General features: G+C 72.0%; 153 protein-coding genes, 2 tRNA genes, 5 pseudogenes and 1 riboswitch (1 of these 161 running past the window's edge). Of the genes and pseudogenes, 100 read left to right on the top strand and 60 right to left on the bottom strand.

From position 1 onward, the window contains the following. The 7 genes and pseudogenes from ABD419_RS06630 to ABD419_RS06600 form a co-directional block, all read right to left on the bottom strand. Window positions 1-181 (bottom strand): annotated as a pseudogene (locus tag ABD419_RS06630) (LppU/SCO3897 family protein); the annotation flags it as partial. Window positions 182-366: 185 nt separating this feature from the next. Then, entirely contained in the window at window positions 367-534 is a 168-nt protein-coding gene (locus ABD419_RS06625; protein ID WP_091053443.1) for a DUF3117 domain-containing protein, read from the bottom strand. Window positions 535-760: 226 nt separating this feature from the next. After that, window positions 761-1,291, bottom strand: a complete 531-nt coding sequence (locus ABD419_RS06620) for a hypothetical protein (RefSeq protein WP_344483401.1) — start codon at window positions 1,289-1,291, stop codon at window positions 761-763. Between the two features lie 12 nt (window positions 1,292-1,303). Next, window positions 1,304-1,840, bottom strand: coding sequence for a DivIVA domain-containing protein (locus ABD419_RS06615; RefSeq protein WP_344483398.1), 537 nt, complete (start codon window positions 1,838-1,840; stop codon window positions 1,304-1,306). Window positions 1,841-1,858: 18 nt separating this feature from the next. Beyond that, the gene (locus ABD419_RS06610) at window positions 1,859-2,512 is read right to left on the bottom strand and encodes a hypothetical protein (RefSeq protein ID WP_344483395.1); all 654 of its coding nucleotides are present in this window, start codon (window positions 2,510-2,512) and stop codon (window positions 1,859-1,861) included. After that, window positions 2,509-5,031, bottom strand: coding sequence for an FtsK/SpoIIIE domain-containing protein (locus ABD419_RS06605; RefSeq protein ID WP_344483392.1), 2,523 nt, complete (start codon window positions 5,029-5,031; stop codon window positions 2,509-2,511). Before ABD419_RS06605 ends, ABD419_RS06610 begins: the two co-directional genes overlap by 4 nt. Window positions 5,032-5,298: 267 nt before the next feature. Continuing rightward, on the bottom strand, window positions 5,299-6,555 hold the full coding sequence (locus tag ABD419_RS06600; RefSeq protein ID WP_344483389.1) for a M18 family aminopeptidase: 1,257 nt from the start codon (window positions 6,553-6,555) through the stop codon (window positions 5,299-5,301). Window positions 6,556-6,637: 82 nt separating this feature from the next. Here ABD419_RS06600 and folP point away from each other — a divergent pair, with 82 nt between their 5' ends. Then, window positions 6,638-7,501: a dihydropteroate synthase gene (folP, locus tag ABD419_RS06595; RefSeq protein ID WP_344483386.1), complete on the top strand. Its 864-nt coding sequence runs from the start codon at window positions 6,638-6,640 to the stop codon at window positions 7,499-7,501. A gap of 60 nt (window positions 7,502-7,561) precedes the next feature. On the opposite strand, the gene ABD419_RS06590 is transcribed toward folP, so the two are convergent. Both ABD419_RS06590 and dapE read right to left on the bottom strand, forming a co-directional pair. After that, complete coding sequence (locus tag ABD419_RS06590) at window positions 7,562-8,272, bottom strand: LOG family protein (RefSeq protein ID WP_344483383.1); 711 nt, start codon at window positions 8,270-8,272, stop codon at window positions 7,562-7,564. Then, window positions 8,269-9,336: a succinyl-diaminopimelate desuccinylase gene (gene dapE, locus ABD419_RS06585; RefSeq protein WP_344483380.1), complete on the bottom strand. Its 1,068-nt coding sequence runs from the start codon at window positions 9,334-9,336 to the stop codon at window positions 8,269-8,271. The genes ABD419_RS06590 and dapE overlap by 4 nt, the downstream gene beginning before the upstream one ends. A 42-nt stretch (window positions 9,337-9,378) precedes the next feature. Here dapE and ABD419_RS06580 point away from each other — a divergent pair, with 42 nt between their 5' ends. Together ABD419_RS06580 and ABD419_RS06575 are read left to right on the top strand one after the other, a co-directional pair. Then, window positions 9,379-10,308, top strand: coding sequence for a DapH/DapD/GlmU-related protein (locus tag ABD419_RS06580; RefSeq protein ID WP_344483377.1), 930 nt, complete (start codon window positions 9,379-9,381; stop codon window positions 10,306-10,308). A gap of 101 nt (window positions 10,309-10,409) precedes the next feature. Further along, on the top strand, window positions 10,410-10,781 hold the full coding sequence (locus ABD419_RS06575; protein WP_344483374.1) for a YbjQ family protein: 372 nt from the start codon (window positions 10,410-10,412) through the stop codon (window positions 10,779-10,781). A gap of 164 nt (window positions 10,782-10,945) precedes the next feature. Here ABD419_RS06575 and ABD419_RS06570 read toward each other — a convergent pair whose 3' ends face one another. Next, window positions 10,946-12,079: an Mrp/NBP35 family ATP-binding protein gene (locus ABD419_RS06570; RefSeq protein ID WP_344483371.1), complete on the bottom strand. Its 1,134-nt coding sequence runs from the start codon at window positions 12,077-12,079 to the stop codon at window positions 10,946-10,948. Between the two features lie 88 nt (window positions 12,080-12,167). Here ABD419_RS06570 and ABD419_RS06565 point away from each other — a divergent pair, with 88 nt between their 5' ends. After that, window positions 12,168-13,010, top strand: a complete 843-nt coding sequence (locus tag ABD419_RS06565) for a PhzF family phenazine biosynthesis protein (RefSeq protein ID WP_344483368.1) — start codon at window positions 12,168-12,170, stop codon at window positions 13,008-13,010. Window positions 13,011-13,014: 4 nt separating this feature from the next. Here ABD419_RS06565 and amrA read toward each other — a convergent pair whose 3' ends face one another. After that, window positions 13,015-13,605: an AmmeMemoRadiSam system protein A gene (gene amrA, locus ABD419_RS06560; protein ID WP_344483365.1), complete on the bottom strand. Its 591-nt coding sequence runs from the start codon at window positions 13,603-13,605 to the stop codon at window positions 13,015-13,017. 441 nt (window positions 13,606-14,046) lie between these two features. Here amrA and ABD419_RS06555 point away from each other — a divergent pair, with 441 nt between their 5' ends. Together ABD419_RS06555 and ABD419_RS06550 are read left to right on the top strand one after the other, a co-directional pair. Beyond that, a complete protein-coding gene (locus tag ABD419_RS06555) occupies window positions 14,047-14,730 on the top strand; it encodes an SDR family NAD(P)-dependent oxidoreductase (RefSeq protein WP_425555953.1) in 684 nt (227 codons plus the stop codon). A gap of 140 nt (window positions 14,731-14,870) precedes the next feature. Further along, the gene (locus tag ABD419_RS06550; protein WP_344483359.1) at window positions 14,871-15,515 is read left to right on the top strand and encodes a vitamin K epoxide reductase family protein; all 645 of its coding nucleotides are present in this window, start codon (window positions 14,871-14,873) and stop codon (window positions 15,513-15,515) included. Between the two features lie 101 nt (window positions 15,516-15,616). Here ABD419_RS06550 and cysC read toward each other — a convergent pair whose 3' ends face one another. After that, on the bottom strand, window positions 15,617-17,161 hold the full coding sequence (gene cysC / locus ABD419_RS06545; RefSeq protein ID WP_344483356.1) for an adenylyl-sulfate kinase: 1,545 nt from the start codon (window positions 17,159-17,161) through the stop codon (window positions 15,617-15,619). Window positions 17,162-17,434: 273 nt separating this feature from the next. Here cysC and ppc point away from each other — a divergent pair, with 273 nt between their 5' ends. Both ppc and ABD419_RS06535 read left to right on the top strand, forming a co-directional pair. Next, window positions 17,435-20,194: a phosphoenolpyruvate carboxylase gene (gene ppc / locus ABD419_RS06540; RefSeq protein ID WP_344483353.1), complete on the top strand. Its 2,760-nt coding sequence runs from the start codon at window positions 17,435-17,437 to the stop codon at window positions 20,192-20,194. Between the two features lie 96 nt (window positions 20,195-20,290). Then, a complete protein-coding gene (locus ABD419_RS06535) occupies window positions 20,291-21,112 on the top strand; it encodes a TrmH family RNA methyltransferase (protein ID WP_344483350.1) in 822 nt (273 codons plus the stop codon). A gap of 74 nt (window positions 21,113-21,186) precedes the next feature. On the opposite strand, the gene ABD419_RS06530 is transcribed toward ABD419_RS06535, so the two are convergent. Next, the gene (locus tag ABD419_RS06530; protein WP_344483347.1) at window positions 21,187-22,071 is read right to left on the bottom strand and encodes an arylamine N-acetyltransferase family protein; all 885 of its coding nucleotides are present in this window, start codon (window positions 22,069-22,071) and stop codon (window positions 21,187-21,189) included. Window positions 22,072-22,246: 175 nt separating this feature from the next. Here ABD419_RS06530 and ABD419_RS06525 point away from each other — a divergent pair, with 175 nt between their 5' ends. The 13 genes from ABD419_RS06525 (at window position 22,247) to thpD (ending at window position 36,810) form a co-directional block, all read left to right on the top strand. After that, window positions 22,247-23,074 carry a metal-dependent hydrolase gene (locus ABD419_RS06525; RefSeq protein ID WP_344483344.1) on the top strand — a complete coding sequence of 276 codons (828 nt, stop codon included), beginning with the start codon at window positions 22,247-22,249 and terminating at the stop codon, window positions 23,072-23,074. Window positions 23,075-23,227: 153 nt separating this feature from the next. Continuing rightward, a complete protein-coding gene (gene mfd, locus ABD419_RS06520; protein WP_344483341.1) occupies window positions 23,228-26,860 on the top strand; it encodes a transcription-repair coupling factor in 3,633 nt (1,210 codons plus the stop codon). A gap of 234 nt (window positions 26,861-27,094) precedes the next feature. After that, the gene (locus ABD419_RS06515; protein ID WP_344483338.1) at window positions 27,095-28,258 is read left to right on the top strand and encodes an epoxide hydrolase family protein; all 1,164 of its coding nucleotides are present in this window, start codon (window positions 27,095-27,097) and stop codon (window positions 28,256-28,258) included. Between the two features lie 4 nt (window positions 28,259-28,262). Continuing rightward, the gene (locus ABD419_RS06510; RefSeq protein WP_344483335.1) at window positions 28,263-28,685 is read left to right on the top strand and encodes a hypothetical protein; all 423 of its coding nucleotides are present in this window, start codon (window positions 28,263-28,265) and stop codon (window positions 28,683-28,685) included. A gap of 60 nt (window positions 28,686-28,745) precedes the next feature. Beyond that, window positions 28,746-29,336: a hypothetical protein gene (locus ABD419_RS06505; protein ID WP_344483333.1), complete on the top strand. Its 591-nt coding sequence runs from the start codon at window positions 28,746-28,748 to the stop codon at window positions 29,334-29,336. Between the two features lie 150 nt (window positions 29,337-29,486). Then, window positions 29,487-30,722 (top strand): NAD(P)/FAD-dependent oxidoreductase, encoded by a 1,236-nt coding sequence (locus tag ABD419_RS06500; RefSeq protein ID WP_344483330.1) that lies wholly within the window; start codon window positions 29,487-29,489, stop codon window positions 30,720-30,722. A 53-nt stretch (window positions 30,723-30,775) separates the two neighbouring features. Continuing rightward, window positions 30,776-31,708, top strand: coding sequence for a sigma-70 family RNA polymerase sigma factor (locus tag ABD419_RS06495; RefSeq protein WP_344483328.1), 933 nt, complete (start codon window positions 30,776-30,778; stop codon window positions 31,706-31,708). Window positions 31,709-31,848: 140 nt separating this feature from the next. After that, window positions 31,849-32,418: a hypothetical protein gene (locus ABD419_RS06490; RefSeq protein WP_344483325.1), complete on the top strand. Its 570-nt coding sequence runs from the start codon at window positions 31,849-31,851 to the stop codon at window positions 32,416-32,418. After that, window positions 32,415-33,365: a nucleoside triphosphate pyrophosphohydrolase gene (locus ABD419_RS06485; protein WP_344483322.1), complete on the top strand. Its 951-nt coding sequence runs from the start codon at window positions 32,415-32,417 to the stop codon at window positions 33,363-33,365. The genes ABD419_RS06490 and ABD419_RS06485 overlap by 4 nt, the downstream gene beginning before the upstream one ends. Before the next feature lie 74 nt (window positions 33,366-33,439). Further along, complete coding sequence (gene ectA, locus ABD419_RS06480; RefSeq protein ID WP_425555942.1) at window positions 33,440-34,087, top strand: diaminobutyrate acetyltransferase; 648 nt, start codon at window positions 33,440-33,442, stop codon at window positions 34,085-34,087. Between the two features lie 105 nt (window positions 34,088-34,192). Then, on the top strand, window positions 34,193-35,467 hold the full coding sequence (gene ectB / locus ABD419_RS06475; protein WP_344483319.1) for a diaminobutyrate--2-oxoglutarate transaminase: 1,275 nt from the start codon (window positions 34,193-34,195) through the stop codon (window positions 35,465-35,467). After that, window positions 35,464-35,877 carry an ectoine synthase gene (locus ABD419_RS06470; protein WP_344483316.1) on the top strand — a complete coding sequence of 138 codons (414 nt, stop codon included), beginning with the start codon at window positions 35,464-35,466 and terminating at the stop codon, window positions 35,875-35,877. Before ectB ends, ABD419_RS06470 begins: the two co-directional genes overlap by 4 nt. 45 nt (window positions 35,878-35,922) lie before the next feature. Beyond that, window positions 35,923-36,810: an ectoine hydroxylase gene (gene thpD / locus ABD419_RS06465; protein WP_344483313.1), complete on the top strand. Its 888-nt coding sequence runs from the start codon at window positions 35,923-35,925 to the stop codon at window positions 36,808-36,810. A 159-nt stretch (window positions 36,811-36,969) separates the two neighbouring features. Here thpD and ABD419_RS06460 read toward each other — a convergent pair whose 3' ends face one another. From ABD419_RS06460 to ABD419_RS06445, 4 genes are all read right to left on the bottom strand, one after another. After that, the gene (locus ABD419_RS06460; RefSeq protein ID WP_344483310.1) at window positions 36,970-38,592 is read right to left on the bottom strand and encodes a hypothetical protein; all 1,623 of its coding nucleotides are present in this window, start codon (window positions 38,590-38,592) and stop codon (window positions 36,970-36,972) included. A gap of 21 nt (window positions 38,593-38,613) precedes the next feature. Continuing rightward, window positions 38,614-39,129: a SigE family RNA polymerase sigma factor gene (locus tag ABD419_RS06455; protein WP_344483307.1), complete on the bottom strand. Its 516-nt coding sequence runs from the start codon at window positions 39,127-39,129 to the stop codon at window positions 38,614-38,616. Window positions 39,130-39,283: 154 nt separating this feature from the next. Continuing rightward, window positions 39,284-39,886 carry a permease prefix domain 1-containing protein gene (locus ABD419_RS06450; protein WP_344483304.1) on the bottom strand — a complete coding sequence of 201 codons (603 nt, stop codon included), beginning with the start codon at window positions 39,884-39,886 and terminating at the stop codon, window positions 39,284-39,286. Next, window positions 39,883-40,200, bottom strand: coding sequence for a PadR family transcriptional regulator (locus ABD419_RS06445; protein ID WP_344483302.1), 318 nt, complete (start codon window positions 40,198-40,200; stop codon window positions 39,883-39,885). Before ABD419_RS06445 ends, ABD419_RS06450 begins: the two co-directional genes overlap by 4 nt. Before the next feature lie 69 nt (window positions 40,201-40,269). On the opposite strand from ABD419_RS06445, the gene ABD419_RS06440 reads away from it, so the two are divergent. Then, window positions 40,270-40,854: a hypothetical protein gene (locus ABD419_RS06440; protein ID WP_344483299.1), complete on the top strand. Its 585-nt coding sequence runs from the start codon at window positions 40,270-40,272 to the stop codon at window positions 40,852-40,854. Between the two features lie 130 nt (window positions 40,855-40,984). Continuing rightward, window positions 40,985-41,059: transfer RNA gene (locus ABD419_RS06435), tRNA-Gln, on the top strand. Window positions 41,060-41,166: 107 nt separating this feature from the next. Here the strand turns inward: ABD419_RS06435 and ABD419_RS06430 are convergent. Genes ABD419_RS06430 through ABD419_RS06420 form a run of 3 tightly spaced genes read right to left on the bottom strand, consistent with a single transcriptional unit; the run spans window position 41,167 to window position 46,150 of the window. Continuing rightward, window positions 41,167-42,063, bottom strand: coding sequence for a DUF1996 domain-containing protein (locus ABD419_RS06430; protein ID WP_344483297.1), 897 nt, complete (start codon window positions 42,061-42,063; stop codon window positions 41,167-41,169). 53 nt (window positions 42,064-42,116) lie between these two features. Continuing rightward, window positions 42,117-44,270, bottom strand: a complete 2,154-nt coding sequence (locus ABD419_RS06425) for a discoidin domain-containing protein (protein ID WP_344483294.1) — start codon at window positions 44,268-44,270, stop codon at window positions 42,117-42,119. Window positions 44,271-44,296: 26 nt separating this feature from the next. Next, the gene (locus tag ABD419_RS06420; protein WP_344483291.1) at window positions 44,297-46,150 is read right to left on the bottom strand and encodes a hypothetical protein; all 1,854 of its coding nucleotides are present in this window, start codon (window positions 46,148-46,150) and stop codon (window positions 44,297-44,299) included. A gap of 226 nt (window positions 46,151-46,376) precedes the next feature. Between ABD419_RS06420 and ABD419_RS06415 the strand changes: the two genes are divergently transcribed. Beyond that, a complete protein-coding gene (locus ABD419_RS06415; protein ID WP_344483288.1) occupies window positions 46,377-47,408 on the top strand; it encodes a LacI family DNA-binding transcriptional regulator in 1,032 nt (343 codons plus the stop codon). A 3-nt stretch (window positions 47,409-47,411) separates the two neighbouring features. Here ABD419_RS06415 and ABD419_RS06410 read toward each other — a convergent pair whose 3' ends face one another. The 3 genes from ABD419_RS06410 to ABD419_RS06400 form a co-directional block, all read right to left on the bottom strand. Next, the gene (locus ABD419_RS06410; RefSeq protein ID WP_344483285.1) at window positions 47,412-48,665 is read right to left on the bottom strand and encodes an MFS transporter; all 1,254 of its coding nucleotides are present in this window, start codon (window positions 48,663-48,665) and stop codon (window positions 47,412-47,414) included. 41 nt (window positions 48,666-48,706) lie between these two features. After that, window positions 48,707-49,153: a MarR family winged helix-turn-helix transcriptional regulator gene (locus ABD419_RS06405; RefSeq protein ID WP_344483282.1), complete on the bottom strand. Its 447-nt coding sequence runs from the start codon at window positions 49,151-49,153 to the stop codon at window positions 48,707-48,709. A 157-nt stretch (window positions 49,154-49,310) separates the two neighbouring features. Then, window positions 49,311-50,744, bottom strand: coding sequence for an alpha/beta hydrolase family protein (locus ABD419_RS06400; RefSeq protein ID WP_344483279.1), 1,434 nt, complete (start codon window positions 50,742-50,744; stop codon window positions 49,311-49,313). A 134-nt stretch (window positions 50,745-50,878) separates the two neighbouring features. Here ABD419_RS06400 and ABD419_RS06395 point away from each other — a divergent pair, with 134 nt between their 5' ends. After that, window positions 50,879-51,409: an NUDIX hydrolase gene (locus tag ABD419_RS06395; RefSeq protein WP_344483276.1), complete on the top strand. Its 531-nt coding sequence runs from the start codon at window positions 50,879-50,881 to the stop codon at window positions 51,407-51,409. On the opposite strand, the gene ABD419_RS06390 is transcribed toward ABD419_RS06395, so the two are convergent. The 3 genes from ABD419_RS06390 to ABD419_RS06380 form a co-directional block, all read right to left on the bottom strand. Beyond that, on the bottom strand, window positions 51,403-52,524 hold the full coding sequence (locus ABD419_RS06390) for an ARPP-2 domain-containing protein (protein WP_344483274.1): 1,122 nt from the start codon (window positions 52,522-52,524) through the stop codon (window positions 51,403-51,405). The genes ABD419_RS06395 and ABD419_RS06390 overlap by 7 nt on opposite strands. Further along, window positions 52,512-53,954, bottom strand: a complete 1,443-nt coding sequence (locus ABD419_RS06385) for a hypothetical protein (protein ID WP_344483271.1) — start codon at window positions 53,952-53,954, stop codon at window positions 52,512-52,514. The genes ABD419_RS06390 and ABD419_RS06385 overlap by 13 nt, the downstream gene beginning before the upstream one ends. Window positions 53,955-54,217: 263 nt before the next feature. Then, window positions 54,218-55,402, bottom strand: a complete 1,185-nt coding sequence (locus ABD419_RS06380) for a homogentisate 1,2-dioxygenase (RefSeq protein ID WP_344483268.1) — start codon at window positions 55,400-55,402, stop codon at window positions 54,218-54,220. 155 nt (window positions 55,403-55,557) lie between these two features. On the opposite strand from ABD419_RS06380, the gene ABD419_RS06375 reads away from it, so the two are divergent. From ABD419_RS06375 to ABD419_RS06365, 3 genes are all read left to right on the top strand, one after another. Further along, window positions 55,558-56,358, top strand: a complete 801-nt coding sequence (locus ABD419_RS06375) for a hypothetical protein (RefSeq protein ID WP_344483266.1) — start codon at window positions 55,558-55,560, stop codon at window positions 56,356-56,358. After that, a complete protein-coding gene (gene fahA, locus ABD419_RS06370; RefSeq protein WP_344483263.1) occupies window positions 56,355-57,578 on the top strand; it encodes a fumarylacetoacetase in 1,224 nt (407 codons plus the stop codon). Before ABD419_RS06375 ends, fahA begins: the two co-directional genes overlap by 4 nt. A gap of 72 nt (window positions 57,579-57,650) precedes the next feature. After that, a complete protein-coding gene (locus ABD419_RS06365) occupies window positions 57,651-58,910 on the top strand; it encodes an amidohydrolase (protein WP_344483261.1) in 1,260 nt (419 codons plus the stop codon). Here the strand turns inward: ABD419_RS06365 and ABD419_RS06360 are convergent. Continuing rightward, complete coding sequence (locus tag ABD419_RS06360; RefSeq protein ID WP_344483259.1) at window positions 58,907-59,389, bottom strand: Lrp/AsnC family transcriptional regulator; 483 nt, start codon at window positions 59,387-59,389, stop codon at window positions 58,907-58,909. The two genes, ABD419_RS06365 and ABD419_RS06360, sit on opposite strands and share 4 nt — an antisense overlap. Window positions 59,390-59,546: 157 nt before the next feature. Between ABD419_RS06360 and hppD the strand changes: the two genes are divergently transcribed. From hppD to hutH, 6 genes are read left to right on the top strand one after another with little or no spacing between them, the layout of a single operon-like run. Next, the gene (hppD, locus tag ABD419_RS06355) at window positions 59,547-60,710 is read left to right on the top strand and encodes a 4-hydroxyphenylpyruvate dioxygenase (protein WP_344483257.1); all 1,164 of its coding nucleotides are present in this window, start codon (window positions 59,547-59,549) and stop codon (window positions 60,708-60,710) included. A 41-nt stretch (window positions 60,711-60,751) separates the two neighbouring features. Beyond that, window positions 60,752-62,389, top strand: a complete 1,638-nt coding sequence (gene hutU / locus ABD419_RS06350) for a urocanate hydratase (protein ID WP_344483254.1) — start codon at window positions 60,752-60,754, stop codon at window positions 62,387-62,389. After that, window positions 62,390-63,583, top strand: coding sequence for an allantoate amidohydrolase (locus ABD419_RS06345; RefSeq protein WP_344483252.1), 1,194 nt, complete (start codon window positions 62,390-62,392; stop codon window positions 63,581-63,583). It abuts the gene before it with no gap. Beyond that, window positions 63,577-64,872, top strand: coding sequence for a formimidoylglutamate deiminase (locus tag ABD419_RS06340; protein WP_344483250.1), 1,296 nt, complete (start codon window positions 63,577-63,579; stop codon window positions 64,870-64,872). Before ABD419_RS06345 ends, ABD419_RS06340 begins: the two co-directional genes overlap by 7 nt. Continuing rightward, window positions 64,869-66,056: an imidazolonepropionase gene (hutI, locus tag ABD419_RS06335; protein WP_344483248.1), complete on the top strand. Its 1,188-nt coding sequence runs from the start codon at window positions 64,869-64,871 to the stop codon at window positions 66,054-66,056. Before ABD419_RS06340 ends, hutI begins: the two co-directional genes overlap by 4 nt. Before the next feature lie 34 nt (window positions 66,057-66,090). Then, window positions 66,091-67,629, top strand: a complete 1,539-nt coding sequence (gene hutH / locus ABD419_RS06330; protein ID WP_344483246.1) for a histidine ammonia-lyase — start codon at window positions 66,091-66,093, stop codon at window positions 67,627-67,629. A 65-nt stretch (window positions 67,630-67,694) separates the two neighbouring features. On the opposite strand, the gene ABD419_RS06325 is transcribed toward hutH, so the two are convergent. Together ABD419_RS06325 and ABD419_RS06320 are read right to left on the bottom strand one after the other, a co-directional pair. Beyond that, on the bottom strand, window positions 67,695-68,102 hold the full coding sequence (locus ABD419_RS06325) for a type II toxin-antitoxin system VapC family toxin (RefSeq protein ID WP_344483244.1): 408 nt from the start codon (window positions 68,100-68,102) through the stop codon (window positions 67,695-67,697). Further along, complete coding sequence (locus ABD419_RS06320) at window positions 68,099-68,356, bottom strand: type II toxin-antitoxin system Phd/YefM family antitoxin (protein ID WP_344483242.1); 258 nt, start codon at window positions 68,354-68,356, stop codon at window positions 68,099-68,101. Before ABD419_RS06320 ends, ABD419_RS06325 begins: the two co-directional genes overlap by 4 nt. A 158-nt stretch (window positions 68,357-68,514) precedes the next feature. On the opposite strand from ABD419_RS06320, the gene ABD419_RS06315 reads away from it, so the two are divergent. Further along, entirely contained in the window at window positions 68,515-69,300 is a 786-nt protein-coding gene (locus ABD419_RS06315) for a CHAD domain-containing protein (RefSeq protein ID WP_344483240.1), read from the top strand. A 71-nt stretch (window positions 69,301-69,371) separates the two neighbouring features. Here the strand turns inward: ABD419_RS06315 and ABD419_RS06310 are convergent, their stop codons facing one another. Continuing rightward, on the bottom strand, window positions 69,372-70,058 hold the full coding sequence (locus tag ABD419_RS06310; protein WP_344483474.1) for an IclR family transcriptional regulator: 687 nt from the start codon (window positions 70,056-70,058) through the stop codon (window positions 69,372-69,374). 67 nt (window positions 70,059-70,125) lie between these two features. On the opposite strand from ABD419_RS06310, the gene leuC reads away from it, so the two are divergent. The 3 genes and pseudogenes from leuC to ABD419_RS06295 all read left to right on the top strand — a co-directional run. Then, window positions 70,126-71,553, top strand: a complete 1,428-nt coding sequence (leuC, locus tag ABD419_RS06305) for a 3-isopropylmalate dehydratase large subunit (RefSeq protein ID WP_344483238.1) — start codon at window positions 70,126-70,128, stop codon at window positions 71,551-71,553. Between the two features lie 15 nt (window positions 71,554-71,568). Next, window positions 71,569-72,168 carry a 3-isopropylmalate dehydratase small subunit gene (gene leuD, locus ABD419_RS06300; RefSeq protein WP_344483235.1) on the top strand — a complete coding sequence of 200 codons (600 nt, stop codon included), beginning with the start codon at window positions 71,569-71,571 and terminating at the stop codon, window positions 72,166-72,168. A gap of 241 nt (window positions 72,169-72,409) precedes the next feature. After that, window positions 72,410-72,613 (top strand): annotated as a pseudogene (locus ABD419_RS06295) (HU family DNA-binding protein); the annotation flags it as partial. Between the two features lie 505 nt (window positions 72,614-73,118). Here ABD419_RS06295 and ABD419_RS06290 read toward each other — a convergent pair. The 4 genes from ABD419_RS06290 to ABD419_RS06275 form a co-directional block, all read right to left on the bottom strand. Next, a complete protein-coding gene (locus tag ABD419_RS06290) occupies window positions 73,119-74,399 on the bottom strand; it encodes a D-arabinono-1,4-lactone oxidase (protein WP_344483233.1) in 1,281 nt (426 codons plus the stop codon). A gap of 139 nt (window positions 74,400-74,538) precedes the next feature. After that, window positions 74,539-75,429, bottom strand: a complete 891-nt coding sequence (locus ABD419_RS06285) for an NUDIX domain-containing protein (protein ID WP_344483230.1) — start codon at window positions 75,427-75,429, stop codon at window positions 74,539-74,541. A 60-nt stretch (window positions 75,430-75,489) separates the two neighbouring features. Then, on the bottom strand, window positions 75,490-75,687 hold the full coding sequence (locus ABD419_RS06280; RefSeq protein ID WP_344483227.1) for a cold-shock protein: 198 nt from the start codon (window positions 75,685-75,687) through the stop codon (window positions 75,490-75,492). Between the two features lie 134 nt (window positions 75,688-75,821). Beyond that, window positions 75,822-76,037, bottom strand: coding sequence for a hypothetical protein (locus ABD419_RS06275; protein WP_344483224.1), 216 nt, complete (start codon window positions 76,035-76,037; stop codon window positions 75,822-75,824). Between the two features lie 324 nt (window positions 76,038-76,361). Between ABD419_RS06275 and ABD419_RS06270 the strand changes: the two genes are divergently transcribed. From ABD419_RS06270 to truA, 11 genes and pseudogenes are all read left to right on the top strand, one after another. Further along, a complete protein-coding gene (locus ABD419_RS06270; RefSeq protein WP_344483221.1) occupies window positions 76,362-77,132 on the top strand; it encodes a lysophospholipid acyltransferase family protein in 771 nt (256 codons plus the stop codon). A gap of 11 nt (window positions 77,133-77,143) precedes the next feature. Continuing rightward, window positions 77,144-78,148 (top strand): NAD(P)H-dependent glycerol-3-phosphate dehydrogenase, encoded by a 1,005-nt coding sequence (locus tag ABD419_RS06265; RefSeq protein ID WP_344483219.1) that lies wholly within the window; start codon window positions 77,144-77,146, stop codon window positions 78,146-78,148. After that, window positions 78,141-79,202, top strand: coding sequence for a D-alanine--D-alanine ligase family protein (locus tag ABD419_RS06260; RefSeq protein WP_344483216.1), 1,062 nt, complete (start codon window positions 78,141-78,143; stop codon window positions 79,200-79,202). The genes ABD419_RS06265 and ABD419_RS06260 overlap by 8 nt, the downstream gene beginning before the upstream one ends. Window positions 79,203-79,380: 178 nt before the next feature. Continuing rightward, a complete protein-coding gene (rpsD, locus tag ABD419_RS06255; RefSeq protein ID WP_344483214.1) occupies window positions 79,381-79,986 on the top strand; it encodes a 30S ribosomal protein S4 in 606 nt (201 codons plus the stop codon). A gap of 324 nt (window positions 79,987-80,310) precedes the next feature. Then, complete coding sequence (gene infA / locus ABD419_RS06250; RefSeq protein ID WP_026929479.1) at window positions 80,311-80,532, top strand: translation initiation factor IF-1; 222 nt, start codon at window positions 80,311-80,313, stop codon at window positions 80,530-80,532. A 26-nt stretch (window positions 80,533-80,558) separates the two neighbouring features. Beyond that, window positions 80,559-80,675 (top strand): 50S ribosomal protein L36, encoded by a 117-nt coding sequence (gene rpmJ / locus ABD419_RS06245; protein ID WP_091053360.1) that lies wholly within the window; start codon window positions 80,559-80,561, stop codon window positions 80,673-80,675. Between the two features lie 170 nt (window positions 80,676-80,845). Continuing rightward, complete coding sequence (rpsM, locus tag ABD419_RS06240; protein ID WP_344483209.1) at window positions 80,846-81,220, top strand: 30S ribosomal protein S13; 375 nt, start codon at window positions 80,846-80,848, stop codon at window positions 81,218-81,220. 11 nt (window positions 81,221-81,231) lie between these two features. Beyond that, complete coding sequence (gene rpsK / locus ABD419_RS06235) at window positions 81,232-81,630, top strand: 30S ribosomal protein S11 (protein WP_136529806.1); 399 nt, start codon at window positions 81,232-81,234, stop codon at window positions 81,628-81,630. An 83-nt stretch (window positions 81,631-81,713) separates the two neighbouring features. Further along, window positions 81,714-82,760: a DNA-directed RNA polymerase subunit alpha gene (locus ABD419_RS06230; RefSeq protein WP_106364992.1), complete on the top strand. Its 1,047-nt coding sequence runs from the start codon at window positions 81,714-81,716 to the stop codon at window positions 82,758-82,760. A gap of 68 nt (window positions 82,761-82,828) precedes the next feature. Continuing rightward, a pseudogene (gene rplQ, locus ABD419_RS06225) lies at window positions 82,829-83,176 on the top strand (50S ribosomal protein L17); the annotation flags it as partial. Window positions 83,177-83,250: 74 nt separating this feature from the next. Next, window positions 83,251-84,066, top strand: a complete 816-nt coding sequence (gene truA / locus ABD419_RS06220) for a tRNA pseudouridine(38-40) synthase TruA (RefSeq protein ID WP_344483202.1) — start codon at window positions 83,251-83,253, stop codon at window positions 84,064-84,066. 4 nt (window positions 84,067-84,070) lie between these two features. On the opposite strand, the gene ABD419_RS06215 is transcribed toward truA, so the two are convergent. Continuing rightward, complete coding sequence (locus ABD419_RS06215) at window positions 84,071-85,225, bottom strand: hypothetical protein (RefSeq protein ID WP_344483199.1); 1,155 nt, start codon at window positions 85,223-85,225, stop codon at window positions 84,071-84,073. A 141-nt stretch (window positions 85,226-85,366) separates the two neighbouring features. Here ABD419_RS06215 and ABD419_RS06210 point away from each other — a divergent pair, with 141 nt between their 5' ends. The 4 genes from ABD419_RS06210 (at window position 85,367) to ABD419_RS06195 (ending at window position 91,084) form a co-directional block, all read left to right on the top strand. Then, window positions 85,367-86,419, top strand: a complete 1,053-nt coding sequence (locus ABD419_RS06210) for a glycerophosphodiester phosphodiesterase family protein (RefSeq protein WP_344483196.1) — start codon at window positions 85,367-85,369, stop codon at window positions 86,417-86,419. Between the two features lie 149 nt (window positions 86,420-86,568). Further along, on the top strand, window positions 86,569-88,038 hold the full coding sequence (locus ABD419_RS06205; protein WP_344483193.1) for a vWA domain-containing protein: 1,470 nt from the start codon (window positions 86,569-86,571) through the stop codon (window positions 88,036-88,038). A gap of 419 nt (window positions 88,039-88,457) precedes the next feature. Beyond that, window positions 88,458-90,029, top strand: a complete 1,572-nt coding sequence (locus ABD419_RS06200; protein ID WP_344483190.1) for a cytochrome ubiquinol oxidase subunit I — start codon at window positions 88,458-88,460, stop codon at window positions 90,027-90,029. Continuing rightward, the gene (locus ABD419_RS06195) at window positions 90,029-91,084 is read left to right on the top strand and encodes a cytochrome d ubiquinol oxidase subunit II (protein WP_344483471.1); all 1,056 of its coding nucleotides are present in this window, start codon (window positions 90,029-90,031) and stop codon (window positions 91,082-91,084) included. The genes ABD419_RS06200 and ABD419_RS06195 overlap by 1 nt, the downstream gene beginning before the upstream one ends. A gap of 120 nt (window positions 91,085-91,204) precedes the next feature. Here ABD419_RS06195 and ABD419_RS06190 read toward each other — a convergent pair whose 3' ends face one another. Beyond that, window positions 91,205-92,233, bottom strand: coding sequence for a proprotein convertase P-domain-containing protein (locus ABD419_RS06190; RefSeq protein ID WP_344483187.1), 1,029 nt, complete (start codon window positions 92,231-92,233; stop codon window positions 91,205-91,207). Window positions 92,234-92,555: 322 nt separating this feature from the next. Next, window positions 92,556-93,500, bottom strand: a complete 945-nt coding sequence (locus ABD419_RS06185) for a hypothetical protein (RefSeq protein ID WP_344483184.1) — start codon at window positions 93,498-93,500, stop codon at window positions 92,556-92,558. Window positions 93,501-93,721: 221 nt separating this feature from the next. Between ABD419_RS06185 and ABD419_RS06180 the strand changes: the two genes are divergently transcribed. Further along, the gene (locus tag ABD419_RS06180; RefSeq protein WP_344483181.1) at window positions 93,722-94,375 is read left to right on the top strand and encodes a class I SAM-dependent methyltransferase; all 654 of its coding nucleotides are present in this window, start codon (window positions 93,722-93,724) and stop codon (window positions 94,373-94,375) included. A gap of 119 nt (window positions 94,376-94,494) precedes the next feature. Here ABD419_RS06180 and ABD419_RS06175 read toward each other — a convergent pair whose 3' ends face one another. After that, entirely contained in the window at window positions 94,495-96,597 is a 2,103-nt protein-coding gene (locus ABD419_RS06175) for an RICIN domain-containing protein (protein ID WP_344483178.1), read from the bottom strand. Window positions 96,598-96,828: 231 nt separating this feature from the next. Then, a riboswitch (TPP riboswitch) is annotated at window positions 96,829-96,935 on the top strand. On the opposite strand from ABD419_RS06175, the pseudogene thiE reads away from it, so the two are divergent. From thiE to ABD419_RS06110, 13 genes and pseudogenes are all read left to right on the top strand, one after another. Then, window positions 96,930-97,562: pseudogene (gene thiE, locus ABD419_RS06170) on the top strand (thiamine phosphate synthase); the annotation flags it as partial. (Overlaps the previous riboswitch by 6 nt.) 206 nt (window positions 97,563-97,768) lie before the next feature. Next, window positions 97,769-99,016, top strand: coding sequence for a glycine oxidase ThiO (gene thiO / locus ABD419_RS06165; protein ID WP_344483175.1), 1,248 nt, complete (start codon window positions 97,769-97,771; stop codon window positions 99,014-99,016). Continuing rightward, a complete protein-coding gene (gene thiS / locus ABD419_RS06160; protein WP_344483172.1) occupies window positions 99,013-99,204 on the top strand; it encodes a sulfur carrier protein ThiS in 192 nt (63 codons plus the stop codon). The genes thiO and thiS overlap by 4 nt, the downstream gene beginning before the upstream one ends. A gap of 2 nt (window positions 99,205-99,206) precedes the next feature. Next, a complete protein-coding gene (locus ABD419_RS06155; RefSeq protein ID WP_344483169.1) occupies window positions 99,207-100,070 on the top strand; it encodes a thiazole synthase in 864 nt (287 codons plus the stop codon). Beyond that, window positions 100,067-100,894, top strand: coding sequence for a bifunctional hydroxymethylpyrimidine kinase/phosphomethylpyrimidine kinase (gene thiD, locus ABD419_RS06150; RefSeq protein ID WP_344483166.1), 828 nt, complete (start codon window positions 100,067-100,069; stop codon window positions 100,892-100,894). The genes ABD419_RS06155 and thiD overlap by 4 nt, the downstream gene beginning before the upstream one ends. Window positions 100,895-100,967: 73 nt before the next feature. After that, window positions 100,968-102,611 carry a phosphomethylpyrimidine synthase ThiC gene (gene thiC / locus ABD419_RS06145; RefSeq protein WP_344483163.1) on the top strand — a complete coding sequence of 548 codons (1,644 nt, stop codon included), beginning with the start codon at window positions 100,968-100,970 and terminating at the stop codon, window positions 102,609-102,611. 276 nt (window positions 102,612-102,887) lie between these two features. Continuing rightward, on the top strand, window positions 102,888-103,331 hold the full coding sequence (gene rplM, locus ABD419_RS06140) for a 50S ribosomal protein L13 (protein ID WP_091053344.1): 444 nt from the start codon (window positions 102,888-102,890) through the stop codon (window positions 103,329-103,331). A 20-nt stretch (window positions 103,332-103,351) separates the two neighbouring features. After that, entirely contained in the window at window positions 103,352-103,930 is a 579-nt protein-coding gene (gene rpsI / locus ABD419_RS06135; RefSeq protein ID WP_344483158.1) for a 30S ribosomal protein S9, read from the top strand. Window positions 103,931-104,136: 206 nt separating this feature from the next. Next, a complete protein-coding gene (glmM, locus tag ABD419_RS06130; RefSeq protein WP_344483155.1) occupies window positions 104,137-105,465 on the top strand; it encodes a phosphoglucosamine mutase in 1,329 nt (442 codons plus the stop codon). A gap of 82 nt (window positions 105,466-105,547) precedes the next feature. Beyond that, the gene (locus ABD419_RS06125; RefSeq protein WP_344483152.1) at window positions 105,548-106,426 is read left to right on the top strand and encodes a LemA family protein; all 879 of its coding nucleotides are present in this window, start codon (window positions 105,548-105,550) and stop codon (window positions 106,424-106,426) included. A gap of 74 nt (window positions 106,427-106,500) precedes the next feature. Beyond that, the gene (locus tag ABD419_RS06120) at window positions 106,501-107,157 is read left to right on the top strand and encodes a hypothetical protein (protein WP_344483148.1); all 657 of its coding nucleotides are present in this window, start codon (window positions 106,501-106,503) and stop codon (window positions 107,155-107,157) included. Window positions 107,158-107,207: 50 nt separating this feature from the next. Then, a complete protein-coding gene (locus ABD419_RS06115; RefSeq protein WP_344483145.1) occupies window positions 107,208-107,876 on the top strand; it encodes a hypothetical protein in 669 nt (222 codons plus the stop codon). 34 nt (window positions 107,877-107,910) lie between these two features. Next, window positions 107,911-107,982: transfer RNA gene (locus ABD419_RS06110), tRNA-Gln, on the top strand. A 14-nt stretch (window positions 107,983-107,996) separates the two neighbouring features. On the opposite strand, the gene ABD419_RS06105 is transcribed toward ABD419_RS06110, so the two are convergent. From ABD419_RS06105 to ABD419_RS06080, 6 genes are all read right to left on the bottom strand, one after another. After that, window positions 107,997-108,257: a Txe/YoeB family addiction module toxin gene (locus tag ABD419_RS06105; protein WP_344483142.1), complete on the bottom strand. Its 261-nt coding sequence runs from the start codon at window positions 108,255-108,257 to the stop codon at window positions 107,997-107,999. After that, window positions 108,254-108,514, bottom strand: coding sequence for a type II toxin-antitoxin system Phd/YefM family antitoxin (locus tag ABD419_RS06100; protein ID WP_344483139.1), 261 nt, complete (start codon window positions 108,512-108,514; stop codon window positions 108,254-108,256). The genes ABD419_RS06105 and ABD419_RS06100 overlap by 4 nt, the downstream gene beginning before the upstream one ends. A 95-nt stretch (window positions 108,515-108,609) precedes the next feature. After that, window positions 108,610-109,695: an ROK family protein gene (locus ABD419_RS06095; protein WP_344483136.1), complete on the bottom strand. Its 1,086-nt coding sequence runs from the start codon at window positions 109,693-109,695 to the stop codon at window positions 108,610-108,612. Window positions 109,696-109,698: 3 nt separating this feature from the next. Then, on the bottom strand, window positions 109,699-110,961 hold the full coding sequence (locus tag ABD419_RS06090) for a sugar ABC transporter permease (protein WP_344483134.1): 1,263 nt from the start codon (window positions 110,959-110,961) through the stop codon (window positions 109,699-109,701). Further along, window positions 110,958-111,722 carry an ATP-binding cassette domain-containing protein gene (locus tag ABD419_RS06085; protein ID WP_344483131.1) on the bottom strand — a complete coding sequence of 255 codons (765 nt, stop codon included), beginning with the start codon at window positions 111,720-111,722 and terminating at the stop codon, window positions 110,958-110,960. Before ABD419_RS06085 ends, ABD419_RS06090 begins: the two co-directional genes overlap by 4 nt. A 12-nt stretch (window positions 111,723-111,734) precedes the next feature. Next, window positions 111,735-112,832: a sugar ABC transporter substrate-binding protein gene (locus tag ABD419_RS06080; RefSeq protein ID WP_344483128.1), complete on the bottom strand. Its 1,098-nt coding sequence runs from the start codon at window positions 112,830-112,832 to the stop codon at window positions 111,735-111,737. 213 nt (window positions 112,833-113,045) lie between these two features. On the opposite strand from ABD419_RS06080, the gene glmU reads away from it, so the two are divergent. The 9 genes and pseudogenes from glmU to ABD419_RS06035 all read left to right on the top strand — a co-directional run bounded on the left by glmU (window position 113,046) and on the right by ABD419_RS06035 (window position 122,897). Continuing rightward, window positions 113,046-114,485 (top strand): bifunctional UDP-N-acetylglucosamine diphosphorylase/glucosamine-1-phosphate N-acetyltransferase GlmU, encoded by a 1,440-nt coding sequence (gene glmU / locus ABD419_RS06075; RefSeq protein ID WP_344483125.1) that lies wholly within the window; start codon window positions 113,046-113,048, stop codon window positions 114,483-114,485. A gap of 102 nt (window positions 114,486-114,587) precedes the next feature. Next, on the top strand, window positions 114,588-115,571 hold the full coding sequence (locus ABD419_RS06070; protein WP_344483123.1) for a ribose-phosphate diphosphokinase: 984 nt from the start codon (window positions 114,588-114,590) through the stop codon (window positions 115,569-115,571). 201 nt (window positions 115,572-115,772) lie between these two features. After that, window positions 115,773-116,390, top strand: a complete 618-nt coding sequence (locus ABD419_RS06065) for a 50S ribosomal protein L25/general stress protein Ctc (protein WP_344483120.1) — start codon at window positions 115,773-115,775, stop codon at window positions 116,388-116,390. Window positions 116,391-116,399: 9 nt separating this feature from the next. Then, window positions 116,400-117,008, top strand: coding sequence for an aminoacyl-tRNA hydrolase (gene pth / locus ABD419_RS06060; RefSeq protein WP_344483117.1), 609 nt, complete (start codon window positions 116,400-116,402; stop codon window positions 117,006-117,008). A gap of 124 nt (window positions 117,009-117,132) precedes the next feature. Then, on the top strand, window positions 117,133-118,629 hold the full coding sequence (locus tag ABD419_RS06055; RefSeq protein ID WP_344483114.1) for a sugar transferase: 1,497 nt from the start codon (window positions 117,133-117,135) through the stop codon (window positions 118,627-118,629). 188 nt (window positions 118,630-118,817) lie between these two features. Beyond that, window positions 118,818-119,639 carry a 3'(2'),5'-bisphosphate nucleotidase CysQ gene (locus tag ABD419_RS06050; protein WP_344483112.1) on the top strand — a complete coding sequence of 274 codons (822 nt, stop codon included), beginning with the start codon at window positions 118,818-118,820 and terminating at the stop codon, window positions 119,637-119,639. Window positions 119,640-119,707: 68 nt separating this feature from the next. Beyond that, window positions 119,708-120,619 (top strand): annotated as a pseudogene (gene cysD, locus ABD419_RS06045) (sulfate adenylyltransferase subunit CysD); the annotation flags it as partial. Next, on the top strand, window positions 120,620-121,897 hold the full coding sequence (locus tag ABD419_RS06040) for a sulfate adenylyltransferase subunit 1 (protein WP_344483110.1): 1,278 nt from the start codon (window positions 120,620-120,622) through the stop codon (window positions 121,895-121,897). It begins immediately after the preceding pseudogene. Between the two features lie 145 nt (window positions 121,898-122,042). Beyond that, the gene (locus ABD419_RS06035) at window positions 122,043-122,897 is read left to right on the top strand and encodes a hypothetical protein (protein ID WP_344483107.1); all 855 of its coding nucleotides are present in this window, start codon (window positions 122,043-122,045) and stop codon (window positions 122,895-122,897) included. A 57-nt stretch (window positions 122,898-122,954) separates the two neighbouring features. Here ABD419_RS06035 and ABD419_RS06030 read toward each other — a convergent pair whose 3' ends face one another. The 5 genes from ABD419_RS06030 to ABD419_RS06010 form a co-directional block, all read right to left on the bottom strand. After that, window positions 122,955-123,305, bottom strand: a complete 351-nt coding sequence (locus ABD419_RS06030; RefSeq protein ID WP_344483104.1) for an MmcQ/YjbR family DNA-binding protein — start codon at window positions 123,303-123,305, stop codon at window positions 122,955-122,957. A gap of 39 nt (window positions 123,306-123,344) precedes the next feature. Continuing rightward, window positions 123,345-124,031 carry a hypothetical protein gene (locus ABD419_RS06025; RefSeq protein WP_344483101.1) on the bottom strand — a complete coding sequence of 229 codons (687 nt, stop codon included), beginning with the start codon at window positions 124,029-124,031 and terminating at the stop codon, window positions 123,345-123,347. Window positions 124,032-124,041: 10 nt separating this feature from the next. After that, on the bottom strand, window positions 124,042-124,662 hold the full coding sequence (locus ABD419_RS06020; RefSeq protein ID WP_344483099.1) for a DUF305 domain-containing protein: 621 nt from the start codon (window positions 124,660-124,662) through the stop codon (window positions 124,042-124,044). A gap of 85 nt (window positions 124,663-124,747) precedes the next feature. Beyond that, window positions 124,748-125,659 (bottom strand): DUF3105 domain-containing protein, encoded by a 912-nt coding sequence (locus tag ABD419_RS06015; RefSeq protein ID WP_344483096.1) that lies wholly within the window; start codon window positions 125,657-125,659, stop codon window positions 124,748-124,750. Between the two features lie 164 nt (window positions 125,660-125,823). After that, complete coding sequence (locus ABD419_RS06010) at window positions 125,824-126,519, bottom strand: thioredoxin-like domain-containing protein (RefSeq protein WP_344483094.1); 696 nt, start codon at window positions 126,517-126,519, stop codon at window positions 125,824-125,826. Window positions 126,520-126,624: 105 nt separating this feature from the next. Here ABD419_RS06010 and argS point away from each other — a divergent pair, with 105 nt between their 5' ends. From argS to atpD, 20 genes are all read left to right on the top strand, one after another. After that, a complete protein-coding gene (gene argS / locus ABD419_RS06005; RefSeq protein ID WP_344483091.1) occupies window positions 126,625-128,274 on the top strand; it encodes an arginine--tRNA ligase in 1,650 nt (549 codons plus the stop codon). After that, a complete protein-coding gene (gene lysA / locus ABD419_RS06000) occupies window positions 128,274-129,668 on the top strand; it encodes a diaminopimelate decarboxylase (RefSeq protein ID WP_344483088.1) in 1,395 nt (464 codons plus the stop codon). The genes argS and lysA overlap by 1 nt, the downstream gene beginning before the upstream one ends. 46 nt (window positions 129,669-129,714) lie before the next feature. Then, complete coding sequence (locus ABD419_RS05995; protein ID WP_344483085.1) at window positions 129,715-130,992, top strand: homoserine dehydrogenase; 1,278 nt, start codon at window positions 129,715-129,717, stop codon at window positions 130,990-130,992. 33 nt (window positions 130,993-131,025) lie between these two features. Further along, on the top strand, window positions 131,026-132,081 hold the full coding sequence (gene thrC, locus ABD419_RS05990) for a threonine synthase (RefSeq protein WP_344483468.1): 1,056 nt from the start codon (window positions 131,026-131,028) through the stop codon (window positions 132,079-132,081). Continuing rightward, the gene (gene thrB / locus ABD419_RS05985) at window positions 132,082-132,984 is read left to right on the top strand and encodes a homoserine kinase (protein WP_344483082.1); all 903 of its coding nucleotides are present in this window, start codon (window positions 132,082-132,084) and stop codon (window positions 132,982-132,984) included. It begins immediately after the preceding gene. A gap of 638 nt (window positions 132,985-133,622) precedes the next feature. Beyond that, a complete protein-coding gene (rho, locus tag ABD419_RS05980; RefSeq protein ID WP_425555952.1) occupies window positions 133,623-135,458 on the top strand; it encodes a transcription termination factor Rho in 1,836 nt (611 codons plus the stop codon). A gap of 157 nt (window positions 135,459-135,615) precedes the next feature. Next, on the top strand, window positions 135,616-135,846 hold the full coding sequence (gene rpmE, locus ABD419_RS05975) for a 50S ribosomal protein L31 (RefSeq protein WP_112139444.1): 231 nt from the start codon (window positions 135,616-135,618) through the stop codon (window positions 135,844-135,846). Between the two features lie 94 nt (window positions 135,847-135,940). Continuing rightward, on the top strand, window positions 135,941-137,026 hold the full coding sequence (prfA, locus tag ABD419_RS05970) for a peptide chain release factor 1 (protein WP_344483075.1): 1,086 nt from the start codon (window positions 135,941-135,943) through the stop codon (window positions 137,024-137,026). Beyond that, window positions 137,023-137,856 carry a peptide chain release factor N(5)-glutamine methyltransferase gene (gene prmC, locus ABD419_RS05965; protein ID WP_344483073.1) on the top strand — a complete coding sequence of 278 codons (834 nt, stop codon included), beginning with the start codon at window positions 137,023-137,025 and terminating at the stop codon, window positions 137,854-137,856. The genes prfA and prmC overlap by 4 nt, the downstream gene beginning before the upstream one ends. Beyond that, on the top strand, window positions 137,853-138,584 hold the full coding sequence (locus tag ABD419_RS05960) for an L-threonylcarbamoyladenylate synthase (protein WP_344483070.1): 732 nt from the start codon (window positions 137,853-137,855) through the stop codon (window positions 138,582-138,584). The genes prmC and ABD419_RS05960 overlap by 4 nt, the downstream gene beginning before the upstream one ends. Further along, on the top strand, window positions 138,581-139,132 hold the full coding sequence (locus ABD419_RS05955; protein WP_344483067.1) for an arsenate reductase/protein-tyrosine-phosphatase family protein: 552 nt from the start codon (window positions 138,581-138,583) through the stop codon (window positions 139,130-139,132). Before ABD419_RS05960 ends, ABD419_RS05955 begins: the two co-directional genes overlap by 4 nt. Next, on the top strand, window positions 139,129-139,530 hold the full coding sequence (locus tag ABD419_RS05950; protein ID WP_344483064.1) for a hypothetical protein: 402 nt from the start codon (window positions 139,129-139,131) through the stop codon (window positions 139,528-139,530). The genes ABD419_RS05955 and ABD419_RS05950 overlap by 4 nt, the downstream gene beginning before the upstream one ends. Window positions 139,531-139,661: 131 nt before the next feature. Beyond that, window positions 139,662-139,880 (top strand): AtpZ/AtpI family protein, encoded by a 219-nt coding sequence (locus tag ABD419_RS05945; protein WP_091053281.1) that lies wholly within the window; start codon window positions 139,662-139,664, stop codon window positions 139,878-139,880. 34 nt (window positions 139,881-139,914) lie between these two features. Further along, window positions 139,915-140,727, top strand: coding sequence for a F0F1 ATP synthase subunit A (gene atpB, locus ABD419_RS05940; protein WP_344483059.1), 813 nt, complete (start codon window positions 139,915-139,917; stop codon window positions 140,725-140,727). 95 nt (window positions 140,728-140,822) lie between these two features. Continuing rightward, a complete protein-coding gene (locus ABD419_RS05935; RefSeq protein ID WP_091030826.1) occupies window positions 140,823-141,029 on the top strand; it encodes an ATP synthase subunit c family protein in 207 nt (68 codons plus the stop codon). 18 nt (window positions 141,030-141,047) lie between these two features. Continuing rightward, a complete protein-coding gene (locus tag ABD419_RS05930; RefSeq protein WP_344483465.1) occupies window positions 141,048-141,593 on the top strand; it encodes a F0F1 ATP synthase subunit B in 546 nt (181 codons plus the stop codon). Beyond that, a complete protein-coding gene (locus tag ABD419_RS05925; RefSeq protein ID WP_344483050.1) occupies window positions 141,593-142,414 on the top strand; it encodes a F0F1 ATP synthase subunit delta in 822 nt (273 codons plus the stop codon). Before ABD419_RS05930 ends, ABD419_RS05925 begins: the two co-directional genes overlap by 1 nt. Window positions 142,415-142,448: 34 nt before the next feature. After that, the gene (gene atpA, locus ABD419_RS05920) at window positions 142,449-144,083 is read left to right on the top strand and encodes a F0F1 ATP synthase subunit alpha (RefSeq protein ID WP_344483047.1); all 1,635 of its coding nucleotides are present in this window, start codon (window positions 142,449-142,451) and stop codon (window positions 144,081-144,083) included. 2 nt (window positions 144,084-144,085) lie between these two features. Next, on the top strand, window positions 144,086-145,024 hold the full coding sequence (locus tag ABD419_RS05915) for a F0F1 ATP synthase subunit gamma (RefSeq protein WP_344483044.1): 939 nt from the start codon (window positions 144,086-144,088) through the stop codon (window positions 145,022-145,024). A 2-nt stretch (window positions 145,025-145,026) separates the two neighbouring features. Next, the gene (gene atpD, locus ABD419_RS05910; protein WP_344483041.1) at window positions 145,027-146,454 is read left to right on the top strand and encodes a F0F1 ATP synthase subunit beta; all 1,428 of its coding nucleotides are present in this window, start codon (window positions 145,027-145,029) and stop codon (window positions 146,452-146,454) included. Between the two features lie 84 nt (window positions 146,455-146,538). Here the strand turns inward: atpD and ABD419_RS05905 are convergent, their stop codons facing one another. Continuing rightward, window positions 146,539-147,072: a hypothetical protein gene (locus tag ABD419_RS05905; protein WP_344483038.1), complete on the bottom strand. Its 534-nt coding sequence runs from the start codon at window positions 147,070-147,072 to the stop codon at window positions 146,539-146,541. 102 nt (window positions 147,073-147,174) lie between these two features. Between ABD419_RS05905 and ABD419_RS05900 the strand changes: the two genes are divergently transcribed. Both ABD419_RS05900 and ABD419_RS05895 read left to right on the top strand, forming a co-directional pair. Beyond that, on the top strand, window positions 147,175-147,873 hold the full coding sequence (locus tag ABD419_RS05900) for a response regulator transcription factor (RefSeq protein ID WP_344483035.1): 699 nt from the start codon (window positions 147,175-147,177) through the stop codon (window positions 147,871-147,873). Continuing rightward, entirely contained in the window at window positions 147,870-149,129 is a 1,260-nt protein-coding gene (locus tag ABD419_RS05895) for a HAMP domain-containing sensor histidine kinase (protein WP_344483032.1), read from the top strand. Before ABD419_RS05900 ends, ABD419_RS05895 begins: the two co-directional genes overlap by 4 nt. Here ABD419_RS05895 and ABD419_RS05890 read toward each other — a convergent pair. From ABD419_RS05890 to ABD419_RS05875, 4 genes are all read right to left on the bottom strand, one after another. Further along, the gene (locus tag ABD419_RS05890; RefSeq protein WP_344483029.1) at window positions 149,110-149,874 is read right to left on the bottom strand and encodes a polyphosphate polymerase domain-containing protein; all 765 of its coding nucleotides are present in this window, start codon (window positions 149,872-149,874) and stop codon (window positions 149,110-149,112) included. The two genes, ABD419_RS05895 and ABD419_RS05890, sit on opposite strands and share 20 nt — an antisense overlap. Continuing rightward, window positions 149,871-150,476 carry a DUF4956 domain-containing protein gene (locus tag ABD419_RS05885; RefSeq protein WP_344483026.1) on the bottom strand — a complete coding sequence of 202 codons (606 nt, stop codon included), beginning with the start codon at window positions 150,474-150,476 and terminating at the stop codon, window positions 149,871-149,873. The genes ABD419_RS05890 and ABD419_RS05885 overlap by 4 nt, the downstream gene beginning before the upstream one ends. A gap of 135 nt (window positions 150,477-150,611) precedes the next feature. Further along, window positions 150,612-151,541 (bottom strand): glycosyltransferase family 2 protein, encoded by a 930-nt coding sequence (locus tag ABD419_RS05880; protein ID WP_344483023.1) that lies wholly within the window; start codon window positions 151,539-151,541, stop codon window positions 150,612-150,614. Further along, window positions 151,534-152,553, bottom strand: a complete 1,020-nt coding sequence (locus ABD419_RS05875) for a sulfotransferase (RefSeq protein WP_344483020.1) — start codon at window positions 152,551-152,553, stop codon at window positions 151,534-151,536. The genes ABD419_RS05880 and ABD419_RS05875 overlap by 8 nt, the downstream gene beginning before the upstream one ends. Before the next feature lie 186 nt (window positions 152,554-152,739). Between ABD419_RS05875 and ABD419_RS05870 the strand changes: the two genes are divergently transcribed. Then, window positions 152,740-153,522 (top strand): WecB/TagA/CpsF family glycosyltransferase, encoded by a 783-nt coding sequence (locus tag ABD419_RS05870; RefSeq protein WP_344483017.1) that lies wholly within the window; start codon window positions 152,740-152,742, stop codon window positions 153,520-153,522. Here ABD419_RS05870 and ABD419_RS05865 read toward each other — a convergent pair. The 6 genes from ABD419_RS05865 to ABD419_RS05840 are packed head-to-tail and all read right to left on the bottom strand — an operon-like array spanning window position 153,519 to window position 160,896. Further along, entirely contained in the window at window positions 153,519-154,250 is a 732-nt protein-coding gene (locus ABD419_RS05865) for a class I SAM-dependent methyltransferase (RefSeq protein WP_344483014.1), read from the bottom strand. The genes ABD419_RS05870 and ABD419_RS05865 overlap by 4 nt on opposite strands. Before the next feature lie 11 nt (window positions 154,251-154,261). Continuing rightward, entirely contained in the window at window positions 154,262-155,713 is a 1,452-nt protein-coding gene (locus tag ABD419_RS05860; RefSeq protein WP_344483011.1) for a lipopolysaccharide biosynthesis protein, read from the bottom strand. Continuing rightward, on the bottom strand, window positions 155,710-156,594 hold the full coding sequence (locus ABD419_RS05855) for a sulfotransferase family protein (protein WP_344483008.1): 885 nt from the start codon (window positions 156,592-156,594) through the stop codon (window positions 155,710-155,712). Before ABD419_RS05855 ends, ABD419_RS05860 begins: the two co-directional genes overlap by 4 nt. 17 nt (window positions 156,595-156,611) lie before the next feature. Then, on the bottom strand, window positions 156,612-157,853 hold the full coding sequence (locus ABD419_RS05850; RefSeq protein ID WP_344483005.1) for a hypothetical protein: 1,242 nt from the start codon (window positions 157,851-157,853) through the stop codon (window positions 156,612-156,614). Beyond that, entirely contained in the window at window positions 157,850-159,229 is a 1,380-nt protein-coding gene (locus tag ABD419_RS05845) for a hypothetical protein (protein WP_344483002.1), read from the bottom strand. The genes ABD419_RS05850 and ABD419_RS05845 overlap by 4 nt, the downstream gene beginning before the upstream one ends. Further along, entirely contained in the window at window positions 159,226-160,896 is a 1,671-nt protein-coding gene (locus ABD419_RS05840) for a Wzz/FepE/Etk N-terminal domain-containing protein (RefSeq protein ID WP_344482999.1), read from the bottom strand. The genes ABD419_RS05845 and ABD419_RS05840 overlap by 4 nt, the downstream gene beginning before the upstream one ends. A gap of 188 nt (window positions 160,897-161,084) precedes the next feature. Between ABD419_RS05840 and ABD419_RS05835 the strand changes: the two genes are divergently transcribed. Beyond that, window positions 161,085-162,130, top strand: the 5' portion of a protein-coding gene (locus ABD419_RS05835; RefSeq protein WP_344482996.1) for a glycosyl hydrolase. It continues 877 nt past the right edge of the window; 1,046 of the gene's 1,923 nt are visible here — the first part of the coding sequence; it begins with the start codon at window positions 161,085-161,087; the stop codon falls past the right edge of the window.

Raw genomic sequence — 162,130 nt, 5'->3', positions numbered from 1 at the left:
GCCGCGGCGCCGCCGGGGCGGTGCCGACCTGGCCGCCGCGGGCCGCGGGCGGCACGGACCCGCTCGGGTCGCCGTAGGCGCCCGCGGGCGGCTGCGGCTCGGCCGCGGGCTGCTGCCATGGCTGCTGGGGTCGCCACTGGTCGCCCGGATCTGCCTGGGGCGGCTGGGTGCCGGAAGTCATGGGAAGAGTCTATGCCGCATTTGCCGCCCCTTCACCCGCGCTGCGATTCCCGCTCGCCTCGTGACGGCTCGTCCACTCCGGTCGGTCGGCGGACAGAGTCAAGGACCCGCTTCACGGGAGCGTGCAGCGGGTCCTCAGTCCGGACCGGCGGCGGGGCGACCGCCGAGTGGGGTGGCTGGGTGCCGTTACTCGAGGGCGCCCTGGAGTTCCTTGTTCAAGGTCTCGGCCTCTTCCGGCGACATCTCGACCACAAGTCGGCCACCGCCTTCCAGCGGCACCCGCATGATGATGCCGCGGCCCTCCTGGGTAACCTCCAACGGACCATCGCCGGTCCGCGGCTTCATGGCCGCCATATTCGTCTCCCCTCGATCCAAGGCCGCAGGTTGCGACTCGACGTTGCTAGATCAAGTTTCCCCGATCCGCAGGCCGAGAGCCAACTCGCCCCTCCGAGTATGTGACAAAGTTGCGGAGAAAGTGCTTAAAAGCGTTTAAATCGGACACCCGATTTGCGAATGTTCGATCCGCCTGCACAGAGTCCTGGAATACTGCCGAATCGTGTTGATCCGTCCCGCCCCCTGACTACTCTTCCGGATCCTGCTCGTGTTCGGACCCCAGCAGGAACGCGGTCCCCTCGATCTCGCGCCCGTACGGCGACACGAACGTCGGCAGCTCCTTGGGGCCGAGCGAGCGGATGTAGGACCAGAACTGGCGCACGGCCTCGGCCTTGTCGACCGCCTCGATCGGCATCGACAGCGTCACGAGCCAGTCTCGGCGGCGCTCGGGGGTCGGCAGCGTCCGGACCAGGTCCTCCCAGGCGTCCGGCGTGAGCGCGGTCCAGCCGCCCGCGACGGCGCCCGCGGCGTCCTTCGTGCGATCGGCCGCCGCGGCGCTCTCCGCGGTCTGCTCGGGCTCCTCCAGGCGGCGCCGGTAGGCGATCGCGGGGCCGTCGAGCTCGCCGAGGGCGAAGACGCCCTCGGGGCCGGCCAGCGCGACCTCGTCGCCGTCGGCGGCCCCGTCGGGAAGGGCCGCACCGGGCTCCACTGCCTCGACCTCGTACGCCTGTTGCTCCGCGTACTCGTCCTCGTTCAACACCAGCAGCCAATAACGCATGGGCATATCCCATCACGGCCGGTCGCGCGGCGTCTGCTCACCTTCGTCCTCGCGCCCTGCCTCACGTCCGGCGCCGTCGCCGTCCGTGTCGGCCTCCTCCGCGAGCCGGAGGGACGCCTCCTGAGACGGCTCCTCGACGGGCTCGTCGGCGGCCTCGACCGCGTCGTCCACGGGCCCGCCCGCGGGCGCGACGCCCTCGTCGTCGGCGGCGAGCACCTCGGCCTCGGCCTCGGCGGCCCGCTCCTCGGCGCCGCCGTCGGCGGCCAGTTCGGCGCGGAGCGCGGCGAGCTGCTCGTCCTTGCGGCCGATCTCCCAGGCCAGGCGCGTGAGCGCGGCGTCGACCTGGTCGGTGCGGTAGCCGCGCGCGCCGGTGTCGAACCTGACGGCGCCGATCGCGGCCTCGTCGACGGGCTCGCCGTCGCCGAGCCCGGCGGGGGCGCCCGCAGGGGCGAGGTCCAGCAGCGTGTCGCGGCCGGTGGCCCACACGACGATCGAGAACGCGATCCACACGCCGATGACGGCGACGATGACCGGGAGCACGAAACCCACGGTTCCCTCCAAGCAGCTCTAAGCGAAGAACGCGAAATAGGCGAACAGCGCCATTGTGCAGACCGCGAGGGTCACTCCCAGACGCGGGTTGTGGGGGACGACCGCCTTGACGGGCTTTCCGTTGCGGTCGGTCAGCGGCAGGCGGGGCCGGTTGGCGGCTCCGACCAGCAGATATCCCACCAGCGCGGCCATGACCGGCGGCAGGAACATGACCCACCAGGCGGCCTCGCCCCCGCCGCCGCTGGCGGCGAGGTAGATCAGCTGCCCGATGAGGCAGGCGATCATGCAGGAGCCGTACACGAGCAGTTCGCGGACCACGTGGTGCACGTCCGGCAGGAGCGTGGGCCGCTGGGCCGCGCGCACGGTGGCGCGCAGGGACTGCTCGGCCTCGCGCAGCGCGGTCTCGGCGTGCGCGAGCGCGGTGTCCGGGTCGTCCACGGCCGCTTCGGCCTCCTCGACCGCGGAGGACGGCATGAGGTCGGGCGTGGACTGGCGCAGGGTCGAGCACAGTTCGGCCACGCGCGAGGTCGCGGCGTCCAGTTCGGACCGCACCGACGCGAGCGCCGCCTTGCGGCGCTCCAGCCGCCGCGCGGCCTGCGCGGTGGTCGCCGCCGAGTCGGCGTCGAGGCGCGCGAGCTCGTGGACCAGGTCTTCGTAGGCGCTCAGGCTCATCGGGTCTCCACCACCTCGTCCAGGCGGCCGGGCCGCACGTAGGGGACCGCGAGGGTCTCGGTGCCCGCGTGCCGGTCGATGACCAGGCACCGGTTGGCGCGCGCGTCCCAGGACCGCTCGTAGCCGCCGGTGATCGCGGCGAGGTCGTTCGCGGCGATGTTGAGGGCGACGACGCCGGCGACGTGCTCGCGGCCGGCGGACCCGCCGATGTCGTCGAGGAACCGGCGCGCGCCGCGCCACCAGCCGATGACGTGGGCGCCGGTCGCCGGGCCGTGCAGGAGGAGGTCACGCAGCGTCCCGGGCTGGCCGTCCGCGCCGTCGGCGCCGAACCACACGAGGTAGACCGGTTTGCCGCGCGGCGCGGTCAGGATCGTCCCCGGCTCGAGTTCGCGGCAGTCGTGGCCGGCGGCCTTCAGCTCCTCGACGAGGTCGCGGGCGAGCTCCTCGGCGCCCGCGGCGGTGGCCGCGACCTGGAACTCGACGCTGCCCGGCTCGTGCTGGCGCGCGAGGGAGACCGCGGCGGAGGTGAGCACGTCGGCCGCGACGACGGAGGTCCCGACGACGGCGAGGTGGCGTCCGGGGCTGCGGTCGAACTGGTAGCCGACGGTGGACATGTGCACGTCGACGGCGCGGCCGATGAGGGCCCGCGGCGCGTGCGTGGGGGCGAGCGCCCCGAAGCGGGGGTCGGCGGCGAGGTGCTGCTCGTCGAAGCCGCGGAAGACGACGGGCTCCTCGTCGGAGTCGCGCCGCGCCCACAGGTCACGGCGCAGCTGCGCGAGGAGGTCGTCGGCGCTGGAGGCGTCGGGGAACCTGCAGGTCCGGTTGCGGCCCTTGAGGCCCCCGGCGTCGTTGATGACGGCCTGGCCGACCGACTCGACGGCGGCGTCGTTGCCCTCGTCGAGGAGGTGCTTGGCGCCCGGGAGGGCGACGCGGAGCGGGAACTGCCCGAAGATGGAGTCCTTCTTGGAGTAGAGGGCCTCGATGCCGGAGATGGTCTGGGAGGCGAGCACGAGGTGGACGCCGTAGGAGCGGCCCTTGCGCGCCAGCTCCTCCAGGTGCGCGACGGCCTCGCCCGCGAGGCGGTCGTTCCCGGCGAAGAGGACGTGGAACTCGTCGACGACGGCCACGATCCGAGGGAGCCGCACGTCGGGCCGCAGCTCCCGCAGGCGCGCGAGCCTGGTGGCCCCGGCCCGCTTCATGAGCCCGGCGCGGCGGGTCAGCTCGGCGCGGAGCGCGCCGAGGACGGCGACGCCGTACTCCCGGTCGGACTCGACGCCGACGGCCCGCACGTGCGGGATCCACGACGGGTCGAGCGGGGAGGGCGTGAACTCGGTGAACGAGACGCCCTCCTTGAAGTCGAGGAGGTACAGCTCCAGCTCGTCGGGGGAGTAGCGGGTCGCGAGTCCGTAGAGGACGTCGAGGAGGAACACGGTCTTGCCGCCGCCGGTGCGCCCGCCGATGAGCCAGTGCGGGGTCGCGTCGTCGAAGGAGACCTCGACGTCGCCGCCGGCGGTGTGCCCGGCCTGGTCGCGGCCGATGACGGTGGTGAGGCCGTTCCGGCTGGACTCGGTCCACTGCCGCTCGGGCACGAGGTCGGCGACGGACAGCTCGCCCGCTTCGCGGCGCTGCTGCGCGCGCGACCCGAACACCGCGCGCGCCAAGGCGGGCGCCGGCGGGGCGTCGAGGACCACCGGCAGCGGCAGGGTCCCGAGGCGGACCTCGTCGCCGACGTCGACGTAGGTCGCGTGCTCGATCGCGGGCAGGGCCTCGCGATGCGGGAGGTTGCGCCAGCCGCACAGCACCAGGTGGCAGCGGGCGGAGGGCCCGGCGTGCGCGAGGGCGGCGAGGCGCTCGCGCGTGGACTTGCCGACCTCCGGCGGGAGTCCGGCGACGACGATGAGGTGGTAGGGCCGGTCGGCGATGGACCGGCCGCGCGCGGCGACGTCGCGCAGCTCGGTGAGCCGCTTCTCGGCGGCGGTGAGGACCCGCCCGAGCGCGAGGTGGTCCGTCGCGACCGTGGTCGCGATCCCGGCGTCGACGAGCGCGGTCGCGGGCGCGAACACCTGGCCGAGGGTCACGCCGTCCACCAGGGACAGTTCGAGGTTCGGGTGCGCGGCGGCGACCCGAACGAGCAGCGACTGGAGCATCCCGGCGACGCGCGGGTCGGCCGCGTCGCCGGCGCACACCAGGTGGCCCTTGCCGAGGAGCCCGGTCAGGGCGGGGAACGCGGGCTCGCCGTCGAGGAGCGCCGTCCCGATCCGCACGGCCTCGCCGTCCGGGGTCTCGGTCCACAGGGGCGTGTTCGGGTTCACGGCCGCGAGGTCGTCGCCGAGCCAGCCGTTCGCGGCGCTCGCGGCGGCGGCGCCGAGCCGTTGCGCCAGTTCGGTTCTGCGGCGCTCGGTGTCGTCCGCGGCCAGGCGCGAGGCCGCGTCGGTCAGCAGCCGCTCGGCCCGGTCAGCGGCCCCGGCGGCGTCGCGCAGCCGCGCCGCGGCCCGCTCGAGTTCGGTCCGCCAAGTCAATGCCGCCTCCCCAGGGGTGCCGTGGTCGACACCACCATACCGGGGGACCGCGCCGCGTGAGGAGACCGGAGCGGAGCGCGAATGCGACAGTCCCGCTCGGCGACCGCTCGGCGATCGAGCATCGGCGCCGGACCGGCGGGGGAGGCCCGCCGCGCGCGCCGGCCCGGCGTCGCTCGGGTCCGTTGAGCAGTGCCAAAAGTAGTGTGCGGTCAGTGAAACACTGTTTCACTGACCGCACACTACTTTTGGGGCACCTGACCTGCGGCGCTAGTGCTCGAAGAGGCCCAGCGCCAGATCGGCGAGGTGGCCCGGGTCGTCGGCGCCGCACAGTTCGCGCGCGGAGTGCATCGAGAGGATCGGGAGGCCGACGTCCACGGTGAGGATGCCCAGCTGCGTGCCGGAGATCGGGCCGATGGTGGTGCCGCCGGGGATCGAGTTGCGGTTCACGTAGTACTGCCACGGGATGCCGGCGTGCTCGGCGGCGCGGCGGAACAGCGCCTCCTCCTCGGCGCCGCTCGCGTAGCGCTGGTTCGCGCTGACCTTGATCATCGGGCCGCCGCCCGCGATCGGCCGGTGGGTCGGGTCGTGCTTCTCGGGGTAGTTCGGGTGGACCGAGTTCCCGGTGTCGGAGGACATCATCCCCGAGCGCGCGATCACGGCCGCGTACCGGCCGAAGTCGTCCCCGGCCAGGCGCCGCAGCACGGTCTCCAGGAACGGGCTCTGCGCGCCCGAGTAGGTCATCGAGCCGGTCTCCTCGTAGTTGAACGAGGCCAGGACCGGCAGGTTCGCGCCGGTGTCCCCGGCGGCGACGAGCGCGGCGACGCCCGCGTGGGTGCTGGTGAGGTTGTCGAGGCGCCAGGCCGCGAACAGCTCCTCGTCCTTGCCCAGGTACGCGGGCGCGTCGAGCGCGGCCGTGAACAGGTCGTGCCCGAGCACGTCGTCGGGGTCCACCCCGGCCTCGCGCGCGACGAACTCCAGGAACTCGCCCTCGTACGGCTGGCCCAGCCCCCAGATCGGGGTGAGGTGCGTCTGCGGGTCGAGCGCCCGGCCCTCGTTCGCGCCGCGGTCGAGGTGGATCGCGAGCCGCGGCAGGCGCAGCAGCGGCCGGTCGACGTGCACGAGCACCTCGGCGCCGTCGCGCAGGACGAGCCGGCCCGCGACGCTCAGGTCCCGGTCGAGCCAGGTCTGGTGCGGCACACCGCCGTAGACCTCGACCGCGATCTGCTTCCAGCCCGCGCTGCCGGTGTCCGGCCTCGGCTTCACCTTGAACGTGGGGGTGTCCGTGTGCGCGCCGAAGATGCGGAACGCGTCGAAGTCCGCGCGTCCGCGCCACGCGATGATCGACCCGTCGCGGACCACGTAGTGCGCGCCGTCGGCCGCGGGCCACGTCTCGGTCTCGTCCAGGCGTGTGAATCCGGCCGCCTCCAGGCGGCGGCCCGCCTCGGCGCACGCGTGGTAGGGGGTGGGGCTGGCCTGGATGAACGCGGCGAGGTCGTCGGTGTGCGACCGGTCGAAGCGGGGCATGATGCTCCTCCTGAGCTCATTTGCTGCCGCGCAGGCGTCGATGTGCCTGGCGGGTGGCTGGCGCGGCTGTCAGCATAGACGGATGCGTGCTCTGAGACTTGGCAGACGGGTGTTCGATGGCGGCGATTACGCGGTGATGGCGATCGTCAACCGCACGCCCGACTCGTTCTACGACTCCGGGCGGACGTTCGCGTTCGACGCGGCGGTCGCCGCCGTGGACAGCGCGGTGGCGAGCGGCGCCGACATCGTCGACATCGGCGGCGTGAAGGCCGGCGACGGGCCGGAGGTCTCGGTCGCCGAGGAGATCGACCGGGTCGTGCCGTTCATCGCGGCCGTCCACGACCGCCACCCCGAGCTCGTGATCTCCGTCGACACCTGGCGCGGCGAGGTCGCCCGCGAGGCGGTCGCGGCCGGGGCCGAGCTCATCAACGACACGTGGGCCGGATGGGACCCGACGGTGATCGAGGTCGCCGCCGACACCGGCGCGGGGTTCGTCGTCTCCCACACCGGCGGGCTGGAGCCGCGCACGGTCGCGGCGAAGGCCGTCTACAAGGACGTCGTCGAGGAGGTCCGCACCGAGCTCGTCGACCGCGCCGAGGCCGCGGTCGCCGCGGGCGTGCGCGCCGACGGCGTGCTCATCGACCCGACGCACGACTTCGGCAAGACCACGTACCACTCGCTCGACCTGACGCGCCGCCTCGACGAGCTCGCCGGCACCGGCTGGCCCGTCCTGGTCGCCTTGTCCCGCAAGGACTTCGTGGGCGAGACGCTCGACCTGCCGGTCGACCGGCGCCTGAACGGCACCCTCGCGGCCACCGCGGTCTCGGCCTGGAACGGCGCGCGGGTCTTCCGCGCGCACGACGTGGCCGCGACCCGCGAGGTCCTCGACATGGTCGCGGCGATCAAGGGCGACAAGCCGCCGAAGGCCCCGCACCGGAGCCTCTGAACCGGAGCCTCTGAACCGGGGCGGCCGCGCCGGTCCGGACCGGCCCCGGCGCGGCCCCGCTCAGGGGCGGTTGGCCTGCTTCATGTGGTCGACGGCCTCGTCGAGGTCGTCGGTGACCATGAGCAGGTCCACGTCCTTCGCGTTGATCTTGCCCTGGCCCAGCATCGAGTCCCGCAGCCAGTCGACCAGGCCGCCCCAGTAGTCGGTGCCGATCAGGGCGATCGGGAACTTGCCGACCTTCCCGGTCTGCTCCAGGGTCAGCGCCTCGAACAGCTCGTCCATGGTCCCGAACCCGCCGGGCAGGGCGCAGAACCCGCACGAGTACTTCAGGAACATCACCTTGCGCACGAAGAAGTACTTGAAGTCCAGCTCGATGTGCACCCACTCGTTGATGCCCTGCTCGAACGGCAGCTCGATGCCGAGCCCGACCGACTTGACGCCGGCCTCGGCCGCGCCGCGGTTCGCGGCCTCCATCGCGCCGGGCCCGCCCCCGGTGATGACCGAGAACCCGGCCTCGCCGAGCTTGCGGCCCAGCTCGACGCCGAGCTTGTACTCCTCGGAGTCGACGGGGGTGCGCGCCGACCCGTAGACGCCGACGGCGTCGCCCAGGTCCGCCTCCTCCATCGCGTCGAAGCCCTCGACGAACTCGGCCTGGAACTTCATGATCCGCCAGGCGGCGCGCTGCTTCCACTCCTCCTCGTGGGCGACGTCCAGCAGGTGCTGGTCGGCGGTGATGCGGTGGTCGCCGCCGATGATCCGGCGCTCGGTCATGTTGCCTCCACATAGGCTCGCAGCGCCGCCGCGCATTCGCGGATGCGCGGGATCTCGACGCGTTCGTCCTGCTTGTGGGCGAGGTTCGGGTCGCCCGGCCCGAAGTTCACCGCGGGGATGCCCAGCGTCGCGAAGCGCGCGACGTCGGTCCAGCCCAGCTTCGCGCGGAACTCGCCGCCGGCGGCGGCCACGAACTCGGCGGCCTCGGGCCGGTCCAGGCCCGGGCGGCACGACGGCGCCGTGTCCGAGACCTCGACGTCGAAGCCCGCGAACACCTCGCGCACATGGGCTTCGGCCGCGGCCTCGTCGCGGTCGGGCGCGAAGCGGAAGTTCACGTCGACCCAGCCCTCGTCGGGGATGACGTTCCCGGCGACGCCGCCGCCGATGTACACCGCGTTCAGGCCCTCCCGGTAGACGCAGCCGTCCACCTCGACCTCGCGCGCCTCGTAGGAGGTGAGCCGCTCCAGCACCGGCGCGAGCCGGTGGATCGCGTTCTCGCCCTTCCAGGACCGCGCCGAGTGGGCCCGCTTCCCGCGCGTCGTCACCCGCACCCGCATGGTCCCCTGGCACCCGGCCTCGACCAGGCCGTACGTCGGCTCCAGGAGGATCGCGAAGTCCGCGGCGAGCAGCTCGGGGCGGGTCTGCGAGAGCCGGTTCAGCCCGTTGGCCGCGGCCTCGATCTCCTCGCAGTCGTAGAACGCGAAGCTCAGGTCGAACCTCGGCCGCTCGACGGTGGCCGCGATCCACAGCGCGAGCGCGGTGCCCGACTTCATGTCCGAGGTGCCCAGCCCCCACATCACGTCGCCATCGGTGCGCGTGGGGAAGTTGTCGTTCACCGGGACGGTGTCGAGGTGCCCGGCGAGCATGACGCGCCGGCCGAGTCCCAGTTCGGTGCGGGCCACGAGCGTGTTCCCGACCCGCTCGACGGTCAAGTGGCCCAAGGGCTTGAGAGCCGCCTCCACGGCGTCGCAGATCGCGGCCTCGTCCCTGGACACGGACGGGATGTCGCACAGGGCCCTGGTCAGCTCGACCGGGTCGGCGAGGACTGCCTCACTCAAAACCATCACATCCGCAGACGATACCCGCCGCGTGGATAGGCTCTGAGGATGAGTGAATTCCTGACTGACGCAGCCTGGGGAGTCGGCGTGGCCACGGTCGCCCCCGACGGCACGGTCCTCGACGTGTGGTTCACCCGCCTCGGCCTCGGCGAGGCCCCCACCGGCGTGGCCGCTCCCGAGATCGACCGGGAGAACCCGACCGGGACGCGCTCGAAGGGCGTCTCGGTGCTCGTCAAGTCCCTCGCGGAGGAGCCGGTCGACACCGCCGACGTCTACCTGCGCCTGCACCTGCTCTCGCACCGCTTCGCCACCCCGCACACGATCGACCTCTCCGGCATCTTCGGGCTCCTCCCGAACAACGCCTGGACCAACCACGGCCCGGTGCCCGCCGACGCGGTCGGCGACGCCCGCCTGCGGCTCCGCGCCGAGGGCGGGACGCTCGAGGTCAAGTCCCTCGACAAGTTCCCGCCGATGGCCGACTACGTGACCCCCGCGGGCGTCCGCATCGCCGACGCCTCCCGTGTGCGCCTCGGCGCGCACCTCGCCGAGGGCACCACGGTCATGCACGAGGGCTTCGTGAACTTCAACGCCGGGACGCTCGGCAACTCGATGGTCGAGGGCCGCATCTCCGCCGGGGTCGTCGTCGGCGACGGCTCCGACATCGGCGGCGGCTCCTCGATCATGGGGACGCTCTCGGGCGGCGGCAAGGAGGTCATCTCGATCGGCGAGCGCTGCCTCCTCGGCGCGAACTCCGGCATCGGGATCTCCCTGGGCGACAACTGCGTCGTCGCCGCGGGCTGCTACGTCACCGCCGGCTCGAAGGTCACCCTCCCCGACGGGACCGTGGTCAAGGCCGCGGCCCTCTCCGGCAAGGACGACCTCCAGTTCTGGACCAACACCCAGACCGGCGTCCTCGAGGTGCGGCCGCGCAGCGGCACGTGGGGCGAGCTCAACGCCGCCCTCCACAGCGCCCAGTAGCCGCGTAGTACCTGAGTACCGCCCCTCATGCCTGAGCATGAGGGGCGGTTTCGTTCTCCGGACCGACGCGCGGGCCGCCGATGCCGCATACCGTGAACCGCATGGACTATGTCGGAGAGTTCGGCGGTGCGAATCCCACCGCGTCGGGTTTCGTCGTCACCACCACGGAGCACGTGGCGGGCTACGAGGTCCTGGAGGCCCACGGTGAGGTCTTCGGGCTCACGGTCCGCTCGCGGAACATGTTCTCCGACATCGGCTCGGGTTTCAAGTCGATCCTCGGCGGCGAGCTGAAGGGCCTCACCAAGGCCCTCGCCGCCTCGCGCGAGGAGGCCTTGACCCGCATGATCGACCAGGCGAAGACCCTGGGCGCCAACGGTGTCGTCATGATGCGCTTCGACGTGTCGGACGCCCGCGACATGGGCACCGAGGTCTGCGCCTACGGCACGGCCGTCACGGTCCGCAAGCTCTCCTGAGACCGAGCCGTCTCAGGGCAGATTCCTTTCGAGGAAACCGGGAGATGAAAGCGGCGGCGCCGACCCGAGAGGGCCGGCGCCGCCGCCATCGCGTGTGCGCCCGGACGGACCGGCCCCCCGTGCGAGGCGGCCGCCGTCCCGGTCGGAGCGTCCTCGGGCCCGTCCTAGACCGGGCTGAGCCCGAGCCGCTTGCCCGCGAGCGACACCTTCCGGACCGCCAGCTGGTCGGCGATCGCGCGGATCGCCCGCGACGCCTCGCAGTCGGGGTCGGAGATCACCAGCGGCACGCCGGAGTCGCCACCCTCGCGGAGCTTCGGGTCGAGCGGGATCTGGCCGAGCAGCGGCACGTCGGCGCCGACGTCGCGGGTGAGCGCCTCGGCGACGGTCTTGCCGCCGCCGGAGCCGAACGGCTCGATGTGGGAGCCGTCGGGCAGCTCCATCCACGACATGTTCTCGACCACGCCCGCGAGCTTCTGGTGCGTCTGGGTCACGATCGCCCCGGCGCGCTCGGCGACCTCCGCGGCCGCCTGCTGCGGGGTCGTCACGACCACGAGCTCGGCGGTCGGCAGGAGCTGCGCCACCGAGATCGCGATGTCGCCGGTCCCGGGCGGCAGGTCGAGCAGGAGCACGTCCAGGTCGCCCCAGTAGACGTCGGCGAGGAACTGCTGGAGGGCCCGGTGCAGCATCGGCCCGCGCCACACGACCGCGGTGTTCCCAGGCGTGAACATGCCGATCGAGATGACCTTCATGCCGTGCGCCTGCGGGGGCATGATCATGTCCTCGACCTGCGTGGGCGCGCCCTCGACGCCGAGCATCCGCGGGATCGAGTGCCCGTAGATGTCCGCGTCGGCGATGCCGACCGACAGGCCCTTCTGCGCGAGGGCGGCCGCGAGGTTCACCGTCATCGACGACTTGCCGACGCCGCCCTTGCCGGAGGCGATCGCGAACACGCGCGTGCGCGACTCGGGCAGGTTGAACGGGATCACCGGCTCGGCCCCGGCGTTGCCGCGGAGCTTCACCTGGAGGTCGGCGCGCTGCTGCTCGCTCATGACGCCGAACTCGAGCTCGAGCTCGTCGACGCCCGCGACCCCGTCGACGGCGGCCGCGACGTCGCGCTGGAGCGTGTCGCGCATGGGGCAGCCCGCGACGGTGAGGAGGATCGTCAGGGACAGGCGGCCGCCCTCGACCACGACGGTGTCGACCATCCCCAGCTCGGTGATCGGACGGCGGATCTCGGGGTCGTTGACGTGCGAGAGCGCTTCGTGTACGGCCTCGACGACGGCGGCGTTGTCAGACATGCCCCAATCGTAGCCAGACGCCCGCGGACACCAAGGTGAGCGTAGCCTTACCCAGCGCTCGCTCAGGCCGGCGAGCTATAAGTGCGGCATGACGCTTCCGTTCGAGATCTACGACGTCTTCTCCGACCGCCCGTACGCGGGCAACCAGCTCGCCGTCGTCTACGACGGCCGCGACCTCGCCACCGCGCAGATGCAGGCGATCGCGAAGGAGTTCGGCTTCTCCGAGACCGTGTTCGTGCTCCCCGCAACCGATCCGGGCGCCGACTACCTCGCGCGCATCTTCACCCCTGCGGAGGAACTGCCGTTCGCGGGCCATCCCACGATCGGCGCCGCGGTCGCCGCCGTGGCCGCGGGCCGCGTCGCCCCCGCCGACGGCCGGGTCGTCCAGGAGTGCGGCGCGGGCCTCATGACCGTCGCCGTCGACGGGAACGCGGCGAAGCTCACGTCCACCGCGATCGCGGTCGGCCCCGAACTCGACCGCGCGACCGCCGCCGCGGCGCTCGGCCTCGGCCCCGACCGGGTCCTCGGCACCCCGAAGACCGCCAGCGCCGGGCTCGACCACCACTTCGTGCGGGTCGCCGACGCGGACGTGGCCGCCGCGGTCGACGTGCCCGGCCACCTGGACAAGGTCTACGTCTACAGCTTCGACCCCGAGACCGCCGCGGTCCACGCGCGCCTGTTCCACGTGGGCGTGGGGGAGGACCCGGCGACCGGCTCGGCCGCCGTGGCGCTCGGCGTGCACCTGGTCGACGCGGGCCTCATCGCCGGCGACGGCGTGCACGCCTACGAGATCGCGCAGGGCGCCGAGATCGGCCGCCCCTCCTCGCTGTTCGGCGAGGTCGTGGTCGAGGCCGGCGTCCCGGTGTCGGTCTCGGTGTCCGGTTCGGCGGTCAAGACCGCCGAGGGCGCCCTGGTCGCGCTGCCGTCGTAGACCGTCACGGCGCCTGGACGTAGTCGGCGCTGCCGTACCGCTCGGCCCGCAGGCCCTCGGGCCAGGGGGCCGAGCGGAGGTCGCCGCTCCACAGGCCGCGGGCCCAGCCGCCCTTGCGGAGCAGGGCCGCGACGAACCGGTGCGGGTCGGGGGCGGTCGCCCACACCGACGGCAGGAAGGTCGCGCGGCGGCCGTCGCCGTCCCTGAGCGTGAGGCCGTCCTCGCCGGGCCGCAGGCCGTCGAGGAGCGCCGCGAAGTCCCGCGCCGGCAGCGGCTCGGACGGGGTGAGCACCGCGACCTTGACGGTGAGGCCGGGGACCTCCTCCGCCGCCACGGGCGGCAGCCGCGGGTCGCGGGCGGCGAGGCGGGCGTTGCGGACGACGTCGAGTCCCAAGGGCCGCAGCGCGGTGAGGGTGCCGATGCAGCCGCGGAGCCTGCCCTCGCGTTCCAGGGTCACGAAGGTCGCGGCCCGTTCGGCGAGCGCGGGCGGCGCGTCGGCGAGGAGCTCGGCGGCCCGCGGCGGCCGCCGGTCGAACGAGGTCGCGACGGCGCTGCGCGCGAGCGCCGTCAGGACCGGGCCCAGGTGCGGCTCCATCCCCCGATGGTCCCACGCCGCGCCGCGTCCCGGGCCGCCCCGTCGCCGATCCGCCGCTCCGGTCCCGGCGACCGCGACCGCGGGCCCGAGCGCCGCCGCGGCCCGTCCGCCCGGTGCGGCTCCGCGTCCCGGCCGGCCCGTCCTCCGCCGTGCTGCTCCCTTGCGGGAGAAGCCTTCCGGCGCCGCGGATCGCACTGATGGAGCGGTTTCGCGCGGTTCGGCCCGGCGGTGGTCCGTTTGGTCGGGGGAGCGTGAGAGACTGCCCGCATGAATGAACCGCGTCCGAGCCTCGAATCGTTCGAAGACGGCCTCGCCGAGGTGATCGACCTCCCCTCAGCCGGCCAGGGCCCGCTGACGGAACTCGGGAGGCTCCAGCAGCTGGACTCGCTCGCCGGGAAGGTCGCGCTGGTCACCGGTGCGGGCGCGCCCGACGGGATCGGGATGGCGATCGCGACGCGGCTGCGGCTGGCGGGCGCGACGGTGGCGATCGTGTCGACGACCAAGCGCATCCACGAGCGGGCCGGCGAGATCGACGCGGTCGGGTTCGTCGCGGACCTGACCGACGAGGCCGAGGTGGGCGGCCTGGCCGACGCCGTGGCCGACGCGGTCGGCGAGGTCGACATCCTCGTGAACAACGCGGGCCTCACCTCCAAGACGGACCCCGCGGTCGTCAAGCCCGTCGCCCAGCTGTCCTATGAGGACTGGCGTTCGGAGCTGTCGCGGAACCTCGACACCGCGTTCCTGGTGTCGCGCGCGTTCGTGCAGCCGATGGCCGAACGAGGCTGGGGCCGCATCGTGAACGTCGCGGCGACCGCCGGCGTCGTCAACGCCGTCCCCGCCGAGGCCGCGTACGCCGCCGCGAAGGCGGGCGTCACCGGCCTGACGAAGGCCCTCGCCACCGAGGTCGTCGCCGACGGGGTCACCGTCAACGCGATCGCCCCCGGCCTGATCCGCACCGGGTCCTCCACCGTGCCCGAGCTCCAGCAGGGCCTCGACGGCCCGATGGGCCGCCCCGGCACACCCGAGGAGGTCGCGGCCGCGGCCGTGTTCTTCTGCGCGCCTTCGGCCTCCTATGTGACCGGCCAGACCCTCGTCGTCGACGGGGGCCGCTCGCTCAGGGTCTGACCGCGCGGTCCGCCGACCGCTTCGACGCCGCCGCGCCCGGCGCGGTTCCCCGGCGTCCGTATCGCCACATTCGCCCTCCCTTCGCGCAACCCCGGTCGCGCCGCGGTCGTTACCCTTTGGTGATCACATCGACGGCATTCGTGAACGAGACCCAGGGGGCGCGCATGGACGAGGCGTTCGGCGAGACGGGAAGAGAAGCCCGGGGGCGCACCGTCACCGGGCTGGTCCTGCTCCTCGGCGGGCTCGTCGGCCTCGCGGCCGCGTTCGACCTGACCTACGAGCGGATCGCCTCGCTCATCGACCCCGACCACGTCATCTCCTGCGACTTCAACCCGGTGCTCTCGTGCGGCACCGTCATGAACACGTGGCAGGCGTCGGTGTTCGGGTTCCCGAACCCGATCATCGGACTCGCGGCGTTCCCGCTGGTGGTCTTCACCGGGGTCCTGTGGCTCGCGAAGGTGAGCCTGCCGCGCTGGATCGCCCTCGGGTTCAACCTCGGCGCGCTCGGCGGACTCGCGTTCGTGTCGTGGCTGATCTTCCAGTCCGTGTACCGGATCGGCGTGCTCTGCCCCTGGTGCATGGCCGTGTGGACGGTGGTCCTGCCGATCTTCTGGTTCACCACGATCCGCAACCTCCGCACCGGCGCGATCCCGATCGGCGCGGACTGGCGCGACGCCGTCGACGACGTGCTCCGCTACCACTGGATCGGCCTGACCCTGCTCTACGTCGCCGTCGTCGGCATCGTCGGCACCGGCTTCTGGGACTACTGGTCCACGCTGCTCTAGCGCACCGCCAGGGCCCGGGCCCCCGCCCGGGCCTCGGCCCGCTCTACGGCCGAGGCCTGCACCGCCGCCCCGATCCGCCGCCCCGGCCAGCGGGACCGGACCTAGGCGATCCGGAGCCCGATCGGCTCCAGCCAGCCGCCCTCGGAGAGGAACTCGAGCACCTGCTCCACGCCCTCCCCGACGGTGATCTCGGACGTGTCGATCTCCAGCCCCGCGTTCAGCGGCGCCTCGTACGGGTCCGAGATCCCCGTGAACTCCGGGATCTGCCCGGAGCGCGCCTTCGCGTACAGGCCCTTGCGGTCCCGCGACTCGCACACCTCCAGCGGCGTCGAGACGTGCACCAGCACGAAGTCCGCGCCCGCGGCCTCGGCCATGCGCCGCGCCTCGGCCCGGTCCACCTCGTACGGCGCGATCGGCGCGGCCATGCCGATGCCGCCGTGCCGCGCGACCTCCGCCGCGACGAACCCGATCCGGCGGATGTTCACCGACCGGTCCGCGCGCGAGAACCCGAGCCCGCTCGACAGGAGCCGGCGCACCACGTCGCCGTCGAACAGCGACACCGTGCGGGTCCCGTCCTCCAGCAGCGCCTCGTAGACGCCGCGCGAGATCGTGGACTTCCCCGAGCCCGACAGGCCCGTGAAGAACAGCACCAGCCCGCGCTGGCGGCGCGGCGGGCGGGCCTTGCGCAGCTCCGCGGCCACGCTCGGCGGCGTGTGCCACTCCGGCAGCCCGAAGCCGCGGTCGAGCATGTCGGCGACCTCCGCCTCGCTGAGCGCGGTCCGCCGGAACGGCGGCTCGATGTCCTCGATCGGCCGCCACTGCCCGTCCCGGGTGTCGTACGCGAGCTCCCGGGGGACCATCGACCGCACGCCGTCGCCGCCGCCGAGCCCGTCGGGCCCGGTCATCAGGTGCGTCGCGCCGTACGCGGCCGCGACCTTCGCCGTCAGCAGGCCGTCGCGGAGCCGGTCGCCGCGCTTCGACAGCGGCACCGTCAGCACCGTCGCCGTCGGCAGCCGGTCCTTCGCCGCGAGCACCGACCTGACCAGCGCCGCCGTCGGCAGGCGCAGCTCCCGGTCGCCGTTCGTCTCGTCGCCGGTGGGGATCATGACCAGCACGTGCGCGGCCAGGTTGTGCGCGGCGCGCGCCAGCTGCGCCAGCTGCGGGCGGTGCAGTGGCTTCTCGGCCACGAGCGCCAGCACCCGCGGCTTCGTGTACGTCGTGCGCGCCTGCTCGGGCGTCGCCCGCAGGCTCGTGAACACGCCGTGCGCGGCGTCCGCTATCCGCCGCACCGGGCCGCCGACCCGCACCATGTCCGGGCCGAGCGCGTCGAGGCTGTGGCACTCGACCGCCGCGACCGGCGCCCCCTCGGGGTCGGTGATACGAAGCACACGGCGCTTCGGGTCGGGGTTGTCCAGCAGCCGCGCGATCGCGATCGGGACGTCGAGCGTCACCGGCACCGGCCACGCCGTCCCGTCCGGCAGCGCCCCCCTGGTCGTCACCGACCTCGCCTCGGCCTCGCCCATGAACCCGCGCAGCGGCGCGTACGCGCCGTACAGCAGCAGCTCCAGGTCGGCCAGCTCGTGCGGGAGCGGGGTGTGGCTCGGCGCCTCGGCGAGGATCTCGTCGGGCAGTACCCAGTCAGACATCGGCGGTCGGGGTCCCTTCGCAGCGGATCGGGCGGGGCGGCTTCGGTCTCGGTCGAACCAGGGTATGCCACCGGTCCGTCACGCGCCTCACCCGCTGCGGCCGGGAACGCACCCGATCGTCCCGCATGGCGGACTGAGAAAGTGGCGCGGCCATTACCGGTAAGTTACGCTGACATCGCCTTATATCGATAGTGCACAGCAGTTCACCGCGGACAAGGACGTCGGCGCGAGCGGCCCCTCACGGGTTTGCCCAGACCAGCAGTGGAGACCTCCATGGACTACTACGACTCCTCCGGCGGCACCGACGACAAGCAGCTCCGCCGCGACATCCGGCGGCTCGGCAACCTCCTCGGCCAGGCGCTCGTGCGGCAGGAGGGCCCCCAGCTGCTCGAGCTCGTCGAAGAGGTGCGCGGCCTGGTCCGCCACCAGCCCGAGGCCGTCGCCTCGCGGCTCGCGAAGCTCGACGTCACCGAGGAGGTCGACCTCGCCCGCGCGTTCGCCACCTACTTCCACCTCGCGAACATCACCGAGCAGGTCCACCGCGCCCGCGACATGCGCCGCTCCCGCGCCGAGAACGGCGGCTGGCTCTCCCAGGCCCGCGCCGAGATCACCCTGGAGGACGTCCCCGCCGACCAGATCGCGGCCGCCGCCGAGCGCCTCGAGGTCCGCCCCGTCTTCACCGCGCACCCCACCGAGGCCGCCCGCCGGTCCATCCTCATCAAGCTCCGCAACATCGCCGACCTCCTCGACGCCGAGGCCGCCGAGCGCGCCGTCCTCGGCTCCGCCGACGTCGACGCCGTCAACTCCCGCCTCGCCGAGATCATCGACCTGCTGTGGCAGACCGACGAGCTCCGCGTCGAGAAGCCCGAGCCGACCGACGAGGCCCGCAACGCGATCTACTACCTCACCGACCTCTACCGCGACGCCGCCGCCCGCGTCCTCACCGACCTCAACGCCACCCTCACCGACCTCGGCGGCTCCCCCCGCCCCGGCACCGCGCCCCTGCGCTTCGGCACCTGGATCGGCGGCGACCGCGACGGCAACCCGTTCGTCACCCCCGAGGTCACCAAGCAGGTCCTGCTCATGCAGCACGAGCACGGCATCGCCGCCGCCGAAGGCGCCGTCGCCGGGCTCATCAACGAGCTCTCCGTGTCCCAGGCCGTCCGGCCCGCGTCCCAGGAGCTCCTCGACTCCGTCAACGCCGACCTCGACCGCCTCGGCACCGCGATCCCCGCCCGCTACAAGCGCATCCACGCCGAGGAGCCCTACCGGCTCAAGGCCCGCGCCGTCGAGGCCAAGCTCGCCAACACCCGCACCCGCCACGCCGAGGGCCTGCCCCACCGGGCCGGCTTCGACTACGCCGACGGCCGCGAGCTCCTCGCCGACCTCCAGGTCATGCGCGACTCCCTCGCCCGCCAGCGCGGCCAGCTCCCCGCCAAGGGCGTCCTCGACCGCGTCATCCGCACCGTCGCCGCGTTCGGCCTCCAGCTCGCCACCATGGACGTGCGCGAGCACTCCGAGGCCCACCACGCCGTCCTCGCCGAGCTCTACGACGCCACCGGCGAGCTCGACAAGGCCTACGCCGAGCTCACCCCCGAGGAGCGCAGCGACGTCCTCGCCGCCGAGCTCTCCGGCCAGCGGCCCCTCGCGCCCGCGAACGTCGAGCTCACCGAGCTCAACCGCAAGACCTTCGACGTCTTCCACGCCATCCGCGACGCCCAGGAGCAGTTCGGCAAGGCCATCGTCGAGTCGTACATCATCTCGATGACCCACGACGCCGGCGACGTCCTCGCCCCGGCGATCCTCGCCCGCGACGCCGGCCTCATCGACGTCGCGCGCGGCCGCGCCGACGTCGGCTTCGTGCCGCTCCTCGAAGAGGTCGAGGAGCTCGCCGGCGCCGACGTCCTCCTCGACCGGCTCCTGAGCCTGCCCGCGTACCGCGCGATCGTCGCCGCCCGCGGGAACGTCCAGGAGGTCATGCTCGGCTACTCCGACTCCAACAAGGACGCCGGGATCACCGCCAGCCAGTGGAACATCCAGGCGGCGCAGCGCCAGCTGCGCGACATCGCCCACAAGCACGGCGTGCGCCTGCGCCTGTTCCACGGCCGCGGCGGCACCATCGGCCGCGGCGGCGGCCCCACCCACGAGGCGATCCTCGCGCAGCCCTCGGGCACGCTCGACGGCGCCATCAAGATCACCGAGCAGGGCGAGGTCCTCTCCGACAAGTACACGCTGCCGGCGCTGGCCCGCGAGAACCTCGAGCTGACCGTGGCCGCGTCGCTCAAGGCCACGCTGCTGCACACCGAGCCGCGGCACCACCCCGAGGTCCTGGCCCGCTGGTTCGACGTCATGGACCAGACCTCGGAGGCGTCCAAGGCCGCGTACCGCGACCTCACCGGCCGGTCCGGCCTCGCCGAGTACTTCTGGTCGGTGAGCCCCACGGAGCTCCTGGGCGCGTTGAACATCGGCTCGCGGCCGTCGAAGCGCCCGAACACCGACGCGGGCCTGTCGGGCCTGCGCGCGATCCCGTGGGTGTTCGGCTGGACGCAGTCGCGCCAGATCGTCCCCGGCTGGTTCGGCGTGGGCTCGGGCCTCGCGGCCGCCCGCGAGGCGGGCCTGGGCGGCGACATCGCCGAGATGTACGAGAAGTGGCACTTCTTCCGCAACTTCGTGTCGAACGTGGAGATGACGCTCGCGAAGACCGACCTGTCGATCGCGGGCCAGTACGTCTCGACGCTCGTCCCGGAGCACCTGCAGCCGATCTTCGACGTCATCAAGGTCGAGCACGCCAAGACGGTGGCCGAGGTCCTCGCGCTCACCGGCGGCGAGGAGCTGCTGGCCGCGAACCCGCAGCTCTCGCGCACCCTCGAGGTCCGCGACCGCTACCTGGCACCGCTGCACCACCTCCAGGTCTCGCTCCTGAAGCGGTACCGCTCCGAGGGCGGCGCCGACGGCGACGTGGACCCGCAGCTGAAGCGGGCCCTCCTCATCACCGTCAACGGCATCGCGGCGGGCCTGCGCAACACCGGCTGATCCGCGGCATTCGACCACACTTCGGCCACTGGGACCGGGGCCTCGCCCCGGTCCCGTGCTACGTTCGCGCTTCCACCCGATCGAAGCGCGGAGACCATGGCGAAGAGCTTGCGAGTGAGCGTCCGGAACGCGAAGTTCCAGCAGTGGGAGACCCTGCTGCGCAACCGGACCAAGCGGCACCGGGCCGGGTCGTTCCTGGTCCAGGGCGTCCGGCCGGTCACGATGGCCGTCGAGCACGGCTGGACCGTGCAGACGCTGCTGTACGACGCCGACCGCCCGCGCCTGTCGGAGTGGGCCCGCGGGCTCCTCGACGCGCCGCACACCGAGCGGGCCGCCGTCGCCTCGGACCTCATGGCCGAGCTGGGGGACAAGGACGGCGAGGCGCCCGAGCTCCTCGCCCAGGTCGCCATCCCGACCCGGCGCCTGTCGCAGCTGGAGTCGCGCCCCGGCTGGCTCGGCCTGGTCGTGGACCGGCCGACGAGCCCGGGGAACCTCGGCTCCCTCATCCGCTCCGCCGACGCGTTCGGCGCCGACGCGGTGGTCGTCACCGGCCGCAACGCCGCCGACCCGTACGACCCCAAGGCGGTCCGGGCCTCGACCGGCAGCCTGTTCGCGATCCCGGTCGTCAACGCGGCGTCCGCGCACGAGGTCGCCGAGTGGGCCGCCAAGCAGGCGCACCGGCCGTCCGTCATCGGCACCGACGAGCACGGGGAGCGGACGCTGGCCGGCCACGACCTGCGCGGCGCGACCCTCCTGGTCATCGGCAACGAGACCGAGGGCATGTCGAAGGCCTGGACCGAGCTCGCCGACGCCGTCGCGCGCATCCCGATGTCCCCCAAGGCCGCCACGTCGCTGAACGCCGCGAACGCGGGCACGGTGGCGCTCTACGAGGCCGCCCGGCAGCGCTCGGAGCCCTAGCGCCTCGGAGCCGGTGAACGCCGGGGCCGCGCAGGCCGGCCGCCTCCCGCGGCCCGGAGCGGCTCGCCGCGGACTCAGACCGCGCGGGCCTTGCGCTCCTCCGAGCGCTCCTCGGCGAGCTTCTGCTCGTGCTGCGCCGCGGCCTTCGTCCACAGTGCCGCGATATCGGCGTCGTCGAGGGTCAGGTTGAACCGCCCCCGCAGGAGCGACGCGAACGCGTCCTCGTCCTCGACGACGCGCACGGTCTTGAAGTCGGGGACCCGCGGGTCGTAGACGGTGAGGGTGCGGGCCCGCAGCACCCACATGTCGTCCTCGCGCGGGTTCTGCACCGTCAGCGTCTTCACGAACGGTGACTCGGGGGAGGTGGACAGCTCCCGGCACCGCTCGGCGAACTCCTCGGGGCGCCTGGCGGCGAGCGTGAAGTCGAACGTCAGGTTCGAGACGCGCGGGTCGATCGAGCAGCGCCACGCGTCGCCGCCGAGGTTCCACACCCCGAAGTTGAACGCGCCGACCCGGTAGCTGCCGTTGCGGACCGGGAGCGGGTCGCGGAAGCCCGTGCCGATGCCGGCGTCGGCGAGGTACTCGACGCGGTCGCCGCCGTGCCGGCCCTCGAACCCGACGACCAGCGGCATGTGGTTCCACCAGTTGCCGTCGCCCTCGGTCTCGCGGGCGACCCCGCCGAGGACGCGGCGCACGTCGAAGCCCATGGCCTCCAGTGCGAGCGCCATGACCCCGTTGTGCTCGTAGCAGTACCCGCCGCGCCCGCCCGCGACGAACTTGGCGAACAGCGAGTCCGCGTCGAGGCGGATCGGCCGGCCCAGCTGGATGTCGAGGTTCTCGTACGGCATCGCGGCGACGTGCGCGCGGTGGACCCGCCTGAGCGCGTGCAGCGTCGGGCGCCGCGGGGCGCTGACGCCCACGCGGTCGAGGTACGCGGCCAGCATCGCTGAGTCGAACACCTCTCGACCATAGCGCGAGTGAAAGCGCAGGTCCCGGGTCGTGATGAGACCGATACGCGAAAGATGTTGCGGGGCTGCACCTTTGTCACTCCTGGGACCGCGGAGGTGGCGTCGGTGTGGGATAGTGTCGCCATCCTCCCGACTGCTTGTCATTGCCCTTGAAGGAGTCCCCGCTATGGTCATGGGTCCGACCCACGCCATGTCCGGTGCCGCGCTGTGGTTGGCGGGCTCGGCCGTCGCCGATCTCGCGTTCGGCATCGACCAGACCTCCGCCGAACTCGTCGTCGGCACGATCGTCTGCTCCGGCGCCGCCCTGTACCCCGACATCGACTGCGCCGGACGCGTGACCGAGAACAAGGGCGGGTCCACTGTGGCCCGCTCGTTCGGCGTCGCGTCCCTCATGGTCGCCGAGGTCGTCGAACGCCTCTGCTACTGGTTCTACCTGCTCACCAAGTCCAAGAAGGACAAGAAGCGGAACAACGGGCACCGCCTCTTCACGCACACCGCCGTCCACGCCGCGCTCATCGGCCTCGGCACCGGCTTCCTCGCCGCCCAGTTCGGGAAGCCCGCCGTCATCGCGATCCTCTTCGTGCTCACCGGTCTCGCCGTCCGCGGCCTGCTCGCCGAGACCGTCGAGAAGAAGGGCTGGATCGTCGTCACCGGCGTCTCCCTCGCGGCCGCCTACGGCATGTACCGGCTCCTGCCCGAGGGCCGCGACTACTGGATCCTCGGCCTCGCCATGGGGATCGGCTGCTTCATCCACATCCTCGGCGACATGATCACGAAGATGGGGTCGCCGCTGTTCTTCCCGCTCCCGATCCAGGGCCGCCGCTGGCGCGACATCGGCCTCCCCAACAAGATCGCCCTGCGCGCGGGCGGCAAGGAGGAGAACCGCATCCTCCTGCCGATCCTCACCGTCCTCGTCGTCATCGGCATGTTCTACAACGTGCCGGAGATCCAGGCCCTCCTGTTCGACCAGGGCGGACAGGGCGCCTCGAACTAGGGCGCCCGCCTCCCCGCACGATCGCGAGCGGCCCGCGGGCCCGAGCGAGGTAGACTCAACCGGTCGCCGGAACAGCCCCCCGTCAGGGCTGTCTCCGGCCATCAGTCGTGCCCGCGATCGGCGGGCGGAAGCAGCCGCGCAGGGAGCCCGCGAATGTCCGAAGGCAAGCCGCAGCCGAAGCTCGAACGCCTGCTCGAGGCGGCCGCGGCCGCGCCCAAGCTGGCGCGCCTGGCCGAACTCGCCGCCGGGTCCGAGCGCCCGGTCGACGTCGTCGCCGTCCCCGGCGCGCGGCCCCTGGCGCTCGCGCAGGCCGCCCGGCACGCCGCCGGGCCCGTGCTCGCGATCACCGCGACCTCCCGCGAGGCCGAGGAGCTCGCCGAGTCCCTCGCGTCGTTCGTCGCCGAGGACCGGATCGCGTACTACCCCGCCTGGGAGACCCTCCCGCACGAGCGGCTCTCGCCCCGCTCCGACACCGTCGGCGCCCGGCTCGACCTCCTCCACCGCATCCACGCCGGCGACGTCCCGCGCGTCATCGTCACCCCCGTCCGCGGCGCCCTCCAGCCCCAGCTCAAAGGCCTCGGCACCCGCGAGCCCGTGCACCTGCGCCGCGGCGACGAGACCGACCTGACCGACCTCGCCGCGCACCTCGTCGACCTCGCGTACGAGCGCGTCGACCTGGTCGAGAAGCGCGGCGAGTTCGCCGTGCGCGGCGGCATCCTCGACGTGTTCCCGCCGACCGCGCAGCACCCGCTGCGCCTCGAGTTCTTCGGCGACGAGGTCGACACCATCCGCGAGTTCTCCGTCGCCGACCAGCGGTCCCTCGACACCGCCCCCGGCGACGAGCCCGCCGAGCTGCGCGCCGTCGCCTGCCGCGAACTCCTCCTCACCGACGAGGTCCGGGAGCGGGCCGCCGCCCTCGGCGACGCGTACCCGGGCCTGGCCGAGATGTGCGCCAAGCTCGCCCAGGGCATCCCGGTCGAGGGCATGGAGTCGCTCCTGCCCGCGCTCGCCGGACCCGGCAGCCTCGAACTGTTCCAGGAAGTCCTGCCCCGCGACGCCCTCGTCGTCGCCATCGAGCCCGAGCGCATCCGCACCCGCGCGCTCGACCTCGTCGCCACCTCCAACGAGTTCCTCGAAGCGTCCTGGGCCGCCGCCGCGGCCGGCGCCGCGGCACCCGTGGACCTCGGCTCCGGGACCTTCCACGACCTCGCCGACGCCCGCACCACCGCCCTCGCGAAGGGCCAGCGCTGGTGGACGATCTCGCCGTTCGCCGCCGCCCCCGAGGAAGACGCCCTCGCCGCCGAGCTCGCCGCGATCACCGGCGAACCGGTGAGCTCCGGTCCGGTGCACGACGACTCGATCACCGTCGACCTCGGCGTCACCGAGACCCCGCGCTACCACGGGAACACCGAGCAGCTCGTCGAGGACCTGCGGACCTGGACCCGCGAGGGCCGCGCCGTCGCCGTCGTCTACCCGGCCCTCGGCGGCGCCGAGCGCGCCGCCGAGCAGCTGCGCGCCGAGGGGATCGGCGCGCACCTGGAGTCCTCGCCCGAGGCGTTCCGGCCCGGCGAGGTCGTCGCCTGCGTCGGCACGCTCGCGCTCGGCTTCGCCGACCAGGGCGTCGTCGCGGTCACCGCCGCCGACATCGCCGGCGGCAAGGCCCTCGCGAGCCAGCGGCCGCGCAAGGGCAAGGCCACCAGGCGCCGCGGCGTCGTCAACCCGCTCGAACTCTCGCCCGGCGACTACGTCGTCCACGACGCGCACGGCGTCGGCAAGTACGTGGAGATGGTGCGCCGCACCATCGCCGGGGCCGACCGCGAGTACCTCGTCATCGAGTACGCGCCCTCCAAGCGCGGCCAGGGCGCCGACGTGCTGTTCATGCCGACCGACGCGCTCGACCAGCTCACCCGGTACGTCGGCGGCGAGCAGCCCACCGTCCACAAGCTCGGCGGCACCGACTGGCAGAAGACGAAGCGGCGCGCCCGCAAGGCCGTCCGCGAGATCGCGGCCGAGCTCATCCAGCTGTACGCGGCCCGCCAGGCGGCCGCGGGGCACGCGTTCAGCCCCGACACGCCGTGGCAGCGCGAGCTCGAGGACGCGTTCCCGTACATCGAGACCCCCGACCAGATGTCCGCGATCGTCGACACCAAGGCCGACATGGAGGCCCGCGTCCCCATGGACCGCCTCGTCATGGGCGACGTCGGCTACGGCAAGACCGAGGTCGCGGTTCGCGCCGCGTTCAAGGCCGTCCAGGACGGCAAGCAGGTCGCGGTCCTCGTCCCCACGACGCTCCTGGCGAGCCAGCACTACGGCACGTTCGTCGAGCGCATGGGCCAGTTCCCGGTGAAGATCAAGCAGCTGTCGCGGTTCCAGTCCGCGCGCGAGGCCGCCGAGATCCAGCGCGGCATCGCTGCCGGCGAGGTCGACATCCTCGTCGGCACCCACCGGCTCCTCCAGGCCGAGACCCGGTTCAAGGACCTCGGGCTCATCATCGTCGACGAGGAGCAGCGGTTCGGCGTGGAGCACAAGGAGAAGCTGAAGGCGCTGCGCACCGCCGTCGACGTCCTCACCATGTCGGCGACGCCGATCCCGCGGACCCTCGAGATGGCCGTGACCGGCATCCGCGAGATGTCGCAGATCTCCACGCCCCCCGAGGAGCGCCACCCGGTGCTCACGTACGTGGGCGCGTGGGAGGCCAAGCAGGTCGCCGCCGCGATCCGCCGCGAGCTCCTGCGCGACGGGCAGGCGTTCTACCTGCACAACCGGGTCGAGTCCATCGACCGGGCCGCGACGCGCCTGCGCGAGCTCATCCCCGAGGCCCGCGTCGCCGTCGCCCACGGCAAGATGACCGAGACGCAGCTCGAGCAGATCATGCAGGGCTTCTGGGAAGGCGAGTACGACGTGCTCGTCTCGACCACGATCATCGAGTCCGGCATCGACATCCCGAACGCGAACACTCTCATCGTCGAGCGCGCCGACCTCCTCGGCCTCTCGCAGCTCCACCAGATCCGCGGCCGCGTCGGGCGCAGCCGCGAGCGCGCGTACGCGTACTTCCTGTACCCGCCGGAGCAGCCGCTCTCCGAGACCGCGCACGAGCGGCTCGCGACGATCGCGCAGCACTCCGAGCTCGGCGCGGGCATGTACGTCGCCATGAAGGACCTGGAGATCCGCGGGGCCGGGAACCTGCTCGGGGCCGAGCAGTCCGGGCACATCGCCGACGTCGGGTTCGACCTGTACCTGCGGATGGTCGGCGAGGCCGTCACCTCGTTCAAGGGCGGCGGCGACGAGCCCCCGCCGCCGGTCAAGGTCGAGCTGCCGCTCGACGCGAACATCCCGTTCGACTACATCGAGGTCGAGCGGCTGCGCCTGGAGATGTACCGCAAGATCTCCGAGGTCCACGACGAGGCCGAGCTCGACGAGGTCCGCGAGGAGATGGAGGACCGGTACGGGCCCTCGCCGGAGCAGGTCCTCACCCTGTTCCACCTGGCGCGCTTCCGGCTCCTCGCCCGCGCGCACGGCCTGACCGACGTCGCCCTCCAGGGCAAGAACCTCCGGTTCTCCACTGTGGACCTCCCCGACTCGAAGCAGATGCGCCTGGGCCGCCACTACCCGGACGCGCACTTCAAGGCCCCCGCCGGCCTCATCAGCGTCCCGCGGCCCACGACGTCCCGCGTCGGCGGCAAGCCCCTGGAGGGCCTGGCGCTCCTCCAGTGGTGCGCCGACCTCATCGCCGACATCGTCCCGAAAGTCGCGCCTGCCGCGATCGCCGCATCCGACCAGGATTGAACGACTACCCGGAGGCCCGGCAGCGACAGCTGCCGGACCTCCGGAACGGCGCCCGTAGGCGCGGCGCAGCTCACTCACCCGATCGAGTTGGGCGAGCGGCTGGATTGTCGGACCCGGCGGGGAGGGTGGTCGGTATACATACCCACCCAAGTGGGTGGGTTGGGGCCCTCCCGCGAGCCGCCCTGATCCCCGATCGGGTGGACGATCCCCGCCCGGTCTGATTGCATGGGGCGGATGGGAGCACCGATCGCCGAGTTCCGCATCGACGTCCCGCAGGCCGCGCTCGACGACCTCCGCGACCGCCTGCGCGTGGCGCGCTGGCCCGCCGCGAGCCCCGAGCCGGGCTGGGCGCGCGGGGTCCCGGTCCTGTACCTGCGGCGGCTCGCCGACCACTGGCTGCACCGCTACGACTGGCGCGCCCACGAAGCGGGCCTGAACGCGATCCCGCAGGGCCTCACCGAGATCGAGGGCCAGCGGATCCACTTCCTGCACGCGCGCTCGCCCGAGCCGGACGCGCTGCCGCTCGTCGTCACGCACGGCTGGCCCGGCTCCGTCGTCGAGTTCACGAAGGTCCTCGGGCCGCTCGCGGACCCGCGCGCCCACGGCGGCGACCCCGCCGACGCGTTCCACGTCGTCGCGCCCTCGCTCCCGGGGTTCGCGTTCTCCACACCGCTGTCGGCGCCGGACTGGGACCACGCCCGGATCGCGCGCGCCTGGCTCGCGCTCATGGACCGGCTCGGCTACGACCGGTTCGGCGCGCACGGCGGCGACACCGGCTCCAAGGTCTCCCCGGCGCTCGGCCGCCTCGCCCCCGACCGCGTCGCCGGCGTCCACGTCAACGGCGGCCTCGAACTCCCGCCGCCCGGGGACCCCGCCCTCGCCGCACTCGACCCCGACGAGCTGGCCCGCCTCGAATCCGTGCGCGAACTCGTGCGCCACGGCACCGGCTACGCCGACCTCCAGTCCACCAAGCCGCAGACGATCGCCTACGCGCTCAACGACTCACCCGTCGGGCAGCTCGCCTGGATCGTCGACAAGTTCCACGACTGGACCGACCCCGCCGCCCGCCTCCCCGAGCACGCCGTCGACATCGACCAGCTCCTCACCAACGTCACCCTGTACTGGCTCACCGGCACCGGGGCGAGCTCGGCGCACCAGTACCGGGCCGTGCGCGACGAGCCCGCGCCCGCGTACTCCGACGTGCCCACCGGCGTCGGGGTCTTCCCCACCGACCCCGCGATCCGCGGACTCATGGAGCGCTCGCACCGGATCGTCCACTGGTCCGAGTTCGACCGCGGCGGGCACTTCGCGGCCATGGAGGCCCCCGACCTCCTCGTCCAGGACCTGCGCGACTTCTTCCGCCCTCTGCGCGGACCCGCCGCCGATGCCGGACAATGAGCCCATGGGCACTCCGACCGAGCCGCGGCCGCTCCTCGTGCGGCTGCTCATGGTCCTGCTCGCGCTCTCCTGGATCGACTTCATGGCGGTCCTGATCCCCGAGTACTTCGCGTGCGGCCCGCACGACACCGCCTGCGAGCGCATGGGGTACACCAGCCCCGCGTTCCTCACCGTGCTCGTCGTCGGCGCCTCGCTGCTCCTGCTGTACGCCTTCGCGATCTGGCACCGGCGCGCCTGGGCCTGGTTCCTCGCCGTCGTCACCACCGGCGTCCCGGCGATGGTCCTCCTCGCCGAGTTCGACACCTGGCTCGCGGCCCCACCCCTGGAGAAGCTCGCGGGCGTCCTCGACCTCACCTGCCTCGGACTGCTCGTCTCGCCACCGGTGTGGCGCTGGGCCCGTGTGCGGCCCGCCCCGAACGGCGAATAAGGGGACCCACCAGGGCATTCGCGGACGTACGCTGGAAGGACCCATTTCTTTGGAGCGCCCGTGAACAGCTTCAACCCCTCCGGTCCCGCACCGCTCTACGACAAGCCGCACTCCGTCGACCTCGCCCAGGTGATGATGGTCTTTCAGTACTTCATGCTGGTGAGCGTCAGCCTCGGCCTCGGCCCCCGCATGCTCGGCTGGGTCGAGGACCAGTCCCACGACATCCCGGGCGTCTCCGCACTCGAAGCGGCCCTGCCGGTCGGCACGACCTTCCCCATCGCGATCGTCCTGCCGCTCATCGCGGTCCTGACGGTGCCGTACGCGATCATCGTGTTCCAGCTCGGCCGCGGGCGCCGCGGCACGCGCGCGTTCGCGATTCTCTTCGCGGTCGGGAACACCCTCATCGGCATCATCGGCGTCTCCCGCACCTACGGCGACGTCACGGCCCTGGTCATCGCGCCGATCTGGATCGTCATGGGCCTGTGCGTCATCGGCGGGCTCGCCTCCCGCAGCGGCCGCCAGTGGTTCGCGCAGGGCGGCTGGGCCCCCTGGTACGCCCGGTACGAGATGGACCAGGAGGACCGGCGCCGCCACGTCAGCCGCGGCGGCCGCCGCCGGGTCCCGGCCGGCGACGAGGACAGCGCCGACTGAGGCGCCCGCGACCGCGGTGCCGATCGCCCGGCACCGCGGCGCTGCTCCGACCCCGTCCACCGACTGAGACGCACCGCACACGCACACCCTGTCATGGATCCGGACCCCGCCCCGTTCAGAGTCCGACACCAGCACGACAGGAGTGGAACCATGCAGCACCGCATCACCGTCCTCGGCGCCGGATACGCCGGGACCTCGGCCGCGCTCTACCTCGCCCGCCGCCTGCGCCCCGAGGACGTCGCGATCACCGTCGTCAACGCCGACGCCGACTTCGTCGAACGGCTCCGCCTCCACCAGGTCGCCGCCGGGCAGGACCTGCCGCGGCGCGACCTGAAGCGGGTCTTCGCGGCCGCCGGCGTCCACTTCGTCCAGGCCCGCGTCACCGCCCTGGACGCCGACGCGAAGACCGTCGCACTCGGCCCCGCCGACGCCGCCGGTCGCCGCACGGCCGAGCACGGCCCGGCCGTGCACGATGCAGCCGAGCACGACACCGTCCCGTACGACACGCTCCTCTACGCCCTCGGCAGCACCGCCGCCGACCACGGGATCCCCGGCGTCCGGGAGCACGCCTTCCACGTCGCGGGCCTCGACGCGGCCCTCCGCCTCCGGGCGCGCCTCGACGGCCTCGCCCCCGGCGCCACCGTCCTCGTCGCCGGCGGCAACCTCACCGCGATCGAGGCCGCCACCGAGATCGCCGAGTCCCGGCCCGGCCTGCGGGTCGTCCTCGCCACCTCCGGCGAGCTCGGCGGCTGGCTCGGCCCCAAGGCCCGGGCGCACCTCCTGCGCGCCTTCGACCGGTTCGGCGTCGACGTCCACGAGCGCACCGAGATCCGCGAGGTCACCGCGACCGGCGCCGTCGCCGCCGACGGCCGCGCGTTCGACGCCGACGCCACCGTCTGGGCCGCGGGCTTCGCCGCCCACCCGATCGCCGCCGCCGCCGGCCTCGCGGTCCACGCGACCGGCCAGATCCTCGTCGACCGCCAGATGCGATCGGTCTCGCACCCCGGCGTCTACGCCGCCGGCGACAGCGTCTTCACCCTCGCCGAGGACGGCGAACCGCTCCCGATGTCCTGCGCCTCGGCCGGGTTCACGAGCATGCAGGCCCGCGCCGCGATCCTCGGCGACCTCACGGGCGCCCGCGGCCGCACCTCGCTCGCCTACTACGGCAACCACATCAGCCTCGGCCGCAAGGACGCGGTCTTCCAGGCGCTCGCCCTCGGCGACCGCGCCACGACCTGGTCGGTCAACGGCCCGGTGGCCGCGCGGCTGAAGAACGCCATCCTGCGCGGGGCCGCCTTCGGCGTCGTCCACCCCACCTACGGGCTGCCGGTCCGCAAGCGCGCCTTGGCGACCGCTCCGGCCACCGCGAGACCCGTCCCCGCGTAGACCCTCCGAGCGGACCGGCACCGGTCCGCCCGGCCCGCGCCTACACTGACCGCATGGACACCGCCTTGGAGCGCTTCGAGGCCGGCCGGACCCGGCTGGCCTCGCTGGCGTACCGCCTCCTCGGCTCCGCCGCCGACGCCGAGGACGTCGTCCAGGACGCGTTCCTGCGCTGGCACGCCGCCGACCGCGACCGCATCGAGGTCCCCGAGGCCTGGCTGACCACAGTGGTCACCAACCTCGCCCTCGACCGCCTCCGCTCGGCCCAGGCCCGCCGCGAGCGCGCCGTCGGCGACTGGCTCCCCGAGCCGCTCCTCGACGGCGACCCGATGCTCGGCCCGCAGGACACCGCCGAGCAGCGCGAGTCCGTCTCGATCGCCGTCCTCCTCCTGCTGGAGCGCCTCACCCCGACCGAACGCGCGGTCTACGTCCTCCGCGAGGCCTTCTCCCACTCCCACAAGGAGATCGCCGCGATCCTCGACATCACCGAGTCGGCGTCCCAGCAGCACGCCCGCCGGGCCCGCCTCCACGTCGCCGCCGAACCCCGCACCGAGGTCGACCGCGCCGCCGCCCGCGAGATCGTCGACGCCTTCGTCACCGCCGCCTCCTCCGGCAGCACCGACCGCCTCGTCGCCCTCCTCACCGCCGACGCCACCGGCGCCTCCGACGGCGCGGGCCTCCTCACCACCCTGATGCGCTACCGCGGCGCCGAGCACCTCGCCCGCGTCCTCCGCGGCGGCTTCAAACCCACCGAGGCGAAGCGCCGCCTCGCCGGCGGCTCCCCCTCCTTCCACGCCGCCCTCGTCAACCACGCCCCCGCCCTCGTCGCCACCGTCGACGGCCGCGTCGCCGGCACCATCATCCTCACCCTCGACGGCGCCAAGATCGCCCAGGCCACCTCGATCGCCGCCCCCGCCCGCCTCACCCGCCTCGACGCCCAATGGCAGCGCACCCCCTCCCGCGACGACCCCCTCGTCGAAGACTGGTGACCGCCCGGCGCTCCGAATCGAGCGAGGTGGGGGGATTGTGGAGACTTCGGGCGTGAGGCTAAGGTCACAGAGGCCGCCGATGGGGCGGCCCCGAGCCGAAGGACCCTGCTGTGAAAGGCCGTGCTGTGAGACGAAGTGCTGTGCGCACACTGAGACTGGCCGGTGCGGCCTCGATCGCGCTCCTCGCGCTGGGGGCCTGCGGGAGTCAACAGGGGGCGGCGCTGTTCGTGGGGGACGAGCGGGTCTCCGAGGACACGATCGACGGGTACGTCACGACGATCGCCGACCTGCGCGCGGAGCAGGGCGAGGACCTGAGCATCCACGACTACTCCGGCGACCGCGAGCAGGTCGTGGTGTACGTGCTCTACTCCGAGCTCGGGCAGGCGCTCGACCTCGACGCCGAGAGCGGGGCCGGCTCCGACGAGCTGGAGGCCATCGCGGTCGAGGCCGAGTCGTACTTCCAGCAGCTCGTGGAGCGGTCCGAGCCGCGGGCGCTGACCGAGTCCGAGATGGAGGCCGCGATCGCGGCGGCCGAGACGGACGCGAACGTCGCCGGGTACACGCAGGCCGACCTGGAGCTCCTCGCCGGGTTCACCGACGACCTCGCCGGCTACATCGAGGAGTACGACATCTCCGTCAACCCCCGCTACGGCGACTTCGACCTCAGCCCGCTCCCCTCGGTCTTCCCCGTCGAGGTCCCGCAGCGTTGAGCACCGTCACCTGGCTCCTGACCTCACCCCGCATCCCCGCCGGCCTCCTCTCGGTCGAGGCGTGGGACGCACTGCACGAGGCCGAGGCGGTGGCCGCGTTCGACGAGACGCCCGCCGTCGAGGCGATCCGCGACGCCGGGATCGACGTCGACATCGTCGAGGACGCCGCCGGCTTCCTCGAGGAGGGCGGCGTCTGGATCGTCGGCGAGGAGGGCGACGAGGAGCTGCGCGAGGCGCTTGCCGAGTACGTCGCCGGCGGCGAGATCGAGCTCGAGGTCGTCTACGGCTCATGGGATCCGCCCGGCGCGCGCCTGCTCGACCTCGTGGAGGCCGTCGCGCGCCTCCACGCCGAGGACGGCTGCCCGTGGCACCGCGAGCAGACCCACGCGACGCTCGCGCCGTACCTGCTGGAGGAGTCCTACGAGGTCCTCGACGCCATCGCCGGGGACGACCCGGACGAGCTGCGCGAGGAGCTCGGCGACCTGCTGTTCCAGCCGCTCCTGCACGCCTCGCTCGCCGAGGACTTCGACATCGACGACGTCGCGGGGGACCTGGTCGAGAAGATCGTGCGCCGCCATCCGCACGTGTGGGGCGACGCCGATCCCGACGACCTGTACGAGCACTGGAACGAGGCGAAGGCCGCCGAGAAGCCGCACCGCGACCACCCGGCCGACGGCGTCTCACGGCAGCTGCCGTCGCTCGCCTTGGCCGCCAAGGTCATCGAGCGCTTCAGCGACCAGGGCGAGCCGCTCGACCTGCCGACGCTCCCGGACGGGCTCAAGCTGGAGGCCGACGAGGTCGGCGACTTCCTGCTCGCGGCCGTGAGCGCGGCCCGCGCCGCCGGGGTCGACCCCGAACTCGCGCTGCGGCGCGCGATCGGCGAGCGCGCCGGGCTCGAGCCGCTCGACGCGCAGGGCCACGACGCCGAGGAGCCCGACGCCTACTGACACTGTGCGGAAAACTTCACAATATCGTTCGGTTGGCCTTAACAATCGCGGCGAACTTTGTTACGGTCGTCCCCATGCCAACCGGTGACGCAAGTGCCGACGGCCCGGCAGGGGCCGGCACCCAGGTCAGAGGATCGAGCGGCCCCGCGGGGCCGCTCGATCCGGGTCCGCCGTTCGAACTGGGCTCCCCGAGCCCGGCCGACGGCGGACCGATGGAACGGCTCGCCCGCGAATCGGGGGGCCTCGACGTCAACTCCAGGTACGCGTACCTGCTGTGGTGCCGCGACTTCGCGGACACCAGCGTCGTCGCTCGCGCGGGCGGCCGCCTGGCGGGCTTCATCACCGGGTACCGGCGCCCGGCCGCACCTGACACGCTCTTCGTGTGGCAGGTGGCCGTGGGCCCGGACTTCCGCCGCCGCGGACTGGCATCGCGCATGCTCGGCCACCTGGCCGAATCCGTGCGCTCCCAAGGGGTCCGCTTCGTCGAAGCGACCGTGACCCCGGGCAACAAAGCGTCGCTGCACCTGTTCGAGTCGTTCGCGCGAGCGAACGGCGCGGACCTGACGCGCGACGTGCTGTTCTCCGAGCACGAGCTCGGCTCCGGACACGAACCCGAAGTGCTGCAACGCATCGGACCGCTGGTGCGGCCGATCGGGGAGGTCGACGGGCCGCTTGCCCGCCCGGCCGGCCTCCGCGGCGCGGAGGACGGCGTCCGGAGCTGAGCCCGCCCTACCCGGGGACACCCACAGGCGCCGACCCGGGTATGCGCCCGTCCGCACCAGGACGGGAAGCGGGGACCAGCCGATCAGGCCGACCCAGAGAGACTCATGCAGGTTTTCGAACAGGTCGAATCCCAAGTCCGCTCCTACTGCCGCAACTGGCCGACGGTGTTCGCCACCGCCAAGGGCAGCCGCATCACCGACGAGCAGGGAAGATCCTATGTGGACTTCTTCGCCGGCGCGGGTTCGCTCAACTACGGGCACAACCACCCCGCGCTCAAGGAGGCCCTGCTGGCCTACCTGGCCGAGGACAACGTCGTCCACACCCTCGACACCTACTCCACCGCCAAGCGGCGCTTCCTGGAGTCCTTCCGCGACCTCGTGCTCGCGCCGCGCAACCTCGACTACCGCGTCCAGTTCCCCGGACCCGCGGGCAACAACGCCGTCGAGGCCGCGCTCAAGCTGGCGCGCAAGTACACCGGCCGCGAGACCGTCGTGTCGTTCACGAACGGCTTCCACGGCATGACCCTCGGGGCGCTCGCCGTCACCGGGAACTCCATGAAGCGCGGCGGCGCGGGCGTGCCGCTCAACAACGCCGCGACCATGCCGTACGACAACTACATGGACGGGCGCACCCCGGACTTCCTGTGGCTGCGCAGCCTCCTGGAGGACCCCGGGTCCGGCCTCGACCGGCCCGCCGCGGTCATCGTGGAGACCGTCCAGGGCGAAGGCGGCGTCAACGTCGCCTCCGACGCGTGGCTCCGCGGCCTGGAGCAAGTCTGCCGCGAGCACGAGCTGCTGTTCATCGTCGACGACATCCAGATGGGCTGCGGGCGCACCGGCCCGTTCTTCTCCTTCGAGCGCGCCGGGATCTCCCCGGACATCGTCACGCTCTCGAAGTCCCTGTCCGGCATGGGACTCCCGTTCGCGCTCACGCTCATGAAGCCGCACCTCGACGTGTGGGAGCCCGGCGAGCACAACGGCACGTTCCGCGGGTTCGCGCCCGCGTTCGTCACCGCCACCGCCGCGCTCGAGACGTTCTGGCGCGACGACGACCTCACCGCCGCCGTCGACGACCGCGCCGACTGGCTCGACGGCGAGCTCAAGGGCATCGCCGAGTCCCACCCCGAGCTCGGGATCTCCACCCGCGGCAGGGGACTGGCGCGCGGCCTGGTTTTTGAGGACCCCGCGCACGCCGGCCTGGTCTGCCAGGAGGCGTTCGCGAACGGCCTGCTCATGGAGACGTCCGGCGCGGAGGACGAGGTCGTCAAGCTCCTCCCCCCGCTCACCACCACCAGGGACGACTTCGAGGAGGGCATCGGCATCGCGCGCGAGGCCGTCGCGACCGTCGCCAAAGAGGCCGAGGCGAAGGAGGCCGCATGATCGTCAGGCGACTGGAGGACCTCGTCGGGACCGACGCCGACGTCGAAGGGGGCGACCGGGACCGGACCGCCGGCACGTGGCGCTCGCGGCGGCTCCTGCTCGCCCGCGACGGCACCGGGTTCTCCCTCCACGACACCGTCCTCTACGCGGGGACCTCCACGACGATGCACTACGCCAACCACGTCGAGGCCGTCTACGTCATCGAGGGGTCCGCGAAGCTGCGCGACCTCGAGAGCGGCGAGGTCCACGCGCTCGCGCCCGGGACGATGTACGTCCTGAACGGCCACGAGCGGCACGTCCTCGACGTCGAGAGCGACCTGCGCTGCGTGTGCGTGTTCAACCCGCCGGTCACCGGCCGGGAGGTCCACGACGAGGACGGCGTCTACCCCCTCATCACCGAAGACCACTGACGGACCGCGCCGCACTCCGTGCGGCGCAGAGAGGAACGAACGACCATGTCGCCCACCGACCTCTACCCCACCCGGCGGTTCGACGAGCCCCGCCTGATCTACCGCACCGAGGACCCCGCCGTCTGGGGCCGGCCCGCCGACGGGCCGCTCGCGCAGGAGCACCTCGACGCGCACCGGTCCGACGGGTTCACGCCCGTCGAGCAGCTGCTCACCCCCGCCGAGCTCGCGGCGGCGCAGAGCGAGATCGAGCAGCTCCTGCACGACCCGTCCCTTGTCGGGGACGAGCGGGTCGTGCGCGAGCGGACCACCGACGAGATCCGCTCGGTCTTCGACGTCCACAAGATCTCGCCGTTCTTCGCCGCGATGATCCGCGACGACCGGATCGCGGGCGTGGCCCGCCAGATCCTCGGCTCCGAGGTGTACGTCCACCAGAGCCGGATCAACTACAAGCCGGGCTTCGGCGGCGCGCCGTTCGAATGGCACTCGGACTTCGAGACCTGGCACGCCGAGGACGGCATGCCGCGGATGCGGGCGGTCAGCCTCTCGCTCGCGATGACCGAGAACTACCACTTCAACGGCTCGCTGATGATCATGCCGGGCTCGCACCAGACGTTCGTCTCGTGCCTGGGCGAGACCCCCGAGGACAACCACCGGTCCTCGCTGGTCCGGCAGGAGGCCGGCACGCCCGACCACGCGTCGCTGCGCCTCCTCGCCGACAAGCACGGCATCCACCAGTTCACCGGCCCCGCCGGCTCGGCGGTCTGGTTCGACTCGAACTGCATGCACGGCTCGAACGGGAACATCACGCCGTTCCCGCGCTCGAACCTGTTCATCGTGTTCAACTCGATCGAGAACTCGCTGGTCGAACCGTTCGCGGCCGAGAAGGCGCGCCCGGAGTACCTGGGCTCGCGCGACTGGCAGATCCTGAACTGACGCGGTCCGGGCCGCGCCGGCCCGCACCGGCGCGGCCCGGACCCGACACGGGTCCCAGCACGGCCGACACAGCAGTCCCGGGGGCGGGACACCGGGCGGGCCCGGCTCGAAGGAGCCGGGCCCGCCCGTCATGTCACGGCTATTGCCGCCGCGGTCCGGTCAGTCGGCCAGGACCGGCTCCAGCTCCGCGTCGTACTCCGGCGCCGGCAGCTGCGCGAGGATGTCAGCCACTTCGTCGGCCGACAGCTCGAAGTCGTCGTTGCCGAACGCCATCCAGACCGACACCGCCCATCCGTCCGGGTCGACGACCGTGATCTCGTACTCGCCCTCGAACCAGCCCTCGGTCGAACCCGAACCGGCGTCCGGCTCGTGCGCGTCGCGCCGCTCCGCGATGTACGCCGTCCGGCCGCCCACCTCCGCCTCGCGGCACTCGAAGTCGGCGCGGCAGTTCGCGAGGTACGGGCCGTTCTGGTCCTCGCCGCTGAACCCGGGCAGCCACCCGCCCGGCAGCGTGTACGTCAGGTCGAAGGAGGCGTCGTCGACCGTGGTGTCGATCGTGGTCGAGTACGGCAGCGTCCCGCTCACGGTGTACTGGTGCAGCCGCACCGCGTCGGGGTCGAGGTACTCCCAGTCGTCGGACACCAACGCCGACGCCGACCCGAGCATCGAGCCCGACGCGATCTCGGAGAGGGCCGCCTCGACCAGCTGCCCGGTGGCCTGCGCGCCCTCCTCGGCCCACTCCTCCCAGGCGAGGTCGGACGCGAGCCAGCCGGTCGGCACGTCGACGACCTGCCCGACCTCGGCGAGTCCGCCGGTGTCGTAGTCGATCTGCGGCATCGCCAGGACCGCGGCCTCGAACGCCGCGGCGTCGACCGGGACCTCCTCCTCGCCATCGCAGCCGGTGTCCCAGGTCGCGCGGAGGCCGGCCGCGTTCGGGTACGTGACCGCGAGCGTCGTCTCGCAGTCGTCCACAGCGGTGTACAGGGTCCGGCCGTCGTCCAGCTCCCTGGTCTCGAGCGACCCCGTGTCCTCGATGAGGTGCTGCGGGAAGAACTGCTCCGAGGTCGGGCCGGGCTCGGCGGTCCAGCCGCCCGGCAGCAGCGCCTCGACTTCGAGCAGGTGCCGGTTCCAGTCCTCGGCCTCCGGTTCCTGCGCGGCGAGGGCCGTCGCCTCGTAGCTGTAGAGCTGCACCTGGCCGTAGTTGCCGGGCGAGGTGTGCCCGGTGAACACGAACAGGCCGTCGTCCTCGACGTAGCTCAGCTCGGCCTCGGCCTCCTCCAGGCTCAGCTGCATGTCCTCGGCGTACTGGGCGATCTCCTCCTCGGACGGGTCGTTCATGATCGACTGGAAGTCGGACGCCTCGAAGCGCCCGGTCGCGATGAGCAGGTCGTCGAAGGCGTCCCGTCCGGCAGCGGTGAGCTGGTCGGCGACGGCCTGGTCGCCGAAGCCCGAGTCCCCGGGCCAGGGGTAGCCGGCGTTGGCGTAGTCGATCTCCGTCGAGCCCGGGGGCGCGCCGGTGGTCGCCTCCCCTGCCGGGTCGGTCGGGTGGGCCGGGTCGGCCGGGTCGGTCCGGTCGCCCGGGAGGACCCCGGCCGAGAACGCGAGCACGGCGGCGATGGCCGCGACGCTGGTCGCTGAGGCGCCGGTGAGCACCGCGCGGTGCCGGCGCCGGGCCCGGTAGCCGTCGCGCACGATCGCGTCGAGGTCGAACGCCGCGGGCGGCGGCGTGAGGTCGGGCATGCGGTCCCGGAACAGCGCTCCGGGGTCGTCTTGCAGGTTCATGGTCGGTTTCGCTTTCTTCCGCTATGCCCGGGCCGGGACGACGGGGTCGGTGAGGAGGTCGCGCATCTTGGCGATGCCCTTGGCGCTCTGGCTCTTCACGGTTCCCGTCGAGCACCCCATGGCGGCGGCGGTCTCGTCAACGGACAGTTGCTCCCAGAACCGCAGAACGAGCGTGGCCCGCTGCCTGGGCGGCAGCCGGTCCAGCGCGGCGATGAGTTCGAGCCGCGTCTCGACCGCCTCCTGCGGGCGGTCGACGCGCCGCACCGGCAGCTGGTCGCTGGCGCGCTCGCGGCGCACCCACGTCAGGCGGCGGTGGGAGAAGTACACGTTGGTGACGATGCGCCGCACGTACGCGGGCGCACCCCCCGGTTCGACGCGCCTCCACGCGGCGAACATCTTCGTCAACGCCTTCTGCACGATGTCGTCGGCCTCGTACCAGTCCCCGCACAACAGGTAGGCGTACCGCCGCAGGCTGTCTCGCTGCGCCGTCGCGAAGGAACGGAACTCGGCCTCTCGCTGCTGCTCCTCGGTCTTCACTGGGCCTCTTTCAGATGACGGGTAGGGGGCCCGGCGTCGCCCGGATGGGTGGATGGGGCTCGGCCCGGCACGCTCAATACGCCGCCCGGTCCCGCGCGGTTGTCCGACGGCGGCGGGTTTCTCGACGATCCCGCCGCGGGAGACTCAGCGGCCGCTACGCGATCCTGGTGCGCGCCACGGCGAGCGCCCGCGCCGAGGACGCCACGACGACGGCCGACCCGAGGGCCGAGGCGGCGATCAGCGCGGCCCAGAGCCCGGCGGGGCCGCCGCCCTCGCCGAGGGCGCCGATGGCCGCGGAGCAGCCGAGGGCGACGGCCACCTGCGCGAGCCCGAGGCCGCCGCAGAGCGTCGCGGCGCGGCGGTGCAGGTGCCCGGTGAGGACGAGCGCGGCGGTCACGAACGCCGCGGCGGTGGCGGTGTCGGTGACCCTGGCGAGCAGCGTGACCGCGAGGCCGGGGTCGCCGTCGCCGCTGAAGAGGTCCCACATGATCGTCATCGCCGGCAGCGCGGTGACGAGCGTCCACGCGGTCCGCCTCGCCTGCGCCGCGGCGAGTTCGCGCTGGACCTCGGCGGCGACGATCCGCGGCTCGCCGAACTCGGCGGCGGCGTCCCGTGCGGCCTCCTGCGGGGTGAGGCCCGCGCCGATCCGCTCGGCCACGGCGTCCTCGAAGCCGTCGCCGATCTCGGCGAGCATGTCCTCGCGGAGCCGCCGCGGGCCCTTCAAAGGCGCCGCCACCGCGTCGAGGTAGTCGCTCATGCTTCCAGGACCGCGCCCATGACCTCGCGCAGCGACCGCCAGTCGCTCAGGCCCTTCTCCAGGGCCTTCGCGCCGTCGCCGGTGAGCGCGTAGACCCGGCGCCGCCGGCCCGGGCCCTCCGTCCAGGTCCCGCTGATGCTCCCGGCCCGCTCCAGGCGCCGCAGCGCCGGGTAGACCGTGCCGCTCGGCAGGTCGAGCCGGTCGCCGCTGAGCTCCTTGAGCGCCGTGATGATCGCGTAGCCGTGCGCCTCACCGCGGTTGAGCGTGGCGAGGATGAGGGTGTCGAGCTGTCCGTGAATGCCGTCCGCGTCCATGACTCCAGGCTACGCCCCTGATAGGTAGACGGACTTGATATGTAGAACCTCTACATGTAGTCTGGCTACATGAACCGACACCTCGCCACCGCCTCACTCCTCGCCGGCCCCCTGCTCGGCGCCGTCGCCACCTTCTTCTGGGAGAGCGACCGCTACGGCGTCACCGCCAGCGCGATCCTCATGTGCTCCACCGCCGCCTGGATCTACGGCCTCCTCGCCGTCTGGACCCGCGTCGGCGAACGCCGCCCCTGGCTCGGCGCCCTCGGCGCCCTCCTCGCCGTCGCCGGCTTCGCCGGCGGCATGGCCTTCAGCCTCCAGGGCTTCTTCGAGGCGATCTTCGACGTCTCCGGCCCCGACTCCCTCGCCGCCGCCGCCGAGCACCCGATCGCCGCCGCCGTGGTCCTCTGGATCCCCGGCCCGGCCTTCCCCCTCGCCCTCTGCGCCCTCGCCGCCGCCCTCCTCTGGACCCGCCTCGCCCCCCTCTGGCTCTGCCTCCTCCTCTTCGCCTCCGGCGCCCTCTTCCCCCTCAGCCGCATCACCCGCACCGAGTCCATCGCCCACGCCGCCGACCTCCTCATCCTCGCCGCCTTCGCCGCCCTCGCCTACCTCCACCTGCGCCCCCGCCCCGACGACCCCGCCCCTCACCCCGCCTGACCCCCTGCACGCGCAAGCGCCCTTTCAACCGAGTCGTCCCCATCACAGGAACCCGTTTGGAGGGGCGCGAACGCGTCCGGTACAGTTACATCCCGTCGGCGCCTGCAGCTTCGAGGCGCGGCGACACCATTGGGGTATGGTGTAATTGGCAACACGGCTGATTCTGGTTCAGTTGTTCTTGGTTCGAGTCCAGGTACCCCAGCCAACAATTCCGAATACGAACACCAATAGGCCCGCTTTCGCGGGCCTTTCTGCTTGTGCGGGGTCGGTGGCGCGGGAAGGGCCCCGAGCGGAAGCCCGGGGCCCTTCGGGTCAGCGGATGAGTTCGTAGTTCTGGTCGAGGACTTGGCCGCGGTGGGGTTTGTAGAGGTCGTAGCCGCGGGAGTCGCATTGGAGGCCGCCGTTGATGCAGTGGTCGACCATGGCGGCGAGGGTGTCGGGCTCCCAGGCGTTGAAGAAGTCGTAGTGCCAGGAGGAGCCGGGTCCGCTGGCGAGGTGGACGCCGGTCATGTCGCCTTGGACGGGCCAGTGGATCTTGAACTCGATCATCGGGACGGGGACCGGGTGGGTGGAGGGGCAGGAGCCGCTGACGGGGTACGCCATGTGGCTCTTGTGGTTCGGGGAGTCGAGGTTGACGCCGTCCCAGCAGCTGGGGGACTGGTAGCGGATGTTCAGCCACGAGGAGCAGTAGTCGGGGATGTCCCAGTTGAAGAAGGACTCGCCGCACTCGTAGCCCTCGACCTGGCCGGGGGCGTCGGCGAACTGCTGCTCGGTGGCGGTCATGTCGCCGGCGATGAAGCGGAGCCCCTCGGGGAAGGGCTGGACGGCGGTGTAGTCCTCGATGCCGGACTTGTAGTAGACGACCAGGTGCCAGTCGGTGAGGATCGGCTCGCTGCCCCGCAGGAGGGTCGGGAACCAGTACGCGGACTGGTCGTCGGGGACGAGGCACGTGGTCTCGCCCTGCTTGAGGTCGTCGAGGTCGGTGTAGGCGTCGACGTTCGTGTTGCCGATGAAGGTGTGGTTGTGGGAGGCCCCGGGGACGCCGGGGTAGACGATCGGGTCGTCGTTCGCCGTGTGGTCGACGGTGCAGTTGGCCTGGAACTCGTGGTGGGTCACCTCGTCGGCGGCGTTCGCCGTGGGTGCCACGACCAGGGCCGTGAAGGCCGCCGCGAGGCCCGCCAGGGCGATCGCGGCGTGTCGCAGTCGCATCTCGGTCTCCTTTCGAAGGGGGCGGGCCGCGCAGGCGGCCCGCCCGCGGATCATCAGGTGTAGACGCCGAACTCGTAGAGCGAGAAGCCCCACTCGGTGGCGCGGTCGGTGCAGAGGACGCGGACGTAGCGGCCCGCGCCGGAGAGCTGGAGGGTGTCCGCGCCGCCGTTGCCGCCGGTCGCGGTGTGGATGGTCGTCCAGTCGGCGCCGTTGTCGGACACCTGGATCTGGTAGCCGGTGGCGTACGCGGTCTCCCAGACGAGCTGGACGGCGTCGAAGTCGCGGCGGGAGCCGAGGTCGACGCGGAGCCACTGGTCGTCGGCCCACTCGCTGGCCCAGCGGGTCGCGAGGTCCCCGTCGACCGCCGCGGCGGGCGTGAGGCCGCCCCACTCCTGGAACGTGGAGGCCTCGGCCGGCCGGTTCAGGGCGATGTTCTCGCCGTCGACGTCGGGGAGCGTCACCTGGAAGGAGCGGCTCTCGACGCCGACGTTGCCGTGGCCGTCCTCGACCCAGACGTACAGCTTCCACACCCCGAGGATCTCGGGCGCGCGGATCGCGATCGTGCCGTCGGCGTTGACGGTGTAGTCCGCGAGGAGCATGTCCCACGAGCCGTTGACGTAGGCGCTGTTGACCATCGGGATGTACTCGAGCGCGTCCCCGTCGGGGTCGGACACGTCGAGGTCCACGATGAACTCCTCGCCGCCGACGACCGGGCCGTCGAGGCCCAGGTCCATGCCGGTGATCACCGGCGGCGTGTTCGCCTGGGCGGTGCCGCCGTAGGCCTCGGCGACCGCGTAGAATGACAGGCGCCGGTTGCCGCCGGGGTACAGGTTGAACCAGACGCCGCCGAAGTCGCCCTCGGTGCCGAAGTGGAACATGGTGGCGCCCAGGGCCACACCCTCGTGGCCGATGATGCACTCCCACGCCTCGGTGTACGCGGCGGCCTTGTCCACGTCGGACGGTTCGTCGGGCACGCCGTTCGCGTCGTCGGGGACCTCCCACTCGCCGGCCGGGCCGGTCTCGGTGATGACGTACGGCCGGTCGTACCCGCCGGCCTCCCAGGCCTCCTGCACGCCGCAGATGTCGCCGTAGGAGTTGACGGCCAGCAGGTCGAGGTCGGGGGAGTTCGCCTCGTAGTACGGCCAGGCGCCGGTCCACGCGTCGGTGGAGGTCACCGGGTGGTCGGCGTCGATCGCGTGGATCGCCACCGCCACGTCGTTGACGAACGAGGTGTACGCGTTGCGCTGGGCTTCGAGCGCCGCGCCGGAGTAGCAGTTCTGGAGCCCGAGGACGGACTCGTTGCCCACGTTCCACATCAGGACCGCCGGGTGGTCGCGGTAGGTCTCGACCCAGCCGGTGATGTCGCTGAGCGCCTGGTTCTTGTACGTCGTGTCGGTGGTGTAGTCGATGCACCCGCCCGAGCCGGGCCCGCCTCCGGGGAGGAGCCAGAACCCGAGCATGACCCTGACGTCGTGCGCGGCGGCCGCGTCGAGCAGCGGCAGCGAGGACGCGTCGGTGCCCCACGTGCGCAGCGTGTTCACGCCCATCGCGGCGACCTCCGGCATGAGCGCGGCGGCCTCGGCGGGGGACGGGCCCCACGTGAGGCCCTTGATCGTGAACGGCTCGTCGTCGACGGTGAGCTGCCAGTTCCCCTGGGAGCCGATCACCTCGACCTCGGCGGGCCCGTCGGGGACCTCGGTGCCGCCGCCCGCGGCGCAGCCGTAGACGTCGAAGCTCCAGAGGGAGTACCCGTACCCGCCGACGCGGTCGAGGCCCTGCATCCGCACGTAGCGTCCGGTCGCGTCGAGGGTGATCGACTCGGCGCCGCCGCCCCCGGAGGACTCGGTGAACGCGGTGGTCCACGTGGACCCGTTCGCCGACACCTGGATCTCGTAGGCGGTCGCGTACGCGGCCTCCCACACGAGCTCGACCCGCGAGAGGTCGAACTGGCCGCCGAGGTCGACCTGGATCCACTGGTCGTCGCTGAACTGCGAGGACCAGCGGGTGCCCGGGTCGCCGTCGAAGGCCGCCGACGCCGGGGTGTAGTCCGAGTTCTCCTCGGAGGAGGCCGAGGCGGGCCGCTGGTGGGACAGCAGCGCCTCCTCTTCCTGTGCCTGCGCCGGCGCCAGGGCCACGGCCCAGGCGGCGGCCGCGCAGAACAGCGCCGTCAGCGCCGCGATCGCTCTGCGGGACAAGGGGGTTCGCATCAAAGCTCCTGTTCGGGTTCGAGGGGTCACGGGTACGCCACCACGTAGCTGGTGAAGGAGTCGGCGTCGACCTGGTCGCCGGTCTCGTTGACGACGCGGCGGATGGTGCCGACGCCGCCGAGGGACACGCTCACCAGGGAGGTGAGCCGGATGCCGCCGTGGCCGGGGGTCTCGAAGACCCGGTCGCACACGACGTTCGGGTTGACGTTGAAGAAGCAGTAGCCGCCCCCGCCCCACAGGGCGTGCTCGGCCACCGAGTCGTCCACTTTGTACGACGCCCAGCCGTTGGCGCCGGTGCGCCAGGTCGCCTGGTCCGGCGGGTCGTAGGGCATCTCGTTCTGGAAGAAGTACGTGCGGCCGCGCTCGCCGGCCCAGACCACCTGGTACTCCTGGTAGTGCTCGGCGAAGAGGCCGTACGCGGTGACGTCGTCGCCGTGGACGACCATGCCGTTGGCCGCCGGGTTGACGTCCCAGCCGATTCCCTCGCCGTGGTCGCCGCGCCACAGCCACAGGTGGTCGGCGATGACGTGGCGGGAGTTGATCTCGAGGCTCACGCGCGCCGAGCCGGGGTGCGCGCCGCCGATGCGCGCGAACAGGTCGTGGAGCGAGACCGGGTCGGCGCTGTGGTCGCCGGTCGACCCGGGCGGGCCGACCTGGACCAGGACGTCCGACTCGGCCTCGCCGGCGTCGATGAGGAGCCCGGCGATGACCGCGCCGTCCACGTCGGCGACGGCGATCGCGGTCTGGCCGCCGGTCGGGATGATCGTGGCGAGGCCGAGCCCGAGGACCACGGTCCCCGGCGCGGTCACGTGCAGGGTCTGGTCGAACTCGTGGACCCCGGGCGTGAAGAGCAGGTGGCGCCCTTCGGAGAGCGCCCGGTTGACGGTGGCGACGTCCTCGCCGGGGTTGACGACGTAGAACTCCGCCAGCGAGATCGAGGTGCCCGCGGGGGCGCCGCCCTCCCAGCTGGTGCCGGTCGCGTCGCGGCGGATCGCGGGCTTGAACACCCGGAACTCGCCGTCGGACGCGGTGTAGAGGAACGGCTTCTCGCGGATGACGGGGGTGCGGTCCACGACGGTGTGGGACGGGTCGGGGAAGTGGTTCGCGGGGGCGCCGCCGGTGCCGACGAACACCATGTTCCACACCGAGCCCGACCATCCCCCTTGCAGGTTCGAGTTGCGGGTGAAGAACTGCTGCTGCGAGCCGGAGACGACCCGGCCCGAGAACCGGGAGTCGGCGAAGAACCCGCCGGAGGCCCAGCCCTCGAACCCGTCCCACAGCTGCATCTCGGTGGTCCGCAGGTCGATGCGGCGGAACGGGGCCGCCTGGGAGACCGCCCACCGGGCGATCTGGCCGGCGGGGTTGCGGATCGCGAGGTTCTCGACCGAGCGCCAGAAGTTCTGGGTGGCGTTGCCGAGGTAGTCGGGGCGGTCGTCGCCCTGGGGGAGCCAGTCGGCCTCGACCCGGACGTGCCCGTCGATGACGGTGTCGCCGGGCAGGAGCCCGAGCCCGGCGACCTGCGTGTAGAACCGCAGGTCGATGTCGGCGGCGTAGGTGCCGGGGCGGAACAGCACGGCGTGCCGCTCGCGCCCGAACTGGTTGGTGCGCATCGAAGCGGTGATGGCGTCGACCGCGCTCTGGATCTCGGCGGCCGGCGTTGACGGGCCGAACACGAGGGTGTTCGGGCCGAGGTCGGGGTCGTAGGCGTCGGTCGGCGGGAGCACGTCCGGGTCCTCGCCGCACGCGCCGGCGGGCTGGGCCTGCGCCCGGGCCACGACGCTGCCGGTGCCGATGCCCGCGGCGACGGCCGCGGCGGCCGCGCCGCCGAGCGCCGCCCGGCGTCTGAAGCCGCGGTGGTCCGGTGGGGATTGTTCCTGCATATGGGCCTCCAGAGAGGTTCGGAAGGGAAGGAACGGAGGGATCGTTGCCGGGCTGTATGGGAGAGCGCTCTCCCATGAACTCATGCTAAAACGAGTATTTCGAGATTGTCAAGTTCTTCGATATATAGATAATCCGCCCGAAACAACGACCGTTTCGCGAACTTCGCCCCTGGGAGCGGCTTCTCTTGCGGGAGAGCGATTTCCGAGAGCGTGCTATAACTGGTCGATGAGCGCTGATCCCTCCCCGACGCTTGAGGACGTCGCGCGCGTCGCCGGCGTCTCGCGCGCGACGGTCTCGCGGGTCATCAACGAGACCCGCAACGTGGCGCCCGAGATCCAGGAGGTCGTGCGCCGCGCGGTCGAGGCCACCGGGTACGTCCCGAACCGGGCCGCGCGGTCCCTCGTGACCCGCCGCAGCGAGGCCGTGGGCGTGGTCGTGGCCGGGACCGACCTGAGCGACAGCCTGAACGCCGGCCAGTTCCTCACCGACCCGTTCTTCGGGCGGCTCCTCACCGGCATCATCGGCGCCCTGAAGCCGCGGGGGATCTTCCCGGCGCTCATGCTCGCCGAGAACGAGGCCGACGACCTCGCGATCACCGCGTACTTCAAGCAGGGCAACGCGGACGGGGCCCTGCTGATCTCCACGTACCCCGACGAGCGGCTGCCCGGGATGCTCGCCGAGGTGGGCCGCCCCTCGGTCCGCTTCGCGCGCCCCGCCCGCCCCGCGCCGGTGAGCTATGTGGACCTCGCGCACCGCGAGGGGGGCCGCATGGCCGCCGCGCACCTCGCCTCGGTCGGCCGCCGCCGGCCGGTCGCGATCACCGGTCCGATGGAGATCCCCGCGGCCCAGGAGCGCCAGGCCGGCTACGAGGAGGGCTGGGCCCGCCACGGCTGCCCGTTCGTGCCGTCGGTCGAGGGCGGGTTCACCTACGACAGCGGCGAGCGCGCGATGAAGGAGCTGCTCGACCGCGTGCCCGACCTGGACGCGGTGTTCGCCGCGAGCGACCTCATGGCGCAGGGTGCGATCCACGCGCTGGGGGACCACGGGCGGCGCGTCCCCGAGGACGTGGCCGTCGTCGGCTTCGACGACAGCGCCCCGGCCCGCCTGAGCCGCCCGGGGATCACCACGATCCGCCAGCCGCTGGAGGAGATGGCCGCCGCGATGGTGCGCCTGCTGCTCCAGCGGATCGAGGACCCGTCGCCGGACCCGACGTCGGTCATCTTCGACCCGGTGCTGGTGCTGCGCGAGTCCGCTTGAGTCTCAGACCTCGTCGCCGACGGTGATGAGCTGCGCCTCGGCCTCGGCGTCGGCGTGCGGGCGCGTCAGGTGCGCGAGGGTCCGCTTCCCGAAGGCCAGCACCGCGATCGACGCGGCGAGGGCCGCCACGGCGAACCAGTACGGGGCGCCGTCGCCCCAGGCCCCGGCGATCGAGCCGGTGACGGCCGGGGCGATCGCGCCGCCGAGGAACCGCACGCCCGAGTACGTGGAGGACGCCACGCCGCGCGGCAGGTCGGTGGCCTCCATGACGGTCTCGGTGAGGGCCGTGTTGAGCACGCCGAGGAACAGGCCCGCGAGGATCACCACGACGACCAGCACCTGCACCGATTCGACGCCGATCCCCATGACTGCCATGCCGACCGCGAGGAGGCCGAACATCGAGTACAGGACCGGGAGCAGTCCGAACCGGCGCGTCAGGATCGGGGCGACGAACACCGAGGTGACCGCGAGCGCCGCGCCCCAGCCGAAGAACACCAGGCCGAGCTCGTGCGCGCCGAAGTCCATGCCGGCCTTCGCGGCCGCGGCCTCGAGCGGGTACGGGGTGTACGCGAGCAGCGTGAAGAACGCGTAGTTGTAGCACAGGGCGGTGCCCGCGAGCGTCAGCAGCGCCGGTTCGCGCACGGCCGCGAGGCCGGCGGTGAACGGCACCGGTTCGGGCTTCGCGTCAGGGGCCTTGAGCAGCACGAGGATCGCGACGAGCGCGATCGCCATGAGCGCGGCCGTGCCGAAGAACGGCCCGCGCCACGAGGCCTCGCCGAGCGCGCCGCCCAGCAGCGGGCCCACGGCCATGCCGATGCCGAGCGCGGCCTCGTAGAGGATCACGGCCTGGCGGGAGCCGCCGCTGGCCGCGCCGACGATCGCGGCGAGCGCGGTCGAGATGAACAGGGCGTTCCCCAGGCCCCAGCCGGCGCGGAAGCCGATGATCTGGCCGACGGTGTCGGAGGCGCCGGCGAGGCCGGCGAAGACCACGATGAGCGCGAGGCCGACCACGAGCGTGCGCTTGACGCCGACGCGGCTGGAGATGAAGCCGCTGAAGAACATCGCGACCGCGGTGATGAGCAGGTAGCTGGTGAACAGCAGCATCGTCTGGGACGGCGAGGCGTGCAGCCCCTCGCTGATGGCGGGCAGGATCGGGTCGACGAGGCCGATCCCCATGAACGACACCGCGCAGGCGAACGCGATGGCCCACACCGCCGTCGGCTGGCGCAGGATCGACGGCTGCTTCGATTCGGGCATTCGGGCGCTTCTTCCTTGTGCACGGGGCGGGGCCCCGGGGTTCATTCCTGGTTGAGCCGGTCGGCGAGCTCCTGGAGCAGGTCGGCGGCCCGGGCGAGCACGGCCAGGTCGGCCTCGCCGAGCGATTCGAGCGCGGGCCGCACCTTCGCGGCGGCGCGCATGCGGAACTCGTGGAGCTCGGCGGCCCCGGCCTCGGTGAGGCTGACGACCGTGGCGCGGGCGTCGGCCGGGTCGGCGCCGCGGGCGACGAGGCCGTCGGCTTCGAGGCGGTTCACGGCGGCGGTCATCGCGGGCTGGGTGATCGCCTCGCGCACGGCGAGCTCGCCGATGCGCAGGTCGCCCTCCTGCTGGAGGTTGGCGAGCGCGCGCAGGGCGATGAGGGACCGCTGCGTGCCGGCCCGGCGCGAGGCGGTGCGCGCGAACCGGCTCCCCTGGGAGACGAGGCGCGCGGCCAGCTGGTCGATGCCCTCGGGGCTCCGTGAAACCATAAGGAAAGTATATACACGCTTTATGCAAACCGGCGACGGCGCGGCGGCGACGACAGGAGCTCCCGCCCACGGAACCCCGACGACAGCACCCGTGACGGCCTCCAACACCAGGGACGCCCGGCGGCGCACCGCCGGGCGTCCCTCTCCGCACCCGTCCCTAGACCACGAGCCCCCAGTAAGCGCCCCAGGGGATCAGCAGCGCCACACCCGCCAGCAGCATCCCGAACCGCACCTGCGAGCCCCCGCTCATCCGGGCCCGGCGCCGCCCCCACTGCACCGCGAGCGCGACCGCCGCGAGCACCGTCACCACCGCCGCGACCTCCAGGACCAGCCACGGCAGCGGCCGCCCCGCGACCACCGGCCCGAGCAGGCTCTGCGCACCGGTGACGAGCATCCAGCCGACGTACCCGGCCGCCAGCACCGGCAGCAGCACCCCGATCGACGCCACCGTGCGCGACGCCCACGTCGCCTCCAGCGGACCCCGCCTCCCGATCCTCCGCACCAGCGCCGCCACCGGATACGCCAGGAACAGCACCGCGAACAGCGCCACCTCCGCGACCAGCGCGTACGCCGTGGCGAACCACGGCGGCGACGCCACCGGCCCGGGCTCGACCGCCGCCGCCGGGATCGGGTCGACCACCACGCCCGACTCGCCGGCCGCGAGGCCGTGGATCCACCCGGTCACGGTGTCGACGTACCCGCCCGGGCTCCGGTCGATCAGATCGCGGTCGTAGTCCTCGCCCTTGGTGCCGTCGACCGTGGGCACCATCCGGTGGTCCACGCCCGGGATCAGTCGCAGCGCGTAGTTCCCGTTCCCGCCCGCGTCGAGCGCGTCCCGGTACCGCTCCATCGTCGGCCCCGACGGCGTGTTCAGGTCGAACTCCGCGAACACCCCGAGGAACGGCCGGTCCAGCTCCCGCAGCGGCGGGAGCGGGTCGTACCCGTGGAGCCGGAACAGGTCGTCGGCCACCAGCGCCGCGATCCACTGCACGCCGAGGGGTTCGCCGAGCCGCTCGTCCACGCCCTGCCGGGCCAGCTCGCTGCGGTTCATCCACGCCTGGGTCGCCTCGGGCGTGAGCGCGCTGCCGCCGGAGGTGATCACGAACGCGGCCGCGTCGGAGCGCGCCGACGCCTCGATCACGGTCCACGCGCCCTCGCTGTGCCCGTGCAGGCCCACCAGGCCGGGGTCCGCCTCGGGCCGGGCGCGGAGCGCCTCGACGGCGGCGTTCGCGTCGTCGGCGAGGTCCGCGACGGACCCCTCGATCTGCGAGTAGCCGTCGTCGCCGCCGCGCTTGTCGTAGATCATCGCCACGATCCCGGCCTCGGCGAACGCCTCCGCGTTCGCGCGGTACCGGTCCCGGTCCGGCCCCGGGCCCGCGCCGTGGACGAGCACGACCCCGGGAAGCCCCTGCGCGCCTTCGGGGGCGATCACGGTCGCGCCGATCTCGCGGTCGCCGCTGGTGAACGTCACCTCCGTCTCGACCAGGCCCGGGGCCTGGGCCGCGGCCGGCGCGGGCGGCGCCAGCGCGACCGCAGCGACGGCCGCGACCGCCACCGCGCCGGTCGTGAACATCGTCTTGAGGGGTGTCATCGCATCGCCTTCCGATGAGGGGGATCTCCTGTTCCCTCAACGTAGGCAGCGGCGCGGGCGCAGAGAATCATGCTGCCCTCCCTCTTGGACCGGGGGTCCGCCTCACCCCCGTGCCGCGCTGGCAGAATGGCCGGGTGCCCATCACCATCGCCCACCTGCGCGAACAGCTCACCGCCTACCTGGACCGCTTCCCCGAGTCCGCCGACGAGGTCCAGCCCCTCCTGGACCTCGACTCCGAGGACGGCTTCGACCGCGCGACGCTGCCCGGCCACGTGACGGCCTCGGCGATCGTCCTCGACGAGTGCGGCGCGGTGCTCCTGATCCACCACCGAGCCCTCGACCGCTGGTTCCAGCCCGGCGGCCACCTCGAACCCGGCGACGAGTCCCTCCCGGCCGCGGCGCTGCGCGAGGCCGTGGAGGAGACCGGCCTCGACCCGATCGGCCTGGAGCTCATCGAGCGGTTCCCGATCCACGTCGACGTGCACCCGATCCCGGCGAATCCGCGCAGAGGCGAAGGCGCGCACGACCACTACGACGTGCGGTACCTGTTCCGCTGCACGCGCGGCGAGCTGCGGCCGCGCACCGAGGAGGTCCACGCCGCCGAGTGGCGGCCCGCGGGCGACCTCGACAGCGCCGTCCTCGTCGAGCGGCTGCGGGCCTACTGACCGCGGCGGCGCGCGGCCAGTTCGCGGTCGACGACGTCGCGGCGGAGCATCCAGTCGAGACCGGAGTTGTGCAGCAGCGCCACCAGCGCCGGCCTGGTGAGGCCGAGGTGGTCGGCGGTCCGGTCGAGGTGCCATTCGTTCGCGGCGAGCGCTTCGAGGAGGCGGCCGCGGCGGACCTGGGTCTCGGAGAGGCGGAACGACTGGAGGAACGCGGGGCGGCCCTTCGCGTCCAGGATCGCCTCGCCCACATGGGTCTCGGTGCCGGCGCTGAACGAGGGCCGGTACCGCACGAGCCGGAAGCCGGCCATCGCGTACGCCTCGGCGAAGTGGTAGTCGGGGCCCAGCAGGCCGCCGGCCAGGGTGCCGTCGTGGAACTCGGCCCAGTCGCGCTGAACGGCCGCGACCTGTGCCCGCAGGTCCGCGATCGAGTCCACTTCGGATGCGTCGAGGCGGGGCTCGAACTCCGGCGCCGAGTGGTACAGCATGGAGTACCGCCAGATCAGCTCCCCGTAGGAGTCCTCGATGAGCGTCGGGTGGAGGGCCCGGTAGTCGTCGGGGTGCGGGGTGACGAGGACGCCGGAGAGGGCGTCGGCGACGTACACGAGCACGCCGCACTGCCCGGGGTGGATCTCGAAGACGCGCAGGGCGTCGCCGAGGCCGTCGACGAGGAATCCCAGGTGGGTGCGGTCGGGTTGGGGCGCGATGCCGTGCCGGAACGCGCGGGTCGACCACTCCTCCCATGCGATGACCGGGGCCTTGAACGCGATCGGCAGGTAGGTCTCCAGGGCGCCGCGGCGGGGGACGAAGCGGACGCGGGTGCGCCGCTCGCCGAACTTCGACTTCGCCCGGGGCCGCCGCGACCCGTGCACCGTGGTCGTCGGCATGCGGAGCGCGGTGCCGAGCTCGGGCACGCCCGAGCCGTCGCCGGTCCACTCGGCGGTGAGGCCGTGCGGCACGTACCAGCAGCCGTCGCGCGGTGTCCCGGTGTCGGCGAGCGCGCCGGGGTGGATGCGCAGCCCTTCCACGGGCCGCTCGCGCACGAGCGGCACCAGCCGGATCTGGCCCCACACCTGGCCGGGCCGGGTCTCCAGGCCCGCGAACGTCAAGCGGCCCACGGTTCCTCCTCCAGCCAGCGCGTCACGCGGGCGTCGACGGCGGCCCGCAGCTCGGCGAGGCCGACCCGGCCGTCGTCGAAGCGCGCGAACGCCACGAGCTCGGGCAGGTCCTCGGCGTCGCGCACGCCCGCGGTCGGCACGCTCGGGGCGAGGCGGCGCACGCCGATGCCGTCGGCGTCGAACACCGGGTTCAGGTGCACGATCGCGGTGCGCCGCTCGGGGTCGAGCCGCGTGGTCCACACCCGCAGGACCTCGGCGGCGAGGCTCGCGGGGGCGTTGTCCCAGCCGTCGGAGACGACGACGAGCGTCTGCGGCGCGGTCTCCAGGGCGTCGACGATCCGCTCGCCGAGCGCGGTGACGCCGCGGGCCCTCACGAGCAGGGGGTCCTCGCTCCCCGACAGCCACAGCGGCCGGTACTCGCCCGCGAGGGCGTCGAGGAGGACGTGCGCGGCGAGCGCCACCACGAGCGGGCGGCGGCGCTTCTCGGTCGAACCGCTCGCGGAGTACGAGTCGTCGAGGACGGCGGCCACGCGGCCCCAGGTGCCGGCCCGGTCCCCGGCGGCCTTCCGAGCGGACGCGCGGAGCGCGCCCAGCAGCTCCTCGCGGCGCTCCTCGCGCTCCCGTTCGGGGATCGCGAGCACGTACGCGGCCAGGCGGGTCAGCGGCATCCGGCCGAGCGCGGCGGCGTCGAGCGCCACGGCCGCGCCGCCGCTGCGCTGGAGCCGCAGGCGCTCGTTCCGGGTGAGCTTCGGGGCGATCTGCTCCAGGAACACCGCGCGCGGGATGCGGTGCCTCGCCGCGAACCCCTCGGCCACGGTGTAGGGCAGCTCGAACACGGCCGCGCGCTCGTAGTGGGCGCGCCGCCAGGTCTCGAACAGCGGCGTCGCGAAGCGGCGCTTCGGGTCGAACAGGAACGCGGCGACCTCGCCCTCCGCGTCGCCGGGCAGTCCGTCGAGGTCGAGGTGGGCGTGCAGGGCCGCGCGCTTGAGCGCGCCGCGGTACTTCACGGCCTCGAACCCGAGGTCGGTGCGGGCCGTCAGCCACTCGCGCATGACCGCGCGGGTGCGCCGGTTGTTGACCTTGGCCTGCTTCAGGGCCGTGAACAGCCGGTACACGCGGTTCACCGGCAGGTCGCGGAGCGCCCGCCGGATGAGCCGGCCCTCGACCGCCCGCTGCGCGGGCGTCGCGTCGGCGCCGGTCTGGAGCAGCCGCAGCACGATCCGCGCCTTGTTCCGGTCGTTGATGCCGAGGGCGAGCACCGCCGCGTACAGGTCGCGGTAGTTCACGAGCATGTACTCGTGCAGGAAGTCCACCGACCACGCCTGCGCCTCGCGGCCGGTGTGGAACTCGTCCTGGCCGGTGGCGGCGACGGCGGCGTTGACGAACAGCAGCACGTCTTCGGCGGCGACGAGGTCGGCGACGGTCTCCATGGGGGCCTTCGGGGTCGGGGGAGCAGGGGTGCCGACCGGGGAATGATGGGCGCGATGGCGAGAGAACGCTCACAAAACGAATCCGGGAATCGCACCCGAGTCCCGCGGTCGGCCCGTCCAATGTAGCGGCCCGCCGCCGCCGCGCGCGAGCGGAAAAACCAGCATCGGGCCGCGCGGACCGACCGCGACGCGACCGATCCCGCGCGCCACGGGCCGGGCGCGGAAAACGGGGCCGCCCGTCCGGGCGGCCCCGTCACCGGGAGCTACAGGCCTGGATCGCGGTTCCACGTCCAGGCGTAGTTCGTGTCCTCGACGTCCAGCGCCGGCTCGCACAGCTCCAGGGGCCGGAACGTGTCGACCATGACGGCCAGCTCGTCGAAGAACTCGGCGCCGATCGAGCGCTCGGGCGCGCCCGGCTGCGGGCCGTGCGTGAACCCGGAGGGGTGCAGCGAGATCGAGCCCTGCTCGATCCCCGATCCGCGCCGCGCCTCGTAGTTCCCGCCGCAGTAGAACATCACCTCGTCGGAGTCGACGTTGTGGTGGTTGTACGGCACCGGGATCGCGTCCGGGTGGTAGTCCACCTTGCGCGGCACGAAGTTGCACACCACGAAGTTCGGGCCCTGGAACACCTGGTGCGCGGGCGGCGGCTGGTGGATGCGGCCGGTGATCGGCTCGTAGTCGTGGATCGAGAACACCCACGGGTACAGGCACCCGTCCCAGCCGGCCACGTCGAACGGGTGGTGCGCGTACGTGAACTTCGTCCACAGGGTCGACGACCCGCGGCCGCGGTGCTGCACGAACACCTCAACGTCCTCGCCCTCGACCAGCAGCGGCTCCTCCGGGCTGCGGAGGTCGCGCTCGCAGTACGGGGAGTGCTCCAGGAACTGGCCGCGCACCGACAAATACCGCTTCGGCGGGGTGATGTGGCCGGTCGACTCCACGACGAGCGTGCGCAGCGGCTCCCCGCCCTGCGGGAGCACGCGGTAGATCGTGGACATCGGCATGACCAGGTAGTCGCCCTGCGCGACGTCGATCGCGCCGAACGAGGTCTCCACGTGCGCCGCACCGGACTCGACGTACAGCAGCTCGTCGCCGATCGCGTTGCGGTACAGCGGCGAGGGCCGATCGGCGACCGCGTACGAGATCCGCACGTCCGCATTGGACAGCAGGTGCTCGCGGCCGAAGACCGCGTCGCCGGCGGCGTCGAGCTTGTGGGTGCGGAAGTGGCGGGGCTTGAGGGGGTGGTTCGGGGACGGCTCGGCCGCCTCGGGGCGGTGCTCGGTGCTCGCGCTGATCGCGGTGGGGCGGAAGCGGTGGTACAGGAGCGAGGAGTCCGAGGAGAAGCCCTCCTGGCCCATGAGCTCCTCGGAGTACAGGCTCCCGTCGGACTGCCGGAACTGCGTGTGTCGCTTGTCGGGGATCTGCCCGACCGAACGGTAGAACGGCACGACGACTCCTTTGTCGGTTCCCGTGGAGGCCGTGGGTGGCGCCTCCAGCACGGTATGACCCGAGGATAACCCCCGCGCAGCCCGATTTCGACCGCTCCGCGCACCGCGTGCGCGGACCGCTGGACCCGCGCGCGCAACGGCTCTAGGCTCTGGACATGGCCGGAGAGATCCCCGCGGCGCTGCGGGACCTGATCGACGACGCCGCGCTCTTCCCGCCCGGGAACGCGCCGCTCGGAGCCGCCGTCCCCGCCCACCGGGGGTACCGGCAGTCCTGGTTCGCCCCGCTCGTCGGCCCGCTCCTCGTCCCGCAGACCCGCCTCGCCGACCTCGACCCCGGCCGGAGCGCGCTGCGGATCGGCGTCATCGTCGACGGCGACCCCGAGGCCCTCCCCGGCGCGCTCGCCGCCCTCGGACCGCACGTCGAGGTCGCCCACTACGAGTCGCGGCACGCCCTCGACCGCCTCGCGCCCCTCACCGGGAAGCCCGTGTACGCGGAGATCCCCCTCGACGACGACGCCCTCGACGCCGTCCGCCCCACCGGGTTCACCCCCAAGTTCCGCACCGGCGGCCCCGACGCCGACTCGTTCCCCGCCCCGGAGGCCCTCGCCGCCGCGATCCACGGGTGCCGCCGCCGCGGCATGCGCTTCAAGCTCACCGCGGGCCTGCACCGCGCCGTCCGCGCCGCCGACCCCGCCACCGGGCACGTCCACCACGGCTTCCTCAACGTCCTCGTCGCCGCCGACGCCGCCGCGGACAACGCCGCCGTCGACGAGATCGCCGCGATCCTCGCCTCCGAGGACGCCGCCGCGCTGGCCGCCCGCGCCAAGCGGCTCCTGGACCGCCCGCGCGTCCTGTGGACCGGCTTCGGCTCGTGCAGCGTCGACGAGCCCCTCACCGACCTGACCGGCCTGGGGCTCCTGCGCAGGCCCTTCCGACGACAAGGAGACCGCGAATGACCGCCACCAGCTGGGTCGAGGGCGCCGACCCCGGCCCGTACGGCCTCGCCCACCTGCCCTACGGCGTCTTCTCCACCAGCAAGGACCCGACCCCGCGCATCGGGGTCCGCATCGGCGACCGGGTGCTCGACCTGCGCGCGCTCGCCACCGGCACGTTCTTCCTGCCGTGGATCCGCCCCGCGTTCCACGACGGCTCACTGAACGCGTTCCTCGCCATGGGCCCGCCCGCGTGGCGCCTCGTGCGCCACCAGCTCACCGAGGTCCTCTCCGACCCCCGCCACCGCGACCGGATCGCGACCCTGCTGACCCCGGCCGACAAGGCCCGCATGCACCTGCCGTTCCGCGTCGCCGACTACGTCGACTTCTACGCCTCCGAGCACCACGCCACGAACCTCGGCCGCCTCTTCCGGCCCGACGCCGAACCGCTGCTGCCCAACTGGAAGCACCTCCCGGTCGGCTACCACGGCCGCGCCGGCACCGTCGTGCCCTCCGGCACGCCCGTGATCCGCCCGCGCGGCCAGCGCAAGACCCCCGACGGGCCCGTCGAGTTCGGCCCGAGCGCCCGCCTCGACATCGAGGCCGAGGTGGGCTTCGTCGTCGGCGTCGGCACCGACCTCGGCACGCCCGTGGGCCCCGACGACTTCGCCGAGCACGTCTTCGGCGCGGTCCTGGTCAACGACTGGTCCGCCCGCGACCTCCAGGCCTGGGAGTACGTGCCGCTCGGCCCGTTCCTCGGCAAGTCCTTCGCGACCTCCGTCGGCCACTGGGTGACCCCGCTCGACGCGCTCGCCGCCGCCAGGACCGCCGCGCCCGTCCAGGACCCGGCCCCGCTCGGGTACCTCCAGGAGGCCGACCGGTTCGCGTACGACCTGTCGCTGTCGGTGCGCTGGAACGGCACCGAGGTCGCCCGCCCGCCGTTCGCGGGCATGTACTGGACCCCGGCGCAGATGCTCGCCCACCTCACGGTCAACGGCGCGTCGCTGCGCACCGGCGACCTGTACGCCTCCGGCACCGTCTCCGGCCCCGAGCCCGGCCAGCGCGGCTCGTTCCTCGAACTCACCTGGGGCGGCCGGGAACCGGTGACCGTGGGGGACGGCGAGTCCCGCGCGTTCCTGGAGGACGGCGACACCGTGACGATCGCGGCCACCGCGCCCGGACCGGACGGCGAGGTCGTCGGCCTCGGCGAGGTCACCGGCACGATCCTGCCCGCCCTCGACTGACCGGGCCCCGATTCCCGCCTCCCGCACCGCCGATCCGGTTATATTCAGGCGCAACGGGACGAAGGGGGCGCCATGGCCGGGGACGTACTCGACGAGGGGACGCGCGCTGACCTCGCGGACTTCTACCGCGACCTGCACGCGCACCCCGAGCTGTCGCTCCAGGAGCACCGCACGGCCGGGAAGGCCGCCGAGGCGCTGCGCGCGGCGGGCTTCGCGACGACCGAGGGCGTCGGCGGCACCGGCGTCGTGGGCGTCCTCGCCAACGGCGAGGGCCCGGTGGTCATGCTCCGCGCCGACTTCGACGCGCTCCCGGTCGAGGAGAAGACCGGCCTGCCGTACGCGAGCGCCGTCCGCGCCACCGACGCCGACGGCCGCGACGTCCCGGTGATGCACGCCTGCGGGCACGACATGCACGCGACGTGCCTCGCGGGCGCCGCCGCGCACCTCGCGCGCACCGCCGACCGCTGGTCGGGGACGCTCCTGGCGGTCTTCCAGCCCGCCGAGGAGCTGGCGCGCGGCGCGCGCGACATGGTCGCGGACGGGCTGTTCACGCGCTTCCCGAAGCCGGACATCGTCCTCGGCCAGCATGTGGCCCCGCTGCCCGCGGGGTTCGTGGGCCACGCGAGCGGCCCGGTCATGGCCGCCTCCGACACCGCGGCCGTCGTCATCCACGGCCGCGGGGGCCACGGCTCCCGGCCCGAGGCCGCGATCGACCCGGTCCTCATCGCCGCGAGCACGGTGGTGCGGCTCCAGGGGATCGTCGCCCGCGAGGTGCCGCCGTCCGAGCCCGCGGTGGTCACCGTCGGCCGCCTCCAGGCCGGCGCCAAGGACAACATCATCCCCGACACCGCGGAGCTGGGGATCAACGTGCGCAGCTACGACGCGAAGGTCCGCGACCGGGTGCGCGCCGCGATCGAGCGGATCGTGGACGCCGAGTCGGAGGCCGGCGCGGCCCCCCACCCGCCCGAGATCACCTGGACCCACAGCGCCCCGCTCCTGGTGAGCGACCCCGACGCGACCGCGGTGACCGTCGCGGCCTTCAAGGAGCACTTCGGGGAGCGGCGGCTCCTGCCGATGCCGCTCGTCGCCGCCAGCGAGGACGTGGGCGTCTTCGGCGCGGCCGCGGGCGCGCCCACGGTGTTCTGGTTCTGGGGCGGGCTCGACCAGGCGACCGCGGTGGCCGCGTTCGAGTCCGGCGACCTGGACGCCCTGCCGGGCAACCACTCGCCGCACTTCGCGCCCGAGATCGAGCCGACGCTCTCCACCGGCGTGGAGGCCCTCGTGGTCGCCGCGCGCCTGTGGCTCGCCGAGCGCGCCCCGGACCTGCCCTAGCGCCCGGCGGCCTCCTTCACCAGCGGCAGCGTGCGGTGGGGGATCTGCTCGGCCAGCGCGATCACGGTGGTGGCGCGCAGGACGCCCTCGCTGGCGAGGACGCGGTCGATGACGTCCTGGAGCTCGGCGTTGGTGCGCGCGACGATCCGGCACAGCATGTCGCCCGCGCCGGTCACGGTGTGCGCCTCCAGCACCTCGGGGATGCGGGCGAGGCGCTGCGCCATGGGCTGGTGGCCGACGGCCTGGCGCAGTTCGAGGGTCACGAACGCGGTCACGGGGTAGCCGAGGGCCGCGGGGTCCACACGGGGGCCGAAGTCGCGCACGACGCCGCGGGCGGCGAGCTTGTCGAGCCGCGCCTGGACGGTCCCGCGCGCGACGCCGAGCCGGCGGGCGCACTCCAGGACCCCGATGCGCGGTTCGGCCTCGAGGAGTTCGATGAGCTTGGCATCGAGGGCGTCGATGCCGGTTCCACTGGTCATGATGACCAGTGTATGCGCCTTCCTACTGGCACATCTGCGCAAGTTGACCAGCTTTCGCGGAACTGCTTGCCCAGTGCCCTGACGTGAACAATGATCAAGGCCACACGGGGGCGCCGCCCCTTCGGGACCAGTCCGCGAGACCGTGCAGGAGGCCGCCATGACCGACACCGCCAGCCGCTCCGCCGACGCCGCGCTCGTCGGCGCCGTCGACCACGACATCCGCGAGGACGCCTTCCCGATCAAGGGCTGGGACCACGTGCGGTACTTCGTCGGCAACGCCCGCCAGGCCGCCCACTACTACTCGACCGCGTTCGGCATGACGCTCTTCGCGTACCGCGGCCCCGAGCAGGGCCACCGCGAGCACGCCGAGTACGCGCTCAAGTCCGGCGGCGTCGTCTTCGTGCTCGCCGGCGGCACCGACGCCGACTCCGAGGCGTCCAGGCACTACGCCCGCCACGGCGACGGCGTCATCGAAATCGCCCTCGAAGTGCCCGACGTGGACGCGAACTACGCGCACGCGGTCGCGCAGGGCGCCATCGCGATCGAGGCCCCGCACGACCTCGCCGACGACCACGGGACCATCCGCCGCGCCGTCATCGGCACGTACGGCGAGACCCGGAACGTCCTCATCGACCGGTCGAGGTACACCGGCCCGTTCCTGCCCGGGTTCGTCGCCGCCGAGCCCATGGTGGCCCCGCCCGAGAAGCGCTTCTTCCAGGCGATCGACCACATCGTCGGCAACGTCGAGCTCGGGAGGATGCGCGAGTGGGTCGAGTACTACGAGCGGGTCATGGGCTTCACGAACATCGTCGAGTTCGTCGAGGACGCCATCGCCACCGAGTACTCCGCGCTCATGAGCAAGGTCGTCGCCAACGGCAACCGCAAGATCAAGTTCCCGATCAACGAGCCCGCCGAAGGCAAGAAGAAGTCCCAGATCGACGAGTACCTGGAGTTCTACGGCGGCCCCGGCGTGCAGCACATCGCGCTCGCCACGAGCGACATCCTCGCCGCGGTCGACGCGATGCGCGAGCGCGGCGTGGAGTTCCTGGAGGCCCCGGACGCCTACTACGAGGACCCGGAGATGCGCGAGCGGATCGGCACCGTGCGGGTCCCGATCGAGGAGCTCCAGCGGCGGCGAGTGCTGGTCGACCGCGACGAGGACGGCTATATGCTCCAGATCTTCACCAAGCCGCAGCAGGACCGGCCCACGATGTTCTACGAGATCATCGAGCGGCACGGGTCGCTCAGCTTCGGCAAGGGCAACTTCAAGGCGCTCTTCGAGGCCCTTGAGAAGGAGCAGGCGAAGCGCGGCAACCTCTGACCGGGGCGGCACGGGCTACAACGGAACACACGGGGAGCGACATGCACGCACCGCACGGGACCGACCTCCACTGCCGCACCTGGCAGACCGAGGCGGCCTACCGGATGCTCCAGAACAACCTCGACCCGGCCGTCGCCGAGCGTCCCGAGGACCTGGTCGTCTACGGCGGCACCGGGAAGGCGGCGCGCAGCCGCGAGGACCTCGCCGCGATCCTGCGGACGCTGCTCACGCTCGCGCCCGACGAGACGCTCCTGGTCCAGTCGGGCCGCGCGGTCGGCGTCATGCGCACCCACGAGTGGGCCCCGCGCGTGCTCATCGCGAACTCGAACCTGGTGCCCGACTGGGCGACCTGGCCCGAGTTCCGGCGCCTCGAATCGCTCGGGCTCACCATGTACGGGCAGATGACCGCCGGGTCCTGGATCTACATCGGCACCCAGGGCATCCTCCAGGGCACGTACGAGACGTTCGCGGCCGTCGCCGCGAAGCGCTTCGGCGGCACCCTGAAGGGCACGCTGACGCTCACCGCCGGGTGCGGCGGGATGGGCGGCGCGCAGCCGCTCGCGGTGACCATGAACGACGGCGTGTGCCTCATCGTCGAAGTGGACCCGCACCGCCTCCGGCGGCGCGTCGAGACCCGCTACCTCGACACGGTCGCGGCCGACCTGGACGACGCCGTCGCCCAGGCCCTGGCCGCCAAGCGGGCCGGGGAGGCGAAGTCGATCGGCCTGGTCGGCAACGCCGCCGAGGTCCTGCCCGAGCTCCTCGCGCGCGGCGTCGAGGTCGACATCGTCACCGACCAGACCTCCGCCCACGACCCGCTGTCCTATGTGCCCGCCGGGGTGGACCTCGAGGACGCCGCCGACCTCGCGAAGGGCGACCCGGAGACGTTCACCGACCGCGCCCGCGAGTCCATGGCCCGCCACGTGGAGGCCATGGTCGGCTTCCTCGACGCGGGCGCCGAGGTCTTCGACTACGGCAACTCGATCCGCGGCGAGGCCCTCGCGGGCGGCTTCGCCCGCGCCTTCGACTTCCCCGGGTTCGTGCCCGCCTACATCCGGCCCCTGTTCTGCGAGGGCAAGGGCCCCTTCCGGTGGGCCGCGCTCTCGGGCGACCCCGCCGACATCGCCGCCACCGACCGGGCCGTGCTCGACCTGTTCCCCGAGAACCGGTCCCTGCACCGCTGGATCTCCCTCGCCCGCGAGCGCGTCGCGTTCCAGGGCCTCCCGGCCCGGATCTGCTGGCTCGGCCACGGCGAGCGCGACGTCGCGGGCGTGCGCTTCAACGAGATGGTCGCCGACGGCACCCTCAAGGCGCCGGTCGTCATCGGCCGCGACCACCTCGACTGCGGCTCGGTCGCCAGCCCCTACCGCGAGACCGAGGCCATGAAGGACGGTTCGGACGCGATCGCCGACTGGCCCCTGCTCAACGCCCTCGTCAACACCGCGTCGGGCGCGAGCTGGGTCTCGATCCACCACGGCGGCGGCGTCGGCATCGGCCGCTCGATCCACGCCGGGCAGGTCACCGTCGCCGACGGCACCGCGATGGCCGCGCAGAAGCTCGAACGCGTCCTCGCCAACGACCCCGCGATGGGCGTCATCCGCCATGTCGACGCCGGCTACGAGGAGGCCGACCGCATCGCCGCGGACCACGGCGTCCGCATCCCCAACCGGGAGTCCTGAATGGACGCCACGGGGTTCCGGCGGCTCTGGGACGAGATCGCCGGCGTCGGCCGCGCCGAGTCGGGCGGCTACCTGCGATTCTCCTGGAGCGAGAGCGACCTCGCGCTCCGCGGCTGGTTCGACGCCCAGGCCGCCGCCCGCGGCCTGCGCACCGAGACCGACCGCAACGGCAACCGGTACGCCTGGTGGGACGCCGGCACCGGCCCGGCCGTGCTCACCGGCAGCCACTTCGACGCCGTCCCTCACGGCGGCGCCTACGACGGCCCGCTCGGCATCGTCGCCGCGTTCCTCGCCGTCGACGAGCTCCGCGCCGAAGGGTTCGAACCCGCGCGCCCCATCGTGATCGGCGCGTTCACCGAGGAGGAGGGCGGCCGCTTCGGCGTGCCCTGCCTCGGCACCCGCCTCATGGCCGGCGTCGTCGACCCCGACCGCGCCCGCGCCCTCACCGACCCCGGCGGCACCACGCTCGCCGACGCCATGCGCGCGGCCGGCGCCGACCCCGACGCGCTCGGCCCCGACCCCGAGCGCCTCGCCTCGATCGCCGCGTTCGTCGAACTCCACGTCGAGCAGGGCCGCAACCTCGACGCGCCCGTCGGCGTCGCCAGCGCGATCTGGCCGCACGGGCGCTGGCGCATGACGTTCACCGGCGCCGCCGACCACGCCGGGACCACGCGCCTGCCCGACCGCCGCGACCCGATGCTCACCTTCGCGTTCGCGGTCCTCGCCGCCCGCAAGGAGGCCCGCCGCGCCGGGGGCCTCGCCACCGTCGGCCGCGTCGAGGCCGTCCCCAACGCCACCAACGCCATCGCCTCCCAGGTCACCGCCTGGCTCGACTCGCGCGCCCCCGACGAGGCCGTGCTCGCCGAGATCCTGGGCGGCGTCACGGCCAAGGTCGCCGAGCGCGCCGAGCGCGACGGCACCCGCTTCGCGATCGCCCCCGAATCGGAGACCCCGATCGTCGAGTTCGACGCCTCCCTGCGCGACCGGCTCGCCGCCCTCCTCGGCGGCGTCCCGGTCCTGCCCACCGGCGCCGGCCACGACGCGGGCGTCCTCGCCGCGCACGTGCCGACCGCGATGCTGTTCGTGCGCAACCCCACCGGCGTCTCCCACGCCCCCGGCGAAGGCGCGAGCGACGAGGACTGCGCCGCCGGCGTCGACGCCCTCGCGGCGGTGCTGCGGGACCTCGCGTGCTGACCTACTGGGCCCGGCACGCCCGCCTCCCCGGAGGGATCGCCGACGCGGTCGCCGTCGACGTCGCCGACGGCCGCATCACCGCCGTCACCCCCGGGGCCGCCCCGCGCGGCGAGATCCTCGGCGGCCTCGTCCTCCCCGGCTTCGCGAACACGCACTCCCACGCGTTCCACCGCGCCCTGCGCGGCCGCACCCACGACGCCGCCGGCAGCTTCTGGACCTGGCGAACCGGCATGTACGCCCTCGCCGACCGCCTCGACCCCGACTCCTACCACCGGCTCGCGCGCGCCGTCTACGCCGAGATGGCCCTCGCCGGGATCACCGGCGTCGGCGAGTTCCACTACCTCCACCACCAGGCCGGCGGGCGGCCCTACGCCGACCCGAACGCCATGGGCGAAGCCCTCATCCAGGCCGCCGCCGACGCGGGCATCCGCATCACCCTCCTCGACACGCTGTACCTCTCCGGCGGCTTCGGGAAGCCCCTCGAACCCGCGCAGCAGCGCTTCGGCGACACCGGCCTCGAAGGCTGGCTCGACCGCGTCGAACTCCTCAAGCCCGGCGCCCACGCCCGCATCGGCGGCGCCGTCCACTCCGTGCGCGCCGTGCCCGAAGAGGCCGTCGCCGCGTTCGCGTGCTCCACCGAGGGCCGCCCCGTGCACGTGCACCTCTCCGAGCAGCGCGCCGAGAACGACGCCTGCCGCGCCGAGCACGGCTGCACCCCCACCGAGCTCCTCGAACGCTGCGGGCTCCTCGGCCCCGACCTCACCGCCGTCCACGCCACGCACCTCACCGAGCACGACGTCGAGCTCCTCGCGCGCTCCGGCACCGGCGTCGCCTTCTGCCCCACCACCGAACGCGACCTCGCCGACGGCATCGGCCCCGCCCGCGCGCTCGCCGACGCCGGGGTCCCCCTCTCGCTCGGCACCGACTCGAACGCCGTGATCGACATGTTCGAGGAGGCCCGCGCCCTCGAGATGCACGAGCGCCTCGTCAGCGAGGAGCGCGGCCGCTTCACCGCCGACGCCCTCCACACCGCCGCCACCGGCCACGACGCCCTCGGCTTCCCCGACGCGGGCCGCATCGAACCGGGCGCGCGCGCCGACCTCGTGGCCGTCGCCCTCGACACGCCGCGCACCGCCGGGGCCCGCCCCGACGGCGTCCTCTACGCCGCGGGCGCGGCCGACGTCACCGACGTCGTCGCCGACGGCCGCCACATCGTCCACGAGGGACGCCACCGGTACATCGACGCCGGGGCCGAACTCCGCGAAGCGATCGGGGAACTCTGGCGATGAGCCTGCTCATAGACGGCATCGGCGAACTCTTCACCGCCGACGACGACGGCACCGTCCACTACGACGCCGCGATCGTCGTCGAGGACGGCAGGATCGCCTGGGTCGGCCACCGCCTCAACCGGCCCGCCGCCGACGAGCGCATCGACCTCGGCGACCGCGCCGTCGTCCCCGGGTTCGTCGACTCCCACGCGCACCTGGTCTTCGCGGGCGACCGCGCCGCCGAGTTCGACGCCCGCATGAGCGGCGAGCCCTACGACGGCGGCGGCATCCGCACCACCGTCGCCGCCACCCGCAACGCGGGCGACGAGCGCCTGCGCGGGAACGCCGCCCGCCTCACCGCCGAGATGCTCCGCCAGGGCACCACCACCGTGGAGATCAAGTCCGGGTACGGGCTCACCGTCGAGGACGAGGCCCGGAGCCTGCGCATCGCCCGCGAGTTCACCGACGAGACCACGTACCTCGGCGCGCACACCGTCCCCGCGGGCGCCGATCCGGACGAGTACACCGCGCTCGCCGCCGGGCCCATGCTCGACGCCTGCGCGCCCCACGCGACATGGGCCGACGTGTTCTGCGAGCGCGGCGCCTTCGACGCCGACCAGGCCCGCGCCGTCCTCACCGCGGCCGCAGCGAAGGGCCTGGGCCTGCGCGTCCACGCCAACCAGCTCACCGAGGGCCCCGGCGTGCGCCTCGCCGTGGAGCTCGGCGCCGCCTCCGCCGACCACTGCACGCACCTGTCGGACGCCGACGTCGACGCGCTCGCGAACTCGTCCACCGTCGCCACCCTCCTGCCGGGCGCGGAGTTCTCGACCCGGTCGCCTTACCCGGACGCGCGCCGCCTCATCGACGCCGGCGCGCGCGTCGCCCTCGCCACCGACTGCAACCCCGGCTCCTCGTACACCAGCAGCATGGCGTTCTGCATCGCGCTCGCCGTCCGCGAGATGCGCATGACGCCCGCCGAGGCGCTCGAAGCGGCCACCGCGGGCGGCGCGGACGCGCTGCGGCGCACCGATATCGGCCGCGTCGCCGTCGGGGCCCGCGCCGACCTGGTCGTCCTCGACGCCCCCTCCCACGTCCACCTGGCCTACCGGCCCGGGACGCCCTTGACCCACACCGTCATCCGCGGCGGCCGCGTCGTGCACCCGAGCGGCGCGGACCCGATCGCCGTGCACCAGAGCGCCGCATAACCGCGCCACCGGCGCCGTCACCAGAGGAGCAGCGATGTCCACCGTCCACGTGAAGCCGGTCCCCGTGTCGCCCGAGGAGGTCGTGGCGGTCGCCCGCGACCGGGCCCGGGTCGTCGTCGACGCCGAGGCCCGCGAGGCCATGGCCGCGAGCCGCGCGATCGTCGACGCGATCGACCGCGAAGGCCGCCCCGTCTACGGCGTCTCGACCGGGTTCGGGGCCCTCGCGAACACGTTCGTCGCCCCCGAGCGCCGCGCCGAGCTCCAGCACGCGCTCATCCGCTCGCACGCCGCGGGCGTCGGCGACCCGATGCCCGTCGAAGTGGTGCGCGCGATGATGCTGCTGCGCCTGCGCTCGCTCGCCATGGGCCGCTCCGGGGTCCGCCCCGAGGTCGCCGACGCGCTCGCCGCGCTCCTCAACGCCGACGTCACGCCGTGGGTCCCGCGGCACGGGTCCCTCGGGGCCTCCGGGGACCTCGCGCCCCTGGCGCACTGCGCGATGGTCCTCCTCGGCGAGGGCTGGGTCCGGGCCGAGGACGGGACCCGTGCGGAGGCGGGCCCGGTCCTGGAGGCGAAGGGCCTGGCCCCGATCACGCTCTCCTCCAAGGAGGGCCTGGCGCTCATTAACGGCACCGACGGGATGCTCGGCATGCTCCTGCTCGCCGTCGCCGACCTGCGCCACCTCCTGACCATGGCCGACGTGTGCGCCGCGCTCTCGAACGAGGCGATGCTCGGCTCCGACCGGCCGTTCCAGCCCGAGCTCCACGAGATCCGCCCGCAGCCGGGCCAGGCGATGAGCGCCGCGAACATCCACCTGCTGCTCCAGGACTCCGAGGTCATGGACTCCCACCGCAACGACCTCGCGCACGCCGTCCAGGACGCGTACTCGATGCGCTGCGCCCCACAGGTCGCCGGCGCCGCCCGCGACGTGCTCGACTACGCCGAGACCGTGGCCGCCCGCGAGCTCCTGTCCGTGGTCGACAACCCGGTGGTCCTCCCGGACGGCCGCGTGGAGTCCACCGGGAACTTCCACGGCGCCCCGCTCGGGTACGCCGCCGACTTCCTCGGCATCGCCGCCGCCGACGTCGGCTCGATCTCCGAGCGCCGCGTGGACCGCCTCCTGGACGTCACGCGCTCGCGCGGCCTCCCGGCGTTCCTCAGCCCCGACCCCGGTGTCAACTCCGGCCTCATGATCGCGCAGTACACGGCCGCGGGGATCGTCGCCGAGAACCGCCGCCTCGCCTCGCCCGCCTCCGTCGACTCCGTCCCCACCTCGGGGATGCAGGAGGACCACGTCTCGATGGGCTGGGCCGCGGGCTGCAAGCTGCGCACGATCATCGACAACCTCGGGACGCTCCTGGCCGTCGAACTCCTCGCCGGGGTCCAAGGGCTGCAACTGCGCCAGCCCCTCATCCCCAGCCCGGCCGCCCGCGCCGCCATCGCCGCGGTCGCCCCCATCGCCGGCAAGCCCGGCCCCGACCAGTTCCTCGCCCCCGTCATCGAACAGGTCAAGCACCAGCTCCAAGGCCCCGCCCTCCGCGCCGAGATCGAGGCAGCGGTGGGTTCCCTCGCGTGACCGCATGCGGAGCGGCCCGGCGGATCTCCGCCGGGCCGCTCCGCGTCGGCAGGCCGGTCGAAGGGTCAGTCGAAGGGATTGAGGATGCGCACGCCGGTCCGCTCGAAGTCCCTGACGTTGCGGGTCACCAGGACCATGTCGTGGACGATCGCGGTGGCGGCGATGAACGCGTCGATGACCGGAAGCGGCTCCGGGTCGTTCAGCTCTCCCCAGACGTTGGCGATGTCCGCCGTGACCGGCAGGATCCGCGACTCATAGGGTGCCAGGAGCCGGTCGAGCCACCGGTCCAGGGCGGCCGCCCGCTCGGCGTCCTTGCGGCGCAGCCGCGCCAGGCCCTTGCGGAACTCCGCGACGGTCATGACGCTCAGGTGCAGATCGGTGTCGGCGGCGGCGTCGTACCAGCGCTCGACCCGGGGGTTCGGGCGGGCCTTGCGCAGTTCGCTCAGGATGTTGGTGTCGAGCAGGTACTTCACAGATCGAGCCCCAGGTCCCGCTCCTGGGGGAGTTCCCGGCGGAGGTCCGAGGTGTCGGGGAAGTCGTCGACGAAGGGGGGTTCGCGCAGCAGCTCCTTGAACGAGGGCGCCCCGGCCAGGCGCCGGTACTCCTCGACGCTGAGGATCACGGCCTCTTCATGGCCGTGCCGCGTGATGAACTGGGCGCCTTCGGTCTTGGTGGCGCGGACCAGCTCGCTGAAGCGCTTCTTGGCGTCCTGTACCTGCCAGTGCATCGTCCCACCCCCGCTCTTCCGGAAAGTCTGACCAGTCTGACTATAATTTAGCACGTTCACGGGCTGTTGAACGACGCTCGAGGGCGCGCGGTCGCGGCCGTGTGCGGCGGGGCACAGCGACAGCGGCACCGTATCGGCGACTCCCCTTGGAGGAACACATGACCGAGACCCCCATCGCCGGCGCAGGCGTGCACGAGTACCTGGCCGCGCAGGCGGCGACGCTGATCGCCATGCGCGAGCCGGTGATCGCGCGCGAAGCGGACGCGGTGCACCGGATGCGGGTGGCGACGCGGCGGCTGCGGTCGGTGCTGTCGACGTACGGGTCGCTGTACGCGGCGGTGCCGTTCAAGCGGCGGCGCCTGCGCTGGCTGGCCGACGAGCTCGGGACGGTCCGGGACCTCGAAGTGCTGCGGATGCGGTTCGCCAAGCGCCTGGGGGACGAGCGGCCGGAGTGGTTCACCGAGCTCGAGGCGAAGGAGCGGGACGCGTACGGTCCGCTCGCGGAGGTGTGCGGGCGGGAGCGGACCCGCAGGCTCCTCGCCGCGGTCGAGGCGCTGGCCGCGTACCCGGAGTTCACTCCCGCGGCGGCGCTGCCGGCCGACGAGGTGCTGGGGCCGGTCGTGGAGCGCTCGCGACTGGCGATGACGCAGGCGGTCGAGGCGATCGCCGGCGCGGCCGACGCCGACGAGGCCCGGCACCGGGCCCGCAACGCGGCCAAGCGGACCCGCTACACCGCCGACGCCGCGGCGTTCCTCGGCGAGGAGACCGCGGCGGTCGCGGCCGAGGCCAAGCGGATCCAGAACCGGTTCGGGCGCTGCCAGGACGACATCGTGGCGATCCGGTACCTTGAGGCGCACGCGCCGGACTCGCCGCTCCTGGAGGACGAGCGCCGCCGATACGCCAAGCACGTCGCGCGCGCGGAGGAAGCGCTCAGCGCCGCCTAGAGCGCGAACGGAAGCGGCCCGACGGAGATCCGTCGGGCCGCTTCGGCGTCGCAGGGGCGGGAGGGGGCGGGCTACAGGCCCGAGAGCTTCTGACCGGCGCGGATGACGGCCATGCCGAGCCGGTCGCCGGGGCGGCGTCCCAGACGCTCTATCGGGCCGGACACCGAGATGGCGGCGACGACCCGGCCGGTCTTGTCGCGCACGGGGGCGGAGACGCTGACGACGCCGGGTTCGCGCTCGGCGACCGACTGCGCGAAGCCGCGGCGGCGGACCTCGGCGAGGGTCTTGGAGGAGAAGCGGCACTTCGGCAGCAGGGGGAGGATGCCCTCGGGCGGTTCCCAGGCGAGGAGCACCTGGGCGCCGGACCCGGCGGTCATCGGCAGGGCCGCGCCGATCGGGACGGTGTCGCGCAGCCCGGAGGCGCGCTCGGCCGCGGCGACGCACACGCGCTCGTCCGCCCTGCGGCGGTAGAGCTGCGTGGACTCGCCGGTCTGGTCCCGCAGCAGGTTGAGGACCGGTTCGGCCGCGCTGAGCAGGACGTCGGCCGTGGACCCCGCGAGCTCGCCGAGCTTCGGACCGGGGCGCCAGCGCCCTTCGTGGTCGCGCTGCAGCATCTCGTGGGCCTCCAGGGCCTGCGCGAGCCGGTGGGCCGTGGCCCGGGGCAGACCGGTCTCGTGCACGAGCTCAGCCAGGCTGGCGCCGTTGGTGCATGCCGTGAGGATGAGCACCGCCTTGTCGAGGACGCCCACTCCGCTGATAGTATTCGTTCTCACGAGCTGAACATTACCTCCCATATTTCGAGAAGTCCAACGACTGGGAACAGAGATGTCACGTACACCACAAGAAGCTGAGGGCGCCCGACCGCGCACCCTCGCCGAGAAGGTCTGGAACGCCCATGTGGTCCGCACCGGAGGCCAGCAGCCGGACCTGCTCTACATCGACCTGCACCTCCTCCACGAGGTGACCAGCCCCCAGGCCTTCGACGGCCTGCGGCAGGCCGGGCGCAAGGTCCGCCGGACCGATCTCACGATCGCGACCGAGGACCACAACACGCCCACCGACAACCTCTTCACCATCGCGGACCCCACCAGCCGCAAGCAGATCGAGACCCTCCGCGCCAACTGCGAGGAGTTCGGCGTCCGCATCCACTCGCTGGGCGACGCCAACCAGGGCGTGGTCCACGTCGTGGGACCCCAGCTGGGACTCACCCAGCCGGGCATGACCGTCGTCTGCGGCGACTCCCACACCTCCACGCACGGCGCGTTCGGCTCGATCGCGTTCGGCATCGGCACCAGCGAGGTCGAGCACGTCCTCGCCACGCAGACCCTGCCGCAGGCGAAGCCCAAGTACATGGCCGTCACCGTCAACGGCTCCCTGCCCGAGGGCGTGTCCGCCAAGGACCTCATCCTCAAGATCATCTCGATCACCGGCACCGGCGGCGGCAAGGGCCACATCGTCGAGTACCGCGGGCAGGCCATCGAGGAGCTCTCGATGGAGGGCCGCATGACGGTCTGCAACATGTCGATCGAGTGGGGCGCCAAGGCCGGCATGATCGCCGCCGATGAGAAGACCTTCGAATACGTCCAGGGCCGCCCCCACGCCCCCAAGGGCGAGGACTGGGACGCCGCCGTCGAGTACTGGAAGACCCTCACCACCGACGAGGGCGCCGTGTTCGACAAGGAGATCGTGATCGACGCGGCCACCCTGAGCCCGTTCGTCACCTGGGGCACCAACCCCGGCCAAGGCGTCGAGCTCTCCGGGCAGGTCCCCGACCCGGCCGCGTTCGACGACGCCATCGAGCGCACCACCGCCGCGAACGCCCTGGAGTACATGGGCCTCGAGGCGGGCACGCCCATGCGCGAGATCGGCGTGGACGTGGTCTTCCTCGGCTCCTGCACCAACGGCCGCATCGAGGACCTCCGCACCGCCGCCGACGTCATCAAGGGCCGCAAGGTCGCCGACACCGTCAACATGATGGTCGTCCCCGGCTCCGCCAAGGTCCGCGAGCAGGCGATCGAAGAGGGCCTGGACAAGGTCTTCATCGAGGCCGGCGCCGACTGGCGCTTCGCCGGCTGCTCCATGTGCCTGGGCATGAACCCGGACCAGCTGACGCCCGGCCAGCGGGCCGCCTCGACCTCGAACCGCAACTTCGAGGGCCGCCAGGGCAAGGGCGGGCGCACCCACCTGGTGTCCCCGGCCGTCGCCGCCGCCACCGCCGTCTCCGGGCACCTCGCCAGCCCGGCGGACCTGTAAGGAAGGGCAAGGGACATGGACAAGTTCACGACCCACACCGGGCGCGTGGCCCCGCTGCGCCGCTCGAACGTCGACACCGACCAGATCATCCCGGCCGTCTACCTCAAGCGGGTCACCAAGACCGGCTTCGAGGACGGCCTGTTCGCCGAGTGGCGCGAGGACGAGAAGTTCCTGCTGAACCAGGACGAGTACAAGTCCGCGACGATCCTCGTCACCGGCACCGAGTTCGGCACCGGCTCCTCCCGCGAGCACGCCGTCTGGGCCCTGAAGGACTACGGCTTCAAGGCCGTCGTCGCGCCCCGCTTCGGCGACATCTTCCGCGGCAACTCCCTCAAGAACGGTCTGTTGACTGTGGAGCTGCCCGAGGCCGCCGTGGAGGAGCTGTGGCTCCGCGCCGAGCTCCACCCGGACGCCGAGGTCACCGTGGACCTGGTCGAATGCGAAGTCCGTGCGGGCGACCGCACCTGGTCCTTCGAGTTCGACGAGTTCCTGCGCTGGCGGATGATGGAGGGCCTCGACGACGTCGCGCTGACCCTCCGGGACGAGGCGAAGATCGCCGCGTTCGAATCGAACCGGGATGCTTGGCGGCCTAGGACTCTCCCCGCCGCCGTGTAGACCGCACAACTCGATCTTCTTAGCCTTCACGTACGGAGCCGGTGGCGCTGCCACCGGCTCCAGGCGTGTTCCGGGCCCTCCCAACGGGGTTGCGAGCGTCGATTTCGGGCACCCGAATAAAAATTCCTTGCGACACAACGGGTCGATTTTCGCGGAAACAGTTGCGTTCGCTTTCGAAACGTCATAACGTGCGCTTAACAAGCTGGTATGGCTCCAGAACCTTATCGGGAGGGTAGGACTCGTGAACAAGGCAGAGTTCGTCGATCGGATCGCCGCTCGCACTGGCGACCGGGCCGCTGCGAAAGAAGTCGTGGATGTGGCGATCGACGAGATACAGCGCGCGGTGGTGAAAGGGGAGAAAGTCTCCTTCGCCGGTTTCGGCGTCTTCGAGAAGCGCCAACGCGCCGCTCGCATGGCCCGCAACCCGCGCACGGGTGAGGCCGTCAAGGTCAAGAAGACCGTCGTGCCGGCCTTCCGGCCGGGTACCGGGTTCAAGGAGCTCGTGACCGGCAGGCGCAAGGCGGCCAAGTCCGCCCCCGCCGCCAAGAAGGCCGCGCCTGCGAAGAAGGCCGCCACCGCCAAGAAGGCGACGACGGCCAAGAAGGCCGCCAAGAAGACCACGCGCGCCGCCTCCACGGCCGCGCGCTCGACGACCACGAGCCGCGTGGCCGCCAAGAAGACCACCACCGCCAAGAAGGCGGCGCCGGCGAAGAAGGCCGCCACCGCCAAGAAGGCCGTGCGCAAGACCGCGGCCACCAAGAAGGCCACGCCCGCGAAGAAGACCGCGGCGAAGAAGACCACGAAGCGCGGGCGCAGCTTATGCCGTGCCCCGAACCGGTTCGGGGCACGGTGGAGCACCCGTCCGACTCGCACGGGGAAGAGGGCATTCAGGAGCCGCCTGAATGCCCTCGCTGCTTTCCCGGATCGGGCCGCCGAGGGGGCGGCCGGGACTACGACTCGGTGTCGCCGAAGACCGCCGCGGAGAAGTCATTCGCGAACTTCCCCTCTGGATCGACTCGCGCGCGGAGTTTCGCGAAGTCGCCCATTCGCGGATAACGCGAGCGGACCTCATTCATTGGTATCGAAAACAATTTGCCCCAATGCGGCCGTGCAGAAAACGGTTCCAATACCGTTTCCACTGCCGCCATCACGGGCGCGACCGCATCGTGGTCGCCGATCCACGTGAAGTGCAGCCCCACGGTGTCGCGGCCGAACGCCGGCGACAGCCACAGCCCGTCCGCGGCCATCGTCCGCACCTCGGAGATCAGGAGCACCGGCGCGAGCAGGTCCCCGATGCCCGCCAGGGCCTCCAGCGCCGCCGTCGCGTGCACGCGGTCGACCAGGTACTCCGACTGGAGCTCGTCGCCCGCGCTGGGCGTGAACTCGGGCCTGAAGTGCGGCAGCCGCTCGTGCCACGGGCCCGTCTGGCCCTGCTGCACGGTGCACGCCGCCGGGTCCACGCCCGGCACCGGGTGCCGCGGCCCGTCCGCGAGCGGCGCCCCGAACCGGTTGGCGGGCGGGAACGGGTGCGTCTGGTCGGAGGTGCGCTGCTTGACCCAGAACTGGAACTCGGGCGCGGCGCCCCAGGGCGTGAACAGGCTCGTGGAGTACGCCGCGCCCGTCAGCTCGTCGAAGTGCGCGAGCACCGCGTCCAGGCCCAGCCCGTCGTACACGTACTGGCGCATCTCGAAGGCCGGCAGGAGGTCCAGCGTCACCGAGTGGACGACCCCCAAGGCCCCCAGGTGGACCACCGAGCCCGCGAAGTCCTCGTCGCCGCGCCTGACGGTGCGCAGCTCCCCGTCGGGGCCGATGAACTCGACCGCGGCCACCGCCGTCCCCAGGTTCCCGTTGCGGTCCCCGGATCCGTGCGTGCCCGTGGCGATCGAGCCCGCCACCGAGATGTGCGGCAGCGACGCCATGTTGTGCAGCGCGAACCCGGCCCGGTGCACCGCGGCGCTCAGCGCCGCGTAGGTGAGCCAGCCCGCGGCCCGCACGGTCCCCTTGAGGATGTCCAGCTCCGCGAACGGCTCCATGCCCGCCAGCGACATCATGACGTCGCCGGAGGCCGCGATCGTGTTGAACGAGTGGCCCGATCCGAGCACCCGCAGGCGGTCCGCGCCGGCCACGGCCGCGCGCGCCTCGTCGAGCGTCGCGGGCGCCTCGAAGCGGGCGGGGGAGAAGTCGATGTTCCCGGCCCAGTTGTGCAGCGGGGTTGGGGCGCGGTCGGCCACGGCGACGATCCTCCTTGACGGCGCCCAGCGGCGCACGGGTGCGGTTGCGCGGGCAACGGTACCGCGCGCCGCGCCCCGGAGGGCCCGGACGCCCGTCCTGCGGATCAGGCGGCGACCGGTCCGATCCGCAAGGGGAGGCCTAGAGCCGCTCGATCCCCACGAGCTTCTGGCCCGACAGCGACAGCACCCACGCCTCGCCCGGCCGCGTCGACACGTCGGGCGCCTCGACGCCGTCCTCGTCGGCGAGGATCGCCACGGTGTCGCACACGACCTCCGGCTCCGCGCAGACGATCACGGCGCCCCCGCCGCCCGCGAGCTCGCGGATGCGCGCGCTGGAGCGCTCGGGATTGCGCCCGTGCGCCTCGGTGTCGAACACCGAGTCCCCGGACAGCGTGCAGCGCACCGCCTGCGCGATCGGCTCCACCGTCTGCACGCTCGCCCGCCCGGTCGCGGTGAACGCCCGGTCCGGCTGGTACAGCGAGGCGAGCGCCGCCAGGCGCACCGCCTGGTCCTGCCCGCGGGCGCTCAGCGGCCGCGTCACCACGGGCCCGTCCCACTCCTGCTCGACCTCCGCCGGCGCCGCCAGGAGCACCGTGGAGGTGACGGCGGGGAGCGCCGCGAAGGCCTTGAGCACCTCCTGGTCCCGCGGGCGCGTCAGCGCCTCCCGGGCCTCGGCGAGGGTCAGCCAGCGGCGCTCGCCGATCTCGTCGTCGGCGGTGAACACGGCGTCGGGCTTCTCGGTGCGCATCGACCAGTAGTCGACCCACTTGAGCACGTCCCCTTCGGGATTGGGGAGCACGTACGAGGCCCGGCACAGCCACAGCTGGGGGATCACCGGGATGCCGGTCTCCTCCTCGACCTCGCGGCACGCGGCCGCGAGCGGGTGCTCGCCCGGGTCGAGCTTGCCCTTCGGCAGCGACCAGTTCCCCACCCTGGGCCGCCACACCGCGACCACCTCGACCAGACCGCGCTCGCCGTTGCGCCACAACAGGCCGCCGGCGGCGGCCACCCGCCTCTGCGTACCGCTCACGCCTCTAACGGTACTGGGACACGCCCACCTGCGGGAAGCTCGCCACACGCGTGGAGGACCCTAGGGCCGCATGGTCAGGATGCGCACGGCGACCACTGTCCCGTCCTGGTCGGTTTCGAGCGAAATGCGCTGCCCCGGCCGGAGGAAGCGCAGCCCGGAGACGGCGAAGGCCGCCGCGTCGAAACCGACGCGGCGGCCGCTGTCGAGGACGACCTCGCCGGAGGTGTCCTCGTTGAAGTTCGAGACGGTGCCCTGCATGGCTTCAGCATGGACCAGGAGGGCGCTGAAAGGCCAGAGGCGGGCGGTCGCTTCCGGCTGTAACTTCCGGACCGGCCTGCTTCCGGCTGTGCTGCTGGACCGGAACTACTTCCGGCTGTACCTCTGGACCGGAACTACTTCCGGATCTGGCGCCGCTCCGAGCCGCCGATGGCCTTGTAGCCCTTGTAGCCGAACCAGCCGATGACGCCGATGATGCCGACGACGAGCGCGAACTTGATGAGGCCGCCGAGGAACGCGAAGGCCGCGCCGATGATGGTCGCCACGAGCCAGATCGCGATGATGGCACCGCCGAACAGGGCCGCGAGCCAGCCGAAGAGACGCCAGTTCATGTCACTCACTCCGAGACGAGTCGTATTCCGGGCCGACTGGGTTCGGTCGGCCTGCTAGATGTCACATTGACTCTATGATGACATCATAACCGGTCCGGCGCAAGCCCGGCGTCCCCGTGGCGGCCCCGTCCACCGCGCCGCGTACCTGCGGCTTCACGCCGCGTGAGGCGGACCCCTCGCCCGGGGAGTCACACCCCACCCCCCGCTTCCCGTCGCCCGAGCGCGCCGGTGCGGGCGTTAGAGTGCAGTGCACTGACGATCCGTACCCAACGGCACCGGCCGAGCCCCCTGCGGCCCGCGCCCCCCGAGAAAGCGAGCCAGCAGGTGACCGAGCCGAGGCCCGAGGCGCAGTACACCTTCCGCCGCCGCGGCGGCGACCGCATCCCCGCCGACGTCCAGGTCTACGCGAACATCGTCAAGGGCGCGACGCTCGGACTCAGCCGCCGCGAGTGGTCCGGCATGGAGCACATCCCTCTCGAGGGCCCCGCGATCCTGGTCTGGAACCACTACTCCGACATCGACCCGCTCATGGTCGTCCACTACGTGTACAACGCCGGGCGCCATCCGCGGTTCCTGCTCAAGGAGTCGATCGTCAAGGTCCCCGTGGTCGGCGCGATCCTCAAGCGCTCCGGGCAGATCCCGGTCAAGCGCGGCAGCGCCGAGGCCGCCGACTCCCTGCGGGTCCTCGAACGCGAGCTCGCCGCCGGGCACGTCGTGATCATGGCCCCCGAGGGCACCGTCACCAAGGAGCCCGACCGCTGGCCGATGCGCGGCAAGACCGGCGTGGCCCGGCTCGCGCTCGAGTCCGGCGCGCCCGTGATCCCGATCGTCCAGTGGGGCGCCCTCGGCATCCACGACCGCAAGCGCGACCCGAAGTTCAAGCTCGGCCGCAAGCCGGTCACCGTCCGCGCCCTCCCGCCCGTCGACCTCTCCCGGTGGCTCGGGCGCGAACCGAGCCGCGAGGACCTCGTCGAGGTCGCCGACGCCATCATGGAAGACCTCCGGGCCGGCCTCGCCGAGGTCCGCGGCCAGGAGGCGCCCCCCTTGTTCGACCCCCGGCAGCAGCGACCTGAGGAAAGCGAGTCTTCTGAGTGAGAGCAGCCGTGATGGGAGCCGGTTCGTGGGGGACCGTCTTCGCCAAGATCCTCGCCGACGCCGGCACCCCGGTCACCGTCTGGGCGCGCCGCGAGTCGGTGGCCGCGGCGGTCAACGCCGAGCACCGGAACCCCGACTACTTCCCCGACATCGAGCTCCCGCCGCTCGTGTCGGCGACCGCCGACCCGGCCGAGGCCCTCGCGGGCGCCGACCTCGTCGTCCTGTCCGTGCCCAGCCAGACCCTGCGCGGCAACCTGGCCGCGTGGTCGGCGCACCTGGAGCCGCACTCGACGCTCCTGAGCCTCATGAAGGGCATCGAGCTCGGCTCGACCGAGCGCATGACCGAGGTCATCGCCGAGGTCACCGGCGCGGCCGAGTCGCGCATCGCGGTCCTGTCCGGGCCCAACCTCGCGCGCGAGATCGCCGAGCAGCAGCCGACCGCCTCCGTGGTCGCCTGCATCGACCACGGCCGGGCCGTGGACATCCAGAAGGCCGTCACCACCGCGTACTTCCGGCCGTACACGAACACCGACGTCGTCGGCTGCGAGCTCGGCGGCGCGGTCAAGAACGTCATCGCCCTCGCGTACGGCATGGCCGCGGGCATGGGCATGGGGGACAACACGAAGGCCACGATCATCACCCGCGGCCTCACCGAGACCACCCGGCTCGGCGTGCGCCTCGGCGCCGACCCGGCCACCTTCGCGGGCCTCGCGGGCCTCGGCGACCTGGTCGCCACCTGCTCCTCCCCGCTCTCCCGCAACCACACCTTCGGCGAGCAGCTCGGCCTCGGGGCGACGCTGGAGGAAGCCGCGCGCGTCACCAAGCAGACGGCCGAGGGCGTGAAGAGCTGCCGCTCGATCACCGACCTCGCCCGCAAGGTCGGCGTGGAGATGCCGATCTGCGACGCCGTCGAGCGCGTCTGCCACGAGGGACTCGACCCCAGGGCCGCGGTCGCCGAACTCATGGGGCGCGAGACCAAACCGGAAACCGACAGTTTGAGGTCTGACAATGACTAAACCGACCGTCGCCGTCTTCTTCGGCGGGCGCAGCGTGGAGCAACCCGTGTCCTGCGCCTCCGGCTCCGGCGTCGCCAAGGCGCTGCGCGAGCGCGGCTTCGACGTGACCGCCATCGGCATCACGCGCACCGGCGAATGGGTCGAACTGCCCTCGGACGCCGCGTTCGCGATCGACGCCGCCGAGGCGCTCCCGGAGGTCACCGCCGAGACCGGCAAGGCCGTCGCCGTCGACCTCGGCCCCGGCGCGCAGCCGATCGCCGACATCGCGTTCCCCGTCCTCCACGGCCCCTACGGCGAGGACGGCACCATCCAGGGCCTCTTCGAGATGGCCGACCTGCCGTACGTCGGCTCCGGCGTGCTCTCCAGCTCGCTGTCGATGGACAAGGAGTTCTCGAAGCGCCTCCTGGCGGCCGAGGACGTCCCGCAGGGCGCGTTCGCGGTCCTCAAACCCGGCGAGGCGCTCGACGCCCACGCCGTCATCGACAAGCTCGGCCTGCCGATCTTCGTCAAGCCCGCCCGGGCCGGCTCGAGCCTCGGCATCAGCAAGGTCAAGTCCGCGGCCGAGCTCACCGAAGCGGTCGCCAAGGCCCGCGAGGTCGACGACAAGGTCGTCTTCGAGGCCTCGTTCGAGGACGTCCGCGAGATCGAGATGGGCGTCCTGGAGACCCTCGACGGCGACCTGGAGATCACCTTCCCGCTCGAGGTGCTCGCCATGGGCGAGGAGGGCTGGTTCGACTTCGACGCCAAGTACCTCGACAACCCCGAGCCGTTCAACCTGCACCCGGACTACCCGGAGGGCGTGGCCGAGCGGGCGCAGGAGCTGGCCCGGAAGGTCTTCCGGCTCCTCGACTGCCGCGACCTCGCCCGCGTCGACTGCTTCCTGGCCCCCGACGGCACGGTCTACCTCAACGAGGTCAACACCATGCCCGGGCTCACGCCGATGAGCGGCGTCCCGCAGGCGTTCGCCGCCGCGGGCGTCTCCTACGGCGACCTCGTGGAGCGCCTGGTCACTCTCGCCGCATCCCGGGTGGGCGACCGGAAGGACACCGCGTAACCTGGTTGCCGAGGTGTGCACCCCCGGGTGCGCATCGACCGCATCACCGTGTGCGCGCCAGGCCCCGGTCAACCCGGGTGCATTCCTGAGCGCGCTACACTCACGCGTTTCTGCACGTCAGGGACGCATTCTGCCTCGCCGTTCCTGCGGGGCAACGCATGAATTACTGGAGAGATCATTGCAAGCTAAGGCGAAAGTCAAGCTTTCCCGATCCCTCGGCATCGCTCTGACGCCGAAGGCCGCCAAGTACATGGAGCGCCGTCCGTACCCTCCGGGGCAGCACGGCCGCGGCCGCAAGAAGGAATCGGACTACAAGAACCAGCTCGTGGAGAAGCAGCGTCTCCGCGCTCAGTACAACATCTCTGAGCGCCAGCTGCGGAACGCCTACGCCGAGGCCGTGCGCCGCAGCGGCAAGACCGGTGAGAACCTGGTCTCCCTGCTCGAATCCCGCCTGGACGCCTTCGTGCTCCGCGCCGGCTTCGCCCGCACGATCTACCAGGCCCGGCAGTTCGTCAACCACGGCCACTTCACGGTGAACGGCCGCAAGGTCGACATCGCGTCGTACCGCCTGAAGACCGGCGACTTCGTCCAGGTCCGCAAGAAGTCCCGCGAGACCACCCCGTTCCAGCTGGCCGCGGCCGGCGCATGGGCGGGCGAGACGACTCCGGCCTACATCGAGTCCCACCTCGAAGGCCTGATCGCCCGCTTCCTGTCGGTGCCCGAGCGCAAGCAGATCCCCGTGATCTGCGACGAGCAGCTCGTCGTCGAGTACTACTCGAAGTAAGCCTGAGCGTGCACTGAGTGCCGCCGAGCCCCGCTCGGCGGCACTCAGGCGCAGCCCGAGTGCCCTCCGTCACGGTCAACCCCCTGGTAGGCGGCGCTCAGGCGCGAGTAGACTCGCTCAGTGGTGCAGTGCGTCCCTTGCCCGGGCCGTCCCGCGTTTGCGGTGTTTCAACACCGCAGCGCACCTGACGCCCGGTCTCTTCGGGGACTACCGCACCGTTCTTTCGCCCGCCCGAAGCATCTGCGTCGGACTGGCGTGCCAGTAGCCCTGCACACCAGAACACGTGCGGGGTTTTCAGACCGAGTTGTCACGGTAGCGGAGGACATGCCGAAAAAAGACGGTGCCATCGAGATCGAAGGCAAAGTTGTCGAGTCCCTCCCGAACGCCATGTTCCGGGTGGAGCTCACCAACGGCCACAAAGTACTCGCTCACATCAGCGGCAAGATGCGCCAGAACTACATCCGGATCCTCCCTGAGGACCGGGTCGTGGTGGAGCTCTCGCCGTACGACCTGTCGCGCGGGCGGATTGTCTACCGTTACCGCTGACCTGACGACTACATGAAGTAGGACTCGTGAAAGTCAAGCCGAGCGTCAAAGTGATCTGCAAGAACTGCCGCGTGATCCGCAGGCACGGACGAGTGATGATTATCTGCTCTTCCGACCCGCGTCACAAGCAGCGTCAGGGCTAAGCAGCACACACGCCGAAGCAAGGCCCCAGAATGGGGAAACCGCCGCCAGTGCGCAAGCACAACCCTCGGCTCGGAGGCCGGGGCTCGCATCGCCCGTCAGGGCAGGGAACGAACAGCACCCAGCGGGAAGGCAGTGGTCAGACCTCCGACAACACTAGGAGTACGCCTCAGTGGCACGCCTGGTTGGAGTGGACCTCCCGCGCGACAAGCGCCTGGAGATCGCACTCACCTACATTTACGGCATCGGCCGCACGCGCTCGCTCGAGACGATCGCCGCGACGGAACTCGACCGCGACAAGCGCGTCAAGGACCTGACCGACGAAGAGCTGGTCGCGCTCCGGAACTACATCGAAGAGCACTTCCAGGTCGAGGGAGACCTGCGCCGCGAGGTGCAGGCCGACATCCGTCGCAAGATCGAGATCAACTGCTACCAGGGTCTCCGTCACCGCTACGGCCTTCCGGTCCACGGTCAGCGGACCAAGACCAACGCCCGTACTCGCAAGGGTCCGAAGAAGACCGTCGCGGGCAAGAAGAAGGCACGTTAGGAGACCATCTGATGCCACCGAAGACTCGCGGCGGTTCCAAGAACCCGCGCGCCAAGAAGAAGAACGTGCCCCACGGGCACGCCCACATCAAGAGCACCTTCAACAACACCATCGTGTCGATCACCGACCCGACCGGTGCCGTGATCGCCTGGGCCTCCTCCGGCCAGGTGGGCTTCAAGGGCTCGCGCAAGTCGACCCCGTACGCCGCGCAGATGGCCGCCGAGGCCGCCGCCCGCCGTGCGATGGACAACGGCATGCGCAAGGTCGACGTCTACGTCAAGGGCCCGGGCTCGGGCCGCGAGACCGCGATCCGCTCCCTCCAGGCCGTCGGCCTCGAGGTCGGCTCGATCAACGACGTCACGCCCCAGCCGCACAACGGCTGCCGCCCGCCGAAGCGCCGCCGCGTCTAGCGGCGTCCACTTCACGGCGACCACCGAATCCAAGTGTCTAGGCGTCAAATAGCGGGCGCCCCGAACAAAGGAACCAACGCACAGTGCTTATCACTCAGCGGCCCACGCTCACCGAGCAGCAGATCAGCCCGACCCGCTCCAAGTTCACCATCGAACCCCTGGAGCCCGGCTTCGGCTACACGCTCGGCAACTCGCTGCGGCGCACGCTGCTGTCGTCTATCCCGGGCGCGGCGGTCACGTCGATCAAGATCGACGGCGTCCTGCACGAGTTCTCCACCATCCCCGGCGTCAAGGAGGACGTCGTGGAACTGGTGCTGAACGTCAAGCAGATCTGCGTCTCCTCGGAGAACGACGAGCCGGCCACCATGTACCTGCGCAAGGAAGGCCCCGGCGACGTCCTCGCCGGCGACATCCAGCCCCCCGCGGGCGTGCAGGTCCACAACCCCGAGCTCAAGCTGGCGACCCTCAACTCGAAGGGCCGCCTCGACATGGAGTTCGTGGTGGAGCGCGGCCGCGGCTACGTCTCGGCCCCGGCGAACAAGGCCGACACGAACGAGATCGGCCGCATCCCGGTCGACTCGATCTACTCGCCCGTGCTCAAGGTCGCCTACTCCGTCGACGCCACCCGCGTCGAGCAGCGCACCGACTTCGACAAGCTCACCGTCGACGTCGAGACCAAGGCCTCCACGACGCCGCGCACCGCGCTGGCGTCGGCCGGCTCCACCCTGGTGGAGCTGTTCGGCCTGTACCGCGAGCTCGACACCGAGGCCGAGGGCATCGACGTCGGGCCCAGCCCGGCCGACCAGCAGCTGGCCGCCGATCTGGCCCTGCCGATCGAGGACCTGGACATGACCGTCCGGTCCTACAACTGCCTCAAGCGCGAGGGCGTCAACACCGTCGGCGAACTCATCAACCGCACCGAGGCCGACCTGCTCGACATCCGCAACTTCGGGCAGAAGTCGATCGACGAGGTCAAGATGAAGCTCGCCGGCATGGGCCTGAGCCTCAAGGACTCCCCCGGCACCTTCGACCCGAGCGAGGCCGCAGTGGCCTACGGCGGGTCGCCGGTCGCCGAGTCCGACGAGTACGAGGACGACGGCGAAGACCTCCGCGAGACCGAGCAGCTTTAAAGAGCCGCGTGAATACGGCGGTCGGTTCCGTAAGACGGCCGGCCGTGTCAACCCAAGAGGAGTAAGAAATGCCTAAGCCCACCAAGGGCCCGCGTCTGGGCGGTTCGCCCGCGCACGAGAAGCTCATGCTCTCGGGCCTGGCGGCCTCCCTGTTCGAGCACGGCAGCATCACCACGACGCTGACCAAGGCCCGTCGCCTGCGTCCCTACGCCGAGAAGCTGATCACGCACGGCAAGAAGGGCACGCTGCACCACCGCCGCCTGGCGCTGGCCAAGCTCCGCAACAAGGACGCCACGCACGACCTGTTCGAGCAGGTCGCCCCCCGCTTCGCGACCCGCGAGGGCGGTTACACCCGGATCATCAAGGCCGGGAACCGCAAGGGCGACAACGCGCCGATGGCGATCATCCAGCTCGTCGACTAGCACGGCAGGCTTTCCGCGCGCAGGGCATATGCTCTGCGCGCGGTTTCTTTTATCCAGGAGGTTTTCGCGTGGAGGACACGACGCGCCTGCGGCTCGGCATCGCCTACGACGGCGCCGAGTTCTCCGGCTGGGCGCTCCAGCCGGGCCTGCGGACGGTGGCCTCGGAGGTCATCCGCGGCCTGGAGCTCCTGTTCCGGGACATCGCCGACTTCACGGTCGCGGGGCGCACCGACGCGGGCGTGCACGCGACCGGGCAGATCGCGCACGTCGACGTCCCCACCGCGAAGTGGGAGGAGCTGCGGGAGCGGCTGCTGTGGCGCCTGCGCGGCATCCTCCCGCCCGACGTGCGGGTCGTGTCGGCCGAGGCCGTGGACCCGTCCTTCAACGCGCGCTTCGCGGCCCAGTGGCGCCGCTACCGGTACCGGGTCGCCGACGCGGTGTTCGGGGTGACCCCGCTGCGGCGCCTGGACACGCTCGCGTGGCCGCGCCCGCTCGACGTGGAGCGGATGCACGCCGCGAGCCAGCGCCTCCTCGGCGAGCACGACTTCGTCGGGTTCTGCAAGCAGCGCGAGGGCGCGACGACGATCCGCGAACTGCTGCAGTACGACTGGGCCCGCGACGAGGACGGCACCGCGGTCGCGACCGTGCGCGCGGACGCGTTCTGCCACTCGATGGTCCGCAGTCTCGTGGGCGCCGCGCTCGCGGTGGGCGACGGCCGCCGGGACGAGGACTGGCTCGCGTCGATCCTGCGGATCGGCGAGCGGGCCAACGACGTGCACGTCGTCGGCCCGCACGGTCTGACGCTGGTCGAGGTCGCCTACTCGGACGACCCGGGGGACTGGCGCGACCGCATCGACCTCACGCGCCGCGTGCGGACGCTGTGACGGCTCAGCCGCCGATCACCTCCTGGGCGCGCACGAGCGCGTCGTTCATCGCCGACTGCCACGCGTACAGGTCGTCCTCGACCGCGGTGTAGGCGTCGACGTGCGCCTGGTCATAGGCCCGCACGGACTCCTCGGTGAAGCCGGTCTCGGCGTCGCACTCGACGAAGTCGACGGCCACGCCGATCTCGTAGGCCTTGCGGTCCTCGTAGTCGTCGGGCACGTCGTCGGGCAGGGGCGGGGCCTCCGCGCCGGTGTCGGACCCTTGGAGGATCGACTCGTCGAGGTACAGGGGCGCGAAGTACTCCCACACCGGGAGGCCGCCGGCCTCGGTGAACTCCCAGCCGGGGAGGCCGCGCTCGGCGAGGCAGCCGGTGAACGCGGCCTGCGCGCCGGCCATGGCGTCGGCGTAGGCGAGGTCGACGCCCTTCCAGGCGTCGCTCTCGTGCACGGGGTTCGCGGGCCGGTACTCCCAGCGGTCGAAGCCGTCCTCGCCGTCCGCTTCGACCAGGCGCGGTTCGCCGTAGACGGCCTCGATCATCTGGAGTTCGCATCCGCCGGGCGCGGCGAACCGCGCGTCCATGGCGTCCCGGTCGACGGTGACCGGTCCTTCCTGCACACCGCCGTCGGAGGTGAACTTCCACTCGAAGCCGAGGGCCTTCTCCTCGCCGACGTACGCGACGTACCAGGCGCGCCGTTCGGCCTCGGGCAGGGCCGTGAACGCGCTGTTGTCGGCCGGCTCCGGTTCGTCGACCCATTCGCCGTGGTCCTGCTCGTACGCCTCGGCCTCGCCGGACTCGAGGGCCTCCTCGCTCTGGGCCCACATGCCGAAGCCGACCTCGGCGGCGGCGGCGGGGTCGGGGAAGGACGCCTCGTGCGGGTAGTGGCCGCCCGAGACGCTGTCGAGCTCGACCGGTTCGGGGGTGGCGAGCTCCTCCTCGTCGTGGGCGGTGAAGCCCTCGGACTCGAGGCAGGCGCGGATGATGCGGTTCTCGGCGGCGTCGAGGTCCGACTCGATGCGGGCGCTCTCGTTCACGAGTTCGGCGAGCGAGACGTCGAGGGACTCGTCCCGGGCCTCGTCACCGTCGCCGGCGGCGGCGGTGCAGCCGCCGGCGAGGAGCAGGCCGGCGCCGATCACTACGGTGCGGAAGGGTTGTCGCACTGGGAGTCTCCAATCTGGAGGGCGGGTGGACCTTCAAGGCGCGGTCGGACCCGGGAAGGGTTGCCGGGGCCGGCGTGAAATGTCATCCGGAGGTGGAGCGGCGTTCATCGCGGCGTCAGGCCGGGACCCCAGGCTGAGGCCATGAGACGCTTCCTCACCGCCGGCGCGGTCGCGGTCATCGCCGCTTCCGCGCTGTTCATCGCCCTGCCCTCGCCCGCCGAAGCGCACCCCAGGCGCGACTTCGACCTCCAGGCCCACCGCGGCGGACTCGGGCTCGTCGTCGAGAACACGCTGCCCGCGTTCGCGAACGCGCTCGAACTCGGGGTGACCACGCTCGAACTCGACGTCCAGATCACCGAGGACGGCCACGCGGTCGTCACCCACGACCGCCGCGTCACCGGGTCCAAGTGCCTCGACACCGACCCCGCGTTCGCCGGCGACCCCGAGTACCCGTACGTGGGCAAGTACATCACCAACCTGACCCTCGACCAGGTCCGCACGCTCGACTGCGGCACCCTCACGCAGGCGGCGTTCCCCGGCCAGGAGGCGCACCCGGAAGAGCGGATGCCGCTGCTGACAGAGGTGTTCGACCTCGTCAGGGACTACCGCGCCAACGGGGTGAAGCTGAACATCGAGACCAAGGTCGAAGCCGGTGCGCCGCATGAGACCGCGCCGCGCGAGGCGTTCATCGAAGCGGTCGTGGACGACATCCGCGACGCCCGGATCGGCCGCCAGGTCACGATCCAGAGCTTCGACTGGGGCTCGCTCATGCTCATGGGCGAGACCGCGCCGGACCTGCCGCTGGTGGCGCTCACGAACATCTCGTTCCTCCAGACCGGCCAGCCCGGCGCCTCGCCCTGGCTGGGCGGCATCGACATCGACGACTTCGGCGGCGACCCGATCGCCGCGGTCGACTCGTTCGGCGCCGACGCGTTCTCGCCGGTCCACGGCTCCCCGCAGAACGGGAAGGTCGGCGACGCGAACTACGTCCCGTACGTGACCGAGGCGATGGTCGACCACGCGCACGACCACGGCATCGAGGTGGTCCCGTGGACCGTCGACGACGAGGCCACCATGCGCAAGCTCATCGACGACGGCGTCGACGGCATCATCACCGACTACCCGGACGTGCTCCGCGACGTCATGAAGGACTACGGGTTCAAGCTCCCGAAGCGGTACCGCTCCTGCCGGTGACCGGCCCGTCACCCGGTCTCGGGTCGGCCACGGTCGCGTCCAGTTTGCTCTCCGAACCATTACAGTTCGGGCACACCGGGAACCGCTGAGCGGAACAGGCGGTCTCATGGAGGCAATCCCCGCTACCGCCAAGTAAGAAGGGACCCTCCATGAGACGCCTGCAGGCCACGATACCCGTGGCGGTGCTCGCCGCCGCCCTCGCCGCGTGCTCCGGCCCGGGAGGCGGCGACTCCGCCGCCGACATGTCCGGCGAGGCCGCGCCGGGGTCCGTCGACCCCGGATACACCGGTGCCGAGACGTTCGCCCCCAACGAGGCCGTCGACCCGGCCGAGGACCCCGAGTCCACGTTCGCGGTCGACGTCGACACCGCCTCCTACGACTTCGCGCGACGCTCCCTCCTGGACGGCGAACTGCCGCCCCCGGACCAGGTCCGGCCCGAGGAGTTCGCGAACTCCTTCGACTACGGGTACGGCGAGCCCGAGGGGAACGGCTTCGCCGTCCACATCGAGCGCGCCGCACTGCCCGAGTGGTACGCCTCGGGCGACGCCACGCAGCTGCTGCACGTGGGCCTCCAGACGCGGACGGTGCCCGACAGCGAGCGCGCCGACGTCAACCTCACCTTCGTGATCGACGTGTCCGGCTCGATGGAGGCCGACGACCGGATCGGCATCGTCCGCGACTCCCTCCACATGCTGGTGGGGGAGCTGCGGCCGAGCGACGCGGTCGCGATCGTCACCTACGAGACCGACTCCGAGGTCCTGCTGGAGATGACCGAGGTCGGCGACGGCGACGAGATCGGCGACGCGATCGACGACCTCGAAGCCCGCGGCTCCACCAACATGCAGGCGGGCCTGGAGGACGGGTACGAGCTCGCGGCCGAGGCCTTCGACGCCGACCGCGACAACCGGGTCGTCCTGCTGTCGGACGGCGAGGCGAACGTGGGCCTCACCGAGCACGACGCGATGCTGGAGGAGATCGGCGGCGAGATCGCCGACGGGATCACCCTGCTCACGGTCGGGGTCGGCGACTCCTACAACCAGGGCCTGCTGGAGCAGCTCGCGGACAACGGCGACGGCTGGGCCGTGTACTTCGCGTCGGCGGGCGGCGCCGAGGAGGTGTTCTCCGAACGGCTGACCTCGACGCTCGGAGTGACCGCCGAGGACGCGAAGATCCAGGTGACCTTCGACCCGGCGACCGTGGCCGACTATCGCCTCATCGGCTTCGAGAACCGGGCCGTCGAGGACGAGGACTTCGAGGACGACTCGGTCGACGCGGGCGAAGTCGGTCCCGGGCACAGCGTGACCGCGCTGTACGCGATCACGCCGACCGGCGAGGCGGGCGACTACGCGTCGGTCGCGGTGCGCTGGACCGACCCCGAGACCGGCGAGACCGGCAGCGTCGAGACGACGACGAGCACGGGCTTCGGCACCGACATCGCCGACTACCGCATCGACACCGCGATCCTCGCGGCCGCCTTCGCCGAAGTGCTCCGCGGGACCGCGGACTTCACCTGCGCCGACCTCCTCGCCGACGTCGAGGCGCAGGCGGCGATCACCGGCGATCCGGACGTCGCGGAGCTGGCCGAACTCGTCGCGATCGCGGCCGAACTCGGGGCTTGATCGAGTACGGCTCTCAGCCGGGGTCGATGCCCGGCGTGCTCGGCTCCTGACGGATTCCGGAGCGAGTCGGCGTCCGAAGCGCGACGGTTCCCGGGCCGGGCGAACGCCCGACCCGGGCCTTCGGGCCCCGATCGGCGGCCGGCCGAGGTCCCGGGATCGGCTACCGTTCACGGTCCGGCCGCCGGGCCGGCCCCGCGCCCGAGTCCCTCTCGGCCCGGTCGTCACGCCGTCCGGGCCGTGCCTATCTCAGTTTTGAGCGCTGACAGGATCGCCCGCTAGCCGCGCGGCAGGAACCGCAGCCCGGAGCGCGGAATACCAGGCCACAGCGTTTTTGAACACGTTCGGATCGGCCCGGTCGGCGCTTGTGAAAGCATTCACAAGAGCGTGGATCCGGACGTTCGGACACCTATGTTCAAGGCATGGACGCAACCCAGCTCCTCGCCCAGGCCGCCGACATCGCGGCCGACCCGGCGGGCCTCATGCCCGCCCGGCAGCAGATGGCGCTGTCGCTCGGATGGCACATCATCCTCGCGTGCTTCGGCGTCGCCTTCCCCGCGATCATCTTCGTGATGCACCTGCGCGGCATCCGCAAGAACGACCCCGTCGCCCTCGGACTCGCCAAGCGGTGGGGCAAGGTCTCCGCCGTGCTCTTCGCCATCGGCGCCGTCTCCGGCACCGTGCTCAGCTTCGAGATGGGCATGCTCTGGCCCGGCCTCATGGGCACCTTCGGCGACGTCCTCGGCCTCCCCTTCGCCTTCGAAGGCCTCGCGTTCTTCCTCGAGGCGATCTTCCTCGGCATCTACCTCTACGGCTGGGGCCGCATGCCCCCGAAACTCCACCTGCTCATGGTGGTGCCCATGGCGATCACCGGCGTCGTCGGGACCTACTGCGTGCTCGCCGTCAACGCCTGGATGAACGCCCCCACCGGCTTCGACATCGTCGCCGGCGAGGTCGTGAACATCGAACCCTGGGCCGTCCTGTTCAACCAGCACGTGCTCCTCGCCTTCGCCCACATGTGGCTCGCCGCCTACATGGTCGCCGGGTTCTCGATCGCGGCCGTCTACGCCGTCGGCATGCTCAAAGGCCGCCGCGACCGGCACCACCGGCTCGGCTTCCTCGTGCCCTTCGCGTTCGCCACGATCGCCGCGCTCGCCCAGCCCTTCGCCGGCCACTTCCTCGGCCACGACCTCGCCGAGCGCCAGCCCGCGAAACTCGCCGCGTTCGAGTTCGCCGACGAGACCGCCGACGGCGCCACCCCGCTCACCATCGGCGGCGTCTACATCGACGGCGAAGTCAAGTGGGCCATCGAGATCCCCTACCTCAGCTCCGTCGCCTCGCTCAACTCGTTCACCGAACCCGTGCCCGGCCTCGACCAGGTCGCCGAGGAGGACCTGCCGCCGGTCAACTTCACCCACTACTCGTTCCAGACGATGATCGCCCTCGGCTTCCTGCTGCTCGGCACCGTCCTCCTCTACTGGGTCATGCGCTGGTGGCGCAAGGTCGACCTCCTCGACAACAAGTGGTTCCTGCGGCTCACCGCCGCGACCGGCGTCCTCGCCGTCACCGCCATGGAGGCCGGATGGATCGCCACCGAGGTCGGCCGCCAGCCGTGGATCGTCTACGGCGTCATGCGCACCACCGAGGCGGCCGCCGACCACACCGGGGTCCTGTGGTTCGTGTACGGCGGCTCGGTCGTCCTGTACGGCGGCATGACCGTCGGCGCGATCGTCGTCCTCCGCTCGATGGCCCGGCGCTGGCGCAAGGGCGCGGCCGACCTCCCGAGCCCGTACGGCCCGCAACTCGCCGCCGACGGCCCCGCCGAAGTGCGCGACTGCGCGGACGAGCAGAGCGCGACTGCTCAGGGTATGAACGAGAACGACGCGGCCGCGAAGGCCGCACCCGGAAGCGATGCGGCCGCGAAGACCGCACCCAAGAGCGATGCGGCCGCGCACGGCGCGACCGTCCACAGCGGCGAGGAGACGGCGCGATGATGACGGTCGAGTTCGCCGTGGCCGCGGCGCTGTTCGCCGGGGTCCTCTTCTACGCCGTACTCGGCGGGGCCGACTTCGGCTCCGGCTTCCACGACCTCACCGCCGGCGGCAGCCGCCGCGGCGCCGAGGTGCGGACCCTCATCGACCACAGCATCGGCCCGGTGTGGGAGGCCAACCACGTGTGGCTCATCTACGTCCTGGTGATGTGGTGGACCGGCTTCCCCGAGTCGTTCGCCGCCGCGATGACGACCCTGTACGTGCCGCTCGTGCTCGCCCTCGTCGGCATCGTCCTGCGCGGCGCGAGCTTCGCGTTCCGCAAGTACAGCGAGACCCTCTGGCAGGCACGGCTCTTCGGCGTCGTGTTCGCGACCTCGTCGGTCCTCGCGCCGTTCTTCCTCGGCACGATCGCCGGGGCCCTCGCCTCGGGGCGCGTCCCCGAGGGCGGGAACGGCGACGCCTGGTCCTCGTGGATCGCGCCGACGCCGCTGTTCACCGGCGCGATCTCGGTGGGCACCTGCGCGTTCCTCGCCGGGACGTTCCTCACCGCCGACGCCGCCCGGCGCGGCCGCCGGGCGCTGGCGGAGCGGATGCGCCGCCGGTCGCTGGTGGTCGGCGCGGCCACCGGCGTCGTGGTGTTCGCGGGGCTCATCCCGATCGAGCACGACGCCCCGACGCTGTGGGAGGGCCTGATCGGCCGCGCGGCCCCGGTGGTGGCGCTGTCGGCGCTCGGCGGGATCGCGACGCTGGTCCTCTTGTGGCGCAGGCGGTTCGGCCCGGCCCGCGGGACCGCGGTGGTCGCGGTCGCGGCCGTCATGGCGGGTTGGGGCGTCGGCCAGTACCCGTGGGTCCTGGTCGACCAGGTGACGATCGCCGAGGCCGCGGGTGCGCCGGCGACGATGCAGGGGCTGCTCGTGGCCGTGGGGATCGCGGCGGTCGTCGTCGGCCCGGCCCTGGGCTACCTGTTCTACCTGACGCAGACGCCGCAGTGGAACGAGCAGGGGAGCGGCGCGGAGGCCCCCGAGCGCGTCCACTGGAGCGCGCGCGTCAGCGATTGACCACATGGGACATACTTGGTTCTGCGGTGGATACAGTGGAGGGCCGGGCGCGATGGCGCCCGGCCCTCTGCGCGAGTCCTGGGGGACCGGCGGGAACGCGGGGTCGGGGCCGGTCCGGCGCTAGATGCTCAGGGACCAGTTGTTGAACGTGCCGGTCGAGCCGCCGCTGTAGGTGTCGGTCACCAGCAGCGTCCACGTGCCGGACCTGGCCTCGCTCGACAGGTTGACGCTGTAGGTGCGGGTGCCGAAGTTCCCGGTGCCCGAGCCCGACGCCTGGATCGTGCGCAGGGTGCCGTCGGGCGCCTGGAGGCGGACCTGGATATCGCCGTAGTACGGGTGGGTGATGCTCACCGTCACGGAGCTGGTGGCCGAGGCCGAGCCGGTGCAGCTCAGGGTGATCGCGCGGGAGATCGTGCCGCCCTCGGTGACGGTGCCGGCGGTGCTGTTCGAGCCGTTGCAGTTCGTCGGGGTGCCGCCACCGGAGCCGCAGTAAGTGGTCAGGTGCGACTGGATCGCGGTCTTCTCGGCCGAGTCCACGCTCAGGTCGTACAGGTACTTGACGTGGGTCCAGGCCTTGACGTAGTCGCAGCGCAGGCCGGTCGTGTTGACGGGCATCCACTCCGCGGGGTCGTAGTCGCTCTTGGAGGAGTTCGCGGAGGTGGTGGCGATCCACAGCTGCGGGGAGTTGATGTCGTTGGCGAAGGCCTGGCGCTCGGCGGTGGTCCAGGCCCAGGCGCCGGAGGCCCAGGCTTCGGAGAGGGCCACGACGTGGTCGATGGTGGCGTTGGAGACCGTGGTCGTCCAGGTGTTGTCGAAGTCGGACTGCCAGTTGCCGGATGTCGGCTGGCAGCCGTCGCTGGTGACGACGTTCTGGCCGTCGCGCTTGAGGATGTACTGGCGGGCGGTGCAGCCGCCGGAGCCGGACACGGAGTTCCAGTGCGGGAACAGGTCCCGGTCGTAGGTCGAGCCGTGGGACTCGGCGGCGACGGTCAGCTGGTTCAGCTCGGACTGCGCGGTGGCGGTCGAGGGGATGCCGGGCGGGCGGACCGCCTCGGCGGGGGCGGCGTCGACGGCGAGGACGGCCAGCAGCGCGAGCGCGACCGCGGCGAGCGCGGCCAGGGCGCGGCGGGGGAGGAGGGACCAGGACATGTGCAGCTCCTGAGCAGGGTGATGGGGAACCGGCGGATCCGGTTGCGGGGGAGCGGCTGACGGGGGACGGGGGCATCGGCCTGATTCGATATAAACATGGGATCATCGGTTCAGGCAAGAGGTCGGGACGAATGTTCACGAGCCGGACACGACGACGCCGCCCGGCCGACGGCCGGGCGGCGTCGTCCTCTTTCGAGTGACATGCAGGGCGGTGGGCCCGGTTTCTGTCGGACCCTGCGGCAATGCTGGGGGCCTACGGTCCCCTTCTGGGTGGGTGGGGGCTAGGGATGGTCATACGGCCTTCAGCTTTGAACGCCTGTCGCTACTGCACCTCGCGTCTGGGGTTCAGCTGGTCCACGAACCAGATGTCGAGGACGTCGCCGACGATCGTGCGGACCGCGTCGTCGGCCTCCGGCAGCGACTCGCCGTCGGCGCGGCCGATGACCACGTACATCAGGTAGTGCCCGTAGGTGTTGTACCCGAGCTGCGTGTCGGCGCGGCCGAGCTCCTCGGCGCCGCCGTCGGTGCGCAGCACCGCGAACCCGCCCTCCAGGCCCGCGGCGATCGCCGCGCGCAGCTCCTCCGCCTCGGCGGCGGTGGACAGGTTCAGGATGCCCGCGGTGGCGGCGTACTCGCCGTCCGGGTTGAGGATCGTCGCGCGCACCGTCTGCGTGCAGTCGGTGTCGGCGAGCAGTTCGGCGAGCTCGTCGAGGCCGGCCTCGGCGCAGTCGCCGAGCTCCTCCGCCTGGAGGACCCCGTACGCCCCGGCCGCCCCGGCGGGCGTGATCGCCTCGGCGCCGAACAGTTCCTCGACGGTGAGCGGCGCGGCGTCGGTCTCGCGGCTCGCGATCGGGTCGACGACCTCGGGCGCGCCCGAGGCCTCGTCGCCCGCGGACTCCTGCTCGCCGCCGGCGTCGGCGCTCGGCGCGGCCGGCTCGGGCTCGCCCTCGCGCAGCACGATGAACGTGCCCGCCGTGCAGGCGGCCGCGACCGCGAGCCCGCTGACGATCGCGAGCGCGACGAGCCACCACTTGGTGCGGCGCCGGGCGCGCTGGGCGGCGCGGCGCAGGGGGCGGGACGCGTGGATCTGCTCCAGATGCGTCTCCAGCGCCTCTTCGGGCGAGCGCTGCGCGAGCGCCTCCGGACTGAGCCGGACGGTCGGCGCGTCCGCGCCCTCGTCGTACTCAGCCCAGTCGAATCCCGGCGCTTGCTGGTTCCGGTGCCCCGTCTGCTGCGGGACCCCGAAGGGGGACGGGCCATGTGCCATGGAGGCAGCTTAGCCCCGGAAGAGGGCGAAACGGTGAATCGTTCCCCCTGGAGATGGACGGGATGAGCGGCGTTCATCTCCACGGGTGACACGCCTGCCGCACACCGCGGGTGCCGTGTGACACGTGATATTCCACCGGCGCCGGGCCGGTGCGCGACGCACAGGTCTCTCCCGCCAGGTCCCGCCGCCGCGGCCGGCCGCGGCAGGCGACAATGGTCGGCATGTCCCAGGGCCCATCCGAGCAGCCAAAGCACTACTTCAGCGAGCAGCCCGCGGTCGACGACCGCGAGCGCACCATCGGGTTCGAACTCGACGGCGTCGAGTACGAGCTGACGACCTCGACCGGCGTCTTCTCCGGCGGCCGCCTCGACCCCGGCACGAGCGTGCTCCTGCACAAGGTGGTCCTGCCCGAGACCGCCGGCGTCTTCCTCGACCTCGGCTGCGGCTACGGGCCGATCACCAAGGTCCTCGCCCAGCGCGACGACGCCGAGGTCTGGGCCGTCGACGTCAACCGCCGCGCCCTCGACCTGACCCGCCGCAACACCGCGGGCGTCCCCGGCACGGTGCACACGGCCGTCCCCGAGGAGGTCCCCGCCGACCTCCGCTTCGACGAGATCTGGTCGAACCCGCCGATCAAGGTCGGCAAGGACGTCCTCCACGAGCTCCTCGACACCTGGCTGCCGCGCCTCAAGGACGGCGGCGTCGCCTGGCTCGTGGTCTCCAAGCACCTCGGCGCCGACTCGCTCGCGCGCTGGCTCACCGAGCGCGGCTGGAGCGTCGACAAGCACGCGAGCGCCCGGGGCTACCGGGTCCTGCGCGTCGACCGCGCCGAGTCCGCAGCGTCCCCGGAGTCCTCGGCGTCTTCGGAGTCCTGACGGTTCCCGGCGCGCCCCCGGGTCCGTGACCGCGCGGCCCGGGCCGTCCCCCGTTCGCACCCGACCGGTCGGCACGGCGGCGGGGTGCCCGGCGTCCGGGCGCCCCACCGCCGCGTCCGCTACTGGATGCCCTCCTTCACCAGCCGCCACTGCTGGCAGGTCGCGCCGTTGGCGGTGTACTGCTGCGCGATCGCGCCGTCGGCTGTGGAGCATCCGGTGATCTCGAGCAGCTTGCCGCTGTTGGCGTTCGCGAACGTCCAGTAGCCGCCGCTGGTCGCGGCGGTCCACCGCTGGGTCGCGTGGCCGGTCGAGCCCCACTGCACGGCATCGACGCCGTCGGCGGTCTGCGCGGAGGGGATCTCGAGCAGCTTCCCGCTGTTGCGGTTGACGAGCTGCACCGTCGATCCGCCGGTCACCGTCCACCGCTGGGTCGCGTGGTTGGTGTCGCCCCACTGGCCGATCGCCGCGCCGTCGGAGGTCAGGGCGCTGAGGACCTCCAGGTACCTGCCGCTGGCGCGGTTCTGCACCTGGAAGACCGGGTCGAGGGCGGTGCTGCGGTACAGGTGGATCACGTCGAGCTCGGCGAAGTTGGTGCCCTTGGTGAACCGGATGGTGTTGGTCCCGGCGTTGAGCGTAACGGACTTCTGGGCCCACCCGAAGCGGCCCCAGTCCACAGTGGCTGGATAGCTGATGGAGGAGCCGGAGCCGCCGTTGACGCTGACCGAGTGGGTCGCCGCGGCTCCGTAGCCGTTGTCGTAGCGGGCGTTGACCGTGTAGGTCCCGGCGGCCGGCACGTTCACGGTGAACTCGACGTAGTCGCCGGAGTCGTTGATGTTGCCGACCTTCGAGCCGTTCGACGCCTGCACGTGAGCGACCGTGGAGACGCTGTTCAGGACGGCGTTCTCGGCCTCGTACTGCTGGGCGTCGAGGGGGATCGAGCCCACGCGGATGTCGTTCAGGTCCGTCGCCGTGTTCTCGACGTTGACGGCCTGGTAGAGGGTTCGGCCGTCGGCGCTCACGTCGATGCCCTGCGCGAACCCGCTGAAGTTCCCGCCCTGGGAGTCGGTGGCGTCGTAGGTGACCGCCATCGGCAGCCGCTCCCACGGGCCTTCGCCGAGGTTGTAGTTGACGTAGAAGTTCTGGCCGCCGTCGATGTTGCCGCTCGCGTCGAGCGACCACTTCGAGGCCACCACGACCATCCCCTTCGGACCGCCGCTCGGCACCCACTCCACGTACGGCGAGGAGCCGATCCCGCGGCCGTCGGCCAGCTTGATCGGGGTGCCGATGCTCGTGGTCGAGCCCCAGTTCAGGCCGTCGGCGGAGATCTTGTAGTAGACCGGGGCGGTGTTCTGGGACCGGCTGGGGCGGTTGACGACCTCGAAGGTCGCCATGTACCGGCCGTCCGGCAGCTCGGCCACCGTGATCATGCCGGGCCGGTCGCTCTGGTTGGTCGGCGCCGAGACGTTGACGAGCGAGCCCCAGGTCTGGCCGCCGTCGGTGGAGCGCCGGTAGGAGACCGCCTGGAGCACGCCGTTCGCCTTCTGGCGCTCGTCGGAGTAGTACGCGACGAGGCCGCCGTTGGCGTCGATCGCGAGCGAGGGCTCCCACACCGTGGTGGTCGTGGAGGTCGGGCTCGGGTCGTAGACCGCCGGGCCGCCGGAGTCGATGGTGCTCAGGTAGCTCCAGCTGGTGCCCTGGTTCGTGCTCTTGTAGACGACCAGGCGGCTGGAGGAGCGGTCCTCCGGCATGACCATGCCCGCCAGGAGGATCGTGCCCGCCGTCAGGTTCCCGGTGGTCTCGGTGACCTCGAACAGGAACGGCTGCGCGGTGCGGGTGAGCGCGGGGAACTGGTCGCTGGGGTTGACGTCGGCGACGTGGGTCCAGCTCGCGCCGTCGTTGGTGCTGCGGTAGATCGGGTAGACCTGGTCGCCGTTCTCGAGGACGAGCTGGTCGAAGGTGACGATCTGCGTGCCGTTCGAGCCGCCGCTGCTCTTGAGCACGATGATCTTGGCGTACGTGGTCCCGGCCGGGGCGCCGCCCTCGGGGTTGAACGAGCTGCCGGCGGCGGGCGAGTACACGAGCGCGCCGTTCCCGGTGGTGACCGCCGCGGCGGGGGAGGGGGCCCACGCGAGGGACGCGGCCATGGCGGCGGTGAGGAGGAGCACGGCCGCGAGGAGGAGGGCGCCCCCTCTCCGGAGGTCGAGGAGTCGGGCATGTCGCATGGGAGCTCCCATTCTTTACAACGTTGTAATACTCGTGCGGGGCCATCGTAAGCCCTGCCCCGGCCGAAGGTCAAGACCCAGGTCACAGGGCGGAAACAGGCGTGAAACGGGCCGCGCGGGGCAATGGCGACAGTCCGACCGGGACGCACGCGCCGGCGCGGTGGCCGTGTCCGCATGCCGACACACCGGTTGCGAAACGCCCTCGCGATGGCGTAGCGTGACGGCCGAACGACAAACCCGCGGGAGTCCGATGCATCGGGCTGAGAGGGGACTTGGTAGTCCCGACCGTCGAACCTGATCCAGGTCATGCTGGCGCAGGGAGAAGGAGCCTCATGCGATCTGTTCGCCTACCCCGACTGCACGTCGTCACCGACACCCGCGCCCCCCTCGCGGTCCCGGACCCGCGCGGCCCGCTCCACGTCGTCGAGGCCGCGCTGGCCGCCGGGGCCCGCCTGATCCAGGTGCGGCCCGAGGACCACTACACCGACCGCGCCGCCTTCGACCTCGCCGCCGCCGTCGCCGAACGCTGCGACGCGTACGGCGCGGTGTGCCTGGTCAACGACCGCGTCCACATCGCACAGGCCGTCGGCGCCGACGGCGTGCACCTCGGCGCCGACGACCTCCCGCTCGACGCCGCCCGCCGCCTCCTCCCCGCCGCGATCATCGGCGGCACCTGCCGCGACCCCGAATCCGCCCGCGCCGCCCGCCGCGCCGGCGCGACCTACCTCGGCGTCGGACCCGTCTGGGGCACCACCACCAAGACCGGTCTGCCGCAGCCGATCGGCCTCGACGGCCTCGCCGCCGTGTGCGCGGCCGTCGACCTCCCCGTGATCGCCATCGGCGGCGTCACCGCCGAACGGGCCGCGCTGTGCCGCGAGGCCGGCGCCCACGGCGTCGCGGTCGTCGGCGCGATCGCCGCCGCCGACGACCTCGCCGCCGCGACCGCCGAACTGCTTGCAGCCGTTGGAGAGACGACCGAGTTCGCGCAGCGCCCCGTGCCGCGGCGGTCCCGCCCGGGAAGCCGAGACGCGGCGACCGGGTCCACACGCCGACCCGCACCGCCAGCCGCCGGCCCCGCGGACCCGAACGCTGCGACCGGCACCGACCGACCCGGCGCCGCGAGCGCGCCCGACCGACCACTCGGCCCCCTGCGGGGGACGGACGCGGGCTGATGCGCGTCGCCGTCGTCGGCGCCGGCTCGATCGGACTGGCCGTCGCGTGGCGGGCCGCCCAGGACGGGGCCGAAGTCGTCGTGCACGACCCCGAGCCCGGCTCGGGCGCATCGCGCGTGGCCGCCGGGATGATCGCCCCCGTCACCGAAAGCCATTACGGCGAAGCGGATCTCGCCCCGTTCATGGCCGCCTCCGCCGACGCCTGGCCCGAGTTCGCCCGCGAACTCGAAGCGGCCTCCGGCCTCCCGGTCGGCTTCCGCGACACGCCCACGGTGGTCGTCGGCATCGAGGACGGCGACCGCGCGGAGGTCGAACGCCAGACCGGGCTCTACCGCCGGACCGGACGCGGTGTCGACGTCCTCCCCGGCCGCGCCGTCCGGCGCGCCGAACCGCTGCTCAGCCACCGGGTCCGCGCCGGCGTGCTCGCCGCCGAGGACCGCGCGGTCGACCCGCGCGCGGTCCATGAGGCGCTCCTCGCGGCGGCCGAACACGCCGGCGTGCGCTTCGAACCGACCGCGGTCGATGACCTCGCGGGCCTCGACGCCGACCAGGTCGTGATCGCCGCGGGCTGCGGCTCGGCCCGGTTCGGCCTCCCCGTGCGGCCCGTGCGCGGCGTGGTCCTGCGGCTCAGGGCCGCAAGAGACCAGGAGGTCCCGCGGACCACCGTGCGCGGGTACGTGAAAGGCCACTCGGTCTACATCGTCACCCGCGAGAACGGCGAGGTCGTGGTCGGCGCGACCAGCGACGAACGCGGCGACCGCACCACCGGCACCGCCGGGGCGGTCCACGACCTGCTGCGCCGGTCGATCGAACTCGTGCCCGAGATCGCCGAGTACCACCTCGCCGAAGTGAGCGTCGGCTTCCGGCCCGGCACCCCCGACAACCTGCCGCTCATCGGCCGCCTCGACGACCGCACCGTCGCCGCGACCGGCCACTACCGCAACGGCATCGCCCTCATCCCGGCCACCGCTGCAGCGGTGGCGGCGATCCTCGGCGGCGCAGCCCCGAACACGCTCACGGCCTTCGACCCCGCCAGATTTCCCCGAGCGGGCGGCGCGCGGCTCGAGGGCAGGGCGGAGCCCCGCGAAGCGCCGTTCCCGAGCACCCCCGGCACCAGGGTGCCCGACGGGTCCGACAGCGCCGGGTTTCCGGGCGGCGCACAGCCCCGGGCGGCCGCGGATGCAGCCGCCCCGGAACCGAGGACACCCGGCGGTACCGGTGCCGGCACCCACAAGGAGGAATCGTGAAGATCGAGCTCAACGGCGAAGCGCGCGAGGGCATCACGACCGTGCTCGACGCGATCGCCGCCGTCACCGAGGCGCGGCGGGGCATCGCCGCGGCCGTCAACGGCGAGGTGGTGCCCCGGTCCGAATGGGACCGGGCGCTCGCGGACGGCGACGCCGTCGAAGTCCTGACCGCCACCCAAGGAGGCTGACCATGGAACCGCAGACCCTCAGCCGCGGCGACACCGCGCTGACCATCGCCGGCCGGACCTTCGGGTCCCGCCTCATCCTCGGCACCGGCGGCGCCGCCAACCACGCCCAGCTCGCCGCGGCCATCACCGCCTCCGGAACCGAACTGGTCACCGTCGCCCTCAGACGCGTCGGACCGCCGTCCGCGCATTCCGAAGCGCCGCAACCGCTCACGCCCGGTGCGGCTGACGCCGCGCCCCCGCGGCGGTACCCTACCGGGTCCATCCTGGACGTCATCGAGGAGTGCGGTGTCGGCGTCCTCCCCAACACCGCCGGGTGCTTCACCGCCGAACAGGCCGTGCGCACCGCCCGGCTCGCCCGCGAGGCGTTCGGCACCGACTGGATCAAACTCGAGGTCATCGGCGACGAGGACACGCTCCTGCCCGACCCCGTCGAACTCCTCGACGCCGCCGAGACCCTGGTCCGTGACGGCTTCACCGTCCTCCCGTACACCAGCGACGACCCGGTCCTCGCCCGCCGCCTCGAAGACGCCGGGTGCGCCGCGGTCATGCCGCTCGCCGCGCCGATCGGCACCGGCCTCGGCGTACGCAACCCGCACAACCTGGCACTCATCTGCGAGCACGCGAACGTGCCCGTCATATGCGACGCCGGCATCGGCACCGCCTCCGACGCCGCGCTGGCGATGGAGCTCGGCTGCTCCGCGGTGCTCCTCGCCACCGCCGTCACCCGCGCCGCCGACCCGGTGCTCATGGCCGCCGCGATGCGCGACGCCGTGAACGCCGGCCGCGCCGCCCGCCTGGCCGGACGGATACCGAAGCGGCACTTGGCGAAGGCGTCTTCCACGTTCGAAGGGATGGCCGACCTGTGAACCGCACCCACCCGCAGCCGCCCATCGCGCTGACCATCGCCGGATCCGACTCCGGCGGCGGCGCCGGCGTCCAGGCCGACCTGCACACGTTCGCGGCGCACGGCGTCCACGGCACGAGCGTCCTCACCGCGGTCACCGCGCAGAACACCCGCGGCGTGACCGCCGCCGAGCCGGTGCCGGCGGGCCTGGTGCGGGCGCAGCTCGACGCGGTGCTCGCCGACTTCCCCGTCGCCGCGGTGAAGACCGGGATGCTCGGTGGCGACGCGCTCGTGGCGCTCGTGGCCGAATACGGTCAGGCCGACCGGCTGCCGAACCTCGTGGTCGACCCGGTCATGGTCACCACGACCGGCGACTCGCTGTACGAGGGCGACCCGGCCGCGTACCTCGGCGGCCTCGGACCGCTCGCGACCGTGCTGACGCCGAACCTGATCGAAGCCCGGCAGCTGCTCGGCCGGGCGATCGACTCGGTGGAGGAGATGCGCGAGGCCGCCCGCGCGATCGCGACCTACGGGCCCCGCGCGGTCCTGGTCAAAGGCGGACACCTCGACCGCGACGGCGCGGCCGCCGTCGACGTGCTCTGGTGCGACGGCCAGATGCTCGACCTCGCCGCCCCGCGGGTGGCGACCCGGAACGACCACGGCACCGGCTGCACCCTCGCCTCCGCGATCGCGGCCCGCCTCGCCCTCGGCCACCCGCTGGCCCAGGCCGTCGCCGGCGCCAAGGTCTACGTCACCGAGGCCCTGAAGGCCGCCGCCGGCTGGCGCCTCGGCACCGGCCGCGGCCCGCTCCACCACCATCACGGCCGCAAGAGCGCCGCCCTGTGAGCGGCCCGGCGAACCGAGGGCATCGCAGACACCGCCCGAGGGTTCGATTGATCGAGATCACTGAGGAGACAGCATGAACGGCAGAAGCAAGGTCTACGTCGAGGGGTCGCGGGCTGACATCCAAGTCCCGTTCACCGAGGTCGCGTTGAGCGGCGGGGAGCCGGCGGTGCGGCTGTACGACACGTCCGGGCCCGGGTCGGACCCCGAGGTCGGGCTGCCGCGGCTGCGGGCGCACTGGATCGCCGAGCGCGAGGCGGCCGCCGGTGCGGTCGAGACCGAAGCCGCCGGCCCCGAGGGGACTGCGGCCGCCGGGCGCCTCGGCACCGTCGAGCACGACGGGACCGCGCTCCCGTGCCGCACCCAGCTCCACTACGCCAAGCAGGGCGTCGTGACGCCCGAGATGGAGTTCGTCGCCCTCCGGGAAGGCATCGAGGCCGAGTTCGTGCGCGCCGAGATCGCCGCCGGGCGGGCCATCCTTCCCGCGAACGTCAACCACCCCGAGACCGAGCCGATGATCATCGGCAAGCACTTCCTCACCAAGATCAACGCGAACATCGGCACCTCCGCCGTCTCCGACTCCATCGCCGCCGAGGTCGAGAAGCTCACCTGGGCCGTCCGGTGGGGCGCCGACACCGTCATGGACCTCTCCACCGGCAAGCACATCCACGAGACCCGCGAGCACATCATGCGGAACTCCCCGGTCCCCATCGGCACCGTCCCCCTCTACCAGGCCCTGGAGAAGGTGAACGGCGACCCGGTCAAGCTCACCTGGGAGGTCTACCGCGACACCATCGTCGAGCAGGCCGAGCAGGGCGTCGACTACATGACCGTCCACGCCGGGGTCCTCCTCCGGTACGTGCCCCTCGCCGCGGACCGCGTCACCGGCATCGTCTCGCGCGGCGGGTCGATCATGGCCGCCTGGTGCCTCGCCCACCACCGGGAGAACTTCCTCTACACGCACTTCCGCGAGCTCTGCGAGATCTTCGCTCAGTACGACATCGCGTTCTCCCTCGGCGACGGCCTGCGCCCCGGCTCCATCGCCGACGCCAACGACGAGGCCCAGTTCGCCGAGCTCCGCACCCTCGGCGAGCTCACCCACATCGCGTGGGAGTACGACGTGCAGGTCATGGTCGAGGGCCCCGGGCACGTCCCCATGCACAAGATCAAGGAGAACGTCGACCTCCAGCAGGAGATCTGCGGCGAGGCCCCGTTCTACACCCTCGGGCCGCTCACCACCGACGTCGCGCCCGCCTACGACCACATCACCTCCGCCATCGGCGCCGCCATGATCGGCTGGTTCGGCACCGCGATGCTCTGCTACGTCACTCCCAAGGAGCACCTCGGCCTCCCGAACCGCGACGACGTCAAGGAGGGCGTCATCGCGTACAAGATCGCCGCCCACGCCGCCGACCTCGCCAAGGGCCACCCCCAGGCCCAGGCCTGGGACGACGCCCTCTCCAAGGCCCGCTTCGAGTTCCGCTGGCAGGACCAGTTCAACCTCGCCCTCGACCCCGACAGGGCCCGCGAGTACCACGACGAGACCCTCCCCGCCGAGCCCGCGAAGACCGCGCACTTCTGCTCCATGTGCGGCCCCAAGTTCTGCTCCATGAAGATCAGCCAGGAGCTGAAGGAGTACGCCGCCCGCGGCATGGAGGGCAAGAGCGAGGAGTTCGCCGCCTCCGGGGGCCGCGTGTACCTCCCCGTGGTCGAGGAGTGACGGCCGACGAGGGCTGCCGACGGGCTGTATCCGAGGTCACGGCGGCCGCCTACAGGGCGGCCGCCACCACCGCGTAGACTAGGCAGCTGTTGTTCGAGTGCCTCCGCACCGGGCCGCTGAGGCGGCCCTCAAGATCCACCGCGGCGGCGCTGTCCAACGAATCCCGAACGGCCGCGATGCGGCCGGCGCGCGCCGTCCGCGGCCGCGGGGATTCAGGCGGTCCCGCCCTCATCCGCGGGATTCGTTCCACACCGACAACGAAAGCTAGGTAACACTGTGCCGACGTACACTCCCAAAGCGGGTGACCTCGACCCGCAGTGGCTCGTGATCGACGCGACCGACGTGGTGTTGGGTCGTCTCGCGACGCACACGGCCGAACTGCTCCGCGGCAAGCACAAGCCCACGTTCACTCCGAACGCCGACACCGGCGACTACGTCATCGTGGTCAACGCCGAGAAGGTCGTGCTGACCCGCAACAAGCTCCAGACCAAGAAGGCGATCCGCCACTCCGGTTACCCGGGCGGTCTCAAGGAGAAGTCCTACGCCGAGCTGATGGAGAAGGCCCCGACGAAGGTGGTCGAGAAGGCCGTCATCGGCATGCTGCCGAAGACCAAGCTCGGCCGCAGCGTGTTCAAGAAGCTGAAGGTCTACGCGGGCCCCGGCCACCCGCACGCCGCCCAGCAGCCGAAGCCGTACGAGATCACGAAGGTCGCGCAGTAGGCGCGGGCAGGAGCAGACACATGAGTGACGAGACCCAGGCCAACGAGGCCGTCGAAGCCGAAGCCCCCGAGGCTCCCGTGACCACCGAGACCGCCGAGGTCGAGGAGACCCCGACCCCCGCCGAGGTCGCCGAGGTCGCCGAAGCCCCCGTCGAGGTGCCCGCCGACGTCGCCGCCGCGCCGTCCGTGCCGAGCATCCCCGCGATCCCGCTGGACCGCCCGATCCAGACCGTGGGCCGCCGCAAGCGCGCCATCGCCCGCGTCCGCCTGGTCCCGGGCACCGGCAAGTACGTCGTCAACGGCAAGAGCCTCGAGGACTACTTCCCGTCCAAGGTCCACCAGCAGACCGTCGCGGAGCCCTTCGTGACCGTCGAGGCCGGCGACAACTTCGACGTCCTGGTCAACATCCACGGCGGCGGCGCCACCGGCCAGGCCGGCGCGCTGCGCCTCGGCATCGCCCGCGCCCTGCTCGAGGTCGACCCGAACATGCGCCCGGCCCTCAAGGCCGCCGGCTTCCTGACCCGCGACGCCCGCGAGAAGGAATCGAAGAAGTACGGCCTCAAGAAGGCCCGCAAGGCGCCGCAGTACTCGAAGCGCTAGCACGCCTTCCCCCTCCAGAGGGGGACGCGCTAGTCTGCACAAGCGACGGGGCTGCCGAGGAGGACATCCTCGGCGGCCCCTTTTTCCATGCCACCCGGCAGGCCGACCGGCACTGCCGCCGACCGACCGGTCCGGCCCGGCCCGCACGTCCGCCCGACGAGGGGCGCGAGCGCCGCACCGGCACCGCCAAGATGGGAAGCCACACCGTGTCACGACTGTTCGGCACCGACGGCGTACGGGGGCGGGCGAACGCCGACCTCACGCCCGACCTGGCACTCCGCCTCAACATCGCCGCCGCCCGCGTCCTCGGCGCCACCGGCCGGAAGACCGTCGCCGTGATCGGTCGCGACCCCCGCGCCTCCGGCGAGATGCTCGCCGCCGCCAGCGCCGCCGGCCTCGCCGCCGCCGGCGCCAAGGTCATCGACCTCGGCATCCTCCCCACGCCCGCCGTCGCGCACCTCACGGCCCTGACCGGCGCCGACTTCGGCGTCATGGTCTCCGCCTCGCACAACCCCATGCCCGACAACGGCATCAAGTTCTTCGCCGCCGGCGGCCGCAAGCTCCCCGACGACGTCGAGGACGCCATCGAAGCGGCCCTCGACGACCCGGCCCCGCTCCCGCAGGGCGACGGCGTCGGCCGCATCGTGCGCTCCGTCGACCCCGTCGACTCCTACATCGAGCACCTCGTGGCCGCCTGCCCGAACCCGCTCACCGGGATCAAGGTCGTCGTCGACCCCGCCAACGGGGCCGCCACCGGCGCCGCCCCCGAGGCCCTCCGCCGCGCCGGCGCCGAGGTCGTCACCATCAACGACCAGCCCGACGGCCTCAACATCAACGAGGACTGCGGCTCCACCCACATGGGCGGCCTCCGCGCCGCCGTCGTCGCGCACGGCGCCGACGCGGGCATCGCCCTCGACGGCGACGCCGACCGCTGCCTCGCGGTCGACGCCGAGGGGAACACGGTCGACGGCGACGCCATCATGGCGATCCTCGCCCTCGCCATGCGCGAGGCCGGGACCCTGAACGGCGGCGTCCTCGTCACCACCGTCATGAGCAACCTCGGCCTGCACCAGGCCATGGGCGCGGCCGGGATCGAGCTCGAGACCACCAAGGTCGGCGACCGGTACGTCCTCGAACGCCTCTCCGAGGGCGGCTACTCCCTCGGCGGCGAGCAGTCCGGGCACATCATCCTGTCCGAGCACGCCACCACCGGCGACGGCTCCCTGACCGCGATCATGCTGCTCGCGCGCATGGCCGCCACCGGCCGCAGCCTCAAGGACCTCGCGTCGGTGTTCACGCCCGCGCCGCAGGTGCTGCTGAACGTCCGCGTCGCCGACAAGTCCGTCATCGACCACGAGGACGTCAAGAGCGCCGTCGCCCTCTGGCAGGCCAAGCTCGGCGCCGACGGCCGGGTCCTCCTGCGCCCCTCGGGCACCGAGCCGCTCGTGCGGGTCATGGTCGAGGCCTCCGAGGAGCCCGTCGCGCAGTCGGTCGCGGCCGAGCTCGCCGCGGTCGTGGAGCACGCGCATTCCTGACCATTGACCACCGTCTCTGTAGGCGGGAGGGGCCCGGCTGGGGTGCCCTCCCGCTGGCATAGATGGACTAGGCTCACGGATTATGGACAACCCAATCGTCTGGATCCTGATCCTCGTTCTGCTGATCGGCCTGATCGTGCTGTTCGCCGTCATCGGCGGGCGCAACAAGCTCGTGCGGCTCCGCAACATCGCCCAGGAGTCGTGGGCGCAGATCGACGTCGAGCTCCAGCGCCGCTACGACCTGCTCGACAACCTCATGTACGTCGTGCAGCAGGCGGCCGGGGCCGAGAACGCGACCCTCCGCCAGGTTGCCGAGGCCCGAGCGCTCGCGATGCAGGCCCGCCAGGACCCGAACGCCGGCCACGCCGCTCAGGGCCAGGTCGAGGGCCAGCTCGGGAACGCCATCCGCGGCGTCATCCACATGCAGGAGGCCTACCCGGCGCTCCAGGCCAACCAGAACTTCCTCCAGCTCCAGACGGAGATCGCGGAGACCGAGAACCGGATCGCGGCCCCGCGCCGGTTCTACAACGCGAACGTGCGCGAGTACAACACCGCCCTCCAGGTGTTCCCCGGCTCGATCTCGGCGAAGATGGGCGGGTTCGCCCCCGAGGAGTACTTCGAGCTGGACACCCCCGAGGCCCGCACGGCCCCGAAGCTCCGCGACATGCAGCAGCCCGGCTTCATGCAGCAGCAGCCCCAGCAGCAGCAGATGCCGCCGCAGCCCGCGCCCGGCCAGCTTCCCGGCTACGGCGCCCCGCAGCCCGGGTACGGCCAGCAGCCCGGGTACCCGCAGCCGCAGCAGCAGCCCGGGTACGGCCAGCAGCCCCCCGGCTACGCCCAGCAGCCGCAGCAGCCCGGCTACGGCGCGCCCCAGCCCGGGTACGGCCAGCAGCCCGGTTACCCGCAGCAGCCGCAGCAGCCCCAGCAGCCCGGTTACGGCCAGCAGCCCTACGGCCGGTAGCGGCCCTCCGATCCCCCCTGCCCCGGCGGCGCTCGCGAGACGAGCCGGCCCGCCTGTAAGAAGGAATGCACCCCGTGGATAGCAACAACTGGCTGGTGTACGCCGGCTGCGGTGCCATCGTCCTGGTCATCGCCTACTTCGGCTGGCGCGCCCGCCAGAAGAAGATCGCGATGTACCGGGCCTGGGCGGCCCAGTACGGGTTCCACTACGAGCCGTCGGACAACTCGGTGGTCGGCCTCTCCACGGAGGAGCCGTTCAACCTCGGGCACTCCCGCAAGGGCATCGACGTGTTCCGCGGCATGTACAAGAACTCGCACATCGTGTTCTTCCAGTACCAGTACACGACCGGCTCGGGCAAGGAGTCGCAGACGCACACCAACCAGGTGGTCGCGATCGGCCTGCCGACCACTCGGCCGCTGCTCGACATCAGCCAGGAGAACTTCCTGACGAAGCGGTTCGCGAAGGACATCGACTTCGAGAACCAGCAGTTCAACGACATCTTCCGCATCAAGTCGCCGAACCGCCGCTTCGCGTACGACGTGATCCACGCCCGCACCATGGAGTGGATGCTCGCCGACCAGCGCGCCCGCTCCTACCAGTGGCGGTTCGAAGGCCCGTGGCTGATGACGTTCCGCTCGGGTGCGATGAAGCTCGACGAGGTCTTCTTCTACGCGGACTTCCTCATCGACATCTACGGCCAGGTGCCCCGGCACGTGTGGTCCAACAGCTAGCGGCAGGGCCGCGCCGGAAGGCGCGGCCCTCATCCGTCCCGGAGGCCCCCGTGCCCGGACTCGTCTCGATCCTGCTCCTGACCCTCGCGGGGACCGTGTGCGCCGGCGGGGTCGCCGTCGGCATCGTGTTCCTCGTCAAGGCCGCCCATGACGCCGAGCAGCGCCGCAGGAGCCGCAACGCGGCCTGGGCCGCGCAGCACGGCCTCCACTACGTGCACGAGGACCCCTCGCTCAAGGCCCTCACCCGCCGCGACCCGTTCACGGCGACGCGGAGCCTCCGCTTCCTCGACGTGTACCGCGGCCTGCACCGGGGCCGCCACCTCGTCGCCTACACGGCGTACGAGCGGATCCAGCGCAGCGACGACAGCACCAGCGAGTGGTACGCGCAGGTCGTCGCGGTCGACCTGCCCGCGCTCCGGCCCTTCCTGGAGGTCAAGGCCGGCTCGGCGGGCCGCAGCCGCTTCGAGGTCGAGGTGTTCAACCAGCGGTTCAACGTCCAGTCCGACAACCTCAGGTACGCCCACGACGTCATCACCCCGCGGATGATCGAGTTCCTGCTCACTGACCCTCGCGCGCGTGCGACGCGGTGGCGCATGGAGGGCCGGTGGCTCATCGCGTTCTGGACCGGCGCCCCCGACAAGCGGGCGATCGCGCCGGTCGCGGACTTCCTCCTGGAGGTGCGCGCCCGCATCCCCGCGCATGTATGGTCGGACCGGTAGCGATATCCTTGTCCCGGCCGCTTCGCGCGGCCGTTGGCCCGTGGTGTAATCGGCAACACTACTGATTTTGGTTCAGTCGTTTCAGGTTCGAGTCCTGGCGGGCCAGCCGAGTGTGTGGTGCTAGTCGCCGTAGTGGCCGCGGGCCTGGGCGATCTCGACGGTGTCGTCGCGCACCCGGTAGACCAGGCGGTGCTCCTCGTCGATCCGCCGCGACCACCAGCCCGAGAGCGGCCCCTTCAGCGGTTCGGGTTTGCCGATGCCCGTGAACGGGTCGCGCTTGATCTCCTTCACGAGGCGGTTGACCCGCTTGACGGTCTTGCGGTCGGTCTCGGCCCAGTGGGTGTAGTCCTCCCAGGCCGCTTCGGAGAAGACCGTCTTCACTCGTCGTCCTCCGCCTCGACGAGTTCGCGGACGGCGCCGCCGCCGGCGTCGAGCTCGGCGATCGACCGCATCAGGCGCTCGGCGTTGCCGCGCGACCGGAGCAGGAACATGGTCTCCTGCCACGCCTCGTAGTCCTCCTCGGACATCAGCACGGCGTTGCCGGCCTTCGAGGAGATGCGGACGGGGGCGTGGTCGTCGTTGACCTTCTTGATGAGCGGGAACAGATCCCGCCTGGCCTCGCTGGCGGTGATGGTCATCCTGCCGCGTCCTCTCGCTTCGGTGGCACCTTGAATGGTACCCGACTCGTACGAGAAAGCGTACCAGTGTGGGGCCGTGCGAGTCCGGTTCCGGGTCAGCGCATGCCGTCGACGACCGCTGCGAAGCCCGTCTCCGCCGCTCCTGTGAGCGCGCCCTCGTCGCCGAGCACCGGTGTGCGCAGGCGCAGCCGGGAGCGCAGGTGCGGGAGGGTGGTCTCGGCGAGGGCGGAGCGGACGGGTGCGGCGGTGGCGAGGTAGAGCTCGCGGAGCCAGCCGCCGAAGAGGATCTCGTCGGGGCCGGTGGCGGTGACGACCGCGCCGAGGGCGCGGCCGAGGTCCTCGCCGGAGCGGCGCAGGCCGTCGCGGGCGGCGCCGTCGCCCATGCCGGCCGCGAGGGTCGCGTGCTCGATGTCCTCGGCGTAGCCGAAGACCTCCATCTCCGCCTCCAGGCAGCCGCGCAGGCCGCACGCGCATTCGCGGCCGCCCGGCTGGACCACGATGTGCCCCAGCTGGATCGACCCGCCGCGCTGGGCGCGGCCGTCGACGACGAGGCCGGCGGTGAGGCCGCGGCCGCCGTGCAGGTACAGCAGCTTCGTGGACTCGTGGGCGTCGCCGCGGGACCACTCGCCGACGGCGGCGGCCGTGGCGGTGTCGACGACCTGCCATTCGCGGCCGGTGGCCGCGGCGAGGTCGGCGGCGAGGTCGCGGCCGGCCCAGCCGAGCTCGGTCGAGTGCGCGACCGAGCCGGCGTCGACCAGGCCGGGGACCGCCGCGACCGCCTCCAGGGCGTCGCGGGCCGTCCCGCGGGTGACCGCCGCGATGGCGTCGACGGGGTCGTCGCCGTCGAGTTCGGTCTCGGCGCGCTCGAGGACCTCGCCGCCGAGGCCGACGAGCGCGAACCGGACCAGGTCGACGCGGATCTCGACCGCGGTGACCATGGCGGCCTTGGGGACGCACTCGGCGAGGGTCGAGGGCCGGCCGGCCGAGCCGGTCGACCGCCCCGTCGTCTCCTGGACGTACCCCGACTCGGCGAGGTCCGCCGCGAGCGCACCGATCGTGGATCGGTTGAGCCCCAGGGCCTCGGTGAGTTCGGCGCGGGTCTGGGGACCGTGCCGGTGGAGCTGCTCGACGAGCGCTGCGCGGTTGCGCCGCCGCAGCTCCTCGGTCCCGGTCCGGGCCACCGGTCAGTGCCTGCCGAAGAGCTTGCCCCGGCCCCGCGACATGGCGTCGACGCCCGCCGCGAGGAGCAGGACCGCACCGGTGACGCCGAACCGCACGCCGGCGCTGAGGCCCATGAGCCCCATGCCGTTGTTGATGATGGCCACCACCGCTCCTCCCAGGAGGGCAGCCCGCACCGTGCCCTTGCCTCCGAAGAGGCTAGCACCGCCGATGACCGCGGCCCCCACTGAAAGCAGCAGCACATTGGACCCTCCGGTGTTGGGGTCCACCGAGGCCGCGCGGGACGCGGCGACGACGCCGCCGACCGCGGCCATGCCCGAGCAGATGACGAACGCGGCGATGCGGACCCGGTCGACGTTGACGCCGGCGCGGACCGCGGCCTCGGGGTTGCCGCCGACCGCGTACAGGTGGCGTCCGAACCTGGTGCGGTGCAGGACGAACGTCCACACCGCGAAGAGCACGCCGATGACCGCGACCACCACGGGCACGCCGGTGAGCGAGATCCGGTCCGGGTTCGCCGAGCGTTCCAGGTTGAGCAGGAACACCCCGGCGGCCAGGAGCGCCGCGAGGGCGCCGACGCGGGCGAGGACGACCGCGAGCGGCTCGTGGACGAGCGAGCGCGCGACGCGGCGGCGCCAGCGCTGCACCTGGATCGCGGCGTAGGCGGCGACGGTGACGGCGAGCAGGGCCCAGCCCTGCCAGCGCTCGAGGTTCCCGCCCGCGATGGTCTTGACGGTCTCGTCGTTGATGGAGATGTTGCTGCCCTCGTCGAGGATCATCAGGACGATGCCCTGGAAGGCGAGAAACGCCGCGAGGGTGACCACGAACGACGGGATGCCGAGCTTGACGACGAGCGTCCCGAGGACGAGCCCGATGACGACGCCGGTGGCGAGGGCCGCGCCGATGGCGATCGTCCAGTGCAGGCCCCAGTTCGTGAGGATCACGGCCATCACCGAGGCGCACACGCCGGAGGCGAACCCGGCGGAGAGGTCGATCTCGCCGAGGATGAGGACGAACACCAGGCCCATGGCGATGCACGCGACGGCGGCGCCCTGCCCGAAGAGGTTCGCGAGGTTCCCCACGGACAGGAACACGGGCTTGCTCAGGCCGAAGAACACGCACAGGGCGATGATCCCGGCGACGGCCGGGAGGGCCCCGACCTCGCCGGAGCGGACCTCGGCCCAGTAGTTCCTGGCGTGGGCGACGACGGCGCGGGCGGCGCTCGGTTCGGCCGGGGCGGAGGGGGGAGTGTGGACCTCGGTGGTCATGCCCGGGCTCCGTTCTGGTCGGTGAGGCCGAGCTGGCCGGAGCGGCCGCTGGTGATCAGCTCGACGACCTGCGACTGGGTGGTGTCGGCCGCGTCGAGCACGGCGGCCATGCGGCCCAGGTAGAGCGCGGCGATCCGGTCGGCCACGGCGAACACGTCGTTGAGGTTGTGGGAGATGTAGAGGACGGCCAGGCCCTGGTCGGCGAGGCGCCGGATGAGTTCGAGGACCTGGCGGGTCTGGGCCACGCCGAGGGCGGCGGTGGGCTCGTCGAGGATGACGAGCCGGGAGTTCCACAGGACCGCCTTGGCGATGGCGACGGTCTGGCGCTGCCCGCCGGAGAGGCTCGCGACGGGCTGGCGGAGGTTGCGGATGGTGCGCACGGCGAGCGAGGAGAGGGTCTCGGCGGCGAGCTGCTCCATGGCGTCGTCGTCGAGGATGATCCCGCGGCGCTTCTCGCGCCCGAGGAACAGGTTCTCGACGACGTCGAGGTTGTCGCACAGGGCGAGGTCCTGGTAGACCACCTCGATCCCGAGGTTGGCGGCGTCGCGCGGCCCGGATATGGTCCGGGGTTCGCCGTCGACGCGGACCTCGCCGCCGTCGACGCTGTGGATGCCGGCCACGCATTTGACCAGAGTGGACTTCCCTGCGCCGTTGTCGCCGACCAGGGCGCAGACCTCTCCGGCGTCGATCGCGAGATCGACGTCGGAGAGGACCTCCACCGGTCCGAAGCGCTTCGAGATGCCGGTGAGTTCGAGCAGCACCGTGTTATGCCCCTAACCGATCCCGTGCTCGTCGCACAGGGCCGCGAAGTCGCCGGCGCACAGTTCCGCCGGGTCGGCGAAGCCGTCGTCGACGACGAGTTGGATGTTCTCTGCGGTGATGGCGACCGGCTCCAGGAGCACGGCCGGGACCTCGGCGGAGCTGATCGGGTCGACCACGCTCGCGTCGGTCTCGGGCTCCTCGCCGTTGGCGAGCGCGACCGCGAGCTCCGCGGCGGCGTCGGCCTCCTGCTTGATCGCCTTGTAGACGGTCATGCACTGGTCGCCGGTGAGGATGTTCTGCAGGCCCTGGATGGTCGCGTCCTGGCCGGTGACCGGGACGGTCCCGTTCAGGTTGTTGCGCTGGAGGACCGTGATGACGGCGTGCGCGAGGCCGTCGTTGGCGGCCAGGACCCCGTCGATCTCGGCGCCGGTGTCGGTGAGCATCTGCTCGAAGAGCGTGCCGCCCTGGGCGTTGTCCCAGTCCGGGACCCACTCGTCGGGGCCCTTCTCGAAGGTGCCGTCGGCGTACAGCGGGTCGAGGACGGAGTCGTAGCCGTTCTTGAACAGGGTCGCGTTGTTGTCGGTGGGGGAGCCGTTGAGCTCGGCCACCAGCGCGGGCGCGGCCGCCCCTTCGAGGCAGGTCGCGAGGCCCTGGCCCTGGAGGACGCCGACCTGCTCGTTGTCGAAGCTGACGTAGTAGTCGGCGCCGCCGTCCTCGGTGAGGCGGTCGTAGTCGATGGTGGCCACGCCCTGGGACTTGGCCTTCTCGATGACGGTCTTGCCGGTGCCGGAGTCGAGGTTGACCGTGACCAGGACGTCGACGCCGTTGGTCAGCATCTGGTCCGCGATGGTCTGGAAGTCCTCGCGGCTGCCCTGGGCGTTCTGGATGTCGTACTCGACGCCGGCGGCCTCGAAGGCCTCTTCGAGGTACTTGCGGTCGGCGGTCTCCCACCGGTCGGAGGAGGCGGAGTCGGGGAGGATGACGCCGATGAGGGGGGTGTCGCCGTCGCCGCCGGTGTCGTCGCCGGTGCCGCAGGCGGTCAGGGTGAGGGCCAGTGCCGCCGCGCCCAGCGCGGCGCCGAGTCGGAGCGGGCTGCTGATGGAGTGCATGAGAGGTACCTCCGAGATTTGTTGTTGACTGCAACATATGATGGCGGACACAGCTCGCACAAGATACGGCGGGAAGGATAGCGTGTTCCATTCGTAACGATTCGGTAATGGGGCGAGCACGCCCCGCCGCGTCACTCGCGGGGGCCTCGGCGGACGCACCGGTCCGGCGGCCCGGGCCGTTCATGTCGGCGCCACCGACTACCATGGCCCATCATGAGCAGTGAGCGTTCTGCGATCATCCTGGCCGCCGGCCTGGGCACCCGCATGAAGTCCGCCCGTCCCAAGGTCCTCCACGAGCTGCTCGGCCGCTCGCTGCTGGGCCACGTCCTCCGGGCCGTCAAGGCCGTCGGGCCCGAGCGCCAGATCGTCGTCGTCGGCGCCGCCGCCGACCAGGTCCGCGCGCACCTCGCCGAGCACGCCCCCGCCTCGACCACGGTCTTCCAGGACAAGCAGCTGGGCACCGGCCACGCCGTGCGCATCGCCATGGAGGCCAACCCGGAGCTGACCGGCACCGTCATCGTCGCCTGCGGCGACGCCCCGCTCCTGCGCGCCGACACGCTCGCCGAGCTCGTCGAGGTCCACGAGAAGGCCCGCAACGGCGCCACGGTCCTCACCGCCGAGGTCGACGACCCGACCGGGTTCGGGCGCATCGTCCGCGACGTCGACGGCAACGTCCTGCGCAACGTCGAGCACCGCGACGCCGACCTGGCCGAGCTCGCCATCCGCGAGATCAACTCCGGCACCTACGCGTTCGACGCCGACGTGCTCCGCGAGCAGCTCGCCCGCCTCGACACCGCCAACGACCAGGGCGAGGAGTACCTCACCGACGTCCTCGAACTCGCCCGCGAGGCCGGCCACGCCGTCGGCGCCGTCGTCGTCGACGACCCCACCGAGGTCCTCGGCTGCAACGACCGCGCCCAGCTCGCCGGGCTGCGCCGCATCCTCCAGGGCCGCATCAACACCGAGCTGATGAAGTCCGGCGTCACCATGGAGGACCCCGCGACCGTCTGGATCGACGCCACCGTCAAGGTCGCCCCCGACGTGCTCCTGCACCCGGGCGTGCAGCTCAAGGGCGCCACCGCCGTCGACTCCGGCGCCGAGATCGGCCCCGACACCACGCTCACCGACACCATCGTCGGCGCGAACGCCGAGGTCGTGCGCTCGCACGCCCTCCAGGCCCACATCGGTCCGGGCGCCCACGTCGGCCCGTTCGCGCACCTGCGCCCCGCCTCCAAGCTCGCCGAGCGCTCGAAGATCGGCGCGTTCGTGGAGACCAAGAACCTCGACATGGGCCCCGGCGCCAAGGCCGCCCACCTCGCCTACCTCGGCGACGCCACGGTCGGCGCCGACGCGAACATCGGCTGCGGCGTGATCGTCGCCAACTACGACGGCGTCAAGAAGCACCACACCGAGATCGGCGAGGGCGCGTTCGTCGGCTGCGACACCGTCCTGGTCGCGCCCGTCTCGGTCGGTGACGGCGCGTACGTCGCCGCCGGCTCCACGATCGTCAAGGACGTCGAGCCCGGCGACCTCGCCGTCGCCCGCGCCCGCCAGGCCGCGCTCACCGACTGGGTCGCCAAGAAGCGCCCCGGCACCGTCTCCGACAAAGCAGCAAGGCGAGCGAAAGGTGAGGCGGGAGTGTCCGAAGCGTGACGCGACACTAAACGCCCCGGTCGGCTACCGCCGACCGGGCCGGTCGGGGACACTGGAACCGTCGAGGTTCAGGTGAGACGACCTACTGGGGGAGCCCACGTCATGGCGAGCATGTCCGCTGTCAACTCCAAGATGCTCATGCTGTTCTCCGGGCGCGCGTACCCGGAGCTGGCCGAGGAGATCGGGAAGCACCTGGGGGTCGCGCCGACCCCGATGAGCGCGTACTCGTTCGCCAACGGCGAGCTGTTCGTCCGGTACCAGGAGTCCGTCCGCGGCTGCGACGCCTTCGTCGTCCAGTCCATGCCCGCGCCGATCAACGAGTGGGTCATGGAGACCCTCATCATGATCGACGCGCTCAAGCGCGGCTCCGCCAAGCGCATCACGATCGTCCTCCCGTTCTACCCCTACGCGCGCCAGGACAAGAAGCACCGCGGCCGCGAGCCCATCTCGGCCCGCCTCGTCGCCGACCTGTTCAAGACCGCCGGCGCCGACCGCATCCTCACCGTCGACCTGCACACCGCCCAGATCCAGGGCTTCTTCGACGGCCCCGTCGACCACCTCTTCGCCATGGGCACCCTCGCCCGGTATGTCGAGGAGAAGTACGGCGACCGGCCGATGGCCATCGTGTCGCCCGACACCGGGCGCGTGCGCCTCGCCGAGCGCTGGTCCGACCGCCTCGGCGGCTGCCCGATCGCGTTCGTGCACAAGACCCGCGACCCGCTCAAGCCCAACCAGGTCGTCGCGCACAAGGTCGTCGGCGACGTCGAGGGCCGCACCTGCCTGCTCATCGACGACATGATCGACACCGCCGGCACCATCTGCTCCGCCGCCGAGATGCTCGCCAAGTCCGGCGTCGAGGACATCGTCATCGCGTCCACGCACGCGATCATGTCCGGCCCCGCCGTCGAGCGCCTCGCCGCCGCCCCCGTCTCCGAGGTCATCGTCACCAACACCCTGCCGCTCCCCAAGGAGGCGCAGGACCTCGACAAGATCACCACCCTCTCCATCGCGCCGCTCGTCGCCAAGGCCATCTGGGAGGTCTTCAACGACGGCTCGGTCACCACCCTGTTCGGCGGCCTCTCCTAAGTCACATATCGACGCCCGTTTCAAGCCCCACCGGATGCGCGTAGTACTCTGGTGGGGTTGCCGACGGCGAGGGTGTCCTCCAGAGGGCGCCGTAATCGACGCAAAGGCGTAGGTCTTTTCAGGGCTGCTGTGCCCTTCTGAATGCCGACGTGAGCGTCGAGCGCCGCATGAATCGTTGCTAAAACACAGGGGAGTATTTCCGTGTCCGAAGTTCGTATCAGCGCAGAGCCTCGCACTGACTTCGGGAAGGGCGGTGCCCGCCGTACGCGCAGGGCTGGAAAGGTTCCCGCGGTGGTCTACGGCCACGGCGAGAAGCCGCGCCACATTTCCCTTCCCGGTCTCGAGTTCGCCGCCGTCCTCCGCAAGGGCGGCCTCAACCAGCTCATCCAGGTCGAAGTCACCGACGGCACCCGCGAGCTGGTGATCCCCAAGGACATCCAGCGCGACCCGCTCAGGGACGAGGTCGTCCACGCGGACCTCCTGATCGTCCGCCGCGGCGAGACCATCACCACCGACGTCCCGATCTCGTTCACCGGCGAGGTGGAGAAGGGCGGCCTGGTCGTCCACGAGCTCACCAGCCTGAACATCGAGGCCGAGGCCACCCAGATCCCCGAGTCCATCGAGGTCGACCTCGACGGCCTGGCGATCGGCTCGCAGCGCACCGTCGCCGAGATCACCGTGCCCAAGGGCGTCGTCATCCTCAACGACGGCGAGCAGACCGTCGCCACCGTCGCCGAGCCGCGCGCCGAGGCCGCCGCCGACGACGACGCCGCGGACGCCGCGGAGGAGACCGCCGAGGCCGAGGCCCCCGCGGAGTAGATTCGACTCATGACCGACACTCCGACGCTCGTGGCCGGCCTGGGCAACCCCGGGTCGAAGTACGCTGCGAACCGTCACAATGTCGGTTTCATGGTCGCCGACGTGCTCGCCCGACGCGTCGGCGGCAAGTTCGCCGTGGTCCGCAAGGCCCGCGCCGAAGTCTGCGAGGCCCGCCTGGGGGTAGGCGGGCCTCGCGTCATCCTCGTGAAGCCCTTGACCTTCATGAACCTCTCGGGCGACGCCGTCGCGCCGCTCGCGCAGTACTACGGCATCGACCCCGAGCACGTGATCGCCGTCCACGACGAGCTCGACATCCCCTTCGGCGAGATCCGCATCAAGCGCGGCGGCGGCGAAGGCGGCCACAACGGCCTGCGCTCGCTCTCGAAGTCCCTCGGCACCAAGGACTACGCCCGCGTCCGCTACGGCGTCGGCCGCCCGCCCGGCCGCCAGGACGCCGCCGACTTCGTCCTCAAGGACTTCGCGAAGGCCGAACGGCCCGAAGTGGACCTCGGCATCGAACTCGCCGCCGACGCGGTCGAGGCGATCATCGAGAAGGGCTTCGTGACGGCGCAGAACGCCGTCAACGCACCGAAGCCCACCGAGCCGACCGCGCAGTAGCGCCCTCGCAGCCTTTCCCTGCACCGCAACCCGTTCGGGTGATTCCTCACCTGCGGACTAGTCTCATGTACTCCTGAGCGTCACGAGTCCGTCACTCTTCGTCCGCTCGATCGTTAGATCCCTTGTGACGGTTACCGAGGCACGCGAGAGCATCCAGGGCACAGCGGCGCGCGGCCGCGTCTACTCCATCGGCCCGCAGGGGAGCCGCCCGTACGGCGGCCGGCCGGCGTGGCAGCGGAAGTACTTCGCCGGGATCATCGGATCGGACATCGCCGCCGGCATCCTCGGTGCGGGCCTGGCGTTCGCGGCCCGCTTCGGGCACCTCGACGGGCACACTCGCGTCTACGCGCTCGCGCTCGTCGCCCTGCCCGCGGTGTGGATCGCCGCACTCGGGCTCTCGCGGGCCTTCGAGAAGCGGTACCTGTTCGTCGGCACCGAGGAGTACCAGCGCGTGGTGCACGCCGCCGTCGGCCTCACCGCCGTCGTCGCGATCGTCTCCTATGGACTCGAGGTGCCCACCTCGCGGGTGTTCGTCCTCATCGCGATCCCCACGGCCGCAGCGTTCTCCATCACCGCCCGCTTCGCGTGGCGCAAGTGGCTGCACCGGATGCGCCGCTCCGGCAGGTGCATGAAGCGCGTCGTCCTGGTCGGGCACGAGTCCTCCGTGGCCGCGCTCATCGTGCAGCTGCGCCGCGAGCACTACCACGGCCTGAAGGTCGTCGCCGCGTGCCTGCCCACCGAGCGCCCCCGAGGCGCCCTGCTGGAGTTCACGACCCGCGTCCGCGGCAGCTTCGACCGCATCGCCGAGGCCGTCGCCGCCGAGCGCGCCGACACCGTGATCGTCCTGTCCTGTCCCGAGATCGACGGCCGGGCCCTGCGCCGCCTCGCCTGGAAGCTCGAGCGCAGCGAGGTCGACCTCATCGTCGCCTCCGCCCTCGTCGACGTCGCCGGCGACCGCACCACCGTCCGCCCCGTCGACGGGCTCCCGATGCTCCACCTCGACCACGCGCGCCTCACCGGCGTCCGCCGCGTCGCCAAGGACGCCGTCGACCGGCTCGGCGCCGCCGTCATGCTCCTGATGCTCGCCCCGCTGCTCCTGGGCGCCGCGTTCCTCATCCGCTGCTCCTCGCCCGGCCCGGCCCTGTTCAAGCAGGAGCGCATCGGCAAGAACGGCCAGCCGTTCACCATCTGGAAGTTCCGCACCATGTACACCGACGCGGAGCGCCGCCTCGCCGAGATCGCGCACCTCAACGAGAGCGACGGCGTCCTGTTCAAGATGAAGGACGACCCGCGCATCACCGGCGTCGGGAAGTACCTGCGCCGCTTCTCCATCGACGAGTTCCCGCAGCTGGTCAACGTCCTGCGCGGCGACATGAGCCTGGTCGGGCCCCGCCCGCCCCTCGCCGTCGAGGTCGCCGCCTACGAGTCCGACATGCGCCGCCGCCTCGCCGTCAAGCCCGGCATGACCGGCCTGTGGCAGGTCTCCGGCCGCTCCGACCTGGCGTGGGAGGAGGCCGTGCGCCTCGACCTGCGGTACGTCGAGCACTGGACGCTCTCGCTCGACTTCGTGATCCTGCTGCGCACCGTCACCGCGATCCTGCGCCCGCAGGGCGCGTACTAGACGACCGCCGCTCCGGCCCCGGCCGGTCGCGGCGGCAGGCAAGCGCCCCCGCGCCGACGACGGCGCGGGGGTCCGACAGCTCGGCACCGACGGTTGGAGTTCGATTGCACCCGGGACACCCTCCCATTGCGCGGGACATGGCCGCTCAACATTTGGACGCGGAACGGCCGCAGCGTAGACTGACCGGCATGCACGACGCCCCAGGCCCCGCGTCCGAGACCGGAGCCCCGACCGCCACGCCCGAGGCCGCGGCGCCCGCCGACACCGCGCTCGCCGCCGAGCTGGCGACCGGCGCGGGGGAGCTGCTGCTCCGGATCAGGGCCGAACTCGGCTTCGCCGACGCCCGCGCCCTCAAATCCGCCGGCGACCTGCGCGCCAACGACTTCCTGCTCGCCCGCCTCGGCGCCGAGCGCCCCGGCGACGCCGTCCTCTCAGAGGAGGGCAAGGGCGAGTCGGGCCGCGTCGGCACCGAGCGCCTCGGCGCCGACCGGGTCTGGATCGTCGACCCGCTCGACGGCACCCGCGAGTACGCCGAGGAGGGCCGCGACGACTGGGCCGTGCACGTCGCGCTGTGGCAGCGGGGCCTCGGCCTCACCGCCGCCGCCGTCGCGCTCCCCGCCCAGGGCGTGACCTTGCGCACCGACCGCGTCTCCGCGGTGCCCGCCGAGGCGCCCGCGAAGCCCCGGATCGCCGTGTCCCGCACCCGACCGCCCGCTCAGGCGCTCGCCGCAGAGGCCGCCCTCGGCGCCGAACTCGTCCCGATGGGGTCGGCCGGAGCCAAGGTCATGGCCGTGGTCGCCGGTACAGTTGACGCCTATGTCCACGCCGGCGGCCAGTTCGAGTGGGACTCCGCCGCGCCGGTCGCGGTGGCCCTGGCCTCCGGTTGGCACGCCACGCGGATCGACGGTGCTCCGCTGCGGTACAACGAGGCCGACCCCTACCTTCCCGATCTGCTGGTCTGCCGCCCCGACCTGGCCGAGCCGCTGCTCGGCGCCGTCGCGGGCGACTGACCGCCCGGCCCCGCCGGGGCCGCGATACCACCGACCGAAGCCCCGTCCGGGGTCGAGCCGAGAGGAGCACTGCGCCGGTGAGCGACTATCGAATCAGCCATATCGCCGCGCTGGAGGCCGAAGCGATCTTCATCTTCCGTGAAGTCGCGGCCACCTGTCAGCGCCCCGTGCTGCTCTTCTCGGGCGGCAAGGACTCGATCGTCATGCTGCACCTGGCGCAGAAGGCCTTCGCGCCGGCGCCCGTCCCGTTCCCGGTGATGCACGTCGACACCGGCCAGAACTTCGCGGAGGTCATCGACTACCGCGACCGCCGGGTCGCGGAGACCGGCGTCCAGCTCATCGTCGCCTCCGTCCAGGACGCGATCGACCGCGGCATGGTCACCGAGCCGCCGGACGGCACCCGCAACCGCATCCAGACGCCCGTGCTCCTCGAAGCCGCCGAGAAGTACCAGTTCGACGCCCTCTTCGGCGGGGCCCGCCGCGACGAGGAGAAGGCCCGCGCCAAGGAGCGCGTGTTCTCCTTCCGCGACGACTTCGGCCAGTGGGACCCCAAGAACCAGCGGCCCGAGCTGTGGAACCTGTACAACGGGCGTGTGCACCCGGGCGAGCAGATCCGGGTGTTCCCGCTGTCGAACTGGACCGAGCTCGACGTGTGGAGGTACATCGGCTCCGAGTCGATCCCGCTGCCCGAGGTGTACTTCGCCTCCGAGCGCGAAGTGGTCGACCGCGGCGGGATGCTCTACGCCGTCAACGAGTTCATCCAGGTGCGCGAGGGCGAGGAGGTCTTCAAGGAGACCGTCCGCTACCGCACCGTCGGCGACGCGAACCTGACCGCCGGGGTGCGGTCCGACGCGACGACGATCGAGGAGATCATCGCCGAGGTCGAGGTCTCGCGCATCACCGAGCGCGGCGCGACCCGCGGCGACGACAAGACCTCTGAAGCGGCCATGGAAGACCGCAAGCGGGAAGGGTACTTCTAGATGACCGACACGCTGACCTCGCGCGAGGACACGCACGAACTGCTGCGCTTCGCCACCGCCGGCTCGGTCGACGACGGGAAGTCCACCCTCATCGGGCGGCTCCTGTTCGACTCGAAGTCGCTCTTCGACGACCAGTGGGACGCCGTCGAGGCCGTCTCCGCCGGCCGCGGCGACGAGTACACCGACCTCGCGCTCCTGACCGACGGCCTGCGCTCCGAGCGCGAGCAGGGCATCACGATCGACGTCGCGTACCGCTACTTCGCCACGCCCGAGCGGAAGTTCATCATCGCGGACACCCCCGGGCACATCCAGTACACGCGGAACATGGTCACCGGCGGCTCGACCGCCGACCTGGCCCTGATCCTCGTGGACGCCCGCAAGGGCCTGGTGGAGCAGTCGCGCCGGCACGCGTTCCTGTGCTCGCTGCTGCGCGTCCCGCACATGGTCCTGTGCGTCAACAAGATGGACCTGGTCGACTACGACGAGGCCGTGTTCAAGCGGATCGAGAACGAGTTCAAGGCGTTCGCGACGAAGCTCGAGGTCCCCGACCTGACCGTCGTCCCGATCTCGGCCCTCAAGGGCGACAACGTGGTCCACCGCTCCGAGAACATGCCGTGGTTCCAGGGCCCGAGCCTCCTCCACCACCTGGAGAAGGTCCACATCGCCTCCGACCGCAACCTCGTCGACGTGCGCTTCCCGGTCCAGCACGTGATCCGGCCGCACTCCAGCGACAACCACGACTACCGCGGCTACGCGGGCCAGATCGCTTCGGGCGTCATGAAGCCCGGCGACGAGGTCATGGTGCTGCCCAGCGGCTTCACCTCCCGCATCGCGTCCATCGAGACCGCCGACGGCCCGCTCGACGAGGCGTTCCCGCCCCTGTCGGTCACGGTCCGCCTGGAGGACGAGCTCGACGTCTCCCGCGGCGACATGCTCTGCCGCCCCGGCAACCAGGCGCGCGTCTCCCAGGACATCGAGGCGATGGTCTGCTGGATGGACGAGGCCCGCCCGCTTCGCCTGCGCGGCAAGTACGCCGTCAAGCACACCACTTCGGACGCCCGCGCCATCGTCAAGGACGTCCAGTACCAGCTCGACGTCAACACGCTCCACCGCGACGAGTCCGCGACCGAACTGCGCCTCAACGAGATCGGCCGCGTCACCCTCCGCACCACGAAGCCCCTCCTCTGCGACGACTACCGCCGCAACCGCGCCACCGGCGGCTTCATCCTCATCGACGAGTCCGACAACCGCACCGTCGGCGCCGGCATCATCGTCTAAGCACCGCAACGGGTTCGGGGCCAGCCGCTTTGCGGGTGGCCCCGAACCCGTTCACTCGAAAGGTGACACTCTTCACTCGAAACGACAGGCGTGTCGGAGTGTCGGAACGCGAGTCGTGCGGTGAGCGTCAATAACGTTTCATGTCATGGTCACCCATTCGCATGAGGTCCCCATCCGCCTGTTCCAGGCCCGTCCTGAACTCGCGGCAGAACTGCTCGTCAAGTCGCTCGGCGCCGCGCTCCCCGCGTACGCCAGCGCACTTCCCGAATCGGAGGCGCTCACCAACAACGACCCGCTAGAACTCAACTGCGACAACGCGGCCGTGTTCCGAGACGAGGCAGGTGTGCCCGTCTTTGCCGTCATCATCGAAGTTCAACGTGGCCAAGACAATCGGAAGCACTACAGCTGGCCGATGTATCTGACGATCCTGCGGGCGCGCCTCAGATGCCAGGTGCGGTTGCTGGCGATCTGCACCGATGCGGTGACGGCGGACTGGGCGCGGCGGCCGATCGAAGTCGGACCTCCCGGCTTCACACTCCTACCCGATGTCATCGACCCGGAGGAGCTCCTGGAGATCGACGAACACCGAGGCGCCAGGGAGGCCGTGGAGATTCTGATCCTCAAAGCCGCTTGCGGAGGTCCGCAGGCCGAACAGATCGCCCACAGGCTCGGCCGGAGGCTCAACGAGCTTTCCGAGTCCGACCGCCAGCAGTATGCTGGATGGGCGATGCGACTTCTCTCGGACGAAGCATGCACCGTACTGGAGGAATACATGAGCATGACGTACCAGGAATATCTTGAGAGCCCGGCTGGAAAGCTGGAGCTCAAGGGTGAGCGGCGCGGGAAGATCGGGTCGCTGCTGAAGGTCCTCGACGCCCGCGGCATCCGAGTCTCCGAGCCGGCTCGCGCCCGCATAGAAGGCGTCTCGGATGAGGACGAGCTCGACCGCTGGTTCGTCAGGGCCGTCACTGTGGACCGAGTGGAGCAGCTCTTCGACTGACCGGCGAATCGATGACTTCAAGGGCCCGGCCGCTGATGCGGCCGGGCCCTCTCGCTGTCATTCGTCCCGGCACTGTTCGTAGGCCTTGCGGACCCGGACGGGGGCCTTGAGGAGCCAGGCGTCCTCGACGAGGTCGGCGAGGCGGGGCTCGTCGATGCGGTCGAGGTCGACGAGGATCATCGCGGAGCCGTCGTAGTGCGGCGTGGTGTAGAAGGCCGGGTCGCCGGAGGCGAGGAAGGCGGCCTTGTCGCTCGGGTCGCAGACGATCGCGAGGCCGCCTTCGGCCTCGGTGCGGAGTCGTGCGAAGAAGCGGCCCTTCACCTTGAGCGAGGGGGTCCGCCAGCTGGTGGTCTCTTCGACCTCGGGGTAGCGCATCGCGATCTCGACAACGTCGTCCCAGGTAGCCATATGTCCATGTTCCCGCAAGGGTGCGACATTCTCAGGCCGTCAGGGGTTGATCCAGTTGCCGATCGTGATGAGGCTCGCGGCCGAGGCGCCGAGGACCGCGATGGCGATGACGGCGGCGGCGAGGAGCCGCAGCGGGGTCTGGGTCCAGTCGGGGCCGATCTGGTGGCGCATCGCCGGCATCGACCCGGTGCCCGGCTCCGGCTGGGGCGACTCGACCGCGTCGGGGATCTCCTCGCGCCGGGGCCGCATGAAGGCCGAGGTCGGGAGGAGCTGCGTGTCGTCGGAGCGGACGCCGCCGTCGACGCGGACGTGGTCGACCTGGACGGTGACGGGCCCGACCGCCCCGCGCAGGCCGTCGCCGACGCGCGCGAACTGGGTGGTGTCGTCGGTGCGGGGCCGGGACGGCTCCACGCGCGGTCGGGAGGTCTCCCAGGAGTACCGGAACCGGTTGGGCTCGGAGCCCTCGCGGCCCACGCGCGGGACCGACCAGCCGCCGGGCTCGGCGTCCGCGCGGGGCGCGGACGGCTCGGCGCGGCCGTGGTCGGGGTGCTCCTCCCAGGAGTAGCGCGGCCGGGACGGCTCGCGCGGGTGGGGGACCGGTCCGTCGACGGTGTCGACCTGGACGGTCTTGAGCTCGTCGGTGCCGCGGCCGTCGCCGACCCGGGGCAGCTCCCCGGTGGTCGGGTGCGCCGGGTCGCCGTACCGCGGTCCCCAGTTGTCGCTCACGGCGGACTCCCTAGTTCTCGATGGTCGAGAGGATCCGGTCGCGGTGGCCTTCGAGGTTCTCGATCTCGGCCTGCTGCACCGTGATCGTGCGCTGGGCCGCGTCCGCGACCAGCGGGTCGTCGCTCAGGTCCAGGGCGGCCTTCGCCATGTCGACCCCGCCGATGTGGTGGTCGATCATGAGGTTCGCGAACATGACGTCCGCGTCGGTGCCGGTGGTGGCCTTGAACGCCGCCATCTCCTCGTCGGAGGCCATGCCCGGCATGAGGCCGCCGTTCGACTCCGAGTCGTGGGCGTGCTCCTCGCCCGCCCAGGCCATCGGCTCGCCGCTGGAGAGCTGCGCACCCCACTGGCGCAGCCAGGTCCGGTACATGCCCATCTCGGCGCTCTGCGCGGTGGCGATGTCGTACGCGACGGCCTTCATGGTCTCGTCGGACCCGTTCTGCCACTCGTACATCGCCATGTCGACGGCCTGCTGGTGGTGCGTGATCATGTCGCGGGCGAAGCCCGCCTCGACGGAGTCGTTCGCGGGGGTCGAAGTGCCGGCCACCCAGCCGACCGCGCCGCCGGCGGCGAGCATGAGCACGGCGGTGATCGCGATGAGCACCGCGGGCCTGCGCCACAAGCCGGTCATTCGTCCTCCTTCGGCGGGCGCCCCTGCGGGAGCGCCCGCGCCTCCTTCATGCCTAACGAGCGGCGGACCGAAAGGTTCGCCCGCGTCAGCCGGTCGGCATCTGGCCGGCGTCCTCGACCGTGGTCGAGACCCCGCCGGAGCAGACCGCGTTCGCCTCGGCCGCGTTGTCGGCGTTCTGGATGTAGTAGTCCAGGAACTCGTCGAGCTTCGGGTCGTCCAGGTTCTCGGTCTGGTACTGCACGCCCCACGCCTGGATCGACACCTCGGTGCCGAGGCCCGGGTAGGGGCTCATGAGGGTGTAGTCGCGGCCGTTGATCTTCTCCGACAGCTGCGCGATGCCGTCGCCGTCGACCAGCGCCGGGTCGTACGTCAGCCACACGGCGCCGTGCTCCAGCGAGTGGACGGCGTTGCCGTCGAGGATCGCGGCGGCGTACACCGAGCCGGTGCAGGTCTGCCACTGGCCGAGGTGGTTGCCGCCGGTCGGCGGGACGGTCTCGTAGACCGGGGTGTCGTTCGCGGTGTCCTCGTCGGCGTCGACGTGGGTCTGCTGGACCACCCAGGGGTGCTCCAGGTCCTCCTCGGTGACGTCGCCGTCGGAGAGGGCCGCGGCGACCTCGGAGTAGTTCGCGTACTCGCCGTAGTAGTCGGTGACGCCTTCCGGCGGCTGGCTCCGGTCCCAGACGACGAACACGGCGGCCCCGATCAGGCCGAGCGCGACGACGCCCACGCCGCCGAACGTGAGGATCAGGCCCCACGGCTTCGGCTGCTTCACCTGGACAGCGCGGCCCTTGCGGGCGGGCCCGGTCTTGGCGTCCTTGTTGTCGAAGGCGCTCTTCTTGGCGGGGCCCTTGCCGGCGCCCTTCGCCGAGGCGGCCTTGCCCGAGTCCTTGGCCGGCGCCTTGTCGGCGTCCTTGGCCTCGGCCTTGTCCTTGTCGGTGCCTTTGCCAGTGCTGCCCTTGCCGGCGCTCTTGGTGGCGGTCTGCTTCTTCGTAGCCATATCGCGGGGCGTGCCTCTTCGTCGACGACGGGTGGAGCCGGAGCGGCACCGGGTGAGGGCCCGGCATGAACACCACTCGCGTAGGCCACCTTACCCGGTCGGGCCTGGCACCTTCTTCAGAGCACAGTCGGAGCCCGGCCGAGGCGCGCCCCGCCCACCGGCGCCTACCCCTCGGCGGTCGTGTTCACACCGCCCGAGCACGGCGCCTGCGCCTCCGGGTTGAACCGCTCGTTCTGGACGTACTCGTCCAGATAGTCCTCGATCACCTGGTCGGCGGGGTCGTCGGTCTGGTAGCGGTTCCCCCACGACTGGAGCGACACGGGGACGCCCTGGCCCGGGTACGGGCTCATCAGCGCGTAGTCCCGCTTCTGGATGAGCAGCGCCAGCGCGTCCACCGCGGCCTGCTCGACGAGCTCCGGGTCGTACGTCAGCCACACCGCGCCGTGCTCCAGGGAGTGCACGGCGTGCCCGTCGACGAGCGGCGCGTCGTACACCGAGCCGGTGCAGGTCTGCCACTGGCCGAGGTGGTTCCCGCCGGCCGGCGGCGTCATCTCGTACACCGGCGGCTGCCCGTCCCACCCGTTCTGGGCGTCGACGTGCTCCTGCTGCGCCACGAACGGGTACTCCAGGTCCTCGGCGGTCACCTCGCCGTCCTGGATCGCCGCCATCACGGTCACGTAGTCGCCGTACTCGCCGTAGAAGCTCTCCACGCCCTCGATCGCGGGCGCGGCCTGCTGCGAGTCCGGATCGGCCGCGGCCCCGCCGTCGCCGGTCGGGTCGGGTGCGGGGGTGCAGGCGGCGAGCGCCGCGAGGACGAGGAGGGGGGCGGTCGCGGTCCGGGCGGTGCGAAGCGTGCGCATGTTCGGAAGCCTTCCGTTCGGGTTGCCGATCATCAACCTACCGGTGCAGGCCACACGCGCCTTTATCACTCGCGGGCGGCGAAGCCGGGAGTCTACGATTACCGGGTGACTCCTGAGACGCTCGCAGAGAAAGTGCTGTCCGCTACGCGCGATGCCTTCGAGGCCCTCGGCCTCGACGCCGCCGTACTGCCCGCCCAGACGGCGGTGGAGCGACCCAGGGACCCCAAGCACGGCGACTACGCCTCCAACATCGCGCTCCAGACCGCGAAGAAGGCCGGCACGAACCCGCGCGCGCTCGCCGAGAAGATCACCGAGCTCCTCGCCGCCGCCGACGGTGTCGCCAAGGTCGACATCGCCGGCCCCGGGTTCCTCAACATCACCCTCGACGCGGCCGCCGCGGGCGAGATCGCCGGGCAGATCGTCAAGGCCGGACCCGCCTACGGCGACAACGGCTCCATGGCCGGGCACCACGTGAACCTGGAGTTCGTCTCCGCGAACCCCACCGGCCCGGTGCACATCGGCGCCGTCCGCTGGGCCGCCGTCGGCGACGCCCTCGCCCGCGTCATGCGAGCCTCCGGCGCGAAGGTCACCTCCGAGTACTACTTCAACGACGCCGGCAGCCAGATCGACAACTTCACCGCCTCGCTGCTCGCCAGCGCCAAGGGTGAGCCGACCCCCGAGAACGGGTACGGCGGCGCCTACATCGACGAGATCGCCGCCGAGGTCGTCGCCAAGCGGCCCGGCATCCTCGACGCCGAGGACCCGCGGGAGCTGTTCCGCCAGGACGGCGTCGCGCTGATGTTCGCCGAGATCAAGGCCGACCTCGAGGAGTTCGGCACGCACTTCGACGTGTACTTCAACGAGAAGGACCTGCACGACAAGGGCGAGCTCGACGCCGCCCTGGAGCGGCTCACCGCGCTCGGCCACGTCTTCGAGGCCGACGGCGCGGTGTGGCTGCGCACCACCACGTTCGGCGACGACAAGGACCGCGTCGTCAAGAACTCCAAGGGCGGCTGGACCTACTTCGCCGCGGACTGCGCCTACTACCTCGACAAGCGCGAGCGCGGCTTCGACAAGCTCGTGTTCATGCTCGGCGCCGACCACCACGGCTACATCGGCCGCATGAAGGCCATGAGCCGCGCGTTCGGCGACGAGCCGGGCACGATCGAGATCCTCATCGGCCAGCTTGTGAACCTGGTGCGCGACGGCAAGCCCGTGCGCCTGTCGAAGCGGGCCGGGAACATGATCACCCTCAACGACGTCGTCGACGCCGTCGGCGTCGACGCCGCCCGCTACGCGCTGGCCCGCTACTCCTCGGACTCCTCGATCGACCTCGACATCGAGCTGTGGACCAGGAACTCCAGCGACAACCCGGTCTACTACGTGCAGTACGCGCACGCCCGGACCTCCGCGGTCCTGCGCAACGCCGCCGAGCGCGGCGTCGCGAAGGGCGAGTCGTACGACGCCGCGCTGCTGACGCACGAGCGCGAGTCGGACCTGCTCAAGGCCCTCGCGGAGTTCCCCGCCGTGGTCGCCACCGCGGCCGAGCTGCGCGAGCCGCACCGGATCGCCCGCTACGCGGAGGAGCTCGCCGGGTCCTACCACCGGTTCCAGCACGACTGCCGGGTCCTGCCGGTCGGCGACGAGGAGCCCACCGACCGCAACCGCGCGCGGCTGTGGGTCGTCGACGCCACCCGCACCGTCCTCGCCAACGCGCTCGGCATGCTCGGCGTCTCGGCCCCGGAGCGGATGTAATGCGGACCCACGAGGCCGGCGCGCTGCACGGCGACTTCGACTCCCTGCGCCCGTCCTGGCTCGGCGTGCCCGAGGACGTCAACGCGATCCTCCCGCAGCTGTGGGCCCGGAACGTCGAGCGCGCCGACGGCGTCCTCCACATCGGCGGCCTCTCGGTCGAGAAGCTCGCCGCGGAGTTCGGCACGCCCGCGTACGTCTTCGACGAGGACGACTTCCGCGCCCGCTGCCGCGCCTGGACCGAGGCGTTCGCCGACGCCGACGTCTTCTACGCCTCCAAGGCGTTCTGCTCCAAGGCCGTCCTCCGCGCCGCCGCCGAAGAGGGCCTGTTCGTCGACGTGTGCACCGCGGGCGAGCTCGCGGTCGCCCTCGCGGCCGGGATCGATCCCGCCCGCCTGGGCCTGCACGGCAACAACAAGTCGCTCGCGGAGCTGCACCAGGCCGTCGAGATCGGCGTGGGCCGCATCGTCGCCGACTCGTTCCAGGAGATCGAGCGCATCGAGGCGATCGCGAAGGAGCTCGGGAAGCGCCCGAACGTGATGATCCGCGTGAACGTGGGCGTCGAGGCGCACACGCACGAGTTCATCGCGACCGCGCACGAGGACCAGAAGTTCGGGTTCGCGCTGGCCGACGGCGTCGCCTACGAGGCCGCGCGCCGCGTCGCCGCCGCCGAGCACCTGCACCTGCTGGGCCTGCACTCGCACATCGGCTCGCAGATCTTCGACACCGCCGCGTTCGAGGTCTCGGCCTCGCGCGTGGCCCGCCTCCAGGCGAAGCTCCAGGCCGACCTCGGGATCGTGCTCGGCGAGCTCGACCTCGGCGGCGGCTTCGGCATGGCCTACACGACCCAGGACGACCCGCAGTCGCCCGCCGACATCGCCGCGAGCCTGCGCCGGATCGTCGACGACGAGTGCGCGGCCGCCGGGATCGCGGTCCCGCGCCTGTCGATCGAGCCCGGCCGGACGCTGATCGGCCCGTCCATGTTCACCCTGTACGAGGTCGGCACGGTCAAGCCCGTGACGCTCTCGGGCGGGGCCTCGCGCCTGTACGTCTCGGTCGACGGCGGCATCAGCGACAACATCCGCACGGCGCTGTACGACGCCACCTACTCGGCGACGCTCGCCTCGCGCTCGTCCGTCGCGACGCCGGCGCTCGCCCGCGTAGTGGGAAAGCATTGCGAATCCGGCGACATTGTTGTTAAAGATGAATTCCTCCCGGCGGACGTCGCGCCGGGGGACCTGCTCGCGGTCCCTGGAACCGGCGCCTACTGCCGCTCCATGGGCTCGAACTACAACCACGTGCCGCGCCCGCCGGTCGTCGCCGTCCGCGACGGCCAGGCCCGGGTGATCCTGGCTCGTGAAACCGTCGACGACCTGCTTCGACTCGACGTCGGCTAGCCCGGGCGCACTGCACGCGCCACACCACGGAAAGAGGACACCAGCGATGAGACTCGCGCTACTCGGATGCGGCAACGTCGGCAGTGAAGTCGTGCGCCTCATGCGAACGCGCGGGGAGGAGCTGGCGGCCCGGGTGGGCGAGCCGGTCGAGATCGCCGGGATTGCCGTGCGCCGCCTCGACCGCGACCGCTCGCACCTGCCGGTCGGGCCGGAGATGTTCACCAACGACGCGCTGAGCCTCGTCAAGCGCGAGGACGTCGACATCGTCGTGGAGGTCGCCGGCGGCATCGAGCCCGCCCGCACCTGGATCACCACCGCCCTCGGCGAGGGCAAGTCCGTCGTGACCGCGAACAAGGCCCTCCTCGCCGAGGACGGCCCGGCCCTGTCGGCCGCCGCGAAGGCCGGCGGCGCGGACCTGTACTACGAGGCCGCCGCCGCGGCCGCGATCCCGCTCATGCGCCCGCTGCGCGAGTCGCTGCACGGCGACACGATCAACCGGGTCCTCGGGATCGTCAACGGCACCACGAACTACATCCTCAGCGCGATGTCGCAGTCCGGCGCCTCGTTCGAGGAGGCCCTCGGCGAGGCCACCGAGCTCGGCTACGCCGAGGCCGACCCGACCGCCGACGTCGACAACTACGACGCCGCCGCGAAGGCCGCGCTCATCGCCTCGCTCGCGTTCCACACGCATATCGACCTCGGCGAGGTCTACCGCGAGGGCATCCGCGGCGTCTCCGCCGCCGACATCGCCTCGGCCGCCGCCGAGGGCCGCGTCGTGAAGCCGCTGTGCATCGCCACCCGGGAGGCCGACGGCGTGTCCGTGCGCGTCCACCCGGCGATGATCCCGCGCAACCACCCGCTCGCGAACGTCAACGGCGCGTACAACGCCGTGTTCGTCGAGGCGGAGTCCGCCGGCCGCCTCATGTTCTACGGAGCGGGAGCGGGCGGCACCGAGACCGCGTCGGCCGTGCTCGGCGATATCGTGGCCGTGGCGCGCAACAAGCGCGGCGGGATCACCGCGTTCCCGCCCGAGGCCGCCTACCAGGACCTGCCGGTGAAACCCATCGGCGAGGCCCGCACCCGCTACCACGTCAGCCTCGACGTAGTGGACGAGCCCGGCGTGCTCGCCCGCGTGGCGGCCACCTTCGCCCACCACGGCGTCAGCCTCGCCACCGTCCACCAGTCCGGCCGCGGCGACGACGCCCAGCTGGTGGTGGTCACCCACACGGCCGCCGACAAGCAGTTGTCGGACACCGTTGACGAACTGTCGCAGCTGACGTCGGTGCACCAGGTCACCAGCGTCATGCGCGTCGAAGGAGAATAGGGCGGCATGTCCGGTTCTGTAAGCACGGCAGCAATGCGCCCGGGGTGGCGCGGCCTCATCGAGGAGTTCCGGGACCGGCTCCCGGTCTCCGGCGCCACCCCCGTCGTGACCCTCCAGGAGGGCGGCACGCCGCTCCTGCCCGCACCGACGCTCTCGGCCCGCACCGGCTGCGACGTGTACCTCAAGATCGAGGGCCTCAACCCGACCGGCTCCTTCAAGGACCGCGGCATGACCCTCGCGGTGTCCAAGGCCGTCGAGGACGGCTCGAAGGCCGTCATCTGCGCCTCCACCGGCAACACGTCCGCGTCGGCCGCCGCCTACGCCGCGCGCGCGGGGATCACCTGCGCGGTGCTCATCCCGGCCGGGAAGATCGCCCTCGGCAAGCTCGCCCAGGCGCTCGTCCACGGCGCCAAGGTCCTCCAGGTCGACGGCAACTTCGACGACTGCCTGGCCATCGCCGACAAGCTCGCGGTCGAGTACCCGGTCACGCTCGTCAACCACCTGAACTACAACCGCATCCTCGGGCAGAAGACCGCCGCGTACGAGGTCGTGCAGGTCCTCGGCGACGCCCCCGACCTCCACTGCCTCCCGGTCGGCAACGCGGGCAACATCACCGCGTACTGGCTCGGGTACAACGAGGACCACGCCGCGGGCGCGGCCACGAAGCTGCCGCGGATGCTCGGCGTCCAGGCCGCCGGCTCGGCCCCGATCGTCGACGGCCGCGTCGTCGAGCACCCGCAGACCATCGCCACCGCGATCCGCATCGGCAACCCCGCGTCCTGGACCAAGGCCCTCGACGCCAAGCGGGAGTCGAACGGCGACATCATCGCCGCCACCGACCGCGAGATCCACGCCGCGTACATGCTCCTCGCCCGCTCCGAGGGCGTCTTCGTCGAGCTCGCCTCCGCCGCGTCGGTCGCGGGCCTGCTCAAGCAGGCCGAGGCCGGCTGGATCGAGCCCGGGCAGACCATCGTCTGCACCGTGACCGGCAACGGGCTCAAGGACCCCGACTGGGCCGTCTCCACCGCGCCGCAGCCGCACACCGTCCCCGTCGACGTGCTCAAGACCGCGACGGCGCTGGGGCTCTAGTTGGGCGCGTTCAGCACCGGTCCGCAGGCCACCGTCCGCGTCCCGGCCACCTCCGCGAACCTCGGGCCCGGCTTCGACTCGCTCGGGCTCGCGCTCGACCTGTGCGACGAGGTCACCGCCGAGGCGACCAGCGGCACCGCGATCACCGTCGAGGTCGAAGGCGAGGGCGTCGGCACCGTCCCGAGCGACGAGCGCCACCTCGTCGCCGCCGCGATGCTCCGCACGTTCGCGTCGCTCGACCTCGCGCCCCCGGGCCTGAAGCTCAAGTGCCGCAACAGGATTCCGCACGCCCGGGGCCTCGGCTCCTCGTCCGCGGCGATCGTCGCCGGCATCATGCTCGCCGACGCGCTCGCGGGCGCGGGCATGACGCGGGGCCAGAAGCTCGCCCTCGCCGGCGAGATCGAGGGCCACCCCGACAACGTCGCGCCGTGCCTGCTGGGCGGCTTCACCATCGCCTACTCCACTGAGGACGGCGCGAAGGCGGTCGCGCTCGACCCGTCGCCGCGCATCCACCCGTGGGTCTACATCCCGCAGTCCCGGGGCCTGACCTCGGTCGCCCGCGCCGCGCTCCCCGAGCGGGTCGCGTACGCCGACGCCGTGTTCAACCTCTCGCGGGCGGCACTGCTCGTCGCGGCCGTCTCGCGCCAGCCCTCGCGGCTGTTCGAGGCCACCGACGACCGCCTCCACCAGCGGTTCCGCGCCTCGGGAATGCCGGAGAGCACGCGGTTGTTGCAGCAGTTGCGCGCCTCCGGGACCGCCGCGGCGATCTCGGGAGCGGGACCGACCGTGCTCGCACTGGCGATCGACGACGCCGAAGTCCCCGAGGCCCCTGCGGGCTTCGAGCGGAGGCGTCTCGAAGTCGCCGGCGGCGCAGCGCAGGTCGCAACCGTTGTGAGCGAGTGATCCTCGGGTCCGTTGTTGAGAATGGCAAGAGTGCGCTACTATTCCAGTTAGACGACCACCCGGTGTCGTGACTGCTCGAAGCCTTGCTTATGCTTGTGGTCACAACAGCTGCGGCGCATCCAGCGCACGCCTGATCTCTTGTTTGGGTCATCACCCTCAACCATGGATTTGTGACTTTGCAAAGCTCCAGCGTGGCATGGCACGGTTTCGACGAAGGAACAGTCGCTGTCCGCATGGATCGCAATCAGCGGAGATCGGCGCCACGTGTCTCACCGTGCACGATCATTCAACGCGAGCTCGCCGGTCACAAACCCAGAGGCGTCGCCTCGATCAGGACCGTCTGCCCAGCGGACAGCCCAGGGGTGTTGCACCCGGTGTCAACCGTCGTCTTCCATCCGCCGCGCCCGGCAGGGCCGAGGCGGTCGAAGCGATGGCGGGACGCAGACCAGAACATCGGCATTGCGGCTATTTGAAAGACGCGGAAACTCCTCGAATCCCATTCGAAGTTCCGCCAGGGAAGGAATCCATTGAGCGACACCACCGGCACGACGTCGGACCGGATGAGCGATGCGGCGTCTGCTTCGGAGGAATCTCCGGAGACCAAGAAGCGCCGTCGGGCAGGAACCGGTCTGGCCTCTCTGCTGATGCCCGAGCTCCAGCAGATGGCACAATCGCTCGGTATCACGGGCGTCGGCCGGATGCGGAAGAGCGAGCTGATCGCCGCCATCCAGGAACGGCAGGATGCGGGCTCGCAGCCCGGCGGTGCCAGCGCAGAACAGGAGGCCCCGACAGTGCCTGACTCCGAACACACACCGATCGCCGAGGGTCCGCAGGCCACTGTCGACTCCGCACCGAGCGACAACGGTTCTGAGAGCGCCGACGCCAAGGGCGGCAACGCCGCCCGCCGGGCCACCCGCCCGGCCGGCCCGCCTCAGCCGCGCCGTCGCCAGGAGCAGCAGTCGACCGCGCACGACGTCGCCGAGACCGGGTCCGCAGAGGTCCCCGCTTCCGTCGCCGTGATCGAGTCCGATGAGGACCGGCCGCAGCGCCGCCGCCGCACCCGTGAGAACGGGCGCCAGGACGGACGCGAGAACGGTCGCGAGAACGGGCGCCGCGACGAGCAGCAGCCCGAGGCCCGCACCGAGTCCCGCGAGCGCCGCAACGAGCGCAACGACGACTACGACGACGACCGCGGTCCCCGCGACGGGGAGGGCGACGGCCGCCGCCGCAAGCGCCGCGACCGCTCCGACCGCCGCCAGCGCGGCGGGCGCGACGAGTCCGAGCAGCGCGGCGGCCAGCCGCAGCAGAACGACGAGCTGCTCGTCCCGGTCGCCGGCATCCTCGACATCCTGGACAACTACGCGTTCATCCGCACCACCGGCTACCTGGCCGGGCCCGACGACGTCTACGTCTCGATGTCGCAGGTCCGCAAGTACCGGCTGCGCCGCGGCGACGCGATCACCGGCGCGGTGAAGCCCACCCGCGGCGAGGAGCCCGGCAACGGCAACAGCCAGCAGGCCAAGCAGCGCCGCGAGAAGTACAACCCGCTCGTGCGCCTCGACACCGTCAACGGCATGAACCCCGAGGACGCGAAGAAGCGCGACGAGTTCTACAAGCTCACGCCGCTGTACCCGCAGGAGCGCCTGCGCCTGGAGACCGAGCCGAACGCGCTGACCACGCGGGTGATAGACCTCGTGGCCCCGATCGGCAAGGGCCAGCGGGCCCTCATCGTCTCGCCGCCGAAGGCCGGCAAGACGATGGTGCTCCAGGCCGTCGCGAACGCGATCACCACGAACAACCCCGAGTGCCACCTCATGGTGGTCCTCGCGGACGAGCGGCCCGAAGAGGTCACCGACATGCAGCGCTCGGTGAAGGGCGAGGTCATCGCCTCGACCTTCGACCGACCGCCGTCGGACCACACCACCGTCGCCGAACTCGCGATCGAGCGCGCCAAGCGCCTGGTCGAGCTCGGCCACGACGTGGTCGTGCTGCTCGACTCGATCACCCGGCTGGGCCGCGCGTACAACAACTCGTCGCCGGCCTCCGGACGCATCCTGTCCGGCGGCATCGACTCGACCGCGCTCTACCCGCCGAAGCGCTTCCTGGGCGCCGCGCGGAACATCGAGCACGGCGGCTCGCTGACGATCATCGCCACGGCGCTGGTCGAGACCGGGTCCATGGGCGACACGGTGATCTTCGAGGAGTTCAAGGGCACCGGCAACGCCGAGCTCAAGCTCGACCGCAAGATCGCCGAGAAGCGCACCTACCCGGCCATCGACGTGCACCAGTCGAGCACCCGCAAGGACGAGCTCATGATGAGCGCGGAGGAGCAGGCGGTCATGCTGAAGCTCCGCCGCGTCCTCTCCTCGCTGGAGCCGCAGCAGGCGATCGACCTGCTCATCGACCGGCTGAAGAAGACCCAGACGAACGCCGAGTTCCTGATGTCCATCGTCAAGAGCACGCCGGGCGACTGACCGTGAAGTGTGAGGCCGCCCTGGTTGAGAGCGGCCTCACGCCTTACCATTGAACGCTGGTGCGCAGGTCGCGCACTTCGACCAAGCGCCCTCCGGGGCTCGATGCGGTACCGGTTCACGGCGAAGCCGACCCGGCGACCGATATGAAAGGGAAGTCATGAAAGAGGGCATCCACCCTGAGTACGTCGTCACCGAGGTGACCTGTTCCTGCGGGAACGCGTTCACCACCCGGTCGACGGTGACCAGCGGCAAGATCCAGGCTGCGACCTGCAACAAGTGCCACCCGTTCTACACCGGCAAGCAGCGCATCCTCGACACCGGCGGTCGCGTGGCCAAGTTCAAGGCCCGCTACGCCAAGGCTGCCGAGAAGGCCCAGGCCGGCAAGTAGCTTTGCTGCGCGGCGTCCATGTCCTCTGCGACATGGGCGCCGCGTTTTTCGTCCTCCACGACCGCTCGCAAGGCTTTCTCCTTAAGGAACAGAGATGACGACCGCCGCCGACAACCGCCTGGCCTCGCTGCTCGCCGAGTACCGCGACCTCGAAGTCCAGATGGGCGACCCCGCCCTGCACGCCGACCCGGCGCAGGCCCGGCGGGTCGGCCGCCGCTACGCCGAGCTCTCCCCGATCGCGAAGACCGCCGAGGACATCGCGGCCGCGAAGGACGACCTCGAGACCGCCGAGGAGCTCGCCAAGGAGGACGCGGACTTCGCCGAGGAGGCCGAGGGCCTGCGCAAGCGCATCCCCGAACTCGAGGAGAAGCTCGCCGAGCTGCTGGTCCCGCGCGACCCGGACGACTCCAAGGACGTCATCATCGAGATCAAGGCCGGCGCGGGCGGCGAGGAGTCCGGCCTGTTCGCCGGGGACCTCATGCGCATGTACCTGCGCTACTTCGAGCGCCAGGGCTGGGCCGTGGAGACCCTCGAGATGGTGCCGACCGACCTCGGCGGCGTCAAGGACTCCTCGATCGCGGTGCGGACCAAGGGCAACCCCGACGGCGGCAACGGCGTGTGGTCCCGCATGAAGTTCGAGGGCGGCGTCCACCGCGTGCAGCGCGTGCCCGTGACCGAGTCCCAGGGCCGCGTGCACACCTCCGCGGCCGCGGTCGTGGTCATGCCCGAGGCCGAGGAGGTCGACTTCGAGCTGAACATGAACGACGTCCGCGTCGACGTGTACCGGTCCTCGGGCCCCGGCGGCCAGTCCGTCAACACCACCGACTCCGCGGTGCGCCTCACCCACGTGCCCACCGGCGTGGTCGTGACCTCGCAGAACGAGAAGAGCCAGCTCCAGAACAAGGAGGCGGCGATCAAGGTCCTGCGGGCCCGCCTCCTCGCGAAGCAGCAGGAGGAGGCCGCCGCCGCGGCCGGCGCCGCCCGCCTGCTCCAGGTGCGCACCGCCGACCGCTCCGAGCGCATCCGCACCTACAACTTCCCGCAGAACCGGCTCACCGACCACCGCATCGGCTTCACCGCGTACAACCTCGACCAGGTCATGGACGGCTCCCTCGAAGAGGTGCTCGACGCCCTCGCCGCGGCCGACCGCGCCGACCGCATGGCTCGCGGGGCCGAGTGACCTGGGTCGAAGCGGTGGCCGCCGCCGCGAGCCGACTCGCGGCGGCCGACGTCGACTCCCCCAGGGTCGACGCCGAGCTGCTCGCCGCCCACGTCTCCGGACTCAAGCGCGCCCAGCTCCTCATCGCCGACGGGCCCGACCCGGCCCGGCGCGCCGAGTTCGACGCGCTCGTCGAGCGCCGCGCCACCCGCGAACCGCTCCAGCACCTGACCGGCTCCGCCGCGTTCCGCTACGGCGAGCTCGCCGTGGGCCCCGGGGTGTTCGTGCCCCGGCCCGAGACCGAGCTCCTCGTGGACTGGGCGCTGACGCGCCTGCCGCGAGGCGGCACGGTGATCGACGCCTGCTCCGGTTCCGGGGCGGTCGCGTACTCGATCGCCACCGAACGGCCCGACGCGCGCGTCTGGGCCGTCGAGGTCGACCCCGACGCGTTCGAGTGGCTCGAGTCGAACCTCGACGGCACCGGGGCGGTCCCCGTCCTCGCCGACGCGGTCGTCGCCGGGACGCTCGCCGAACTCGACGGCCAGGTCGACCTCGTCACCGCGAACCCGCCGTACGTGCCGTTCGAGATCGAGGTCGCCCCCGAGGTCGACTTCGACCCGGGCGGGGCGGTCTACGCCGCCGAGGCCGGGCTCGCCGTCATCCAGCCGCTCGCCCTGCGGGCGGCGAAGTGGCTCCGGCCCGGCGGCTGGTTCGGGTTCGAGCACGACGACACCCACGGCACCGTGGCCCCGGAGATCCTCCGTGTCAGCGGGTTCACCGATGCCGAGGACCACGACGACCTCGCCGGCCGGCCGAGGTTCGCTACGGGAAGGCTAGGCTTGCTGCCGTGAGGCTGTTCAATTGCAGGAAGATCAAGGACCGCGCCACCGGCATCAAGTCCGCCGCGCGCGCCGTCACCGGCGGCCGTCTGGTCGTCATCCCCACCGACACCGTGTACGGGATCGGCTGTGACGCGTTCAACCACGCCGCCGTGAAGGCGCTGCTGGCCGCCAAGGGCCGCGGGCGCGACATGGCGCCGCCGGTCCTCATCGGCTCCAAGCGGGCCCTCGACGGGATCGCCTCCGACGTCCCGGACTCCGCCAAGGAGCTCATCGACGCGTTCTGGCCCGGCCCGCTCACCGTGGTCGTGCCCTACACGCCGACCCTGACCTGGGACCTCGGCGACACCGACGGCACCGTCGCGGTGCGGATGCCGCTGCACCCGCTCGCGCTCGAGCTGCTCAAGGAGACCGGCCCGATGGCCGTGTCCTCCGCGAACAAGCACGGCCAGCCCCCGGCCGAGACCGCCGCCGACGCGAAGGCCCAGCTCGGCTCCGATGTCTCCGTGTACCTGGAGGCCGGCCCCAGCGAGGACAACCTGCCGTCGACCATCGTCGACTGCGTCGCGCACCCGCCGCAGGTGCTGCGCGAGGGCGCCCTGACGCTGGAGCAGATCCGCAAGATCGTCCCCGACACGCTCGACCGCGACGGCTACGGCCCCGGCCAGCGGCCCGAGGACCAGGAGGCGGCCGAGCCCGCGGAGGCCGAGGACGCCGCGAGCGAGGAGACCTCCGCGTGAGCAGCCCGTTCTCGGTCCTCCACGTGTGCACCGGCAACATCTGCCGGTCGCCCATGTCCGAGCGCATCCTCGACGGGCTCACCGGCGACGCCGTGTACAACCACGGCGCCGGCACTTCGTCGTGGCATGAGGGGGACGACATGCAGCCGTTCTCCGCGCGCGAGCTGGAGGACCGCGGGTTCGAGGCGGCCGGGCACGGCGCCCGGCACCTCGTGCGGGCCCACGTCGAGGCCTCCGACCTGATCCTCGTCGCCACCGCCGGGCACCTCGACTTCGTCCGCGAGTCCTACCCCGAGGCCGCCGGCAAGACGTTCCTCGTGCGCACCTTCGGCCGCATCGCCGCCGACGCGGCGGACGAGCTGCCCGAGGGCGACGTGCACACCCGCGGCAAGGCCCTCGTGGCCCTCGCCGAGCTGCGCCTCGACGACTACGAGGCGGTCGACCTCGCCGACCCGTGGGGGATGAGCCGCGACGAGTACGCGCGGATCGCCGACCAGCTGGAAGCCGCGCTCAGGCCCGTCGCGACCGCCCTCGAAGGGGACGCGTGAAGACCGCCAGGGGGTTCCTGAAGCCGTGCTTCGCCGTGGCGGGGATCGCGGCGGTCGTCGCCGCGGTCGCCGGATGGCTCGCGGTCGGCGGGGTCGGCGCGTGGTCGGCTCCGGCAGGGGTGGCGTTGGCCGCCTTGGGCTTCGCCGGGTCGGTCCAAGCGGTCGCCGCGGTGGAGAAGATTGACCTGCGTCTCACTCTGCCTATGGCATTGATCACATACGCGGTGAAACTCATGATCGCGTTCTTTGCATTGTGGACGGTCAAATCGACGGCCCCCGATGCCCTCCTCCCGTTCGCCTGCGGGATCGTCGGCGGGGCGGTCGTGTGGCTCGCTACCCAGGCTGTCTGGGCATACAAGGCGAAGATCCCCTACATCGAGCTGAACCAGGGGTCTTGACGATTCCTTGACGCCCCCGGCACCGCGACACGCGGTGTTTCCCGGAGGTTGACAATTCCGCACGGATGGCGCTCATCTCAGCGAACCCGCTGGGCAGTTCCTGCGTAGTAGCTGTTAGAGTTCAATCCGACATGGCCGACATGGAACCCCCCGAACGCAAGCCCCAGCCTGACGGTTCTGACATGGGCTGGCGCGCTCTGGGATATCTGCTGTCCGGGATCATCGTCTGGGGTGGTCTCGGATATCTCGTCGACCTGTGGCTCGGACTGCCCAAAGTCGGGCTCCTGGTAGGGATGCTGGTCGGTGCTGGAGCGGGGATGTACCTGCTCATCAAGCAGATGTCGCCGTAGTTTTGACCGACACTGACTGAGAGGCGTGGCTCACGTGACCGACTCAGCCATCGTGCTGGCCGAAGGGGAATCCCACTTCCCGCCCGGTATCCACAGCTTTGACTTCGCAGACTGGTTCTCCGGGCTCACCGGGACCGCCCTCGCCCACATGTTCACCACCATCACCATGGTGGTCTGGGCGACCGTCGCGATCCTGATCATCTTCTTCCTGTGGGCGTACCGCAAGCCCCAGATCGTTCCGACCAAGAAGCAGTGGATGGCCGAATCGGCCTACGGCTTCATCCGGAACACCGTCGCCATCGACCTGATGGGCAAGAAGGACGGCGTGCGCTTCGCCCCGTACCTCGCGACGCTCTTCATCTTCATCCTGCTGATGAACTTCTGGGCCATCGTGCCCGGCATCCAGATCTCCCCGATGTCGCACATCGCCTTCCCGGCGATGCTCGCGGTCCTGTCGTGGGGCATCTACATGTACGTCGGCATCAAGCAGCACGGCCTGGGCAAGTTCCTCAAGATGACCTGCGTGCCCCCGGGCGCCCCCGCCTTCATCTACCCGCTGCTGATCCCGATCGAGTTCCTGCAGAACATCATCCTCCGCCCGGTCACCCTGGCGCTGCGGCTCTTCGCGAACATGTTCGCGGGCCACCTCATCCTGCTGGTCTTCATCCTCGGCGGGTTCGAGATGCTGAACTCCAGCAACTTCTTCATCCAGGGCCTGTCGGTCTTCTCGTTCGCCATGGGCATCGGCATGACGCTCTTCGAGCTCATCGTCATCCTGCTCCAGGCCTACGTGTTCACCCTCCTGACGGGCATGTACATCCAGGGGTCCCTCGCGGACGAGCACTAGCTCCCACGAACTTCCACCCCTCAATCAGTTTTCGCAATTGAACAACATCGTGCGCGTGACGGACACGCCACGCTGACACCTAGGAGAAAAACGCCATGGAAGGCACTCTCAACGTCGTCGGTTACGGCCTCGCTGCGATCGGCCCCGGTATCGGTGTTGCCCTGATCTTCGCCGCGTGGATCACTGCCACCGCGCGTCAGCCCGAGTCGGCCGGCATCACCCGCCCGATGCTGTTCATGGGCTTCGCCCTCGTCGAGGTTCTGGCCCTCTTCGGCCTGGTCCTCGCCTTCGCCCTTTCCTAGAGACCAACCGGAGCGATGATGATTCACGCCGCCGAAGAAGGTGGAGCGGGCATCCTCTTCCCGATCTGGCAAGAGATGCTCGTCGGCGCCATCGCCTTCGGTCTGCTGTGCTTCGTGCTCATGAAGTTCGTCTTCCCCCGCATGGAGAAGACGTTCGAGGCACGAGTCGACGCGATCGAAGGCGGCATCGAGCGCGCTGAGCGGGCTCAAGAAGAGGCCAACCAGACGCTTCAGGAATACCGCCAGAAGCTCGCCGCCGCACAGGACGAGGCCGCGGCTATCCGCGACGAGGCCCGTGCGACGGCCGAGGCCGGCAAGGAGGAGATCCTCGTCTCCGCCCGCGAAGAGGCCAACCGCATCATCGCGGCCGGCCACGCCCAGGCCGAGGCCTCGCGCCAGCAGCTCATCCGCGAGCTGCGCAGCGAGGTCGGCAACCTGGCCGTGGACCTGGCCGGGAAGATCATCGGCCAGCGCCTCGCCGGCGACGCCGACACGACCGCGACCGTGGACCAGTTCCTGGCCGAGATCGCGGACGAGACGGCCGAGACGAGCGGAGCGCGCTGATGTCGACGACTGGACGCGAAAGCATCGAGGCCGGCCGGGCCGTGCTGGAGGCCGCCGCCTCCGGCGCCTCGGCCGAGCAGCTCACCGAGTGCGGCGATCAGCTGCTGGGAGTGACGCGGTTCCTCGTCGACCAGCCTCGGCTGCGTCGCGCCCTGTCCGACCCCGCCCGCCAGGCGGACGACCGCGAGGGACTGATCCGTCAGCTCCTCGCCGGTCAAGTCGGCGACACCTCCGCTGACGTGGTGGCGGCGCTCGTGCGCGGCCGCTGGGGCAGCCCGTCCGAACTGGTGGACGGCACCGAGCACCTCGCCGTCGAGGCGTTGCTGCTCGCCGCCGCCAAGGACGGGACGCTCGCGAACGTCGAAGACGAGCTGTTCCGCTTCGGGCGGCTCGTCGACGGCGACACCGAGCTGGCCTCGGTCCTCGGCGCCTCCGGCACCGACCCCAAGGGGCGCGCCGCGCTGACCGAGCAGCTGCTCGGCGGCAAGGCCGAACCCGTGACGGTGAAGCTCGCGGCCGCCGCATGCCACGGCATCGGCGGGCGCAGCTTCCACGCCTCACTGGCCCACCTGGTCGAGACCGCCGCGGCGGCCCGCGACGAGTCCGTGGCCTACGTGACCGTGGCAAAGCCGCTCGACGAGAACGGCGAGCGCCAGCTCGGCGCCAAGCTGACCCTCGTCTACGGCCGCCCGGTGGCGCTCAAGGTCACCGTCGACCCCGCGATCGTCGGGGGCATCCGGGTGCAAGTCGGCCCGGACCTGTGGGACGGCTCCGTCTCGCGCCGCCTCGACGAAGCCCGCCAAGCCTTGGCCGGACGCTGATCCAGCCGGTAGCAACAGAAAGGTAAACGTTCAGATGGCTGAATTGACCATCTCCTCTGACGAGATCCGCAACGCGCTCGACGCGTACGTCTCGTCGTACCGGCCGGAGATCACCCGCGAAGAGGTCGGTACCGTCACCTCCGCCGGCGACGGCATCGCCGTCGTGGAGGGCCTGCCCTCCGTCATGGCGAACGAGCTCCTCGAGTTCGAGGGCGGCGTCATGGGCCTCGCCCTGAACCTCGACGTGCGCGAGATCGGCGCCGTGCTCCTCGGCGACCCGACCAAGGTCGGCGAGGGCCAGCCCGTCAAGCGGACCGGCAAGGTCCTCTCGGTGCCGGTCGGCGACAAGTTCCTGGGCCGCGTCGTCGACGCCCTGGGCAACCCCATCGACGACCTCGGCGAGATCGAGGCCGAGGGCGAGCGCGAGCTCGAGGCCCAGGCCCCGAACGTCATCAACCGCCAGTCCGTCGGCGAGCCCGTCGAGACCGGCATCAAGGCCATCGACTCGATGACCCCCATCGGCCGCGGCCAGCGCCAGCTGATCATCGGCGACCGCAAGACCGGCAAGACGCAGGTCGCGATCGACACGATCATCAACCAGCGCGCGAACTGGGAGTCCGGCGACCCGACGAAGCAGCTCCGCTGCATCTACGTCGCGATCGGCCAGAAGGGCTCCACCGTCGCGGGCATCAAGGGCATGCTCGAAGAGCACGGGGCGATGGAGTACACCACCATCGTCGCGGCGAACGCCGACGAGCCGGCGGGCCTGAAGTACCTGGCCCCCTACACCGGTTCGGCCATCGGCCAGCACTGGATGTACGGCGGCAAGCACGTCCTCATCGTCTTCGACGACCTGTCGAAGCAGGCCGAGGCGTACCGCACCGTGTCGCTGCTGCTGCGTCGTCCCCCGGGCCGCGAGGCCTTCCCCGGTGACGTCTTCTACCTGCACTCCCGTCTGCTGGAGCGCTGCGCGAAGCTGTCCGACGAGCTGGGCGCGGGCTCGCTGACCGGTCTCCCGATCATCGAGACCAAGGCCGGCGACATCTCGCAGTTCATCCCGACCAACGTCATCTCGATCACCGACGGCCAGGTCTTCCTCGAAGAGGGCCTGTTCAACTCGGGCGTCCGGCCGGCGATCAACGTCGGTACGTCGGTCTCCCGAGTCGGCGGCGCCGCGCAGACCAAGGGCATGCGCTCGGTCGCGGGCTCCCTGCGTCTGGACCTGGCCCAGTACCGCGACCTGGAGGCGTTCGCCGCCTTCGCGTCGGACCTGGACGCCGCGTCCCGCGCGCAGCTGGACCGCGGTCTGCGGATGGTCGAACTGCTCAAGCAGGGTGTGGCCGCGCCGCTCCCGATGGGCGAGGAGACCATCTCGATCTGGGCCGGCACCGCCGGCGAGCTCGACGACATCCCGGTGGGCGAGGTGCGCCGCTTCGAGAGCGAGTTCCTCTCGTACATGCGCGCCAACCACAAGGACGTCGTCGCCCAGCTCAACGCGGGCAAGGACAAGGTCGCCGGCGACATCGAGGACACCCTCAAGCGCGCCGTCGCCAAGTTCAAGCAGATGTTCAAGGCCAACGCCGACGACCTGCACGTGACCGACGCCGCCGAGGACGCCCTTGAGGGCGACGTCGACGTCGAGACCGTCAAGCGCGTCAAGAAGGGTTAGCCATGTCAGCGCAGCTTCGTACTTTGCGCAAGCGGCTGAAGTCGACCCAGTCCATCAAGAAGATCACCAAGGCGCAGGAGCTGGTCGCGACCAGCCGGATCGCCAAGGCGCAGGACCGGGTCGCGGCTTCACTGCCGTACGCCCGGGCCATGACGAGCGTGATGACGTCCCTGGCGTCGAACGCGTCGATCAACCACCCGCTGCTCCAGCCGCGTGCGGCGGTGCGCCGGGCGGGCGTCCTGGTGATCACGGCCGACAAGGGGATGTGCGGCGCGTACAACGCGAACGCCATCCGCACGGCCGAGCAGATGGTCTCGCGCCTGTCCGAGGAGGGCAAGGTGCCGGTCCTGTACGTCGTCGGCCGCAAGGGCGTCGACTACTACCGGTTCCGCTCCCGGCAGATCGAGCAGTCGTGGACCGGGTTCTCGCAGACCCCGAAGGTCTCGGACGCGCAGGAGATCACGCGGACGCTGCTCGCGGCGTTCATGTCCGGCGCCGACGACGAGGGTGACGATGCGGGAGCGGACGGTATCCTTGGGGTCGACGAGCTGCACATCGTCAACACCAGGTTCGTCTCGCTGCTGACGCAGACCCCTGAACCGCGGCAATTGGCTCCCCTCGAGGTCGAGGAGGTGGAGGAGCACGAGCTCGACGAGCACACGCTCCTCCCGGACTACGAGTTCGAGCCGAACCCGGAGGCGCTGCTCGACGCGCTGCTGCCGAAGTACCTGACGACTCGCATCTACGCGGCGCTGATCGACGCCGCGGCCAGCGAGCTGGCGGCGAAGCGTCGGGCGATGAAGGCGGCTTCGGACAATGCCGATGAATTGATCAAGACCCTGCGGCGGAGCGCGAACGCGGCGCGGCAGGCGGCGATCACGCAGGAGATCAGCGAAATCGTGGGCGGGGCCAGTGCCCTTTCCGCCGCAGGAAGAGAGTAACGATGACTGACACTCAAGGAGTGGGGCGCGTCGTACGGGTCATCGGGCCGGTCGTCGACGTCGAGTTCCCGCGCAACGCCATCCCGGCGATCTTCAACGCGCTGCACGTTGACGTGACCTACGGGGAGACCCCGAAGACGCTGACCCTGGAGGTCGCGCAGCACCTGGGCGACAACCAGATCCGCGGCATCTGTATGGCGCCGACGGACGGCCTCGTCCGCGGGGCCGAGGTGCGCGACACCGGCGGGCAGATCAAGGTCCCCGTCGGCGACGGCATCAAGGGCAAGGTCTTCAACGTCCTCGGCGAATGCCTCAACCTCCCCGAGGGCGAGACGCTCGAAGCCGACGACCACTGGGAGATCCACCGCCACGCCCCGGCGTTCGCGCAGCTGGAGCCGAAGACCGAGATGCTGGAGACCGGCATCAAGGCGATCGACCTCCTCGCCCCGTACGTCAAGGGCGGCAAGATCGGCCTGTTCGGCGGCGCCGGCGTGGGCAAGACGGTGCTCATCCAGGAGATGATCATCCGCGTCGCCCAGAACTTCGGCGGTTCGTCGGTGTTCGCCGGTGTCGGCGAGCGCACCCGTGAGGGCAACGACCTCATCGCGGAGATGGACGAGGCGGGCGTGCTCCCGAAGACCTCGCTCGTCTACGGCCAGATGGACGAGCCGCCGGGCGTGCGTCTGCGCGTCGCCCTGTCGGCCCTGACGATGGCCGAGTACTTCCGCGACGTCAAGAACCAGGAGGTGCTGCTCTTCATCGACAACATCTTCCGGTTCACGCAGGCCGGTTCGGAGACCTCCGCGCTGCTGGGCCGCATGCCCTCGGCCGTGGGCTACCAGCCGACCCTCGCGGACGAGATGGGTGAGCTCCAGGAGCGCATCACCTCGCTGCGCGGCAAGGCCATCACCTCGATGCAGGCCGTGTACGTCCCCGCGGACGACTACACCGACCCGGCGCCGTTCACCGCGTTCACCCACCTGGACGCGACGACGAACCTCGAGCGGAAGATCTCCGACAAGGGCATCTACCCCGCGATCGACCCGCTGGCCTCGAACTCCCGCATCCTGGAGCCCGAGGTCGTCGGCGCCGAGCACTACGCGGTCGCGTCGACGGTGAAGCAGATCCTGCAGAAGTACAACGAGCTGCAGGACATCATCGCGATCCTCGGCATGGACGAGCTCTCGGAGGAGGACCGCCTCGTCGTGGGCCGCGCCCGCCGCATCGAGCGCTTCCTGTCGCAGAACACGTTCGCGGCGAAGCAGTTCACCGGTGTCGAGGGCTCGTTCGTCCCCGTCAAGGAGACCGTCGAGGCGTTCAAGAAGATCGCCGAGGGCGAGTACGACCACTTCCCCGAGCAGGCGTTCTTCATGTGCGGTGGTCTCGACGACCTCCACAAGAACGAGGAGGAGCTCCGCAAGAAGGGCTAGTCCTTCTCGCAACGCTCGACGAACGGCCCCGGAACCAGCTGGTTCCGGGGCCGTTCGCCTTTCCCCCCTTGGTGGAACGCCTGGTCAGTCGTCGGCGTCGTCGCCCGACGCGAGCGCGGCCGCGGGCACGCCGCCCGTGCAGGTCGCCGTGTACACGAGGCCGTCGTCGTCATCGTCGTCACCGGCGGCGGTGAACGTGACAGACGCCTGCGCGCCCGGGCCCTGGTCGACGGCGGCGGCGTTCCAGCCCTGCGCGGGCGTCCACCAGTCGATGCGGACCCGGTCGCCCTCGCAGACGGCCATGAACGTGCCGCCGTCGCCGCCGAGGACGTGCCCGCCCTCAGTGGTCGGGGTCGCCTCGGCGCCCGGAGCCCCGGTTCCCGCCGTCCCTGAATCCGCCGTCCCGCCGGGGGAGGGCTCCCCGCTCGCGGAGGGCTCGTCGGCCGTGGACGCGGCCTGGTCGACGTCGGCGAGCTGTTCGAGGACCTCGTCCTCGGACAGCGGCTGCTCGGGGCCGGCGAGGCTCCCGCCCTGCGCCAGCGCCACCGCGCCGATCCCCGCCGCCACGGCGACCGCCGCGAACGTCGCCCACCCGGCCACCGCCCATTTCCTCTGCATGCGGACCAGCATGCGGCCCTTCGGGTTAAGGCCGGGATAAGGCGACCATAAGCCCTGGTCAGGAGGTGGCCGGAGGGTGCGGTTCCGCATAGGCTTCCGCCCATGGCCCAACTGCTCCTGATCGAAGACGACGAGCGGGTCCGCACGGCGCTCATGCGCTCGCTGCGGGACCTCCGCCACCAGGTCGCCTCCGCGCCCGACGCGATGACGGGCCTGCGCGCCGCGATCGACCACCGGCCCGACCTGGTCGTGCTCGACCTCGGGCTGCCGGACCTCGACGGGTCCCAGATGCTGCGGATGCTCCGCGGCGTCTCCGACGTGCCGGTGATCGTGGCGACCGCCCGCGACGACGAGGACGAGATCGTCCGCGTCCTCGGCTCGGGCGCCGACGACTACGTGGTGAAGCCGTTCACCGCCAAGCAGCTCGACGCCCGCATCCAGGCGGTGCTGCGCCGCGTCGGCACCGGGCCTGCCGCGGCCGATCCGCCGGTCGCCGTGGGGCCCCTGCGGATCGACCCGCGCGGCCGCTCCGCGCACCTCGACGGCCGGGCCCTCGAACTGAGCCCCAAGGAGTTCGACCTGCTGCACTACCTCGCGGCCCGCGCCGGCGAGGTGGTCGCGAAGCGCCAGCTCCTCACCGACGTGTGGGACCTGCCGTTCGGCGGCGCCGACAAGACCGTCGACGTGCACCTGGCATGGCTGCGCCGCAAGCTCGGCGAGACCGCGCAGGCGCCGCGGTTCCTGCACACCGTGCGCGGCGTCGGCGTCAAGCTCGTCGACCCGGCCGGGGACGCCGCGTGAGGGCCCGCCTGACGCTGCTCGTGGCCGCCACCGCGAGCCTGATCCTGCTGGCGTTCTCGATCCCCATGGCGATCCTCCTGCGCAACAGCGCGGCCCAGCACGCGGTCGACAGCGCGCAGCAGGAGGGCCAGACGCTCGTCGCGACGGTCAGCTCCGGCGACCGCGCCGCGACCCAGGCGGCCGTGGAGAGCTACAACACCGCGGGGCTCTACCCGGTGACGGTGTTCTGGCCCGACGGGTCGCTCATCGGCGCCGACGCGCCGCGCTCGAACGCGGTCGAGCTGGCCTCCAGCGGCTCCTCGATCACCGCCGCGGTCGACGGCGGCCGCGAGGTCCTGTTCAACGTGAACGTCGACGGGCAGACGGCGGTCATCCGCGTCTTCGTCTCCGACGACCAGCTCACCGCCGGGGTGGCCCGCTCGTGGCTGCTGCTCGGCGCGATCGCCGTGCTGCTCCTGGGGTTCGGCCTGCTGCTCGCGTGGCGGCTCGCGCGGGTGATCCTGGTGCCCTTGGCCGACCTCGAGGCCGTCTCGCACCGCCTCGCCCGCGGCGACCTGGAGGCCCGCGCCGACGCGGGCGGGCCGGGGGAGCTGCGGAACGTCGGCATCGCGCTGAACACGCTCGCCGACCGCATCAGGGAGCTCCTGGAGGCCGAGCGCGAGCGCGTCGCGGACCTCTCGCACCGGCTCCGGACCCCGCTCACCGTCCTGAAACTGGAGACCGAGGCCCTCGGCGGCCACGCCCAGCGCGAACCCGTGGAGCGCGCGGTCGCCGACGTCGAGCGGGCCGTGAACGACGCGATCCGCGACGCCCGCAACCCGGCCGAGGCCGGCGTGTGCGACGCGGCCGCCGTCGTGGCCGAGCGGGTCGAGTTCTGGTCGGCGCTGGCCGAGGACACCGCCCGCGAGTGCCGGGTGCGGCTCGCGTCCGGGCCGCTCCCGGTGTCCCTGCCGGCCGCCGATCTCGCGGCGGCGATGGACTCGCTGCTGGCGAACGTCTTCGCGCACACCCCGGACGGGACGGCGTTCGAGGTCCGCCTGACCCCCAGGTACGACTCGGGAGCGACCGTGGACGTCGCCGACGAGGGCCCCGGCCTCCCGAACCTCGGCGTGTTCCAGCGCGGCCGCTCCGAAGGCGGCTCCACGGGACTCGGCCTCGACATCGCCCGCCGCGCCGCCGCCGCCTCGGGCGGCCAGCTCGTCTTCGGCCAGGGCCCGGGCGGCAGAGGCGCCCTCATCAGGCTCGAACTCGGGTAGGAAAGCACTCGTTCAGCGCCCGCGCCCACGGGTTCCCGCGCATCCCGGGCGCGAGCGCGGCGACCGCGAGGCAGTACTTGCTGACGGACACCGGCCGCGCACCCATGCTCCACAGCAGACGGTCCGCGGGCCCGCCGGGCCGGGCCGACTTCACCTCCACGAGGCTCACCGGCCGCGCCACCGCCGTTCCCGCGCCGGTCACGCACCGCAGGTCCTCGTCACACGTGATGCGCACGCCCGCAGCGGGGTCGACGAGCGTGTGCCGCGAGTAGTCGGTGCGCAGCCGCGCCTCCAGACCCCGCGGGACGCCCAGCCCGTACGCCTCCCATAGGGTCCGCGCCAGGTGCTCCGCGGCCTCCGGGGTGATCCGGGCGGCGTCGGCGGCGGCGTACGGGAGCCGCTCCTTGACCGTGTCCTGCCTGGCGCCCTTCACCTTCACCTCGAACGCGCACTCGCCGGAGTCGGCGTACAGGCGGGTGCGGACCTTGAAGCGCCGCCGCCGCCCCTGCCGGTGCTGCCGGTACGTCAGCAGGTCCGGGGTGTCGAAGTACACCGATTCGTACGCGAACCGGCGGCGGCCGCCGATGTCCAGGCACGCCCACTCGCCGGTGGCGGCCAGCCGGTCCCGGAACCACCGGTACCGCTCGGGTGAGAGCAGGTACTTCGTGTCGACCCTGGTCTGGAGGTCCGCCGCGGCGACCACGTCGCCGAGGCCGATCCCCGCGAACGCGTCGAGGCCGCTCATCGGGTCCTCGCCAGGGGGACGGTGCGCTCGCCGGGCACGTGGCGCGCGGGGGACGGGTGCGGCTGGAACCGCACGTCCACGGTCATCGTCTCGCGCACGTAGTCGGTGTCGATCACCTCGAACTTGCGGACGTGCGCGTCCAGCCGCTGCTCCAGGTCCGCGCGCAGGCGCTCCTCGTCGCAGTGGACGGTGTCCAGGACGATCATGCGGTGCCGCGACCGGTTCGCCAGGCGCGGATGGTCGGCGACGTACATCGTGGCGACGAGCAGGACCGACAGGCCGATCATCACGGCCGGCCGCGAGGCCCCGATCCCGTTGATGAGCCCCAGTGCGAGCGCGGTGAAGTAGTACCCGACGTCGCGCTGGGAGATCTGGTCCGACCTGAGCCGCAGGATCGACAGGACCCCGAAGAGCCCGAACGCGAGTCCGAGGCTCACCTGCTGCGACAGCATGAGCGCCGAGACCGAGAAGACCCCGACGTTCAGCGCGACGTAGGCCAGCGCGAGGTCGGTGCGCCGGTGCCGCCGGTAGTAGATCGCGCAGGCGAGCACGGTGATCGCGAACAGGTCTATCGGCAGGGCGAGAGCGAGCGCGAGACTCAAGGCGGTTCCTCCTCAGTGGATGCGGCTGCCGCCGTCGGGCGGCATGGGAGGAACCGTACGGGCCCGCGGGTTAAGGGTCGGATAAGCGGTGAATAAAGGGCGGACCGCCGGTGAACGGCGTGCGCCGCAGGCGGTTCAGATGCCGCGGCCGCGGCGGTGCAGGGCCGCCATGACCGCGGGGACGCCGACGATGCCGGCCGCGGCCGCCGCGGCGACGGCCGCGCGCGGCTCGCCCGGGTTCGCCTTCGTGGCGCGCAGGGCCCACCGCAGCGCCTCCTTGCGGTCGCCGATCGCCGCGTGCCAGCACGCGATCTGCCCGTAGACCCGCGCGGCGCCCTCGGGGCTGCCGTGGATCTCGGGGTGGCGGTCGAGGATCCACCGCAGCGAGGAGATCTTGGTGTCCCAGCGGGTCTCGAAGTGCGAGCCGGCCCAGTTCACGAGCGCGTACGGGGTGTCGACGTGCGCGATGGGCCGCCGCCGGGACGCCCGCAGGAGCATGTCCCAGTCCTCGTTCTGGCTGCCGGGGGCGTCCTCCGCGACGAGGCCGAGCCCGCCCAGGAGCGCCGAGCGGCGGAACAGGAACGTCGAGGAGTGGAGCATCATCATCCGCGACCGCAGCAGGTCCGCGTGGCGGACCGTGGACTTCTGCGCGAGCCGCGCGTTGCGCTTGCCGCGGTAGTCGACCTCGATCGCGGTGGTGCACAGCTCGGCCTCGGTGCCCAGGGCCGCGACCTGCGCGGCGAGCTTCCCGGGGAGCCATTCGTCGTCGTCGTCGAGGAACGCGACCAGGTCGGTCTCGACCGCCGAGATCCCGGTGTTGCGGGCGCCCGCGAGACCGGGCGTGCGCTCGTTGCGGACGACGCGCACCGGGCGCTTCGCGGCCTCGCCGGCGCCGCCGTTGAGCTCGTCCTCGAGCCCCGGGTCGGGCTTGGCGCGGTCGAAGACCACGACGACCTCGAGCTCACCGGGGTAGAACTGGGTCAGCACCGACCGCAGGGCGGCGCGCATCTGCTGGGGACGGTCGTGGGTCGGCACCACGACGCCGACGGAGGGCCAGTCAGTCACGGGCGCTCACCTCTTCGCGTGCGGGGTCTTCCAGAGGCGTGTCAGCTTCGCTGAGGTACCCATACCTCCCGAGGAGGGGGCGTGTCAAGGTCGAGACCATCCTCCGCGTGCTGTCCGAGAGGTCCTCGGTCCACGCCTCGTCGGGCATGATCGGGATGCGCCCCACGGTGAACCGCATCGGGTTCCCCGCCGCCGAGTGGCTCGGGCCGAGGTCGGCCCAGCCGTCGCCGATGAAGTTCAGGTCCGACTCGACCAGGTCGAGCCCGCAGAACCGCGCGAGCGAGGCGATGACGCGCCGGGGGCGCTGGATGATCCGCTCGTACCGGACGCGCCGCACCGGGACCCCGCGGCGGGCCAGGAGGCTGAACGCGGCGTTCTGCGCGTTCCACAGCATCGCGGCCTTCGCGGGGGAGTAGCGGGTCATCTGGTCGCCGGTGGGGGACTCGGGGCGGCGGATCTGCTTCGTCCACGAGTACGCGACGCCGCGCGAGTCGCGCACGACGTGCATGACCCGCAGGTCGATCTTGGGGGACCAGCGCAGGCAGTACGCGAGCGACGCGTGCTTCGAGGAGTCGACCACGACCTGCGCGCGCGTGTCCTTCGCGGCGGCCTCGTAGATCTTCTCGAAGTACGCGGCGTACTCGGTGACGAGCTGGTGCTGCGCGGGCGCGAGCTTGCGGGCCGCGAGCGCGGGGATGTGCCGGGTGCGGTCCACGGTGGCCTTGAGGGCGTTGAGCCGCTCGACGTCGACCTGCTCCCAGGAGCCGAAGGCGCGGCCGCCGATGCGCTGCCAGAACTCGCAGTGCGAGAACGTGGCGCCGCACGCGCACATCTCGTTGCCGATCAGGTCGCGTTCCCACAGGTGGGTGATCTCGCCGAGCGGGACGACCCCGGGCAGCTGCCCCAGCAGGCGCTCCAGGAGCGTGGTGCCGGAGCGGCCCAGGCCCCCGATGAAGACCACTTTGACGCGGTTCTCGGACTGCTCGGACTGCTCGGCCGTTCTCCAGCTCACTGAACCCTCGCTCACCCTCGTGCTCCCCTGTCGCCCCTATAACGATCCGGGGTGGGGTCGGGGACACGCCCTGGAGCGGAAAAATCCCGGGAATCGGCCCGCGAGCCTCTAGCGTCTGATGTCATGGAGCGCTTGGGCCCTGCGCGCGCCGGAGGCGCGAACGACAGGCCTTACCCACGAGTCCGCTTGGGCGGCATAGGCATCGACCCGGTCACCGGGGCCGAGGCGGTCGCGCGCGTGCTCGCTGCGATCGAGGCCGGCCGCGGCGGGCAGATCGTCACCCCCAACGTGGACATCGTCGCCGCCGCGCGCCGCAGCCGCGAACTGCGCGCCGTCGTGGCCGCCGCGGACCTCGTGACCGCCGACGGCGCGCCCCTCGTGTGGGCCTCCCGCCTCGCGGGCACGCCGCTGCCCGAGCGCGTCGCCGGCTCCGACCTGGTGTGGAGCCTGGCCGCGGCCGCTTCCGAACGGGGCCTGCGCATCGCGCTCCTCGGCGGCACGCCGGACGGGGCCGCGCGCCCGACCGAGCGCGCCGCCGAGATCCTCGAGGCCCGCCACCCCGGACTGAAGGTGGTCGGCGCCTGGTGCCCGCCGATGGGTTTCGACCGCGACGAGTCGCAGTGGCTGGCGCTGGTCGACCGCGTCCGCACCGCCGACCCCGACCTGGTCTACGTCGGCCTCGGCTTCCCCAAGCAGGAGCTCGTCGCCGTCCGCCTCCGCGCGGCCGCGCCCCGGGCGTGGTTCCTCGGCTGCGGCGCGAGCATCGACTTCATCGCCGGATACCGCCGCCGCGCCCCCCGGTGGATGCAGCGCACCGGCACCGAATGGCTGTTCCGCATGTGCTCCGAACCGCGCCGCCTCGTCCGCCGCTACCTCCGCGACGACCTCCCCGAGGCGCTCCGGCTCCTCGCCGAGGCCGCGCGCCGCGACGCCCCGGAGCGCGCCCCGGGGCCGGACCTCGGGATCTAGCGGCGGCGCGCGATGTACACGACGTCCGTGGCCCACTTCGACATCGGCGAGCACAGGAGCGAGTCGGCGGCCTTCGACGCCCAGATCCACGGCCGCCGGTAGCAGCCCTGCGTGAACATCGTGAAGCCCTGCATCCCGACCAGGTCGAAGCCGTGCCGGTCGAACAGCTCGGCCATCTCCTCGTGCGACAGCTCCTGGAACCACGTGTGCGCGTCGAGCCGCCCGAAGGACTTGCGCAGGTGCCGCAGCGAGGAGGCGTTCCCGTGGTTCTCCACCAGCAGCAGCCCCGCGTCCGGGTCCGGCAGCGCCATCGACGCGAAGTCCATCAGCTGGTCACGCAGGTGCAGGTCGACGTTGAGCACGAACCGGAACGCCGTCACCAGGCGCGGGCGGGTCTCGTCCGGCTCCGGCACCGCCAGCCCCGGCGCCACCAGGTGCGCGTGCCCGGGCGTGCCCAGCTCGCGTCCCTTCTGGAGCATCGCCTCGGACGTGTCGTAGCCGTGCGACACCGACACCAGGCCCGCGAGCATCCGCGCGACCCTGCCGGTGCCGCAGGCGAAGTCGTGGTGCACCGGCGGCATCCCGAACGCGTGCGGCACGAACCCGCGCAGCCAGCCCGTCTGCCGGCTCGACACGATCGACGAGAACGTCCCGGGCGCGTACGTGCGCTCGGCGTACTTCTCGACCGCGGTCGGGTCCCGGAAGACCTCGGTGTAGTTGGCTGCCACGGTGCTCCCCCTCAGATCCTGGTCCGGTAGCGCAGGAGCGCCACCGCCCACGCGCCGCCGGCCGCCGTCAGCGCGGCGAGCGTCCACACCGGCCCCAACGGCGACGCCGCCAGCGGCAGGACCCCGAAGGCGAGGCCGGCCGCGAGCAGCGCGCGCCGCGTCAGCGCGCCGAACGGATGCAGGCCGAAGGCGCGCCACAGCTGCGCGAGTGGAACCAAATTATTGACCAGAACCGCCGCCGACCACGCGATCGCCGCGCCGACGACGCCCATCGTGGGGATCAGCGCCAGGTTCAGCCCGACGTTGACCACGAGCGAGATCGAGACGTCGATGAGCTGCCACGAGGTCTTCCCCGCCATCGACAGCATCGAGTCCACGACCCCGCACGCCGAGGCGACCATCATCGCCGGCACCAGGACCCACACCACCAGCCGCGCGTCGTCCGAGGCGTACTCGCCGCCGAACAGCCGCAGGTACCAGTCGGCGAGGAGCCCCACCGCCAGGTACACCGGCCACGTCAGCGCCACGATCCACGCCGTCGACTCCTGGTACAGCGCCCGCGCCGACGCCGGCTCCCCGGCGGCCATCGCCGCCGCCGCGCGCGGCTGCACCGACTGGCCCACCGCGCCCGAGGCCATCTGGCCGACGATCACGAACCGCGTCGCCACCGTGTACACCGCGGCCGGGCCCAGGCCCGCGAGCGCCGCCACCATGATGATGTCGAGCCGCTGGAGCCCCAGCTGCGCCACGCTCGCGGCCGCCCGCGGCGCCGTGAACCCCCAGAACGCTCGGGCCGAGACCCGGTCGGGGAACTCCCGGTCCGCCGCCGCCGCGCGGTGGCGCCGCAGCAGGTACCAGGCCGCCGCCAGTGCCGCCGGCAGGTACGGGAGCACCCACGCGAAGGTGATCCACTGCGCCGTCGCCGTGCCCGCCAGAGCGATCGCGCCCAGGCCCGCGAGCTGCGCGACCGTGCGCCCGAACTTGTCGATGACCACCGACGGGCCCATGAGCCGGTACCCGCGCGTCGCCGCCAGCAGCGCCTCCATCGCGACCGACGCGGGGATGAACACCGCCAGCAGCCGCACCAGGTCCGGGCGTGCGAACATCGGCGCCGCCAGCAGCAGCGCGGCCGCCGCGGCGAACGACGCCACCGCGGCCGGCCACAGGCTCAGCCGCAGCACCGACCCGATCGCCCCGTCGCGCCCGTTCCGGTGCAGGCGCGCCACCCAGTACACGAGCCCCGTCGGCGTCCCCAGCCGCGCGAGCGCGCCCGCGAGCATGAACACCGAGGTCGCCGCGAAGAACGCGCCCGCCTCGGCGGGACTCAGTGCGACGGCCGCGAGCCACGTGACCGCCAGGCCGCCCAGGCCCGAGACCGCGGCCCCGACCAGGTTCGCCAGCCCCCCGCGGGCGGTGCCGCGCAGCTCCTCCCGGGTCCCCGGCTCCGCGGCCTGCGCGGTCACCGCCGCCAACTCGGCACACCCCCGAGCCATTCCGCGAGCCGCTCGTCATGGGGCCCGTAGTGCTCGGTCAGCAGCTCCCGCAGCTCAGCCGACATCGGCGAGGGACGCCCGCGCGCGTTGTGCCGCGCGAACGCGAACTGGCCGATCCACGGCAGGCCCAGGAACCGCAGCACCCGCTCGAACGCGTCCTCGGGGCGGGTGAAGAACTCGCCCGAGTCCAGCACCAGCACCTTGTCGCGGCCCACCTGCGCGGCGAGCGGCTCCAGGAAGTCCGCGTACTGCCCGCGCGCGGTGTACGCGTGGTGCTGGTGCTCGAAGCTGTACAGCGCCGGGTCCTTCCGCAGCCGCTCCTCGACGCCCGCGAGACGCCCCGTCTCGGCCTCCACCGCCTCGGCGAAGTCCACGATCGGCTCGAACCCGCGCGCCACCTCGTGCGCGTGGTGGGACCAGGCCCGCTCGACGGGGTCGCGGACCAGCACGATCACCTTGACGCCGGGCAGGTCGCGGGCGAAGCGCTTCGCGGCCAGCGGGTGGTACAGGTAGTACGGGCTCGACTCGAACGCGACCGGCGCGAGGCCGGTGCGGTCCGCGATCCGCGCGGCCGCGCCCTGGGTCGGGAAGTGCCCGCGGTACCAGGCCGGGCCGCGCTGGTAGTTCGTGTCGAAGTAGTGGACGCCCTTGTGGAACACCGGCTTCAGGATCGCCGGGTGCTGGGCCAGGGCCCGGTACAGGGACGTCGTGCCGCAGCGCTGGCCGCCGCAGACGAGCAGTCCCGGCAGCATCCGCGAGGCGGCCGTCAGGCGCCCGAAGGTGCGCGAGGAATGGCCGACGACGGCCTTGAGCTGGGTCGGGATGCGCTCGCGCAGTGTCCGCTGGGTCATTCGATGTTCCTTGCCGCTCAACAGGTTCCGTCGGTGGAGCCGGCCTGCGCGGTCCGCTGGCGGGCGATGTGGCGCAGCAGGGTCGGCAGGAGCCAGCGGCCGAGGGCCCCCAGCGCCGCCCCGGCGCGCTCGGCCTGGTCGCCCATGTAGCGGGCGGCGAGGTCCACGAGGTACAGCAGCGCGGTCGGCTCGGCCTCGCCGGGCGCGACCCCCATGGGCGCGAGGATCGCCGGGGCGTCGGCCACGAGGCCGAGCACGGCCGTCGTCGGGTCGGTCGCCCTGGTGACGATGTCGTCCTGGAGCCGGTAGTGGACGGCGTCGAACCCGTAGGGCACGCCGGTCTCGAACCGCTCCAGGTCCCACAGGTACACGAGGCCGGGCGTCTCGCGGGTGTTCCACGGGGCCCAGTCGCCGTGCCACGCACCGAAGGTCATCGACGCCGACCCGTACCGGTCGAGGAGGGCCTCCCCGGCGGTCTGGAGCGTGTCGGCGTCCGTCTCGCCGCGCTCGGTGAGCGCCTTCAGGCGCGTGCGCAGCCGCGCGGCGTAGTCGGACTCCCCGAGCGGGAACCGCGAGGTGCCGCAGGCGTCGGCGAGCTCGCGCATGGCGGCGCTGCGGCGGGCCGTGCCGAGGTCGGCGGGCGCCTCCCAGGCCGGGAGCGCCGAGGTCACCATCAGGTTGTGGCCGTTCCAGTTCCCGGCGTGCAGGAGCTTCGGCACGCGCAGGAGCCGCAGGTCGCAGAACTCGCTGAGGCGCTTGGTCGCGGCGGTCTCGGCGTCGACGAGTTCGCGGGTGAGCGGGTTGACCCCGAGCTTCGCGAACGCGACGGTGTTCGCGTCGCCGTCGAGGATCTGGAGCACCGGCTTGCGGTTGGCCCGCGCCGGTCCGATGTGGACGCTCAGATGGACCTCGTGGCCGAGGACCGCCGCCAGGTGGTCGTCGATGCCCTCGGCCCCGCCGACCTTGACGCGGTGCGGCAGCAGCAGCCGGTCCAGCCCCAGGCGCAGCGCCAGGACCGCGGCGTCGCGCTTGAGGCGCGCCCCGCGCGCGGCCGGCCGCGCGTACCGCGACAGCGCCGCCGCGGCGACCTTGCGGTCGGCGGCCGGGATGAGCACGCGCGGCTTGCGCCGCCCGGGCACGACGATGTACGGCCGGGGCGCCTCCCCGGCGCTGCCGCCGGGGTAGAGCTGGTCGACCACCTCCGCGAGGTAGGTCGCCCGCCTGCGCAGGTCGTCGGCGGTCTTCAGGGCTCGACTCATCGGTTCTCCGTCTCTGGCCCCTGGGCGAGGGGCGCTGGTGTGCTGTTGGCGGCGAGGAGGACATAGCTGAGCAGGGTGAGCAGCAGGGGTGTGACGAGGGCGTTGTAGTAGAACATCGTCAGCAGCGAGAAGCCGACGACCGCGCTCCCCGCGATCCCGATCGCCGAGTGGTCGGACCGGAACCGCCACAGGACCGCGAGCGCGAACCCCAGGTACGTCACGGTCCCGGCGATCCCGTGGGCGAACATCACCTGCCACAGCTGGCCGTTCCCGCCGAGGGTGCGCCCGCCGCAGCGGGGGCACTCGGGGGTCGGGCCGACGGCGATCGACTCGCCGGACCCGAGGGTCTTCCTGGTGGACCCGAACCCGATGATCGGCGAGTGCTCGACGACGAGTTCGGTGGCCCGCTCGGAGGAGAACGCGCGGCCCTCGTCGGAGTGGCCGTTGTCCATGCGGGCCTGCACCACCGTCCCCAGCGGCGTCAGGACCACGAGGAGGACGGCGGCGCATCCGGCGCCGCCGAGGGCGAGCATCCCGCCGGGCCGGCCCGAGACCAGGAGCCGCAGCGCGGTGAACACCGCGATGGCGGCGAGGCCGAGCCACAGGCCCCGGTTCATCGAGTAGACGGCCGGGACGAGCGAGACGGCCAGGAGCGCCACGGCGGCGACCCGCCACTTCGTGCGGATCGGCGCGCAGAACGCGGCCACGGTGAACCAGGCGGCGGTGATCGCGAAGTTGTTGCCCCACGTGTTCGTGTAGCCCCACGGCGCGGCCGGTCGCGGCGTCTCGTAGCCGAGGAAGTCCATCGTCTGCGCCGCCTGCGGGTGCACCAGCGACTGCACGAACCCGTCCTTCGCCACGGCGTTCGGCAGCAGCGCCTCCACGGGGGAGGTGTACTCGAAGCCGCCGAAGAACGTGCCGAGCAGCCCGCCCGCGACGGTCACGGCGAACAGCCACGCGAGCAGCCGGATCAGCCGCTGCCGGGGGAGCCCGCCCTCGACCACGAGGTTGTAGGCCCACAGGGCGATGAGCGTGACGCAGCAGTAGAACCCGAATCGGTAGGTCGCCCCGGGGAGGCTGGAGACGAACGTCTCCGGGACCACGCCGGGCGGGTCGACGCCGAGGTTCGCGAGGCTGAGCACCACCGCGAGCAGGAACAGCAGCCACCACCCGAACGCGGGCGGGACCGCGATCGACTTGCGCCGCACCAGCTTCACGGCCGCGACGGCGGCGACGAACGGGATCGCGAGGACCCCGAGCCCGAGTGCCCACCACAGCGGGTAGGCCGCGAGCAGCCAGAACAGCGAGGCGCCTTCGGGCCGCGCCGGTGCGACGCGCGTGCGGCCGGCCGAGCGCGCGGCCGCGAGCAGCGTCATCGCGGCTCGGCGGCCGAGGCCGCCGACGGTGCGGCGGCGTCGACGACCGGGATCACCTCGGTGGCGGCGGCGTCCTCGACCGGCTCGAGCGAGTCGGTCGGCGTCTCGTCGGCCGTGAGCATGGGACGCGAGGCCAGCTCGCGGCGCGCGGTCGGCAGCGGCACGGTGTTCATCGGCCCGAGCACGCCCGGCAGCAGGACCGCGCCGAGCAGCGGCGTGTCGATCTGCCGCATGGCGACCGCGGCGGCCGCGGTCTCGGCGATCGCGTCGCGCTGCGACTGGACGGCGAGGATCACGGCGTCGGCGTGGCCGGCGAGCAGCTGCGCGTCGGCGGAGCACGACAGCGGCGGCGCGTCGACGACCACGAACCGGCCCGCCTCGGCGAGCTTCGCGAACGTCTCGGCGGCGGCCTCGCTGGTGGGTCCGGCGGCGCGCGCGGCGGCCCCGGGGCCGATCACCGACAGGCTCGGCTGCCGCGGCGCGGCCTGCACGGCCGTGGCCAGGTCGATCCGGCCCGACCACGCGTCCGCGAGGCCCGGCACCGGGTCGGTGCCGAACAGCTCCGGCAGGCCGACGGTGGTGCTCGGGTTGGCGGCCACGGCGGTCACGCGGTCGCCCGCGCGGGCCATCGCGGTGGCGAGGTTCGCGGCGACGACGCTCGCGGCCGGGCCGGGCGCGACCCCGGCGACGACGATGACGCGCTGGTCGGCGGTCAGCTGGGAGGCGACGACGTTCCGCAGCTGCGAGAACACGCGCCCGCCGGGGCTGTAGGCCCCGAAGACCTCGCGGCGCTGGAACTTCACGGCCGGCGGCACGGAGGCGAGCACGTCGAGCTCGCACCGGTCGACCAGGTCCGCCGGGTAGGACACCTTGCGGGCCAGGCGGTGCCGGGCCCACGCGAGCATGAGGCCGAGCGGGAGCCCGACGCCGGCGGCCGCCGCGAGGTTGAACATCGCGTTCGGGCTGATCGGGGCCTGCGGCAGCGACGCCTGGTTGATGACGCGGCCCGGCGAGACGGCCTGGGCCCGGGCCTGGAGGCCCGCGACGGACGCCTCGATCTCCGCGGCCTGAGCCTGGAGGTCCTCCAGGTCGGACTCGAGGCCGGAGCGGCCGCCGTCGCCGTCGCCCATGCCGTCAAGCCGGTCCTCGGCCGCGTCGATCTCGGCCTTCACGGTCTCCAGCTCGACGTTCGCGGTGCCGATCTCGCGCTCGATCGACGCGGTGGCCCCGGTGAGCCGGTGCGCCAGGTACGCCTCGCTGAACGCGAGCGTGCCCTCCTGCGCCTGCTTCGGCGTGCCGGCCTTGAAGCTGATCTCCAGCACCGCGGTGTTGGGCGGCACGGTGACCGACACCTGCGAGACGAGGTCGGCGGCCGGGTCGGCCCCGAGCGCCGCGGCGGCGGCCTCGGCGACCTCCGTGGACTTGACCAGCTGCGCCTCGGTGTCCAGATTGACCTGTCCGGCGGTGCGGGCGCCCTGGACCTCGGTGTCGCCGGCGGTCGGCAGGACCAGGACCGAAGCGGTCGACTCGTAGACCTCCGGGCTCATCTCGGTGTAGGCCACACCGGCCGCGAGCGCGGCGGCGGCGGTGCCGGCGACGAGCCACCACGAGCGGCGGACGATGACGCCGTAGTCGGCGAGAGTACGGGCGGCAGGGGTCCTCAACACGAAGCCCTTTCTTGTTCTAGGGAACTCGAATGAGTAACGAGCGATGTGTCCGATAGGTGACGGCCGCGCCGCGCCACGCGCGACAGGGGTTGTAATCGGGAGAGGAGACGAGTAGAAACCCATTTGTTCGCTAATATGGTGATTCGCAATATTGAGTCCAGATCACATTGGACGGAAGAAGGTGGACGATGAGCGGCACCGACGCGCGGCAGCGACTTCCGCTCGCGACCGGCCGCGGGATCGTGACCGTCCTCGCGGTCCTCCCGCTGGTCCTGGCGGGGTTCGTCATCGGTTACGGGGTCGGCACGGGCGACGGGCGCTTCGGCGACGCCGTCCGCGAGGCATGGGAGGGCGGTGAGGGCACGGTCGACCACCGGCCGCTCGCGGCCTCGTTCACCGCGACCTCGGTCGCGGGGCGCGCACCCGACGCGCCCGCGGTGCTGCCCGTCGGCTACTCCGACGACCTCGGCATCGCGGTCGCCCACCTCCAGTTCGCCGTCGACGAGACGACGGTCCGCCCCTCCCACACCGCGGAGCTGCGGCTGCCCGTCGCGGTCCCGCCGGACTCGGAGGCCATGACCGTCGAGGTCGCCTCGGTGTACCCGGTGAGCTGCCTGTGCTCGCTCACCGCCGACACCGCGCCGCCCTACGGCACCGTCTGGGACGCCGTCGAGGTGAACGCCGGGACCACCGAGATCGTCTTCGACGTCACCGGCGCGATCAACGCGCCCGGCCGGTACGGCTTCGCCGTCACCAGCCCCGACCGCAAGGCGTACCTCGAACTCGAAGGCGCCGAATACAACACCGGCCCGGCCCTGCGCACGGTCTCCGAACCGGACGCCCCGACCGGCCCCGTGCCGCCGACCGCGCCGCCCACCGACGCGCCGCCGCCCGCGGACCCGGCCACGGTCCCGCCGAGCGCTTCGCCCTCGGACACGCCGCCGGTCGCGCCGGCGCCCACCGACCCGCCGCCGTCGGGCTCGCCTTCGCCGACGGGCTCCCCGTCACCGGCCTCGCCCGCACCGACCGGCCCGCCCGCCGTCCCGGCGGACCCGGCCGGCTCGCCGAACCCGACGACCGACCCGTCCGCGGTCCCCGGCCTGCCGGCCTCCGAGCCGACCGAGCCGCTGCCCGAGTCCGGCCAGTCCGAGGACCAGCTGAGCGTCTGCTCCACCGGCGACAAGCTGATCCCGACCTGCGGCGCGCTCGTCGGCGTCGCCCCGGCCGCGCACAC

Source organism: Glycomyces endophyticus, from assembly GCF_039531525.1.
GTDB classification, from domain to species: domain Bacteria; phylum Actinomycetota; class Actinomycetes; order Mycobacteriales; family Micromonosporaceae; genus Glycomyces; species Glycomyces endophyticus.
Note: the sequence above shows the minus strand (reverse complement) of the source record. Positions and strands in the feature narration are given on the sequence as shown.

Coding starts and splice junctions, on each gene's coding strand:
- ABD419_RS06625 (WP_091053443.1), bottom strand. CDS start 534: ATGGCGGCCATGAAGCCGCGGACCGGCGATGGTCCGTTGGAGGTTACC.
- ABD419_RS06620 (WP_344483401.1), bottom strand. CDS start 1,291: ATGCGTTATTGGCTGCTGGTGTTGAACGAGGACGAGTACGCGGAGCAA.
- ABD419_RS06610 (WP_344483395.1), bottom strand. CDS start 2,512: ATGAGCCTGAGCGCCTACGAAGACCTGGTCCACGAGCTCGCGCGCCTC.
- ABD419_RS06600 (WP_344483389.1), bottom strand. CDS start 6,555: ATGCCCCGCTTCGACCGGTCGCACACCGACGACCTCGCCGCGTTCATC.
- folP (WP_344483386.1), top strand. CDS start 6,638: ATGCGTGCTCTGAGACTTGGCAGACGGGTGTTCGATGGCGGCGATTAC.
- ABD419_RS06590 (WP_344483383.1), bottom strand. CDS start 8,272: ATGACCGAGCGCCGGATCATCGGCGGCGACCACCGCATCACCGCCGAC.
- dapE (WP_344483380.1), bottom strand. CDS start 9,336: ATGGTTTTGAGTGAGGCAGTCCTCGCCGACCCGGTCGAGCTGACCAGG.
- ABD419_RS06580 (WP_344483377.1), top strand. CDS start 9,379: ATGAGTGAATTCCTGACTGACGCAGCCTGGGGAGTCGGCGTGGCCACG.
- ABD419_RS06575 (WP_344483374.1), top strand. CDS start 10,410: ATGGACTATGTCGGAGAGTTCGGCGGTGCGAATCCCACCGCGTCGGGT.
- ABD419_RS06570 (WP_344483371.1), bottom strand. CDS start 12,079: ATGTCTGACAACGCCGCCGTCGTCGAGGCCGTACACGAAGCGCTCTCG.
- ABD419_RS06565 (WP_344483368.1), top strand. CDS start 12,168: ATGACGCTTCCGTTCGAGATCTACGACGTCTTCTCCGACCGCCCGTAC.
- amrA (WP_344483365.1), bottom strand. CDS start 13,605: ATGGAGCCGCACCTGGGCCCGGTCCTGACGGCGCTCGCGCGCAGCGCC.
- ABD419_RS06555 (WP_425555953.1), top strand. CDS start 14,047: ATGGCGATCGCGACGCGGCTGCGGCTGGCGGGCGCGACGGTGGCGATC.
- cysC (WP_344483356.1), bottom strand. CDS start 17,161: ATGTCTGACTGGGTACTGCCCGACGAGATCCTCGCCGAGGCGCCGAGC.
- ppc (WP_344483353.1), top strand. CDS start 17,435: ATGGACTACTACGACTCCTCCGGCGGCACCGACGACAAGCAGCTCCGC.
- ABD419_RS06535 (WP_344483350.1), top strand. CDS start 20,291: ATGGCGAAGAGCTTGCGAGTGAGCGTCCGGAACGCGAAGTTCCAGCAG.
- ABD419_RS06525 (WP_344483344.1), top strand. CDS start 22,247: ATGGTCATGGGTCCGACCCACGCCATGTCCGGTGCCGCGCTGTGGTTG.
- mfd (WP_344483341.1), top strand. CDS start 23,228: ATGTCCGAAGGCAAGCCGCAGCCGAAGCTCGAACGCCTGCTCGAGGCG.
- ABD419_RS06515 (WP_344483338.1), top strand. CDS start 27,095: ATGGGAGCACCGATCGCCGAGTTCCGCATCGACGTCCCGCAGGCCGCG.
- ABD419_RS06510 (WP_344483335.1), top strand. CDS start 28,263: ATGGGCACTCCGACCGAGCCGCGGCCGCTCCTCGTGCGGCTGCTCATG.
- ABD419_RS06500 (WP_344483330.1), top strand. CDS start 29,487: ATGCAGCACCGCATCACCGTCCTCGGCGCCGGATACGCCGGGACCTCG.
- ABD419_RS06495 (WP_344483328.1), top strand. CDS start 30,776: ATGGACACCGCCTTGGAGCGCTTCGAGGCCGGCCGGACCCGGCTGGCC.
- ectA (WP_425555942.1), top strand. CDS start 33,440: ATGCCAACCGGTGACGCAAGTGCCGACGGCCCGGCAGGGGCCGGCACC.
- ectB (WP_344483319.1), top strand. CDS start 34,193: ATGCAGGTTTTCGAACAGGTCGAATCCCAAGTCCGCTCCTACTGCCGC.
- ABD419_RS06470 (WP_344483316.1), top strand. CDS start 35,464: ATGATCGTCAGGCGACTGGAGGACCTCGTCGGGACCGACGCCGACGTC.
- thpD (WP_344483313.1), top strand. CDS start 35,923: ATGTCGCCCACCGACCTCTACCCCACCCGGCGGTTCGACGAGCCCCGC.
- ABD419_RS06460 (WP_344483310.1), bottom strand. CDS start 38,592: ATGAACCTGCAAGACGACCCCGGAGCGCTGTTCCGGGACCGCATGCCC.
- ABD419_RS06450 (WP_344483304.1), bottom strand. CDS start 39,886: ATGAGCGACTACCTCGACGCGGTGGCGGCGCCTTTGAAGGGCCCGCGG.
- ABD419_RS06445 (WP_344483302.1), bottom strand. CDS start 40,200: ATGGACGCGGACGGCATTCACGGACAGCTCGACACCCTCATCCTCGCC.
- ABD419_RS06440 (WP_344483299.1), top strand. CDS start 40,270: ATGAACCGACACCTCGCCACCGCCTCACTCCTCGCCGGCCCCCTGCTC.
- ABD419_RS06430 (WP_344483297.1), bottom strand. CDS start 42,063: ATGCGACTGCGACACGCCGCGATCGCCCTGGCGGGCCTCGCGGCGGCC.
- ABD419_RS06425 (WP_344483294.1), bottom strand. CDS start 44,270: ATGCGAACCCCCTTGTCCCGCAGAGCGATCGCGGCGCTGACGGCGCTG.
- ABD419_RS06420 (WP_344483291.1), bottom strand. CDS start 46,150: ATGCAGGAACAATCCCCACCGGACCACCGCGGCTTCAGACGCCGGGCG.
- ABD419_RS06415 (WP_344483288.1), top strand. CDS start 46,377: ATGAGCGCTGATCCCTCCCCGACGCTTGAGGACGTCGCGCGCGTCGCC.
- ABD419_RS06410 (WP_344483285.1), bottom strand. CDS start 48,665: ATGCCCGAATCGAAGCAGCCGTCGATCCTGCGCCAGCCGACGGCGGTG.
- ABD419_RS06405 (WP_344483282.1), bottom strand. CDS start 49,153: ATGGTTTCACGGAGCCCCGAGGGCATCGACCAGCTGGCCGCGCGCCTC.
- ABD419_RS06400 (WP_344483279.1), bottom strand. CDS start 50,744: ATGACACCCCTCAAGACGATGTTCACGACCGGCGCGGTGGCGGTCGCG.
- ABD419_RS06385 (WP_344483271.1), bottom strand. CDS start 53,954: ATGGAGACCGTCGCCGACCTCGTCGCCGCCGAAGACGTGCTGCTGTTC.
- ABD419_RS06375 (WP_344483266.1), top strand. CDS start 55,558: ATGGCCGGAGAGATCCCCGCGGCGCTGCGGGACCTGATCGACGACGCC.
- fahA (WP_344483263.1), top strand. CDS start 56,355: ATGACCGCCACCAGCTGGGTCGAGGGCGCCGACCCCGGCCCGTACGGC.
- ABD419_RS06365 (WP_344483261.1), top strand. CDS start 57,651: ATGGCCGGGGACGTACTCGACGAGGGGACGCGCGCTGACCTCGCGGAC.
- ABD419_RS06360 (WP_344483259.1), bottom strand. CDS start 59,389: ATGACCAGTGGAACCGGCATCGACGCCCTCGATGCCAAGCTCATCGAA.
- hppD (WP_344483257.1), top strand. CDS start 59,547: ATGACCGACACCGCCAGCCGCTCCGCCGACGCCGCGCTCGTCGGCGCC.
- hutU (WP_344483254.1), top strand. CDS start 60,752: ATGCACGCACCGCACGGGACCGACCTCCACTGCCGCACCTGGCAGACC.
- ABD419_RS06345 (WP_344483252.1), top strand. CDS start 62,390: ATGGACGCCACGGGGTTCCGGCGGCTCTGGGACGAGATCGCCGGCGTC.
- hutI (WP_344483248.1), top strand. CDS start 64,869: ATGAGCCTGCTCATAGACGGCATCGGCGAACTCTTCACCGCCGACGAC.
- hutH (WP_344483246.1), top strand. CDS start 66,091: ATGTCCACCGTCCACGTGAAGCCGGTCCCCGTGTCGCCCGAGGAGGTC.
- ABD419_RS06320 (WP_344483242.1), bottom strand. CDS start 68,356: ATGCACTGGCAGGTACAGGACGCCAAGAAGCGCTTCAGCGAGCTGGTC.
- ABD419_RS06315 (WP_344483240.1), top strand. CDS start 68,515: ATGACCGAGACCCCCATCGCCGGCGCAGGCGTGCACGAGTACCTGGCC.
- leuC (WP_344483238.1), top strand. CDS start 70,126: ATGTCACGTACACCACAAGAAGCTGAGGGCGCCCGACCGCGCACCCTC.
- leuD (WP_344483235.1), top strand. CDS start 71,569: ATGGACAAGTTCACGACCCACACCGGGCGCGTGGCCCCGCTGCGCCGC.
- ABD419_RS06280 (WP_344483227.1), bottom strand. CDS start 75,687: ATGCAGGGCACCGTCTCGAACTTCAACGAGGACACCTCCGGCGAGGTC.
- ABD419_RS06275 (WP_344483224.1), bottom strand. CDS start 76,037: ATGAACTGGCGTCTCTTCGGCTGGCTCGCGGCCCTGTTCGGCGGTGCC.
- ABD419_RS06265 (WP_344483219.1), top strand. CDS start 77,144: ATGGGAGCCGGTTCGTGGGGGACCGTCTTCGCCAAGATCCTCGCCGAC.
- ABD419_RS06260 (WP_344483216.1), top strand. CDS start 78,141: ATGACTAAACCGACCGTCGCCGTCTTCTTCGGCGGGCGCAGCGTGGAG.
- infA (WP_026929479.1), top strand. CDS start 80,311: ATGCCGAAAAAAGACGGTGCCATCGAGATCGAAGGCAAAGTTGTCGAG.
- rpsK (WP_136529806.1), top strand. CDS start 81,232: ATGCCACCGAAGACTCGCGGCGGTTCCAAGAACCCGCGCGCCAAGAAG.
- ABD419_RS06210 (WP_344483196.1), top strand. CDS start 85,367: ATGAGACGCTTCCTCACCGCCGGCGCGGTCGCGGTCATCGCCGCTTCC.
- ABD419_RS06205 (WP_344483193.1), top strand. CDS start 86,569: ATGAGACGCCTGCAGGCCACGATACCCGTGGCGGTGCTCGCCGCCGCC.
- ABD419_RS06200 (WP_344483190.1), top strand. CDS start 88,458: ATGGACGCAACCCAGCTCCTCGCCCAGGCCGCCGACATCGCGGCCGAC.
- ABD419_RS06195 (WP_344483471.1), top strand. CDS start 90,029: ATGACGGTCGAGTTCGCCGTGGCCGCGGCGCTGTTCGCCGGGGTCCTC.
- ABD419_RS06190 (WP_344483187.1), bottom strand. CDS start 92,233: ATGTCCTGGTCCCTCCTCCCCCGCCGCGCCCTGGCCGCGCTCGCCGCG.
- ABD419_RS06185 (WP_344483184.1), bottom strand. CDS start 93,500: ATGGCACATGGCCCGTCCCCCTTCGGGGTCCCGCAGCAGACGGGGCAC.
- ABD419_RS06180 (WP_344483181.1), top strand. CDS start 93,722: ATGTCCCAGGGCCCATCCGAGCAGCCAAAGCACTACTTCAGCGAGCAG.
- ABD419_RS06175 (WP_344483178.1), bottom strand. CDS start 96,597: ATGCGACATGCCCGACTCCTCGACCTCCGGAGAGGGGGCGCCCTCCTC.
- thiO (WP_344483175.1), top strand. CDS start 97,769: ATGCGCGTCGCCGTCGTCGGCGCCGGCTCGATCGGACTGGCCGTCGCG.
- ABD419_RS06155 (WP_344483169.1), top strand. CDS start 99,207: ATGGAACCGCAGACCCTCAGCCGCGGCGACACCGCGCTGACCATCGCC.
- thiC (WP_344483163.1), top strand. CDS start 100,968: ATGAACGGCAGAAGCAAGGTCTACGTCGAGGGGTCGCGGGCTGACATC.
- rpsI (WP_344483158.1), top strand. CDS start 103,352: ATGAGTGACGAGACCCAGGCCAACGAGGCCGTCGAAGCCGAAGCCCCC.
- ABD419_RS06125 (WP_344483152.1), top strand. CDS start 105,548: ATGGACAACCCAATCGTCTGGATCCTGATCCTCGTTCTGCTGATCGGC.
- ABD419_RS06100 (WP_344483139.1), bottom strand. CDS start 108,514: ATGACCATCACCGCCAGCGAGGCCAGGCGGGATCTGTTCCCGCTCATC.
- ABD419_RS06090 (WP_344483134.1), bottom strand. CDS start 110,961: ATGACCACCGAGGTCCACACTCCCCCCTCCGCCCCGGCCGAACCGAGC.
- ABD419_RS06080 (WP_344483128.1), bottom strand. CDS start 112,832: ATGCACTCCATCAGCAGCCCGCTCCGACTCGGCGCCGCGCTGGGCGCG.
- glmU (WP_344483125.1), top strand. CDS start 113,046: ATGAGCAGTGAGCGTTCTGCGATCATCCTGGCCGCCGGCCTGGGCACC.
- ABD419_RS06070 (WP_344483123.1), top strand. CDS start 114,588: ATGGCGAGCATGTCCGCTGTCAACTCCAAGATGCTCATGCTGTTCTCC.
- pth (WP_344483117.1), top strand. CDS start 116,400: ATGACCGACACTCCGACGCTCGTGGCCGGCCTGGGCAACCCCGGGTCG.
- ABD419_RS06050 (WP_344483112.1), top strand. CDS start 118,818: ATGCACGACGCCCCAGGCCCCGCGTCCGAGACCGGAGCCCCGACCGCC.
- ABD419_RS06040 (WP_344483110.1), top strand. CDS start 120,620: ATGACCGACACGCTGACCTCGCGCGAGGACACGCACGAACTGCTGCGC.
- ABD419_RS06035 (WP_344483107.1), top strand. CDS start 122,043: ATGGTCACCCATTCGCATGAGGTCCCCATCCGCCTGTTCCAGGCCCGT.
- ABD419_RS06030 (WP_344483104.1), bottom strand. CDS start 123,305: ATGGCTACCTGGGACGACGTTGTCGAGATCGCGATGCGCTACCCCGAG.
- ABD419_RS06020 (WP_344483099.1), bottom strand. CDS start 124,662: ATGACCGGCTTGTGGCGCAGGCCCGCGGTGCTCATCGCGATCACCGCC.
- ABD419_RS06015 (WP_344483096.1), bottom strand. CDS start 125,659: ATGGCTACGAAGAAGCAGACCGCCACCAAGAGCGCCGGCAAGGGCAGC.
- ABD419_RS06010 (WP_344483094.1), bottom strand. CDS start 126,519: ATGCGCACGCTTCGCACCGCCCGGACCGCGACCGCCCCCCTCCTCGTC.
- lysA (WP_344483088.1), top strand. CDS start 128,274: ATGCGGACCCACGAGGCCGGCGCGCTGCACGGCGACTTCGACTCCCTG.
- ABD419_RS05995 (WP_344483085.1), top strand. CDS start 129,715: ATGAGACTCGCGCTACTCGGATGCGGCAACGTCGGCAGTGAAGTCGTG.
- thrC (WP_344483468.1), top strand. CDS start 131,026: ATGCGCCCGGGGTGGCGCGGCCTCATCGAGGAGTTCCGGGACCGGCTC.
- rpmE (WP_112139444.1), top strand. CDS start 135,616: ATGAAAGAGGGCATCCACCCTGAGTACGTCGTCACCGAGGTGACCTGT.
- prfA (WP_344483075.1), top strand. CDS start 135,941: ATGACGACCGCCGCCGACAACCGCCTGGCCTCGCTGCTCGCCGAGTAC.
- ABD419_RS05945 (WP_091053281.1), top strand. CDS start 139,662: ATGGCCGACATGGAACCCCCCGAACGCAAGCCCCAGCCTGACGGTTCT.
- ABD419_RS05935 (WP_091030826.1), top strand. CDS start 140,823: ATGGAAGGCACTCTCAACGTCGTCGGTTACGGCCTCGCTGCGATCGGC.
- ABD419_RS05930 (WP_344483465.1), top strand. CDS start 141,048: ATGATTCACGCCGCCGAAGAAGGTGGAGCGGGCATCCTCTTCCCGATC.
- ABD419_RS05925 (WP_344483050.1), top strand. CDS start 141,593: ATGTCGACGACTGGACGCGAAAGCATCGAGGCCGGCCGGGCCGTGCTG.
- atpA (WP_344483047.1), top strand. CDS start 142,449: ATGGCTGAATTGACCATCTCCTCTGACGAGATCCGCAACGCGCTCGAC.
- ABD419_RS05915 (WP_344483044.1), top strand. CDS start 144,086: ATGTCAGCGCAGCTTCGTACTTTGCGCAAGCGGCTGAAGTCGACCCAG.
- atpD (WP_344483041.1), top strand. CDS start 145,027: ATGACTGACACTCAAGGAGTGGGGCGCGTCGTACGGGTCATCGGGCCG.
- ABD419_RS05905 (WP_344483038.1), bottom strand. CDS start 147,072: ATGCAGAGGAAATGGGCGGTGGCCGGGTGGGCGACGTTCGCGGCGGTC.
- ABD419_RS05900 (WP_344483035.1), top strand. CDS start 147,175: ATGGCCCAACTGCTCCTGATCGAAGACGACGAGCGGGTCCGCACGGCG.
- ABD419_RS05890 (WP_344483029.1), bottom strand. CDS start 149,874: ATGAGCGGCCTCGACGCGTTCGCGGGGATCGGCCTCGGCGACGTGGTC.
- ABD419_RS05855 (WP_344483008.1), bottom strand. CDS start 156,594: ATGACCCAGCGGACACTGCGCGAGCGCATCCCGACCCAGCTCAAGGCC.
- ABD419_RS05850 (WP_344483005.1), bottom strand. CDS start 157,853: ATGAGTCGAGCCCTGAAGACCGCCGACGACCTGCGCAGGCGGGCGACC.
- ABD419_RS05845 (WP_344483002.1), bottom strand. CDS start 159,229: ATGACGCTGCTCGCGGCCGCGCGCTCGGCCGGCCGCACGCGCGTCGCA.